Origin of the sequence: Methanimicrococcus stummii (assembly GCF_032594435.1) — an archaeon.
Lineage (GTDB): Archaea > Halobacteriota > Methanosarcinia > Methanosarcinales > Methanosarcinaceae > Methanimicrococcus > Methanimicrococcus stummii.
Genome location: NZ_CP131062.1, coordinates 1,383,468 through 1,614,153, shown reverse-complemented (window position 1 = coordinate 1,614,153; position 230,686 = coordinate 1,383,468). Strand labels below are relative to the sequence as shown.

General features: G+C 43.5%; 158 protein-coding genes, 5 tRNA genes, 3 rRNA genes and 5 pseudogenes (1 of these 171 running past the window's edge). 85 read left to right on the top strand and 86 right to left on the bottom strand.

The window, feature by feature from the left end; translation table 11 throughout:
- The first annotated feature begins 83 nt into the window (after window positions 1-83).
- Genes MmiEs2_RS07475 through MmiEs2_RS07465 form a run of 3 tightly spaced genes read left to right on the top strand, consistent with a single transcriptional unit; the run spans window position 84 to window position 3,102 of the window.
- Window positions 84-1,259 carry an ABC transporter substrate-binding protein gene (locus MmiEs2_RS07475; RefSeq protein WP_316559242.1) on the top strand — a complete coding sequence of 392 codons (1,176 nt, stop codon included), beginning with the start codon at window positions 84-86 and terminating at the stop codon, window positions 1,257-1,259.
- Between the two features lie 21 nt (window positions 1,260-1,280).
- Window positions 1,281-2,348: a FecCD family ABC transporter permease gene (locus MmiEs2_RS07470; protein WP_316559241.1), complete on the top strand. Its 1,068-nt coding sequence runs from the start codon at window positions 1,281-1,283 to the stop codon at window positions 2,346-2,348.
- Between the two features lies 1 nt (window position 2,349).
- The gene (locus MmiEs2_RS07465; protein WP_316559240.1) at window positions 2,350-3,102 is read left to right on the top strand and encodes an ABC transporter ATP-binding protein; all 753 of its coding nucleotides are present in this window, start codon (window positions 2,350-2,352) and stop codon (window positions 3,100-3,102) included.
- A gap of 623 nt (window positions 3,103-3,725) precedes the next feature.
- Here MmiEs2_RS07465 and MmiEs2_RS07460 read toward each other — a convergent pair.
- Window positions 3,726-4,685 carry a hypothetical protein gene (locus MmiEs2_RS07460; protein ID WP_316559239.1) on the bottom strand — a complete coding sequence of 320 codons (960 nt, stop codon included), beginning with the start codon at window positions 4,683-4,685 and terminating at the stop codon, window positions 3,726-3,728.
- Between the two features lie 276 nt (window positions 4,686-4,961).
- Between MmiEs2_RS07460 and MmiEs2_RS07455 the strand changes: the two genes are divergently transcribed.
- A complete protein-coding gene (locus MmiEs2_RS07455; RefSeq protein ID WP_316559238.1) occupies window positions 4,962-5,987 on the top strand; it encodes a radical SAM protein in 1,026 nt (341 codons plus the stop codon).
- 98 nt (window positions 5,988-6,085) lie between these two features.
- Here the strand turns inward: MmiEs2_RS07455 and MmiEs2_RS07450 are convergent, their stop codons facing one another.
- From MmiEs2_RS07450 to MmiEs2_RS07435, 4 genes are all read right to left on the bottom strand, one after another.
- The gene (locus MmiEs2_RS07450) at window positions 6,086-6,880 is read right to left on the bottom strand and encodes a 2-amino-3,7-dideoxy-D-threo-hept-6-ulosonate synthase (RefSeq protein WP_316559237.1); all 795 of its coding nucleotides are present in this window, start codon (window positions 6,878-6,880) and stop codon (window positions 6,086-6,088) included.
- Window positions 6,881-6,978: 98 nt separating this feature from the next.
- A complete protein-coding gene (locus MmiEs2_RS07445; RefSeq protein ID WP_316559236.1) occupies window positions 6,979-8,280 on the bottom strand; it encodes a PDDEXK family nuclease in 1,302 nt (433 codons plus the stop codon).
- Window positions 8,281-8,595: 315 nt separating this feature from the next.
- On the bottom strand, window positions 8,596-10,398 hold the full coding sequence (locus MmiEs2_RS07440) for an ABC transporter ATP-binding protein (protein ID WP_316559235.1): 1,803 nt from the start codon (window positions 10,396-10,398) through the stop codon (window positions 8,596-8,598).
- Window positions 10,399-12,306, bottom strand: coding sequence for an ABC transporter ATP-binding protein (locus tag MmiEs2_RS07435; RefSeq protein WP_316559234.1), 1,908 nt, complete (start codon window positions 12,304-12,306; stop codon window positions 10,399-10,401).
- 486 nt (window positions 12,307-12,792) lie between these two features.
- Between MmiEs2_RS07435 and glyS the strand changes: the two genes are divergently transcribed.
- Window positions 12,793-14,571 carry a glycine--tRNA ligase gene (gene glyS / locus MmiEs2_RS07430; RefSeq protein WP_316559233.1) on the top strand — a complete coding sequence of 593 codons (1,779 nt, stop codon included), beginning with the start codon at window positions 12,793-12,795 and terminating at the stop codon, window positions 14,569-14,571.
- Window positions 14,572-15,175: 604 nt separating this feature from the next.
- On the opposite strand, the gene MmiEs2_RS07425 is transcribed toward glyS, so the two are convergent.
- The 3 genes from MmiEs2_RS07425 to MmiEs2_RS07415 form a co-directional block, all read right to left on the bottom strand.
- Window positions 15,176-15,976, bottom strand: a complete 801-nt coding sequence (locus tag MmiEs2_RS07425) for an ABC transporter ATP-binding protein (RefSeq protein ID WP_316559232.1) — start codon at window positions 15,974-15,976, stop codon at window positions 15,176-15,178.
- Between the two features lie 226 nt (window positions 15,977-16,202).
- Window positions 16,203-16,994, bottom strand: coding sequence for a DUF5803 family protein (locus tag MmiEs2_RS07420; protein WP_316559231.1), 792 nt, complete (start codon window positions 16,992-16,994; stop codon window positions 16,203-16,205).
- Window positions 16,995-17,194: 200 nt separating this feature from the next.
- Window positions 17,195-18,442, bottom strand: coding sequence for an ORC1-type DNA replication protein (locus MmiEs2_RS07415; RefSeq protein ID WP_316559230.1), 1,248 nt, complete (start codon window positions 18,440-18,442; stop codon window positions 17,195-17,197).
- A gap of 1,032 nt (window positions 18,443-19,474) precedes the next feature.
- Here MmiEs2_RS07415 and MmiEs2_RS07410 point away from each other — a divergent pair.
- Both MmiEs2_RS07410 and MmiEs2_RS07405 read left to right on the top strand, forming a co-directional pair.
- Window positions 19,475-19,642 (top strand): hypothetical protein, encoded by a 168-nt coding sequence (locus MmiEs2_RS07410; RefSeq protein WP_316559229.1) that lies wholly within the window; start codon window positions 19,475-19,477, stop codon window positions 19,640-19,642.
- A gap of 122 nt (window positions 19,643-19,764) precedes the next feature.
- Window positions 19,765-22,905, top strand: a complete 3,141-nt coding sequence (locus MmiEs2_RS07405) for a heavy-metal-associated domain-containing protein (RefSeq protein WP_316559228.1) — start codon at window positions 19,765-19,767, stop codon at window positions 22,903-22,905.
- A 39-nt stretch (window positions 22,906-22,944) separates the two neighbouring features.
- Here the strand turns inward: MmiEs2_RS07405 and MmiEs2_RS07400 are convergent, their stop codons facing one another.
- From MmiEs2_RS07400 to MmiEs2_RS07375, 6 genes are all read right to left on the bottom strand, one after another.
- Entirely contained in the window at window positions 22,945-23,631 is a 687-nt protein-coding gene (locus MmiEs2_RS07400) for an IS1595 family transposase (protein ID WP_316560243.1), read from the bottom strand.
- A 280-nt stretch (window positions 23,632-23,911) separates the two neighbouring features.
- A complete protein-coding gene (locus MmiEs2_RS07395) occupies window positions 23,912-24,115 on the bottom strand; it encodes a heavy-metal-associated domain-containing protein (RefSeq protein ID WP_316559227.1) in 204 nt (67 codons plus the stop codon).
- A 125-nt stretch (window positions 24,116-24,240) separates the two neighbouring features.
- Window positions 24,241-24,510 carry a metal-sensing transcriptional repressor gene (locus MmiEs2_RS07390; protein WP_316559226.1) on the bottom strand — a complete coding sequence of 90 codons (270 nt, stop codon included), beginning with the start codon at window positions 24,508-24,510 and terminating at the stop codon, window positions 24,241-24,243.
- Between the two features lie 49 nt (window positions 24,511-24,559).
- The gene (locus MmiEs2_RS07385) at window positions 24,560-27,220 is read right to left on the bottom strand and encodes a heavy metal translocating P-type ATPase (RefSeq protein WP_316560242.1); all 2,661 of its coding nucleotides are present in this window, start codon (window positions 27,218-27,220) and stop codon (window positions 24,560-24,562) included.
- Between the two features lie 276 nt (window positions 27,221-27,496).
- Window positions 27,497-29,107, bottom strand: a complete 1,611-nt coding sequence (locus tag MmiEs2_RS07380; RefSeq protein ID WP_316559225.1) for a bactofilin family protein — start codon at window positions 29,105-29,107, stop codon at window positions 27,497-27,499.
- Window positions 29,108-29,201: 94 nt separating this feature from the next.
- Window positions 29,202-29,663, bottom strand: coding sequence for a gamma carbonic anhydrase family protein (locus tag MmiEs2_RS07375; RefSeq protein ID WP_316559224.1), 462 nt, complete (start codon window positions 29,661-29,663; stop codon window positions 29,202-29,204).
- 261 nt (window positions 29,664-29,924) lie between these two features.
- Here MmiEs2_RS07375 and MmiEs2_RS07370 point away from each other — a divergent pair, with 261 nt between their 5' ends.
- Window positions 29,925-30,074 (top strand): hypothetical protein, encoded by a 150-nt coding sequence (locus MmiEs2_RS07370; protein WP_316559223.1) that lies wholly within the window; start codon window positions 29,925-29,927, stop codon window positions 30,072-30,074.
- A gap of 7 nt (window positions 30,075-30,081) precedes the next feature.
- Here the strand turns inward: MmiEs2_RS07370 and MmiEs2_RS07365 are convergent, their stop codons facing one another.
- Both MmiEs2_RS07365 and MmiEs2_RS07360 read right to left on the bottom strand, forming a co-directional pair.
- Window positions 30,082-31,572: a TraB/GumN family protein gene (locus tag MmiEs2_RS07365; protein WP_316559222.1), complete on the bottom strand. Its 1,491-nt coding sequence runs from the start codon at window positions 31,570-31,572 to the stop codon at window positions 30,082-30,084.
- Window positions 31,573-31,821: 249 nt separating this feature from the next.
- Window positions 31,822-33,000, bottom strand: coding sequence for a site-2 protease family protein (locus tag MmiEs2_RS07360; protein ID WP_316559221.1), 1,179 nt, complete (start codon window positions 32,998-33,000; stop codon window positions 31,822-31,824).
- 1,081 nt (window positions 33,001-34,081) lie between these two features.
- Between MmiEs2_RS07360 and mfnA the strand changes: the two genes are divergently transcribed.
- Window positions 34,082-35,464 (top strand): tyrosine decarboxylase MfnA, encoded by a 1,383-nt coding sequence (mfnA, locus tag MmiEs2_RS07355; protein ID WP_316559220.1) that lies wholly within the window; start codon window positions 34,082-34,084, stop codon window positions 35,462-35,464.
- A gap of 111 nt (window positions 35,465-35,575) precedes the next feature.
- Here mfnA and MmiEs2_RS07350 read toward each other — a convergent pair whose 3' ends face one another.
- The 4 genes from MmiEs2_RS07350 to MmiEs2_RS07335 form a co-directional block, all read right to left on the bottom strand.
- Window positions 35,576-36,754, bottom strand: coding sequence for a coenzyme F420-0:L-glutamate ligase (locus tag MmiEs2_RS07350; RefSeq protein WP_316559219.1), 1,179 nt, complete (start codon window positions 36,752-36,754; stop codon window positions 35,576-35,578).
- Window positions 36,755-37,026: 272 nt separating this feature from the next.
- Window positions 37,027-37,545 carry a deoxyuridine 5'-triphosphate nucleotidohydrolase gene (locus MmiEs2_RS07345; protein ID WP_316559218.1) on the bottom strand — a complete coding sequence of 173 codons (519 nt, stop codon included), beginning with the start codon at window positions 37,543-37,545 and terminating at the stop codon, window positions 37,027-37,029.
- A 62-nt stretch (window positions 37,546-37,607) separates the two neighbouring features.
- Entirely contained in the window at window positions 37,608-39,761 is a 2,154-nt protein-coding gene (gene mutL, locus MmiEs2_RS07340; RefSeq protein WP_316559217.1) for a DNA mismatch repair endonuclease MutL, read from the bottom strand.
- Window positions 39,762-39,840: 79 nt separating this feature from the next.
- Window positions 39,841-40,425, bottom strand: coding sequence for a type 1 glutamine amidotransferase family protein (locus MmiEs2_RS07335; protein WP_316559216.1), 585 nt, complete (start codon window positions 40,423-40,425; stop codon window positions 39,841-39,843).
- 159 nt (window positions 40,426-40,584) lie between these two features.
- On the opposite strand from MmiEs2_RS07335, the gene MmiEs2_RS07330 reads away from it, so the two are divergent.
- Both MmiEs2_RS07330 and MmiEs2_RS07325 read left to right on the top strand, forming a co-directional pair.
- Window positions 40,585-41,082, top strand: a complete 498-nt coding sequence (locus MmiEs2_RS07330; protein ID WP_316559215.1) for a PUA domain-containing protein — start codon at window positions 40,585-40,587, stop codon at window positions 41,080-41,082.
- Window positions 41,083-41,248: 166 nt separating this feature from the next.
- Complete coding sequence (locus MmiEs2_RS07325) at window positions 41,249-42,733, top strand: hypothetical protein (RefSeq protein WP_316559214.1); 1,485 nt, start codon at window positions 41,249-41,251, stop codon at window positions 42,731-42,733.
- A 63-nt stretch (window positions 42,734-42,796) separates the two neighbouring features.
- On the opposite strand, the gene MmiEs2_RS07320 is transcribed toward MmiEs2_RS07325, so the two are convergent.
- Window positions 42,797-42,976 (bottom strand): hypothetical protein, encoded by a 180-nt coding sequence (locus MmiEs2_RS07320; protein WP_316559213.1) that lies wholly within the window; start codon window positions 42,974-42,976, stop codon window positions 42,797-42,799.
- A gap of 68 nt (window positions 42,977-43,044) precedes the next feature.
- Here MmiEs2_RS07320 and mutS point away from each other — a divergent pair, with 68 nt between their 5' ends.
- A complete protein-coding gene (mutS, locus tag MmiEs2_RS07315) occupies window positions 43,045-45,828 on the top strand; it encodes a DNA mismatch repair protein MutS (protein WP_420891225.1) in 2,784 nt (927 codons plus the stop codon).
- A 227-nt stretch (window positions 45,829-46,055) separates the two neighbouring features.
- Entirely contained in the window at window positions 46,056-46,823 is a 768-nt protein-coding gene (locus MmiEs2_RS07310; RefSeq protein WP_316559211.1) for a coenzyme F420-0:L-glutamate ligase, read from the top strand.
- A gap of 12 nt (window positions 46,824-46,835) precedes the next feature.
- Here the strand turns inward: MmiEs2_RS07310 and MmiEs2_RS07305 are convergent, their stop codons facing one another.
- From MmiEs2_RS07305 to MmiEs2_RS07275, 7 genes are all read right to left on the bottom strand, one after another.
- Window positions 46,836-47,474: a hypothetical protein gene (locus tag MmiEs2_RS07305; RefSeq protein WP_316559210.1), complete on the bottom strand. Its 639-nt coding sequence runs from the start codon at window positions 47,472-47,474 to the stop codon at window positions 46,836-46,838.
- Between the two features lie 32 nt (window positions 47,475-47,506).
- Window positions 47,507-47,656 carry a hypothetical protein gene (locus MmiEs2_RS07300; RefSeq protein ID WP_316559209.1) on the bottom strand — a complete coding sequence of 50 codons (150 nt, stop codon included), beginning with the start codon at window positions 47,654-47,656 and terminating at the stop codon, window positions 47,507-47,509.
- Window positions 47,657-47,805: 149 nt separating this feature from the next.
- Window positions 47,806-48,600, bottom strand: a complete 795-nt coding sequence (gene pylD / locus MmiEs2_RS07295; RefSeq protein ID WP_316559208.1) for a 3-methylornithyl-N6-L-lysine dehydrogenase PylD — start codon at window positions 48,598-48,600, stop codon at window positions 47,806-47,808.
- A complete protein-coding gene (gene pylC, locus MmiEs2_RS07290; protein WP_316559207.1) occupies window positions 48,588-49,808 on the bottom strand; it encodes a 3-methylornithine--L-lysine ligase PylC in 1,221 nt (406 codons plus the stop codon). The genes pylD and pylC overlap by 13 nt, the downstream gene beginning before the upstream one ends.
- A gap of 73 nt (window positions 49,809-49,881) precedes the next feature.
- Window positions 49,882-51,003 carry a methylornithine synthase PylB gene (gene pylB, locus MmiEs2_RS07285; protein WP_316559206.1) on the bottom strand — a complete coding sequence of 374 codons (1,122 nt, stop codon included), beginning with the start codon at window positions 51,001-51,003 and terminating at the stop codon, window positions 49,882-49,884.
- Window positions 51,004-51,058: 55 nt separating this feature from the next.
- A complete protein-coding gene (gene pylS, locus MmiEs2_RS07280; protein WP_316559205.1) occupies window positions 51,059-52,456 on the bottom strand; it encodes a pyrrolysine--tRNA(Pyl) ligase in 1,398 nt (465 codons plus the stop codon).
- Between the two features lie 348 nt (window positions 52,457-52,804).
- Window positions 52,805-53,623 carry a hypothetical protein gene (locus MmiEs2_RS07275; RefSeq protein ID WP_316559204.1) on the bottom strand — a complete coding sequence of 273 codons (819 nt, stop codon included), beginning with the start codon at window positions 53,621-53,623 and terminating at the stop codon, window positions 52,805-52,807.
- A gap of 870 nt (window positions 53,624-54,493) precedes the next feature.
- Between MmiEs2_RS07275 and MmiEs2_RS07270 the strand changes: the two genes are divergently transcribed.
- Entirely contained in the window at window positions 54,494-54,787 is a 294-nt protein-coding gene (locus MmiEs2_RS07270) for a YgaP-like transmembrane domain (RefSeq protein WP_316559203.1), read from the top strand.
- Window positions 54,788-54,869: 82 nt separating this feature from the next.
- Here MmiEs2_RS07270 and MmiEs2_RS07265 read toward each other — a convergent pair whose 3' ends face one another.
- From MmiEs2_RS07265 to MmiEs2_RS07245, 5 genes are all read right to left on the bottom strand, one after another.
- Window positions 54,870-55,925 (bottom strand): EF-Tu/IF-2/RF-3 family GTPase, encoded by a 1,056-nt coding sequence (locus tag MmiEs2_RS07265; RefSeq protein WP_316559202.1) that lies wholly within the window; start codon window positions 55,923-55,925, stop codon window positions 54,870-54,872.
- 170 nt (window positions 55,926-56,095) lie between these two features.
- Complete coding sequence (locus tag MmiEs2_RS07260; RefSeq protein ID WP_316559201.1) at window positions 56,096-56,677, bottom strand: GNAT family N-acetyltransferase; 582 nt, start codon at window positions 56,675-56,677, stop codon at window positions 56,096-56,098.
- A gap of 97 nt (window positions 56,678-56,774) precedes the next feature.
- Entirely contained in the window at window positions 56,775-57,560 is a 786-nt protein-coding gene (locus MmiEs2_RS07255) for a CBS domain-containing protein (RefSeq protein ID WP_316559200.1), read from the bottom strand.
- Between the two features lie 194 nt (window positions 57,561-57,754).
- Entirely contained in the window at window positions 57,755-58,594 is an 840-nt protein-coding gene (locus MmiEs2_RS07250; RefSeq protein ID WP_316559199.1) for a CBS domain-containing protein, read from the bottom strand.
- Window positions 58,595-59,605: 1,011 nt separating this feature from the next.
- A complete protein-coding gene (locus MmiEs2_RS07245) occupies window positions 59,606-61,060 on the bottom strand; it encodes an OB-fold nucleic acid binding domain-containing protein (RefSeq protein ID WP_316559198.1) in 1,455 nt (484 codons plus the stop codon).
- A 327-nt stretch (window positions 61,061-61,387) separates the two neighbouring features.
- On the opposite strand from MmiEs2_RS07245, the gene MmiEs2_RS07240 reads away from it, so the two are divergent.
- Both MmiEs2_RS07240 and dnaG read left to right on the top strand, forming a co-directional pair.
- On the top strand, window positions 61,388-62,011 hold the full coding sequence (locus MmiEs2_RS07240; RefSeq protein ID WP_316559197.1) for an RNA 2'-phosphotransferase: 624 nt from the start codon (window positions 61,388-61,390) through the stop codon (window positions 62,009-62,011).
- A gap of 1,125 nt (window positions 62,012-63,136) precedes the next feature.
- Window positions 63,137-64,807: a DNA primase DnaG gene (dnaG, locus tag MmiEs2_RS07235; RefSeq protein ID WP_316559196.1), complete on the top strand. Its 1,671-nt coding sequence runs from the start codon at window positions 63,137-63,139 to the stop codon at window positions 64,805-64,807.
- 167 nt (window positions 64,808-64,974) lie between these two features.
- Here dnaG and MmiEs2_RS07230 read toward each other — a convergent pair whose 3' ends face one another.
- Entirely contained in the window at window positions 64,975-66,342 is a 1,368-nt protein-coding gene (locus MmiEs2_RS07230) for a signal recognition particle protein Srp54 (protein ID WP_316559195.1), read from the bottom strand.
- Between the two features lie 202 nt (window positions 66,343-66,544).
- Here MmiEs2_RS07230 and MmiEs2_RS07225 point away from each other — a divergent pair, with 202 nt between their 5' ends.
- From MmiEs2_RS07225 to MmiEs2_RS07190, 8 genes are all read left to right on the top strand, one after another.
- A complete protein-coding gene (locus MmiEs2_RS07225; RefSeq protein ID WP_316559194.1) occupies window positions 66,545-67,141 on the top strand; it encodes a hypothetical protein in 597 nt (198 codons plus the stop codon).
- Window positions 67,142-67,287: 146 nt separating this feature from the next.
- Window positions 67,288-69,579 carry an ATP-dependent DNA helicase gene (locus MmiEs2_RS07220; RefSeq protein WP_316559193.1) on the top strand — a complete coding sequence of 764 codons (2,292 nt, stop codon included), beginning with the start codon at window positions 67,288-67,290 and terminating at the stop codon, window positions 69,577-69,579.
- 134 nt (window positions 69,580-69,713) lie between these two features.
- Window positions 69,714-70,142: a GerW family sporulation protein gene (locus tag MmiEs2_RS07215; RefSeq protein ID WP_316559192.1), complete on the top strand. Its 429-nt coding sequence runs from the start codon at window positions 69,714-69,716 to the stop codon at window positions 70,140-70,142.
- A gap of 34 nt (window positions 70,143-70,176) precedes the next feature.
- Window positions 70,177-71,445, top strand: coding sequence for a DUF2953 domain-containing protein (locus MmiEs2_RS07210; protein WP_316559191.1), 1,269 nt, complete (start codon window positions 70,177-70,179; stop codon window positions 71,443-71,445).
- A 157-nt stretch (window positions 71,446-71,602) separates the two neighbouring features.
- A complete protein-coding gene (locus tag MmiEs2_RS07205) occupies window positions 71,603-72,583 on the top strand; it encodes a beta-ribofuranosylaminobenzene 5'-phosphate synthase (protein WP_316559190.1) in 981 nt (326 codons plus the stop codon).
- Window positions 72,576-73,601, top strand: a complete 1,026-nt coding sequence (locus MmiEs2_RS07200) for an NOP5/NOP56 family protein (RefSeq protein ID WP_316559189.1) — start codon at window positions 72,576-72,578, stop codon at window positions 73,599-73,601. Before MmiEs2_RS07205 ends, MmiEs2_RS07200 begins: the two co-directional genes overlap by 8 nt.
- Complete coding sequence (locus MmiEs2_RS07195; RefSeq protein ID WP_316559188.1) at window positions 73,602-74,306, top strand: fibrillarin-like rRNA/tRNA 2'-O-methyltransferase; 705 nt, start codon at window positions 73,602-73,604, stop codon at window positions 74,304-74,306.
- Window positions 74,307-74,355: 49 nt separating this feature from the next.
- Window positions 74,356-75,159, top strand: a complete 804-nt coding sequence (locus MmiEs2_RS07190; RefSeq protein WP_316559187.1) for a phospholipase D family protein — start codon at window positions 74,356-74,358, stop codon at window positions 75,157-75,159.
- A 9-nt stretch (window positions 75,160-75,168) separates the two neighbouring features.
- Here MmiEs2_RS07190 and MmiEs2_RS07185 read toward each other — a convergent pair whose 3' ends face one another.
- Entirely contained in the window at window positions 75,169-75,624 is a 456-nt protein-coding gene (locus MmiEs2_RS07185) for a Zn-ribbon domain-containing protein (protein WP_316559186.1), read from the bottom strand.
- A gap of 300 nt (window positions 75,625-75,924) precedes the next feature.
- Between MmiEs2_RS07185 and MmiEs2_RS07180 the strand changes: the two genes are divergently transcribed.
- From MmiEs2_RS07180 to MmiEs2_RS07115, 14 genes are all read left to right on the top strand, one after another.
- Window positions 75,925-78,948 (top strand): autotransporter outer membrane beta-barrel domain-containing protein, encoded by a 3,024-nt coding sequence (locus MmiEs2_RS07180; RefSeq protein WP_316559185.1) that lies wholly within the window; start codon window positions 75,925-75,927, stop codon window positions 78,946-78,948.
- 209 nt (window positions 78,949-79,157) lie between these two features.
- Window positions 79,158-79,232, top strand: a tRNA-Met gene (locus tag MmiEs2_RS07175).
- A 507-nt stretch (window positions 79,233-79,739) separates the two neighbouring features.
- On the top strand, window positions 79,740-82,982 hold the full coding sequence (locus tag MmiEs2_RS07170) for a hypothetical protein (RefSeq protein WP_316559184.1): 3,243 nt from the start codon (window positions 79,740-79,742) through the stop codon (window positions 82,980-82,982).
- A gap of 398 nt (window positions 82,983-83,380) precedes the next feature.
- The gene (locus MmiEs2_RS07165; RefSeq protein WP_316559183.1) at window positions 83,381-84,724 is read left to right on the top strand and encodes a tryptophan--tRNA ligase; all 1,344 of its coding nucleotides are present in this window, start codon (window positions 83,381-83,383) and stop codon (window positions 84,722-84,724) included.
- Window positions 84,725-84,833: 109 nt separating this feature from the next.
- Window positions 84,834-86,339 (top strand): phenylalanine--tRNA ligase subunit alpha, encoded by a 1,506-nt coding sequence (gene pheS, locus MmiEs2_RS07160; protein WP_316559182.1) that lies wholly within the window; start codon window positions 84,834-84,836, stop codon window positions 86,337-86,339.
- A gap of 1,027 nt (window positions 86,340-87,366) precedes the next feature.
- Window positions 87,367-88,143 carry a methanol--corrinoid protein MtaC gene (mtaC, locus tag MmiEs2_RS07155; protein ID WP_316559181.1) on the top strand — a complete coding sequence of 259 codons (777 nt, stop codon included), beginning with the start codon at window positions 87,367-87,369 and terminating at the stop codon, window positions 88,141-88,143.
- 13 nt (window positions 88,144-88,156) lie between these two features.
- Window positions 88,157-89,545 carry a methanol--corrinoid protein co-methyltransferase MtaB gene (mtaB, locus tag MmiEs2_RS07150; protein WP_316559180.1) on the top strand — a complete coding sequence of 463 codons (1,389 nt, stop codon included), beginning with the start codon at window positions 88,157-88,159 and terminating at the stop codon, window positions 89,543-89,545.
- Between the two features lie 705 nt (window positions 89,546-90,250).
- Window positions 90,251-90,814 (top strand): acetate uptake transporter, encoded by a 564-nt coding sequence (locus MmiEs2_RS07145; RefSeq protein ID WP_316559179.1) that lies wholly within the window; start codon window positions 90,251-90,253, stop codon window positions 90,812-90,814.
- Between the two features lie 561 nt (window positions 90,815-91,375).
- On the top strand, window positions 91,376-91,945 hold the full coding sequence (locus MmiEs2_RS07140; protein WP_316559178.1) for an acetate uptake transporter: 570 nt from the start codon (window positions 91,376-91,378) through the stop codon (window positions 91,943-91,945).
- 240 nt (window positions 91,946-92,185) lie between these two features.
- Complete coding sequence (locus tag MmiEs2_RS07135) at window positions 92,186-94,192, top strand: hydantoinase/oxoprolinase N-terminal domain-containing protein (protein WP_316559177.1); 2,007 nt, start codon at window positions 92,186-92,188, stop codon at window positions 94,190-94,192.
- 740 nt (window positions 94,193-94,932) lie between these two features.
- Window positions 94,933-95,709, top strand: coding sequence for a methanol--corrinoid protein MtaC (gene mtaC / locus MmiEs2_RS07130; protein WP_316559176.1), 777 nt, complete (start codon window positions 94,933-94,935; stop codon window positions 95,707-95,709).
- Between the two features lie 13 nt (window positions 95,710-95,722).
- The gene (gene mtaB, locus MmiEs2_RS07125; RefSeq protein WP_316559175.1) at window positions 95,723-97,108 is read left to right on the top strand and encodes a methanol--corrinoid protein co-methyltransferase MtaB; all 1,386 of its coding nucleotides are present in this window, start codon (window positions 95,723-95,725) and stop codon (window positions 97,106-97,108) included.
- 529 nt (window positions 97,109-97,637) lie between these two features.
- The gene (locus tag MmiEs2_RS07120; protein ID WP_316559174.1) at window positions 97,638-101,108 is read left to right on the top strand and encodes an Ig-like domain-containing domain; all 3,471 of its coding nucleotides are present in this window, start codon (window positions 97,638-97,640) and stop codon (window positions 101,106-101,108) included.
- 303 nt (window positions 101,109-101,411) lie between these two features.
- Window positions 101,412-102,827 carry an MATE family efflux transporter gene (locus tag MmiEs2_RS07115; RefSeq protein WP_316559173.1) on the top strand — a complete coding sequence of 472 codons (1,416 nt, stop codon included), beginning with the start codon at window positions 101,412-101,414 and terminating at the stop codon, window positions 102,825-102,827.
- Between the two features lie 23 nt (window positions 102,828-102,850).
- Here the strand turns inward: MmiEs2_RS07115 and MmiEs2_RS07110 are convergent, their stop codons facing one another.
- Window positions 102,851-103,852, bottom strand: coding sequence for an arsenic resistance protein (locus MmiEs2_RS07110; protein WP_316559172.1), 1,002 nt, complete (start codon window positions 103,850-103,852; stop codon window positions 102,851-102,853).
- 263 nt (window positions 103,853-104,115) lie between these two features.
- On the opposite strand from MmiEs2_RS07110, the gene mtaA reads away from it, so the two are divergent.
- Window positions 104,116-105,138: a methylcobamide:CoM methyltransferase MtaA gene (gene mtaA, locus MmiEs2_RS07105; RefSeq protein ID WP_316559171.1), complete on the top strand. Its 1,023-nt coding sequence runs from the start codon at window positions 104,116-104,118 to the stop codon at window positions 105,136-105,138.
- 78 nt (window positions 105,139-105,216) lie between these two features.
- On the opposite strand, the gene MmiEs2_RS07100 is transcribed toward mtaA, so the two are convergent.
- The 6 genes from MmiEs2_RS07100 to MmiEs2_RS07075 all read right to left on the bottom strand — a co-directional run bounded on the left by MmiEs2_RS07100 (window position 105,217) and on the right by MmiEs2_RS07075 (window position 113,221).
- Window positions 105,217-105,729: a hypothetical protein gene (locus MmiEs2_RS07100; RefSeq protein ID WP_316559170.1), complete on the bottom strand. Its 513-nt coding sequence runs from the start codon at window positions 105,727-105,729 to the stop codon at window positions 105,217-105,219.
- An 84-nt stretch (window positions 105,730-105,813) separates the two neighbouring features.
- Window positions 105,814-106,284, bottom strand: a complete 471-nt coding sequence (locus tag MmiEs2_RS07095; RefSeq protein ID WP_316559169.1) for a pyridoxamine 5'-phosphate oxidase family protein — start codon at window positions 106,282-106,284, stop codon at window positions 105,814-105,816.
- Between the two features lie 66 nt (window positions 106,285-106,350).
- The gene (locus MmiEs2_RS07090; protein ID WP_316559168.1) at window positions 106,351-107,439 is read right to left on the bottom strand and encodes a CobW family GTP-binding protein; all 1,089 of its coding nucleotides are present in this window, start codon (window positions 107,437-107,439) and stop codon (window positions 106,351-106,353) included.
- Window positions 107,440-107,455: 16 nt separating this feature from the next.
- Window positions 107,456-108,121, bottom strand: coding sequence for a triose-phosphate isomerase (gene tpiA, locus MmiEs2_RS07085; RefSeq protein WP_316559167.1), 666 nt, complete (start codon window positions 108,119-108,121; stop codon window positions 107,456-107,458).
- Window positions 108,122-108,219: 98 nt separating this feature from the next.
- On the bottom strand, window positions 108,220-111,003 hold the full coding sequence (locus MmiEs2_RS07080) for a GLUG motif-containing protein (protein ID WP_316559166.1): 2,784 nt from the start codon (window positions 111,001-111,003) through the stop codon (window positions 108,220-108,222).
- Window positions 111,004-111,232: 229 nt separating this feature from the next.
- A complete protein-coding gene (locus MmiEs2_RS07075; RefSeq protein ID WP_316559165.1) occupies window positions 111,233-113,221 on the bottom strand; it encodes a hypothetical protein in 1,989 nt (662 codons plus the stop codon).
- 390 nt (window positions 113,222-113,611) lie between these two features.
- On the opposite strand from MmiEs2_RS07075, the gene MmiEs2_RS07070 reads away from it, so the two are divergent.
- Window positions 113,612-114,634: a zinc-binding dehydrogenase gene (locus tag MmiEs2_RS07070; protein WP_316559164.1), complete on the top strand. Its 1,023-nt coding sequence runs from the start codon at window positions 113,612-113,614 to the stop codon at window positions 114,632-114,634.
- A gap of 79 nt (window positions 114,635-114,713) precedes the next feature.
- Here MmiEs2_RS07070 and MmiEs2_RS07065 read toward each other — a convergent pair whose 3' ends face one another.
- Window positions 114,714-114,926: a hypothetical protein gene (locus MmiEs2_RS07065; RefSeq protein ID WP_316559163.1), complete on the bottom strand. Its 213-nt coding sequence runs from the start codon at window positions 114,924-114,926 to the stop codon at window positions 114,714-114,716.
- 5 nt (window positions 114,927-114,931) lie between these two features.
- Window positions 114,932-115,621, bottom strand: coding sequence for an ADP-ribosyltransferase (locus tag MmiEs2_RS07060; protein ID WP_316559162.1), 690 nt, complete (start codon window positions 115,619-115,621; stop codon window positions 114,932-114,934).
- A gap of 167 nt (window positions 115,622-115,788) precedes the next feature.
- Between MmiEs2_RS07060 and MmiEs2_RS08365 the strand changes: the two genes are divergently transcribed.
- Window positions 115,789-116,010, top strand: a complete 222-nt coding sequence (locus tag MmiEs2_RS08365; protein ID WP_420891224.1) for a DUF2798 domain-containing protein — start codon at window positions 115,789-115,791, stop codon at window positions 116,008-116,010.
- Between the two features lie 145 nt (window positions 116,011-116,155).
- Here the strand turns inward: MmiEs2_RS08365 and MmiEs2_RS07050 are convergent, their stop codons facing one another.
- The 3 genes from MmiEs2_RS07050 to MmiEs2_RS07040 form a co-directional block, all read right to left on the bottom strand.
- On the bottom strand, window positions 116,156-117,373 hold the full coding sequence (locus MmiEs2_RS07050) for a bifunctional 5,6,7,8-tetrahydromethanopterin hydro-lyase/3-hexulose-6-phosphate synthase (RefSeq protein ID WP_316559160.1): 1,218 nt from the start codon (window positions 117,371-117,373) through the stop codon (window positions 116,156-116,158).
- 338 nt (window positions 117,374-117,711) lie between these two features.
- On the bottom strand, window positions 117,712-118,500 hold the full coding sequence (locus tag MmiEs2_RS07045; protein WP_316559159.1) for a helix-turn-helix transcriptional regulator: 789 nt from the start codon (window positions 118,498-118,500) through the stop codon (window positions 117,712-117,714).
- 10 nt (window positions 118,501-118,510) lie between these two features.
- Window positions 118,511-119,296: a helix-turn-helix transcriptional regulator gene (locus tag MmiEs2_RS07040; protein ID WP_316559158.1), complete on the bottom strand. Its 786-nt coding sequence runs from the start codon at window positions 119,294-119,296 to the stop codon at window positions 118,511-118,513.
- Between the two features lie 422 nt (window positions 119,297-119,718).
- On the opposite strand from MmiEs2_RS07040, the gene MmiEs2_RS07035 reads away from it, so the two are divergent.
- The 3 genes from MmiEs2_RS07035 (at window position 119,719) to MmiEs2_RS07025 (ending at window position 123,185) form a co-directional block, all read left to right on the top strand.
- Complete coding sequence (locus MmiEs2_RS07035) at window positions 119,719-121,368, top strand: methylamine methyltransferase corrinoid protein reductive activase (protein ID WP_316559157.1); 1,650 nt, start codon at window positions 119,719-119,721, stop codon at window positions 121,366-121,368.
- Window positions 121,369-121,379: 11 nt separating this feature from the next.
- The gene (locus tag MmiEs2_RS07030; protein ID WP_316559156.1) at window positions 121,380-122,453 is read left to right on the top strand and encodes a GTP-binding protein; all 1,074 of its coding nucleotides are present in this window, start codon (window positions 121,380-121,382) and stop codon (window positions 122,451-122,453) included.
- Between the two features lie 102 nt (window positions 122,454-122,555).
- Window positions 122,556-123,185, top strand: a complete 630-nt coding sequence (locus MmiEs2_RS07025) for a DUF3800 domain-containing protein (protein WP_316560241.1) — start codon at window positions 122,556-122,558, stop codon at window positions 123,183-123,185.
- A gap of 273 nt (window positions 123,186-123,458) precedes the next feature.
- Here the strand turns inward: MmiEs2_RS07025 and MmiEs2_RS07020 are convergent, their stop codons facing one another.
- Window positions 123,459-124,994, bottom strand: coding sequence for a 2-isopropylmalate synthase (locus tag MmiEs2_RS07020; RefSeq protein ID WP_316559155.1), 1,536 nt, complete (start codon window positions 124,992-124,994; stop codon window positions 123,459-123,461).
- A gap of 383 nt (window positions 124,995-125,377) precedes the next feature.
- Here MmiEs2_RS07020 and MmiEs2_RS07015 point away from each other — a divergent pair, with 383 nt between their 5' ends.
- The 9 genes from MmiEs2_RS07015 to MmiEs2_RS06975 all read left to right on the top strand — a co-directional run bounded on the left by MmiEs2_RS07015 (window position 125,378) and on the right by MmiEs2_RS06975 (window position 136,303).
- Window positions 125,378-127,807: a phospholipase C/P1 nuclease family protein gene (locus MmiEs2_RS07015; RefSeq protein ID WP_316559154.1), complete on the top strand. Its 2,430-nt coding sequence runs from the start codon at window positions 125,378-125,380 to the stop codon at window positions 127,805-127,807.
- Window positions 127,808-128,126: 319 nt separating this feature from the next.
- Window positions 128,127-128,639 (top strand): hypothetical protein, encoded by a 513-nt coding sequence (locus MmiEs2_RS07010; RefSeq protein ID WP_316559153.1) that lies wholly within the window; start codon window positions 128,127-128,129, stop codon window positions 128,637-128,639.
- A gap of 157 nt (window positions 128,640-128,796) precedes the next feature.
- On the top strand, window positions 128,797-129,477 hold the full coding sequence (locus MmiEs2_RS07005) for a DUF2927 domain-containing protein (RefSeq protein ID WP_316559152.1): 681 nt from the start codon (window positions 128,797-128,799) through the stop codon (window positions 129,475-129,477).
- Window positions 129,478-130,036: 559 nt separating this feature from the next.
- Window positions 130,037-131,511: ribosomal RNA gene (locus tag MmiEs2_RS07000) — 16S ribosomal RNA — on the top strand.
- A gap of 169 nt (window positions 131,512-131,680) precedes the next feature.
- Window positions 131,681-131,753 (top strand) — tRNA-Ala (locus tag MmiEs2_RS06995).
- A 277-nt stretch (window positions 131,754-132,030) separates the two neighbouring features.
- Window positions 132,031-134,961: ribosomal RNA gene (locus tag MmiEs2_RS06990) — 23S ribosomal RNA — on the top strand.
- A 225-nt stretch (window positions 134,962-135,186) separates the two neighbouring features.
- Window positions 135,187-135,308 (top strand): 5S ribosomal RNA (rrf, locus tag MmiEs2_RS06985).
- The 16S, 23S and 5S rRNA genes sit together here with 2 tRNA genes alongside, the layout of an rRNA operon.
- A gap of 89 nt (window positions 135,309-135,397) precedes the next feature.
- Window positions 135,398-135,469: transfer RNA gene (locus tag MmiEs2_RS06980), tRNA-Cys, on the top strand.
- A gap of 150 nt (window positions 135,470-135,619) precedes the next feature.
- The gene (locus tag MmiEs2_RS06975; RefSeq protein WP_316559151.1) at window positions 135,620-136,303 is read left to right on the top strand and encodes a TIGR00266 family protein; all 684 of its coding nucleotides are present in this window, start codon (window positions 135,620-135,622) and stop codon (window positions 136,301-136,303) included.
- 21 nt (window positions 136,304-136,324) lie between these two features.
- Here the strand turns inward: MmiEs2_RS06975 and MmiEs2_RS06970 are convergent, their stop codons facing one another.
- Genes MmiEs2_RS06970 through MmiEs2_RS06945 form a run of 6 tightly spaced genes read right to left on the bottom strand, consistent with a single transcriptional unit; the run spans window position 136,325 to window position 143,838 of the window.
- The gene (locus MmiEs2_RS06970; protein ID WP_316559150.1) at window positions 136,325-137,206 is read right to left on the bottom strand and encodes a KilA-N domain-containing protein; all 882 of its coding nucleotides are present in this window, start codon (window positions 137,204-137,206) and stop codon (window positions 136,325-136,327) included.
- Entirely contained in the window at window positions 137,175-138,035 is an 861-nt protein-coding gene (locus tag MmiEs2_RS06965; RefSeq protein WP_316559149.1) for a methyltransferase, read from the bottom strand. The genes MmiEs2_RS06970 and MmiEs2_RS06965 overlap by 32 nt, the downstream gene beginning before the upstream one ends.
- Window positions 138,036-138,056: 21 nt before the next feature.
- Complete coding sequence (aroE, locus tag MmiEs2_RS06960) at window positions 138,057-138,938, bottom strand: shikimate dehydrogenase (protein ID WP_316559148.1); 882 nt, start codon at window positions 138,936-138,938, stop codon at window positions 138,057-138,059.
- A 23-nt stretch (window positions 138,939-138,961) separates the two neighbouring features.
- On the bottom strand, window positions 138,962-139,711 hold the full coding sequence (gene aroD / locus MmiEs2_RS06955; protein WP_316559147.1) for a type I 3-dehydroquinate dehydratase: 750 nt from the start codon (window positions 139,709-139,711) through the stop codon (window positions 138,962-138,964).
- 24 nt (window positions 139,712-139,735) lie between these two features.
- Window positions 139,736-140,860 carry a 3-dehydroquinate synthase II gene (locus MmiEs2_RS06950; protein ID WP_316559146.1) on the bottom strand — a complete coding sequence of 375 codons (1,125 nt, stop codon included), beginning with the start codon at window positions 140,858-140,860 and terminating at the stop codon, window positions 139,736-139,738.
- Between the two features lie 17 nt (window positions 140,861-140,877).
- Window positions 140,878-143,838 carry an S-layer protein domain-containing protein gene (locus MmiEs2_RS06945; protein ID WP_316559145.1) on the bottom strand — a complete coding sequence of 987 codons (2,961 nt, stop codon included), beginning with the start codon at window positions 143,836-143,838 and terminating at the stop codon, window positions 140,878-140,880.
- 254 nt (window positions 143,839-144,092) lie between these two features.
- On the opposite strand from MmiEs2_RS06945, the gene MmiEs2_RS06940 reads away from it, so the two are divergent.
- Window positions 144,093-145,049: a hypothetical protein gene (locus MmiEs2_RS06940; protein WP_316559144.1), complete on the top strand. Its 957-nt coding sequence runs from the start codon at window positions 144,093-144,095 to the stop codon at window positions 145,047-145,049.
- A gap of 91 nt (window positions 145,050-145,140) precedes the next feature.
- Here MmiEs2_RS06940 and MmiEs2_RS06935 read toward each other — a convergent pair.
- Window positions 145,141-145,215: transfer RNA gene (locus tag MmiEs2_RS06935), tRNA-Arg, on the bottom strand.
- 323 nt (window positions 145,216-145,538) lie between these two features.
- Here MmiEs2_RS06935 and ilvE point away from each other — a divergent pair.
- The 4 genes and pseudogenes from ilvE to hisS form a co-directional block, all read left to right on the top strand.
- A pseudogene (ilvE, locus tag MmiEs2_RS06930) lies at window positions 145,539-146,402 on the top strand (branched-chain-amino-acid transaminase); the annotation flags it as partial.
- 368 nt (window positions 146,403-146,770) lie between these two features.
- Window positions 146,771-147,868 (top strand): OBG GTPase family GTP-binding protein, encoded by a 1,098-nt coding sequence (locus MmiEs2_RS06925; protein WP_316559143.1) that lies wholly within the window; start codon window positions 146,771-146,773, stop codon window positions 147,866-147,868.
- A gap of 163 nt (window positions 147,869-148,031) precedes the next feature.
- Window positions 148,032-148,460, top strand: coding sequence for a VOC family protein (locus tag MmiEs2_RS06920; protein WP_316559142.1), 429 nt, complete (start codon window positions 148,032-148,034; stop codon window positions 148,458-148,460).
- A 45-nt stretch (window positions 148,461-148,505) separates the two neighbouring features.
- Window positions 148,506-149,753, top strand: a complete 1,248-nt coding sequence (hisS, locus tag MmiEs2_RS06915; RefSeq protein WP_316559141.1) for a histidine--tRNA ligase — start codon at window positions 148,506-148,508, stop codon at window positions 149,751-149,753.
- 17 nt (window positions 149,754-149,770) lie between these two features.
- Here the strand turns inward: hisS and MmiEs2_RS06910 are convergent, their stop codons facing one another.
- Complete coding sequence (locus tag MmiEs2_RS06910; protein WP_316559140.1) at window positions 149,771-150,967, bottom strand: hypothetical protein; 1,197 nt, start codon at window positions 150,965-150,967, stop codon at window positions 149,771-149,773.
- Between the two features lie 36 nt (window positions 150,968-151,003).
- The gene (locus MmiEs2_RS06905) at window positions 151,004-151,849 is read right to left on the bottom strand and encodes a right-handed parallel beta-helix repeat-containing protein (protein ID WP_316559139.1); all 846 of its coding nucleotides are present in this window, start codon (window positions 151,847-151,849) and stop codon (window positions 151,004-151,006) included.
- A 260-nt stretch (window positions 151,850-152,109) separates the two neighbouring features.
- On the opposite strand from MmiEs2_RS06905, the gene MmiEs2_RS06900 reads away from it, so the two are divergent.
- A complete protein-coding gene (locus tag MmiEs2_RS06900; RefSeq protein ID WP_316559138.1) occupies window positions 152,110-152,958 on the top strand; it encodes a hypothetical protein in 849 nt (282 codons plus the stop codon).
- Between the two features lie 162 nt (window positions 152,959-153,120).
- Here MmiEs2_RS06900 and MmiEs2_RS06895 read toward each other — a convergent pair whose 3' ends face one another.
- Window positions 153,121-153,579: a 30S ribosomal protein S15 gene (locus MmiEs2_RS06895; protein ID WP_316559137.1), complete on the bottom strand. Its 459-nt coding sequence runs from the start codon at window positions 153,577-153,579 to the stop codon at window positions 153,121-153,123.
- Window positions 153,580-154,088: 509 nt separating this feature from the next.
- Here MmiEs2_RS06895 and MmiEs2_RS06890 point away from each other — a divergent pair.
- The 3 genes from MmiEs2_RS06890 to MmiEs2_RS06880 all read left to right on the top strand — a co-directional run bounded on the left by MmiEs2_RS06890 (window position 154,089) and on the right by MmiEs2_RS06880 (window position 160,049).
- Window positions 154,089-155,657 carry an MATE family efflux transporter gene (locus MmiEs2_RS06890; RefSeq protein WP_316559136.1) on the top strand — a complete coding sequence of 523 codons (1,569 nt, stop codon included), beginning with the start codon at window positions 154,089-154,091 and terminating at the stop codon, window positions 155,655-155,657.
- A 446-nt stretch (window positions 155,658-156,103) separates the two neighbouring features.
- The gene (locus MmiEs2_RS06885; RefSeq protein ID WP_316559135.1) at window positions 156,104-159,259 is read left to right on the top strand and encodes a GLUG motif-containing protein; all 3,156 of its coding nucleotides are present in this window, start codon (window positions 156,104-156,106) and stop codon (window positions 159,257-159,259) included.
- 154 nt (window positions 159,260-159,413) lie between these two features.
- Window positions 159,414-160,049, top strand: coding sequence for a GDSL-type esterase/lipase family protein (locus MmiEs2_RS06880; RefSeq protein ID WP_316559134.1), 636 nt, complete (start codon window positions 159,414-159,416; stop codon window positions 160,047-160,049).
- Window positions 160,050-160,112: 63 nt separating this feature from the next.
- Here the strand turns inward: MmiEs2_RS06880 and MmiEs2_RS06875 are convergent, their stop codons facing one another.
- From MmiEs2_RS06875 to nadC, 3 genes are all read right to left on the bottom strand, one after another.
- Window positions 160,113-161,240: an FtsZ/tubulin family protein gene (locus MmiEs2_RS06875; RefSeq protein ID WP_316559133.1), complete on the bottom strand. Its 1,128-nt coding sequence runs from the start codon at window positions 161,238-161,240 to the stop codon at window positions 160,113-160,115.
- A gap of 350 nt (window positions 161,241-161,590) precedes the next feature.
- On the bottom strand, window positions 161,591-162,844 hold the full coding sequence (locus MmiEs2_RS06870; protein ID WP_316559132.1) for a COG1361 family protein: 1,254 nt from the start codon (window positions 162,842-162,844) through the stop codon (window positions 161,591-161,593).
- A gap of 171 nt (window positions 162,845-163,015) precedes the next feature.
- Window positions 163,016-163,858 (bottom strand): carboxylating nicotinate-nucleotide diphosphorylase, encoded by an 843-nt coding sequence (gene nadC / locus MmiEs2_RS06865; RefSeq protein ID WP_316559131.1) that lies wholly within the window; start codon window positions 163,856-163,858, stop codon window positions 163,016-163,018.
- 200 nt (window positions 163,859-164,058) lie between these two features.
- Between nadC and MmiEs2_RS06860 the strand changes: the two genes are divergently transcribed.
- From MmiEs2_RS06860 to MmiEs2_RS06835, 6 genes are all read left to right on the top strand, one after another.
- Window positions 164,059-164,874 carry an aspartate dehydrogenase gene (locus MmiEs2_RS06860; protein ID WP_316559130.1) on the top strand — a complete coding sequence of 272 codons (816 nt, stop codon included), beginning with the start codon at window positions 164,059-164,061 and terminating at the stop codon, window positions 164,872-164,874.
- Window positions 164,875-165,052: 178 nt separating this feature from the next.
- Window positions 165,053-166,375 carry a KamA family radical SAM protein gene (locus MmiEs2_RS06855; protein ID WP_316559129.1) on the top strand — a complete coding sequence of 441 codons (1,323 nt, stop codon included), beginning with the start codon at window positions 165,053-165,055 and terminating at the stop codon, window positions 166,373-166,375.
- Between the two features lie 160 nt (window positions 166,376-166,535).
- Window positions 166,536-167,450: a quinolinate synthase NadA gene (gene nadA, locus MmiEs2_RS06850; protein WP_316559128.1), complete on the top strand. Its 915-nt coding sequence runs from the start codon at window positions 166,536-166,538 to the stop codon at window positions 167,448-167,450.
- Window positions 167,451-167,508: 58 nt separating this feature from the next.
- Window positions 167,509-168,375, top strand: coding sequence for a geranylgeranylglycerol-phosphate geranylgeranyltransferase (locus tag MmiEs2_RS06845; protein ID WP_420891222.1), 867 nt, complete (start codon window positions 167,509-167,511; stop codon window positions 168,373-168,375).
- Between the two features lie 130 nt (window positions 168,376-168,505).
- Window positions 168,506-170,341, top strand: coding sequence for an indolepyruvate ferredoxin oxidoreductase subunit alpha (gene iorA, locus MmiEs2_RS06840; RefSeq protein ID WP_316559127.1), 1,836 nt, complete (start codon window positions 168,506-168,508; stop codon window positions 170,339-170,341).
- Window positions 170,338-170,982, top strand: a complete 645-nt coding sequence (locus MmiEs2_RS06835; RefSeq protein ID WP_316559126.1) for an indolepyruvate oxidoreductase subunit beta — start codon at window positions 170,338-170,340, stop codon at window positions 170,980-170,982. The genes iorA and MmiEs2_RS06835 overlap by 4 nt, the downstream gene beginning before the upstream one ends.
- A 284-nt stretch (window positions 170,983-171,266) precedes the next feature.
- Here the strand turns inward: MmiEs2_RS06835 and MmiEs2_RS06830 are convergent, their stop codons facing one another.
- Window positions 171,267-171,974, bottom strand: a complete 708-nt coding sequence (locus MmiEs2_RS06830; protein ID WP_316559125.1) for an ADP-ribosyltransferase — start codon at window positions 171,972-171,974, stop codon at window positions 171,267-171,269.
- 281 nt (window positions 171,975-172,255) lie between these two features.
- Here MmiEs2_RS06830 and MmiEs2_RS06825 point away from each other — a divergent pair, with 281 nt between their 5' ends.
- The 3 genes from MmiEs2_RS06825 to MmiEs2_RS06815 all read left to right on the top strand — a co-directional run bounded on the left by MmiEs2_RS06825 (window position 172,256) and on the right by MmiEs2_RS06815 (window position 175,172).
- Window positions 172,256-173,659 (top strand): aspartate kinase, encoded by a 1,404-nt coding sequence (locus tag MmiEs2_RS06825; RefSeq protein WP_316559124.1) that lies wholly within the window; start codon window positions 172,256-172,258, stop codon window positions 173,657-173,659.
- 97 nt (window positions 173,660-173,756) lie between these two features.
- The gene (gene purM / locus MmiEs2_RS06820; RefSeq protein ID WP_316559123.1) at window positions 173,757-174,761 is read left to right on the top strand and encodes a phosphoribosylformylglycinamidine cyclo-ligase; all 1,005 of its coding nucleotides are present in this window, start codon (window positions 173,757-173,759) and stop codon (window positions 174,759-174,761) included.
- A gap of 111 nt (window positions 174,762-174,872) precedes the next feature.
- The gene (locus tag MmiEs2_RS06815; protein ID WP_316559122.1) at window positions 174,873-175,172 is read left to right on the top strand and encodes a DUF1894 domain-containing protein; all 300 of its coding nucleotides are present in this window, start codon (window positions 174,873-174,875) and stop codon (window positions 175,170-175,172) included.
- Window positions 175,173-175,305: 133 nt separating this feature from the next.
- Here MmiEs2_RS06815 and MmiEs2_RS06810 read toward each other — a convergent pair whose 3' ends face one another.
- The 8 genes from MmiEs2_RS06810 to MmiEs2_RS06775 all read right to left on the bottom strand — a co-directional run bounded on the left by MmiEs2_RS06810 (window position 175,306) and on the right by MmiEs2_RS06775 (window position 180,880).
- Window positions 175,306-175,473: a hypothetical protein gene (locus MmiEs2_RS06810; protein WP_316559121.1), complete on the bottom strand. Its 168-nt coding sequence runs from the start codon at window positions 175,471-175,473 to the stop codon at window positions 175,306-175,308.
- A complete protein-coding gene (locus tag MmiEs2_RS06805; protein WP_316559120.1) occupies window positions 175,470-176,504 on the bottom strand; it encodes an SDH family Clp fold serine proteinase in 1,035 nt (344 codons plus the stop codon). Before MmiEs2_RS06805 ends, MmiEs2_RS06810 begins: the two co-directional genes overlap by 4 nt.
- 334 nt (window positions 176,505-176,838) lie before the next feature.
- Window positions 176,839-177,105, bottom strand: a complete 267-nt coding sequence (locus MmiEs2_RS06800) for a hypothetical protein (protein WP_316559119.1) — start codon at window positions 177,103-177,105, stop codon at window positions 176,839-176,841.
- A gap of 281 nt (window positions 177,106-177,386) precedes the next feature.
- Window positions 177,387-177,459 (bottom strand) — tRNA-Gln (locus tag MmiEs2_RS06795).
- A gap of 229 nt (window positions 177,460-177,688) precedes the next feature.
- Window positions 177,689-177,835: a hypothetical protein gene (locus MmiEs2_RS06790; RefSeq protein WP_316559118.1), complete on the bottom strand. Its 147-nt coding sequence runs from the start codon at window positions 177,833-177,835 to the stop codon at window positions 177,689-177,691.
- 13 nt (window positions 177,836-177,848) lie between these two features.
- Window positions 177,849-178,139: a hypothetical protein gene (locus tag MmiEs2_RS06785; RefSeq protein WP_316559117.1), complete on the bottom strand. Its 291-nt coding sequence runs from the start codon at window positions 178,137-178,139 to the stop codon at window positions 177,849-177,851.
- Window position 178,140: 1 nt separating this feature from the next.
- Window positions 178,141-179,211, bottom strand: coding sequence for a DMT family transporter (locus tag MmiEs2_RS06780; RefSeq protein WP_420891221.1), 1,071 nt, complete (start codon window positions 179,209-179,211; stop codon window positions 178,141-178,143).
- A gap of 238 nt (window positions 179,212-179,449) precedes the next feature.
- The gene (locus MmiEs2_RS06775; RefSeq protein ID WP_316559116.1) at window positions 179,450-180,880 is read right to left on the bottom strand and encodes an APC family permease; all 1,431 of its coding nucleotides are present in this window, start codon (window positions 180,878-180,880) and stop codon (window positions 179,450-179,452) included.
- A gap of 1,225 nt (window positions 180,881-182,105) precedes the next feature.
- Between MmiEs2_RS06775 and MmiEs2_RS06770 the strand changes: the two genes are divergently transcribed.
- Together MmiEs2_RS06770 and MmiEs2_RS06765 are read left to right on the top strand one after the other, a co-directional pair.
- Window positions 182,106-182,594, top strand: a complete 489-nt coding sequence (locus tag MmiEs2_RS06770; protein ID WP_316559115.1) for a helix-turn-helix transcriptional regulator — start codon at window positions 182,106-182,108, stop codon at window positions 182,592-182,594.
- Window positions 182,595-182,600: 6 nt separating this feature from the next.
- Entirely contained in the window at window positions 182,601-182,912 is a 312-nt protein-coding gene (locus MmiEs2_RS06765) for a transcriptional regulator FilR1 domain-containing protein (RefSeq protein ID WP_478219580.1), read from the top strand.
- Between the two features lie 324 nt (window positions 182,913-183,236).
- On the opposite strand, the gene MmiEs2_RS06760 is transcribed toward MmiEs2_RS06765, so the two are convergent.
- The 12 genes and pseudogenes from MmiEs2_RS06760 to MmiEs2_RS06705 all read right to left on the bottom strand — a co-directional run bounded on the left by MmiEs2_RS06760 (window position 183,237) and on the right by MmiEs2_RS06705 (window position 199,327).
- Window positions 183,237-185,333 carry a hydantoinase/oxoprolinase family protein gene (locus MmiEs2_RS06760; protein WP_316559113.1) on the bottom strand — a complete coding sequence of 699 codons (2,097 nt, stop codon included), beginning with the start codon at window positions 185,331-185,333 and terminating at the stop codon, window positions 183,237-183,239.
- A gap of 562 nt (window positions 185,334-185,895) precedes the next feature.
- Window positions 185,896-186,546: a B12-binding domain-containing protein gene (locus tag MmiEs2_RS06755; protein ID WP_316559112.1), complete on the bottom strand. Its 651-nt coding sequence runs from the start codon at window positions 186,544-186,546 to the stop codon at window positions 185,896-185,898.
- Between the two features lie 35 nt (window positions 186,547-186,581).
- Window positions 186,582-188,069: pseudogene (gene mttB, locus MmiEs2_RS06750) on the bottom strand ([trimethylamine--corrinoid protein] Co-methyltransferase).
- Between the two features lie 477 nt (window positions 188,070-188,546).
- Window positions 188,547-189,953, bottom strand: a pseudogene (gene mtbB / locus MmiEs2_RS06745) ([dimethylamine--corrinoid protein] Co-methyltransferase).
- A 26-nt stretch (window positions 189,954-189,979) separates the two neighbouring features.
- Window positions 189,980-190,612, bottom strand: a complete 633-nt coding sequence (locus MmiEs2_RS06740) for a methyltransferase cognate corrinoid protein (protein ID WP_316559111.1) — start codon at window positions 190,610-190,612, stop codon at window positions 189,980-189,982.
- 663 nt (window positions 190,613-191,275) lie between these two features.
- Complete coding sequence (locus MmiEs2_RS06735; protein WP_316559110.1) at window positions 191,276-191,926, bottom strand: methyltransferase cognate corrinoid protein; 651 nt, start codon at window positions 191,924-191,926, stop codon at window positions 191,276-191,278.
- Between the two features lie 28 nt (window positions 191,927-191,954).
- A pseudogene (mttB, locus tag MmiEs2_RS06730) lies at window positions 191,955-193,442 on the bottom strand ([trimethylamine--corrinoid protein] Co-methyltransferase).
- A 176-nt stretch (window positions 193,443-193,618) separates the two neighbouring features.
- Window positions 193,619-195,025, bottom strand: a pseudogene (gene mtbB, locus MmiEs2_RS06725) ([dimethylamine--corrinoid protein] Co-methyltransferase).
- 17 nt (window positions 195,026-195,042) lie between these two features.
- Window positions 195,043-195,675 carry a methyltransferase cognate corrinoid protein gene (locus tag MmiEs2_RS06720; RefSeq protein WP_316559109.1) on the bottom strand — a complete coding sequence of 211 codons (633 nt, stop codon included), beginning with the start codon at window positions 195,673-195,675 and terminating at the stop codon, window positions 195,043-195,045.
- A 941-nt stretch (window positions 195,676-196,616) separates the two neighbouring features.
- A complete protein-coding gene (locus MmiEs2_RS06715; RefSeq protein WP_316559108.1) occupies window positions 196,617-197,354 on the bottom strand; it encodes a DNA polymerase sliding clamp in 738 nt (245 codons plus the stop codon).
- 149 nt (window positions 197,355-197,503) lie between these two features.
- Entirely contained in the window at window positions 197,504-197,815 is a 312-nt protein-coding gene (locus tag MmiEs2_RS06710; protein ID WP_316559107.1) for a transcription factor S, read from the bottom strand.
- Between the two features lie 174 nt (window positions 197,816-197,989).
- Entirely contained in the window at window positions 197,990-199,327 is a 1,338-nt protein-coding gene (locus tag MmiEs2_RS06705; RefSeq protein ID WP_316559106.1) for a tripartite tricarboxylate transporter permease, read from the bottom strand.
- A 134-nt stretch (window positions 199,328-199,461) separates the two neighbouring features.
- Between MmiEs2_RS06705 and MmiEs2_RS06700 the strand changes: the two genes are divergently transcribed.
- Window positions 199,462-200,412, top strand: a complete 951-nt coding sequence (locus MmiEs2_RS06700; RefSeq protein ID WP_316559105.1) for a TIGR00269 family protein — start codon at window positions 199,462-199,464, stop codon at window positions 200,410-200,412.
- 36 nt (window positions 200,413-200,448) lie between these two features.
- Here MmiEs2_RS06700 and MmiEs2_RS06695 read toward each other — a convergent pair whose 3' ends face one another.
- Entirely contained in the window at window positions 200,449-200,583 is a 135-nt protein-coding gene (locus MmiEs2_RS06695) for a hypothetical protein (protein WP_316559104.1), read from the bottom strand.
- 262 nt (window positions 200,584-200,845) lie between these two features.
- Here MmiEs2_RS06695 and aspS point away from each other — a divergent pair, with 262 nt between their 5' ends.
- A complete protein-coding gene (aspS, locus tag MmiEs2_RS06690; RefSeq protein ID WP_316559103.1) occupies window positions 200,846-202,186 on the top strand; it encodes an aspartate--tRNA(Asn) ligase in 1,341 nt (446 codons plus the stop codon).
- Between the two features lie 14 nt (window positions 202,187-202,200).
- Complete coding sequence (gene rpiA / locus MmiEs2_RS06685; RefSeq protein ID WP_316559102.1) at window positions 202,201-202,899, top strand: ribose-5-phosphate isomerase RpiA; 699 nt, start codon at window positions 202,201-202,203, stop codon at window positions 202,897-202,899.
- On the opposite strand, the gene MmiEs2_RS06680 is transcribed toward rpiA, so the two are convergent.
- Together MmiEs2_RS06680 and MmiEs2_RS06675 are read right to left on the bottom strand one after the other, a co-directional pair.
- A complete protein-coding gene (locus MmiEs2_RS06680) occupies window positions 202,896-205,310 on the bottom strand; it encodes an ATP-dependent DNA helicase (RefSeq protein WP_316559101.1) in 2,415 nt (804 codons plus the stop codon). The two genes, rpiA and MmiEs2_RS06680, sit on opposite strands and share 4 nt — an antisense overlap.
- 204 nt (window positions 205,311-205,514) lie before the next feature.
- Window positions 205,515-206,066 (bottom strand): S26 family signal peptidase, encoded by a 552-nt coding sequence (locus tag MmiEs2_RS06675; protein ID WP_316559099.1) that lies wholly within the window; start codon window positions 206,064-206,066, stop codon window positions 205,515-205,517.
- 310 nt (window positions 206,067-206,376) lie between these two features.
- Between MmiEs2_RS06675 and MmiEs2_RS06670 the strand changes: the two genes are divergently transcribed.
- The 4 genes from MmiEs2_RS06670 (at window position 206,377) to MmiEs2_RS06655 (ending at window position 212,931) form a co-directional block, all read left to right on the top strand.
- On the top strand, window positions 206,377-207,873 hold the full coding sequence (locus MmiEs2_RS06670) for a DNA-directed DNA polymerase II small subunit (RefSeq protein ID WP_316559098.1): 1,497 nt from the start codon (window positions 206,377-206,379) through the stop codon (window positions 207,871-207,873).
- 11 nt (window positions 207,874-207,884) lie between these two features.
- The gene (locus MmiEs2_RS06665) at window positions 207,885-210,227 is read left to right on the top strand and encodes a DNA topoisomerase (protein ID WP_316559097.1); all 2,343 of its coding nucleotides are present in this window, start codon (window positions 207,885-207,887) and stop codon (window positions 210,225-210,227) included.
- 232 nt (window positions 210,228-210,459) lie between these two features.
- Complete coding sequence (locus tag MmiEs2_RS06660) at window positions 210,460-212,154, top strand: sensor histidine kinase (protein ID WP_316559096.1); 1,695 nt, start codon at window positions 210,460-210,462, stop codon at window positions 212,152-212,154.
- Complete coding sequence (locus MmiEs2_RS06655) at window positions 212,155-212,931, top strand: helix-turn-helix transcriptional regulator (protein WP_316559095.1); 777 nt, start codon at window positions 212,155-212,157, stop codon at window positions 212,929-212,931.
- A gap of 117 nt (window positions 212,932-213,048) precedes the next feature.
- Here MmiEs2_RS06655 and MmiEs2_RS06650 read toward each other — a convergent pair whose 3' ends face one another.
- Window positions 213,049-213,267, bottom strand: coding sequence for a hypothetical protein (locus tag MmiEs2_RS06650; protein WP_316559094.1), 219 nt, complete (start codon window positions 213,265-213,267; stop codon window positions 213,049-213,051).
- A gap of 240 nt (window positions 213,268-213,507) precedes the next feature.
- Between MmiEs2_RS06650 and MmiEs2_RS06645 the strand changes: the two genes are divergently transcribed.
- The 5 genes from MmiEs2_RS06645 to MmiEs2_RS06625 all read left to right on the top strand — a co-directional run.
- A complete protein-coding gene (locus MmiEs2_RS06645) occupies window positions 213,508-215,427 on the top strand; it encodes a methyltransferase cognate corrinoid protein (protein ID WP_316559093.1) in 1,920 nt (639 codons plus the stop codon).
- Between the two features lie 815 nt (window positions 215,428-216,242).
- Complete coding sequence (locus MmiEs2_RS06640) at window positions 216,243-218,159, top strand: methyltransferase cognate corrinoid protein (protein ID WP_316559092.1); 1,917 nt, start codon at window positions 216,243-216,245, stop codon at window positions 218,157-218,159.
- A 428-nt stretch (window positions 218,160-218,587) separates the two neighbouring features.
- Window positions 218,588-220,588, top strand: a complete 2,001-nt coding sequence (locus MmiEs2_RS06635) for a hydantoinase/oxoprolinase family protein (RefSeq protein WP_316559091.1) — start codon at window positions 218,588-218,590, stop codon at window positions 220,586-220,588.
- Window positions 220,589-220,654: 66 nt separating this feature from the next.
- A complete protein-coding gene (locus MmiEs2_RS06630; protein WP_316559090.1) occupies window positions 220,655-222,271 on the top strand; it encodes a TCP-1/cpn60 chaperonin family protein in 1,617 nt (538 codons plus the stop codon).
- A gap of 324 nt (window positions 222,272-222,595) precedes the next feature.
- A protein-coding gene (locus MmiEs2_RS06625) for an InlB B-repeat-containing protein (RefSeq protein WP_316559089.1) crosses the window boundary here: on the top strand, window positions 222,596-230,686 show its 5' portion. The gene runs 20,781 nt beyond the window's last position; the window shows 8,091 of its 28,872 coding nt (coding positions 1-8,091); its start codon is at window positions 222,596-222,598; the stop codon falls past the right edge of the window.

Here is a 230,686-nt window from a genome sequence, read left to right as displayed (position 1 = left end):
AATAGTTTGACGATAGTGTTAAAATTTTAAAAATTCGTATGAAATTAAATAATGGATTTTATAATAAAACAAGAGGTTGTAAAATGAAAAATTCCAAGCAAAATTATGCTTTTAAACCAATCGGTATTTTGGCTTTATTTTTGATTTTAATGATGATTTGTCTTCCGTTTTCGGGATGCCTCGGAAATTCCGGCGACGGGTCGGGAAATAAGGAAACGATGACCGTTACAGACGCGTTTGGCAGAACCGTTGAAGTTCCCGACAATCCCGAAAAGATTGCCGTCAGCGGCTCAGGCTCCATGAGATACTTTGTCTATTTGAATGTCGTTGACCGCGTCGTTGCCGTTGATTATCAGGACAACAGCAGCAATTTAATGCCCAAAGACAAACGTCCGTACGCGCTGGCGCACCCTGAAATTAAGGAAAAGCCGCTGCTCGGCACAAGTAAAGGCGTTGTCGATGCTGAAAAATTGTTGGCCGCAAATCCTGATGTTTTATTCTATTCCGCCACCTCTTCAAACGATATCACTGCCGCCGACCAAATTCAAAACAAAACCGGCATTCCCGTCGTTTTGTTCTTCAGCGGCAATTACATCACGGAAAAAGAAAAAATTGATGAAACGCTTCTCATGCTCGGAAAAATTCTTCATAAAGACAGCCGCGCAAAAGAAGTCATCGGATTTTTCGAAAACACGACAAAAGATTTGGAAAACAGAATTAAAAATGTCTCCGCATCCGATAAAACCGTTTTTGTCGGCGGCGTTGCATACAACGGTCCCCACGGCTTAAACGGCACAAATCCGATTTACATGCCTTTTGACATTTTAAACGCCGATAATGTTGCAAGAGGCGTTCCGCTCAGCGGCCCGAGCACGGGATACGCGCTTGTGTCAAAAGAAATCATTTTGGAATGGGATCCCGTGATCATTTTTGTCGATGTCGAAACAGTGACCGCTGCAGGCGGCGGCGCGTTTTCAGAGTTGAAAAATGATCCGTCTTACAAAGGTTTGGCCGCCGCGAAAAACGGCGAGATTTATGCTGTGAACCCACACACTTCAATGGGTGTCAATCATGAAACAGCGCTTGCCAACTGTTATTATGTCGGCAAAATTCTTTATCCCGAACAATTCGCGGATGTTGATCCCGCCGAAAAAGCTGATGAAATTTATACATTCATCGTCGGCGCGCCTGTTTTTGAACAAATTCAGAAAAACGCCGACGGTTTGTCTTATACAAAAGTAGATTTGGCGCAAATTTAAATCTGAAAAATGAGGGATAAAATGCATTTGGAAGACGGAACAAAACCGGCTGGCTACAGAAAATATGTCGCTAAAAAAATCGGCATCGTTGCCGGTATGTTCCTTTTTTTAATTCTTTTCGCACTCTTCGCCGTTTCCGTCGGCTCGGTCAGCATTCCGATTCCTGATGTGATTCTGACACTTTTGTCCGGCCCGGGAGGAAACGGCCTGTTTGATCGCGTTATCTGGAATATCCGTATTCCGCAAATTATTACTGCCATTCTTGCCGGTGCCGGTTTAGCCGTTGCCGGTGTTGCGATGCAGTCTGTTTTGAAAAATCCGTTGGCGTCTCCTTACACGCTCGGCCTTTCCAATGCAGCGGCGTTCGGCGCTGCCGTCGGCATTCTTCTGTTCGGACTCGGGACGACCGGAAACAACATGGCGGATGCCATTACCGTTAATAATCCGTATCTTGTCACCGCTTCCGCATTTATATTCAGTATGCTGGCTTCGGGAATTATTTTAATTATTGCCAAAATCCGTTCAGCAACGCCCGAAGTCATGGTGCTTGCCGGTGTTGCGTTGAATTCGCTTGCCGTTGCCGGACTTGCCGCAATTCAATATTTTGTGGACGAAACAAAAGTTGCGGCAATCGTTTTCTGGCAATTCGGAGACGTTGCCCGCGCGGGAACAATAGAAATTATCATCATCGGCCTCATTGTTTTAATTTGTTTCATTTATTTCATTTGGAAACGCTGGGACTTCAACGCGATGGATGCCGGCGATGAAACGGCTAAAAGTTTGGGCGTCAATGTTTTCCGTCTTCGTTTGGTTGGCATGGTCGCCGCATCTCTTATCAGCGCCGTTGTTGTGTCTTTTTTGGGTGTGATTGGCTTTGTCGGATTGGTTTGCCCGCATATTATGCGCCGCCTCGTCGGTGATGATCAGCGTTATTTAATGGTCGGGACTGCCGTTTGCGGCGCGCTTTTGCTTTTGGTCTCTGATACGGTTGCCCGAACAATGATTGCGCCGCACGTTTTACCGGTTGCCATTATTACATCCTTTTTGGGCGCGCCGATTTTCTTATATCTGATTGTGAGGGGAAAGTAAAATGATTCTCAATATCAACGATGTTCACTTTGATTATCGGAGCCGGAAAGTTTTAAACGGCGTTGAGCTCGGCGTAAATCGGGGCGAAATCTTAGCAATTATGGGCCCGAACGGTGTCGGTAAAAGTACGCTTTTGAAATGTATGGATTTCATTTTAAAACCGACAAACGGAACGGTTATGGTTGACGGAAACGATTTGTCAAAACTTTCCAAACAGGAAATCGCGCAAAATATTGGTTACGTTTCCCAGCGCAATGAAGTTTCAAGAACAACGGTTTTTGACGCCGTTTTGCTCGGCAGAAAGCCGCATATTGGTTTAACAGTCAGCGAAAATGATTACAAAATCGTAGATGCCGCGCTCAAACGTTTTGAATTAGAAGACATGCAGCTTCGCCGGATTGATGAAATGAGCGGCGGCGAGCTTCAAAAAGTTTGCATTTGTCGAGCGATTGCGCAAGAACCGAATGTTCTTTTGCTGGATGAACCGACCAGCAGTCTGGATTTGCACAATCAGCTTGAAATTTTAAAAATTATTCGAAACGTAACGGAAGGACATCAAACAGCAACTGTTTTGACGATGCATGATTTGAATTTGGCACTGCGTTTCGCCGACAAATTTGTTTTCATGAAAGACGGAATCATTCACGATGCTTGCGACGCGCGCGGTGTGATGCCCGAAATCATTGAAAATATTTACGGCGTTAAAGTTCACATTGAATATTTTAAAGGTGTTCCGTACGTTATTCCGGAATAAGTTATCAAAAACGGAAAAAGACATCAAAAACGAAAACGGAAGCGTTTTTTCAATTCGAAGCTGTAAAAGAAAAAAGGCGACGCATGATAGCACATGCGCCGCCTTCCTTACGGGGTTGGTTTAATAGGGTTTTGGTTTATTTCGTTCTTTTGTTTTTGATTGGTTTTGATTTGTTTTTGATTGGTTACAGGGGTGGGGTTTACTATTTCATCAGTTTATATTTTGGTGGAATAAACTGAAATTCTAGTATGTTTTTTTACAGAAATCAAGCGAAGGCTTGATTCCGGTCTCCGGCAGACTTTCGATATTTCGAAAACTGCCGAAACCGGGATCAAACAATATCGATTTATTTCACACAACAATCGATTTGCTTGGGTTCGTTTTTATCTGTTTTCACTTTGTTTGGTCGTTTTTCAAATGGTTTGCTTTTACAGGTGGTTTCGTTTTGCAGGCGATTCAAAGATTTTTGAATCAATGTTTTCGCCGTAGATTGTAAACCTTTTTTTGGATTTCGGTTTACAATCAATTCAAGTATTTTATAGTATTTATATGTTTTGCCAAATTAAATTTTGAATTTAATTTTCAGAATCGAAAATTAATTCAAATCAAATTGCGCCGGAAATTTATTCGGCGGTTATTGCCGCATTTGTCCTGAAAGAAGCTGTCTTATGAAACATGCCGGCTTTCAAGTAACCTTCAGACCCTGTCTGATGGTGAGCGTAGATTTCATCGGCTTCTTCCTGAGTGATTCTGCCGGCTTCAACATCAGCATCCAAACTGACTTTGATTTGAGACAAGAAAAAATCATTTTTCTCATCAGCCGTCATATTCTGAAGCGTCAAAATTTCTTCTTCCGAAAGCACCGCCTTCATTTTAACGGAAGCGCTGACACCGTTGACACCGCCGTCACGAATTGTAATACTTCTCTTCGCACCGTTTCCGTGTGCCGTCGACATGTTGTCAGCTTCTTCCTGCGTCAGCTTGCCTGCCGCAACCGCTTCGGAAAGACCTTGTTTAAACTGTTCCAAAAAGAAAGCTTCCTTTTCATCATCAGTCATATCCTTCAAAGCTTCGAGTTCTTCTTCGGACAAAGCCGCAAAATTCGCGCCGCTTGCAACAAGACTGACACGGACGCTTTCGCCGGCTTCGCGCTCGGCATACATTTCATCAGCTTCCGCCTGCGTCAAATTACCGGCTTCAACTTCAATATCCAAATGTTCTTTGTATCTGGCCAGGAAGTAAGCTTCTCTTTCATCGGCGTTCATAGATTCCAAAAGCTTCATTTCATCAGGATTGTGTTCGCTGAACGCAATTTTCATGAATTTGATATCGTTTGGTCCGTCCGCATCATGATGAAATGAAAATGAAACTTGTTCGCTGTCTTCGGAAACTCTGAATTTGCCAAAATGCGTATTTCCTTCGCCGTCGGTTACATGCGTCCATTGTTCGTCATCTGAAATTTTAAAAGTTAAGAACTTAACATCGGAATTGTGATGGCCGTTGCCGGCGGCAAGAGCCGGTGAGATCACCGAAGCGGCGACCAGCAAGACCAAAAATGATCCGAGCAAATATTTTATATTCATTATTCATCTATCCTTTATTGTTTGTTTTGTTAAATAAAATCAGACTCGGTGTTTGTCCGCCGTGTCTGATTTCAACGTTAATGTAAACCTGTTTTCAAAAAACGGTTTACAATGGTCTCAATAAAGATTGATTTTATATAAATATTACGGATTATTTGAAAAAAAAGAAATGACAAAAATCCGAATCAATTCAACCGATTCTGTTTTAAAATGAAACATAAAATTTAAATGATTATAACGAATTGGAATTGAAACAAATTAAAAACGGAAAAAATCATGACACAAAAATCCATTCCGATGACGGCCGAAATCAAAGCATTCTTGCTTTCGATCGGAACCGCCGATGTTGAAGATGAAAAATTGGTTTTGCCGACATTAAAATCAACGGCAGGCCCAAGCGCCGGAAGCGCAGGTTCTGTTTTTATCGCTTCAAACGGCAAACGCGTCCGCCTGAATTTAGATGAAAAATCGCCGATTAAAATTAAAAAAACAGAGGGTGACAAAAACGATGAAATCGCCGTTTATTTTTCTGAAAAACAATCCGAAAAATTAATCGTCACCGGAAAAATTGAACCGGCGTTGGCGCACTGCCCCGAGCAGGCGTACATCAATTTGTCAGAAAAATGCATTTATGATTGCAAATTCTGTTCTGTTCCGATTCTTCAGGGACATACAAAAACGAAAGAGGAAAGCTTGAAAATTATTCAGAACGCTTTTGACAAAGGAGGCGTCAAAGCAATTTCAATTACGTCGGGCGTTGAAAAAACGCCGGAAGGCGAGTTGGAGCGTGTCTTGGACCTGATGCCTGACTTGAAAAAATACAACGTTCCGATCGGCATTTCCATTTACGCCGTTTCCGGCGGTTCCGAAAAATTAAAAAAAGCAGGGGCAGCGGAAATCAAATACAATATTGAAGTTACCGACCCCGAAATTTTTAAAGACATCTGCCCCGGCCTTTCCGAAACCGATGTTTTTTCGGAACTGGGAGATGCGGTTCAATTATTTGGCCGCGGCAAGGTTTTCAGTAATGTTATAATCGGCCTCGGTGAAACCGACGAAAGCGTCAGAATCATGATTGAAAAACTTGCCGAAATCGGCGTTATCGCCTGCATTCGCCCGATTTATGTAAATGAACTTCGAAAAGGAGATTGTTTCATGGAACGCCCGTCCAAAGAACGCCTGCTGAAACTGTTTGAAATGCAGAAAGAAATTTCTCAAAAATACAATCTTCATCCGGAAAAATCCGAAACGATGTGCTCGCTTTGTTCGGGATGCGATATGGTTCCGGGACGCGACGATTAATTTTTTTCGGCTGTCGCCGTCGTGCGCGAGCCGCACAAATTTAAAAAATAAATTGAAAACAACCCTTGTTTTTTAAATAAATGAAGAAAAATCTTCATTTACTCAATTTTAAAAGCTTCTTCTGCCGAAAAACCGCCGTGGACAACCGCGCTGATTCTTTTGGTCGTTCTTGTCGGGTCTTCCGACTGGAAAACGTTTCTGCCGATTGCAACGCCTTTGCCGCCGGCTTCAAGCGAATCTGCAATCATCTGCAAAAGATCGAGTTCGGATTCCATGTGCGGACCGCCTGCGATAATCACCGGAATCGGTGTTCCTTTAACGACTTCGCGGAAAGAGTCGATGTCGCCGGTGTAATTGGTTTTGACGATATCCGCGCCGAGTTCGGCTGCCAGGCGCGCGGCGTGCGCGACAACATCTTTTCCGAATTCGGAAGTGATTTTCGGACCGCGCGGATAAACCATCGCCAAAAGCGGCATGCCCCATTCATCGCATTTTTGAGCGACATAGCCGAAACCGGCAAGCATTTCCGGCTCGTCTTCCGCGCCGATGTTGACATGAATAGAAACCGCGTCGGCGCCGACTTTAATCGCTTCTTCAACGGTTGTCACCAAAACTTTGTGATTGGAATTCGGGCCGATTGATGTCGAAGCCGATAAATGAATGATTAAACCGATGTCGTTGCCGTATTTTCTGTGACCATGTTTGGCAAGTCCCATGTGCCCGAGAACCGCGTTTGCGCCGCCGACCGCGACTTTATCGACTGCGTCGGGCAAATTCGTCAAGCCTCTGATCGGGCCGACGCCGACACCATGATCCATTGGCGCAATAATTGTTCGTCCCGTATCTCTTTTAACAAATCTTTCCATACGAATGGATTTTCCGATCATACTCATATTAAAAATTCCTTTGACTTGTATTGATTTTTAGAATAACAAATTTTTAGATAATTCTGTTTATATTTAAAGTTTCTAAAAATAAAAAAACCGGTTTTTCAGAAAGACAAAAAATCCGCGACTTTTCGGCAAAATTCTTCCTGCGGAAATAAATCATTCATACCCAAAACAAGGATCCTGTCCTCTAAAATTTCGCTGAGGTCGGCATCCATTTCAGCCGTGTGCTCCGCATTCATAAATGTCATTAAAATTGCTTTTGAACTGTCGCCCGCAATTTGTTTCGTTCGGTGGAGAATTTCAAAGCCTTTGGATTTGCATAAACTTTGCGTCTTGTCGGTCGTACACGAAATACCGCACAATTCGTATCCTTTAATCAAAGCGACATCGATTTCAAAATTCTTCGACGCGGTTTGAACCAAAACATTGAGATCGATGCTTGAAATAATGTTTTTATCAAACAGATTTTTTTTCAAAACGCTGTAAACGTATTGTTCAAACCATTTGCCGGTGATGTATTTTCGGGTTTCAATCAGCTTGCTCATTTGTTTGTTGCTGACATCCGTTTTCAAATAATGTTCGCCGTTTCGATTTTCAATCAGAGAATATTCAGGCTTGTCTTCGAGAATTTTCAAAAAAAGCGCTTTTTCAAGAAGCGCCGAAAATTCCGAATCGTGGGGCAGCAAATCGCTCAATTTGTTTTTTCCGTGAACGGGAATGACTTTTCCGGGGTCGGGATAAATGTCGTAGAAATGTTTGCGCCATTTCAGATATTTGCAGAAATTGTCGGGATTTGTGATGACGTCTAAAAAGTCTTTAAAAAACTCGGCTGAAAAGCCGCCGCTGTTTTCGTCTTCCGGAATCGCCCGATAGCCGTGAAGTTCGAACAAATCTTCGAATCCGATTTCGATTTTGTCGCCGAGAAAAACAGAAACAATCGGCTCATGAATATCCGAATCTTCTTTGAGACGGTTTCTTCGGGAATCGAAATAAGAAAAAGTCGCGGCTTCGCCGAAAACTTCTTTAAACGTTTCGTACGCGTGAAGCGACATTTCCTTTGTGCCGCCGGAATAATCCAAATGAATATTTTTTGAATTTTGGTTTTTCAACGACAAAAGAACCGATTTAAGATCGGAATGAATCGAAAAAGCGTCTTTGATACGGATTTCATGAAGATAAATTTGAATATTTTTCGCGCCTTCGCTTTCATTTTTCTCCAAAACGGATTTCAAATGTGAAGCAAAAAAACGCGTCCCTTGAATGTTATTTTCTAAATCATCGGCGGAATGAATTAAATGAATTGTCTTTAAGCCGTCTGCGTTTTTCAGAAAATAATCGGCGACGACATAATTGGAAAGCGGATTGGTTCCGATGAGAAGATGAAGATGCTCGATGTTTTTCATGAAATTACGATCCTTTTTCTGTTTCAATTCAGATTCTATATTCTATAAAATCGACTATATTTAAAAAAGGTGTGTCAGGTTTTCAAAATTTATTGTTGCTGTTTGTACCTGCCGATTCTTATCGCATCCGTTCGCTTCGCGAACGGGCCGCTGCCGGCTGCCTGCCACCGCGCGCGAGCCGCACAAATTTTTAAAAAAATATCGAAAAACGTTCCCTTGAATTTGAATAAATGAAAACAAAAATGTTCCTCGAATTTAAATAAAATAAATAAAAACGCCTTTGGATTTTAAAAAAATAAAAGGAATGGAAGAAGCTTAAATGCTCCAATCCATACTTTTTTTCTGCGTATTGTACATTCCGGCATACAGTCCGTCTTTTTGAATCAATTCATCATGCGTTCCTTCTTCGGCGATTTTGCCGTCGTTCAAAACAACGATTTTATCGGCGCCGGTCACCGTTCTTAATCTGTGAGCGATGACAACGACCGTTTTAGATGAAATCAATTCGGAAAGCGCTTTTTGAACTTCGCCTTCATTTTCAGGATCTAACGACGCCGTCGCTTCATCGAGAAGAACAACCGGCGCGTTCTTTAACAAAGCTCTCGCAATTGAAATGCGCTGGCGTTCACCGCCCGATAAACGACTGCCGTTTTCGCCGATGACGGTTTGATAGCCGCCGGGCATTTTGCCAACGAAAGAATCACAGCGCGCCGCTTTTGCCGCGGCATAAACTTCTTCATCTGTCGCGTCATGGCGGCCGAGTTTAATGTTGTTAAAAACCGTGTCGTCAAACAAAACCACGTCTTGGAAAACGAACGACATATATTCCATCAAATGTTCCGGATCAACCGTTTTGATGTCAATTCCGCCGAGCATGATTCGACCGGAAGACGTGTCCCAAAAGCGTGCGATCAGCTTCGAAACCGTACTCTTGCCGCTGCCCGACGGGCCGACCAACGCCGTAACTTTGCCTTCCGGAATCGTCAAAGTAATTCCTTTGATTGCGTTTTCTTTATTGTAACTGAACGCCACATTTTGGAATTGAATATCATATTTTTGGATTTGAACGGATTTGCTGCCGTCCATCAGCGGTTCGTTTCGAAGCGCCGCTAACCTTTTCAAAGACGGTTCCAAGAAGAAATATTCACTGATCATCGTCAGCATCGTTGTCAGCGGACCGTAAATTCTGGACGCGACAATCAAAAAGATCATAAGCGTAAAAATTTCAAGCGTTCCGCCGAGGAACAAATAAACGCCGACTAAAACGGTGAGCGGAAGTCCCATTTGAAGGAAAAGGGAAATGCTGACCGTGACAATGCCGACAACCAATTCCAACATGAAAGAACTCCTCATTAAGTTTTTCAAAGACTGTTCCAGCGCCGCAAATTTGTTGCCGCCCAATTTGAAAGCTTTAATCACTTTCATGCCTTCCAAATATTCCTGCGTTTTGTCAGCGGCACCCAGTTTGCTTTTATGCAATTTTTTGTCATATTTCGTCTGCAAATTTTTAGACAAATAAATCAAGAAAAGCGCAATCGGAAACGTAATAAAAGTTGCGATTCCCATTCGCCAGTCGTAAGCAATCAGCATAATCATGATAACCGTAATCGAAATGATTTGACCGGCCAGTTGCGGAACAAGGTGCGAAAGCGCCGTTTCCATGCGCGTGCAGTCCGCCATAATCATCGTCGTCAAATCCGTGAGATCCTTGCGGTTGAAAAAACTCAGCGGCAATTTTCGAAGGCGCTCGGCGAGTTCGGTTCGGACGTTGCCGACTTCCGTGTAAGCGCTGACATAACATTTGTTGTATTCGTTCGCGTATGCGACAGCCGTTAAAATCAGGCCGGCAAGAGCAATACCGAATGAAATCCATAACATTTCCTCATCAATTGAAAGACCCGTAAACGGCTTTAACAATTCGTAAACAAAGACAGAGACGGAGATTGCCGGAATGAAAAGAACAAAATTCGTCAAAACGACAGCGACAATTGCTTTTTTTAAATCTCTGTATCCTTTTTCAGAAAGATAATTTTTAATCCGAAAAACCATCAAACCCGATTCATCGGAACCAAAAAGGTCACCGAATTCATCGGCTGAATTATTTTTATTGTGAGACATTTAAACCACGCTCCCCTGCGCGGAAATATCTTTTTTGGATTCGTTTTGAGAAATGCGCCATGTCAACGTCGCATTATAAGCGTCCCACATTTTTTTGTAAGCGCCGTTCTTTTGAATTAATTCGTCATGCGCCCCGCTTTCCGCTACTTTTCCGTCACTCATGACAATAATCTGATGAGCGGTTCGGATTGTCGGCAGCCTGTGTGCAATCATAATAACCGTTTTTTCTCGAATCAATTCTTTAAACGCTTCCTGAATCTTGTATTCATTTTCAGGATCGGCAAACGCGGTCGCTTCGTCTAAAACAATTATCGGCGAATCTTTTAAAATCGCGCGCGCAATCGCAATCCGTTGGCGTTCGCCGCCGGAGAGATGAATGCCTTGCGTTTGAATGATCGTATCGTAGCCGTTTGGCAGATTGCGAATAAAATCATCGCATTGCGCCGCTTTCGCCGCGGCACGAATTTCTTCATCGGTTGCATCGGGTTTCCCCGCGCGAATGTTTTCGCGAACGCTTTGCTTGAAAAGGAAAACATCTTGGAAAACGAAACTGATCATATCCATCAGGTCGTCCGTTTTCAAATCGCGAATGTCGGTATCGCCGATGTAAACAACACCGCCGTCAACATCCCAGAAACGCGGAATTAGATGTGCAATCGTGCTTTTGCCGCTGCCGGATTTGCCGACAAGCGCTGTGATTTGACCTTCCGCGGCTTCGAAACTGACATCAGATAATGCATTATGCGCGTGGTCTTCTGTGTAAGAAAAAGAAACATTTTCAAAGCGAATGCTTCTGCCGACAACCGTATTCGGATTGACGGGGTGATCGGGTTCTTTAACCGACGGCGTGTTGAACGTTTCATCCATTCTGCGGATGCCGTCAATGATAACGTCGCCTTTGTTGCTGACATACATCAATTTCATAAACGGTGAAACAACCGATGCTGAAAAGATCAGATAGAAAATGAATGTTAAAGCGAAGGCGGCGTAATCCGTCGTTCTCGTGACCCACCAGATGCCGACCGGAATGATGAAAAACGAAATGTTGTTCAAAATTGTCGTAAAAGCGGTCATCGGAGCGCGGCACATGTATGTGTATTTGATGCAGAATTTTGTGTAATTCAGAATGGAGTCATGGATTTTTTTGAACGAATAAACCGTTTGATTAAAAATTTTAATGACGGAAATGCCGCGGACATATTCAACGGCGGACGCGTTCATGTCGTCCAGCGAATCCTGATATGTTTTCAAATACATGACTTTGTTTTTGCCGCCGAATGAAACGATTTGAATCAAATAGGCCAAGATAATCGGAACCAAGCAAACCAAACCGACGCGCCAGTCAAAATACAATAACAAAAGAATTAAAACAACAGGTGCCGTGAATGAGCCGACTAAATCGGGAAAATGGTGCGCGATAAAAAGTTCGATGCTTTCGATGTTGTCGTCCATGACTTTTCGGAGTTTTCCGGTGGCGTTTTGATTGAAATAACCAAGCGGAAGTGTCGCGAGCTTGGCCGCGAAATCAATTTTTAAATCGTAAAGCGTTTCAAAAGCGGCTAAGTGCGAACACATGAGCGAGATGAACATTGTCGCGACTGTCAGCACAAGCGAAGCGGCGATGAAAGCGATATACGTCATCAGAAGCGATGAATCGATTTGGCTTAAATCAGAGAGATTCGGTAAAATTTCCTTGAGAACCAAATAAAGAATGATGTAAGGAACAAACGAAAATGCGACGCTTGTAATTGAAAATATCGCTGACGCGAGCATATGCCATTTTTTGTGAAAAGCGATTTCAAACAGTCTGGCTCGGCCTTCTTTGACCGCGCGCATGTCTTCCGAAAGCGCTTCACTGTTATTTTTTTGAAAAGATGAATCTTGATTTTCATAATAATTTTGAGACATAAAGATCTCCTGCATCCGATTCGGATGTGTGTTTTAAAACGGCTGCATTGGTTGGAATGCAGCCGGGAGTGCCGGCATTTTTCCGGAAACGAGCTTAATAAATCGGCAGGAATCACTCAAAACATTGCAAAAATGCAAAGGGCAAATGATGCAAACGGCACAAATATGCAAAGGAAGGAAATTCCCGAGGATTTATTGAAATGAAATAACCGCAATCGTTTTTACTTGAAAAATAAGAGGCCTGTTCGAGGTGACAAAACAGGCCTTGAGGTGGATTGAAATTCTGCCTGATTTAAAAATAAATCAGATTTTTGTTTTCGTCAAATGGAAATAATTTTGATATGATAAATATATTTCGATAAAACGAAATTAAAATCTTTATTGTAAAATTTAAATCGTATCAATTCTTTTCAATACCAATCTTGATTTTGAAAATTAAATTTTATTTAAATTTTAAATTGATTTATTATTATCAGAGGCAATTTTATGGACAAATATGACAAAGTGATGGATCTTGCCAAACGCCGCGGCTTCTTATGGAATTCGTTTGAACTTTACGGCGGCGCGGCCGGTTTTTTTGATTACGGACCGCTCGGCTGTACCGTGAAGAGAAAAATCGAAAACCTTTGGCGCGATTTTTACGTTTTAAACGAAGGCTATATGGAAATTGAAGCGCCGACAATCGGTATTGAAGACATTTTTGTCGCGTCCGGCCACGTCGGCGGCTTTTCCGATCCGCTGACCGAGTGCAGCGGCTGTGATCAGTCTTTTCGCGCGGACCACCTGATTGAAGCGCTCGGCATCGAAGGCGTCGGCGCGCTCGGCACAGCGCAGCTGGACGAAATGATTGAAAAGCACAACATTGTTTGCCCCGAATGCGGCTGCAAGCTCGGCAAATCATTTGAATTTAATTTAATGTTCCAAACCAAAATCGGTCCCGGAACGGGCCGTCCGGGTTATATGAGACCGGAAACCGCGCAGGGAATGTTTGTTGACTTCCAACGCCTGTCACGCTTTTACCGCGAAAAATTACCGTTTGGCGCTGTTCAAATCGGAAAGTCTTACAGAAATGAAATTTCACCGCGCCAGGGCGTTTTAAGACTTCGCGAATTCACGCAGGCCGAATGTGAAATTTTCGTCGATCCCGATGTGAAAACGCATCCGAATTTTGACAAATACAAAGATGTCAAACTCACGCTTTATCCGCAGGCGCAGCAGGAAGACGTTGCCGGAACGACGATTCAGAAAACAGTCGGCGAGGCGGTTGCCGACGGAACAGTCGCGCACGAATTTTTGGCGTACTATGTCGCTCTGACAAACGATTTCTTAATCAGCGTCGGCATTTCACCCGAAGATTTGCGCTTCCGCCAGCACTTGTCCGACGAGATGGCGCACTACGCTGTCGACTGCTGGGACGCGGAAGTGAAAACGGATCGCTTCGGCTGGGTGGAAGTGGTCGGCATCGCTGACAGAACGGATTACGATTTGTCGGCGCACGCGAAACAAAGCAAGGTTGAGCTTTCCGTTTACATCGAATATCCCGAGCCGATTATTGAAAATAAATTCATTATCAAACCGGATATGGGAAAGCTGGGTCCGCTCTTTAAAGGAAAAGCAAAGGCTGTCGGCGACGCGATTAAAGAACTCGACGCGGAAACGATTCAAGCCGCCGGCGATGAAATTACCGTAACGGTTGACGGCGAAAACTTTACCGTGCCGATGAATTTGGTTGCGTTCGGTGAAGAAAGCGTTAAAATTTCGGGCAAAACCGTTGTTCCGCACGTCATTGAACCGTCTTACGGCATTGACAGAATTACGTATTGCGTGATGGAGCATGCTTACGACGAGGAAGATCTGGGCGAATCGACCGGCGATGACGAAGACGACGAAAACCGTGTTGTCATGAGATTTAAAAACGCCGTTTCTCCGTATCAGGCGGCTGTTCATCCGTTGATGGGAAAGCCGGAATTATCCGCCGCCGCCAAAAAATTATTCAATGAAATCGTTGCAGCCGGCATCATGTCCGATTATGATGAATCCGGAACGATCGGCAAACGTTACAGAAGAAACGATGAAATCGGTATTCCGTTTTCAATCACGATTGACTTTGACACGATTGAAAAAGAAGAAAAGCCGGTGACAATCCGCGACAGAGATTCAATGAAACAAATTCTTGTTCCTGCCGCCGATTTGGTTTCTGTTTTGAAAGGACTTCTTTCAGGCGAAAAAACATTTGAAGAAAGCGGGGAAGTTGTTTCCCGCTGATTTTTTTCACTTTATTTTTTATTTTCTCTTCTTTTTTGGTTTTTCCGTTTTGTTTGCTGTGCCGCCGCGCGCGAGCAGCATCATTTTTTCAAAAATGAATGAAAATCGGACGGGCGATTTTTTAATTTTTTTCAAAACATAAATGTTTAATTCAACTAATTTTGTTTAAAACTCGGAAAAACGAATTTTTAATTGATTTTAAATTAATTTTCGATTTATTCAAATTTTATTGATTAATGATTTTGGGAGTTTTACAAAAAACGCAATGCTCAACAAATTAACATTTTGATTGATTGCGATTTTAAAAATAAAAAAGTATATATACCATTTAGACGTATTTAGGAAATAACTCAAATTTAGTTGTTTTACATTTGAGCCCTCTGTAAAATATTAAATAAATAATCGATACGCCATAATCGAAATGCAACAGAAACAAAAAACGAAACCTCCGTTTCAAAAAACAAACCAATTTGTTCAAAATCAAATTCCCCATAAAGTCTGACAGCCCGATTTCGGGCTTTTCTTCTTTTCTTTTTATTTCATTATTGCAGAGCTTTCGCTGTCGTTTTTAAGAATCAAAAAAATTAAATGAAAATTAAAAAGATCAGCAAAATGCCGCGTAATAGTCCCCGTGCTTTTGAACCGTTACGGGAACTTCAAAAAGCGCGGTAAGATTTTCATTCGTTAAAATGTCTTCTTTTTTGCCGTCGGCAAATATTTTTCCGTCTTTAATGAGAATCACGCGCTTGATTTCGGGAATAATGTCCGATAAATCGTGGGTGACGAGAACGATATTTTTGCCGGCTTTGGCAATAGAGCTGACGGTTTTTCGGAATTGATCAATTGATTTCATGTCCAGGCTGTTGGTCGGCTCGTCTAAGACGAGCGCTTTCGGATCGTGAACGAGCGCGCGTGCAATCAGCGCTTTTCGCGCTTCACCGGAAGAAATTTTCGTCATTTTTTGGTTTGCCAAATGATAAATTCCTAAAAATTTCAAAACCTCGTGCGCCATCGCTTTCATTTCGACGGTGACATCAAAGAAATCATCGTAAATGCCGATGCTTGAAAAATAGCCGGAAATAACGATTTCCAGAACCGTGCTGTCTCGGATGCAGGAATGCTGCAAATCCGTTGTAATGATGCCCATTTGTTTGCGCAAATCAAAGATATTCCACATCTCTTCGCCTAAGATGTTCATAGAAAGCCCGGGAACGTCCGCGACGGGATAATATTCGCGCGTCATGACTTTGATGAGCGAAGATTTGCCCGAGCCGTTCGGGCCGATTATGGCGATATTTTCATCCGCTCCGACTGTCAGCGAAAGATTGTCCAAAATCGCGCGGCCGCCTTTGACGACGGTCACGTTTTTGAAATCAAGAAGCGGAATATCTTTGTCAGTTGTCATAATTAAAATTCATTGTAGGATTAAACGGTTATTAGTTTTTCGTCAAAATTTCGAAAATGAGATTTATTTTTCATTCATTTTTTTAAAAAAACAGAGTTTGTTTTTCATTTATTTTTTAAAAATTTGTGCGGCTCGCGCGCGGCGGCAGACGTTGCCGGCAGCGCAGAACGGAGCAGATGCAAACGGCAACACAGACAACAGCGCAAACAAAATGCTTGTATTTGATTTAATTGAGTTTGCGCTCTCGGAACCCGGACGTTTCATCGTCAACGAGTTCCGTAATTTTATGCAATTTTTTGACTTGATATCTGTAGCGCAAATAAACAAGAATGATGGCACCGGCGAGCGCGGCAAATGAAATCAACAGGTAAAGCGGTGCTTTTTCATTGTAATAATTGACACTAACGGCGCCGATCGGATTATTCCATTTCAAAACGTGACGGCCGATTTCATCTTCTTCAAAAGAATCCGGCTTCGGCGAAGCCGTTCCGACGATTCTGTTTCCTGTCATCAGGCCGTCGGGCAAAATAATTTGAATAGCGTCGGCGCCGTCGTTAACAACAATAGAAGTGCTGTTCATATTCGGGCAGAATGTGTAAACCAAAACGCCCGTGAAATTTTCTTTAAATTCCATGACCGGCGCACGTTTCACATTTTTCAATTCATAACCGGGACTGACAAGAACCGGATTTTCAAGAAGCAAATCAATGCCTTCCTGCGTTGCGGAAAAATCATCAGCCGTGATGAAATAAATCTCCGTAAATTCCGGCGCTTCAAAAGAAAACATGCTTGAATCGTGAAGCAGAGAAACTGTTTTTTGATTATCAACGAGGCGAATCACACGAACCGCCGAAGATTTTGAATCAACAAAATAAGTGCCGGATTCAACGATTTTTTGCTGTCCCTGAATTGTCGGAACAAAAATATTCGGCTCATAAATTTCAAAAACATCTGACGCATTGGCTGCTTCCGTCGAATTATTAGAGTCTCCCGTCAGCGATGTTAAGCATCCGCTCAAAGAAACGGCAACGATGAGAAAGACAAAAATAAGAAACGGAAACAGACCTTTTTTCATAAATGAAAATAGGATTCTGTTCATAAAAATGTTTGTTTTTTAAAAAATAAAATTAAACCGAAAATGAAAATCAAAATGAAAAAACGAAATGTAAATGAAAAACAAAGATGAAAGTTCGGCGGCGAACTTCCATCAATTTTAAATCAGAAATATCCGATTTTGACGTTGTGACTGTAGTTCTGAAGCGGCGTTAATTTGTAATCTTCAAGAAGCACATCGTATGTGTTTTTGACCGGAACGGAAAGCGAAATTTCTTTTGTTCGGCCGTAGCGGCCTTTGCTGACAACAACCGCGTTGATAATGCCGAGCATATCCAGCTCCGACATCAAATCCGTGACGCGGCGCTGTGTTAAAACGTCAACATCAATCGCTTTGCAAAGTTTTCTGTAAATGTTGTACACTTCGCCCGTTGTGATGCTCTGCGGCGACAGATCCTGGTTTTGTGCGCTGATGTTGAGCGTGACAATACTGAACAAAACAAGTTTGGATTGCATCGGAAGCGTCCGGACGACTTCAACAACGCGATCGACTTCGATTTTATCCTGAGCGACGCGGACATGAATTTCCGTAACAAGCTTTTCTTCGCGGCGTTCCGCGATTTCGCCGGAAACACGGAGCAGGTCAAGCGCGCGGCGCGCATCGCCGTGTTCCTGCGCGGCCAAAGCGGCGCACAGCGGAATGACGGAGCCATCTAAAACATTTTCATTGTAAGCCATTTCAGCGCGCTGATAAAGAATGTCGCGGATTTGATCGGCATCGTAAGGCGGATAAATGATTTCTTCTTCGCCGAGCGAACTTTTAACGCGCGGGTCTAAAAAGTCGGTGAATTTTAAGTCGTTGGACACGCCGATAATGCTGACGCGCGCCTGTTTTAAACTGGAATTAATACGGGATAAATTGTAAAGAACGTCATCGCCTTTCTTGACAAGCTTGTCGATTTCGTCCAAAATCACAATGAGAACCTGTTCCTGCGTGTCTAAAGCTTCCTTAAATTTTTGGAAAACCTGGTCAGTCGGCCAGCCGGTCATCGGAATGTCTTCGCCGAAATGACGGGCCAGATTTGCCAAAAGTCTGTACTGCGTGTCGATAACTTCACAATTGACGTAAATCACGGAACATTTGACGCCCATTCTCTCACTCATGTTTTCAAGCTCTTTGCCGACATATCGCGTAACGGCGGTTTTTCCGGTTCCTGTTTTGCCGTAAATGAGAATGTTTGACGGTGTTTCGCCGCGCAGCGCGGAAACCAAAATCGTCGCCAATTCTTCCGTTTGCGCATCACGATGAACCAAAACATCGGGCGTGTACGAATGTCTCAGAACTTCCTTGTCTTTGAAAATGGATTCATTTTCAAGAAGGCGTTCAAATAATTTGTTTAGGGAGCTTGTCATAGTATTAAATCTCCTGTGAGATCGTCGGTGAAAACGTTAAGTGAAAACGTCAAATACGTAAATGAAAAAAGCCGTTTGCCGCCTGAAATAAACCGGCGCGAACCGCGCTTTCGTCTCAAATTTATCCGCAGGCGGAAAAACCCGGCTGCTTAAATCCGAAATCTGCCGGGAGCGCCAAAACCGAGGCGGTCACCGAAAAATCGGCTGTGTTTTTGAAAAATCGATCAATTGCGTGAATTGTGAATTTCTGACTTTCGTTTTTTCCTTTACTGAAAAATTATCGCTGAAAACAGCGCTGTTTCCGATGCAGGCATGAAAAGCGCCTGTTCCTGTGGAAATGATGTTTTATTGAAAAATCATTTCTTGAAAATATGAAACGTTTTAAAACATTTCAATAACACGGTTACAATTTTTCAGTCGTGGCGTGCTGAAAGTTCATATCAGTTTATCCCGATTTTTTGGACCGGAATATTTCTTGTGTAAGATATCCAAGAGAAGTAAAGGTATTAAAGGTTATTGTTTCGACACCCCTTCATTTCGCATGGAAAAACCGATACAGGCGCGGTTGCGAATATATATTTTTGTTTCACCGCACCAATTGATTTTCAAAAAAGGAGGTGATGATTTCGAATGAAAAACAGATTCGAGCACATTGTTTGAAACGACTGAATGCTTCATCGGAAACACAGGACGAAGAGAAGAATGTTTCTTTTGGAAATAAAGACATTTTCAAGAAAACGGTTTCCAATAAAAAATCAAATAGCTGCGACTGGAATCATTGAAATCAATTTATTTTAAAAGTATAATAATTTTTTCACAATAGAACAATTTTTTCGTAATAAAATAAATTTTTCGTTGATACGAATATTTTTTTGTAAAACTAACTAATTTTTATATATGAAAAACTTACGTTTTTTGATTTATTTTACTTCTTTGATTAACATTCAATCATACAAACGTCTCTTTGCTTCTGCTTCCTGAAAAAAATCGAAAATCGGATTTTAAAATTATTCAAAACTGAATCAAATCGAAATGAATCAAATCGAAATGAACCAAATCGAAATGAACCAAATCGAAATGAACCAAATCGAAATGAACCAAATCGAAATGAACCAAATCGAAATGAACCAAATCGAAATGAATCAAACCGAAATGAATCAAACCGAAATTGATCAAATTCAAATGAATTGGAAAGGTTGAATTCAGAAAATAAGCATAAGCGAACTCAACGGTGTGAAAGAAGTGAAAATCAGGATGGGATTATTATGTCATCAGAACGAAAAAAATTACAGAAAAATGAACGCCGGTTTGCTGCGGCGCCAATGATTTTGATAATCGTTGCCGTGCTTCTTGCAGCAATGATGTCCGGTTGTTTAAATCAAGGAACAGATCAGGAAACAGATTCGGGAAGTCCCGGAGGATTTTCATCTTCTTTAAATGAAAATGAGAACGCTGAAGACGACAAAACCGAAGACACCGATGCCGGCAGCAGCGGAAGTGGTGGCGGCGGCGGCGAAAACGCAGCAGGGTCATCATCTTTTCCTGACGTCGTTGTCGCAACCGGTTCCGGAGGCGGCGGCGGTTCAAGCAAGCCGAACATTTGGCTCGCATCCGTGAGCAATCCGTTCATCGGCACATGGATTTCCGAAGACGAAGACGGATCCGTTTTGACTTATATCGGTTATTCGGACGGCACTTTTGATTATACAATGGAAAACCTGCCGTCCGAATATGTCGGAGTGATTCCTGACGAAGGATCCGGCGCGTACATCGTCAGAAAAGATTTGGACGGCGTTCACGTTGCTGTTTCATATTTTGATTTCGGCGGAAACGGTATGATTAAAAGCAACAAATTCGAAGTCATCACAAACGATCTCATCCGAGTTACGGAATTTACCTTAACGGACGAAGAACAAAAAGAATACGGCGAATCCACTTATTTCAAAAGAGTCGGAACTGCCAACCGTGACGATTATGTGGACACAGTATTGCCCGAAAACATCTTTTCAATGTATTCCGACCCAGAAACCGGCGGATACGGTTGGGGCGCAGGTTTACCGGTCCAAGGCTCAGTTTGGAAATTTAAAGAAGACGGAAGCATTGACCTGATATTCCGCATTGACATTCCGGGAATTGGAGAAACGGAATGCATGTTCCCGTTTTCATATGTTATTTACGATGATGAAAATGACAACTACGACAGATTAATCGTTTACGGAGACACCGACGAAGGAAACGAAATGTTTGTTTTGGAAGCCACGTTCGATGAAGAAGATTCGTCCATGATTTTAGAAATCTATCCGGTCGACGAATACGGATTCGCGATGGTAAAATATCCGGACGTAGAATTCCTGTTCTGGCCGTACCCCACAGTCAATCCGAAAATCATTGAAAAAGGAAACAATGAAGCCGGAATGTTCTTCTTATCGGTTCCCGATATTAACGAATGGGCGGCGCAAGTAAACACCGCCGAAGACAACGGATTTTACTGGGCGCATGAAGTCATTGATCCTGAAAACGCGGACACTTACACCAAAAATGTCAGCGGCAAACCGAACCAAATCAGCGCCGGAGATTTCTATGCGAGCGGATTTGAATTCAGCCTTGCAACAACTGCCGATATCGGAGATACGATTCGCCCGGCAATGGGATTCAACGCTTTCTTTGATTTCACGCGAATCAACTTCGATTTCTATGACCAGTTCGCCGCCGAATTAAAGGGCCGTGAACTTCAAGGAGAATTGATGTATTATGAAGGCTGGTATTTGCCGGCGGAAGAAGGATCTGCCGTCATGGTTGACATGCTGACAGATTACGGAATCAGCGTTTATTCAGATGTCGGCGGAACTCCGACAGACATCACGGACAGATTTGCATTCGGCATTTCCTATGACGAACAAAATGATATGATGCTCCTCAGTTACGGTGCCGTCATGGTCGATTCTGATGATACAACAATGAGCGGCATTCCGCTTCCGGTCAGCGCCGAAGACGAATTGATTTGGAGCGACAGAACCAAAGACAACAAAATTACCGGTGAATGGTGGATCGTTTATGATTCGACTGTAACGCCTTTTGCAGACGGCAGCGGTACAGTCGCCGATCCGTATCAAATTGAAACCGCCGATCAGCTCGATCGTGTGCGTTACCATTTGGATGGGAATTTCATTTTAATCGACGATATCAACCTTTCCGGTTACAGTAATTGGGAACCGCTCGGCACTTTTATTCCGGCATCGGAAGAAGATGAAGAAAACCCGATCATAAAAAGAGCTTTTACCGGCACTTTTAACGGCGACGGATATTCAATTTCAGATGTCAGCGTTAATTCAGAAGACATTGCTGTCGGATTGTTCGGCTGCGTTGTCGGATCGACAAAAGCGATTACAATTGAAGGCATGAACTGTCCGAACTGCATCAGATTCGTGACGGAAGCTTTGTATGAAGTTGACGGTGTCAAATTCGTTAATATTGATTTGGTTCCGGGCGGCCAAAGCACAGCAACGGTTGTTTTGAGCCAGGATATCGACTATACCGGTTTAGACGCTTTGCTGACGGATGCCGTTGATAATGCGCACCATTACACAACAATATCAATTACGGGATCAACTTCTGCAGAACCTTCCATATACGATTTGGTTGTTGAAGATGTTGATGTCAGCGGATCTTCGATGCTGGTCGGCGGTGTTATTGGTTATGCGGCTTACTGTGTTTTGGAAGAAATCATTCTGACAGAAAACGGCGGCACAAACACAATTACCGGAAACTCAATGGTCGGCGGTATTGTCGGCGGCGGTTTTGCCGATTTGACAGATTGCAGCGCAACGGCGGATATTATCGTTATCGGTGACGGCGGAAGCATGGCAGGCATTTTAGCCGGCGGCATGGAAGAAAGCATGTTGTCAGGGTGTTACGCTTCGGGAACAATTACGGCTTCCGGAGACAGCATTCAGGGACTCGGCGGTCTTGCAGGCTGCGCCTTTGAAAGCGCGCTTGTCGAAGATTGTTTGGCTGAAGACGTTACAATAACAGCGACAGGAAGCGGCAACATATTGATCGGCGGTTTGCTGGGCATGACCGGCACGACCGACGGAAGCATTCCGACTTCCATTTTGAATTGCGATATTGATAATGTTGAAATCATTGTTTCAGACACATCATCCCGTATCGGCGGCATTGTCGGCGGCGGATTTGCTCTGACGGAAGAAATGCTTGATGCCATGCTCGGTTTAGATGAAGACCTTTCGGCTGAAGAACGTGCCGTGTATTACGAGATGTTTGAAGAATATTTCACGCCGAGTGTGTTTGAAATTACAAGCTGCGATGCTAGCGGCAGCATTACCGGCGGATTTGAATACGTCGGAAGCATTGCCGGATTTGCCGAAGGTTCCGTTGTCGGAAGCTGTACAAACACAATGACATGGACCGGCGGCAGCCTTCCCGAAATCGGCACGGCCGAATAAAGAATGAAGAAATTGTAAAATCGACAAATTAAATTTGGGTCAAGATAAGAATAGAGGATTTTCTCTCAAGATTTTTAGGATTTTTTGATATAAATCTTCATTCCTATAATTGTACCTAAACTCACATTCCTTTAAATGAAGGTAAAAATACTTTTTATGAACTCCACGATGTTTACTCATCCTGGATTTTGAATAGCCCCAGAATCCTTCAATCCCATTAATATGACTTTTCCCATTTACAAACTCATTTTTACCATGGTTTACTCGATAGTGTTTATCATAACCAACATCTACCAATCCATCATATCCATGCCAATTATCAGAATAAATAACACTATCAAGATCAACTTTCCCTCGGATAATTGATTGTAAAGTTGATTTAGAACAATCCGGAACGATTTCAGTATAGACTTTCCCATTCCTTTTTCTCATCCCAAAAACAATTGTTTTGCTGCCTGCGCCGCGTCCCCGCTTTCCTTTTACACGCCTCGGGCCGAAATAGGATTCATCAACTTCAATTTCTCCTTGAAAAGGGGATTCTGCTTCGCAGAATCCGGCAATCCGCTCGCGGATTGCCATGAGGTATCTGTTGATCGTAATACGGCTTACACCTGTAATTTGGGATATTTGAGTTGCATCTAAATCCAGAACAAAAAGTTTCACAATTTGTCTAAATTTAGCTTCAGAAATTTTAGAACGAAAAATGTATTTATTTTTCAATTGCATAGTCATGATTTTAACACCAAATTATTTGGTTGTTCTTATCATGACCCTTAAATTTTGTCAAAAACAGCATGGGACAATTAAATAATCGAATGAAAATTGTTTCGTGCTGTACACTTATTTTTTAACATTTTTTAAAAATCTTTTAAAAACATTTTTAAAAAATATTAAAATATTTCAAAAATATTTCTAAAACGTTTAATTTAAAAATAAAAACAGGAACTAAAAACTGTTTATTGAGTTTTGTTTTAGATTTTATTAAAAAAAAGAAAAGGACATGAAGTTAAACTTCATATCCGGCATCTGCGACAGCTTTTTTCAAAACGTCGGCGGATGTTTTAAAACCGTCATATTCAACGGTTGCTTCGCCTTTTTCAAGATTGACGGAAGCTTTTGAAACGCCGTCGATGTTTGTTAATGCGTCTTGAACTCTTCTTTGGCAGTGACCGCAGGTCATGCCGCCGACTTTAAAGGTTACGGTTTCCATAATTTTTCTCCTGATTTTTTGATTACTTTTCCGGATATTTTTGATTATATTTCGGATTGTTTTTAATTTTATATATTTCAAGTAATTAAATATTATGATATGTTGACAGCTGCTGAATTTTATTTTCATTTATTCAACTTATCAAACACATCGATAATTTCATTGATTTTTTCTTCGCGCTCTTCCGGACCTCTTTCAAATGCCTCGCTGACACATCCCGATAAATGTCCTTGAAGAACGATTTTTGACGTTTTTCTGAGAACGGCTTCGCTTGCCATGATTTGATGAACGATATCAATGCAATATTTGTCTTCTTCGACCATTTTAATGATACCGTCAATCTGACCGCGCGCCGTTTTTAACATTCTCAGAACGTCTTTCTTATCTGCTCTCATAACTTTCCCTCTCTGTTTTCCTTTTATTTTTCGTTTTTACTCTCCGTTTTTAATTTTCATTGGCGCGCTGAATGGAAACAACTTCATAGCCTTCTTTTTCAACGGCTTGTTTCAAGATTTCATCATCGATGTCTTCCGCGCCGAAAATTTGCGCCGTTCCCGCTTCCCAGTCCACCTCAGCCGAAACGCCGGGAATCGCATTCAATGCTTTCTCGACATGTTTTTGACAATTAATGCAAGTCATGCCGTTGATTTTCATCAAAACGGCGGCACCGTTTTTGTTTTCATCTTTATTAACGGCACTCCCGATTTCGTTTTTATTTTCATTTCCGGACTCGGCTTTTGCCGGCGCGCCGCTGCTGCCTGCCGCTGTACCGGCTGCCACCTCATCTTCAATCGGAAGCGGGCAGGTTTCCGGCAGTGCTTCTGTCGTGAATTTCGGTTTGAAAAATCTCAGTCTCAGCGCGTTTGTGACGACAAAGAGCGAGGACAAACTCATGGCGGCGGCCGCAAACATCGGATTGAGTTTCCATCCGAGAATCGGATAAAAGACACCGGCTGCAAGCGGGATTCCCAAAATGTTGTAGAAGAACGCCCAAAACAGGTTTTCTTTGATGTTTCGGATTGTGGCTTTTGAAAGCTTAAAAGCTGTCACGGCATCCATCAAATCGCTTTTCATTAACACGATATCCGCGCTTTCGATTGCGATGTCTGTTCCGGCACCGATTGCCATGCCGACATCCGCGCGCGCGAGCGCCGGCGCGTCATTGATACCATCGCCGATCATCGCAACTTTTTTACCGGCTTCCTGCTGTTCGCGAACAATTTGTTCTTTTCCGGAAGGCAAAACGCCTGCAATTACGTGATCGATTTCCAATTGCTTGGCAATCGCATTTGCTGTTCTTTCATTGTCGCCGGTGAGCAAAATAACGTCAATGCCCGTGTTTTTGAACTCGGCAATTGCGCGTTTGCTGGTCGGCTTGATCGTGTCGGCGATTGAAACGATGCCGAGCAACTGTTTATTTTTCGCGAAATAAAGCGGTGTTTGACCGTTTTCAGCGATCTCATCGGATATTTCAGATAATTTTTGAATATCAATACCGTCGGCAACCATCATTTTTGCGTTGCCGGCCAAAATTTGTTCATTTTGAATCACAGCTTGAATTCCGTGGCCGGCGGTTTGTTTAAAGTCGGCCGCCGGCATTAAATTCAAATTCATCGCCGCCGCTTTTTCAACAATTGCAACAGCAAGCGGATGTTCCGAAAATTTCTCAACGGAGGCGGCGCAAGTCATCAATTCTTCTTTTGAAACACCGGCGGCCGGATAAATTCCGGTAACGGATGGTTTTCCTTCCGTGACAGTTCCTGTTTTATCCAAAATAACGACATCAACCGTCTGCGCTGTTTCGATGCTTTCGGCATTTCGGAACAGGATTCCGTTTTCGGCGCCTTTGCCGGTTCCGACCATGATTGCCGTCGGCGTTGCAAGTCCCAGCGCGCACGGGCAGCTGATAACCAAAACAGCGATGCCGATGGAAAGCGCAAATTCAAACGGATAGCCGAGTAGCAGCCAAACTATTGTCGCGACAATCGCAATGAGAATAACCGCCGGAACAAAAACCGCGCTGACACGATCCGCCAACTTGGAAATCGGCGCTTTGCTCGCGCTTGCTTCTTCGACCAAACGAATAATTTGCGAAAGCGTTGTGTCTTCACCGACACGAACCGCCGTCATTTTGATGAATCCTGAACGATTAACGGTCGCGCCTGTCACGTTGTCACCAACCGTTTTTTCAATGGGAATGCTCTCGCCGGTAATCGCGGATTCGTCGATTGCTGCCGACCCTTCAACGATTTTGCCGTCAACAGGAACACTGTTTCCGGTTTTAACGATCAGAATATCTCCGGGAGCGACATCTGCAACGGGAATTTCAACTTCAGCGCCGTCTTTTTCAACAAGAGCGGTTTTCGGGGCTAAATCCAAAAGACGCGTAATCGCGTCGCTCGTTTTTCCTTTAGAACGGCTTTCCAGATATTTGCCGACCGTAATTAACGTCAAAATTGTGCCGGCCGATTCGAAATACATGTCCATATGATATTGTTCGACAAGCGCGAAATCCTGAATCGCAAGACCGTATCCCATTCGAACAATCGCGTAAATGCCGTAAATAATCGCAGCGGACGAGCCGATTGCAATCAGCGCGTCCATTGTCGGAGCGCGCTTGATCAGGCTTTTGAATCCGTTAATGAAATAATTGCGATTGAGATAAACAATTGCAAGCGTCAGAAGAAGCTGAGCCATACCGAAAGCGACGGCGTTTTCATGACCGCTCAAAAATGACGGCATCGGAAGCCCGATCATCGGCCCCATCGCGATATACATCAGCGGAATCAGGAAAACGATTGACCAAATCAAACGGAACTTCATTTGCTCGGCTTCGGCCGCCGCCGGATTTTGCGCAGCGCTTTCGGTTCCTGTCGATCCTTTTTTAGACTTTTCGTCCGCCGGAAACGCGCCGTAACCGGCATCCGTCACAGCTTTGATAATATCCGTTTCAGTAACGATTTTTTCATCGTATTCGACAACCATAAAATTCTGTAAAAGATTGACCGTGACTTTTGAAACGCCGTTTAGTTTGCTGACAGCTTTTTCAACATGATTGCTGCAGGACGCGCAAGTCATTCCCGTGACATTGAATTTTTGTTTGATTTAAAGGCCTCCTGCCTCGATTTTGTTTTGAATCTGTTTTGGTTTTTTATTTTTGATTGCGGTTTATTATACCATACCCCTGTGGGGTGTCTATGAAAGAATATTAAAAAGGATTCTATTTAAGATTGCCTGTTTGTTGTTGTTTGCAACTGTCTTTCGTCGCCTTGTGCGCGCGCGAACGGGGCAAAATTTCAAAAATTGAATGAAAATGAAAATTCATTTTTAATGAAATAAAATAAAAGAATCCGTTTTTTAAAAATTAAAAATCAAAAAAAATTAAACGTAAGGCGGATATTCTTTTTTCTTGGATTCGGATTGCGGATGGCGTTCTTCATACCAAATTTTAGAATTTTTGATTTCAGCCTGAGTTCTTTCTCTTTTTTGCCTCGATTCCGTTTCTTTTTTGTTTTCGGGAACCGCGTCAAAATTCATTTTTTCCATTAAAATGTCAGCTTTTGATTTCTGAATCGGTGAGTGAATTTGCTGCGGTTTTGAGTTGGCGCTGCCGATTTCTTCAAAAACGATTTTTTGATTCGCTTTTCCGGAAATATTGGGTTCGCTGCTTTGAAAATACTCTTTTTGCTTCGGAGCACTTTGAATTTTAATTTCATCATACTGAATTTGAGCTTGCGATGATTTGAGCTGATTTGAAAATAAATTATCCGGGCGCGCCGGCTCTTTTGAAACTTCCGCCTTGATTGTTTTCGGCATTTTCTTCGGTTCAAACGCCGGCCATTTAAACTCCGATTTGCGGACGGGCGGCGCTTTTGCACGGATTTCCGCCTCAAAATCTGCCTGCTGCTCTTCTTTTGAAACTTCCGTTACCGAAGCAAATTGATTATCGGAAAAAGATTCCGTTTCAAATTTTACATTTCTGTTCATTGATTCCGATTTTGCCGGTTTTTCGCCGACAACAACCGTTCCAAAAGGCGTTTCAACGGTTCGGGGAATCATTTCAGAACTTGAATCCGAACCCGAATCCGTGTCGGAAATGGAAGTTTCGCCGACAATTTCGACTTCGGATGATTCATCTGTCGGAATACTGACCGGGCGGTCTGCCGGCAAATCTGCAAATGTTGTAAAAGATTTGGGAGACGATTCAATTGTTTCGTCAATAATTTCAGCGTCAAATTCAACTGTTTCAACATCAGGCTGAACGTTTTCATTGTCGGATTCCATCGGAAATATAGGGGTTGATGATGAATCTAAAATTGCGTCGCTTCCAATATCATTTTCTAATTCATAAGATTCATCCGAATCTTTTTTAGTTGAATCAGAAATATTGTTTTCAAAAATAAGTTCTTTCGATATGAAATCGTTTGATTCCTTATTTAATTCGTTTTCAAATTTACTTTCAAATTCATTTCCAAACTCATTTTCGAATTCGTTTTTAAGTTCGTTTTTGAATTCATTTTCAAGTTCGTCTGATTCTTCCGGTTCATCTTCGAGTTCGGCAACCGTATTCGCCCGAACGGTTACTTTTGTGATGACGCCGATTTTTTTGATTTCCGCTTTTCCGATAACGGATAACGTGCTTCCGTTAGCGTAGCCGACAACGCAGCCAGGCATAATTGTGATGTTGCCGCCGCTTTCAACGGAATTGGCGACCGCATTTTGCAAAAGAGAAATATCGGAATCCGCCGTAATTTTTCCTTTGACTTTTGAACGGGAGCCGATAATGATTTCATGCGCTTTCAGATTGCCCTCGACGGCGCAGCCTTTTCCAAACTGAATATTTCCGTCAACTTTAATATTTTTCCAAAAGCGTGTGCCTGAGCCGACAATAACATTGCCTTTAACGGCGACGTTTTGATCGATAATGGAATTTTTTGGAATTATGTAAGTGTTTGATGGCGAATGAAAACGAATATTTTTGGAAGAAATCATACGGATACAAACCACTTACAATTATTTAAACCATATTAAAAACAGCTTTATGATGATTTTTTAGGATCGCTTTTAGAATCTTTAGATTTTTGAATTATTCTTCCAAAGCTTTGGACATTTCGACATACCAAAGAGCGTTTTTAATCGTTGCCTGCACTTCTTCTTCGGTGACTTCGCGGACGATTTTTCCGGGAACGCCGAGAACCATGCTGCGCGGCGGAATGATTTTTCCGGCCGGGATGAGCGCGTTTGCGCCGATAATGCTTCCTTCGCCGATGACAGCGCCGTCCAAAACGGTGGAATTCATGCCGATTAAGACGTTGTCCTCGATAACGGGGCCGTGAACGACAGCGCCGTGACCAATTGTAACGTTTTTGCCGATAACGGTCGGCTGGCTGACATTGCTGTGAAGGACGCAATTGTCCTGAACGTTGCTGTTTTCTCCGATTTTTATCAAACCGGCATCGGCGCGGATGACTGCGCCGTACCAGACACTTGTATTTTCGGCAAATTCGGTGTCGCCGACGATTGTTGCGTTTTTTGCTTTTCTTAACATAATTTAAACCTCGTTTATTCTGAAAATTAAAATTTTGAACTTCCTATTTTGTTTTTTCGGAAAAGCCGATGAAAAATGATAATAATTTTTCAAATATCATCGATAAATTGATTTGATGAATCAAAAACCGGAGGAGGGGATTGATGAATCAAAAAATGAAATTCAATTTTTTTAAATAATATCAAAAAGACAAGGGTGGGGTTTGAGTTAATTTTGAAAAGTTGGGGCAATCGCGCGCGGCGGTACGGCTGTGGCGGCAGCATGACAGTGTTGGCAGCGCTGACAGTTACAGAGGCGCGCAGCCAAAGCAACCACTGCACGGCAACGCCGGCAGCGCAGCCGGACGGCGGCAAACACGACAACGTACAAACAACACAAAAAATCAAAAAGAGGAAGATTGTTTTTAATTAAATTTTAATTAAAACAATCCTGTTACAACATTTGTAATCAATTCGACAATGTCGATTCCGGATATTTTTAAAACGACATAAGCGCCGATGAATGTTCCGACCATGCTTCCGATATTGGCAAGCGCCGCGACATAAACGACTTTGAAAAACGGATTGCCGTTCAATTCTTTGAAAGATTCTGCGTTCATCATATTTTTCATGTCTTTTGTTGTCGGTTTTCGGATTCCTGCTTCAACTAAGCCTGCAAACCAACCGGCGGCGAGAAGCGGGTTGACGGATGTAAACCAAGCCAGCAGGAAAGCGGTTGCTGCCGAGCGGATTTTGCCGCCTGCGAGCAAAACGCAAATCGCGCTGAGAACGCCGTTAATCAGGAACCAGCACCCGAATGCTACAAGAAGAATTTCGGGCGTCATGTCGGGATAAGTAACGACGGCGTAAATGATGTACGCGAATAAAAGCAAAACAAGCGCGACAATTCCGTAGCTGATGACCTTAGCCAAACTGAATTTCTTTTTCGGGATGACATCAAGTTCCGCAAGATTCGGAATATTTGACGGCGTGTTTAAATAATTCATAACGCCTTGGCGGTGACCGGCACCGATGACGACGACGATTTTTTTGCCGGGTCCGGCGGCTTGAACGGTTCTGAGAATGTTTCCGGCCAAATACGCGTCGCGCTCGTCAATCAAAACGGATGCGGCTGTCGGGGATAAATGACGAAGTTCTTCAATCATGACGGTGACGACATCTTGGTCGGTCATGTGATTGATATCGAATTCCTGTTCTTCCGCGTCGCCGAAAACCATACCTTTGACGATTTTGTAAGCCATTTTCAGTTTTTCACCGAAGCTTAATTTCGCTAAGAAGCGCTTGAATGTTGTTTGAATGTCACGGTCGATGAGTGCGATTCCTGCGCCGACTTCTTGAGCGCCTTCAACGGCGGCCATCATTTCGGATCCCGGCGGAACGCCGAGCTGCTCACCCATTTTTTTCTGCATGTAAGCCAAAAATCCGTAAAGAAGATAATAGAAAGTTTGACCGGGTTTGAGAATATCTTTAAAAGAAATTTCAGATTCGCCCGTATCGGGATCCGTCATTCCTTTATATCGATTTGCATCAAGTTCGACGGCAACGATATCCGGTTTTTCTCTTTCAATTGTTTCCCGAACCTCACGAACACTTTTTGGAGAGACGTGCGCCGTTCCGATAATGATAATCTGCGTCGGATTGATACCGTCTGCTGCTTCTGAAACGGGAACAATATTCTCAAAACTTATATCCGAAACAACGATGTCCGAATCGGAAACGGTATTTGAAACACTTTCTGAAGCGTTTCCGGAAACATTTTCTGAAACATTTTCTGAAATATCTTCCGGATTTTCTGAAGACAAGCCGCCGGCTTCTTGTGTTGAAGCGAAAGATGAGTCGGACAAGTTTGCAGAAATATTGCCCGAGTCTGTCGGCTCTGAAAAATTGTGATATTCGTCTTCGTTTTTCATATTTGAGACTCAAAATTTGATTTAATTTAATGAATTTAACTTGAATTATTTAAAATTTTAAAACTGGAATAATTCTTATTCTATTTATTCTATTTAAAACAGATTCGTTTTTTGAAATTTGTTAAATTTAAATAGGTTTTAAAAAACAAAATAAAACATAAATAAACCAATTGAAAAATAAAAATCAATTGAAAAATAAAATCAATTGAAGAAGAATTAAAAAATAGATGAAAAATAAGAAACAGATAATTAATATTCTGTTTCTGATTCTGTTTTTGTTTTACTTTTATTTTTAAAGTTGTCTTTCAAATAAATTGTCGTCATCAAATCGGTTCTTGAAATAATGCCGACCATTTTTTCATCGTCCAAGACAACAAGGCGACCGATTGCGTGCGCGCCCATTTCGTTGAACGCTTCTAAGGCGGTTGCGTCGGGGTGAACGGAAACAATTTCTTTCATGATGTCTTTAATTGTGAATGCGTAGCGTTCAGTTTCGTTGACGTGGCGCGCGTCATCAACCGTGACCATGCCGACAACAATACCGTTTTTAGTAACCGGATAACCCGGGTGTTTCTTTTGGAAAACGAAGTTGATGAAATCATTCAGTGACATGGATTCGTCAACCGTTAAAACGTCTGTTGTCATAACATCTTTGACGTCAATGTCTTCCAAGATTGTTGTCGCTTTAAACATTTTGCCTTCTTCTGATGCGGAAATGTAAAGGAAAAGCGCTAAAATCGCGAGCCACCAATTTGTAAAGATGCCGATGATTGCCAAAACGACCGAAAAGCCTTTGCCGATTGAAACGGCGGTATTCGTGGCTTCTTCATAGGAATGTCTTTTGGCAAGCCAAGCTCTGAGAACGCGGCCGCCGTCCATCGGATAAATCGGAAGAATGTTGAAGAGGCCGAGCAGCAAATTGAGTGATCCAAGAAGGAAAATCATTGTCGGGATGTTTGCCGTAAATGTTGTCAAACCTTCGGTAACCCAATTTGCAACATCAGGAACGCCGAAAATGGACCCGTAAGCGAAATAGTTGAACGCTAAAAGAACGATGCCGATAATCATATTTGAAAGCGGGCCGGCTAAAGCGATATTCAATTCTTTGGATGGATCCATATTTTTTTCATTTTCGGGATTTTCAATCGCAGAGATTCCGCCAAAGAAAAAAAGTGTAATGCTTTGAATTTTAGCCCCGTAAGATTTGGCAAGCAAGGAATGTGCCAGTTCGTGAATCAAAAGCGTCACAAAGAACAAAAGTGCTGTCAGGCAAGCCAAAATATATCCGGCAATTGGCGGTTCAACGGAACGAAAACCAAACGGCCAGCCGGAAATGGCAAAAATGAATGCGAAAAGCAGAAAAACCAAAAGGAATGTGATGTGAACATAAATTGGAATTCCTTTGATGGTTGCAATTTTATAACTCATAATTTAAAAAGTATTTTTTAATAATATAAAAGTTGCTGATTAAAAATTAAGATCAGATTTTTCAATCGGATTTCCCTTTACTTCAACTGTTTTTGTTTATCATACGGTTCTTCGTTCATTATTTTATTATTTATTTTGTCTTACGCATATTTTATAATCTTATAAGAAATTAAAATGACCCCTTAGTTTCGTCTGGAAAGTTTATAAAGGCCCACCCCCCCATAATTTCCAATGAAAAAGTTTTTGAAAAAAAATTGAAGAAAAAAATCAAAAATAAAATTGAAAATTTTATTTTTGTTGTTAAAACATTGTTGTTGAGTTAAGAAATTTTTAATATTTAAATGTATTGAAATAACAAAAAATAATAAAATAAAATTTTATAATATTAAAAATAAATAATTACGAGCGGAGAAATTATTGTAAGATTTTAAAAAACAGAAAAATAACTGAAAAATTATCAAATTAATTGGAAAATAATTGAAAATAATTGAAAAATAATTAAAAACCCAATCAAAACAACTAAAAACCCAATCAAAATAACCTGAAAATAATCAAAAATTACTAAAAATTTAATCAAAATAATTGGAAAAATAATCAAAAATAATTGAAAATTAACTAAAAACAATTAAAAATATTTAAAGAATAATCGAAAAATAATTAAAAATAATCGAAAAAAGTTAAAAGAACCCAGTTACATTAAAAATATTTTTAGTTTTTTTAATAACTCCGATTGCTTTCGTTTTCTCTAAAAAACTCCAATGGAAATCATGGGGTTGGTCTAATTCTGCATTTTCAGAGTTTCCGATGGAATTTCTGAAATAAATTTGATAAATTTGATAATTTTATAAATCAGAAAACTTGATAAAATTAAAATTTAACAAATTGATGAATTTGACGATTGATGAATTTAATAAATTGATGAATTTGACAATTGATGAATTTAATAAATTGATAAATTTGATGATAATGACTGTAAATTTTCCAACAAACCTTAAACAAATTTCACATAAATGAATCTTTTCAAATTTGAATAAATTTGTTTAAGCAAATCATTAAATATTATTTTTCGGTTTTTGTGTTCATGAATGAAAAAGGCATTCCTGAAGAAGAATTGTTTGCCGAGCTTGGCTTTTTTTCAGATGCCGATACAAATTTTAAAAAAGTATTCAGTTCAATGTGTACAATTCCTCATCCGGTTGCTGTTGCCGCTCAGCAAAAGTTTGTGCTTTCAAATATCGGCGATCCCGGTTTATTTCGCGGAACTTGCGAGATGGAAACAGAAGTTATCCGAATGACAGCTTCCATACTGAATCATCCCAATCCAAAATCCGCTTTCGGACACATGACGTCAGGCGGTACTGAATCCAATATTGAAGCGGTTTTGCATATGAAAAACCGCTTTTCTGATTCTAATTCCGGTTCTGATTTCAATCTCAATTCAAATCTCAATTCAAATCTTAATTCAGACTTCAATTCTGATTCAAATATGAATTCTGTCTCTAATTCCCGATTAAATTTAATCGTTCCAAAAACTGCTCATTTTTCATTTGAAAAAATCGCGAATTTGCTTGGAATCGAATTAAAAAAAGCGGATATTGATTCATATTTCAGAGTTATTCCCGAATCAGTGGAATCTTTGATTGATGAAAACACAATCGGTTTAATCGGAATTGCCGGCAGCACAGAATTTGGCGAATGTGATCCGATTGAAAAATTATCGGAAATCGCAATCAAACACGAATTACCGCTTCATGTAGACGCAGCTTTCGGCGGTTTCGTTTATCCGTTTTTGGATTCTGATTCTGTTTTGGATTCTGTTTCCGGCTCCGTTTCTGATTTTGATTCCGATTTTAATTCTGTTTCCGATTCCGAGATCAAATTTGCTTTTAATCTTCCCGGCGTGACATCTGTTTCCGTTGACCCTCATAAAATGGGTCTTTCGGTCATTCCTTCCGGTATTTTAATTTTCAAAAACGAATCTGTTCTCGGATCTTCTCTTGACAAAATCAAAGTCAAAACGCCGTATTTGACAAGCAAATACCAGTCAACGCTCACAGGAACGCGTCCCGGCTCGTCCGTTGCCGCAACTTATGCCGTCATGAAACATCTCGGTGTTGAAGGTTACCGCGAAAATGTTTCTTATTGCATGGATTTGGTTAATCATTTCGAAAAAGAGTTGAATCGAATCGGTTTAACGCCCTGCATTTCTCCTCGAATTAATATTGTTACCGTCAGTGTTTGTAGTGCCAACAGTACCGGCAGCAACAGCAATGAAACTGCTCAAACCGCCAATCATGAAAAAACAGAAAAAATCAGGGCGCAGCTTTTGGAAAAATACGGTTGGAACGTGTCGGCAACCAAAACAATTCCGGCGCTTCGTTTTGTTTTAATGCCGCATATTACAAAAGAAGACATCAGCAACATGATTTCCGATTTGGAAAAATTGTTGAATGCTGAAAAATAATTTTTGATTTTTTTAAAAAAATGTGAATTCAGCAAAATGCCGAATTCATTCATTTGATTTTCAATCTCATTCTTAATTGATTTAATCTTGATTAATTCAATTTTTATTCAATTATTCCGTCGCGTAATTATCGAAATAATTTTTAACCAAAATGATCGGCGTTCCTTTGTCGCCGCTGCCGCTTGTCAAGTCGCACAAACTGCCGATCAAATCAACATATCTGCGCGGCGTCGTTCCCTGCGACACCATTTTGCCCGCCACATCCTCTTTGTTTTTGATGCTTTCGCGAAGCGCGTCTTGAAGCTCGTCGCCTTCCAAATCCTTGAATTCATTGTCGGCCAAATATTTGAGTTTCAATTCGTTCGGCGTTCCTTCCAAACCTTTCGTGTATCCGGGAGAAACGACAGGGTCGGCGAGTTCCCAAATGCCGGCAACCGGATCTTTGAAGGCGCCGTCGCCGTAAACCAAAACTTCCACCTGCTTTCCGGTTCTCTCTTTCATTTGTTTTTGAACATCGTTGACAAAAACATTGCAGTCTTTCGGGAAAAGCTTAATTCTGTCTTCGGTGGCCTTGTTCGCTCCCAAAATGCCGAAATCCGGGTTGCAGCCGCTGCCGTCAACCGGCGCGCTCAAAAGGTCGTCCAAACCGTAAACCGTTTCGGCGCCGGCGGCTTTGAGCGTCTTTTTCGTTCTGTGGCGCGTGTGAATGTCCGCCGTCAAAACATGGTTCGTAAATTGGAGCGCGGCGCGTGAGTGATTGGCAAAAATCACTTCGATATTGTCGCCGAGGCTTTTGTAATATTCAATGTAATCAACGCCTGTCCAAAGATGTTTTGTATCTTCGCCGAAAGCTTTTCTGAATTCCTCTTCGGTCAAAACGTCTTTGTACGGATTGATTCCGGCTTCATCAATTTGTTCCCAAGTGATAATTTGGTTGCCGACTTCGTCGCTCGGGTAGCTGAGAATCAAATAAACCTTGTCAAGCCCCATTGCGATTCCTTTGAGCATAATCGCGAATCTGTTGCGGCTCAAAATCGGGAACAAAACAGCGGCGACACCGCCCGGAAATTTGCTTCTGACATCTTTTGCCAGCTGCTCAACCGTCGCGTAATTGCCCTGCGTTCGAGCGACAACCGCTTCCGTGACGCCGATGACGTCGCCGTCTTCAATTTCAAAACCGGAAGATTCGGCAGCCTCAAGAACGGAATTCGTAACGATTGACGCTAAATCGTCGCCTTCTTTGACAATCGGTGCTTTAATGCCGATGGATTGTGTTCCTGTTAATTTCAAAATAATCACCTGTAATTTCAAAATATTTTAAAGTATAAGTATTCGAGTAATAATTTGATTGAAAATAAATATCGAATATTGTATGAACAAGTAAAAAAAGAAAGTGGTATGATATAAATTTGATTTTAATGAACAAAAATGATACAGCGAAAAATGAAGAATTAATGAATAAATGAATTAAAAGAAATCAAAAATGAAAAACGAATGAAGAATAATAAAAAATGAAATTATGAAATTCGTTTCTCATCAAAAATTGAAAAAAAATCCGACTTTCATTTCTCCAGATTTTCATTTTGATAAACACCGTTATACAAATTCGCGGCATCCGTTCCCAATCTGAAAAACAAAAGCTGCATCACACGCGCATCTTTTTTCATGTCAAAGCCGGCCGGGTTGTGAACGATGACAAGACACTCGCTGCGCCCGCTGTAGCCGGCATCCCAAACCGCCGTTCCGAGAACAACGCCGCTTCGCGTCAAACTGGAACGATGATAAGCAATCGCGCCGAGATTTTTCGGAATATTGACGATTTCGTTTAAAACAATAGAATAAATGCCGGGATTCAGGTGAAGCCAGCCGTTTTCGTCAAAAGGAAGCAATTTTTTTTCAGGCGTTTTTCGGCCGCTGTTATCAAAATCAACGGCGCCTGCGCCGTTTAATTCATAAACTTCGGCCACCGTCATTTCAAAACCGTTCGGCTGCGCCTGTGTTTCCAAATCCAAAAACTTTTCAACAAGCGGCGGTTCTTGGGAAATCAATTCCCGAATTTCTGCGTCTGATAAAAACGACATCTGCAATCCTCTTTTAATAAATAATTCTGATAATATTGACAAATAAACAAAGTTTAATTTTTTTAAGACCTTTCAAACAATTTTTCGATTTCTTTTTGTGAAAAAACCAATATCGTCGGCCGCCCGTGCGGGCAGGAATACGGGTTTTCCGTCAGCTTGAGCTGGCGAATCAGCTCTTCCATCTGCGCCGGATTACAGGAAGCGCCGGCCTTGATTGCCGCTCTGCAAGCTGTCCGCTTGGCAACCGTATCGCGCGCGCCGGTTTCGGTCTTGACTTTTCCGAACGAAAGAAGATCGGCGATAAAATCGTGAACGGTTGAAACATCTTCCATTCTGCCGAAAACAACCGGAACAAAACTGATGGCGTAAGAATAGTCGCCGAACTCGGAAATGCCGAAGCCGACTTCTTCCAAATACGGAATATATTCGTCCATAAGCACTTTTTCTTTCGGCGTCAAATTAATGACAACAGGCGAAATTAATTCCTGCACGGAAATATTTTCCTGCTTTTTGATAATGTCATAAAATATTCGTTCATGCGCCGCGTGTTGATCAATAACGAGCAGTCCGCCGTTTTTTTCCGCTAAAATATAAAGATTGGAAATTTGTCCCACAATTCGAATATTATCTAAAATACTGATTTCCGACGGCGTTTTTTCATCAGTTTTTGAATTCGGCGCATCGTTTTCAGTTTTCGCATCCGCCGGTTTTTCATTTGCCATTTTTGAAAGCAAGCGCTCCGTTTCCTTCAAGCGTTTGTCGGTATCTTTTGCCGGCGCGACATAACCCGTCCCGTATTTTTCGGGAACGGCTGACAAAGAATCGCCGAAAGTTGCGGTTTTTGTCGTTTTGGCGGTTTTTTCATTTTTCTTTTCATCAGAAAGATCAGAAGCCGCTTTCGTTGAGTATGTCGCCTGCGTTTCTTTAACATAATTTATTGAATCCGAATCCGGATTCTTTTTCAAAGCGCCGGAATTTGATTTTGCTTCAAAACCGGATTCCGGTTTCGATTCAAATTTTGTTCCCGATTCGGCTTTTGTTCCCGATTCATTTTTAGGCACCGATTCGGTTTTTTCCGTTTTTTGAGGCGCGCCAAAGTCGGAAAATGATTTTTCAACAACTTTCTTGGCTTCGGCGGCTGTCACTTTCGGCGCCAATTCATACAATCGAAGCGTTGTTTCAATCACATCGGAAACGATTCTGACCAAGCGGTTTTCATCTTTAAACCGAACTTCAACTTTTCGCGGGTGAACGTTGACATCGACTTCGGACGGATTGATTTTCAAATGAATAACAGCCGCCGGATATCGGTCTTTCGGAAGTTTTGTGTAGTAGCCGAGGCGAATCGCTTTGACGAGTTCTTTTGAAGTGACCGGGCGGTTATTGACGATAAAAAACAAATTATCCGTCGTTGTTTTGCTGAACGTCGGCTTTGAAATGTATCCCGAAATTTCCATATCCGCGTATTCCGCAAGCGATTTAATTTGATCGATTGCTTCTTTCTTATCTTCACCGAGCGCGGTTTCCATATTTTCGGAAGGAATTTCCATCATGACGCGCGCCGCGTCGTGTCCCAAAATGTCAACGATTGAGTTGAACAAATCAGAGGACGCGCTTGATAAAATCGTTTTGCCGTTATTAATTAATGTAAATGAAATTTCAGGGTTGGCTAAAATTAAATCGCTGACGATGCCGGCGATATGAGACAATTCAGTCGCATCCGTTTTCATGTATTTTAAACGCGCCGGCGTGTTGTAAAAAAGTTCATAAACATTAACGGCCGTGCCGTCAGGCGTTCCGATGTCCGTGATTTCCTGCTTTTCGTCTTCCAAATAAAGCCGCGTTCCCATCGCGTCCTCTTTTCGTTTCGTGACGATTTCAAATTTGGAAACGGAGCTGATTGCCGCAAGCGCTTCGCCTCGAAAACCCATCGTTGAAACGTTTTCCAAATCCGTAATGGTTGTAATTTTGCTCGTCGCATGCTTAATCGGCGACAAAACAACATCGTCGCGAGACATTCCTTTGCCGTCGTCGCGAACGGAAATTAAAGATTTTCCGCTGTCCTTTAACTCGACGCGGATGTTTTTCGCGCCGGCGTCAATCGCGTTGTCAACCAATTCTTTGACAACGGAAGCCGGGCGCTCAACAACTTCACCGGCCGCGATTTTGTTAATGGTGTCCTGATCCAGAACATGAATAAAAGAATTTGAACTCATTTTATCTCTCTTGTTTTTGAAACTTCAATTTTGATTTTATTTTTTGATTTTATTGATTGAAATCAGGTTTTGTTTTATTTTATAGTTTCACCTTTGGGCCGGAAAGCAGAGATTCGAAATACGTTTTTGATAAAAATTCGTGAACGGAAGATATAATAATTTGCCCTTTTCCAAGTTTTTTAGAAATATGAACGGCGCGGCCGGCATCGTCTTTTTCAATCACAAAAAAATCGGTGCCGAATTTTTGAAAATAACCGTCGCAGTAAACGGAATCAGAATCCCCGATGAGCGCGCTTTCTCTTTGAATCAAAACATCTTTCTGCACATATTCGACATCCGATCCGAACGGCAAAAGCGACGTGACGGCAGGCGCGCGGCAGGCGTTGCACGTGCTGACTTCTTTGAGCGGCGAAAACATCAAAAAAACGCCGCCGTTTTCAACGAAATTAAAAATCTTTTTTTGAATTTTTTCGTTTGCAAGCGCATTGCTGACAATGGCATGTTCCGGATAAGTGAATCCGGCCGGAACAATCAAAAGCTTTGCCGGCGGCAAATGCGGCGAATTGATTGAAGATGGGGCGGCGATGGTTGAAGTTATGCCGTATTCTTCAAACATGTGTTCAAAGAAAAGCGGTCCGTCCCAAAGAATGATAACGTCAGGCATATTGAATCGGGTTTTAAATTTTTAAAAGATTATCGGTTTTGATGTTTTTAACGGTTTGCTTTGGATTTTTAAATAATTTTTATAAATACATTTTCCAAACAACTATTTAAATTATCAATCGTATTCTCATTTCAATTATCAATTGACGAGTTTTAATTTATGACAAGCATACCGATGACACAAGAAGCGCGTTTAAAACGCGTTCGAATGATGGCCGACTACCAATTCGGGAAAGGAGCCGGAGCTGTCTTGTTTGACGATAACGCTTCGTTTCAGCTTTCCAAAACCAAACGCATTCGCCAGGTTCACTCAAACGGTGTCAGAATCGCGACCGTCCGCGCGAAAGACGGATTTTTCACGCTCAGCATGGAAGGTGCGCGCCGTCTTCACGCTTATTTAAAAGCGCCGGCAATGCGCGTTTCCGTTGTCGATGACGCGGCACCGTTTGTTGCGAAAGGAAAAACCGCTTTTTGCAAACACATCTTTTCGATTGATCCCGATATTCGGGCAATGGAAGAAATTCTTGTCACCGACAAAGACGATAAGCTCCTCGCCACAGGACAACTCGTTTTGTCACCCGCAGAAATCATGCACAGCAGTCAAGGCGCTGCCGTTTTGGTCAGAGGCGGCGTTGACAAAGAAGAAAAAGATGACTAAAAAATTAAAAAAATCATCAAAAATAACTCAAAATGATTAACACCATCTGCCGCGCTTGACAATAATTTTAAATCCGTTAATCATATTATTATTTCATTAGTTTATTACATTATATTTCACACAATCCACATTATATTCGAAATCCATTCATAGCATTTCAAAGGAGTTGACGCCGCTGCCTGAAAATTTTTTGACAACATTCATTGTTCCCGATAATGCTGTCATTGACGACCAAAAACTTGCCACTGAAGCCGATATGATTATCGGAAATCACGCCGTTATCGCACGTGAAATCAAAAGCGGATTTTTAATGGTCGGCGAAGGCGTTCACGTTGCCGGCGAAATCAACACCGATGACGATATTCGCGCGGATGTGTGGTGTAAATTCGATCAAAACGTCAACGTCGGCGGCGACGCTTACATCGGTGAATTTACAACGATTAACGGTAAAATCGTTGTCGAAGGCGATTTGGATATCGGAAAGGAAGTCAAACTCAACGGCGGCTTTTTGTCAAAAGGCTGGGTCGTTGTCAGAAACCCACTTCCTGTCATGGTTTTTATCTTTTTGTACATTCGCGCGATGATTGGCATCGGCAAATCCAGCGAAGAAATCGACAAGGCGCTCAATGAATTATTCGAAGACGATGAAGAAATCGACTTTGAAAATATGGACGAAAACAAAATGTCCGAAGTTCTCGGCCGCGGCAGATTCTTCGTCATTCCGCTCGGTTCTAAAATTTCATCGGAAAGCATCAACGTTCCCGAAGATTTCATTGTCGGAAACGATTGCGATATCCGCACGAGAGTCATTTGCAAACGTTTCGCCGGCGGCAAAAATCTTGATTTAAACGGCTTTATCCGCGCGAAAGGCGACATGTTAATCGGCGAAGGATCAAATGTCAGCGGCGAAATAAACAGCACCTCCGGTCGAATCATTATTGACAAAAATGTCAAAATCAGCGGCAAAATCGCAGCCAAGACCGTTTGGATTCACGAAACGTCATTTGTGGAAGGCAAAATTTCATCCGGCAACATTCGATTTATCAAAGGCGACGGATTCGACATCAACGACCCTGAAAACGCAGAAAAGGCAACAATCCTTTCCAAAGGCGATTCCTTTGACTTAATCAACACAAACGTCATCGAAAAAGCGGAAGAAGAGATTGACGAAGACATCGATGAAGAAATCAATATTGATGAAATCGATGTTGGTGAAGAGATTGAAGAAGATGTTGACGAAAAAATTGAAGAAGGCGTTGACGAAGAAACGGAAGAATATTTGAAAGCCGATTCTGCTGAGAGAGACGCTGAGGAAAAAGCAGCGGAAGCCGAAATGGAAGAAGAATTGGTCAAAGGCGAACAAGTCGAAGAAAACGAACCGGCTGCGCCGATTGAATCCGCCGAACAGATTGAACCGGCCGTTTCGAAAGATCAAACCGGCGGCGGCGAAGCGAAAAAGCAAGGCAGCACTTCAAAAAGAGCGCAGAAGAGAAGATCCAAAAAAGCTTCCGAAAAGCATGAAAATATGCCGATTGTCAATGTTTTCACAGGCGAAAGCATTGAAAACACAGAGTCTGAAAAAACGGAAACAGAATCCGAATCTGAAAATGAGATTAAATCTGAAAAAACGGGCGCAGAATCTGAAGAATAAAAATGAGAAACAATAATTTAATTAAAAATAAAAATTAAAAAAGTAAAGAAGGAAATAAAAAAATTATTTGCCGATTTCAGCGCGGCGTCCTTCTTTCAATTCATCGGAAAGATCCGGGTCATCGCTTTCGATGACGAAATTTCCGATATAAGAGCAGTTTTTGCAGTGATAAATGTCACCCAAAATACCGCCGGTTTCAAGATAAAGAGCCGCTTTTCCGCACTGCGGACAAATCAATGCCATTATTAAATCATCTCCGATTGTTTTTAATTTATCAAACTTATTATGTTCAAATTTATATATAAATTCATATGACGACAGCTGATAAAATGAGCCAAGCCACCCCTGCAATGAAACAATATTATGCCGCCAAGGAAGAATGTCCCGACGCGCTCGTTTTTTTCCGAATGGGTGACTTTTACGAATCTTTCGGCGATGACGCAAAAACAATCGCAAGAGAGCTCGAAATTACGCTTACGAATCGCGGCAAGACGGAAGACGGCAAACAAATGCCGCTTGCCGGAATTCCTTATCATGCGATTGATAATTATTTGCCCCGTTTGGTCAAAAAAGGATACAAGGTCGCCATTTGCGAGCAGCTGGAAGATCCGAAAAAAGCGAAGGGCATTGTCAAAAGAGGTATCGTTCGCGTTGTCACGCCCGGAACGGCGATTGATTCGTCCATCATTACCGATGCCGCCAACAATTATTTAATGGCGCTCACAAGCTCTTTTAATCCCGACAGCGATAAGAAAAAATCAAAGGCGAACGACAACGGCGATGTTTTCGGCATTTCTTTTTTGGACATTTCCACCGGCGAATTTTTCGGCACGCAATTTGAAGATTCTGCGCCTTATGAAAAAGTCATCAGCGAAGTTGCACGCTATCGTCCGGCAGAATGCATTTTGCAGGACGCGCTCATGCAAAATGAGCTGCTGATGAACCGACTGGAAGAAAACAAAGTTAAAATCGAATCTTTTTCATGCGCCAAATCCGTATCAACCGAAGTTAAAAAATGTGAATCGGATTTATTGAAGCAATTTAAAGTTTCCACATTGGAAGGACTCGGTTTTTCCGGCTCCGATTACGCGATTCTCGCCTGCGGCAAAACGTTAGACTACGCGCTTAAAACGCAAATGAGAGAACTGGAACACATTCAACCCGTTCAGTTTTATTCCATGTCGAAGCATTTGGTTTTGGACTCGATGACGCTTCGCAATTTGGAAATCATTAAAAACACGCGCGATGACGGCGAAAATTATTCTCTGATTCATGTTTTGGACAAAACAAAAACACCGCCGGGATCCAGATTGCTTCGCAACTGGCTGCTTCGCCCGCTGGTGGATTCTGTTGAAATTACAGAGCGTTTAAACGCGGTTTCGGCGCTCAAAGAAAACAGTCTTTCCCGTTACGATTTAAGACAGCACCTGTCAAACATTTCCGATATTGAACGGCTTGTCAGCCGAATGATTTACGGCAATTCCAATGCGCGCGACTTGATTTCCATGCGCAATTCACTCTTTGAATTACCCGGCCTCTGCGCCGAATTAAACCAATTATGCGGCTCAAATTCGAAATCAAACAAAACGGAATCGGCGCTTTTGTCCCAAATTTGTGATGAAATTTCTCAATTTGATTTCGCTTCCGAACTTTCCGATTTGATTTCAAAAACGATTGTTGACGAGCCGCCGATTACCGTTCGCGAAGGAAAAATGATTCAGCCTGAATTCAGCGCCGAGCTTGACGAGCTTCGAAACGCTTCGGGCGACAGCAAAGAATGGATTGCCGAATTCCAAACCGGAGAGCGTGAACGGACCGGAATCAAAAACCTGAAAGTCGGCTACAACAAAGTTTTCGGCTATTTCATTGAAGTCACAAACGCCAACAAACACCTTGTTCCCGAAAATTACATAAGAAAACAAACGGTCGCAAACGGTGAACGCTATTTTACGCCCGAACTCAAAGAGCGCGAAAGTTTGATTTTAACGGCAGACGACAAATCTGTCGCGCTTGAATATGAGATTTTCCGCGAAGTGACGGAACATGTTTCCTCTTACGCGAAAGAGATTCAGGCGATGGCGCATTTGATCGGCAAAATTGATGTTTTATGCAGTTTCGCCGAAGCCGCAATTGAAAATAATTATATTTGCCCGCAATTGGACGACAGCCTGGAAATCTTAATCCGCGACGGTCGCCATCCGATTGTCGAAAAAACAACGGAAGGATTTGTTCCAAACGATACCGAAATGGATTCGACCGAAAACCAATTCCTGCTCATCACCGGTCCGAACATGGCGGGTAAATCCACTTACATGCGCCAAATCGCAATGATTATCGTGATGGCGCAAGCCGGAAGCTTCGTGCCGGCGGCGTTTGCCAAAATCGGCGTTGTTGACCGCATTTTTACGAGAATCGGCGCGCACGACGATTTGGCCGGCGGCAAAAGTACGTTCATGGTGGAAATGGTCGAGCTTGCCAACATTTTAAACAATTCGGGCGAGCGCAATTTGATTCTGCTTGATGAAATCGGTCGCGGCACCAGTACTTATGACGGTTACAGCATTGCAAAAGCGGTTGTCGAATACATTCATAACAAAGACAAAAAGGGCGTCCGAACACTTTTCGCAACGCACTATCATCAATTGACGGCGCTTGAAAACAAGTTGAAGCGCCTGAAAAATTTCCACATCGCCGTTCGCGAAACAGGAAACGATTTGGTTTTCCTTCGAAAAATCGTTCCGGGCGCAACCGATAAGAGTTACGGTATTCACGTCGCAAGACTTGCCGGCGTTCCCGAAAAAGTGAACGAGCGCGCCGCCGAGATTTTAAAAGAAATTGAAAACGAAAGCATGATTGAAGACGAAAGCCGCAGCAAAAAAAGATCGGCGCGCTACACGCAGCTTTTGCTTTTCGACCCGGAAAGCGCAGGGGCGGAAGAACGCATTGTTGAAAAATTCATTGAGCATCCAGAAATCGAAGAGCTGAAAGGTGAATTCAAAGATTTGGATGTTAATAATATGACGCCGATGCAGGCGCTGCTTAAACTCGAAGAAGTGAAAGAAAAACTGCGCCGATTGGAAGAAGAATCGAAATAAAAATGGATCTGAAATGAAAAGTGCGGCATCAGCTCATAAGTTTTCTTCATTCTTTGCTCAAGATGGGGTAACTTTCATCACGCACCGCAGAACTGTTTACGATTTTGTCTTATTTAAATTCTGTTTCAAATTCTAAAAATTTATTTAAAATTTTAAAAATCCTTAAAAATCTTTGAATTCATTAAAATTCTTTTATAATTTTTTAAAAAATGTCGGAGAGAATGATCTTGTCCCTGATTTTAAAAGCGGTTGAAAATATTCCTTTAATTGAAAAAGGAGACGACATCGCGGAAATTATTTTTAAAAACGCGCCGGATATCGCCGATAAAGATATTATTGTCATCGCGTCAACAATCATTTCAAAGTCTCTCGGGCTGACTTTTCGGGAAGATGAGATCGTTCCGAGCGCCGAAGCCGAACGAATTGCAGCACTTAACGGCAAAGATCCGCGTTTCGTTCAGGCGATTTTGGATCAAAGTCTCGAAGTCTTCACGGAAACGCCGTTCATGTTGGTTCGAAACACGAACGGTCACGTTTGCATCAACGCAGGAATTGACGCGTCCAACGTCGGCGGCGACCTCCTCCTGACACTGCCGGAAAAACCGGACGGACACGCCGCCGCAATCGGTAAGGCGATTGAACAAAAATCGGGCAAAAAAATCAGCGTGATTATCACCGACACCAACGGCCGTTCTTTTAAAGAAGGTCAAACAAACGTTGCCGTCGGTCTTTACAACATCAAACCCATTCGCCAATGGATTGGCGAAAAAGACCTTTACGGCAAAGTTTTGGAAATTTCCGAAGAGGCGGTCGTTGACGAAATCGCCGGCGCCGCGAATTTAATCATGGGCGAAGGCGGCGACGGTGTTCCGGCTGTTATTGTTCGCGGTTTGGATCTCTACACCGACGAAGCGGTTTCCGTGACGGAAATGTATCGTTCGAAAGAACGGGATTTGATTATTCAAGGACTTTTGGAATTGAAAAATAAAAAATGAATAAGTAAAAAATCAAATAGGTTTTTCTATTGTTTCTATTCCTCGAATCATTTGATAAAGTCCGCTTTTTTTATTGAAGCCGATTTTTTTAAAATGTTGAGCCGAATAATATTCGACAAGATCTTCATTGCATTCGATTAAAACATATTTGATTCCGATTTTTTGATGAACAGATTCAATAATTTCAAAACATTGCTGAAGCATGTATTCTCCACCGTTTTTCCATTCATAAGAAACATTTTTACATAAATGTCCGACTAAGTAAATAACAATATTTTTTGGGGGTAAAATGTCTTGATTTTTATCAATGTTAACGGCATAAAGTGTTCTTGCTGCAATTGAAAAATATCCATATATCGGATATGTTCCTGTTTTTAAATTCAAAACACATTTGTTTTCTGTATTATTTTTTGCATTATCTTCTGTCTTTTCAACCGGATTTGTTAATACAAAATAGATGCGACAAAGATGATTTCTTTCAAAATCAATAAAATTATCAATTCTCATGCCATTTTCATCAAAATTTTCTTGAAGAAAACGACATAAATCTTCACTTCCGTCTCGAGATTTAAAAGAAGATAAATCTGAAAGTATTGAATCCTGAGAATAGTTTTGAAGATACGAATTAAACTCTAAAATAGTGAAAGTCATCAATGTTCACCACTATTCTTATGTAGCTTATTTTACAGCAGTTTTCGTCCCGCTTCGATTTGTTCAAGTGCATTTACCCGAAATCTGCCTGTCGTCAAATCTTCGGTTTCAAGTTCGTCCATCGCCTTTTGCAGCTTTTTGCTGTCTACAATGATTAAATCTGTAATTGATGAAGTAGCCATTTTTTCACCTTCTGCAATCATACTTTAAAATAAAGGTTATATAAATGGATTTTTTTATTTTTCTTCATTTGATTTCTTTTATTTAATATATTTATCACGCATTCGTTTTCATTCAACAGTGTGCGTTTTTAGAAAAGTTTCATTTATTTTCAATCAAAAACCGCATACAGCATGCTCAACGTCCCGATTCCGAGCGGTTCTAAAACAACGCGAATGCTGTATTTTTCAATCAATTCATCGGAAATACCGCATGGGATTCCCGGTGTTGAGACGAGCGAATTTTGTTTTAACACGTCTTTTGAAATGGTATCGGCGCACGGGGTTGCTTCAAAGATTTTGAAAAATGAGTTGGGTGTTTTTGAATCCGTCGGGTCATATTTTGAAACCGGATATTCCGAAACGACTTCATCGACGCGGTTGGAATCAACGTCAAAAACATAAACATTCTGCTTTTCTTTCAAGAAAGTTTCAACCGCGGGCGTTCCGACTTTTCCGAGACCGATGACGAGAACATCTTTGTCGTCGGCGTAATCTTTGGCGTTGCAAAGAATTTCGGCGTAAATGCGGCCGGTACAAATTTGATTGTGCGCGATTTTGCTGTTTTTGAGATTGTGCGCGATGTACGCGAGGTCGTCCGCCATTAAAATAATGTCGGCGCCTTTCATAACGGCTTCATAATAGCCGGCGACATCAGTGTTTTCCGTGATGAAGCCGTCCATTCCGAAATGCTGAACCGTGAAAAGCAAGGATTCCGAAAAGCTGCCGATGATTCCGTTTCCGGCGGTAATCGGAATGATAGCAACCTTTTCGTTGTTCGGCGCGGTGCCATAAATTTTGCGGCAAAGTCCGTCCAAAGAATAATTTGTCAATTCCGTGATTAAGCGGTCGTTTTCAACGAGCGCGTTTGTCATATTCGCCAAGTCTTCAGGTGTTAAAAGTGCCATGATTTTTCCTGCTGTTCTTTCGGTTTTAATGTTTTAAGAATTGAAGAAATGGTTTTGTCACGCACATCTCTTGCTTTTGATTCCGTTTTGGCGTATGTTATGACCGTGTACGCCTGATAATCATTTTCGCCCGAGCAAATAAAAATGTCGGCGCCGCCTTCTTTAAATTGCAAGTTTTCCGTTTCATGCAGCCGGAAATCGCTGCCGGCAGAAATTAAATGTTCGCCTCCCGATATGATTCGGCTTCCCTTTTTTTGGAAATGTTCAAAAGTGCAGAACGAATCTTTGTATTTGGGATTGGTTGAATTCAAAAAGCCCTCGTCTTTGAATTCGGGATTGGTGAACGCTTCAATCAACAAAAGAAGCAAATTGATTCCGGATGAAAAATAAACGCAAATCGGCGTCTGGCTCGGGAAACGCGCGTCAATTTCAAGAACTTTCGTGCCTTTCGGGTTCAAAATCGCTTCAACATCCATAATTCCTTTCAGGCCGAGTCCTTTTGCCAAATCAAGTCCGATTTTTCGATAGCTGTCGTTTGCCGGAAGAGGCGTTACGGCATAACAATCCCAAACTTCATCGACATGAATTTGAGTTTCTTTGACAACAACATAATCGTTGCCGTTGCCGACAATTTCTAAAGAAATAACGGGACCGCTTAAATATTCCTCAACCAAATAATTAATCGGCACCAGCTTTAATTCGTCATCCGATTCAATGACGCGTGCGCCGACGCTGCCGCTTTCCGACGGCGGTTTAACGAAATAAGGCGGACAATCGGGTTTATCGACCGGCGTCGGAATATTTATTTTTTTGAAATAATCTTTGGATCTGTTTTTATTGCAGCTGATATGATACGCGGGAAAATCGAAAAGAAGCGGACATTTTATTTCATCTTCAACGGACTTTAAAAATTGAATCGTTTCTTCATTTTCATTCACGGGAATCATGAAATCGGATTTTTCGGAAATTGAAATGAATTGAGATTTGTCTTTTGCAATATCAAAACAATAAAATTCGTCAGCCAAACTTTGAGCCAACGCGTTCGGATTTTTATCAACCAGAACAACAACCATACCGGCTTTTTTCGCCAAATATGCAACTTCAACGCCTTGAAGCTTGCCGCCGATGAGACAAATGCGTTTTCCCGCGTACTTGGATTCCGGAAAATCAGAAGCAATCGAAGATTTGTTTTGAGTTGAAGCCGACATTTTGATTCCTATTGATTCTTAATATGAAGATTAAAAAATGAAATATAAATGAATATAAAAATAAAAACAAAAATTATGATTTGCTCCGATTCAAATAAGCCTCAAAGCTTTCCTGGCTGCCGCGCTCAAGCCCCATCTCATGAAGCTTTTCAATCACGCTTTTCGCGTCTCTTTGTCTTTCGTTCAGTGAAACGTCGCGGTCAAAATTGACAACGCCTTCCAGTTTTGAATCGGCGGAAATGATGGACGTGACAACGTTCGCGCCGGCGTTGAGGCGGTCAACCATTCCCGGAATGCCGGCAACATCTAAAGAAGCCGGAATCAAACGGTCGGGGAAGACGAATCGAAGAATTGAAATGACTTTGAGTTCCATCAAGTCTGACGCTTGCGTTGTTTCGGCAAGCGGTGTTCCCGGCTGCGGTTCAAACGTCATGACGCGCACCTGATCCGGATCGGCTTTTTGCATGCCGTGAATGGAAACGATTGCCGATTCAATGTCATCGGAAACGGAAGGATTGATCGTCTCACCGTTTGACATTTTCATTTTGGAAAAACCGGTCAAAATACCATCTTCAATGCAAATGCCGGCGGCTTTCGCGTTGTTTCGGGCGGCGGCGCGTTCTTCAAAAGATTGGCCGACGCGGAGTTTGCCGTAAAGTTCTTCCTGATACGTTTCCTGATAAAGCGCGAAAAAATCGGCGCCGGCTTCTTGAAGCGCGCAGATAAAATCGTTGTCGACAACGCCTGGAGAAACCATCACCGGCAAACCTGTTACTTCTTTTGTAATTCGGACGAATTCAAGAAGATTTTCGGGTGTGTTATGGAAATGCGGGTCTTCGCCCATCGTTAAATCAATCATGTGAACGCCGGTATTTTTGAGTTCGCCGCACATTTCGCGCAGTTCTTCCGGTGTAATTCTGTAGCGATCGATTTTGTTTTTGGCGTTGTAGTAGCAAAAAGCGCATTGGTTTTTGCAGTAAGTGGAAAAATAAACGAAACTGTAAAGGTAGACATCGTTTCCGAAATAGCGTTCTTTGACGGAAACCGCAGCGTCATACATCTTTTTCAAACTGTTTCTGTCCGTTACGGAAAGCATGGCGCGAATCATTTCGTCCGTCAGCGGTTTTTTTGAAATGATGTCCTCTATGAACTGATTGTATTCAGCGTCGCTCATTTCCGAAAAAAAATCCCCCATTTCGAAATCCCCCAATTTCTGGATTATTGATAATTTTGTAATTTTGATAAATTGTTTACAGATTCGTATGAATGCCGTTGTAATAATATTCTGAACGGCTTCCGCGTTTGATATTTTTGAAATTGTGTCTGACTTTGAGCAGGCGTTCGAGTCCGAATCCTGCGCCGATCCACGGCTTGTCAACGCCCCAGTCCATGTCCATCGGAACCGGGCCGACAACGGCAGAAGAAAGCTCCAAATCGCCGTGCATCACGTCAACGGTCGCGCCGTAAACCATACATTCGTCACCTTCGATTTCGTAACTGATGCCGAGGTACGTTAAAAATTCGTCAATGAGCTGAACCAAGTTTTCACGCGTGCAGCCGTCGCCCATTTGACAGAAATTCACCATTGTAAATTCTTCCAAATGGCTGCTGCCGTCGGATTCTTTGCGGTAGCACGGACCGATTTCAAATATTTTCAAAGGATCCGGCATGACTTTTCCGAAACGGTGGAGATAATTGTAAAGAACGGGCGCAAGCATCGGGCGCAAGCATTTGCCGTCGTCGGTTCTGAAAACCTGTTTGGAAAGCTCGGCGTCTTTGTCGATTCCCATTCTGACGATATATTCTTCGGGAATGAGAATGGAAGACTTGATTTCAATGAAACCTTTGGAAATTAAGAATGCTGAAATGTCGCGTTCAAGCTGAGCCAGCATATGTTCGCGGCTGTTTTCATAAATGTCAACAAGCTCCGCTTTTCTTCGGGAAACCAAATCCGCTTCCAATTCTTCAAACGGCGGAAGATCGGGGCTGTCCAAATCGATTTCATCCGAAACCAATAAGGTTTCCAATCTTTTTCGCTGAGACGGTGAGAATTTTTCTTTTGCGGACATGATAACGGGCTCCTCAGGTTTTTGCGCGGCGGGCTGCTGCTCGGCTGCGAGTCGCTGCTCGGCTGCAGTTTGCGCTGCTGCCGCCGACTGCGCTGCCGCCAACGGCTGCTCAGCGGTTGGCTGTGCTGCGATTGCCGGCTGTGCTGCGATTGCCGGCTGTGCTGCGATTGCCGGCTGTGCTGCGATTGCCGGCTGTGCGGTGACTGCCGACTGCGCTTCTGCTGCAACAGGCGTTTGTCCCACGCCTTTTTTCATCACTTTTTTCGGCGCGGATTTTTTGGTCGGCGCTTCGACATAAGTGATTCCCGGATCGTAGAAATCCTTGGCAACGAATCGGTTGACGCGTTCGTCGGACAATTTGCAGTGTTTGCAGACTTTTCTGTATTTTGAATTGCGAAGCGCACGCGCCGATGCGCTGCGTCTTGAATTGTTGACGGTGATGACTTCACCGCAATCGGTATGAATACGGATTTTTTTCGTTGAAACATCATATGACTTAACGCCGTGCAAAACGTCTTTTCGTGAAAGCCAAACGTCATTGAGTTTGACGAGCCGCTCAAGCATTGGTCTGTCTGCCATATTTTGTTCCTCCTTTTCTCCGTGTTGATTTATTATAGTAAGGCGGAAATCCCGGGAATCTAACCCGGCTAAACGGATCTAGAGTCCATTCGGTCTACCTGACCAGATTTCCTTTCCGAAATGCCGATAAATATTGGTTTTTTGATTTTATTTGAATTTGTTTTGTTTATGTTTGTTTACCGCTTTGTCGTTTTTGCAGTTGAAGCGCTCCCCCAATTACGGGCTTTTTTAATTAATACCTTTCCGCCAAACATTCAAAAACGCAGCATATATGCCGCCGCTGTTGTTATTTTAACGCTTGTTATAACGCTGTTCGGCATTGTCATTATAAACTCATGCTGTCAGCTGCTAAAGCGTCAGAAGAGAAAGAGACGTTGTGTTGAGATCGTTTTCCCATGAACCGTTTTCTTTTTGAGATTCTGTAATCCAAGGAAGAGATTCCATTGCAATATGTTTTTGGTTGCAGAGTACAAATGCCTGCAAAACCAAATTGCTTGTTGCCGTATATTTCCAAAATCCGTTTTCGCGAACGGAAACCAACAGCTTCAATTTTTCAGAAATAAATTCAAAAATCATGAAGTCTGCGGCTTCGCTGAATTTGCCTAAATTCTTTTGTTTTTGAAGCGCGGTCAAGATCAGCGCAGTCGTTCCAGGCTGTTGTCTGTCGGGGCTGTCGTTTTCGCACAAATCCAAAGAAAGTTCTTCTTCGAAAATGCCGGCATCAGCCAACGCGGCCAGAATGTAAACTGTGTCGTAAAGATTTTCGCTCCAGTCGGCGCGGTGCGTTAAAAGATATGAAATCGCGTTTCCGCGCGCGGTCATCAAATCATTGTTGTCCATACCGCCGGAATGCGTTTCCAAATAAGAATAAGCTGCCGACAAACAAGAAATCGCGCGCGCGGTTTCGCGAAGGTCGCCGAAAGAGCCGTTTTCTTCTTGTTTCAAAAGCAGTGTTTGAAGATACAAGAACCCGATTTGCGGATAATTCCAATAAAAGTGAGCGAGCGTTAAATTTGTCAAATCTTTTACGGCGATGTTTGAAAACGCGCCGTTTGTATTTGAAAAATGATCCGCAATCCATGAAAATCCTGCATCTGCTGCGCTTGTCGCAAAAGCCGGCAATTCCGGCGTTTCGGATTGAAAATCAGCGATTTTACAGGATGTCATAGTTATCAGCGTTTAGTTTGTTTCAGTTTGAAATTAAAAAAGGATTTGCTAGTATAAGAAGATTCAGAACGGCTCAAAAATATAATTGTAAGGTTCAAAAATTGGAAAAATAAAACGAATTTAATTGATTCAAAAACAATTAAATTTGAAAAAGCGCAGTTTGACGCGCTGCAAACCAAATTAAGAAGAAATAAGAATAAATGAGTTCCCTGTGTGAGGGAACCCAGGTGTGTGTGTGTGTTTTTAATATGGTTTGTGGTTATAGAATGTGTGGTTTTAGACTTTACTTTGAAAAACTGTTAGCTTTAAAATAAAAATCCAAAAGCAAATTTTACAAAGAAAGCGCATATATAAAAATGTTACTCTTTTTTGAACGGTAAATTTGAGAATAAAACGGATAGAGGGGGACACGCGAAAAACATGAGATTAACAATTTTCAAAGTCATCAAAACATTACAACCGCTTTGTAATTTTACAACGATATTGTAACAACGTTTGAAAAAATGGCCTTATTTTAAACAATTTAATGATAATTATTATGAATAAAACTCCAAAAATCTCAAAAGCCAATTTGAAATTTATAATCTAAAATTTTAATCTTTTTAGATAATATTAAAATAACGATGGAGTAATAATTATACAAAAATTAATAAACCCATTCGTCCGATTTTCATTCGTTTTTGAAAAAGGATGCTGCTCGCGTGCGGCGATGCAGCAGACAAAGCGGAAAAAGACAAAAACCAAAGGAGTATATTTATACTAAAAAACTAATTTGGATATTGTTATTTTATAAAAATCTCATGCTATGTATTTTTGAAAATCGAAAATCCGTTTTCAAATACAAGCAAACAAATAACGAGGTCAAAAAACATGATTTGGATGATTTTCGAACGCTTTCTCGGAATTCCCGGTTTAAAAAATGTTGCCGGAAGCAGCGGCTTAGAACTTGAGCCCAACATCGGCAAAGAAGATCGTATGATTCGCTTCGTCATCGGCGTTGTCGCTTTAATCGGCTTGATATTCATTAAAAGAGGCTTTATCGCCAGATATTTGCTCGGTTTGGCAGCGCTTGCCGGACTCTCAACCGCTTACTTGAAATTTTCACCGGTTTATGCTTTAATCGGCGAAGACACACGAAAAAAGAAGAAAGGAAAAAGAAAATAATTTCGAATTGAAATTATTTTTATTTTTACTCTTTTTTTAAATTGTTCTTTTAAAAACAAATCTAAAATATTAAAAATTAAATTCAGACAACCTTTCCGGTTGCCGTAAATCTCTGATTTTCTTCCAAACTTGCAAACAAGAACACATCTTCTTTGCTGTAAGCGATTTTTTTGCCGCCTTCAAGTTTTAAAATGCCTGTCTCGCCGGCGTTCAGTTTGTCTTTTTCGGTGCCGCCGACCGTAATTTTCTTGACGCGGACCGGATCGGATTGGAGGCCGACAAACAAATGCAGAACATCGTCTAATTTGACGCCGCCTTTCGTGAATTTTGAAAGCGTACATTCAATTTCAAAGTCGGACGCGATGAGTTCGCTGTTTGAAAGCAAAAATCCGCGCTCCAATTCGCGCTCCAAAAGGCCTTTGAGGCCGAGGCCGACGCGAGACCCTGTTCCCGTTTCTTTGACATCGACATCATGCGTTTGAATCGAACGGATGTCGACTTTTTTGTCAACCGGGTACAAACCGATTTTATCGTGCGTGTGAATCGTTCCCTGCAAAACTTTGCCGAGAATGACGATACCGATGCCGGTCACGTTAAAGAAATGGTCGATGACGACACGCGGCGGCAAATCGTCTTTTGTTCTTTGCTCGGCTTCAATGTCAGCGCCGAGTTTGTGAATTTGTTCTTTCAATTCGTCAATGCCTTCAAAAGCATTCGGCGCATCTTTGTTTGTGTTGAGCGAAACAACTTCCCAATTTTCAAGAACGGTTCCGGCCGTGACTTTTTTAAGCGTTTCTTTGAAAGCATCAATTTCCATGGCGTAGCTGGTGTCCGACTTCGTAATTGCGATAATCCCGCGCTTAAACCCGAGCAAATCCAGTGCCACCACACATTCGCCGACAATCGGCGTCAATCCGTTGGGCGTGATACAAAGAATCGCCATGTCGGACAAATTCAGTGCCGCAACAATTGATTTCATCGACTTCGGATAAGATTTCGCGTCGATGTAAACATATTTTTGTTCATGGCGATCGTCATTGAATAAAGTAATGTCGGAATCCGTTCCTTTTTTGCCGAGCTTGGAGCCGAGCGACGTTCTGCCGGATTGCTCGTCCCCGATAATTGCGATATTTGTCATAAAATCAGTCCTGAAAAATTAATACATAAATTTGAAATATGAATCTTAAAACCTGTTTCAAATATATGAATTTTGTTTGATGCTTTGCCGCCGCCGGCCGCCACGCCGCCGCGCGTGAATCACACAGTTTTTTAAAAATTGAATGAAAAACGAATCCGGATTTTAAGAAATTAATCCGAAAGCGTTTTTCTCATAATAATCCCGACACCCGACAAATCTTCGCCGCTGTCGGCGTTTTCCAAAACCGGAAAAAAATCCGGAATTTTATCAACCGTCACAAATCCTTCTTTTTGATACATTTTGTAAGCGTTCTGCCAATCACTGTTTACAAGCAAAATCGCGCTTTTCAGCGCGTACTTTTCAGAAACGCTTTTCAAAAGCTCCGTAAAAAGCCGCTTGCCGATTTTTCCGCCGCGGACAGCCGGGTTAACCGCAATTGATGAAATGTAAAGCTCTTCACCGGAATCGCTGTGCGTTTCATAAACCGAATGATTGAGACTGAAATTCGAATACGGAATATCCTTTGAATAATTCCAGAGTTCGGAAGAAATATATCCGGCAATTTCTTTGCCCCCGTCTTCATTTTCAATTTCGGCGATTAAAAAGCCGTCCGAAAACGCCGCAATTCTGTCTTCAAACACTTTTTTGGATTCGATGACTTCGGGATGAAAAGAAAGGTGCTCGATTTTCATGATGTCATCAATGTCATCGGCATTCGCTTTTCGAATCGTTGCGGACGGTAAATTTTCCATGGCAGAAAAAGGAGTGGAAATTAGATAAATGTTAAGGAAAAAATAAAAATCGGAAACGGAAAAATCCGTTTCCTTTATTTTACGATTTAAATTCTGATTATTCCAACGTCGGAATCGCCAAAAGCAAACTCCTGCGCGTGATGATGCCGACCATCTTCTCATTGTCGTCCATAATCGGCACGATACCGATGTTTTTGTGAACGATGCAACTGACGATTTGCTCGGCCGGCGTTGTCGGCTTTGCCGTAATCGGACTTCTGGACATCACATCGGCGACGAGGAGATTCTTCACCTGTGCCTCCTGGTGATTGTCCGGAACATTGTCCTTGAATTCCTGAAACGCCTTTGCGACATCGCGCTCGGAAATGATGCCGACAAGTTTTCCGTCTTCCATGACCGGAATTCTTCCGATATTGTTTTCAAGCATCAAGTAACGGGCGTGAACCAACCGTTCGCTGGAGTTGATTGTGATAATTGTTTTATCAAACATGACATCCTTGGCCTGACCGACGAAATCATACGCGCCGATCAATTCGTTTGGCGTAATCCATCCGAGAACTTCTTTTTCATCATCTGAGACCAAAAGCACGCCGCCCTTTTCTTTCAAGATTTTCGCGGCGATGTCAAATTTTGTGGCAGGCTTAACGAATGTATAATTTTCCGTAACGGCCGTCACCACAGGGAGAGAGGAAGCAGGCTTTGTTCTTTTTTTCGTTCCAAGCTCCTTGGCAAGACCGCGCATTGTCAAAACGCCCGTCACTTCACCGTTGTGCGTGACAAGAAGGCGTCGGGTATCTTTCTTTTCCATTATACCGAGCGCGTTTGAAATCTTTGCCGATTTATCAATTGTCGGCGGAGCGACCATGATATCTTTAACCTGCATAATATTTTTCACCTTTTGTGATTGATTGATTTTTAGGTTAATGTATTACGTTTTTTATAGAGGTATGAATCGGGCGACATTGAAAACGGCAGCACCGAATTCAAATCCCGAAACATAAGCGTAAGATGTGAGTGAATTCTCAAATGAATTCTTGATTTTTATGATTCCGTTCACTTTGTTCTTTGCTCTTGATTTTATTCTTGAGCTTCCTGATTTTCGGCAAGCCACTTCAAAATATCATTTTTCGAAATCATGCCGGAAACTTTTCCGTTCCGAGTGACCGGAAGGGAAACGACATTGTTGTCAATGATTTTTTTGGCGGCGCTTGCGATAGATTCGCTGACATCGGCGACGACGATGCTTGTCATGACATCTTCTGCGATGAACGGTGTGTCAAGCGCGTATCTCGCGGCTTTGGAAGAGGATTTCTTGGATCCGCGAACACTTCTTTTTCCGTCCGAGCCGACCAGTTCGCTTGCGGAAAGATCTTTGACGGAAACAATTCCGACCGCTTTTTCATTGTTGTCCATGACAATAACTTTTTGAACGGCGTTCTTTTCCATTTCATCAATAACGTGGTTAAGCGTATGATTTGTGTTGACAACCACGGCTTTTCCGGTCATCGCGTCACCGACGCGCCCTTCGGTTGCATTTTCGGCGGCAAACCGGATTAAATCTGTTTTTGAAACGATTCCGAGAACTTCTTTTTCAAAGATTGGAATGTGGTCGATGTTTTTTTCAACCATCAGCTTGGCAGCTTCCGCCGCCGGCGCGTTTGGCGAGAGCGTCACGACATCGGCGGTCATGACGGATTTGATCGGAATTTGATCAATCGGCCTTCGTTTCCAAGCCGCTTCTTCTTCGAAAAGCTTCATATTCAAATCGGATTTGGTAAAAATACCCAAAATCATCGGGTCATCGACGACTAAGATTGAACCGACTTTATATTTCATCATGAGATTTCGCGCATGTGCAACCGTTTCATCAGGCTCGACAATGTAAACCGGCGAACTCATGATATTTTTTACTTTCATGGAATTTTCCTCCTAATGCGACTCGGCATTTAATAATCCGGAAAAAAACATTTTTAAATCTTCTGTTTTTGTTTTAATTTTGTTTTTGATTCTTTGCTGATTCTGTTTTTGTGTTTAATCATTGACATACATGAATCATTACAATTCATTAATGTTCTACTGCAATCATTTAATTTCCATTTCAACATTTTTATATATCTGGTATTTGTAAAATTTGATTTTGCAAAACCAATTTGAAATATAATTGAAATGAAAATTTCATTGCATTCATTCAAAAAGCACAGCAAAAGCTCGCCTTTTAGAATAATACAGAAATGATTAAACCCGGACCTGATTTCTCAGACATTTCAATAATCACTTCCGCAAATTCGTTTTAAAACATAAGGTTTCAAAACAAAAGGCAGCCGTAACTCAAAGACTGCTTTGCGCTTTAACGCGAATTTGCTGGAATCAGAAACGTCATCGAACAAAAATGCTCTGGTATTGGGTTTTTGTGTCATTTATTTCCCCCAAGATTTAATTTCCGGATATGTTAAAGAGTGCTTTATTGAGTTAAATAGTTTTGTGGATATAATAAAGTAGAGAATTAAACTAAAACCCGAATGATTAAACGCAATTAACAGTGAATTAATAACAAATTAATGGCAAATTAAACTAAATGTAAACTAAGTTAAAAATTGAGCTAAATGTAAACTAAACAAATTAAACTAAGAATTAAACTAAACAAATAAAACTAAAAATTAAACTAAACGAATTATAATTTATAACCCCTTGATTTCCGATGGAACAGTCCACAAAATCAACTTGTATCGGCCGTATCAAAAATATATAGTTTTCAAATATTTTGAATATTGTATCATAACGGGTAAAATAAAGTTGATGAAAAATCGCAAAAAAAGAATGTCAAGAAAAAATGAAGATTCATTTTTTCTTTAACGTGTTCGCCATTTTCGAATTTTTATTGTTTGAATTTTGTTTTCAAATTCTATTTCGAATCTTATTTTTCCGCAATTACATAATCGTAACGCGAGTGCGGTTTCCGGCGCTCAGCTCAATTTCCTCGTTCATGCCGAATTTGGAAAAGGCATCGCTGATACGGACTGTCATGCCGATTTGAACGTTGTTGACGATGTCTGCGTGTTCGCCCCAAAGGCTGACGCGGATTTTGCCGCTGTCATCTTCTAATTCGATATTGGAAACGGTGCTTTGGGTGCCGTCATCTCTTTCAAATTCACGGAGGTCGCCGATTTCAACAACGCGGCCCTGAACGGAATAAGATTTTCCGGGGAGGATATCATTGATATTGTCAAATTTTTCCATGTACTGAACTTCATTTTCGGAAGCGGTGACGTTTCCGCGTGAACCGACATTGAGTTCAACAGATTGGCTGAAATCATTCATTCTGGAATACGCATTGAGAATGTCAACGGATTCGCCGAAGTCAAATTCGTCTAAATAAACGGTTTTGTCATCCCAAAGGCTGACACGGATTTTGCCGGTTTCGTCACCGATTGTAAACGTTCCGATCGTTCCTTCGCTGCCGTCTTTTCTGTTAAAAGTGCGGACATCGGAAATGTCTAAAATCACGCCGGAGAGATTGACACCGTTCATGCCGTCTGTGATTTCAGAAACTTTTGAGAATTTCTGTTCGTATTCCACTTCCGCGTCGGCGATGTCGACGACACTTGAATTGCCGAGTGAAATTTCCACTTTCTGGCTGAAGTTGTTGATTTTTGAATAAGCATTTTGGATTTTAATGGAGTTTCCGATGTCAAGCTCGTTGACAAGTTCGGCTTTGTCGTCCCACATGCTGACGCGGATTGTTCCGGTTTGGTCGCCGATTGTCATGTTCGCAACACGACCTTCGCCGCCGTCTTTTCTTGTAAATGTTTTGACTTGGCCAAGATCCAAAACTTTTCCGAGAACGGTGATGTCGTTCATGCCGTCTTTGATTTCATCAATTTTGCGGACCGGAATCTCGTATTCGACTTCCTCATCGGAAAGCGCGAAAACACCATTGTTGCCGACGTGAACTTCGGGACCGTTTAAGCCTCTTTTCGTGTATCCTGAAACGGAAACGCTGCATCCCGGCTTGACTTCGCCGTTTTCAATCGCGTCCACTTTTGCGTCCCAAACGGAAATTCTGATTCTGCCGGTTGCATCGCCGGCCATAACGGTTGCGACGCGGCCGACTGTTCCGTCTGCGCGGTTAAATTCGCGCGGGTCGTAAATCGTTAAAACTTTCGCGACAAAAGAAATGTTGCCGCTGTTTTCATCAATAGATTCAATCGTGACGACTTCTCTTTCCGTTGCGGAAATGCCGAGATCGCTTAAAACTAGGCGCGCGCACATTTCATCATCGCAAAGGCCGCCTAATGCTTCTTTTCGTTCTTCGACTTTTGCGACAAAGTCGTCGTAGCTGATTAAATTCTGTACTTTTTCGTAGATTTCTCTTAATTCTGCCATTCTTTTTACCTGACTCTTTTGATTGTTATTTTCGTCTTTGACGATTAACTGTATTTCCGACCTGACAAAACGCATATTCAATAGTCTGATAAACCGAGTCTGATAAACCGAAGTCCTGAGAAATGATTGAGTTTGGGTACACGGACAAATTGATGATTTAAAAAACAATTGAGATGTGATGAGTTGCTGAGGTTTGAGAAATAATTATCATACCAAATATTTCACTCTCCTATTTTTACCTTGCTGTCCAAAAAATCCGACAAATAAGATTTGTAACGGACGGCGTTGAGAACTTTATTTATATTAAAAATGCTGTTTATTTGTATTATGATTCGAAGATGCGAAGAGCACGGTTGTTTCCGAGGAGAAACGTGTCCTGATTGCGATCAGGAGGGGCAGTTCGTTTTAGACGAAGAGCGTGAAGACCGCTTGGGCCGCTTCATCGCGGGCGCTTTAAGACATTTTCCTGCCAAGCTCGGACTTTCCATGTTTGAAGACGGCTGGGTCAGCATCAACGCGTTGACTGCCGCTGCCGCTCGCAAATACAAGTGGCCGAAAAAGTATCACGTTTACGCGCTTGTCGAATCTGATGAAAAAGGACGTTATGAAATCTCCGGCGGTAAAATCCGCGCCGTTTACGGCCATTCCGTTGACGTAAATTTGGATTATCCGCTTTATGAAGGCGATTTCGCTTACTACGGCGTCAGCCCCGAAGAGGTTGACATTGTTTTAGACGAAGGCATTTTGCCGGTCAGACAAAGATATGTTCATTTGAGCACAACGCTTGAAAAAGCGATCGAAGTTGCCATGATTCATTCGGAAAACCCGTCTATTTTTAAGATCGACGCGGCCGCGGCGATTGACGACGGTTTGAATCTCATGGTCGCAAACGACGACATTTTATTGATCGACGAAATTCCGGCCGAATACATTTTGGAAATTTATGAATAATTTCCATTTCTGTTTTTTTAATTATTGAAAACAATCCATGTTTTTTCATTTCATTTTTGAAAAACACATTCGCTTTTTCATTTCATTTTTTTGAAAAATTTGTGCGGCTCGCGCGCGGCGGCAGCCGATTGGCGGCCGGTGCAGGCAGCAAACCGGCAACTGACAGACTGCAGCGCGAAAAAACACTCAAGGCCGACACCGGCAAACAAAACGAATTTCGCTTCATTTTAATTTCATTTTTTATATTTTTCGTGAAAATTACCACAAACCTTATTAAATCAAAATATTGTTTATTCTTTGTTTGTTTAATCAAACATTATCGCCGATTTTGGCGAATTATTAATCAAATACCGGTTTTTCGATTTACGAAAACCGCAATCACCTTCATAATCAATTTAAATCGGATGCAAAACGCATCTTGAAATTAAAAAATTATCAATATCGATGAACTCAAAATGACAGATACAAATTAATCTGCATCAAATCGATTCAAAATCACACTCTAAATAACAGGTGACAGCACCACAAAGTTGCGTGCGTTTTAACCTGATCCGCGCTGAAAAATAATCGAAACGACGAATTAAGCGCCGAAATATCACAATTATATTCATTTCAATATGAAAAGCACGGCAAAGCCGGCAAAAACACGCAGTAGAAATCAATCAATCGAAATTTTGATTTTCATGCGAAACAAAAATTTAAAAATTCACATTCATTCATAATTTATCTGAAGAAAACCAAACTTCAAATTTATAAGAACAATTATTCAATGCTGTCGGCTCTTTATGATTCGTAATTGACCGGCAATTCAATCAGTCTTATTCGCTGTCAAATTTCGTTTCAAACGATTTGCAGCTCAAATAAAACGCTTTTCAAATTCGACAGAATCGAAGCGTATAACCCAAGTTTGGCAACTCAAAGCAGTCGTCTGCGCCGGGGGCGCAAATTAAACGCTGCTTAACGATAATCGTGAATTTTATTTTTGTTTCCGGCTGCCGCTTAACTGATGTTTTTCCCGTGCGGCTGAAACGCTTGGAAATGGATATTAATATTATTTGATTTTGAATCTTCGCAGCCGTTTACTGTTTTTTTTGAGTTTTTGGATCCGTTCAGGAGACAAAAATCATGCAAAATGAAGATACAACAAAATATATTATCAGAACAAAAATCACCGCCGACGGCGTTATTGAAAGGCCGGATATTGTCGGTGCCATTTTCGGACAAACCGAAGGACTTCTCGGAACCGATTTAGATTTACGCGAACTTCAAAAAACAGGGCGTATCGGCAGAATTGAAGTCATGGTGACAACCAAAAACGGAAAGACACGCGGAAATATTTTCATTCCGTCAAGTTTGGACAAAGTCAAAACGTCGGTTTTGGCGGCTTCTCTTGAAACAATCGACCGTGTCGGCCCGTGCGTTGCAAACATCGAAGTAATGAAAATTGAAGATGTCCGCGCTTCAAAACGCGTTGACATTGTCGAGCGCGCCAAGAACATTTATAAAACAATGTTTGAAGATGATTTAATCGAAGCGCAGGAAATCACGGATGTCATTCGCGAATCCGTTCGCGTGGAAGGCATCACTTCATACGGCAAAAACAAATTGCCGGCCGGCCCCGAATACAATTCCAACGAAATTATTGTCGTTGAAGGCCGCGCCGATGTTTTAAATCTTTTGAAAGGCGGCATTAAAAACACAATCAGTGTCGGCGGCACAAACATTCCGCCGGAAGTGATTGATCTGCTCAAAGGCAAAAAAGTCACGGTTTTCACGGACGGTGACCGCGGCGGCGAATTAATTATTCGCGAGCTGATGCAGGTGTCCAATGTCGATTACATCGCCCGTCCGCCGGACGGCAAAGCGGTTGAAGATATGCTTCAAAAAGAAATCGTGCTGGCACTCCGCCGCAAGATGACGAAGGATCAGTATATCGAAAAATACGGCCTTGTTATTCCTGCGAAAAGAACAAGAAAGACGGTTGAACCGTCAAAATCCGCGCGCGCTGTTAAAACCGTTGAAAAAGCCGCGCCAAAAAGAGTTGCAGCTATTCGAAAACCTGCCTCCGGCAGAATGATTGACGAAGAGGAAGAAGTTCCTGTCAGAAGAAGCCGCACAGAGAGAACAGTTGAAAAGCCGGAGCGCAGAAAGCTTTCCGAGAAAATCGCCGAGCCGGCTGAAAGGGAAGAAAAACCTGCGAGACAGCTTCGCGCAAGATCCGTTAAACCCAAAACGGAAGAAATTGACGACGCGATTGCCGTCAACTATGTGGATTTAGATGAATCAGCAGCCGAAGAAGAAAAGCCGAGACGCGGACGCAGACCGGCAGTTTTGGCCGTTGCCGAAGAAGCGGTTGAATATGAGTATGAGCCGAAAAAAGCTCAAAGAGGTCGCGACCGGGAAGAAAGCCGTGACGAAAGACCGGCACCGCGCGACAGAAATGACAGAAATCAAAGAGACAGATCCGACAGAGGCCGCAGAGAAGAAGAGCCGGTTAAAGAAAAGAAACCTGCGATTCCGGCACCGTTTGACAAAGAAATGGAGAAACTCGTCGGCACAATGTCTTCTAAAATTTTAGATGAAAACAACGCCGTGATTTCCGAAATGCCTGTCAGAGAACTCGCCGTTGCATTGAAAAAAGGCGTTGACGGCGCAAAATCAATCCTTTTCGACGGCGTCGTTTCACAAAGAATTGTGGACCTTGCCGCTGATCAAGGCGTTGAAAACTTAATCGGATTAAAAACCGGAAATGTTGTCAAAATGCCGGCCGATATGAAAGTTTTCACGGCGCAGTAACTTTAAACGCTGTTGTCAATGACAGCAGCAAAAACTTTTTTATTTTTTTGTTTGCAACAGCAGTAGCGTTGCTGCCGGCAATGGCCGCCGCCGCGCGCGAGCCGCACAATCTTTCAAAAAAGTTGTTGAAAAACAAGGTACGTTTTTTAAAAAATAATAAATTTAAATCAGAACGGGAAGTTCCCGCCCGGATTTCCGCCGCCCATGCCGCCTTTTTTCATCATTTTCTGCATATTGCGGCCGCCGCCTTTGCCGGCGAAATTCTTAAAGGCGTTTTGCATGGTTTTGTGATATTTCAAAAGTTCGCGGATTTCTTCGGAACTGCGTCCCGATCCCATTGAGATTCTGCTGATTCGGCCGGCGCTGATAATTTTCGGATCGTCGCGCTCGGCGGCCGTCATCGAATCCATAATCACTTTGTAATACTTCATTTTCTCGCTTGTCGCGTCCAAATCTTTATCGGAAAGCTTAGCGCCGCCAAGACCCATCGAACCGAGCGGAAGCATGCTCATCACTTGTTTGAGCGGTCCCATTTTGTTCATGGCTTCGAGCTGAGCGTACATGTCGTTGAGGGTAAATTTCCCCTTCATGATATTGTCAACATCGAGCTCGGTTTCTTTCATGGATTCCTGCACTTTCTCAAGCAGCGACTGCAAGTCGCCCATGCCGAGAAGACGGGAAATGAAACGGTCGGTGTCGAATTTTTCAAACGCGTCGGGTGTTTCCCCTGTCCCGATAAACGCAATCGGTGCGCCTGTTTCGGAAACCGCTGACAGCGCACCGCCGCCTTTTGCCGTTCCGTCAAGTTTTGTGATGATGATTCCGGTCACGCCGACAGCGTCGTTGAACGCTTTTGCCTGCTGTCCGGCGAGCTGACCGATAGCGGCGTCAAGCACCAAAAATTTCTGATCGGGTTTGGCAGCTTCGTTGATGGCTTCCATTTCGGCAATCAAATCGGCTTCCAACGCGTGGCGGCCGGCCGTGTCGATAATTTTGACATCGTATTTTTCAATCTCTTTCATGCCGCGGTTAACGATTCCGACAGCGTCTTTTTCGTTTTCTTCACCGTAGAAGAAAATGTTCAGCTTCTCTGAAAGCGTTTTCAACTGCTGATAAGCGCCCGGGCGGAAATTGTCGGCGCCGATGACGGCAACCTTCAATCCTTTCTTCTGGAAAAAGCGCGCCAATTTGGCGACAGACGTCGTTTTACCGCTGCCCTGAAGACCGACCATCATGATGGTTTGGGGTTTGAGTTCAATGTTCGCGCCCTGTCCCATGATAGCGACCATTTCCTCATACACGATTTTAACAACGTGTTCGCGCGGGTCGGAACCCTTTGCCGGCGCCTCTTTTAAGGATCTTTCCTTAATGCGCTTTGACATTTCCATGACCATCTTGACATTCACGTCAGAAGTCAAAAGCGCGCGCTGAATGTCTTTGACAACTTCATTGACAATGTTTTCATCAATGCGGCCGGCACCGATAAGTTTTCTGAGGGCGCCTTGGAGAGAATCTCCGAGCTTGTCCATAACCATAATAAGTATTCCTTTGCTGTTTTTGAAAAATTTAAAATTTTGAATTTTACTAATATTATTTTACGGAATATGGATTGAAGATTATAAAGAGTTTTGGAATTGTTGTTTTGATTTGGATTTTGGTTGCCTTAAAAACTTTCGTATTTTTAAAAAATCGGCAGCTTTAACATGTTTTTTGATTTCATCGGTTATGTGACCTTCAATGAAATTTTCATCTCTGATCTTAATTTTAATCACATTTTCAATCGGCGGCGCTCTTTTTTTGAGTGTCGGCGCGGTTTTCGGAAATTACGATTTGTCTCCAAACACGCCGGTTAAAATCGAAATCGTTGATTTTTCCGGCGGCGACCGCTACAACGATTCCGTTCGTTTTCAGGACAATGTTTTGGTTTTGAAAAACGCCGGCGGCAGCACCTTGCCGATAGATTCCGTTTCAATTCAAATTTCCGGAAAAGGAAATGCTTATTCCGGAATTCCGGGGTCGGGCGGAAAGCTGGTTTACGGCGATATTTCCGTTTATTACGAACATATCGGCAGCGGCAAAAAGAACACGGATTACGGGAAATCCAATTCGGAAACGCTCAAAGACGGATTTTGGTCTCCCGGAGAAATGTTGGTGCTGACCGGAAACGACAGTTTGAATACGACTGTCTCAAGTGTTTTTGTAACGGCTGACGGGGAATCCGAAACATCGAACAATTACGGTTTTTCATCAAATCAAACGCTTGAAATTCGAATTTATCAAAAAAACAAAGCCGGAAATCCGCAGCTCGTTTTCAAAAAAGAGACGGCGGTTTAAAAATCAAAAAGAATTGGAAGAAATGAAAAAAAATCGAAAAGATAGAAAGTATATACAATGAATGATTTGTTTTCCGAAAATCTGTGCAACAAATTGAATACTTTCACAGTTCTCGCAATTTGTTTTTAAAACAGGCCGGCAAAACAATGGATGATGAACCGACTCAGGAAAAACCTCAATTCACGACGGCGTATGATATGAAAACGGAACAAAAAAACGCGCCCGGTTTTATGAAATATTTCACCAAACCGAGTTGCTATCCCAATCAGGAAGACGCAATGAAACAAATAGCGTCAGCGCTTGAAAAGAGCGAAGTCGTTTTGTTTGAAGGCGCGTGCGGTACCGGAAAAACCCTCAGCGCGCTTGCGCCGGCTTTGGATATTGCGGAAAAACAAAACAAGAAAGTTATCATCGTTACAAATGTGCATCAGCAAATGGTTCAATTCATTCACGAAGCGCGCGATATCAAACGAAAAACTGATATCAAAGTCGCTGTTATGAAAGGCAAGCAGTCGATTTGCCCCGACCATTTGGACTACGAAGAATGCCGCGCCAAAACGGAAAACACGTACGAGCTTTTGGAAAAAGAACGCATTTATTCGAAAGCAAAACGCGAGCTGTCGGAATCCAATGAACGCTTCAAAAAATCGGGCGACCCACAGGAAAAAATGCTGGCCGGCGAAATTGAAAACGATCTTAAAAAGATGGAGCCCGAACTTCAAAAAAAGAGAGATCGAATTTGTCCTTATTTGTACGAAGTGCTTCAGTCGGACGTGACACCGTTTAAAAAATGGCTTTTTGACGATGTCAGAAGTTCCGAAGACATCAACGAATACGCCGAAGAAAAAGGAATGTGCGGCTACGAGCTTCTCAAACGCGAAATGAAGCACGCCGACTTGATTATTTGCAATTATCATCACGTTCTCAGCCAGGAAATTTTCTTAACGCTTCTCGGCTGGCTTGAAAAGCTTCCCGAAGATGTTATTGTTATTTTTGACGAGGCGCACAATATTGAAAACGCTGCGCGTTCGCATTCATCAATTACGATTTCAGAGCGCGTCATCGAACGCGCGATTAATGAAATTGAAGAACATGCCAATCATTTTCCCGAAAAACTCAAAGAAGATGCTCAAAAGATTTTCCATCTTTTTGTCGAATCCGTTCGCGATTCTTACGAATCCGCGCTGGGTTTTGGCGAACGCAATCGAATCGGAACAAATTGGGTTGATATTCGAATCAGCGACCCGTACGAGCGTTTTGATTTTTTGAAAGAGCGGTTTGTTCGAAAAATCGCCGACTACAACCAATCCGAAGGTCAAAAGCTGACGATTCAATCCGTTCAAAACATTATGCTCGGCGTTTCCGATGTCGGCGACGAAATCGAATCGGTTTATCACGAACGCTATAAATCCGGCGCCGATTCTGTTCGAAGAAAATCAAACATCGTCCGCGCGTCGAATTTTATTTTCGCGTATTTGCTCAATTCCGAAAATCCGAATTTTTATCCGATTTTAAACATCCGCCGCGATGTCGAATCGAATGAAATTTACGGACGCGTCGAGCTTTTCACATGTATTCCTCGAAACGTCACGGCGCCGCTATTTGATTCTCTCGGCGGATTAGTGCTGATGTCGGCTACCTTCCGTCCGTTTGACATGGCAAAAGAAACACTCGGAATCGAACGCCAAACGCTTGAAATCGCGTATCCGATTACATTTCCGCCCGAAAACCGCCGGACTTACGCGGTATCTGTTCCGCCGCTTTACCAAAGCAAAAGAAGCCATGTTTGGGTTCGGGAAACCGTTGAACAAACGCTTGTATCGGCGATTTTGGCAACTGCCGGAAATACGATTGTTTACTTCCAAAGCTTTGCCGAAGCCGAAAAATATTATTCGTTTTTATCGCAGGAATGGATGCTGACTGAAGCCGGAATCAAAGTTCTGCTGGATCAGCCCGGTGTTTCATCAAACGCCGTTCGCGAGGAGTTTTTCAAAATCGGCGAATCCGGTGAACGCAGCGTTTTGGTCAGCTACATCTTCGGAACGCTCAGCGAAGGCGTTGATTTCCGCGACGACCGCGCGCGTTCGGTGATTATTGTCGGTATCGGCTATCCCGCGCTCAATGACAGAACGAAAGCGGTTGAAGCGGCTTACGACACGGTTTTCGGCCCCGGCAAAGGCTGGAATTTTGTCATTCTGATTCCGACGATTCGGCGGATTCGGCAGGCGATGGGACGCGCCGTCAGATCGCCGACGGATTACGGCGCGCGCATTTTACTCGACGCGCGTTTTCAAAAAAGTTCGGCGGCAAAGCTTGGAAAATATTCCGTCAATCACGTTTTTCCGCCGGAAGAAAGCGCGGAATTCATTGATATTTCGCCGATGCAACTGGCGGATGAACTCGAAAATTTCTTTGAAAATTTTTCGGAAGAATATTGAACAAAAAGATTCATATTGATGATTGTTTATTATACAATTATATCGATAAAAATATCAAAGTCAAATAAAGTCAAATAGAATCAAGCCAATCTATTTTCATTATTTGCAATTATTCAAAAACAAGGATGAGAATCATGACAATTCAAGAAGTTATTTCAGAGGTCACAAACGAGCTTGAAAAAATCGTCAGCGCGCAAACTGTCATCGGCGAGCCGATTATTGCAGGCGGCAAAACATTAATTCCGGTTACAAAACTTTCCGTCGGCTTTGTCAGCGGCGGTTTTGAAGGCAGCGGCAAAGCGGGTGCCGGTACCGGCACTGATTTTGCCAAAACACCCTATGGCGGCGGCGGCGGCGCGGGCGCGAAAGTCGAGCCTGTCGCATTTATCGTCATCGACGGCGACAAAACCGAAATTTTAACTTTGAACGAATCGAGTTTGGAAGACGAAATTGTCAAGTTCCTCGGCATGGTTCCGTCCATCATCGACAAAGTCAAAGCCGCGAAAAAAGAAAGAGAGCCCAAAGCCAAAACCATCATTGTTGAAGACGATTGCGGCTGCTGATTCCTAAACGGTTTGCCGTTTTTAATTCGGATTCATGACGCTTCAAACAGTTTTAGCTTCGGCCGGACATTATCTGCTGATTGCGGCCGGCTTGATTCTTCTCCTTTTCATTATCGTTTTAGCCGCAGCTTTTTTGCTGACGCTTCTCATGCGTCTTTTTGCAAATTTTTCTTTTAAAACCGTTGACGGTAAAATCCAAAGTCAAATCCTGATTCGATTAAAAATTTGGTTTTATGAAATCATACTTTTGGATTTCGATAATTTTGATGAAAATGCTGCGCCGAGTTCTGATTCAGATTCCGAATCCGGTGCCGATAAAAACGCTTATCACGTCACTTTCACGGACGAAAAAGTCAGCGTCCGATCTGTGAAAACAAACGAAAACGGCAGCGATTACGAAATTATTGTTCACACGGAAGAAATGTTTTCGAAAAACATTCAAGTTTCCGACGGCGATTCTCAAACAACCGTTTTTGAAGCGCCGGATATTGTAACGGAAACAGATGACGTTTTAACGCTGAACGAAGACGAAGTGAAAGATCTCGGAATCGAAAATGAATTCGGCGAAACGACAGAAACGGTTACAACAGAAACCATAACAACGGAATACGAATTTGATAAAAATGATTGGGATTCTGACAGCGAATCCGATGATGAATTTGAAGGCGATGAAGTTTCAAACGACGAATTCGATGATAACTCCGATGACGAATCCGACGGCGATTTATCCGACTTTTTAGATGAAATCAAACGCTATGTCGACCTTTCCGATCCCGGCCGGTTTGTTTCTGATTCAATCACCGCCGCCGCCCGAATTTCAAAATCGTCGGCGCGCTTGGCAAGCGATTTGCTGCTTCGGGCGGACATTGATGAAATGTCGGCAGATGTGGTTTTCGGACTTTCCGATCCGGCGGACACGGCGCTGGCATTCGGCACGATTCATTCTTTTAAAGCGTCGACTTACGCTTATTTGGCGGAAATCGAAGAAACGTCCCGCTCTTCCAAAAAACGAAAAAAAGCGGCGGAACTTGGTGCAATTGTCCGCAACGACATTTGCATCGTTCCCGATTTGACAAACAAAATGTTTGAAACGGACACAACGATGTCTTTTTCGTTTTGGATTCCGCGAGGCTATATCCCGATGCTTCGCTTCATTCTGAATAAAAACACGCGCTGGACGATTCGCCGGTATCTGTATCCGTATTTTATCCGCCATTATATCCGAAATTGGCTCGCGGAACGCAAGCAGCGGAAGCAGGATGAAAAACAGCGAAAGCAGCAGGAAAAGCAGCAAAAACAATAAAAATAACAAAAAACGCAGGCTGCAAACCAAAATAATTAAAGAAAAGACAAAAATGAAGATTCTTTTTTTTCATTGTTGCAAACGAATAGCTTTAATTATTTGAGTTCTTTTTTTGGTTACATTTATAGTATTGCAATCACTCTTACTGTTAGTTTCTATGTTTGAAATAAAAACGCCTTCCCGCATTCATATGGGCTTGATTGATATGAACGGCGGTCTCGGCCGGCTTGACGGCAGCGTCGGCTTGGCACTCGCAGACGGCGGCATTTCGCTTCGCGCAAAGCGATCGGATTCCGTCATCGTCACCGAACGGTTTGAAAACGGTGACGTTTTGCCGTGCGACCCGGTTTTTGCGGCGCAGATTGCAGGCATCGCAGCAGCGCTCCTGCCCGAAAACGAAGGCGCCCTTTTTGAATTTTCATCTCCCGTCCGCCAGCACATCGGACTCGGCTCGGGAACGCAAATCGCGCTCTCAACCGCGACGGCGGTCAACGAGCTTTACGGTCTCGGAAAAAGCGTTAAAGAGCTCGCGCAAATCACGCGCCGCGGCGGAACGTCGGGTATCGGCGTTTTAGCGTTTGAGCATGGCGGTTTCATTGTTGATTCCGGACACAACGCAGCCGATAAGAACGGTTTTTTACCGTCTTCAAGAAGCACGGCGCCGCCGGCGAACATGCTTCTCCGTTTGGATTTCCCGGACTGGGACGTGATTGTCGCGATTCCGCCCAAAGTCGGCATCAGCGGCGAAGAAGAAAAACACTTTTTCCAAAGCGTTTGCCCGGTTCCGATTGAAGAAGTTCGGGAAACGTCTCACATTATTTTAATGCAAATGCTTCCGGCAATCATTGAGCAAAACATTGAGGGGCTCGGCAATGCGGTGAACAGCCTGCAAAAACTCGGGTTTAAGAAACACGAAGTTGCCGTCCAGCCGCCGGAAGTCAAAACCGTTATTGATCTGATGCTTAAAAACGGTCTTTACGGCGCTGGAATCAGTTCGTTCGGTCCGGCTGTCTACGGTTTTTCAGAAGACAAGAACCAATCCGAAGAAATTCGATCTCTTCTTCTTGAAAAAATGCCGCCCGGCAGCGAAGTTTTAATCACGAAAGCCAACAACAAAGGAGCGGAATATCATGGCTGATCCCGAAAATAAATCCAAAAGCTTTGAAACATGGTTCGGAACCGTTTCTTTTGATAATACTTCTGACACGGTTTCCGGCAACGATTTCCAATTATCCGAAAAGCCGCTGATTTCAACATCTTTGGAATTATCGGATCGGCTCATTCCGATTCTTCCTTCTTCTCGAAATATTCGTTCAATTTCGTCTCTCAAATCCGTTTTTCAAATCGAAAAACCGGATTATCGGAAAATGGCAAAAGAATCCGGACTCGCGGATTCCGATGCCGAATACATCTCAACGCTTCGCGAAATCGCGATTCAAACCGCGCGCAAACAGCTTTCCGCTTCCATGACCGAAGACAAAAAAGTGATTCAGGCGGTGGAAGCATTGGACGATTTGAACGAAACCATCAATCATTTAACGGAGCGGCTGGTCGATTGGTACAGCGCTTATTATCCCGAATTGGATTTGCCGGCCGAATCTTACGTTCGCTTCGTCTCAGAAATCCCGGAATCCGCGTCCCAGTCTTTAATGGGCGCGCCGGCAGCACACGAAGATTTGATTTTGATGCAGTCGTTTGCCGACGACATTCTTTCTCTTTATGAACGAAAAGCCGCCGTTGAATCTTTTATCGAAATGAAAATGAAAGAAACGGCGCCGAATTTATCGCAAATTGCCGGCGTTGTTTTAGGCGCGCGCCTTCTCAGCATGGCCGGCGGCTTAAAGCACTTGGCGGCGATGCCGTCGGGAAGCATTCAAGTGATGGGCGCGGAAAAAGCAATGGTCAAACACCTCCGCTCCAATGCGCCGTCGCCGAAACACGGAATCATTTTCAGTCACCCGATTTTAAACACGGCGCCTTTTCGCCTGCGCGGCAAAATCGCGCGCTCATTCGCGGCAGCCGTCAGCTTGTCCGCGCGAACGGATTTCTATTCCGGCAGCCTGAACCCGAAAATCGAATCGGATTTAAACGACAAAGTCGGCCGAATCAAACAAAAACAAATCGCGCAAGCCGAATCGAAAAAGGAGGCGAATTAAATGGCGGACTTCTTAAAACCCTATTCTGACGGCGTTTACGAAGGCCGTATGCGCGGTAAATTCCAGCTTTACACGAAAAGCGCCGCGCCCGGCGTTTCCGTTTACGGCGAAAAAATCATGGCAGACGATGACGGTGTCGAATACCGCTCATGGGATCCGAAAAGAAGCAAACTCGGCGCGCTTTATCAGAAAAAATTAAAAATCCCGCTGGTTTCCGATTCTCGCGTTTTGTATCTCGGCGCGGCTTCCGGAACAACCGTCAGCCACGTTTCCGACATTCTTGCAGAAGGCGGCGGCGTTGTTTACGCAGTCGAATTTGCGGAGCGCCCCATGCGCGATTTGGTGATGCTTGCCGAAAAAAGAAACAACATTATTCCGATTTTTTCCGACGCGTCAAGACCCGAACTTTACGTTCCGATCGTTGAGCCCGTTGATGTCATTTTCCAAGATGTCGCTCAAGCCAACCAAGCGGAAATCGCCTGCAAAAATGCGGCTTACTTCCTCAAAGACGGCGGCCATTTGATTTTATCAATCAAAGCCCGAAGCGTCGATGTCGCCAAAAACCCGAAAAAAGTCTTCGCGGAAGAAATTAAAATTCTTGAAAAGAATGCCGACGCAACATTTAAAATTTTAAAAACCGCGGATTTGGCGCCGTTTCATGTCGATCACATGGGCGTGATTGCCGTTAAAAATTCGAAAGAATAATTTTCTTATATCTCATTTTTGTTTTAATTTTTTTAAGTTGGTGGAAATTATGGTTAAATTGATAGATACACAACATTGTTCGGCAGAGTTAAGCGATCTTGTCAAAAAAGCTCAGAAAGAAATTATTTTGGTTAGCCCGTATCTGCAAATTTCGCCACGTTTTTTAGATTTATTAAAAGAAGCAAGTTTAAGAAACATTTCAATCACTCTCATTTACCGAGATGACAAATTAAAGGAAAAAGATTCAAAACAGCTGAGTGAACAAAAAAGCAAGTTCAACGGTTTAAATGTTAAGATTGCCGCTCTTGAAAATTTACACGCGAAATGTTATCTTAATGAATCAAAAGCTATTATCACATCAATGAACTTGTATCAATTTTCTCAGGAAAACAATATTGAATTCGGTGTCCGTGTTTTAAAAGAATCCGATCCTGAATTGTATGATGAAGTTTATACTGAAATTCAAAGAATTTACAAAATCAGTCAATTCGATCGAGAAATCCCGGTCGCGCCTGTTGTTGCCGCCGCCGCTCAATCTAAAGGCTCAAAAATCAAATCTTCAAAATCAGCAGTTCAATCTGATTCGGAATCAAAATCTTCAAGTAAAAATAATTTTGCGGATTTAATTCCTTTCTTTTCGAATCAAGATTGTTATTGTATTCGATGCAAAAGCAAATTTGAAGATAAATTCGATAAACCATTGTGTAAAAAATGTTATTCTTCTTGGACTCGATATAAAAATGAGGATTTCGCAGAAAAGTATTGTTTTTCATGCGGAGAAGAGAATGAAACAACTTTTGCAAAACCAATTTGTCGAAAATGTTATCGATCAAAAGTAAAAAGCAAAAAATAAATTTTAAAATTATTTCTTCTTACTTTTTTTCGGTTTTCCTGACTGCTGAAGAATCATCGGCAAATCAATTGCGTATTGTCCTTCTTCTTTGATACCGACAACGATTTCATCGTTTTCCATGATGGATCCCAAATTCAATTCATATGAACCGGTATCTAAAATGCGAATTGAGTCGACTCGGTCAGGGTTCAGTTCTTTTTTGTTGACATCATCGGAATCCAAAGCGCGGTCAATATCTTCAAGCATGCTGTCAATGGATTTGTCCTGCTTTTCCGCGACGCGCTCTTCAATATTCCAGTCGGCCGCCGCAGCCGGTTTGCTTTCGGTATCTGTACCCGCATTTCCTGCGACTTCTTCCGCTTTGACGTAAAGGAATTTATTCCATTTGCATTCCGGACAGCCTGTCAGAATAACGGAATCCCCGTCTTCAAAAACAGCACCGCATTTTGTACATCTGTGTGGCATTCGTTCACCCTGAATTAAAAATAATAAATTGAATTGATGAAATTTTCGTGTATCACTAATACACTTCATTACAATATTTAAAGATTTATTCCGCACGCTAAGACTTTTCAAAATCACAATCTATATATTTTACAAATTAAATACGTTTTTATATTCGCAAATCTATATTTATTTGTAACGCAAAATTTAAGCCTGATTTAAAAACGAAGAGGCGACATTATGCAAAATACGAATACAAAAACGTGTATAAAAACAAAAACAAGAATTATAATTCTCATTTCAATTTTTGCCGTTTTTTTTATGGCGGCAGGAACAGCAGCGGCTGAAACAATCGAAGTTTCAGACGGCCAAGAGCTTCGTAATGCGATTAACGTAACAAACAGCAACGATGATACCGAAAATACAATCGTTCTTTTAAACGATATTGATCTCACAGACGATCTTTTTACAGCGGATGAATTTAAAGCGGCCGTTAATCCGTCAAGTCTTGCAGGTACTGCGCTCGGTCTCAATTATTCAAAGCCGGGAACGCTTATTTTTAAATCCGATTCGTCAGCTGTCCGAAAAATCAATTCGTCTCTTGCCGTTTCGGATTATTATCTGTTTTTGAATGTCAGCGGAAGCGATATCACACTGTCAAGCGAAAATGTTCTTTTTGACGGTGTCGGCATAAATTTGGAAAATGTGTCACAAAATCCTCAAATGAAAAATCTCCAAGTCAAAGACATTCAAATTATCAACTGCAACAATTCAGGTTTTTACATTGATCATTGTACGAATCTGACACTTGAAAACGTTTCAATTACGAATTGCAGAGACGGTGTCGGCGGCGGCCTTAACATTTGGTACAGCAATTTGACCATTCGGGATTGCAATATCTCAAACAACGCAGCAATCGGATCCGGCAGCAGCGATCCGCGTCCCGGTCCGACTGCGGGAGAACCGTCCGGCGGCGGAATACATCTTCTGGAATCCGTTGTCGATATCTGCGGCGATACGATTATTTCCGGCAATACGATTGACGGATATGACGGAAATCCGTCAGGCGCCGGCATTGACTCGCATCGATCATATCTGAAAATTTATGAAAATACAAAAATTACAAACAACACAATTACTTACGGCGGCAAAGCTCAAGGATCGGCCGGCGGCGGCATTTTTTCAGATTTTTTCCAATCTGAAGGCACGATTCCGGGATTGGAAATTTTTGATTCCGTTGAAATTTCCGGCAATAATGCCGTTATGGGCGGCGGCATTTTCGTAAATCATAATGCAACTGAACCGATTTATGTTTTTGATATTTTCGGCGACGTCAACATTTCAAACAATACGGCTGAAATCGTCACTCCGATTTATATCTCGGGAACGACTACTAAAAAATCTGCCGGCGGCGGCGGCATTTTTACTTTTGCGCCCGTGAACATTTCCAATGATGTTCTGATTCAAAATAACAAAGCCGTTGATTCGTCTTCATCACCGATAGGAACAGTCGGCGGGGGCATTTACTCTCAAGGCAGCGCCGTCTTGTCGGATGACGTTCAAATTCTCGAAAATCAAGCTTCAAATGGTGCCGGAATTGCCTTTTTCGGCTCTTTTCTCTTGAAAGATAATGTTTTGGTTGCCGGAAACACAGCAAAAAGCAGCGGCGCCGGTATTTATTCGGGCGGAAAGCTGACGCTTCAAAACAACACGACCATTGCTCAGAACAGCGCGGAAAATTCCGGCGGCGGATTGTATTTAACAAATTCAAATACAAAAATTTCCGATGATGTTCTCATCAGTGAAAACACGGCCGCAAATGAGAATATCGGCGGCGGCGGCATTTATGCAAGAAACTCAACTCTTGACATTTCGGGAGATGTTTTAATTCTCAATAATGTTGCCGCGAACGGCGGCGGCATTTTTTCGCAAAACTCTTCTGTTTTACTGTCGGAAAACACATCATTTATCGGAAATATCGCAAATGAGAGCAGCGGCTTTGGCGGCGGCATTTTCATGATGGCGGGATCAACAGTTGATGTTTCGGGAACCGGCGGCCAGACAGTGACGTTTGAGAGAAACATGGCTAATGCAGGCGGCGGTGCGGTTTACATTAACGTCAATTTTTTTGACTTAACGCCGGAAGAATTGGCGCAGTACGCGGATTTTCAAAAGAAGACGGATGAATCTGATTTGATATTCACCGGAAACTTTGCGCCGGCAGGCTATATGTGGGATTTAAACGATTCCGACCCGTCGAATTTGTCGGATGCGATGAAATATATTCAAACGCTTCCTGTGATGGAAAACACAACATTTACGGAACCGTTTACAAACGCTTACAATAATTTTGATATTTTCTTCCTCGACGGTGACGAAATTCTCTCCGCCGTTGTTCCGGTGAATTATTTCGCCGACTCTTTGGAATCAAGCGTTTTAGCGACGGAATATGTCTTTTCTTACGAAGGTGCTGAAATCACGGAATCTGATCTCATTTCAGAACTCGGTGCTGATTGGCTGAATTGGTATCAGCCTCCTGATTACGAGGCCGGTCAGCTTCAAGAACCGCTCCCCATAACCATCGATGCCGACACCGTTTTGAATGTTCTTTATCTTAAAGGCAGTACGCCTGCAACAGTGACGGTGAATTATTTCGCCGATTCTTTGACTTCAAGTCCGATCGGAACGAAATCTTTTGATTCTGCTGTCGGCACGGAAATTACGGAAGATGATTTTATTTCCGAAATCGGTGTCGGTTGGTTGGATTTCTATATTCCGGACGGCTACAAACCGGGCGAACTGCAGGAGCCTTTGCCGTGGGTTATGGACGCAGATGCGGTTTTCAATATTCTTTACATAAAAGAAGACACATCTGTCACTGTGACAATCAATTATTTCGCCGACTCTTTAACTTCAAATTTGATCGGCACCAACTCTTTCATCACATTGGAAGGCACGAAGCTGACGCAATCCGAGATTATTTCGGAATTCGGAGACGATTGGATAAATGAATATCAACCTGCTGATTACAAGGCCGGTCAACTTCAGGAATCTTTGCCGTTAACTCTTGATGACGACACCGTTTTGAATGTTCTTTATCTCAAAGATAAAGACGGCAGCGGCGGCGGGGGCGGCGGCACAGGTACGGCAACAGTTACAGATCCCGATGATTCGGGTTCCGTTCCCCCCACGGGACCGGGACAGGAAGCCGGACCGGAAGGCGGCGGCGGATCCGAAAAACCGCCGACTGAACCGGGACGTTCCCCGATTGTAATTTTGTTATTTATGATTGCAATTGCCTGCTACGCTTATGTTGAAAAGGAGGACGGTGAGAACGATATTTAACTTATTTAACTTGTATGAATCGGGTTTTCAAACGAATTTGACTTGAATGACTCGGCTTTCAAATGAATTTGATTTGAATGAATTTCGCTCATTCATTCAAATCTTTTCATTTTCCCATACAAAGCTATAAATAAAAGAAATCGTTTTTTAACCTGCTTTCTTATTACTGTTTCAATTATTGAAACAGTCAAAAATCATTTGTTTTATGAAGCGAGGTGGGGTAGCCAGGAGATCCCGACGGGCTCATAACCCGTAGACCGATGGTTCGAATCCATCCCTCGCTATTTCACTCTTTTTCTTGTTTCTGTTTTTCTTGTTTTTTCTGTTTTTTGTTCTTATCTCTTCTGTTCTTATCTCTTCTGTTCTTATCTCTTCTGTTCTTATCTCTTCTGCTCTTGTTTCTTCTGTTCTTGTTTCTTCTGTTCTTGTTTCTTCTGTTCTTGTTTCTTCTGTTCTTGTTTCTTCTGTTCTTGTTTTTAATTTTTTTAAACCTGTTTTAACATCCAAATTTCATTTTCATTGCATTATTTTCTTCTTTTTGATTTGCCGGCATTTTCTTCTTTCGGATTTTCTTTTTTAAAAACGAGTTTTCGAGAAACTATTTTTTCAAATATCCGATGTATATATTTTTAAATATTCGAATTAGATTATTATATTTGCAATATATTTTTTAATAACGTTTATATCTTATTAAAATTCATTTCTATTTTATATCAAAATTATAGAAGGAATTTAAAATGGGAGAAAAATATTTACACTTGTTATCTTTTACCTTTTTTCTGATCTTTTCTTTGTTTCTGCTGCCGGCTGTTGCCGGAACGGATGGCATTGAATTGGATATTGCAGAAGAAAATATTACAGTCATTATTACGGAAAATAACGGAATATCTATATCGGGGAAATCCGGAATTTATCCTGCCGGCACACCGGTTATCCTTTCTCAAACTTTAGACGGCGAACTGAACGACCGAATCATTCTTGTTAAAACTGAAAGCGGGAAGAAAAATAAACAGGCGGTTGACATCACAATAAACGGTATTTGTTTGAATCGTTCAGGCGTTTATTCAAATGCAGGCGCTTTTGTGCTGGAAAATGCAAATGTGAGACTGACGCTGAAAAGCGATAACATTTTAAAAAGCGGAACAGAACCTGCGGCAAACGGAAGAGCCGGGCTGGAAGTTCCGGACGGCAGTGAAATTCTGATTCGGTCAGAAGACGGCGGAAAACTGACTGTTTACGGCGGCAACGGAACAAACGACGGCAGCGCCGGCGCCGGAATCGGTAGTGCCGGTGCTGTTTCAGAATCTAAAGGTAAAGACAGCGGTCTTATTACGATTGAAAGCGGGATCGTTGAAGCATATGGCGGCTCCGTTAATGCAAACAGCGGCAATACTCTTTTCGTTTATATCAACGGTGCGGCAGGTGCCGGCATTGGCGGCGGTGCCGGCGGCAATTTCAGCAAGGGCGGCAATGCAACTGTTCTGATTAAAGGCGGCAATGTTAAAGCGACCGGCGGTAGTATAATTGACAACAGTGCTGCTTCAAATACATATTTCGAATGCGGTGCCGGCGCAGGTATCGGCGGCGGTGCCGGCGGAAACGGATATTCCCAAACAAGTAAAATCGCAGACGGTGCCGGCGGCGATGCTTCTGTGACAATTGAAAACGGAATCGTTGAAGCATACGGCGGCAGTTTGACAAAAAGTGATGAAAAAGACTTTGAAAAGCATACGTCTTTTGATTCCGGAGGCGGTGCCGGAATCGGCGGCGGTGCCGGCGGTTCTTGCAGCCAAGGAGGCAATGCTGTCATTTTAATTCGAAACGGAACAATTTTTGCAAAAGCCGGAACGATTTCAAGCCAATCTTTCGGCGGCAGCGGCACAGGAATCGGCGGCGGTGCCGGTGCCGGCAGCGGGGACGGCAGTCACAAAAATTACGGCGGCCGTGCTGTCGTTACAATTTACGGCGGAACAATTACGGCAATCGGCGGCGATGTTGATTCTTATTTCAGCGGTGCCGGAAACGGAATCGGTGGCGGTGCAGCCGGATACGGCGCCAATAATGACGGCGGTGATGCTGAAATCACGATTTATGATTGCGAAAAAATTACGGCAATCGGCGGCTCCGGCAGAAACGGCGGTTCCGGCGGCGGTATCGGCGGCGGTTCCGGCAGTCGGAACGGCGGCGGCGGAAAAGGCGTTATCAAAATTTACGGCGGAAACACTGAAGCCGTCGGCGGCAGTACAAATCTGAAATCTAACGGCGGTGCCGGCAGCGGTATCGGCGGCGGCTCAGGCGGTGATTCCGGCGGGCATTTTAAGAACGGCGGCGATGCTGATATCGAAATATTCTCCGGAAAAATTAAAGCAATCGGCGGCAGTACCGGTGATGCAAGCGCAGGCGGATCTGGTGCCGGAATCGGCAGCGGTTCCGGCGGCAGCAGCGGAGACAGCGGCATTTGCTATTTAATCATCCATGACGGCGAAATAACAGCAGTCGGCGGCAATACAGGAGACTGGGCTGAAGACGAGTATTACGGTTATACTTATCCCCTCGGAAGCAGAGGCGGTGCGGGAGCGGCTGCCGGAAGTGCCGGCGGCGGCGGCGGCCTCAGTTATCCCGGAGGTTATTCCGGATTCAGTGACATTGTCATTGAAAACGGAACAATTAAAGCCGTCGGCGGCAATACCGGCGAGCACAGTCAAGGCGGCGCCGGCGCGGCTGTCGGAAGCGGCGGCGGCGGCGGTGCATGGTATGGTGATGCCGGCGGCGACAGCATGATTTTGATTCAAAACGGAACCATTAAAGCATTTGGCGGCAGCATCGGGAAAAACGGTTTCGGTGGTGCGGGCGCTGCCGTCGGAAGCGGCGGCGGCGGTGACAGCACATACACGCACACGGATGTCGGCAGTTCTTCGGATACTCGGGAAGGTTCCCCCGGCGGCAATGCCGAGGTTTGGATCTATGACGGCCAAATTACGGCGGCCGGCGGAACAGCCGGAGAATTGTCATACGGCGGTGCCGGCACCGGTATCGGCGGCGGTTCGGGAAGCCATGTCGGAAACGGCGGAAACGGATCGGTTTTGATTTATTCCGGAAAAATCGTTGCGGCCGGCGGCAAATCCGAAAACGGAGGTTTGAGCGGCATCGGCACGGCAATCGGCGGCGGCTCCGGCGGTTTTGGTGTTGAAAGAGACAAATATTATGATTGGGACGGCAGCCGCATCTATAACGGAACGGGAGGAAATGCCGTCATTGAAATTCTGAATGACGATGTTGATATTATTGCCTTCGGCGGTATCGGCGGCGGTTATCGCTCTGAAAAGTACATGGATATTCCTTCCGATTATTCTCCGGATCCCGGCGACATTCAAGAAACTCCGGATTTTGAAGCGGACGGAAAAGTCATCATTCAAGGCGGAATCGTTTCCGTTTTCAGTGATCATAAAGGTCATGCCGATTTCTTGAATTCGGGCAGCAGCAATGCCGAAAATGTTGAACCCGTCACTTTGTTTGTAACGGATTCTAAAACAGCGGTTTCAGGCATCTCCGGGGCTTTGATTCAATCCCGCGGATTTAAAACCGAAACGCGGGAAAGTGCTTTGGACAGGCTGATTGAATTGAAAGAATTCGGGTGGACAGACAGTGAGATTCAAAAATATGAAATGTATGTCGCTGACGGAACGGCAACTGTTTGGCTGCCGGTTCAGCCCGATAATAAAAATGTTCAAATCACAAAAACCGGTTATTTGAATTTTGATGATTGGACAGTCATTGAAGAAAACGCTTTTGACGGCACGGGCGATTTCATTCGTGTTTCCCCGCTGATAAATGAAGAAACCGGCGGCAGCACATCTTCAAATACGAATAAAGCACACAAAACAACAACAAATTCCGAAATCAAAACACCGGCCGAATCTTCAAAGGAACAGGGATATGAAAAAGAGCTGCCGACAAACTCTTTGGCAATTTTACTCTTTGCACTCGCCGTTGCAGTTTTTTGTTTCAGAAGAGTGCAGGAAAAAGATGAATGAATTTAAGTTTTAACTCATTTCATTTTTTTTCAATTTTTTTCAATTTTTCTAATAAATCCGGTTTTAATATCTTTTGAATATCCTGTGTCATTTTTATTTATTTTTCAGAACGCGGAACGATTTTCGTGCAGTCGGTGCCGGCATTTCTGAAGCAGATAATAACATCCAAAGCGAAATTATTAAAAGCGAAATTATTAAAAAACACAATCATTAAAAAATGAAACAAATGAAAATAGGCAACAAAAACTTAAACTTTAATGAATGACTTTTCATCTCAAATTCTTAACTCTCTATCTCTCTATTAAACTCTATATTATATACATTACAGACATTTTGAAATACTCTGTTAATGTTCAATGACACTCTATATTATTACATTATAATTCACGTGATTCTTTATGGCGCAAAAATTGGACCCGTGGAAGTCGTCTGAAATCAGCGACTATTCTAAACTGTTTGACGAATTCGGCATTCAGCCGTTTGAGGAAGTTTTAGATGAACTCCCGAATCCGCACAAATACATGCGAAGAGGCATCATTTTCGGTCACCGCGGTTACGATATGATTGCGGACGCGATTCATAACAAAAAGCCGTTTGTGGTTTTAGACGGATTTATGCCGACCGGAAAAGCGCATTTCGGTCACAAAATGGTCATGGATCAAATCGTTTGGTATCAAAAACAGGGTGGAATCGTCGTCATCGGAATGGCCGACCGCGAAGCGCATGCTGTTCGCGGTATGTCATGGGAAGAATGCAAACAAATCGGTGTCGAAGAATACATCACAAGCCTGATTGCGCTCGGCCTTCAGCCGGAAAACGCGCGCATTTATTTCCAGTCCGAATGCCAGCCCGTTAAGGATTTGGCGTTTGAGCTCGGAACGAAAGTCAATTTTTCGGAAATGGCGGCCATTTACGGTTTTTCGGGCGAGACGCATCTTTCGCACATGATTGCCGTGCTCACGCAGGGCGCTGACATTTTGCACTCTCAGCTGCCGATTTATGAAGGACCGATTCCGGTCGTCGTTCCGGTCGGCGCCGATCAAGATCCGCATATCCGGCTGACGCGTGATTTGGCTTCGAAAATGAATCTTTTCCTCATTGAACGCCGTGAAGATCAAAAAACCGGAAATTCGTATTGGAGCGTTCGCGGAAAAGGCGCACCGGAAGACATGTTCAAAGAAATTGATAAAAATATCCGGGACGGATTCGGCGCGGCCGGCGTTCAAACAAAACTTTCAAAGGAGCATATTGACGTTTTCGGTGACATCAGCGAAACCGAGCTTTCCGAAATCGTCAAAAATGTTGAACTTGCAGGCGGCGGCTACGCTTTCGTTCTTCCTGCTTCCACTTATCACAGATTCATGAGCGGTCTGACCGGCGGCAAAATGTCAAGCAGTATTCCGGACAGCAACATCGCGCTTTCGGAAGAGCCGAAAGCAGCGGCGAAGAAGATTATGAAAGCGAAGACCGGCGGCCGCGAATCGGCGGACGAGCAGCGCGAGCTCGGCGGCGAATTTGATAAATGTTCGGTTTACGAACTTTATCTTTTCCATTTGGTTGATGACGATAACGAATTAATTCAGATTCAAAATGACTGCACGGGCGGCAAGATTTTGTGCGGCGAGTGCAAGAAAAAGGCGGCCGGCAAAATGGAAATTTTCTTGGCGGATCTTCAGCAGAAAAGAGAAGAAGCGTTTGAAAAACTGCCGATGTACGGCATTGATTATCAGCGCAATGGGTGAATCACGAATCGGAATTTAATTGAGTGATTCAAATAACAGAAAATATAAAAGATGAGTTTCATTTAGGGAGCAATAATACAAATATGTCCCAACCTTCGGGTGTTTTGAAATGACGGATTACGATTTAACGAATAATGAGAAAAAGGTTCTGTTGGCTTTGAATGAGCTGGAAACGGCGGAATTAAAAGATATTGTTGAAATTTCTGATTTGAACGGCGACGCTTCGATGCAGGCGGCTTTTTTATTGGAAGAAAAAGGCCTCGCGCGTGTCGATGAAGAATCTTTTGAGCTTTACGGCCTTTCCGGCGAAGGAAAAGAATATGCGGAAAAAGGTCTTCCCGAAAGACAAATCATTGACAAGATTTCAGGCGAAACGCCGCTTGAAGATCTCCGCGCTTCCTTTTCACCGCAATTGGTCGGCATTGCAACCGGCTGGCTTTTGAAAAAAAAATGGGCGCAAATCGTTGACGGCGTTTTGATTCCGGCGGAAAGCGCGCCGAAAGGGCAGGACGAAGAAGTTCTCAGCGACCTTTATGAAAATTCGCTTGAAAACAACACGTTTGATCCTGTTTTTGAATTGCCGGCGGAGCTTGCGTCGGATAAAGTCATAACCGACCTTTTAAAGCGCAAATTGCTCGAAAAAGAAGAGTACACAACGCGCCAAATTTTAATTACGCCGGAAGGTAAAGCATTTGCCGCGCAGGGAATCGAAATTACCGAAGAAATCGCGCAAATCACACCCGAACTTCTGAAAAGCGGTGACTGGGAAAACAAATACTACCGCCCGTATAAAATTCAAAAACCCGTGAAACCGATTTACGGCGCCAAATCTCATCCGTATCAGCGCCTGATTGACCAAATGCGCCAGATTTTCCTTGAAATGGGATTCACGGAAATCAAAGGCGACATCATTCAATCTTCATTTTGGAATTTTGACGCGCTTTTCCAGCCGCAGGATCACCCGGCCAGAGAAATGCAGGACACCTTCCACTTGGAAACGCGCTCCGAAACGCCCGAAAAATATGTCGAGCAAATCCGCGCCGTTCACGAAAACGGCGGCGAAACCGGATCTTGCGGCTGGGGCGGACGCTGGAGCTCGGAAATTGCCGAAAAAAATGTGCTTCGAACACACACCACTTCTGTCACCGTCAAATATTTGGCGGACAATCCGGTTGGCCCTGTCAAAGCGTTTTGTATTGACCGCGCTTACCGCCGCGAAACCATTGACCCGACGCACACGCCCGAATTCGAACAGCTGGAAGGCGTTGTCATGGACAAGGACATGAGTTTTGCAGATCTCCTCGGCTGTCTGAAAGAATTCTACAACAGAATGGGCTTTGAAGAAGTCCGTTTCCGTCCCGGTTATTTCCCGTACACGGAACCGAGCGTTGAGCCCGAAGTTTGGATTGACGGCCTCGGCTGGGTTGAACTCGGCGGCGCCGGTGTTTTCAGAAAAGAAGTGACAACGCCGCTCGGAATTACCGAACCGGTTTTGGCTTGGGGCCTCGGTGTCAGCCGCGTCGCAATGTTGAAACTCGGCTTAAAAGATCTTCGCGAACTTTATCAATCAGATATTGACTGGCTCAGAAAAAGCGAGATTGGAAAAGGCATTTAATAATGCTTTTTCTTTTAATTTCTTTTTTGTTTAATTTCTTTTTTTATTTTTTGTTTTCTCTATTTTTGATTTAACTTTATTTGGATTTGATTTGATTTGATTTTTCAATTTTTTTCAATACTTGTTTTATATTTTCTCAACGACATTTCAAAATTACAATCCGATTGTCATTTTTAACAATATTTCTAATTTTCAAAAGCTGTATCAAAATCATAGTCGGTTGTTTCTGGGTATAAAAGCTTAATCCCCTCTTTCGACTGTTTCGTTTTTTTCAATCTGAAATCTATTCATTTTTTGTATTCTTTTCATTTTTTTGATTTGTTTTCGTCTCAAAAATAGTTTTTTAAATCTTTGTTAGTTGTTCAAACTATCAAAAATTTTGATACCATTTTTTCATATTTGTCGGGAAAACAATTTTTTCTATTCTGTTTCCGTTATAAAAAACAGAAACGGAATCCATTGACTTAAATTAATTTGTTTTGTTCATCTTTTTTTTTGAAAAACTTCAAAGAACGGCTTCGAAAAAAAAAGGTGCGGTTAATGTATATACTTCAATTCGCCAATAGAATTATTGCAATAATACAATTCATTGTGTTTTTGCATGTATGGTTCGTGACTGAGGAGAATACGGAAAAAATATTACAGCCAAGTTGTTTTTTAAGAAAAATCGGATCTCATAATTCTTCATTTGAATCTTTCATGGAATCATTTGATGTTTTTGATTGATCTGTTTTGCTCTTAATAAACTCATTTTGGTCCTCAACAAAAATTCAATTGTGTGTGTATTGAATTTTAATCGTGTGTGTAATTGTGAAGACGTGTGGTTTAAAAGGATTCTTCGTGTGTGTGTTTTGAAAAATCCTTTATAACGTTTGAAATTGTGAAGATGTGTGGTTTAAAGGATTCTTCGTGTGTGTGTTTTGAAAAATCCTTTAACGTGTCGAAAAACACGAGGACCGGTTTATAGAATGTGTGGTTGTTCTCCCCCGCTCTCCTGTAAAATACAGATCGAAATGGAGAATCTAAAATGTTAGACTTTAAAAAAGAAGATATTGCAACAATTCTTGTCAGATATAATGTTGCCATGGAGAAATCCATGACACCCGACGAAGCAGCAGAACAGCTCTATCCAAAAGACCCACAGTTAAAAGCTGTTGCAGTCGCTATCTATGAAGGCGAAGAAGACGATGTCATTGACGCGCTTGACGTTCTTTTGGACGCAGGCAAAGACCCGCTCAAACTCATTGACGAAGCGCTCCTTCCCGGAATGGCTGTTGTTTCATCCTTGTATGACCAAGGTATCATTTTCCTCCCCAATGTTATGATGTCAGCAGACGCCATGCTTGAGGGTATAGACTACTGCAAATCCAAGACCAAAGAAATTCCGGAAGCCAAAGGAACAGTCATCTGCCACGTTGCAGAAGGCGACGTTCATGACATCGGCAAGAACATCGTCGCGGCTCTTTTAAGAGCGGACGGTTTTGAAGTTGTCGACCTCGGCCGTGACGTTCCGGTTGACGAAGTTGTCGCAAAGGCAGCCGAAGTCAAACCGATTATGATCACAGGAACCGCTTTGATGACCACAACAATGTACGCTTTCAAAGAAGTCAATGACAAATTGATTGAGAAAGGCTTAAAAATTCCGTTCGCCTGCGGCGGCGGTGCCGTTAATCAGGAATTTGTTGAAAGCTACAGTCTCGGCGTGTATGGTGAAGAAGCCGCGGAAGCCGCAAAGTTCGGAAATTACATTCTGAAGAACGGCCCGGACATCGCAAAGATGAGAAACGAATTCCACACCCACTAAGGAGGCAGCAAAAATGGCAGTTAACAGATACACAAAGATGGCATACGCAAACGCGGACGAAATGGTCTTCGGTAAAGCAAAATTCCCGGTCAAAGCAGGTTTAGGTCTTGAAATCGGTGCAGGTTACACAATTCCTGAATTAAACTACGCTCCGAGACCGCAGGCCGGCGTTTCTAAAGAAGCGCTTATTAAAGAATACGAAAGAATTACAAAAGACGCAATGGCAAGAATTGTCCAAATCGGTGCACCTGCAGTCGTTCTCGAAACAGAACACGTTCAGCAGATGTCCAACAACCCCGACTGGGGAGCGGCAGTCGCGCACGCACAGAAAACCATCATGGAAGAATACCACGATGAATACGGTGTCAAATGCGCTCTCAGACACACGATTGGTGACATTCGTGAAGACAGAGACTATCTTGCTCTTCGCGGCCCGAAGAATGATGTCATGCTTGAAGCGTTCGACAAATGTGCCGTTCAAGGCGCTGACCTTTTGTCCATTGAATCAATGGGCGGAAAGGAAGTTTTCGACTACGCAATCATTCGTGATGACATTGCCGGCGTTTTGTTCGGTATCGGTGTCCTTGGTACAAGCGACATGGAATTCGTGTGGCAGAACATTGCGGACATCGCCAAGAAAACAGGCAGAGTCGCAGCAGGCGACACGGACTGTGCGCAAGCAAACACAGCCATGTTCATTGCCGGCGGTCTTCTTGACAAAAACTTGGCGCACACGACAGCAATCGTCGCCCGCTGTATTTCAGCAGCAAGAACACTTGCAGCGTACGAGTCCGGCGCAACCGGTCCGGGTAAAGACTGCGGTTACGAAAACACCATCGTTAAATCCATCGCCGGTGTTCCAATCACGCAGGAAGGAAAGTCTTCCACTTGTGCGCACTCCGATGTCATGGGCAACTTAACCATGCAGTGCTGTGACATGTGGTCCAACGAATCCGTTGAATATCACGGCGAATTCGGCGGTACAACCGTTCAGGTTTGGGTCGAAACCCTTGCTTACGACTGTTCTTTGATGAACACGGCTTTGAAGACGGGCAATGAAAAGACACTCCGTGACCTTTTCACACTCTCTGACAAATACAGAGACCCGCAAGGCTATGTGCTTGCTTACGACAACGCGTACCGCGTCGGTGAAGCCATCGCAAAGAACGGCAACGATACTTATCTCCGTGCAAAAGCAGCAGCTGAAGAATGCTGCAAGATTCTCGATGAAGGTATCAAAGGCGGCAAGTTGATTTTGACCAAATTCGAAATCAACGCGCTCGAAGCAATCAAGAGAGATTTGGCAGCACTCCCGACCGAGAAAGCCAAGTTTGTCGACGACTGTTTGACCAAATACAAAGCGGAAGTTCCGGTTTTCAAGACCGAAAACTACGTTTTGTAAACATCTCATTAAATTTCATAAAACAGATTCGGCAGGAATTTTCCTGCCGTTTTTGTTTTGAAAACCAACCTAAAAAACAGAATTTTAAAATGGTAACTTAAAAACGATAATATTAAAAACGATTTAAAATCAAAAAATTAGAAAGCACTCTCATAATTCACTACAAACCTCTCAAATATATATCACCCAACCAATGCAATCTAAAATAATTTAAGTGCGATCTAAACTAAACAAGTCTTTAAACCTCTACTATAAGCTAAAATACTCAGCAAATACAAAGTTTTGAAAAACGCCGTTCATCCATCATTTTCCCCCACTTTTTTTTCTTTTTCTTTTTTTTCTGATTTTTCTTCTTCTTTCGATTTTCTTCTTCTTTCGATTTTCTTCTTCTTTCGATTCTTTTTCTTTTAATTGATTTATTTTGCCTGTTTGAAATCGTCGTAAATAATCATGCCGTCTGTCTCTTTTTCACGTCAATCATCGTTTTGAATCTCGGCATTCGTCCGCACTCTGTTTTCTTCTCGTCTCTCTCTTCTGTGTTTGTTTTTTGAATTTTTATTTGACTGAAAGATTTTTAAAGGCGGATTCTCTTTTCGGCGTAATTGTTCGCCGGTTTGGCGAATAAATGTCATAAATTATCGTTATATTCGTAAAAACATAATTTTAATTTGAACGGATTTTTTCGTCAGATGGAGGAATTTTATTATGAGTGAACAAGTTATCAAAATCGCCGACACAACCGGCAACCCGGGCGCGCTCGGCTTGACAGGTTTTTCTTTGGCGACGTTAATGCTCAGTTTCCATAACATGGGCATCTTTTCCGACAGTTTGCCGGTGATCGCGATGGCGATTTTCGTTGGCGGATTGGCTCAGCTCTTGGCCGGCATGCTGGCTTGGAAGAAAGGAAACACATTTGAAACTGTCGCCTTCACCGGCTTCGGTGTTTTTTGGCTCAGCTTCGCCTACATTTTAATCGCGCCTTTCGGCGCTGCTGCCGCAAGCGACCTTTCGCTCGGTCTTTACCTCATTCTCTGGGGCGTTCTCGGTGTCGGTTTATTGCTCGGAACTTTGAAAATGGGCGTTAAAGCGTTGATTGTTGTCTTCGTCTTGTTGGTTTTGACCTTCTTCGTGACAGCCGCATCCCACTTGGTTGCAATTTCCGCGCTCGGTTTCCTTGCCGGATTCTGCGCTTTCCTCTTGGGCGCCGCCGCATTCTACACGGCAATGGCAATCGTTTTGAACGAACTCGGCTACAAATTGCCGATGTAATTTCAAACGCTGAGTGTTGAAATTTGAAAGAAATGAAAAAATGAAACCGGTTTCATCGGTTTTATTTCATTTTCTTTTTCCCTTTTCCTTTCTGTTTTTAATTTTATTGTTTGGCCGAATCTGTTTTTAGCTTTTGATTTCTGATTTTTAATTCTTGATTTTTATTTGTGTTATTTTTCAATTGTCATTTTAATTTTGTTTTATTTTTTTAAAACGGCTTTATTATTTTCATATGGCAATTGTCGTAAAATAATCCGTTTTTTAAAAATCTGTTCGTCTTTTGTTGAATTTTGATTGAATGCCTGACACCGCAGTTTTCATTCAAAATCATCGTCGGGAATCTCTTTTTTTATCACTTTTCGCGATGAAAAGTTTATAAAAGCAAAAACAATTGAACAATTTGCCGAAAAAAATGAATTTCGAAATTTATGTGTGTGTTTAATTTCGTTATTCAGATGCTTTTTTTGGTGTGTGTATTTGTATAGACTTAAAAAGTGTGTTGAGTCTATACACTCTAAAAATATGGTAAAATTGTTTAGAAATTTTGGAGGATTTTTACAAATGTCTGAATCTGAACAAGTGGTTCGAATATGTGATTCATGGGCAACGCCGGGCGCGCTCGGTTTGACCGGTTTCAGCATGACAACCCTTATGCTGGCATTTTTTGACCTGGGATTATTTTCCGATGCGCTCGCATTGATTTCCATGTCAATTTTCGTCGGCGGTATCGCTCAATTCTGTGCAGGCTTAATGGCCTTTAAGAAAGGAAATACTTTTGAAACGGTTGCTTTTTGCGCTTTCGGAATGTTTTGGATTAGTTTCGCTTACATCTTGATTGCGCCGTTCGGTTCCGATCCGGCAAGCGCCGTCAGCATCGGCATCTATCTTTTGATCTGGGCGCTTCTGGCCGGAACGATGCTGTTTGGCGTTATCAAGCTGAAAGCCAAATTCCTGATCGCGGTTTTCGCGCTTTTGACACTGGTTTTTGTTGTGACCGCGCTTTTTTATTTCACCGGAATCGCGATTATCGCGACAGTTGCGGGTGTTTTGGCTTTGGTTTTGGGACTTGTCGCCTTCTATACGGCGATGTCAATCGTTTTGAATGAAACCGGTTACAAGCTTCCATGCTGAAAATCTGTTTTGTGTTTTTCGGGAACGCAATTGCGTTCCCTTTTATTTTTTAGTTTTTTATTTTATTTTGCCGTAAAAAATTAAATACAAATGAAACCCATTTGTTTTATTAAAAAATTAATTTTTAAATCTTGAGAATTTAAAGTTTTGAACTTTTGGTTGAAGCTTTAGTTTAAAATTTATTTGAAAATTTATTTGAAGTTTTCATTTTGATCAAAAATAATAACGGTGTGTGCAATAATGGCTTACAGTTTAGGAATTGATGCCGGCGGAACATATACGGACGCCGTTTTGATTCGCGAAGAAGACGGCGCGGTGGTCGAGGCAGGCAAAGCGTTGACAACATATCCCGATCCGGTCGGCGGCATTAAAAATTCAATCGGCATGCTGGATCCCGATAAATTGAAAGCGGTTGACGTGGTTTCGCTTTCAACAACGCTTTCAACGAACACGATCTTGGAAAACAAAGGCTTTCCCGTCGGCTTAATTATGGTCGGCGACTACAATATTCCGGAAACGGTGCCGGCGCAAATGTATTGCATTGTCGGTGGCGGTCATGACAGCAACGGCGAGGAAGCAAAACCGCTTGACATTGACGCGGTTTCCGAGTTTGCGCTTTCCGTTAAAGACCGCGTCTCAGCGTTTGCGGTTTCGTCTCTTTTCAGCGTCCGAAACGCTGATCACGAGCTTCGCGTCAAGGAAGAAATCCTGAGGCTGACCGGCTGCCCCGTTGTCTGCGGCCACGAGTTGTCTCAAGATCTCGGCGCGTACGAGCGCGCGGTGACGGCTTTTTTAAACGCTCAGCTCATTCCGATTACTTACAATTTTACAAAATCCATTCTTTCAGAAATGGAATGTATCGGCATGAACGCAACGCTTCTCATGCTCAAATGCGACGGATCCGCCGTCAGCATCGAAGAAGCGCTTGAAAAACCGATTGAAACTATTTTCTCAGGGCCTGCCGCCAGTTTGATGGGCGCCGCTTACCTTTCCGGACTGAAAACCTGCGCGATGATCGACATCGGCGGCACCAGCACGGACGTCGCTCTCATCCAAGACGGACTGCCGGAAATGGATGATTCCGGCGCGGTTGTCGGCGGCTGGTCAACGCGCGTGAAAGCGATTCGAATGGAAACGGTTGCAACCGGCGGCGACAGCCACGTTTACGCGACAGACGATCCGAACCGCAAAATCCACCTCGGACCGCTTCGCGTCATGCCTCTCTCCCGTGCTGCTTCTTTGTATCCCGGATTTTTGGAAAAGCTTCAGGAAACCAAACTTCCGCCGCGAAAATATATTTCACAATTTATTCTCCCATCCGTTTTTTACATCAAAACCGAATTTCCGCCAATCGAAATGACAACGCTTGAAGAGCTTGTTTACAATATCATTGATACCGATTTTCCGGTTTCATGGTCGGACATGTTTGAGCGGCTGGATAAAAAAATGCCGATGTCATCGGTTTTAGAATCTTTGGTCAAGAAAAGACTGATTCAGCCGATCGGCTTTACACCGACGGACGCGCTTCACATTTTAGGCGAATATACCGAATGGGAAACAGAAGCGGCAATTATCGGCGCTCAAAAATCTGAGCGCCTGACTTACAAAAACGCCGAAGAGCTGGCGATTTTCACAAAAAAACAAGTCGCGATGAACATGGCTTCCGGCTTGGTTGAATATTTGGTTCCCGGAATTTTAAAACGCGATGTTGAAAAAGTGCTTTCCGGTATTTATCATACAATATTTTCAATATCGGTTCCGATTATTTTAATCGGCGGCCCGTCAAAAGCGTATGCAAAAGAAATCGGTGAATTAATCCAAGCGGAAATTTTAACGCCCGAATTTTCGGATGTCGGAAACGCTGTCGGCGCTCTTGTCGGAAACGGCATTTACAGAACGGATGTTTTGATAAAGAAAAATGCGCGCAACGACGGCGATTTACAGGTGACGGAATTTTTGGTTTTCCACGGCGGTCAAAGCCACATTTTCACATCTTACCAAGAAGCGCATGAAAAAGCGATTCAAATCGGAAATGATTATGTTTTGTCAAAAATGCTGAAAACAGGACTTAAAGACAATCAAATCAGCATTTCGAATACCGAAAAAACGCTTCAGACAGGATCGGACACGCCGTATGAAACGAAAATTTCATTTGTCGGCGTCGGCACATCCCGATTTGATATTCAATCCGATAAAATTCCGGATTTCGTGAAATTCATTAATCCCGAAAAAAGTAAACGGATTTAATTTTGCCGATTTCAATTTGATTTTTTCTGGAAAATCAAACAATTCAGTTTGATTTTCTTTTATTTTGTTGATGTTTTGGTTTTTATTTTGTTGATGTTTTGGTTTTTATTTTGTTGATGTTTTGTTTTGTTTTGCTTTGATTTGATTTGATTTGTTTTTTATTTTATTTTGTTTTGTTTTGTTTTTGTTTTGTTTTTGTTTCGTCGGTTTTTGATTTTGGCGGAGCGCTCTGTTTATTTGGATCCTGCGGTCTTAATTTTTTAATGTTTGAATCAATTTTTGATTTTATTTTTTGAGTTGCGGCAAAAAATATTTTTAATTTTTTAAAAATTTGAATTGATTTTAAAATTTTCAATCTTCTGTATTTGAATTTATTTTTTGTTATTTTTGTTTCCTTTCGATTCAATCTTTCAAAAATTTAGTTCAAATTTTGTGAATTTTATTTTATTCGAATTTGGAATATTTTGGTAAGACAATTTATCTTTAATTCATTTTCTTCAATTTAAATAATTTTTATATATTTCTTCCTTTTGCGTTTTATAAAAACCGTTATTAAATTAATTTACCAAACACGTTCACATTTTCGAAAGCTGTTGTTTATTACAATGATGTTGTATTTTTTGCATAAACCTTAATTACTATATTGCTAATTCACATTTGCTTAGCAGAGCAAAATTCACTTTGATTGTATTGAGTTACAACATTGTTGTGTGTATTTTGTTTAAAGCAGGATGAATAAAATGTTAGACTTTAAAAAAGAAGATATTTCAGACGTCCTCATCCGGTATAATGTGGCTATGGAAAAAACCATGACCCCCGATGAGGCCGCAGAACAGCTTTATCCGAAAGACCCGCTGTACAAAGCAGTCGCGGTTGCAATTTACGAGGGCGAAGAAGACGATGTTATTGACGCGTTAGATGCGCTTTTGGATGCCGGCAACGACCCGCTCAAACTCATCGACGACGCGCTTCTTCCGGGCATGGGTGTGGTTTCCTCCCTTTACGATCAAGGAATCATCTTCCTCCCCAACGTTATGATGTCAGCGGACGCGATGCTTGAGGGTATCGACTACTGCAAAACAAAAACCGCGGAAATCCCCGAAGCAAAAGGAACAGTTGTCTGCCACGTTGCAGAAGGCGACGTCCATGACATCGGTAAAAACATCGTCGCAGCGCTCCTCAGAGCAGACGGTTTCGATGTCGTTGACCTTGGCCGTGACGTTCCGACCGAAGAAGTTCTCGCAGCTGTCGCGGAACACAAACCTGTTATGATTACAGGAACCGCTTTGATGACCACAACAATGTATGCCTTCAAAGACGTCAACGACAAACTCGTTGAAAAGGGTTACAACATCCCGTTCGCCTGCGGCGGCGGCGCTGTTAACCAGGAATTCGTTGAAAGCTTCACGCTCGGCGTTTACGGCGAAGAAGCAGCAGAAGCACCGAAATTCGCCAACTACATTTTAAAGAACGGCGCAGACATCGGCAAATTAAGAGATGAATTCCACACCCACTAAGGAGGCAGCAAAAATGGCAATTAACAGATACACAAAAATGGCGTACGCAAACGCAGACGAGATGATTTTCGGTAAATGTAAGTTTCCCGTCAAAGCCGGCCTCGGTCTTGAAATCGGCGCAGGCTACACGATTCCCGAATTAAACTATGCTCCGAGACCTCAGGCCAGTGTCTCAAAAGAAGCGCTCGTTAAGGAATATGAAAGAATTACAAAAGACTCTATGGCAAGACTTGTTCAGATCGGCGCTCCGGCAGTCGTTCTCGAAACAGAGCACGTCCAGCAGCTTACCGCAAAACCCGATGTCGGCGCGGAAGTCGCACATGTCCAGAAGGCCATCATGGAAGAATACCATGAAGAATACGGCGTGAAATGCGCGCTCAGACACACGATTGCTGACTTAAGAGAAGACCGTGAATATTTGGCGCTCCGTTCCAAAGCTCCCGAGATTTTGGAATCCTTTGACCAGTGCGCCGCGCAAGGCGCTGACCTTTTGTCCATCGAATCTATGGGCGGAAAGGAAGTTTTCGACTACGCGATCGTTCGTGATGACACAGCAGGCATGCTCTTCTCAATCGGCGTTCTCGGTACAAACGATATGGACTTCATCTGGCAGGAAATCACAGACATTGCAAAGAAAAACAACGTCGTCTCCGCCGGTGACACAGACTGTTCTCAGGCAAACACGGCTATGTTTATCGCAGGCGGTCTCCTCGACAAGAACTTGGCGCACACAACGGCAATCGTTGCGCGCTGCATTTCTGCCGGCAGATCTCTTGCAGCCTACGAAGCAGGTGCAACCGGTCCCGGAAAAGACTGCGGTTACGAAAACATCATCATCAAAGCCATTGCCGGTGTTCCGATTACGCAGGAAGGCAAGTCTTCCACTTGCGCGCACTCCGACGTTATGGGCAACCTTGCCATGCAGTGCTGTGATATGTGGTCCAACGAATCTGTTGAGTACCACGGCGAATTCGGCGGCACAACCGTTCAGGTTTGGGTCGAAACCCTCGCTTACGACTGCGCTCTCATGAACACCGCGCTTAAAACCGGCAACGAAAAAGTCCTCAGAGATTTGCTTATGCTTTCTGACAAATACAGAGATCCGCAACCTTATGTTTTGGCTTACGACAACGCGTATCGCGTCGGCGAAGCAATCGCTGCGAACGGAAACGATCCGTACCTCCGCGCAAAAGCAGCGGCAGAAACCTGCTGTGACATCGTTCAGGAAGGCATTGACGGCGGTAAATTAATCCTTACAAAGTTCGAAACCAACGCCTTGAACAAAATCAAGACAGATCTTGCGGCACTCCCGACCGAGAGCGCAAAATTCATCGAAGACTGTATGGCAAAATACACCGCGGAAGTCCCCGTCTTCAAACCCGAAAACTACAGCTTGTAAGTTAAACAACAATTTGTGTTACAATTTGTTACAGCAATTTGTGTTACAATAATTTGTTACAACTTACGTTAAAATCAATCTTAAAACAAGACTCCTGTTCTTGTTTAAAAACCACAGCGGACAGAAATTCTGTCCGTTTTATTTTTTATCTTGTTTTTTATTTTACTCTCATTTTTGTTTTGCTTTTTGTTTTACTTTTGTTTTTTCTCGGTTTTGTTTTACTTTTGTTTTACCTTTGTTTTTTATTTTGCTCTTGTTTTCGTTTTATTAATTTCTTAAAAATATTTATCAAACTTTTCTTAAAAATTGTTTTTTTCAAAACCATTTTCTATTTTTCCAAATTTATTTTAATCAATCCGTTCTTTCAATATCGAATCGGATTCGTTACTTATTCAAAAAAATTATTATTAGAGTTCCCAAACATTTATATCATTTATGTATCTTTATTCAAGAAACTTATTCTACTTTACACACGATCGAATATTGTTATATCATTGATATAACGAAAATTTTTATTTGGGGTCTTATTATGAATTTGACAATTTTGTCACCGACCTCTTTTTTGAAGAACGATTTGAATGAGGAAAAAACCTCTTCCCATCCTGAAAAAAAGACTTTGGAAAAACGAAAACGCACAGGCTTAAGATTTAAAGGGGGAAGAATCCTCGCTCTGATTTTAATAGTTTTACTTTTATTCTCGGCAATCATGCCGCCGATTTCGGTTGCCGCGCTTCCCGATATTTCTGACGGATACGGCGAGCGATGGGACGGCATTGATTTTGAATCAATGATTGGCGACGGTATTTATTACGGGACTTATGATCATGCGATACAAATGAATTATCATTCAACGTCAAATTTGCCTGATTCTCGTAAAGAAGGGACGGAAACGCCTATCCTGTGGAAAATTATGGGTGAAGAAGCGAATGACGGTTATTTGACACTTTTCAGTGAATATGTTTTAGATGCCAGACCGTTTAATACACTACAAGATTATCCGGGATCGGCAGACTATTTCAATAATCGTCAACAAAATATCCGGCCATGGCTGGGCGATTATTCCGGATTTTTAGCGAGTTTCGGATCTTCAGGCAGTGCCGAAGATGACGGATTAGCGACATTTAGCTTGAGAGTCAGAATGTTTGAACGCAATTCCGGTGTTGAATATGCAACAATCGGCGGAAGTTATTCATCTTTTCCGATTGATTGGAAAGGATATTTTATGGCATATTGTTGGTATGTTGACACTTATGGTTATCCCGTTTCAACCAGTGTGAAAGCTTATATTCCATGGGGTTTGCGCGGCGGTTCTGATAATACTGTCATCGCTGGCTTTTCCTCTCCTGCTTATCCTGATAACAATACATATCCGGATGCCGGGTATTTGTTCTGGGATGCCGGAAATGACAGAAATGTGGATTATTTAATCGGTAAACCCGAATCCGGGGATTATGTCGGAACTTTAAAAAACGGTAACTCGGCCGATTATTGGACACGCTCTCCAAATGCAGAAATAAGAACCACGAATATGGCCAGTGGATTTTATTTCTATCCGTATGTTGTGGATTCAGATAACAGTGGTTCTGTTGGAACATGGTATTTTGCCAATCAATCCGCAGGCATTCGTCCGCTTGTCAAACTCAACCCTGAAAATGTCATTTTCGCTCACGAAATCGTTTCAGGAACGCCGACACATGCGAGCCAAGTTCAAGAAGATTGGGTAAGCAGCGGCATTTGGAATTATTCAGAATCGGCAACGGCAACAAATTACAAATTGACAATTTTGGACGACAGTTTGGAATTGAAGGAGCTTTATGACGGTTCGAGATCTTTGTCTAGCGGCGGTGCTCTTGCGCCGATTGCCGGAACATTGACTTTAACGAGTGATTCGTCAACCGGTTTTACCGGCGATTATCTTTCTTATAAGATTGTTGCCGATGACGGAACGGACAGAACGCTTGTTGCTTACGGCACCAACAAAAACGAAGTCGATAAGGAAACTCTTGAAATTGAAGCGGTTAACAGTTTGACAGACGGATCAGCTTTCGATTTCAATTCTTATTTCTACACATTATATGTTTGGACGGAAGTCGATCAATCCATTCGAAGTTTTGAAGGCAGCGATGTTTGGTATTTCGATTTCATCGAGGCCGGCGCACCTGCAAACAGCGGACCTTCCGTCATTGATGCTTCTCCGAACGGCACCGGCGTTTTGATTACCGAAAACACGGCATTCATTACCTTTGACACCGAAATGAATGCAAGCCCCGGATTCCCGGGAACCGTAACCTTGGACAACGGCGCGGTTTTGACCGGCGGCACTTGGAGTTCTGATAACAAGACAATCAGCTATTCTTTGTCTGATTTGGCTTATTCAACGACGTACAAATTCACAATCAAAGACTTTGAAGACATCTTCGACGAAACGATGACCGATTCAATCGGAGATTTCGAATTTACAACGGTTCCCGATACAACAAAACCGACCGTCATCAGTGTCATTCCAAACGGTACGGGCATTGCAGTCACCACGAATTCTTTGTCCGTCACGTTCAGCGAAGCGATGAACACAAGCGCCGGCTTCCCCGGAACTGTCACTTTGGACAACGGCGCGACTGTGAGCGGTGCTGGTACTTGGAGTAATGGCGGCAAAACAGTCACTTACACTTTGTCCGGTTTGGCTTATTCGACAACATATCTTTACACGATTCAAAATTTCGAAGATTTGGCCGGCAACACAATGGATCCTTCCACCAATGATTTTCATTTCACGACCGTTCCCGACACAACAAAACCGACCGTCATCAGCGTCAACCCCGACGGTTCGGGAATCGCGATTACCACGAATTCTTTGTCCATCACGTTCAGCGAAGCAATGAATACAAGCACCGGCTACACAAAATTCGTGACTTTGGATAACGGCGCAACTGTGAACGGTGTCGGCACTTGGAGTCTTGACGGCAAAACCGTCACTTACGATTTGTCAGGTTTGACTTATTCAACAACTTACAATTACACCATCACCGGTTTCAAAGATTTGGCCGGCAACACGATGAACCCTTCCATCAATGCTTTTGATTTCACAACGGTTCCTGACACAACAAACCCGACCATTATCAGTGTTGACCCTCATGGAACCGGAATCGCAGTCACTAAAGATTCTTTATCCGTCACGTTCAGTGAAGCGATGAACACAAGTGCCGTTTTTCCGGGAACCGTGTCTTTGGACAACGGCGCGGTTTTGAGTGTCAGCGGTACCTGGAGTCTTGATAAAAAGACAATCACTTACGGTTTGTCTAATTTGGCTTACTCGACAACTTACAGTTACACGATTACGGATTTTGAAGATTTGGCAGGCAATGCCATTGCTCCGTCTCTCGGTGTTTACACTTTCACAACTGTTCCCGACACAGACAAGCCGATTGTTGTCCGCGTCAGCCCGAACGGCACCGGCATTGCAATCAGCACTGACACGTTAACCGTCACATTCAATGAATCAATGGACACAAGCGCCGGTTTTCCGGGAACCGTGTCTTTGGACAACGGCGCGAATTTGGCAAACGGTGCTTGGATTAACGATACAACCATCGCCTATGATTTGTCCGATTTGACTTATTCGACGACCTATCTTTACACGATTGAGGATTTCGAAGATTTGGCCGGCAATGTAATGAATCCGTCTGTCGGCGTTTTCTCCTTCCGAACCGTGAGTCCGGGCGGCGGTGGCGGCGGCAGCAGCGGCGGGACAACAGTCATCACAAACTCTGAGCCCGAGCCTGAAACAATGACACCGGAAATTCCGCCTGAAATGCCTCCGGAAGATTCGGGCGGTTCGAATGAACCCGAAGAAGGATATGAAAACGGCGCAATGGGACAGGCCATCATTGTTCTTTTGTTCATGGTCGCGGTTGCAGTGTTCTGTTACCGCAAAAGCGTCGAAGAATTGGACGCGGCCGACGAACAGTACAGCGGTTACTACGGATACCGTTTTGAAAATTAAAATTAAAAAAGGAAATGAAATCGCCGAAACCGGCAGTTTCATTTTCATTCGTTTTTTAATTTCATTTTAATTTCATTTAATTTCATTTTTTTCATTTTCTTTTTTTCATTTTTCTTTGTTTCATTTTTCTTTATTTCATTTTTCTTCTTTTGTTTTTTCCGATGATTCAAGAATCGTTGTTTAATTATTTTCAGTTTGTTTTATATATAACTTCGATTTTGTTTGTTTTTGTTCATTTTGTTTTTTTGATCGTTTGATCTTTCTTTTTAAAAACAAACAGCCGATTTACCTTTGGTGACAATTATGAGTGAGATGAAATCAAATACGGGCGGAAATATTCTCGGGACGGAAGACGTTAAAAAATTATTGATTAAATTTGCCGTTCCCAGTGTTATCGCAATGCTCGTCGGCGCTCTTTACAATATTGTCGACCAGATTTTCATCGGGCAAAGCGTCGGCATGCTCGGAAACGCGGCGACAAATGTTGCTTTTCCGCTTGTGACAATCGCGACGGCGCTCGGACTTTTGTTCGGTGTCGGCGGCGCTTCGAATTTCAATCTTTATCTCGGCGCGGGAAACCGCGAGCGCGCCAAAAAAGTCGTCGGGAACGCATTGGTTTTGTTGACAGCGTCAGGTTTAATCATGCTTGTCGCGATTCATATGTTTTTAGAGCCGCTCATCAATTTATTCGGCGCGACAGAAGCCGTTTTTCCGCTGGCGCTTGAATACATTTCAATCACGTCATACGGTATTCTCTTCTTGATTTTTTCAACCGGCGCAAGCAATATGATTCGCGCCGACGGCAGCCCGAAATATTCCATGTATTGTTTGATGGCCGGCGCCGTTTTGAATATCATTTTAGACGCCGTTTTCATTTTCGGGCTTAACATGGGAATTGCCGGCGCCGCCTGGGCAACCGTTATCAGTCAAGTAGTTTCCTGTTTGATTGCTGCCGTTTACTTCCGAAAAATGAAATCCATTAAAATCGGAAAACAAGATTTCTTTTTAAAATGGGGCATCGTCAAGCCGATTCTTTATCTCGGCGCATCCAGCTGTTTGAATCAACTCGCGATGATGGCCGTTCAAATTGTTCTTAACAACACAGCGACGTTTTACGGCGCAGAATCCATTTACGGCAGTGAAATTCCGCTTGCCGTTGCCGGTGTCATTTCCAAAGTCAGCATGATTTTCATTTCCATCATCATCGGCATTTCCCAAGGCGGGCAGCCGATTGCCGGATACAATTACGGCGCGAAAAATTACGGGCGCGTCAAAGAAGTTTTCAAACTTGTCATCGGCATCTCGCTTTTGATTTCGGTTATTTCATTCTTGTGCTTCCAGCTTTTTCCGCTTCAAATCATTAAAATTTTCGGTGACGGAAGCGACCTTTATTTCGAGTTCGCCGTCCGCTTCTGCCGGATTTTCCTCATGATGATGATTGTCGTCGGCATTCAGCCGGCATCTTCCATTCTCTTTACCGCGATCGGAAAGTCTCACAAAGGCATTTTCCTCGCGATGATCCGTCAAGTGATTCTGTTGATCCCACTGCTTTTGATTCTTCCGATTTATTTCGGCATCGACGGCATTTTGTACGCCGGCCCGATTTCAGACGGCATCGCGGCAGTCGTTGCATTTGTTTTCGTTTATTTTGAAATGAAAGAATTGACGCGGCTTGAAAAAGAAGAAAATTTGAAACGAGAGGCTGCCGCCCTCTCTTAAACCTATTTTATCGGTTTTGTTGTTTACGTTTTATTTTCATTTCTTTTTTTGTTCCCGAATGTTTTGTATTTCGGGCGAATCCAAAGCAAAATGCGCGCAATAATTGTTAAAATCGGAAGCTCAATCAATGGTCCGATGACCAGCACCAATGAAATCATCGGATGGTCGGGAAAAGCGGAAACGGCAATTGCAAGCGAAAGCGGTGAATTTCTGGCAAGTGTTGTCAAATTCAGCGCGGTCGTATCTTCGTAAGACATTCCAAACGCTCTTCCGACGAGCTGGACGCCGATGAAATTGACGGCGAAAAATAAAACGACGGGAACGAGCATAATCAATAAAAGTTCCGGGTTTTGAAGCAGCAAACGGCCTTGAGAAGCGAACATTGCGACAATTGCCAAATTCAAAAAAATGAATTGCATGTTATCGTTATGAATCAATATTTTTTCATTCAGACTTTTTTCGTCATATTTTTTAATGTAAAAATACCTGAAAACGTTTGCAAGCGCGAACGGAATCAACAGAACGATTAAAATGCTTTTGAGAAGCGTTAAAACTTCAATGTCAACGACGCTTCCGGCAAAAATCAAAAGATAAATCGGAAGCAAAATAATTTGAAGAATCAAATTGAGTGGCAGCTGAGCTGCGCCGAGACTGACATTTCCTTTTGCCATGTCCGTAAAAAGCAAATACCAATCGGTACATGGCGTCACCATCAGCATTAAAAATCCGATTTGAAGATCCGGCTCGCCATGCAAAAAAACGGAAGCCAAAAACCAGGCAAAAAGCGGTGTCCAAATGAAATTAATCAAAACGGTCAGCGATGCAAAACGCGTGTTTTTAAATGAATTTTTCAAGCCTGTTAAATCAACTTGAAGGAAAACGCCGAAAAGCATAATCATTAAAAAAGGTTCAATCAGAGAAGCGGAATGAGCGCTGACAAACTCAATTTGTCCGAGCAGAATTCCTGCGGCAACGCTGATTAAAATAATAACGGAACGAAAATTGTTGTTGATTTTCTCACACACCGGTTTATTTCAGTTTTCCGTTTTTAATATTAATCGGTGATTAAATCATTTATTTGTTTCTTTGTTCATTTTCTTTTTTTATTTGTTTTTGTTTTTTTGATTTTTTGAATTTTCGATTCTTTTTTTTTGATTTTTTAGCAAAAATGAAACAAAATATTTATAATCGCTTTGTTATTTTCTATATGTGGTGTAATTTACAATTAGATCCCCTTGACAATTTACAATTTTAAAGTTATAAGGGCGTTTAATAATCTTTTGAAGGATTGAAATATATGACACTCAAAGAGAATTTACTCAAAGCCTTAAATGGCGAAGCTGTTGAAAAAGTACCGTGCGTTTCTGTAACACAAACAGGAACTGTTGAATTAATGGACGCAGTCAATGCGCCGTGGCCCGAATCCCAGTCTGATGCCAAGATGATGGCAGACCTCGCAATCGCAGCGCACGAAATCGCAGGCCTCGAAGCCGTTCGTGTTCCGTACTGTTTAACCGTCCTTGCGGAAGCAATGGGCTGTGAAATCAACATGGGTACAAAGAACAGACAGCCCTCTGTTATCGCGCACCCCTACGAAAAACCTGAAATGCTTGACGCGGCAACCAAACCGGACTTAAAAACCGCCGGCAGAATCCCTGCTGTCATTGAAGCAATCAAAATGGTCCGCGAAAGAGTCGGCCCCGATGTCCCGATTATCGGTGGCATGGAAGGCCCGATCACACTCGCATCCGACCTTGTCAGTGTTAAATCTTATATGAAATGGTCCATCAAAAACCCCGATGCGCTCGCTCAGGCAAATGCTTTTGCAAACGAAGCCGCAATCGAATACGCAAACTTGATGGTTGAAGCCGGCGCAGATGTCATCTGTATCGCTGACCCCGTTTCTTCTCCGGACTTAATGAGCCCGCAGGACTTCCATGACAAACTCATGGGCACCATCACCGAATTCGCCGACAAAGTCAATGCGCCCGTCGTTCTCCACGTCTGCGGTAATGTGACGGCAATTCTCAACGACATGGCCGACTGCCACTGCAAAGGTCTCAGCGTTGAAGAAAAAGTTGAAGACGTCAAAGGCGCCGTCGACCTCACAAAAGGTCGCGCTGTCATGGTCGGCAACGTTTCAAGTCCCTTCGTCCTCTTAAGCGGCGACGAAGAAAAAGTCACGGAAGCTGTCAACAACGCGCTTGATTCCGGCGTTGCAGTTCTCGCACCCGGCTGCGGTATCGCACCGATGACACCGACAGCAAACATCAAAGCCATGATTGCTGCAAGAGACAAATACTACCAGTAATTTGTTTCTGTTTTTAATTTTTAAATTGTTTTTTAAAAAGAGAGAAAAGGCAGTTTGCCTTTTCTTTATTTTCTGTTTTTAATCGGTTATTATAACCGATAATATCTTTAAAATTGAAAATATACAAATTATTGTCACAAAACCTAATGATCTTCGTGGGTGTTTTTTAATTATATTTGCAAGATCATTGAGTAATTTACGTTCAGTAATTTCTTCGTTTTGTTCCTTCTCAGACTCTTTTGCTGCTATTTTTATGAAATCTGAAATCATGTTTACAATAATACAACATGCAATCAACACAATCAATAAACTTAGGTATGCAAAGAAGAGAAAAACTCCAACATCATCTGGGGGAAATCCTTCTTTATTCAATATTTTTATTGTTTCTAAAAACCCATCTTCAAATACATTTTTTGTCAGTTCATATATTTTACTCGTGAAAAAAATGATTGCTGTTGTTAAAAATGCATTTGTAATAACAATAAGGTTCGGTATTTCTGAATATTTATATATTCTCCTCATTTGTATTATAATGTAGGCTATAATTATAATCAGCAAATTAGTAACCATTACTAATTCAAAATTTTCCACTGAATCTGCTATTAATTTTAATGTAATTATTGGAACTAATAATTCTAAAATAATTCTCTTCCTCCTCTAATTGTATTTCACTTTTCAACTATAATATTTCCCCGTACACTCTTCCACCGAAATTTCAATAACCGCCGTCGCCTTAATCCCGCTCCCAAACGGCGCTCCCATTAAAGTCGGCGTATATTTTTCAACGATTTCATTCAAAGCCTCTTCTTTGGTTTTTTCATCCTCGACAACTTTTGCCGTTCCTGTGATGATCACACTTCTGTATTTCGTGTTGACGTCGCAGGGCGATTTTTCGTCGGGCATGATGAATCCTTCAAAAAGATCGACTTCAAAACAGACATTCGGGTTGGCGGCGATGTTATCCAATTTTTGGCCGCGGATTAAACCGTGAATGTAGATTTTCTGATTGTGGTGCACGAAGTGAACGGGAACGATGTACGGAAACCCGTCGGCGCCGATTGTTGCCAATCTGCCGACACTTTCCTCGTCTAAAAGTATATTGATTTCGTCTTCGGTCAACGGATGTGTTTTCATTCGATTTTGCATAATTTTCCCCCTCTAAAATAAAAAACAAAAATAAAAACAAAAAATTGAAAATAAAACTAAAATGAATTAAAGAACAATCGGCTTTTTTGAGTTGTCTTTTATAATTTCCTTTTCAAACGACAATTTCTTCGCCGTTAAAAAAACGCCGACGGATTGGGCAATGATTTCTTCAATCTTTTCTTTCTTAACGTTCGTGACCGCCGCCAAAAAGCGCAGTTCGTAGTTGCCGTTGTTTTCCGCCGCATTATTTTCTTGTTTGATGTATTCCGCTTCGATTTTTCGATCATCGGCGCCGGCGGTTTGACTGACTTTCACAAGCGTGCCGCCGACTTTGATTGCCATTTTGATATGGCCGACAAAAGATTTGTTGACATTTGAAATATCAGCCCCGGCGGCGGCAATAATATTTTCTAAAAGCTTGCCGGCGCTTTTTTCCGTCAGCTCGCCTTCGATTTTGTACAATCCCGAACACGTGCTGACATTTGAAATTTCAATCGAATTTAAATTTTCAGTTACCTTCGACCTCGCGTCTTTGGAATCAATTAAGCTGACGGTTTCCTCACCCTCGCGCATTATTAATTCATAAAGCTTGTCAACCGATTCGTCATTTGTCGCCGACATCCGAAGCTTGTAAGCATCCGGATTCATTTCTTTCAAAAACGATTCGATGCTTTCAATTTTCGCTTCATTCGCCAAATCAATCTTATTGATGCCGATAATTTCCGCTTCTTTCAATTGCTGTTCCACAAATTTCGGAATCTGGCTCATTTCCGCCGACAAACGAGAAACATCGACAAGCGTCACAACGGGCGCAAACGACATCATCACATTCATGTTCAAAAGCTCGTCCCGAATCTGGCTCGGAAACGAAAGGCCGGTCGGCTCCATGATTAAAATGTCGGGATTGTGAATGTCCGCGATTTCCGAAACCGTAATTCTGAGATTAATCACAAGCGAGCAGCAAATGCAGCCGTTTGTCAGCTCTTTTGACGGAATGCCGGCAGTTTCAAGCGTTTCGCCGTCAATGCCGATTTCACCGACTTCATTAACAACCAACGCGACTTTTTTGCCGTCCGCCGTCAGCCTGTCAATGAGTTTTAAAATGGTTGTCGTCTTCCCGCTGCCCAAAAAACCGCCGATGAGAAAAATCCTCATAAAAATCCCCATTTTGTTAAATTAAAGAAACCAAATCGTAAAGCGCGTCTTTCGGATCCTTCGCCTTCACGATTCCCGATGCCAGCAAAACGCCTTCCGCGCCGAGCTCAAGCGCCGCTTTCAAATCTTCGCCCTTTGAAATGCCTGCGCCGCAAAGCACTTTGACATTCGGATTGATTTTCTTCACCGCGTCAACCGATCCGGTGACAACGCCCGGGTCTGCTTTTGACACCGGAATACCCGATCCGATCAATTCGGGCGGTTCAATCGCAACAAAATCCGGCCCGAGCGCTGCCGCCGCCGCCGTTGTCGCGATATTGTTGGTGCAGATCACGCTTGCCATGCCGTTCGCCCGAAGCGCGCCTGCTGCCGTTTCGATGTCCGCGAGCGTCATTCTGCGTTCGGAATGGTTAATCAGGCTGCCGACAGCGCCGGCTTCCAAAACAGCTTTCACGTACACTTTTCCGGTATGGCTTCCGGGTCCTGCGCCGTCAATGTGCTGAGAATAAACGGGAACATCGACGACAGACGCGACGCGGAAAATATCCGGAATCTGCGGCGCGATTGCAATGTCAACGCCGGCGCTTTCAGCGACATCGCGGCAGGCCTCCGCCAATTTCACGGCATTCGCGCCGGTTCCTTCATCGTAAGTTTTGCAGTTGAGAAGAATAAAAACAGACATAGTTTCACCAATTTAATTCGTAGGTGGAACAATGTATTGATAGATTAATAAATTTATTCAAAAAAAGAAACAAAAAAGAGAATAATTTCTCATTCTTTTTAATCATCTTCTTGTCTTTTCACAAACACGAAAACGGCAATCGCTAACACAAAGAACAAGACGATTACCGACGAAGCGATCTCGGGCAAACTTCTTTCAAAAGCTGTTCCCGGCTTATTTTCAATAACGCCCTCTGAACTTTCTCCGCGCTCGAAAATGATTTCAAGAATGTTTTTGTTTTGAGTTGATTTTTCAGGCGTTTTTCCCCACTGCGCGTACAAATCAACGTCGCCTGCGAGCACAATTTTCTTTCCTGGCGCGAAACTGATGCTTCCGGTGCCGTCCGGCAAACTGTTCCAGCCGGTAATTACCAAGCCGTTGTTTTCCCAGTTCAATTCGTCTTTGGTTTTTCCTTTTAAAACGCCGTTTTCAACGAACAAAACATCGGCTGTGTCAACGCCGCCGTCGTTCTTATGATACGTTGCTGTTTTGTAGAAATATTCGGGAATATCAATCGACCAAGAACGCGCCGCTGCTGTCAAATCTGTCATTCCCCAAACGTAAGGCAGCGTCTCAGAAACGCTTTGCTTTCCCGTCTGATGCGGATTCAAGCGCCAGTCAATGTCTGCCAAAGACGCGACCGGGCTGATGAAATCATCGTCATCCGCGCTGAACGCCAAATGCAAATTCCATTCCCATTCCGGATAATAGATTTGACTGTATTTGACTTCCAAAGCATCAACCGTCATTTCAAAATTCGCTTCATTTTCATTATCGGCCGTTGTCAAAGCAACAGGCGCAATATCAATTTCCGTCAAATAAAGCAAATGAGAAGCGTCCGCGTCAGGCGCGCTCGTCTGCCAATTCAAAATCGGAAGCAAAAACGTATTATCAATATCATACGAATTTATTCTCCAGTCCGCGCCGCTCCAACTCGCGTCCCAAACCGGAATCGACTCCGGATTTCCGCTGCCAAACGCGTCCCAAACATTGTAAGATTTGACAAACGTGACATCTTGCCCGAGAATATTCGAAATACTGCGGTCCTGCGCTTTAATGCCGTTCCAAACATAACAATTTTGAAACGTATTCGCGCCGTCATTTAAAGAAACAAAACAATCCGCGATGTTAGAAGAAACAACTTCACCGCCCAGCGCCATGACATTTTTAACAACGGAAGTATTTCCGGCCGGCGTTTCAGCCGCTCCGATAAAACCGCCGGCTGCCAACAAACCGGTCACATTTCCGGTCGAATAAACATTTTCAATATTTCCGCCGGTTAAATGCCCGACAAATCCGCCGGCAGTAAAAGCTTCAACGTCGCCGGTCGCGTAACAATTTGTAACGTTTCCGCTTCCATTGATTTTTCCGGCAAATCCGCCTGCATAATCAGAATCGGTAGTGACGTTTCCGGTTGCGTAACAATTGACAACCTCGGTTGAGACAACACCTGCAAATCCGCCTGCATATTCTGTTGCGTTTTTAATATCAATGTCAGAATAACAATTTTCGATTTTTGTATGCTCTTTTGTCAGGCCGATAAATCCACCTGTAATATTACCGGTTGATTCAATTGTACCTGTTGCATAACAATCTTTTATAATCGGATTTTCAACATGCCGCCAAACATGGGGGTTGGGTTCAAACAGTTCAAATCCTATAAATCCTCCTGTGTTATAACTCTCTGAAATAATATTTGTATTTGCATAACAGTTTTCTACATGCGAATCCAGCGTTAATAATCCGATGAATCCGCCGGAGAAACCGTTGGCAGCAGATTTAATTTCTTTTTCCGAATTTTCAACAAAACAATTCCGAATTATTCCGGTTCCGCCTCCTATAAACCCACCAACAACAATTCCTGAAACACTTGTATTCGTAACAGAACAATCCGTTATTGTTCCCATATCTATTACATTTGTATGCGATGCTGATCCTCCGACGAATTGGCCGATAAATCCGCCTGCACTTCCGCTATTTGATTTTACTTCGCTGTCATAAACATGACAATTTGTTATAACAGATTTATAAAATGATCCCGGGAAAAAACCGCCGAGAATTCCTGCATTCTCATATACGGATGTGACTGTTGCATTTCGTATTGTAATATTTTCAAGTGTAAAAGTTTGACCATTTCCAATACCAGCACTTACACTTCCGTTACCATTCATGACCACGTCGTTTATGATAATATTTTTCACTGAAGAATTATTTGCACCGCCCGATCCGATACAACCAACACCATTATTTCCTGTTACGGAAATGTTTTGGATTTCTATATCTTGAACATTTGTCCGATCCAAACTTCCTGCAATTTCTCCTGTGTTGTTTTTCCCGGAAATCTCTGAATTTGTTCCGTTTGCATATGGAAGTAATTTGATTTCAGAAATCGAAGTATTGTTTGAACGTCCGACAATAGCGCTTGTATTTCGATCTCCTGAAACATTAAACCCGGAAATTTCAATATTGCTGATAACAGATCCGTTTGAAATTCCGGTAATAATGCCGACACCCATGTAAGTATAACCAGAGGGCTCGACAGCCGGAATATAACCGGCAACGGTTACATTTGAAAATTTCATGTTTTTCACTGTTCCACCGGTCAAATTTCCAAACATTCCTGTTATGAGGGAAGACGGTCTTGCTTGAATTGTTAAATTTTTAATTTCAACATTATTGCCGTCAAAAATGCCGTAAAAATTCGGCATCACTGTAAATGTTTTCCCGGTCATGTCCATATTCGCATTTTCACGAATTTTATAATTTCCGGATGAGGGATACCGATAAAGCTCGGCTAAATCATCGGCATCTTCTATCCAATAAATGCCGCTTTCATAAGCCAAATTTCCGCCCGCTGCATAGGCTGTCCCGGTGAATGAAATGAAGATTAAAAAAATCGTAAAAAATAAAAAAAATGTTTTTATATAACGCATTTTTGTTTTTCCCTTTTTGAATTAAATGATTTAATAATTACTCTTAAATTTGATATATATAATTTATTATGAAGTAATTATTATTCCATCATTTAATTTGTATATTCGGGAAATCTTTTTCAAATTATGAATTTAACTTTTATTTTTCATCATCCCCTTCATCCTGATTATTTTCAATGACCCAAACAATCAGAAACACCGCAACGGCAATCAAATCAATCAGCAAAATCCAAATCATATTCGGCACCTGTTCGGGCTTTACATCTTCGGGAACGTTTCCGCCTGAATTATTTCCGTCCGAATTGTTGTCGCCAGGATTGTTTTCATCCGGAATTTCTGTCGGTTTTTCGGGTTCGTTTCCGCCGCCGCCGTCTTCTTTGTCAACAACGGTTGCGCCGCCGGTGCCTCCTCCGCTTCCGCCGCCGTTTTCATTTCCGCCGGGCTGATCTGCCTCGAATTTAAATTCAATCGACGAGCCGTTGATGAAAATGCCTTCCGTTTTATGCGTTGCCGTTCCCCACGCATAATACGTTTGAGACGTTTCCGAATCGGCATCCGGATTCAAAACAGTTGCCGTGTATTTTCCGGAATCGTCATCATAATCGGCGGTTATCGGGGTTGCCGCGAAAATGCCTGCGCCGCTCGTGCCGTAAAACAATTCCGTTTTCCAATCGTCTTTGGTCGGCTCTTCCGTTTTCCAATTCACTTCAAATCCGAGCAAAACGCTGTCTTCATTTGATTCTAAAATTTCCAAATTGATGATTTCAGGCAATTCCGCGCGCAAATAAGACGCATCTTCTTGGAACTCTTCCGTCTGCCACACAAAAACGGGAAGCCTGTAATCGTCATAAATGTTCAATTTCCAAATGCCTGTGTCCCATCCGTCCCACGCCTGATTCGGAAATGTGCTCCAAACTTGCCGGGACGTGACCTCCGTTCCGTCTGTTCCTCTTCCGTTTGTTCGCTTTGTTCGAATTGTGTTTTCCCAAGCATAATTGTTGTCGGCCCACTCGTTATTTCTGTTTCCGTAACTGATCAAATAAGCGTCGGTGCTTTTTATTTCTTTGAGCAGATTCATATTGTTTTCTAAATTTACCGAATTGAATATAATCATACATGAAACAATACCGCCGACACCTTCTCCGATTTCATAACCGGTTGTTCCGACGGTATAGCAATTCTTAATTTCTCCTTTCATGAATGTGCCGCCGGCAATGCCGCCCGTTCCCAGTCCGCCTTCCATGTCGCAAACGGCGTAGCAATCCGAAATGGTTCCGTCTCCCAATTCTCCCGTAATGCCGCCGACAGCTGTCGCATCTTGAACATGCATTTTTGCAGCGGAATAACATTCTTTTATTATGCCGCCGGATATTTGATTTCCGGCAATGCCGCCGGTTTTGTTAACGGCTGAAACATATTCGTCTCCGCCGATGAATTTATTCGTAACGGGTGTGATTTCCCCGTCAAAAAAGCTTTTTTCGATTTTTCCGCCGCTTTGGGTTCCGACGAGACCGCCGCATTCGAAATTTAAAATGTCAATGGAAACGTTTGACGAACAGTTGATAACTTCAGTATTGCTTGCATAACCGACGATTGACCCGACTTTTTGGCTTCCGAAAATATGCGAATCTTCAATGCGAAGATCTTTAATTTTCGCGTTTTCCGTGTATCCGAAAAGACCGACACCGATTAGATAGTTGTTGCCTTTTCTGACTTCCCACTGCCTGAAATACAAATTAGAAATTGTTTTGCCGTTTCCGTCATATTCGCCTTTGAACGGCTTTGTGCTTGTGCCGATCAATTGAAAATTGCTCATTTTGTCGGCAGGCTCATTTTCTGCGGTGTATTCCGCGAGATATTTGCCGGCAAAATCGGGATATTTGGAAGCGTCCAAAATTTCGGGATCGTCAAACGTAATGTCTTGCGTTTGAACGCAGTATATATAATAATCATCGCCGGCTTGGGTTTGAATAATTCCGGCCAGTTCAATTAAATCGGCAGTGTCGGAAATATTATACGGGTCGGTTGAAGTTCCGGAGCCTTCCAAAGCCGCCGCAGTTCCGCATATCAGCAAAATGCTTAAAAAAACGGCTGCTGCAATCAATAGTTTTTCGTTCTGTTTTTTCAAAATAATCACCTTTGTAAATCGTTATTGTCATCGTATTGCCCCGCTATTGCTCTCGTTGCCGTTCCCATTGCTGCCATCGTTGCCGTTTTTATAATGTCGTTTCATTTTGTTTCGTTTTTGCATTTTCGTTTTATTTTTCCAAGTGGGTTATTTTCCAATTATTATTTATACGTTTTTATATTAATATTATATATCTTATGCTAAATTATTGATTTATCAGCAAATTTGTTTTATTTTTTATTGATGACGCAGTTTCATCTCATCAAAATCTAATTATCATTATTTTTCATTAATGTTAACCGATAAATTTTTAAAACCTTAAGTTTTGAGTATACACTGGTGATAAAAATGAAAGGATATGGTATGTTATCCGTAAACAACGTTGGATGGATGGAAAAAGAAAAACCCGTCGCCGGTCCTTTAGATGCGATTCTCAGACCCGTTGCGGTTGCGCCGTGTTCTTCGGACACGCACACAAGCCATGGCGGTTCGGGAGATCAGAAAAATTTGATTCTCGGACACGAAGCAATTGGTGAAGTTGTCGAAGTCGGCGAACTCGTGACACGCTTCAAACCCGGAGACATTGTTGTTGTTCCGTGCTGTACGCCGGATTGGCTGGCAACAGACCTTCAAAGCAACAAATACAATGCCCACGATCACGGTTTGATGGCAAGTTTCAAATTCTTGCTTTCCAAAGACGGCGTTTTCGCCGAATTTTTCCACGTCAATCAGGCAGATGCGAACTTGGTTAAACTTCCCGAAGGCATGGACATGGCAGCCGCTTTAATGACGGTTGATATGATGTCAACCGGTTTCTTCGGTGTCGAGCAGGCGGAAGTCGAATTCGGTGACACGGTTGTCGTCATCGGCATCGGTCCGGTTGGCTTGATGGCTGTTGCCGGCGCGCACCTCAAAGGCGCAGGCCGCCTCATCGCGGTCGGAACACGCCCGAACAGCGTGGCCGTCGCCAAAGAGTTTGGCGCAACTGACATCATCAGCTACAAAGACGGCGACATTGTCGAGCAAATCCTGAAATTGACAAACGGTAAAGGCGTTGACCGCGTGATTGTTGCAGGCGGCAAGACCGACACAATCAATCAGGCGCTTCAGCTGCTCAGACCCGGCGGCATTGTTTCAAACATGAATTTCTTCGACGCAACCGAAACTTTTGAAATTCCGGCATGGGATTGGGGTCTCGGCATGTCCAACAAAGACATTCGCGGCGGATTCTGTCCCGGCGGCGCGCGCCGTATCGAGAAAATGCTTGAAATGATTCAATACAATCGTTTTGATCCGGCAAAATTAATCACCCACAGATTCGACGGATTCGACAAAATCGAAGACGCTTTCAAATTGATGGACGAGAAGCCTGCCGATTTGATTAAGCCGGCTGTTTTTATTAAATGGGATTAATTCCGTTTTTAAAAATTGATAAAATTCATTTGCAAACGGATGAAAATTATTCATCCGTTCTTTTTTCTTTTTATAAATCTTATTTTTCTTCATCAAACCAAATACCGTCTTCACCGTTTTCATATCGTGTTCCATCCAATCGGATACCGGCTTGAATTCGTTGGATTTGGCGGTCTAAATCCTCTTGCGCTTCTTTAAGATATTGTTCATGTTCTTCAATTTCTTCAGGCGTTTGAGGCGGCGGCACTTGACCGATATATGTAAAAATTTCATCAAATGTTTCGCGACGCATATTTTTCACATCCTTAATTCTTCAATAGTGTATACAACTGTTTCTATATTTATGAATTTTGTAAGCTGAATTTTTTCGGTTTTTACAGATTTGATATAATATCTAATCCGGCGAGGCCTCAATATTTCTGCTTCGGCTTGATCAACATATAATGCTTTCATTCCTTTTTTAAGTTTTAACTGAAAGAGAATCGGATTTTCAGGATTGGTATATCCAAAAGCTTTTCGGAAATCCAGCGTGAAGCTTCCAAAAGCATCTTCGGCATATTTTCCGCCGACATTTGAGTCTTTCAGCCAATCAATATTGCTGACTCCTCGGTATATCCAAAAATCTTTGTCAGCTTTACTTTTTTGAATCGCATTATCAAGATTTTGAATATTTAACTCAATCAAGCTTTTTTCTTCATTCGTCATTAAATCATAAAGCTCGGAATTTCGACAGCATGAATTAATCACATAACACCAAGCTTTTTCTCTCCATTCTTTCGGCAGCGAAAAACTCCAATCATGTTTTTGATTGTTCCAATGATGAACATCTTGATAATTTCCGATACACACTTTTTCGACATTCGTCAAATCTTTTCTGTTATTGTAAGGGATTAAAAAAGTTGTATATTCCTGAAGAAGCTCGAGTCTTTCGGCAACAACATTTATCGAATCGGTTGGTTTTTCTGTTTTTTCCGCTGTTTTTTTCATTAATTCATTCATGAATTTAAAAAACAACAGACAAATTTAACGAAATCGTTTTTTTTAAAAACGAAACTTTTAAAAACGGACTTGGAAAATACATTCAAATTTAATCTCCTTTTTTTCAGCTCAATTTTATTTATATCTTCTTCCCTTTTCAGTTTCAGGGAATAAATATGGATTCTAAAAGATTGCTTTCCGGATTTTTAATGGCGATTACAATGTCTTTTTGTATGTCGCTGGTGATGACTTTGGTAAACGTCGGGCCGACATCGGCCTTTCCGTTTCTTTGGATGAGAGGTTGGTTCATCGGCTTTTGCGTTGCGTTTCCGCTGTCCATGTTCCTGCCGAAATATATTCAAAAAATTTCCGGAAAAATTTTGAAAAACAAAAATTAAATCGGCTGCGATTCGTGTTTGCGCCGCCGCGTGTGAGCAAAACATTTTTTCAAAAATGAAATAAAAAACGTATCCCGTTTTACGAAAAATAAAAAAGAAAGAGGAATCGGATTTAACACCCGATTCAAGATTTTTAAAATTTAATTTAGTCAGAACCGTCGGTTGTGATTCTTGACTGGTCAATTTCGGGCTTGCCGATTTTTGCGATAAATTGCTCGGCTGTTCCGCGAAGGTTCTTTGAGCCGGTGATTGCGCGGCCGACAACTAAAATGTCAGCTTTGGCTTTGAGCGCCAACGGAATTGTTTCCAATTTAACGCCGCCCGCAACGGCAATAAGCGTTTTCGGGCTGATTTCTTTGATGCCGTCGATGCTGCCCCAGGCGTATTCGTTGTTTTCAACGTCAATACCGCGGTGGAGTTCAACAACATCGGGGATTGCGCCTTTTGCAACCAAATTTTTAATCAGCGGAATCGGATCTTCCATGTTGAGCGTGTCAACAATTGCGTAAATACCGGTCTTGTGGGCTTCGTCAATCACTTTGACAATGGTTTCAAGCGGCGCAAGCGCGGAGACGACAATCGCATCGCCGGCAGCGTCAGCGACCATTCTTGCTTCCAAGTTGCCTGTGTCAAGCGTTTTAAGGTCGGCGACGATGAATGCGTCGGGTCTGACTTCACGGATTTTGGAAATCACATCTGTTCCGAAACGTTTGATGAGCGGTGTTCCGGCTTCAATGAGCAAGTGATCGTTCTGCGGCAATTCTTTGACAGCCTGTAAAACAAAGTCCAAACTGGTTGTGTCAAAAGCAACTTGTAAATACGGCGGGTCGAAAAGTCTGGTGACTTTGAATCCCATGATTGCGTGCGTGGATTTGTTGGATTCTTCGATGACTTTGTCCATGCTCGGGAATCCTTCCAAAGCTCTTTTGATTGCCAATTTCGTGGCCCCGTAGTTGAATTTGTAAATCTTGCCGAAATCTTCAGCGTCGGGCGCGATGAAAACGCTTGCGACAATCACGATGTCATTTGCGATTTCTTTCGGAATGATGCCTTCTTCGGCAGCGTCGGCGACGGCTTTTGCGACGGCGGACTGAGCAGGACCGAAAATTTTAGTCGTGTCAACACCCTTTTTCAATGTCACTTTCGGGACAATCAAAGTGGAGGGTTTTGTCGGCAGGTTCGGGCGAATCACAGACAAAAGCGGCGTGTGGCCGGCGGAAAGCTGTGTCATTCCCGTTGCGAACGCTTGTCCGACGGGACCGTCTTTAGAACCGATCATTAAATCAACGTGCGCAAGTTCCGCACCTGTGCCAATCAGGGCTTCGCCGATCTCAAAATAAGGCAATTTCGTGTCTTTGGGCATTGTACATTTCTCCGAAAAATTCAACTGACAGATCAAAAAATCCCGAACCAATGTTCGAAATCAAAGAAAATTATGATCTGCTAAATGAACATGAAATCAAAGGGTTATAATTAGGTTTTGATTCAAAATTCAAATATAATTTAAAATTTTCATATTTATTTTGGGTTTGTAATAATCTTGAATAATACTTATTCTTGTGGGTTATGATGTTCATTCTTAATGATTACAATTTAATTGTTTTCAATAGATTATAACTTATTAACTTATTCATCTCAATGAATCGTTATTTTTCCATTTTCGGAGCAAAACCGCCTTTATTCGTCTTTGTTGTTCCGATTTTATTCCGAAAGATTGTGAATCATTGAAAGCGAGCGGAAGTGATGGAACAAATCCGTTCCCCACAACACCGCGCTGTTGTCATAACTGATTAAATCATGATTGATGAAATATCCTTTTTTCGTGAACAGCGACAGCGAAATAATTTTATCCGTCACCATGCAGGATGCCAATTTAATCTCGGGGCAGACGAAAATTCTGACGTTTTCACGCTTCATGTAATTGTAATAGCTTTCCGGAAACTCTTTTTCCAGCCGGTCAATCACGCCTTGCGTGAAAATGAATGCGACGCTGACGCCGCGTTCGGCAATTTCGACGTAATCCGTCACATATTCCTGGCGGAAAATTGATGAGATTTCAATTAAAGAATTAACCGATTTCAAGCTTTTTTCAACCGGGCGGGCGCGGTCAAAGATGTGCGCTTTGTCGGGGTAGCACAGCTCCACTTCGCCGAGCTCTCCGATTCGGCTCAGCAGATACGCGGGAAACGCGGTTAATTCGGCTTCGCCCCAGTATTCCGGATTTTCATCAAAAACGGCAAACATATCCAAAATGTTTCTCATTTCCCGAACAGTGTATTCGCCGAGCGGCGTTAATGAAAACACGCCGTTCTTTTCCTGAATCAGGAAATTTCGGGTCAAAATCCGGATTTGAACCATCAGCGGACTGGATTTGGAATTTAAATAAGATTTAATGTCGTCAATCGTTTTGGGTCCTTCCAAAAGGTAAAGGAGAATTTGTCTTCTTTTTTCGGAAAAGAAAAGAACATCGGAAATGGATTCGTCTTTCATTTTTATCCCCTCAGATCTCCTTTTTATTGACAGATCGGTTTCTCAAATAATCGTAAAGCTCATTTCCCCACTGAACCGCGCTCGGCGATTTCGCGGCTAAGAAATCGTAATCCAAATTTCCGGCGGTTGAATACAAAACCATCAGCAGAATTTTATCGGTCACGGTGACTTCGGCGATTTTCACATCAGCCGAGCAGACGTTTAATTCGGCTCGATCCAATTGAAGCAGATTATTGATTTCGGTTTTGTAATCTTTGGCCATGTTGACGATGTAATCGCTGGTCGTAATGGAGACGGGCGCGCCTGACATCAGGCGGTCGTAATAAACCATGACGTATTCCGGCGCGTAATAGGTAATGAAAGTTTTTACGGATTCGGCATTTTTGATGTGTTCCCGTATAATCGGATTCGGTTCGTAATAAATCGTGCGGAGATCGATTTCAATGATTTCAAATTCGCCGATTTCCTGAATGCGGTCAAACAAGTTTTCCGGAATTTCACTCGTGTCGTGTTCGCTCCAGAATTTCGGATTCACACCGAGAACTTGTAAATTTTTAATAAAAGGAGATACTTTTTCGGCAACGGTTTCGCCAAGATGCGTCAGCTGATAAATGCCGTCATTTTGAATAATCAGATTGTTGTCGATTAAAACTTTGATTTGGGGTAAAATTGAAACCGATGTCTCGTCCAATTCCGATTTAATTGTTTCAATCGGTAACGGGCCTTTCTCAAAAAGAAGAATCAGAACCGCTTTTCGCTTTTCCGAAAAAAAGACAGTTTCAATCAAAGAGTTCATGCCTAAAGCCTCCGCATTTATTCCACATTTTAATCACGCACACCGTTTATGAATTTCTCCTAAACACATGTCTATTTTATATGATTAATTCGTTATTAAATAATCGGTTCTGTTGATATAACGCCGTTTTAATTTTTTATTCGATGTGTTATTTTTAAATTTGATTGTATTTTGACATTCGGAATGAAAAGAATATTAACTAATAGCGCTTATTATATTTTGTTAATGATTCGTGATGACTGTATCTGATATTTTATTTTGCCGTTATCGGTCGGCGGTTTCGCTGTTTACGGTTTTAAGTCCATCACGATCAAAAACCAAAAACTTCAGACTTAACTTGAAAAATTTTCACAGTTATTGAAAATTTTTCAATTCTTAAACTTTCAACTCTATCAATTTTCAATTTTAAGGTGTGGTATAAAATGAAAACAGGCGTTGCAGTTGATCTCGGAACCAGCGGTTTCAGATCGCAAAAAGTGGATTTAGAAACGGGTGAAATTAAAAGAACGGTTGTGACGATGCGCAACCCGCTTCCGGGCGCGAATGTGATGGACCATATGGATTTCGCGATTAATTACGGGCTTGAAAACGCGCACAAATTGGTGATTAACGCGATTCTTGTCTTAATTGACAGGCTGGGCGTTGCGCCTGACGACTTGTACAGGCTTTCCGTTTGCGGAAATCCGATTCAGCTTTCTCTTTTCCAAGGCATTCCGATTGAAGATTTAGCTTACGCCGGCGAGCGCAAGCGCGAAAAACTCAACATTCAAGAGCAAGACCGCTCTTCAAAAACAATCGGCAGCGCCGAAATTTCCGGTCTTGAAAAATTCCCGAATTGCACGGTTGTTATTCCGCCGGCCATCAAACACGAAATCGGGGCCGACGCGCTGGCGCTGATTGTCAATTCCGGCATGCTTGACAGCGACGAAATCGCGATTGCAACGGATTTCGGCACCAACGCTGAAATGGCGTTAAAAGCAGGCGGCATCATTTATACAGGCTCTGCCGCCGCCGGCCCGGCATTGGAAGGCCAGGAAATCAAAGACGGCGTTTTAGCGTCGCCGCGCGCAATCAGCGATGTCGAATTCGAAGGCGGCAACATTCGCTGCTATCTCTTAGACAGTGAAATGAGGCGAACAAAAGGCGATTTGGTTGACCCGAAAACGGGTGCCGTTTTTGAAGAAGGTCCGATTCGCGCGAGAGGAATTACCGGAACAGGCGTCATCGCGCTCATGGAAGAAGGCATCAAAAACGGAATCATCAAGCTTCCGAAAATTGAGACGCCTGACGGCATCATTCATCTTCAAGACGGCGTCGAGTTCACCGAACACGATATCAAAGAAGCCGGAAATGCAATCGGCGCACTTCGTGCCGGACACATTACACTTTGCAACGCCGCAGGCATCCAAATGGCGGACATCAAAATTTCGCATATGTCCGGCGCTGCCGGCACTTACATGGACGCGAAAAAGGCGCAGCAAATCGGCATGAATCCGTACAACGCGTCAACGATTACGCAAATCGGCAACACGTCTTTGAAAACCGCGCGTGAAATTCTGATTTCGGATGAGCGGCTGAAAGAGCTTCAAGATATCGCGACGAAAATCGTCGGAACGCACATCATGTTCGCAACGGACGAGGCTTTCAAAGAGGCTTACATTCTCGAATTGGCTTACTGGGGCGAAGGCATGGACTTTAAAATGTTCAAAAAATTCCTGAAGAAAAAGGAGTTGCCGCAATTAGACGACCCGATTGAAAACCCGGCGGTTGAACGTCTTGTCGAGCGTGACATTCCGGTTTACGGCGACGAAGGCTATGAAATGATTAAGCAGACCGGCACTTTCCTTTCGGTTGCGATGCCCGGCTGCGCAGAATGTGCCGAGAAGATTCGCGAGTGTCCGACGCATGCGATGAGTTACAAAGATGACGCGGTTAAAATTCGCTCCGACCTGTGTGACGGCTCCAACTGCAAAAAATGCCTGCGCTTCATGCCGCCGCCGTACAGTTGGGACAACTTGGTCGTCGAAGATCCTGTCTCGGGCAGTGCGGTCGAAGCCGAAACGGATGACTGAGAGGTTTCATCTTGAAAATAATTGTTGTCGGCGGATTTTTGGGCAGCGGTAAAACGACTGCTCTTGTCCGCCTCGGCACTTATTATTCGTCTCTCGGCAAATCCGTCGGAATCATCGTCAACGAAATCGGTGAAATCGGCATCGACGGGGACATTATTTCTCAATACGGCTTGGAGACGAAAGAAATCACTTCCGGCTGCATTTGCTGCAGTCTGAAAACGTCTCTTCGAGCGACGCTTCTTTTGATGATTGAAAATTACAATCCCGATGTTATTATTATCGAGTCAACCGGTGTTGCTTATCCCGGCGCGATTCGCGATGAAATTATGCTGATGAATTTGTCGACGGAGTATGATATGGCGCCGCTTCTGACGCTTTTTGACGGCAGTCGGTTTAAGCAGATTTTAAAGGAAATCAAAAATTTCGCGGCGCAGCAATTGGCGCAGGCGGAAGTCATCGCTGTCAGCAAAACGGATTTGGTCGAACCGCCGATGATTCCAATCATCGAAGCCGCGGTTCAGCAAATCAATCCGAAAGCTGAAATCATGACGCTGTCTTCCAAAAATCCTGAAAGTCTGGCGCGTTTGATTGATATTTTGGAGCGCAGCAGCGATACCGACTCTCATTTGGTCGAGTTGAAAAAAGTGATTTCAGATGATGGCAGTCTTTTGATGGCCGGCAAAAGAGACAATTCAATTGCTGCTTCAGGCGTCGGCTCGTTTTCGGCGGAATATATTTTAGATGAAAACAGCTTGATGTCGCTCAACGATTCCGATTTTGAGCAAATTGCCAAAGACCTTATGTCTCAAATTCGGGAAAACGTCATCGAAAAAAGTCCTGATTTTTTGGGTCACATTAAATTGTTTTTGGAATCCGGCTCGGCGCTTTATAAAATCAGTTTAACGACGGCTGAGGAAGATCCGATTTATGATTTTATTTTACCGGCGAATGGAACTTCTGACACGAAGCCGAATTTGAAAATTTTGTCGGCGGTAACGGGAATTTCATCAATGGATGTTCAAGAAATTGTTCAAAAAGCGGCTGAAAACGTTTTGAATGAAAATGAAATTGTTTTCAGTGTTTGATTGAACGTTTTATTTTATTTTTTTAAAAACGATACAATCCGGCCGGATATAATTTATTTTATATGTTTTAATTTGACTGTTTTGTTCATGAAATCTTAGCTCATTTATATTGATGAAAGTGGGGATCTAGGAATGAGTTCTTGCAGTTCCACTCATCTTATTATCACAGCTTTGATTGTTTCAGATGATTCATTTCTTAATCGGATTGTTAAAAATGTAAGACGCAATAAGTTTAAAAAAGAGTTAAAGAATTGTTCCGAAATTAAAGGAAATAAAGCGTCTCGAGATTTAAAATTTGAAATTGTTTCTAAGCTTAATGAAATCGAAAATCTCAAAGTTGTTCATATTATTTTTGAAAAACAAAGTCTGAAAAACTCTTATCATTTAAACAATAAACACAAGCTGTATAATTGCATTGCAGGAAACATTGCAAAATGTATTCATTTTAAAAATTGTGATTTAATTATTCATATTGACAAATCTAAGGGAAAACAAGCATTAATCGATGACTTTAATCAATATTTAACAGCTAAATTTAAAGAAGCAGGATTCTGTAATGAATTATCTATCTTTCACAGCAATTCTCAATCTTGGTCGGGTCTCCAGCTTGCCGATATATTAGCTTGGTCTGAATCTCAAAAAATATGCCGAAACAATACAGAGTACATTTCGTTACTGGATGCAGAAAAACAGATCGAATACGATGTATTCAAGGATAATTTAATAAAATAAAAAATGACGGTACCACCAGGAACTCTTTGTCGTGCAACACAGTACACTGTCACAAGTGGTTTTACCCGTGTATTTTAAAGTAGATATTCATATTTTAAATGTTTTTCTATTTGGTTGGCTTTGCACGAAAATTTGGGTTAATTGGGTTTTTTCATGCAAATCATCTTTGTCGTGCATAATAAATGCTGCTCTCATCCGCGTTTATTTTTTGTATAGAATTGGAGATTTCATGAAAAATCTATTTTTCGTGCAAAGCCTATTTGGTTGTAGACATTAATCCATTCCTGAAAGCGCATTCATCGCGTTAATCAAAGCTTCAACGGAAGCCATGACAATATCCGCGTTGGCTGATTTTGCCGTCACGCTTTTGCCGCGCTCGTTCGCGAGAACAATTGTAACGCGCGCCAGCGAATCGGAACCGCCCGAAATGGCTTCAATGGAAAACTCTTCGATTTTGTATTTCGTGTCGCCGACGATTTCTTCAGCGGCGCGAAGTGCCGCGTCGACCGGGCCGACACCGGTTTGCGCCGAAATAATTTCTTTGCCGTTTGATTCGGCGCGGATGACGGCGGTCGGGGTCACGATATTTCCGGTCATGACTGAGACTTCTTTGAGTTTAATGGCTTCATCGATTCCTTTTTTGCCGAGAACGACTGATGCGACAACATAAAGGTCGGCATCAGTCACGGTTTTTCCGCGGTCGCCGATTTCTTTGATTTTTGCCAAAATTTCGTTCAATTGATCTTCGGTCGGATGAATGCCGACAGCTTCCAAATTTTGAAGAACAGCATGTCTTCCGGCGTGTTTTCCGAGAATGATGCGGCGTTTTTGTCCGACCATTTCGGGCGTCATGATGCCGGGCTCAAATGTTTCGGATTTTGCCAAAACGCCTTGAGAATGAATTCCGGATTCGTGTGAGAAAGCGTTGTCACCACAAATCGGTATCATTGGCGGCATTTTTATGCCTGAGTATTTCTCAACCATTTTTGATGTTTCCGTCAAATATTCGGTTTTGATGTTGGTTTTAAAACCGTAAATCGATGTGAGCGCCATCACGACTTCGGCAAGCGATGCGTTTCCGGCGCGTTCTCCGATGCCGTTGACGGTGACTTGCACTTGGTCGGCGCCTGCTTCCGCCGCAGTTATGCTGTTTGCGTTGGCCAAACCGAAGTCGTTGTGACAGTGGATGTCGTATTTCATATCTGCATTCTTTTTCAGATTGTAGATTAATTCATACATGGACGACGGGACCATCACGCCGACGGTGTCTGGAATATTGACGATGTCGCAGCCGGCGGCTTTCGCGGCTTTGATGATTTCAACCAAATAGTCAAAATTCGTTCGTGTCGCGTCCATGGGTGAAAACATGCATTTAAAGCCGTGGCTTTTGATGTATTCGACCATTTCAACCGCCGTATTGAGTGCTTCTTCACGCGTTTTCTTAATCGTATATTCTCTTTGAACATCCGATGTCGGAATAAAAACGTGAATCATATCGACATCGCAGTCGATACAGGCATCAATATCTTTGGTGACGGAACGCGCCAAACCGCAGACATCGGCATGAAGCCCAAGCTCTGCTATTCTTTTAACGGATTCTTTATCGCCCGGAGAAGATATCGGGAATCCGGCTTCGATTGCGTCGACGCCGAGTTTGTCCAATTGAGAAGCAATCTCAATTTTTTTGTCAAACGGAATTGTCACTCCGGGGGTCTGTTCACCGTCCCGAAGGGTTGTGTCAAAAATAGTTATTGTTCTGTTCGAATTCTGTTTTTCCTGTTCAGGGTCGTAAAAAACGACTCCCCGCATTTATCTTTTCAAACATAGTAATCAAAACATTTACATTTGTTCTTTTATTTATATGTTTGTTAATAATATTCATGGAAAATCTTTGATTAATTGTTTCATAATGGTTGTAATTTTTATAATTTTTAATATCTCTGGCTATTTTTGTATTACTTTTTATACAAAATTTTAATTTTCACTCGCCACTTATATATACAATCATTTTTATATTGGTGTTTCCTGTTTGGTATATTTAGTCAAATGGGATGAAAACGGCAATTCATATGGTATATTTCTGTTTTATGATAACTTTTAAAACGTGATAAACAGGAATATTAGCTTTAATTAAATCAGGTCTGATTGAATTGAGTTTTAATTTAATCCGACCTAATTTTAGGTGGATTATTATGATCAAAATAAAAGCTTTGATAAATTTTCTTGTTTTAAGTATGGTTATTGTTGCCAGTTTATCTGTCTGTATCGGTGGCAATTCAGCTTCCTCCAGCTCGGCATCCGACTTAGATTCCGATGTCTCAATATATAATTCAACGTCAGCCGACACAATGTTTAGTTTAAATGAGACCGAATTAATGGCCGATCCTTTTGCGGAAGTGTCGATTTATAATTCAACAGATACAGATATTTTCTATGATTTTAATGCTATTGATAGTATTGATGGTACTGATTCAATCAATGCTTCTATCTTTGATGGAAACACAAAGCCTGTAGAACTCGTTGAATATATAAAAGTGCCAATCGACGAGGCTTATTCTAAAGATAAGTTGCAAAATATCAATGTTTCTGAAGATACACTTCAGGAGTTTTCGCGGTTCGGATTATGGCTTGAAGAGCAAAAAGTAGATGCCAAAGCCGAAGATATAAATGTTTTGTACATCGATGATGATTTGAGGGTCATCGAAAACTACTGGATTTTTGCAGCTCGCCCTGCATCCAAAGAAAGAAACATCGAAATAATACAAAATTCAAAAAATAAGGACCCTTCTTCAGATGAAATGATTGCGTTTTTGAAAAAATTTGATGAAAAATATCCTGCAAAATATGTGCGAACCGGGCTTGTCTTGTTTGTTACAATTGAAAACAAAGACGTTTTACTTTCTGAAATTTCAAAAGAAGATATCCAAATATTAGAAAATATTTCTAATGTCCTCCTCCATAGTTCATCAATAAAAAAAAGTAATAGCATAATTTCAAATTGGGGTTCATCAACTCCAAACGTTCATGCAGATATGTCCCGTTGGGCTGCCGAAAGGGCCGGTTTTAATTCCAATTATGTGGATATTATTTCAAATAATGCAGCTGCACCTGATTATTTTAATCCGGGGACTAGTTTGCCACATATCTATGAACAAAATTATAAACATTATTACAATCCTCTTGGGCTCGGATTTGGCGGCGCCCCTCATGAAATTAATGATTATTACGCTCTCACAAGATATGGGTCAACTGAAGAAAGATGTGTTAATTTGTCCTATGCCTCTCATTATATGGCTGATTTAAGTATGCCCTTGCATACCAATTATGCTGTCAAACAAGCGGCGAGATCTGTTATTTTAGATGAGTTGGAACCTCATTTTGCTTATGAAAATGATTATGTTGGAGCAAATTGGACAACCGGATACAATTTCAGCCGATTTTCAAAAGATGTCACCAGCGGATATATTGTTCAAGATCCCGGTTTTCAGGGCAAAGAATTGGCACGCTACTCAAATGAAAATATAAATTCAAGAAGTTACAGTGATGAAGCTTGGGATTGCGGATTGAATATAAGTGAACATGGTAATAATTATACTCCTTCTCCTACTGTATTTTATGCGACTTCTTATTGCATAGGTGAAGGGCAAAAATATTTGATCGGTTTAATGCAAGCCGGTCGCCAGCAAATGAGCCAACAAACTTTTACAAATCAGAGAGATATTACTCTCTGGTTTGAAGAAATTGATAGTACTGCTCGTGAATTAGATTTAACAAATTTGAGAGTTTCAATGGGTTCCGGTGATTCTGCTTCTATCAATCTTGACGGATGCCAAGTCCTGAGATTTGTTGATTCAATCCGAGGCGGAGATCTTTATATCTATGATGAAAATGGAAATCAGTTGGGTGTAATATCTCAAGTGAATGGTAAAACAGCATATGAGAATATGACATTTGATGTCTCTTTCATTCATGACGGATCAATGATGACTATCAACCTTCAAAAATATCATCGTGGTACCCTCATTGATACTTTCAGTTATTCTTATGTGAAAAATACCAGTATGTCAAAAATGAGAGCGTCTATGGCAGGTTATCAATCTAATGTGGATTTTATTAGCAGCCAATATGATATATATTATCAAAAATCTTGGACTTACTCAGGCGGGTCTTTTGCTAATAACCAAAGTACTACACTTCAGATTGACAAAAATCATTTCCGTGTTTCAGAAATAGATTTAAAAAATTTGAGAGTTTCGATGGGTTCCGGTGATTCTGCTTCTATCTATCTCAACAATAAGCAAATTTTGAAATTTGTTGATTCAGCCCGAGGTGGAGATCTTTACATCTATAATGAAAATGGAAATCAGTTAGGTGTGATATCTCAAGTGAATGGTAAAACAGCATATGAGAATATGACATTCGATGTTTCTTTTATCCATGACGGTTCCAGAATGACGATTAATATTCAAAAATATTATCGTGGTACCCTCATTGATACTTTTAGCTATTCTTATATGACTGCCAATGATAAATCAACGTTGAGGACGAATATGGTTGGTTATCAATCCAACGTAGATTATATCAGTAGCCAACATAGGGTTTTCCGCGATTTTACACACTAAGTCAAATATATATGTCGAAAATTTTATAAAAAAAGGAGGTGATAACATAATTTAATTTTTTAATACAAAATATAACTCCTCAATTATGTGATACTCTATAATTATGGAAAAACGGTTTTAGTTTTATTTTTAAAAAATTCAAGGGTGTGCTATTATCGTTCAAATATTAAATAAGAAAAACACAATTCCATTAATAGAATGTTTTATTTTATCTTTTGTTTTTCTATTGTTTTTATATCCTTTTCTTTCAACTTTTGTATGGGCCTTGAAATCTATAATCAAAACAAATTCGTTTCCTTCTGCAGCGGCAGTTTCAGGGATGATTGGAATTCTATACCTTTTGGGTCCGATTTTTACTATTATTCTTTATTCCGTTTTGAAGAAAAAATATAATTTTGAAATGAATGTTCTTCTTTATGGGATTGGTTTTACGTCATGTGTATCTATTTTTTCCGTTCTGATATTCCGCATCCCTACTGCAGATTATATCGGAATGGCTGTGCGTTTTCTTTATGTGATTCCATTTATTCTTCTTTATTATTCATATGCAATCTTACGTACAACATATATTAATGGTGAAAAAAGCATAAATCGAGACATTATAATTTTAACAACAGCAGCTGCCATTCTATCTTTGTTTTTTATTCTTTTTGAAATAATGACACGTCCTTTCCCTTATGTCGGCATTTCCTTGTTACTTTTCGGGGTATACTTTGCGTTTAGTTTCATTTGTAAGAAGTGTGTTCTCTCCCTTCGATTGCTTGCATGGATTCCATTCCTGCCTGCATATGTGGTGCTTTATTACCGTATTACTCATATGCAAATTATGTGAAAAAAAATCATATAAACTCAGGGTTTTTCCGCGATATTAAACAATAAGACAAATATACATGTCAAAGATTTTATAAAACAATGAGGGGAGTCATATAATTCAAAAACTATTTTTCAATAAAATTATTCCTCTATTGGGGTTTATTCTCATTGTTTCTATGTTTATGTCTGGTATTTGTTTACAATCAGACATTTCTCCTCTTTCTTTTATCGGATATTGTTCATGTTTTTTAAATGACAGTGATGATACGATTGAGTTGGCAGCGGGATTGAATTTTATTTATGAAGTACAGCTGTCCAAAGTGTTGACCATTGAAAAATGGAATATGCCGATTAAAATGAAGGTTGAAGGAAATCCGTCAAAAGAAGATATTAATATTTTAAATCACATTATAAAAGACTTCAATAAAGTCAATGGTTTCCCGGATATGGGAATTGTAAATGAGGATGAAAATGTTCTTTTAATTTATGTGCCAAAGGCGGATCTGTCAAAAGTTCAAAAAGAATATAATCTCGGTGAAATTGACAAAGGGATTTGTCAAAGTTTTTCTGAAAACGGTGAAATACAACGAGCGATTATTGTCATTGAATCTGATGTTGATCAAGATTATAAAAACAGTGTCGTTCTACATGAAATCTTTCACATGATTGGATTTTACGGTCATTCTTATGATAATGCAAGCGTACTTAATCAAATCGAGAAACCTGTTCCAAAATTATCCACCATAGATACTTTGGCTTTCAGAATGTTGTATAATCCTGAAATCATGGTTGGAATGAATTATCATGAACTAAATATATATTATCAAGATAAGGAAATAACAAACTTTTGTGCATAATTCGTTAAAACTTTCTCGTTGTTTCATTCGCTCTTTTTTATTTATCTTCTCAAATTAAAATCAACAAGCAAAACCCTTATATACTGCCAGTGATGTAGTAGGATTCCTCTCAGTCTGAGGCTGAAACTCAGAACTCGAGGGCTTGAATGAATGCGTTTTTAACGCTAATTTCAATTTTACATTCATCAATTAATGAAGTCGGGAGTTTTTTCCCGTACTGATATGTGACCTGATGTTTCGGTAAACTTCGGCGGTGATTTTCAAAATTTCATCTTTAACAAGATGGATCTTCAATTTGCTCAGCAAATTGAATAAAATTGTAAATCATCGTTACGAGATTTACAGGAATATCAAACTGTGTACAAAGGAAAGCAACTCAAAAATCTAAGAACTAAGTGTGAATAGCGCTTTATTCGTGGTTGATAAGTTTTTTCCGACAATTCTGATTATTCAGCAATGTTTGCAGTATTTCCAAAACCAGCTATTAAAAGCAACATCAAGTGTGTACAGGATTACATTGAGAATGCTCACAGCGTTTTCGATGTTCAAATCTATTATAATTCCGGTTGATCCTGCCGGAGGTTACTGCTATCGGTGTTTGACTAAGCCATGCGAGTCAAATGTTCTTCGTGAACATGGCGTAATGCTCAGTAACACGTGGATAACCTGCCCTCAGGTCCGGCATAACCTCGGGAAACTGAGGATAATTCCGGATATCTCTTCTCTGCCGGAATCGCTTGAAGAGACAAAGAATTTCGCCTGAGGATGGGTCTGCGGCCTATCAGGTTGTAGGGGGTGTAATGTACCCTCTAGCCGACAACGGGTACGGGTTGTGAGAGCAAGAGCCCGGAGATGGATTCTGAGACATGAATCCAGGCCCTACGGGGCGCAGCAGGCGCGAAAACTTTACAATGCAGGAAACTGTGATAAGGAGACACCGAGTGCTCGCATCAAATGCGGGCTGTCCACATACCTAAATCGTATGTGTTAGCAAGGGCCGGGCAAGACCGGTGCCAGCCGCCGCGGTAATACCGGTGGCCCGAGTGGTAGCCGCTTTTATTGGGTCTAAAGGGTCCGTAGCCGGTTCGGTCAGTCCATTGGGAAATCCGGATGCTCAACATCCGGGCTTCCAGTGGATACTGCCGAACTTGGGATCGGGGGAGGTAAGAGGTACTACAGGGGTAGGAGTGAAATCTTGTAATCCTTGTGGGACCACCTGTGGCGAAGGCGTCTTACCAAAACGAGTCCGACGGTGAGGGACGAAAGCTGGGGGCACGAACCGGATTAGATACCCGGGTAGTCCCAGCCGTAAACGATGCTCGCTAGGTGTCAGGCATGGCGTGACTGTGTCTGGTGCCGAAGGGAAGCCGTGAAGCGAGCCACCTGGGAAGTACGGCCGCAAGGCTGAAACTTAAAGGAATTGGCGGGGGAGCACAACAACGGGTGGAGCCTGCGGTTTAATTGGACTCAACGCCGGAAAACTCACCAGGGGAGACAGCAATATGTAGGTCAAGCTGAAGACTTTACCTGAATCGCTGAGAGGAGGTGCATGGTCGTCGCCAGTTCGTACTGTGAAGCATCCTGTTAAGTCAGGCAACGAGCGAGACCCGTGCCCACAGTTACCAGCGGCATCTCCGGATGGCCGGGTACTCTGTGGGGACCGCCGGTGTTAAATCGGAGGAAGGTGCGGGCTACGGTAGATCAGTATGCCCCGAATCTCTTGGGCTACACGCGGGCTACAATGGACGGGACAATGGGTAACTACCCCGAAAGGGGATGTTAATCTCATAAACCCGTTCGAAGTTCGGATCGAGGATTGAAACCCATCCTCGTGAAGCTGGAATCCGTAGTAATCGCGTTTCAACATAGCGCGGTGAATACGTCCCTGCTCCTTGCACACACCGCCCGTCAAACCACCCGAGTGGGGTATGGGTGAGGGTATGGACATCGTGCCGTATTCAAACCTGAATTCCGCAAGGGGGGTTAAGTCGTAACAAGGTAGCCGTAGGGGAATCTGCGGCTGGATCACCTCCTAAGAATAAAACACCGCCGAATGCCGAAAAAACATCAGGTCACAAACAAAAACCAATAAAAGATCTTAAAATCCAAAATTTCAAATCAAAATTGAAATCAAAATTTGAAAACCAAAAGATCATCGGGCAAGACCCAAAAACAAATCGGGCAACGCCCGAATTTACGTATTGGGCTTGTAGATCAGCTGGAAGATCGCCGCCTTTGCAAGGCGGAGGCCTGGGGTTCAAATCCCCACAAGTCCATTTTATTGGTTTCGACAAACAATCGGAAACAAAATCGGCCGGAAAACAAATTCGGTTCCGGTTTAATAAAATCAGAAGCGCGTTTAAAAACGCGCCGGGGTGCAATTCCCTTTCAAACATTTATAATGCACTCCGCGATTTTTCGCGGGGGAAGGACGGATAAATCGTGTGCCAGCACGTCATTTATGTGATGTCATGTAAAGGTTGAAGAAGATAAACAACAACAAATCAACAAGTTGGACAGATATATCAGACGCTAACTGAAAAATCGGTTAAGCGAATGGTGTTACGCCAACAGGTGGATGGCTCGGCTCAAGAGCTGATGAAGGACGTGCCAAGCTGCGATAAGCTCAGGGTAGACGCAAGGAATCTATGAACCTGAGATCTCCTAATGGGAATCCCGTTGTCCGCGAGGGCAGCGATCAGTCATGATCGGGAACGCCCCGAATTGAAACATCTTAGTAGGGGCAGGAAAAGAAATCAATAAGAGATGCCGTTAGTAAAGGCGATTGAAACCGGCAGAGTTCAAACTGAATCCTTTGCAGTAATGTAAAGGAGATGTGGTTTACGGCTGACATTATTTTCCTATTTCATTGAATCAAACTTGCCTGAAACGGCAGACCATAGAGTGTGATAGTCACGTCGATAAAGATGAAAGGAAAATCGTCATGTCCTGAGTAGTGTGGGTCGGAAATCTCGCACGAATATGGGGGTCACCAATCTCCAAAACTAAATACTCCTTGAGTCCGATAGCGAATTAGTAGGGTGACCGAACGCTGAAAAGTACCCCGAGAAGGGAGGTAAAAAGTGCCTGAAACCTGTTGGTTATAGAACGATGGGGCGTGAAAGGATCTTTCTTATGAAGGAAGAAGCTGCGAGGCTTTTGTACGAATAAGATTGCCGATGTTCCATCTTAAGTTTTGAAGAACTGGCCAGGGAGTTTATCTTGGTGGCGAAGGCTAACTGTTCTTACAGGCAGCCAAAGCGAAAGCAACATGTGCGCAACTCTTCGAGTGAGGCACGGCGTATACAAGTGCGCGGAGTCACCGGGATAAGACCCGAAGCCGGGCGATCTAGGCGTGGGCAGGTTGAAGCGTGGCGAAAGCTGCGTGGAGGACCGCAAGTGGTATTGATCTGCAAATCATTCACGTGACCCACGTCTCGGAGTGAAATGCTAATCTAGCCCGGCATCCGCTGGTTCCCTCCGAAACATGTCGTAGCATGACCTGACCCGAGGTCGTTGGTGGAGTAGAGCACTGATTGGGGAATCCGGGGAAGAAATTCTTCGCTCTTCTGTCAAACTCCAAACCCACCCACACCGTAGACGGTCGGAGTCCGCACTGCTGGGGTAAGCTTGTAGTGCGTAAGGGAGACAACCCTGCCCGTGGTTAAGGTCCCCAAGTGTCGGCTAAGTGTAAACACTAAAGGGCGTCCCAAGCCCAAAACAGCTGGAAGGTTAGCTTAGAAGCAGCTATCCTTTAAAGAGTTCGTAACAGACCACCAGTCGAGGTTTGGGGCCCCGAAAATTGACGGGGCTCAAGCCGACCACCGATACCACGGAGTACCGTATAGGTAATCTCGTAGGAGGGCGTTGTGTTCGGGCAGAAGCAGGGCTGTGAAGTCCTGTGGACCGTTCACAAACGAAAATCCTGGTAATAGTAGCAGCATAGTCAAGTGAAAATCTTGACCGCCGAAGGGGCCAGGTTTCCTCGGCAATGATCATCAGCCGAGGGTTAGTCGGTCCTAAGACGTACCGTAATCCGAGTACGCCGAATCAGGGAAACAGGTTAATATTCCTGTACCGTTCGACAATAATCCTGACGCTTCAGGGCAGGCCGAGCGGCGTTGTCGCGCCGTTTAAGCATCGAAGTTCGTGGAGAGCCGTAATGGCGAGAAGCGAATGAATATGTTATGACGAAAGTCGGCTGCACCCCGGAGCCCGTGAAAAGGGGTCGAAACGTCCGTACCAAGATCTGACACAGGTGCCCCTAGCTGAAAAGGCTAAGGCGTGACGGAGTAATTCAGTTTAGGGAATTCGGCAAATTAGCTCCGTAACTTCGGGAGAAGGAGTGCCTGCTGTGAAGACAGCAGGTCGCAGTGACCAGGGGGCTCCAACTGTCTAATACCAACATAGGAGATCGCAAATCCGTAAGGATGAGTACGATCTCTGAATCCTGCTCAGTGCAGGTACCTCAAACCCCGGTTCAACGGGACGAAGGGCCTGTAAACAGCGGGGGTAACTATGACCCTCTTAAGGTAGCGTAGTACCTTGTCGCTTAATTGGCGACTTGCATGAATGGATCAATGAGAGCCCTACTGTCCCAAACTGGAATCCGGTGAAGCTTACATTCTAGTGCACAGTCTAGAGACCTCTAGGGGGAAGTGAAGACCCCATAGAGCTTTACTGCAGCCTGTCGTTGAGTTGTGATTTCGAATGTACAGTGTAGGTAGGAGACGTCGAAGCGGGCGCGCCAGCGTTCGTGGAGTCAAAAGTGGGACACTACCCTTTTGGAATTACGATTCTCACTCTCTTTTGAGAGGACCCCGATAGGTGGGCAGTTTGCCTGGGGCGGGACGCCCTTGAAAAGATATCAAGGGTGCGCAATGGTTGACTCAAGTGGGTCGGAAACTCACTGAAGAGTGCAAGAGCATAAGTCAGCCTGACGTTATTTCGCACAACAAGGAATGACGAGACGAAAGTCGGTTCTAGCGAACTTTTGAGCCCGCTTGGTGCGGGCCAAAAACTACAGAAAAGTTACCTTGGGGATAATTGTGTCGTTGCCGGCAAGAGTACATATCGACCCGGCAGCTTGCTACTTCGATGTCGGTTCTTTCCATCCTGGCCGTGCAGCAGCGGCCAAGGGTGAGGTTGTTCGCCTATTAAAGGAGATCGTGAGCTGGGTTTAGACCGTCGTGAGACAGGTTGGTTACTATCTACTAGAGGTGTTTGATGTCTGAGGGTAAGTTGCTTTTAGTACGAGAGGAACAAAGCAACGGTGCCTCTGGTCTACCTGTTGTCTGACAAGGCATCGCAGGGCAGCTACGCACCAAAGAATAAGAGCTGAATGCATCTAAGCTCGAAATCCCACCTAAATAAGAGACATCGTCAAGGACACTCGTAAAAGACGAGGTTGATCGAAACGGGATGTACGCACCAAGGCAACGAGGTGTTGAGTCCGCGTTCACGAATAGTCCGTGCCGCCGCGAGACTGATTTTTCAGGCGATATCTGATTATGTCTGAGTCATCCGTTTGTTGAAATTATTAAAATGTTGTTTATCAAAAATTGAGCAAATGCAATTTATGAATTGTTGAATTCATTTGATTTGCATTGGTTTATTTTTCAATCATTACATGGCAGTTATGTTTTTCTTTTCAGGAAAAACATTAAATATCAATTATCCGTTTCATATCTCACGCTATAGAGAAAGTCTTTTGGCGGCCATAGCGGCGGGGCGACTCCTGTACCCATACCGAACACAGAAGATAAGCCCGCCAGCGTTCCCTGTTGTACTGAAGTGTGCGAGCCTTCGGGAAGCTTGGATCGCTGCCATGAGTCTTTCTTTATCTTTCTTATTTTGTTGTTTTTTTAAAAGAAGAGTTTACGGCAGGTTTATAGTAAATGCCGGTAAACAAAATCAAAAAGCCAACGTGGCAGAGCGGCTATGCGTTCGCCTGCAGAGCGAATCTACTTCGGTTCAAATCCGGACGTTGGCTTATAATTTTTCTTGAATTGTTTTGCATTTTTAAATTTAAATCCTAAAATAGAATAGAAAAAAATTCTTTTATCCTTTTATTATGAAATTTTAATATATCTCAATCTCTTTTAACCAATGTTTTTGTTTATTTTAACAGGAGAAATCAATCATGAAATACCAAATCAAAGGAACCCCATTCCCCGTTGTCACTTGCTACCTCGAAAGAGGCGAAATGATGGTCACCGAAAAAGGCGCGATGTCTTGGATGACCGATCAAATGAAAATGGAAACAAACACCGGCGGCGGATTAATGAAAGGCCTGTCGCGCATGTTTTCAGGCGAATCCCTCTTTTTGAATAATTACACCGCTGAAGGCGATAATCAATTCATTACATTCGGGTCGTCTTTTCCCGGCCGCATTTTGGATTTTAAACTTGGAAACGGCAGAACGATTATCGCTCAAAAAGATGCGCTTTTGGCAATGGAACAATCAGTTGAAATGAGTGTTCATTTCAAAAGAAAACTCGGCGCCGGTTTTTTCGGCGGCGAAGGTTTCGTCATGCAAAAATTTGCCGGCAACGGATATGTCTTTTTAGAAATTGACGGCGATGTTGTTGAATATGATTTAAAAGCCGGCGAGCGTTTAATGATTGATCAAGGACACTTGGCTGCGATGGAAGACACGGTTTCATTTGACATTGTTACCGTTAAAGGCGCGAAAAATATTCTTTTCGGCGGCGAAGGATTGTTCCTCGGCGCGCTGACAGGTCCCGGAAAAGTTTGGATTCAAACCATGCCGATGGGCAATTTGGTCGATATTATCCTTTCCAGAATTCCGCCGAGCAACGGCTGAAGAAACTCCATTTTTCTTTTTTTAATTTTTTTTGTTTTGAAGTTCCGGTAATACTGTATTTATTTTTGTTAATGTTTTTAATTGCTTAGCAGCTAAATCTCTTAAAATAATTAATCGTTCAGATTGTATTTTTCCTTGTTCAATTAAAATAGCATTATAGTTTTCCATATTGGCAAGTACCAATAATTGATTAAGATTTGCATCATCCCGAATATTGCCATTTTTATCCGGATTCTCTTCTCTCCATTGTTTCGCAGTAATTCCCCACAGGGCGACATTTAACATATCAGCTTCATTGGCATAAGTCGCAGATATTTGTGCAGGCGTGAGGGCGGGAAGCAAATTTTCTTTAATTGCATCAGTATGGATCTGGTAATTTATTTTTGAAATCTCACGATTTATGTTCCAATTTAAAGATAACCGGCTATTTTCTTCATATTTTAGGCGTTTATAATCCTTTATTATATACAGTTTAAATTCTGCTGAAATCCAAGAAGCAAATTCAAATGCTATATCTGAATGAGCGAATGTTCCACCGCCGCGCCCCGGTTTCGAAACAATGCCGATTGCATTCACGGTGTCAATCCATTTAGTGGGAGACATCGTGAACGCATTCAAACCGGCATTTTGCCTAAACCCGTCGAATTCGACGGGTTTAAAATTTGGATTGTGTAATGTTTCCCATAAACCCAAAAATTCAATGGTATCATGATTCCGCATCCAATTTTTAATGACATCATTCGGTTCATTGCTTTTATATTTTGCAATGTCTGTCAGTGAAAGATACTCATTTTGAAAAATGAAACAACATTTAAAAAAAGTTGAAAAAATTAAAATTTGAATTATTGATAATTTTAATTTCATCTTTTTATTATTTCTTCTTTTTCGAAAGCGCGCTTGCAACCATAATCGCTTTCGTGTAATGTCCCGCCGACCGTGAGGTATCGACAAAAACGTGTCTGTCCGTTAAAATCGGTGCGCCGAGACCGTCGCCACCGCCTAAAAACGTCAGCGCTCGGAATATTAAATTTCCGGTAATCCCGTTTGGCGCGATAATATAATTGGAATGCTCAAACGCTTCTTCCAAATCCAATTTGTAATCAACGACATGAAGCTTTTTTTCTTCCGTAATGATGCGGACAATTTCAGCCGCTTCTCGCTTTCCGTCTTCATCCGGCGATGAAATCAATCCGACATGCGGCGAAACGCCGAGGCGTTTTAACAAATGCGTTCCGAGACAAATGAATTCAATTTTGTCTTCCGTTGTTGTTCCTTCGTCAATGCCGACCGGCGCGAAAAAATACGGATTTCCGTCTTTTGTCAATAAAATCGCGATTCGATGAATCTTATTGATATGACAGGCCTTTTTCAAAATCGAAAGAGAATCCGAAGCCTTCGCCGTTCCGCGAATCGCGGCATCGACTTTTCCCGAAACCAGCAACGAAACAAGTTCGTCTTCAGGCGTTTTTGTATCAATAATTTGAAACGGTAACTCCGATGCCGTTTCATCTTTAATATCATAAAGCGCGCGAAAAGCTTTTTCAATTTCAGCTTGATTCCCGACTAAAATCACATCGGCGTAATCCTTTTCAACGGCGGCGACGGCGCATTTGACGGTGTCGGGATCCGGGTCGCGAACGCCCATCGCAATCGTTGCGTGTTTGGAGACGGCAATTTTTTCAATCAGTCCGATTAATTTTTCCATATCATCTGCTTTTATTGATTCGTTCATTTTTTCCCCGTCATTCCCCGTTCAATTTCTTTCCTTTAACGCTTCCAAAACCGCTTTTTTCATCACGCCGACATCCGGTTTTTTCCCCGTCCAAATTTCAAAAGACAAAGCGCCCTGAAAAACAAGCATCATCACGCCGTTAATTGTTTTTGCGCCGCCTTCTCTCGCTTCTCTTAAAAATGCCGTCTCTTCCGGATTATAAACAATATCAAAAACCGTTTTGCCGGCAAGACATTCCGAAATCAATTCCGTTCTCGGCTTTGTTGCCGGCAGCTCGTCAAAAACGGAAACCTCTTTGAGTTCTCCCATGCCGAGCGCCGTTGTTTGAATGATAATGTCTGCCCTGTCAAAATCGTTCCAGCCGGATAAACCACCGCCGGAAACATTTTTGTTTCCTGTTTTTTCAACAATTTCATCCGCCAATCTTTGCGCTTTTTCGGCGGTTCTGTTTATGATTTTTAAAGAATTTCCCTGTTCTGCAAAAAAAAGTGAAATTGATCGGGCTGCGCCGCCCGCGCCGATAATCAAAATCTTTTTGCCGTTCGTTTGGCATCCGGCATATTCAAGCGTTTTAAATGCGCCCTCTCCATCCGTATTGTAACCGTAAATCTTTCCGTCTTTAAAATGGAGCGTATTAACCGCGCCTGCTTTTTTGGAAAAATCATCGGGTTCAATCAAATCTGTTTCCATTATTTTTTCTTTGAGCGGAATTGTCAGATTCAATCCGCAAAATCCTTCCGTTTGCGCTTTTATAATTTCCTCTTTCAGCTCTTCAGGGCGGACAGTGTATGCTTTGTATTCGCAGCCGGTCATGCCGAGCGCGTTAAAGGCGGCGGTGTGCATCACAGGGGACAGCGAATGCTCTATCGGAAAACCGAAAACGCCGAATTTACATTTTTTCATTTCATTCCCCTTTTTTAAAAAAGTTAAAGAAGACCGAGCAGCTGAAATCCTTTTCTGATTTGATCAATCGGAAGCTGTCCCGGCGCGGCTTCTTCGTCAATGTAGCCGTAAGACAAAATCGAGCCGTAAAACGGTGCCAGAATCCGTGTCTGTTTGCCGAGGTCGCCCATCGCGATTAAACAAATCTTTTCAGGCGTTTCGCTTCGAAGACCGGCTTGATATAATTTTAAAACATCTTTTTTCGTCTCAGGCATCACCGCAACTTTTGCAATATCCGCGCCTTTTTCAAATGATTTTTTCAAAACCTTTTCCATCTTTTTCAATGACGGCATATCTTCTTCATTGAAAAAATGAGACGAAATAATGATTTTCGTTTTTGATTTTTCAGCAATTTGCCGGCATTCGTAAATGTTTTTCTTTGAACTCTTTCGTTCAATATCGACATAATCGACATCATAAAGAATCTCTTTAATCAGCTTAAAACGCTCGTCTTCGTCGCCTTCAAATGCGCCGCCTTCTTCTTTTGAGCGCAATGTTCCGATAATCGGAAGACCGGCGCTTTTCGCGTCTTTGATTTGCTCTTTCATCCAATTTGTTAAAATCGGGTCGTCAAAATCGTTTTTCAAATATTTCTCAAATCCCGGCGTATTCGTCAGCAGCAAATCAAAACGGATTTCCAAAAGATCCGCGCCTTTTTCTTTGCCGGCCGCCGCGTTTTCTTTGACATTCTTTGTTATCGTTCCGACGATTGCCGGGCGCGTGAAGTAAGTCATTTGAGATTCCTCTTCCTGATTTGATTAATTTTCAATGATTTTTTCCGTCACTTTCATTCCGAAATGGCGGCCGGCTTCTTCGATTTTAACAAGAACCTCGTCGCCGGGTTTAATTTGCGTAATCGAAACGCTTTTGCCGTCGGGTTTGACAAGCTTCACCGTTTCGGCATTTTGCAAAATCACTTTCAAAACTTTCCCTTCCGCTTCCGCTTCTAAAAGCATCATCGGCCGCGACTCAATTTTCACGCGACCCGTTATTCCCGGCCGCGTTTTGCCGTCCGCGCCGACAATCATCACATCGTCGCCGGCCTTCAATTCCGACAAATAACGCGTGATATCGTTGATTTTAACATACGAATAAACCGCGCCGGCATTCACCCGAAACGGGCGCGACGCGACATAAGGACTGTCGTCCACTTCCGAATGAATCAAAAACAAACCCGATGACTGCGAGCCGATCAGCATGCCTTCGCCGGGCGCCATCAAATTGCAGGTGTCGATACAGACACGGTCGCCCATGCCGAGCTGCTTGACGGTTACAATCCTGGCAGGCACCAGCGCTTCTGCTGCCAAGCCGCTCATCTTAGTCGCCGCCGCCATCTTTTTGATTTCGCTCAAATCATCGGAATCAATCAAAACGCCGTCAACGCCTTTTTCCAAAATTTGAAGCGATGTTTGTGTTTCTTCAATCGTTTTGACATCGGCGATGATTCCAACATCATATTTTTCAAGCGCGGCAATCAGATTTTCAAGCGGGATAATGCGCCAATCGCCGGCTGAAATAATCAAATAATCCGCGACTTTGCCGACGGCTGCCGCAAACAATTCCGTTTTTTTATTTTGAATGTCAACGTAAGCGGCAACGGATTTTCCGGCAGATTTTTGCATTTTCATCTGCTTTAATTCAGCCGTTTCACCCTTTTCATCGTCACTTTCAGAAAGCGGCAGAATAGTCCAAACCAAAACATCCGCGTCGGAATTATTGCCGTTAAAGAAACAAGCCGTTTTGATTTTCCCGAGCTTTTGAATCTCGGCCAAATCGGCAGCGTCCGCAAGAACGAAATCCGCTCCCGCTTCCATTGCCGACGTTATCTTGTTTCTTTTTTGATCCCAACTTCCATCCGTTGCTTTCATCCATACGTTTTTCATGATATCTCCTTTCTTGATTATTTCTTTTCTTGTTCTTTTCTTGCTCTCTTCTGGCTGTTCTTCAATTCAGGCGGTTTGTTGCTGCTGGAATATTTGTTCGAATATTTTGCAGTCGGCTCTGATGCCTGTTTTGCTGCCGGTTTTGGCGCAGGTTTAGATGCAGATTTCGCTGCCGGTTTTGCGGCGGGCTTGGATTTTGCCGATTTTGATTTGTTCTCGGAGCCGCCGAATAAACCGCCGAACAATCCTGCCTTTTGAGTTTGGTTTTGATTTTTCTTTTGGTTGTTGCGCGGCTTTTTCTTATCGTCCGCTTCTCTTTCGCCGAGATATGTTAAAATGACAACGGCCGCGATAATGATAATCAACAAAACGCCGCCGATTAAAATCCAGCTTCGCGGAATTTCAGTGCCTTCCTTCTCCCCGACCGTTACCGTAAACGTCTGATTGCCGATAACAATTGCCGTTTGTCCGGCGGTTTCAGGTTTAAAACTGAATGTGAGGTCCTTTGTTTTCTCCGAGTCGAGCGTTACCTTCTTTGTTTCGGTTTTGTTTTCCGCAGTGATTGTTATTTCCCGGGTGCCTTTTTCCGTACCGACATTTTCGATTGTGATATTGATTTTAACTGTTTTGCCCACCGTCATTTGATCCGGCGTGCCGATTGTCGCAACGAAATACGGTCCGTTTTCCAAAACCCACATGTCTTTGATTCCGGTTCGGTATCCGGTTCTGTATGCCGATAATTCATAGTAGCCCGGCATCGAATCGGGCGTGACGTTCAGCATACCGTTTTCATCCGTTGTTCCGATGTGATTGTCATTTTTAGATACGGCAGCGCCGACGATTTTCGCGCCGGTTTCATCGGTGACATATAAATCAAACGCATTTTCCGCAAAAACATAATCCGGAATTGTTATTTGAAGCATTTCACGGTTTTCGGCGGTTGTTTTTGAAACCGACGCGGCTGAATATCCGCTTTTTTCGGCTCTGAATTCATAGGTGCCGTATTCACCGACCGTATATGAAATCGCGCCGTTTGAATCGGTCTCGCCGATTGAGCTGCCGTCGACTTTAACAGTTGCGCCGGACAATTCTTTCCAATTGTCTCCGTCATTATATTCCACTCGGATGGTCATTCCCTCATTCGGATAAATCGCATCAGGCATTTCGATTTTTAAATTGTATGTGGATACCTTGCTGCCGTTTGTTTGGGTGTATGGGAAAAAGCGCAGTTCATCCGAATCGGCGACGTGAAGCGTTAAATTGTTCATCAGCAGAATGTCCGATCCTCTTGAAAGGTTGATGGAATTTGTGTTGGTAAAAATCAAAGCATTGCTTCCGGTATATTCAACGCGCATGTTTTCCACGGTTTTGCCGGGGCTGACATCGGTTGTGTTTGCCGAAATCTGGAATATGCCGCCGATTTTAATAAATTCGTTTGACCCTGAAAATATCGTTGTGATACGGGCGGCGATAATCGGAATAGATGTGCCGCCGACGTTTGCTTCATATACGAAATTGTTTCCTTGGCTGATCGTTGCTTCTTTAACGGTTGTTCCGTCTTTTTTGAGAACCAAATTGACACGGCTGCCGTTTTCTGTCAGGTTGCTGACCAAAAGCGAGTACCCTTCTTCCAAACTGATGTTTGAGCCGGTGTCGTACTGGCGGTTGCTGTCGTTGTTAATCAAAACTTTGGAGACATCGCCGTCTTTGAGAAGGCTGACATTGCTGTCGGTGAAGTTTGTCGTATTGTTTTTATCGGACGAGCTGTATCGGATGTATCCGGCAAAGTAGTTATCGCCGCCGATGTTAACGGATTGGTAGCTGCCCCAATCGGAATAATTGAAAGATTCGTTGTAGGCGTTGGTCGCGTACAAAATTTGTTTTGCGGGAACGGAGCGCGAAATTGATCCGCTGACATCAAACGATAAGTTTTCGGTTTCGCTGCTGTTGTTGTAATTAAATGTCAGTCCCGGGAAATTCATGCCGTTCCAGCTTCGAATGACGTTGGAGCTGTCATAAACGGCGCCCATATTCGGATATTCTTTCTCGCGGTCTGTTTTCGAATCTGAAATGAATTCGAATTTTAATTTAGACGTGTCTTTGACATCGATTTTGATGTGGTTCATCAATGTGACAGTCCGGTCGGCATCTAATTTGATGCGGCTCGGATTTTTCATTTTGATGCTTGTATTGTTGACGCTTGTAATTTCCATGGCGCCGATGCTTTTTCCGGTGTACACTTCGGTTGAGCTTTCGGAAATTTGGAATACCCCGTCAATGACGGCAGTCGTTCCGTCTAAACCTTTAACGTGAACGGCAACAACCGGAATTGTTCCGACATCGTCTAATGATCTTTCGTAAACGAATGTTGTGTTGTTTGAAACGGTTTCATTTTTGACGACGTTTCCGTTTCTTTCCAAAATTAATCTGAATTGTTTGCCGCTTTCGTTGACATCTTCAATTTTTAATTTGTATCCGTTTTCCAAGGTGTATGTGTCGCTTGAACCGATTCTTTTTTCTTCGGCGCTGTCAATCAAAACCGGATAAATTTTCTCATCGGAAAGTGTGCTGATGTTGCTGTTTGTAAATTGTGTCGTTGAGTTGTTGCCCGAACTTGATCGGGTGTATCCTGCGAAATAAGGCTCGCCCTGCCATCCGATGACGCGGTAGCTGCCCCAATCAGAATAATTGAAGCGAAGCGGTTTTGTTTCGGTGATGTATTCGGCATTTTCGGCGTTGATTTGCCTGTCACTTGCGGAAATTGTCAATGTGATGTTTTCGGTGTAAACGCCTCTGTCTAAGTCGTACCACAGGCCGGAATACATGGCAGGCGTCCACGTGTACGTGGAAGACATGCTCTGTTCCTGGTCCCAAACGTTGCTGCCTTTAATGGCGGCGGCAGCAGCGGGAGCGGCGAAAGCTGCTAAAATCAAACCCAATAAAACAAGTAAACTCAAAACTTTTATTTTCTTAATCATATACGGCACTCGATATCTTTTGTAGCGAATAGTGAATTGTGTGAAATTTAATTCGTGTGAAATTAATCTTATGTGAAATTTGATTTCGTGAGAAATCTAAATATTACCAACGAAACAACCTTTGATTTTGACGCGTTAAAACGTCGATGAAATCATTTGTTTTTAATATTCGTTAATCGTTTATTATATTATTGTCTCTATCCGTTTTGAAAAAATAAAAAAACGCTTTAATTCTCCCGAATTTTTTACAGATTATGTTCCAAAAATCTGTCAATTTTGTCAAATCTGCAAAACAATTTTCCAACAAATCGACCAAAACGCTTTTTCAAAAAACAAAGGAAATGTTTCGGGATGAGTCCGGCGTTTCCGTTATTTTCGGCGCTTTGCTTTTGCTTTCGATTCTTGCTCTTTTCATTTCGCTTTTTTTGACCGCGGCGATTCCCGCCAAAATCATGGCGGAAGAGTCGGCTGAAAATGACCGCCTGCTTTCCGACATTTTAAAATTTTCAGAAACAAATGATTCCGGCAGTTTTTCATTTCATTCCAACCATTCGACGATTCATGTTTTTGAATCGGAAAAACACGGGATTTATTTTTCCGCCGATATTTCAATTCCGCCCGAAACAGAATCTTTTTTAAAAGCCGGCGCTTTCAGCGGCGAGTTTGATTCTTATCGATTAAGTTCGGGCGGGCTTCTCTTTTCATGCGATTATTCCCAAATCCCGGATTGTGATTATTTTTTGGGCGATTCGTCTCTTCTTTTAATTCAAGACGACGGTTTTTCTTATTTGCTGCCGCCTGTCGTCAACGTTTATCAAAATCAGGGGAACATTTTGATTTCACTTTCCGGCGATCTTGTCCGTTCGACTTCGTCTTCCGTTTTCGGAAATCTGACGACGGTCAATTACAAAATCATTCAAACCGCGGAAGTTTACGATTTTGTTTCGGAAATTCGGATTTATTATGTTCCGCCGGAATCGAAATCGAAATTGAATCCGGATTCGGTTTTCGGTGAAATTGAAACGGTGCAAAAAGAAGCTTTTTCGGAGTGGCTTTTTCAATTTGAAAAAAAGTTGAACCGGGATTTTCCGGAATTGAAAACCGAATTGGAAACAGAATCCGATTTCGAAAATTTAACGCTGATTATTTCATCGGAAACGCCGTTTGAAATTGACATTACTGTTCATGAAATCGAATATCTTTTGTTTTAATTTTGTTAAAAAGAATTAAATAAAGGAAATTATGGAATTTTGAAAATTTCATTTCGCTGAAATGAATATGAAAGAAAACGAAAATTTAAAGCGGGCCCGGGAGGATTCGAACCCCCGGCATTCGGGTTAGAAGCCCGACGCTATATCCTGGCTAAGCCACGAGCCCACTGGACAGGATTTCAAAGAAAGCATTTTTTGAATATATACCTTTTGTTCAGTTTGCGGTTTTATTTTTTGATTTTTTGACATCTTCCTTTTGTTTTTAATTTTCGGCGGAAAATATCGTCATTTTATTCTTTTTTTGTGTTATAAATCTTCATGAAGCCGTTTTTTTGGAAAAACATTTAAATCTCTTGGGAAGTTGGTATTTACATTTAATGATGTTTTCCGCGCCAATCGCGGATTTTTTCACATCAGTTATTATCCTAAAATCATTATCATTAAAATTGTTTTCACAAAAATTCATATTGCAAATCGGGTGATTTACTAATGAGCGAGAATGTAATGTATGTCAACGGCAAGTTTGTTCCTGAGAACCAGCCTGTCATTTCCGTTTTTGACCATGGTTTCCTTTACGGCGACGGTGTTTTTGAAGGAATCCGCGCGTACAAAGGCCGCGTTTTCAAATTAAGAGAACACGTCGACCGTTTGTTTGATTCCGCAAAAGCCATTGATTTGGACATCGGCATGTCAAAAGAAGAAATGGAAGAAGTGATTCTTGAAACGCTCCGCCAAAATAACTTAAAAGACGCTTACATCCGCCCGATCGTTTCTCGCGGCAACGGCGACTTAGGTCTTGACCCGCTCAAATGTGACAAAGCAAACGTTTTTGTCGTTGCGAAAACGATGGCTTCTTTATATGATGTCATGGAACTCAAAGCAATCACCGTCGGCATCCGCAGAAACGCGCCCGACATGCTTTCCCCGAACATCAAATCTTTGAATTATTTGAACAACATCATGGCTAAAATCGAAGCCAACGCCAAAGGCGGCCAGGAAGCGATTTTCCTTGACGGCAACGGCTATGTCGCGGAAGGCTCCGGCGATAACATTTTCATCATCAAAAACGGTGTTGTTTACACGCCGCCGACGATCAACAACTTAAAAGGAATCACGAGAGCAACCGCAATCGAGCTTCTTGAAAAGAACAAAATTCCGGTCCGCGTTGAAAACATCGGCCTCTTTGACGTTTACACCGCCGATGAAATTTTCGTCACGGGAACAGCCGCGGAAGCCGCAGCAGTTGTTTGGGTGGACGGCCGAACAATCGGCACCGGCAAAACAGGACCTGTCACCGCTTTGATGCTTAAAGAATTCGAAAGAATTACAACCACAACCGGAACGGAAATCTACGCAAAGAAAGCGCCTGCAAGAGCCGCGACAAAGCCGGCTGCCAAACCTGCGGCAAGAACAGCTGCTTCCAAGACCGCCGCTGCCAAACCGGCTGCCAAAACAACCGCGACAAAAGCGCCGGCAAAGAAACCTGCCGCAAAACCCGCGGCAAAAAAACCGGCGACAAGAAAGTAATTCGTTCAGTTTTGTTTTATGTCTGAAAGTGTAAGTTTATCTTACACTTCTTTTGTTTTTTATTTATTTTCGATTAGCCTTGCGTTTCATTAATTATATATACTGAAAAACAGGTTATTCTTCACCGAGCGCAGACGCGCTTTGATTCTATTATTATTTCATTTTATTACTATTTTATTTTAAATCGGTACAGCATGGCAACATTACAGGAACAGATTCGGGAAGTCGAGGACGAAATTAAAAAGACGACTTACAACAAGGCCACTTCTTTTCACATTGGCAGACTGAAAGCGAAGCTTGCGAAACTTCATGATGAAGTCGAAAAGAAAAGCTCTTCCGGCGGCACCGGCGAAGGTTACAGCGTCAAAAAATCGGGCGATGCAACCGTTACGCTTGTCGGTTTTCCGTCTGTCGGTAAGTCCACGCTTCTCAATAAATTGACCGACGCGAATTCCGAAGTCGGCGCGTACGCATTTACAACGCTCACGGTCGTTCCCGGTGTCATGGAATACAAAGGCGCGATCATCCAGATTTTGGACGTTCCCGGTCTCGTTAAGGGTGCCGCTTCCGGCCGTGGGCGCGGAAAAGAAGTGATTGCCGTTATCCGCAGTTCCGATTTGGTTATTTTTCTGCTCGACGTTTTTCAGCCGACGCACTATCAGGTTTTGATGGAAGAACTTTACGAAGCCGGTATTCGAATCGACCAAACACCGCCCGATGTCGTCATCAAAAAAGTTGATCGCGGCGGAATCCGTATCAATTCAACGGTTGAATTGGATTATTTGGACGAAGACACGATTAAATCCATCATGGACGAATACAAAATTCATAACGCGACCGTTCTTTTCAGAGAAAACATCACGGTCGATCAATTCATTGATGTTGTCGCCGGCAATCGCAGTTATGTCTCGTCTATGATTGTTATCAACAAAGTCGATTTGGCAAATGATTCCGTTTTGGAAGATAATAAAAAGAGACACCCCGATGCCGTCTTTATTTCCGCGCACAACAGCCAGAATTTAGACATGCTCCGCGATGTTCTTTACGACCGCCTCGGCTTCATTCGCGTTTACATGAAACCCCAAGGCGAAGCCGCCGACTTGGAAGAGCCGATGATTGTTCTGCGCGGCACCGATGTCGGGCAAATCTGTGACCGTTTGCACAAAGATTTCAGAAAGAAATTCAGATTCGCGTACGTTTGGGGCGATTCCGCGAAACATCCGGGACAGCGTGTCGGACTGGACCATAAATTAATGGACGGCGACATTCTCTCCGTTGTGATTCAGAAATAATTCTGAAATGAGCGGCAAGTTTTGTTCGTCACAAGATTTTTAATTTATTCTGTCCTTGAATCTTTTATTCTTTCAATATTTTATTTTGAATTTCTATCATTAATTTCATTATTTTAATTCATTACCTTAATTTCACTCTCTCAGCATTTCAAGAAGGAAAAATATGACATTCAGCGCTTACATTAATTTTGACGGTAACTGCCGCGAGGCGGTGACATTTTACGCGAAAGCTTTCGGCAAAGATGTTCCTGATTTTTCAACTTACGGGGACATGCCGTCTGATCCGAATTTTCAAATTTCGGATGAAATGAAGACGATTGTGATGTATTGCGATATGGAAATCGGCGGCACGAATGTTATGTTTTGCGACATGCCGCCCGAATTTGAAACAATTATCGGAAACAATGTCACTTTGGTTTTCGGAAGCAAAGATAAAGAAGAAATTCAAACTGTTTTTGCCCGTTTAAGCGAAGGCGGAATGGTTTCAATGGAATTGCAGGAAACTTTTTACGCCGCTCTTTACGGAATGCTTGTTGACAAATTCGGAATCACATGGCAAATCATTTGGGAAGACGGCATCAAGTGGAAATAATTATTCAATTCATTTTATTCATTATTCATCTCAGGATTTTTCATTATGACAATTTCAAAACCAAGAGGAACGCGCGACTTTCTGCCGGAGGAAATGGCAAAAAGGCGCGCCGTTGAATCGAAACTTCGCGCCGTCATTCAAAAATGGGGTTACGGCGAAGTCGTCACGCCGACATTTGAAGAGCTTGAACTTTTCACGCTCAAATCCGGCCAGGGAATCATCGGCGAACTTTACAATTTTACCGACAAAGGCGACCGTGAAATGACGCTTCGCCCCGAACTGACCGCGCCCGTTATGCGCGCGTACGTCAATGAAATGCAATCTTTTTCAAGACCGATTAAACTCTTTTATTTCGAAAATTGTTTCCGCTACGAACGCCCGCAAAAAGGACGCTACAGAGAGTTTTGGCAGTTCGGCGCAGAGCTCATCGGCAGCAGCAAACCTGAGGCCGACGCGGAAGTCATCGCGCTTGCGATGACAATGATTGCTGCGGTCGGCATCAAAGGCGATCTCAACATCGGAAACTTGTCCGTTCTCAGACATCTGATTTCTCAAATCACAACCGAGTCGGCTGTTTCCGATCAGATTATGCGGTTCATCGACAAAAAAGAGTATGAAAATTTAGACGCTTATCTCAGCGACTTATCGGTTTCCGCTGACTTGATTGATAAAATTCATAAAACCGTTTTGCTTTCCGGCAAAGACGGATTTGCGGCAGTTGCAGGCGCGCGCGCAGTCGTCGGCGACCTGCCCGAGCTTAACGCGTTTGAAAAAATGCTGACACTCCTTTCCGCTTACGGTGTGACGGATTACACGGTTAATTTCGGTGTCGCGCGCGGTTTGGATTATTACACGGGAACAGTTTTTGAGGTTTATGCCGAAGGACTCGGCGCGCAAAAACAAATTTGCGGCGGCGGCTCTTACAAACTCATTTCACTCTTCGGCGGCGGCGATGTCGTCTCAACCGGATTCGGAATCGGCTTTGACAGAATCATGGAAATTTGTGACATTCCTGCCGAAAAACCCGAAACCGTCGCGCTCATTACAAAATCCGAAACCCAAATAGACGGAATTGAAATCGCCGGAATACTTCGCTCGCGTGTGATTGTTTTAACCGATCTCATGGGCCGCAATTTCAAAGCGCAGATGGAATATGCAAACACTATCGGCGCAAATTATGTTTTAATCATCGGCGAAAAAGAGCTTGAATCCGGACTTCTGTCTTTAAAAGATATGAAATCCGGTGAACAGGTTTCATTGAATTTGGAAGATTTAATTTCCAAATTCTCCTGATTTTTTATTTTTATAATTTATTGTTCGTCGTTTTCATTTTCTCTTTTTTCAACGAAAACGTAACATGCAACCGCGATCATAAATAATAAAATGACAAGAATACCGCCCTGAACCGGCGTTTCGTATCCGGTTTGCTCTTCCTGAACGTGTGGCGGCTGAACCGGCGCTGAAGGCTGAACCGTTTCCGTGACGGTTACATTGGCGGTCGTGTTGGATCCGCCGGGTGGTGTTTCGGGCGGTTTCGTTTCAAGATACAAAACATTCAATTTTATGTCTGTCGTGGGAACAATCGGCAAGCTTTCAATCAATTCTCCCGAATCGTAGTCGGTCGGAATGTAAATGTCTTCCCAGCCGATTCCGAGTGCCGCAGCAATCACGGATTCGTTTAATTCTTCATACAAACAGAAAGTGAAAGACTCATTTCCGAGTGAATTGTAAGCGGCTTTCTCATCTTTGAAATATTCAATTTCAATCAAAGCCGGGTAAACAGTCAAACCGCTGCCGAAAACGATGTCAAAATTGTTATGCGGGTTTGTAAACGGAACCGTGGAGGTCACCGCTGCCATGTATTGGTAGGCGTCGACAGCATAATCCTGGGCGGTGTCCAGCGGCATGTCCGTAAAATTCCACAAACGGCCGGTGTCGGCGGAATTGGATTTAAACAATAAAAGGCCGTTTCCTGTTTCGGTAATTCTTTTGATGTCGGATGTGTAAATGCCGCCGCCGTCTTTTGCGTAATTGCGGCTGATTTCAATAACGTCTCCGTCATTTCCTGAAAATTGAATTTTGGCGTTCAGCAAAAAAATGCCGCCGCCCTTATCGGCCGTATTTCCGTTAATGGAAACATTTCCGCGAATTTGAGTGATTGCGTTCGTTGCGGAAATGCAAATTCCGCCGCCTTGATACGCGCTGTTGTTTTCGATTCGGGCGTTATCATAAATTTCAAAAGAAGCAACACTGTCTGAAAAAATGGCACCGCCGCCGCCGTTATTTCGTCCTTTGTCAATATGCTTGTTTTCGGTAAATGAAGCGTTTTCATAAATCTTAATTCGGTTTCCGCCTCTGGTAAAGAGACCGCCGCCACCGATAATTCCTGAATAAGAATCCGGGCGAACGGCTTCATTTTTATGAATCGAAGCGTTGCCGTAAATATTAACATTTGATGAATCTGATGCGATTCCTCCTCCCAATTCTGCAATATTTTCGGAAATCAAAACATTGTCATAAATATTGAGGGTTGATCCGACTACCTAAACGCCGCCGCCAAGGGTAATTTCATTCGAATTTCGAATCATTTCATTTTTAAGAACGGTCGTGTTTCCGGAAATGTTTAATGTTCCCATTATGGAATAAATCCCGGCTCCTGCATTCGGACCGTCTGATATTATCGTATTGTTTTGAATAAACGTATTTCCGTTAATTTCAACGGTTGCTTCTCTTGCATAAACACCGCTGCCGTTTCCGTATCCTTTGATGATATTGTCTTTAATCAACGAATTTTCAATCTTAGCCGAACTGTTGCTGATGCTGATTCCTGCGCCGTTTCCCTGATCAAAAACACTTGTTCCTGTTTTCGTGCAGTTTTCCGCGGTTACATTAATCAAAAAAATATTGTCGGCAAAGTCGATCCGAAAACCGGATGAATTAAAATTTTTAATCTGAGCACCGTCGATTTTAATATTGCGCGGGCGATTTAAAAGCGGATGGCTTCCGGCAATTTCAATTCCGCCTTTTTTTCCGTTTCCGTCAATCACAACATTTTCAAAAACGAGTTTCGTGTTGTTGTTTGAATTTGTTAAATTTATTTTAAAATCAGCATTTCCCGTAATTGTCCGTTCGGCGTCGCTGTCGGATTTTACCGTAATGACATTTTCAGCAGTGCTCCAATAAGCCTTCAAGTTAATGCTGCCGCCTGTCGTGATGGTTATGTCATTTTTTAAAACGATTTCATCTCCGGAAACCGCTGACAAGAACGCGCTTTTCAGCGCTGTTTCATCATTAACTTCGATTGTCGCCGCCGCAGCCGGACTGGTTGCAAAAGCGAGTCCGGTCAAGAGCAGGAACAATATTACAACTGATTTTATTTTTTCATCCATTTTTTTGCCTATATTATGCCGTTAAATTTTATAAACGAACTAATTGAATATTTTCTATATATATTTTGTTCATTCCGTTTTCGGTCAACGTTTTCTGTTTTTAATTTTCGTCACAACTTATTATATTCGTCATAACTTAAAACATTCGTATAACCGAACAATTATTATAATTGATTTACTTTCTAAAATAAGATAACTTATCAGGAGGCTTATGTATTTTAGAAACTGTTTTAAATTTTATTTACAGCATCAATGATTTTTTGAATGCGTATTTGTGGTTCGGAATTCCGACGGTTGTTAAAGGAATTTTGATTTCTTTGGTTTTTGCTCTGATTTTCAGAAAACAAATTAAAAAATATCCGCTTGTGTTTTACATTTATCCGGCGGCCATGTTTGTTTGGTATGGTCTTTTCGGTTTAATCCGTGTTTTGTTTGACATTCGGGTGACGCAAGTGTTGGGTTTGTCCGGCACTTGGGTTTCGGATATTATGGGACTTTTCCGCACGCTTGATCTTTTCGCGCCGTTTGGTATCGGACTCATTACAATTGTCATGTTCATCGGTGTTTTGCCGAAAACCAAAACAGTGATTCATTTGTATCAAATTCGATCCGAATTGTCGATTATCGGCGCGACTTTGCTTGTCGCTCACGGGTTTATGCGGCTCAGCAATGCGATGGAATATTTAGACGGCAGCTACGAAGGCAGTTTTAATCTGACGGTTTTGGCTTTCGGAATTATCGGGCCAATTATTTTAATTTTGATTTTGCTGCCTTGGCTGACGTCTTTTAAATTTATTCGAAAGCAAATGAAACCCAAAACTTGGAAAAAGCTCCAGACTTATTTCAGCGTTCCGATGTTCATCGGCATGCTTTTGTTCGGCTGGGCGTTCACGGCAAGAGCTGTCGGCGATTACGATCTGACGGCTTTGGGCGACATCATTTTAAACAGCCGCGGAAATGCCGTTTCTATAAAAACCGGCGCGGACTTCGCAACAAGCGTTTTAGCGAGCAAAGTTTACCTTATGCTTTTGATTTCTTACATTTGGCTTCGCGTCAAAAAGATTAAAGAGCAAAAGAAAAAATCCGGCCGGCAAACGGCACACGAATGAGTGTTTATGATGCAAATATTTGTAAACAAACGCTTCGCTCATTCATTTTAATTTTTGAAAAAAGAAAATATGAGCGCTTTTGAAAAGCGCTTATTATTTTTTAAAAATTTTAATTTTAAAATGAATTGAAAAATTATTTTAAAATTAAAAAGTTGGCAGAAATTATCTGCTCAACATCATTTCTGCGGTGTCGGGCTTGTAGACCCAGTCCATCGGCAGAACTTTTGTGTTGTGGTAGTATTTCACGAGTCTTCTGATCTTGGATTCAGTTAACTGAAGAGATCTTTTGTTGTGAAGGTCGTGTTTGTTGGCTGTCAAGTGCTTTCTGAGTCTGAGCGCTTTGACAATCAAGTTGGTTAAGTCTTCCGGAAGGTGGGGCGCGACTTCGTTGTCTTTTAAGATCTGAGTAATTTTTTTGCCGGTGAGCAATTTAACGTCGCCGACACCGTACTGGTCTCTTAAAAACATGCCGATCTGGCTTGTCGGGATACCCTGTTTCCACATGTCTAAAATGATGCTTGTCACATCTTCTGCGGAAATGTTTGACCATTCAGGAACTTCGGTTCTGAGCGGCTTCTTTGAGCCGGACTTACCTTTTCTCTTTGTGTGCATTTTTGCCATAATATCAACCTCTGATAACCGTTACTTCAAAATACCGTTTGCGTTTCCGTGGAAACCGATATTTCTTCGCGTGTTATTGTGTCGAAAATAATTCAAAATGATAAAATCAAAAAGTGATAAAATCTATTGAATCAAAATTCGCACAACTCAAAACAGCGATATGGTATATAAATTTTCGGCAGTTTCTTTTTGCTGTGCCGCTGCGCGCGTGAACGCGGTCGTTTCGTAATTTGTAAAATTCCGATTCGTTTGATTAATTTCATATTATATTTTGACTCAATTTTAATTAATTATTCACGCATTTCCTTGCTTATTTATTTTGTAAGCGCAAAGCCGCCGCATCATTTTAATTTTGAACGAACTTTTATATAGTTCCTCTGTATTTGTGAGTTGGTTAAGCCGTTTCATTCCATTTTTCTTTTATTGCGGCTTTATCGGCATCAGGTTTTTGATACTTTTTATCAATCTGTTTTTGTCGAAAACTTTTCATCTCTCTTGAGGTATTATTTATGAAAAATCAAAACAATCACTCTCAACCGGAGGATTCTCCATCTTCCGAGGGACCGGCAGAGTCCCCCTCCACTCCGACGCAGCCAAACGCGGCTGTAAACACTTCCGAAATCGGGAGCCCTGATCCGAACGATGCCGGCGGAGCGCCGACAGAATCGGGCGGTTCCGGTGGAATCGGCAAGATGACAAAAGGCGTTGAAAATCTGCTCGGGAACCCGAAAAAAGCAATGGTCAAAGTTTCCATTCCCGTCATGATCGCGCTGTTTTTTGAATCCATTTACAATCTTGTCGATACGTTTTGGGTGGCCGGAATCGGCGCGGAAGCGTTGGCGGCGGTCGGATTGGCTTTCCCGTTCTTCATGGCTTTAATGGCGATTGCAACCGGCATCGGTGTCGGTGCAGGGTCTGCGGTTTCACGAGCAATCGGCTCTAAAAATAAAAAACAGGCCGATAAATTCGCGACGCACGCGATTATTTTCGCGATTATTTTAAGTTTTATTTCTTGGCTGGCTGTTCCTTTAATGGAACCTGTTTTTGCGCTGATGGGCGCAGACGCGTCTCTTGCGGCGACAACGGCCGGTTACATGAACCCGTTCATTTATTGTTCGTTTTCAATTTTCCTGCTCAACGTCGGCAATTCTCTTTTGAACAGCGAAGGCAACAGCAAGAAAACGATGTTTGCAACGATTGTCGGCGCGGTTTTGAACATGATTCTCGACCCGATTTTCATTTATGACTGGGGTCTCGGACTCGGTGTCAACGGCGCGGCTTACGCCAGCGTTTTGTCTTTCAGCGTCTCAACAGCGATGATTATGTACTGGCTTTTGATTCAGAAGAAAACGTATGTCACAATCGGATTCAAGGGATTCAGATTTGAATGGCCGGTGATTCGCGATATTATTATTGTCGGCATTCCTGCGACCATTTCTCAGCTGACGATGTCCATTTCCACCGTTTTGTTAAACGCGATTGTCTTAAACGTCGGCGGAACGGATGGCGCCGCTATTTACAGCACGGGCTGGCGTATCATTTCCATCGGAATTATGCCGATGCTCGGACTTGCAACCGGTATGACCACAATGGCCGGCATCTCCTACGGCAGCCGCGATATCAAAAAACTCAAATCCGTTTATTATTTCGGTATTCAAATCGGTTTGGTTTTGGAGCTGATTATTGCCGCAATCGTTTTCGTCTTTGCCGATCCGATCGCCGCCATTTTCGCAACCGGAGAATCCATTTATCTGCAAGCCGATATCGCTGAATTCCTTCGGGTTATGTCGCTGCTCTTCCTGTTCCTGCCGGCAAACATCCTGACGTCTTCCATGCTTCAGGGCCTGAAGATGGGATTCTCATCCTTGATTCTGACGCTGATTCGCGCTTTCATCTTTGAAGTTCCGATCGCCTACATTTTGGGCATTCATTTCGGAATGGGACTGCTCGGCATTTGGATCGGCGCGCTTGTCGGCGACTTCTTAGTCATGATTATCAGTTTTGTCTTCGGCAACTACGTCATTCATGATTTGAAAAAGCTTTACCCGAAGCCGACAGTTTCTGAAAACAGGAATTAAATTAAGTTAAAATTAATAACTAAAATCAAATCAAAATTTCCGGAACTCCGCGAAAACTTGAATTTCTTCGCTGAATCCGGAATCTTTTTTCATTTTTTTGAAATTCATTTCATTGTCTCATTTTTTGAAATTCATTTCATTGAAATTCGTCTACGTTGAAACTTTTTGAAATTCATCTTTATTGAAACCCGTTTCTTATTGCAACTCAATTTTTATTTTTCCAATGAAAAATTATTTATCAAATACTAACTGTACTTTATAATTATGATAGTCTCGGCTATCTATAATTGGTTATTAAATAATTTAAGGTTGGGAATTATTATGTTGACAAATCATTCCGTTCGCTCTCGCGAACACTGTCAACCGATTGCGTTTTCGTCAATCGGGGGGGGGGTACGTCTCCTTCTCAGGTAAAGCATTTTTCTAAATATTTCTTTTTAGCGGCAATGGTTCTGCTGCTCTTTTTCACATCGGCCGCATGCGCTGCTCAGATTCCGATTTCATCGATTGCCGATCTTGAAAAGATTGGAAATCACGGTTCTTATCCGTTAGATGGCGACTACATTCTGATGAATGATATTACAATTACCGATACGTGGGCGCCTATCGGTAATACCAGCAGTCCGTTCTTCGGAACTTTTGACGGTAATAACAAGTCAATCATTTTTGAAAGTTCAGGAGCTTATGTGGGTTTTGATAGTCCCGGCCGTATCCAAGAGGATGGTTACGGTTTATTCGGCAAAGTTGGCCGTCCTGATCGGAATAAAAAAGTTGAAATTAAAAATGTTAATCTTGTTCTTGAATCGAATTTGAAAAGCGGGTCCAATTTCGGATCTTTAGTCGGAATTGTCAACGGCAGTTCATCTTATCCTTTTTCAATGGAGAATTGTTCATTAACATCTGATGGGGATTTTAAAATAGAAGGCGGTAATAGTTTTGGCGGTCTTGTCGGTAGAGTTGATTCCGCTGCTGTTTTTAAAAACTGTTCTATTTCCGATTCATCCGGTTCTGTTTCTGTAATCGGCAATTCTCAATTTGTTGGCGGCCTTATTGGTTATATTTTTCCCGGAAATGTTACTCTTACAGGTTGTTCCTTTTCAGGCAACGTTGACGGTAGTAGTCTTTCTGCCGGAGGTTTAATCGGCAGCGCCCGTGGAACCATTATTGATAATTGTTATGCAACAGGAACTGTTTCCGGTGAGAGGTCCATTGGTGGTTTAGTCGGAGATTATGGTGGAAAAATCAATAATTCTTATGCTGATTGTACTGTTACAAAAAAAGACACTGATTATGCCGCAGGCGGCCTTGTTGGCTATATTACCTCTACATCATCAATTTCAAATTGCTATGCTGAAGGTAAAGTTGTTTCTGTTGGTCGTTCCAGTGGTTTGGTCGGTTATGTCGATTCCCCATCTTCTCTTAACATTTCGGATTGCTATTCTTTATGTGACGTTGAAGCAGGCGATTTAGCAGCCGGTGGGATTGTCGGTTTTTCCAAGTCCGGTAATGTTAATATTTCAAACAGTTATTTTGCAGGAACTATTTCCCTTGACAGTGGAGCAGATCCGGGCTCAAAAATTGGCGGGATCGTCGGCTTTTCCGGAGGAACGGTTAATGGCTGTATTTATTTAAGCGACTCTGTTGATGCCACTAATGGAGAAGAAATAGTTCGTGGTACAGGAGTTTCTTCCGCTGATATGAAGAAAATTGAAACTTATGAAAGTGCAGGTTGGTTTATTTCTGAAGGCAAAGACGCTTCTAAAGCTTGGATTATTAATGAAGGAGGGTATCCTTATCTTTATGCGTTTGACAGAATTGTTCAGATCTCTTCCGTTGACGAACTTAAATTAATCGGCTCCGGCGAATATAATCCTTTAAAAGGTTATAATTACACACCGGACGGAGATTATGTTTTAACCAAAAACATCACAATCACCGACAACACATGGAAAACAATCGGCAATCAAAGCGAACCGTTCCTCGGAACTTTTGACGGCCAGGGAAATTCCATTACTTTTGCAAGTTCATCGGGAACGACGACTCTTGATAATTCTGAAATCGTTAACAGCCGCGGATTCGGTTTGTTTGGAACGGTTGGTAAAACAGGCTGGGATAAAGAAATCGTCATTCAAAATGTCAAAGTTGTTTTGAAATCCAATTTGACAATTGATGAACTTTCTTCAGGTCGTGATGAAATCGGCGCTTTAGTCGGAAATGTTTCTCTTAATTCTCCTGACACATTCTTAATGAAGAATTGTTCATTAACGTCTCAGAGCAATTATAATATTGATGGGGATAACGGCGTTGGCGGTCTTGTCGGCTCTGTCGAAAACGGCTCTCTTATTGATTGTTCCGTTTCAGGTAAAATCTCGATTCTCGGTTCCCGAGAGCTCGGCGGTCTTGCCGGTTATGCCAAATATGATTCTATCGAAAACTGTTCCGTTTCCGGTACCGTTTCAGTAATCGGTGACGATTATGTCGGCGGTCTTGTCGGCAGTTCCATGTTTAATGATTTTGACAAATGTTCTGTTTCCGGCAACATTTTACTGAGTGCGGTTGACGATTATATCGGCGGCCTTTCCGGTTATGATACCGGCAGTGTTTTTGAAAGCTGCTTTGTTTCCGGTAATGGTTCAATAACGGCAGGCGGCATGTCTGCAGGCGGTCTTCTCGGTCTTACCAGCAGCGGTACAGATATTACGGAATGTTTTGTCTCCGGCAACATTTCGGTAACATCCGATACGAGCGCAGGCGGTCTTATCGGCCAGTTTGACGACAGTTCCGTTAAGGATTGTTATTCAACAGCCATAGTGAAAGCCAATGATACAGTCGGCGGCCTTGTCGGTGATTTATCTACGCTTTCAACTCTTGAATCCTCTTATTTCGCGGGAAAAGTCTCCTTTGATGACGGCGCAACAGCAAGTTCATTAATCGGCGGAATCAGCGGCTCAGCCAATGTTCCGGCGGCTCTCGATGACTGTCTTTATTCATACGAATTTATTGAAGATGTTGACACTGAAACGCCTTATTCGGGATTAGTTCTCCTTGGAATTGAAACGTCTTCCGCGAACATGAAGAAAATCGGGACCTATTTGAACGAAGGTGATTCTCCCCTCGTTTCCGCGAGCTGGGACATCACAACCGATTCAAAAGCAGGAAGCACATGGTTTATTCTTGCCGGTCAATATCCGAAATTGACAGCGACATATGTTCCGCCCGCGAAATCAAGCGGTGGTGGCGGCGGTACAGGCGGCGCCACAATTGTTGACCCGAGCTCTCCGACTCCCGGTGCCGATGGCGCGTTTGGCGACGGTGAACTTGGCGGTGATGGTGCTCTTGGTGACGGTGCGCTTGGCGGCGACGGCGAACTCGGTGCTGACGGAATGCCGATTTCCGGCGACTCCGGTTCAGGCTCTGCGACCGGAAACGCGTCAAGCGGCGGCAAGTATGTCGGTGACGATCAAAAATTAAGCCGCAAAATTTTGGCAGGTTTTTCGAATGAAGAAGGCGGAATCAATCGGACTTCGTATCTTTTGATCGGAATCGGTTTGATTATTGTCATTTGCTGCGTTGCTTATTACTTGTATAAGAAACGAGAGTAAAAGTTTAAAAATTAGTGAATAAGCTTTGAGCTTATTCATTTCTTTTTTTCATTTTTGTTTCTTGTTTTGTTGGGTTTTTTTGTTTTTCTTTCTGTTTTTCGTTTTCTTCATAATTTTTAAAATCAATGAAAACAATTCTTCCTCGGTGACAAAAATGTATAATATTTTATGTTTCGGTGATTCAAACACCTGGGGCATGGACCCGAAAACCCTGACACGATTCGCGCCCGAAATCCGCTGGCCCGGCATTTTGAAAAAAGAACTCGGAGACAATTTCAACATTATTGAAGAAGGATTGGTCGGACGAACCGCCGTCATGTCTTTTCCGTTTGAGCCGGAAGCCTGCGGCATTTCTTATTTCCTGCCCTGCGTCAAATCACACGCGCCGCTTGATATGATTATTATCATGCTCGGCACAAACGATTTCGCATACGGCGCATCACCGCTCGGAATTGCCCGAAATCTGGCGCGCTACATTCCGATTGCAAACGAAAACGCGACCGGCGTTCCCGGCAAAAAACCGAAAATTCTGCTGGTTTCACCCGTCAAAATCACAAAAGATTTCGAAAAAAGTCCGTTTCAGGAAATTTTCGGCGACGTCGATACCTGCATTGAAAAATCAAAAGTTTACGGCAATTACGTCAAAATGATTGCCGAAGAAAACGGCTGCCTTTGGGCGGATTCGGCAAACGCGGCCGGCGCAAGCGAAACCGACGGCCTTCATTTTGATGAAAAAGGACACGATGCGCTCGGAAAGGCGATTGCCGAAATTATTCGAAAAGAGTTCTGAATTTCAATTCAGATTTTAATTTTTAAATAAACAAGAAAGTAAAAAAAAGAAACGGTATCCGGATTAATATTCCGGATCCATACCGTCAATCGTCATGAACGACGATTCCATTTCCTTTTTCTTTTTGACACGGTCTTTCTTGTCTTTTTCCATGCCGATTGCCTGAATCGCGCCTTCGTAAAGGGATTCAAGTTCCTCGGCGGAGTTAAGCGTTAAAACACAAAGCGCTTCCGGCAAACTGCCGTTTTCAACGATAACGCCTTTGAAAACGTGGCCGATTGCGCCTGAAAGTTTTTCAACTTCATTTGAAATTTCTTCCATGCTCAAATATTTCTTATCGCCTTTTAAAATGACCATCGCACGGCCGCCTTCCTTATAGACGTCGGTTGAAAACAATAAACCGCGCGGTGATAAACAATTCTGAATAACGGTTCGAATCGGCATTTCACTTTCAGCCTTGTAATAGCCGACAGTCGCCAAACCCGCGCCGCCGCTCATCACAGTCTTAAAGTCGCCCAAGTCAGTCACCATCATCATTTCGCTGTCCAAAGAGTCAAGCAGGAACAAAAGGCGTTTTGCAATCATGCTGTTGATGCCGTCGTAAGCTTCCTGAACACTGCCGCCGATTGTTTTCAAATACTGGTTGTCGGCTAAAATAATGCCGTCGCACGGTCCTTCTCTGAGTTCTTTGAGCATGAACGCGGCATTCTGCAAATAGAGCGTTCCCTCTTCTCTGAACGGCAAAATCACAAGCGCGTAAACCGGGAAATTGTGAGATTTTTTGATTTCTTCAATCAAAGGCGGCGTAAAAGAAGATCCTGTTCCGCCCGATGCCGACGTCACGACGAAAGCGACATCGAAATCGCCTCTGTCTTCAATAGCTTTTAAAATGTTTCCTTTCTGCTGTTCAAAAACTTCCTTGCCGATGTTACGGTTCGCGCCGACACCGTGAAGGTTTTTGATATGGATTCTGTCTTTGGCTTTCGTAAACTTCATTTCTTTCAAGTCATTGATTGCCGTATTAATCGCAATGGTTTGAACATTGCTTTGATAATTATGCTTTGAAAAATATTTTGAAAGGCCGCCGCCGGCTTCTTTGACATTGGAGCCGCGGTTCATGGCGTGTTTGTTGACGGCATCTAAAATTCTGTTGCCGCATTGGCCGTTTCCGACGAGTAAAACGTTAAGCAAAATGGAATCCTCCGAATCATCTGATGAAAAATATCTTAAGAATTAAAATTTAAAGTAAAAATTAAGTTTTAAGTTGTGACTTATAACTAGTTTGCTTCATGATTATCAATTTTGGTATATATATTTGTTCTTCTCTCTTTATATTCTTCTTATGCACGTTTCTCAATATATCGCAAACAGAAGCACCGTTTCTTTCGCGCCCGCGTATCGGCAAACGACGACATCGAAATCTCCCGCTCTTTGGAATATTGACGAAAAAACGGAAAAATCATTAAAATGAAAAAACGAAAATAATTCAAGAAAAGAATAAGAAAAGAAGAAAAAGAGTTAATTTCAAAAATTAACTCAAATCAGAACTTGTATTCTCTATGCCGTTTCCAAAGGAAAAGCGCGGCGACAAGAATCAAAACAATCGGAATGAAAATCAAATACCAGTAATCCAAGAAACTGCCGATGGCATTGCTTCCGACGGAATTGTATGAAACGGTTTGAATCGTTCCGTTTTTCGCGCTGTTATTGTATGTGTAATTGTATGTAATCGGCACTTCGAAATAACCTTCAGACGTTGCCGACAAAGCATATTCCACTGTTCTTTGGTTGTTCGGCATCACCTGATCAATGTAAACGGTTGCTTTGTTGCCGTTCACCGTGATGTCTTTTCCGCTGATTGTCGCGTTGTCCGGAAGTATAAATTCAATTCCGACATACTGCGCCGGCATTGTTCCGGTGTTTCGGATTGTAATGTTTCCTTCGATTTTGGAACGCGTGTAATAATCAACCGTGTTGCCGCTCATCGGTGCGGCTGAAAAAGTGAGTGCCGCCAAATCGCTGACTTCAATCTTGGCATCGTTGCTTTGCGTGTAATTGAATTTCCCGCCGACATTGTTTTCGGCTGACGCGGTTGCCTTTGAAAGCGTGTATGTGCCCGGCTCAACCGCTTTTAATTGATAAGCCAAATAAGTGCTGTTTGTGTTTCTGTTAATTGTCTGATTGACGGTATTGTTAATCGTCACATTCGACATTAAAAATCCTTGCTGATACGGATCTATAATCGTCACATTTTTCGCGTCATAATTACCGCTGTTGTTCACATAAACCATGACGGTAATAATGTCGTCAACGGAAACGCTGGACGACGGCGTTATAACTTTTGTAATCACAAGTTCGGGGCGGCCTGCGCCTTCCGCATTGGAATGACCGCCGTCAATGTATCCGGAATTTGTCACGTTCGCGTTTGTCCAAATTTCAAGTTTAACTTCGTTGAATCTTCCGATTTCTCTGAAATCAATCGCTCTGACAGTATAATTGCCGTCAGCCGCCTGAAAACTCATGGTTTGATTCAATCCCAGCTTTGTTCCGTTCAAGCGAGCCCAGTTGTCATTTTTCCATTCATAAATGCTGATTGAGACGTTTCCGGACACATTTTTGCTGTCATCATCGCTACTGACACCGATTGACCCGGCTTCAATGATAACATTGTTAACCATGTAACCGTCACTGCCTTCAATCCATTCGGTTGTTTCGTAAGCTGCAGCAGGAACCATAATCGCCGTCAGACATAATGCGAAGAATAACAATCCTGCACCATATTTTATCAATTTCAAATTAACTCCCCTATATGTTTTTTCGGTATCGGATAAATTCGTTTTTAATGTCATTATAATAATTCATGTAATATAATCTATATGTATTAATTTTGAGTATGCTAACATTATTCTCATTTATTTAATGTTTTTGATTTTTCAACAATCACAGTATCGGGGTTCGACAGTGTTTTAATCGGTTTTGACGATGTCCAAACCCACGTCAATCCAGTCCGCGTCATTTGTGACGGCGCTGAGAGAAATGACATCAATTCCGGTCGTTGCGTAATCTTTTAAATTTTCTTTGCGGATGCCGCCGGACGCTTCGATTAAAACGCGGTTTCGGAGATTTTTTCCCGTCAGCAGGCCGATTGTTTCGCGAATTTGATCCGGTGTCATGTTATCCAAAAGAATAATGTCCGCGCCGATTTCGGCGGCTTTGGTTGCCTGCTCTTTTGTATCCGCCTCAATTTCGATTTTTTTCGAAAACGATGTTTGGCGTTTCGCTTCCAAAAACGCATTTTCAAGGCCCATAATTTCAATGTGATTGTCTTTAATCATGACCATGTCCGAGAGATTTTGGCGGTGCGGATCGCCGCCGCCGTCAAGCACGGCTTTCTTTTCGAATTTTCGGATTCCGGGCGTTGTTTTTCGGGTCGCGGCAATTTTCGGCGCGCTGTTTCCGGCGGCGTCCTTTACAATTTTGACGTAGCCGGCGGTGTTGGTTGCAATTCCCGACAAATGAGACAAAAAGTTTAAAACAAGCCTTTCAGCGCGTAAAACAGAAACGGAATCGCCGGTCAGTTCATATAAAACATCGCCGGCTTTCGCGTTTTCTCCCGGATTTTTCTTCAAAACGTATCCGATTTTCATATAATCTAAAATGGCGGACGCGATTTCAAGACCTGAAACAACACAGTCTTCTTTGACAAAAATGACGGCGCTGACACTTTGATTCTTGACAAGCGTACAGGAAACATCGTCTTCTCTTAAATCTTCTTCAAGGAAATGTTCAATTTCTTTTTGCAGTATCATTTTTTTCCCGCATTTTCGTTCGTAAAAATAAATTCAATTTAATTAATCATAATCCGTTTTTTAAATTAAATATTTTTTTGGTCGTTGGCCGTTTATAAATTCTTCGATTTCGCGCAAAGCAAAAGAAATAATAACACGAAACGACAAGATGAAATTCCAGAACAGTCAAATTATTTATTCAATTTCAGGAAGTTTTATTCATGATTAAAATCGGTATCATCGGTTGCGGTTTCATCGGCACTCAAATTTGTTCCGCCGTTGATTCCGGTGCGGTTCCGGCCGTTCTTTTCGGCGTTTTTGATTTCTCCGACGAAAAAGCGAATGCGGTTTTAAAATCTTTGAAATCGGGAAACCCGAAAAAATGCACGCCTGAAGAAATGATTGAATCTTGCGATTTAATTGTCGAGTGCGCGTCTCAGGATGCTGTCTTGAAATACGCTCTTCCTGCGGCCGAAAACGGCGTTGACATGATGGTTCTCAGCGTCGGCGCGTTTCAAAACCCCGACTTTTATCAAAAAGTCAAAGAAGCCGCGGCGGCCAACAATTCTAAAATTTATGTTCCCTCAGGCGCAATCGCCGGAACCGACGGTTTAAAATCAGCGGCTGTCGCAAACTTGTCTTCCGTTTCCGTTACCACGCGAAAACCGGTCTCGGGGCTTGCCGGATCGCCTTATCTTGTTGAAAACAGTATCGACCTCTCGAATCTTAAAGAGCCGACGCTTGTTTTTGAAGGCTCCGCCGCCGAAGCGGTTGTCGCTTTTCCGAAAAACGTCAACGTTTGCGCGACAATCAGTTTGTGCGGCTTCGGTTTTGAAAAAACGGCTGTTCGGATTATCGCCGACCCGACGATTTCTGAAAACATTCACGAGCTGGAAGTTTTCGGCGATTTCGGACACATGAAGATGATGATTGAAAACAAACCGTCTCCTCTAAATCCGAAAACCAGTTACTTGGCGGCGCTTTCCGCTGTTTCAACGCTTAAGAAAATTACGGACCCGATGCAAATCGGCGTCTGATTTTATTTCTTTTTTGTTTTGATAAAATTTTTATTTTTACTGATTTAATATCGATTCGTTTCCGATGCTGTTTTTATTTTTCATGTTTTATTTTTATGCCGCCGCATCGGGTTCATTTGTCATTGCTTTTTGACAAATTTCGAAACACTTATAAAATGTCGGGTTTGATTATTCAGCCATGATGCAGAGAACCTATCGCGCGTACACGCTCAATAATTTCAATGAAATTGAGCAATTTTCCGCGGTCGCCGATGTCGATCGCGAAGCGGTTGAAACAATCGGGCGCGTTTTTCCTTTTAAAACCAATAATTATGTCACGGAAGAGCTTATCGACTGGGAGAACGCTCCCTCTGATCCGCTCTTTACATTGCATTTTCCACGCCGGGAGATGCTTCTTCCCGACCAGTACGAAACAATTCGGCAACTGATTCAATCCGGCGCCGACAAATCCGTCATTGACGAAAAGGTGGAAGAAATCCGCCTGTCTTTTAATCCGAATCCGTCGGGCCAAGTCCATAACGTTCCCGATTGGGACGGCATGAAATTAGACGGCCTTCAGCACAAATATCGGGAAACCGTTCTTTTCTTCCCGAAACAGGGACAAACCTGTCACGCCTATTGCACTTTTTGTTTTCGTTGGCCGCAGTTTTCAAAACTCACAAGCTTATCCGATTCCAAATTTTCCATGACGCAAGATTACGAAATTTACATGGATTATTTGAAATCAAAACCCGATGTCACCGACATTCTGTTTACCGGCGGCGATCCGCTGACGATGAGCACATCGATTTTGAATTCTTACGTTGACCGGCTGCTCGAAGAAGACATGAATCAAATCAAAACAATCCGCTTCGGCACGAAATCGTTGGCTCACTGGCCGTACCGGTTCACAACCGACAAAGATGCCGATGACATTATCAAACTCTTTGAACGCATCGCGGATGCCGGAAAACACGTCGCTGTCATGGCGCATTTCAATCACCCGAAAGAATTGTCAACACCGGTCGTCGAAGAGGCGATTGCACGCATTCTCAACACGGGCGCGCAAATCCGAACACAATCTCCCGTTTTGAACCACATCAACAACGACCCTGCCGTTTGGTCTCAAATGTGGCGCAGGCAAGTGGATCTCGGCTGCATTCCGTATTACATGTTCGTCGCGCGCGACACGGGCGCAAAACACTTTTTCGAGCTGCCGCTCGCGGAATGCCACCGCATTTTCCAAAAAGCGTATCAAGGTGTCAGCGGCATCTGCCGAACCGTTCGCGGCCCAAGCATGAGTTCGCACCCCGGCAAAATCCAAATTCTCGGCGTGACCGACGAGCCCGGCGAAAAAGCGTTTGTGCTGCGCTTCATTCAGGGGCGGAATCCCGATTGGGTCGCGCGTCCGTTTTTCGCGAAATTCGATTCGGACGCGACGTGGATTGACCAACTCAAACCGGCTTTCGGGAAAAAAGAATTTTTCTTCGAATCGGAATTGGAGAATTATTTGAATCCTTAAAACGTGAAATCGTTTGAATCCGAATCAATCGAGCAGAATTTTATAATAAACAATTCTGTTCATTTCTTTTTTATGTTTTTGATTTTGATGAAAATCGTTTATCCGAAAACCGTTTATAGGAATATAGATTTGATTATTTGTTTTCAAGGGATTGGATTTTATGAACAATGATGAAATTTTACGGCGCATTTCCGAATTAAAAGAAGAAAAAAACGCCGTTATTCTGGCGCACAATTACGCGCGCGCCGAAGTCCAGGATGCCGCCGATTTAGTCGGCGATTCATTCGCGCTCAGCTTAGCCGCTGTTGGAACTGATGCCGATATGATTGTTTTTGCCGGCGTTCATTTTATGGCGGAAAGCGCGTACATCCTCTCACCCCAAAAGACGGTTCTTTTGCCCGATGCCGATGCCGGCTGTCCGATGGCGGACATGGTAACGGCAGACGCGCTGAGAGCCGCAAAAAAGAATTATCCCGACGCGGCAGTTGTTTGCTACGTCAACAGCTCGGCGGCGGTCAAAGCCGAATCCGATGTCTGCTGCACCTCTGCAAACGCCGGAGAAGTCGTTGAAGCAATCGATAAAGACGAAATTTTATTTGTTCCCGACAAGAATCTCGGACATTACATTTCCACTTTGACGGACAAAAAAGTTCATCTTTGGAACGGATTTTGTCCGATTCATCAGCAGATCACGGCTTTTGACGTTTTGACGGCAAAGGCGAAACATCCGAATGCTGTTTTCTTGGCGCACCCCGAGTGCCGCCCCGAAGTCTTGGCGCACGCCGACGGCATTTTCAGCACCGCCGGAATCATCAAATACGCCGCTGTGTCCGATGAAAAAGAGTTTATCATCGGCACCGAGCAGGAAATGATGCATAAGCTGATGAAAGACAGCCCCGACAAATCCTTTTACCCCGTTTCCAAATACGCTTACTGCGCCAACATGAAAATGGCAACGCTGCCTTCTGTCTTAAACGCGCTTGAGACGGAAACGACAAAAATTACGGTTCCCGAAGACATTCGCGTTAAAGCGAAAAAATCGCTTGACAGAATGCTTGCGGCCGTTCCGAAATAATTAACAGCCGCTTAAAATCGGAAATATTACGAAACTGCGAAAATCAACGGATGAAAAAATGACTCTGATTCAAAAAATATCCACTTATTTGGAATTTATGAGGTACAAAAACGCCGCAATGGCAGGCGTTTCATCCATTGTCGCCGTTTTTATCGCGTCTTCCATTCTCAATTATCAAATGGACGGCGATTTATTCCACACAATCACGCACTTGTTTTATATTTTCATCATGGTTTTTCTGGCAACGGGTGCCGGAAATATGCTCAACGATTATTATGATGTTGACATCGACCGCATCAACAAACCGAATCGGCCGCTTCCGTCGGGCCGCATCGGATTAAAAGAAGCCGTTTATTTGACAATCATTTGTTTCTCTGTCGCGCTTCTCATTGCGTTTTTAATCAATCCTGTTGCCGGAATTATCGGATTCATTAACGTTTTCATTTTAATCTGGTACGCAAAAACGCTCAAGCGCACCGTTCTCCTCGGCAATCTTTCGATTGCCTACTTGACAGGATCGACCTTTTTGTTCGGTGCGTCCTTCCTCGGAACCGACGGCGTTCTTGTTATGATTCCGCTTTTCCTTTTGGCATTCTTGGCAACAGCCGCGCGTGAAATCGTCAAAGACATCGAAGACATCAAGGGCGATTCCGAAGACGGCGCCGTGACTTTTCCGATTAAATACGGCGAAAAACCGGCAATTTATTTGGCGGCGGCATTCGGATTTTTGGCGGTTTTGCTCAGTCCGCTTCCTTACGTTTTGGGAATTTTAACCGTTCATTATCTCTACGCGCTGGTTTTCGTTATTCTGTGCTTCTTTGCCGCGATTTATTATTTGTTCAAAAAAGATTACGCCAAATCGTCTCAGCTTTTTAAAATCTCGATGTTCTTGGCGCTTGCCGCGTTCATTATCGGTTTGTTCTGATGAAACCGATTCTTTGTTTATTTGTCATCTGTTTTTGAAATTCCGGCCGCGTCATCAAAACCTTTTTTAATCATTCATTTTTAATGTTGAGTCACTTTTGAAAAATTAAAAAACAAAATCGGAGTTTTCTATGACTAAAGAATATATGCTCGGCAACGCGGCAATCGCTCGCGGTGTCAGAGAAGCCGGTGTCGGGTTGGTTTCGGGCTACCCCGGAACGCCGTCTTCTGAAATCGTTGACATTTTACGCGCTCAAAAAGATCGCGATTATTATGTGGAATGGTCCGTGAACGAAAAAGTGGCCGTCGAAGTTGCGATCGGTGCCGCTTTTGCAGGGACGCGCGCGCTCGTTACGATGAAGCACGTCGGCTTAAACGTCGCGGCCGATCCGTTAATGACAGTCTGCTTCGCCGGAACCAAAGGCGGCCTCATCATTTTGGCAGCCGACGATCCGTCTTTCCACTCGTCTCAAAACGAGCAGGACACGCGCCGCTATGCGCAATTCGCTCAAATTCCGTGTTTTGACCCGGCCACGCTGCAAGACGCCAAAGACATGATGGCTTTCGCGTTCGATTTCTCCGAAAAATTCGAAACGCCGGTTCTCTTCCGCCCGACAACGCGCATCAGCCACGGGAAATCCAGCGTCGAGCTCGGCGATGTTAAACCGAATGCGAACGTCGTTGATTTTGTCAAAGACCCGAGCCGCATGGTCATGATGCCGAATTTTGCGCGTCCGCGCCATGTCGCATCGCTTGAACGCCAAAAACCGATGTCTGAAGCACTCGAGCAATCTCCTTGGAACGTTCTTGAAATCTGCGAAGATTCAAAAATCGGTGTCATTTCATCGGGCATCGCTTCCGTTTACGCAAAAGAAGCGCTTCACGCGCTCGGTGTCAACGCTTCATTCTTAAAAATTACGGCTTATCCGATGCCGGATAATCACATTCTTGAAATGCTTAACCACTGCGACAAAGTTTTGATTATCGAAGAACTCGAACCGATTGTTGAAGACCGTGTTCGCATTTTGGCGCAGCAGAACCAAATTTCAACCGAAATCATCGGCAAAAACCCGGTTCCTCGCGTCAACGAACTCAATTTCGAAATTTGCCGCGATGTCATCGCGTCTGTTTTCAAAGAATCTGTCGACACAACTTCGCCGGCATTCGCCGCTTCCGGCAGCGTTTCCGCGCTTCCGGCAGAGCTTGCAGACATCGCTCTTCCGCCGAGACCGCCCGCGCTTTGCGTCGGCTGCTCTCACCGTTCCGCTTTCCAAGTCATTAAAGAAGTGTTCGGCAAAAACGCGATTTTCCCGAGCGACATCGGCTGTTACACGCTCGGCATTCACAGCGGCGCCGTTGACACGACGATTTGCATGGGCGCAAGCATCAGCATGTCTTCGGGCATTGCGCATTCCGGCGAAAAGAAACCGGTTTGCTGTACGATCGGCGACTCCACTTTCCTGCACACCGGCGTGAATTCGTTGATGAACGCCGTTTACAATAACGCGAACATCACGGTCGCGATTTTAGACAACCGCATTACGGCGATGACGGGACACCAGCCGAATCCGAACACGGGTCAAACCGCTGCCGGAATCGAGTCTCTTCCGGTTTCGCTTGAAGCGATTTGCGCGGCGGCCGGGGCTCAATTTATTCGAACGGTTGACGCCTACGATTATGCAGCTTTAACAACCGCGTTCCGCGACGCGAAGAGTTTTGAAGGCGTTTCCGTCGTCATTGTTCAGCAGGCGTGCGCGATTGTCGCAAGAAAAGCCGGCATTCGAAGAGAGCCGTTCGCGGTGATTCCCGATAAGTGCAAAGGTTGCCGCAAATGCGTGAATTTCGGCTGCCCGGCAATCGAATTTGACAAAGGGCCGGCGATTGCGTTTGTCAATTCCCAGTGTATCGGCTGCGGCGTCTGCGCGCAAATTTGTCCGTTTGACGCAATCGAAGAGGTGAAAAAATGAGCGAAAATGGAAACAACGGTGAAAACAAATGTTTCGGAAGCGTTCCGAATTCCGGAAAAACCGACATTAAATACGATGTCGTCATCTGCGGTGTCGGCGGCCAGGGCGCGATTTTAGCGTCTGACATTCTCGGAAGAGCAGCCGTTGCCGAAGACCGCGCCGTTCAAGCGGCAGAAACGCACGGCATGGCGCAGCGCGGCGGATCCGTTGAAAATCACGTTCGAATCGGAAGCGCTTACGGCTCGCTCATTCCGAAAAGAGGGGCGGATCTCATGATTGCGCTTGAGCCAGCCGAAGCGGTTCGTTACGCTCATTTGATGAAAGACGGCGGCACAATTATCGTCAACATTGAACCCGTTTATCCGTTTACGGTGACAACCGGCAAAGCCGAATATCCCGATGTCGATGAAATGCTTGCCGCGCTCTCAAAATCCTTTAACGTCAAAGCATTTGACGCAAGCGCCGCCGCAAAAGATGCCGGCAACCGCCAGGCGGCAAATGTCGTCATGATCGGCGCAGCATCTCATTTTATTCCGCTTCAGGAGCAGACATTTATTGATTGCATCAAAGCGCTGGTTCCGCCGAAATTTTTAGACGTGAACTTAAAAGCGTTTGAACTCGGAAAAGAAAGCGTTCAGTGATGAATGCTTTTCTTTTTTTGTTTTTATTTTTATTCGTTTTTAAAAAATGTAAATGAAAGATTTTTGATTATTCTTCTTCGGTATCAAACCAAATACCGTCTTCACCGTTTTCATATCTTGTTCCGTCTAATCGAATACCGGCTTGGATTCTTTGAATTTGACGCTTTAAATCTTCATCGGCTTCCTTCAGAAGTTTCTTTGTTGCTTCTATTTCTTCGGGCGTTGTATCAGGTTCATATCCGACCTAGTTAACAATTTCATCAATTGTTTCATGACGCATTTTATCACTTCCGCAATTCTTCAATAGTGTATACATCTATTTTTGTATTTATGTGTTTTCTATCTTCTAAAGTCTCTTTTGTTATGGATTTTATTTTGTACCAAATCCGGCGGGATCTTAATATTTCCGCTTCAGCTTGGTCAACATATAACGCTTCCATTTTCTTTTTAAGATTCAAACGAAACAAAATCGGCTCTTTTGAAGTTGTATAACTCAAAGCTTTTTGAAAATCCAAACTGAAACTTCCGTATGCTTCATCTAAATATATTGTTCCGGCACATGGGTTTTTAATCCAGTCGATATTGTTCACTCCTCTATACAGCCAATAATCCCGATCAGCTTTACTTTTTTGAATTGCGCTGTCAAGATTTTGAAAATGAAAATCAATTAATTCTTTTTCTTCTTTCGTCATTGAATCATAAAATGAAAAGTCACGGCAGCATGAATTAATCGCATAACACCATGTTTTTTTCTTCCAGCTTTCAGGAATCGGAAAACTCCAATCGTTTTTTTGATTGTTCCAAAAATGAACATCCTGATAATTGCCGATACAAACCTTTTCGGCAGACGACAGGTTTTTTCTGTCGTTATACGGGATTAAAAAAGTGCTGTATTCCTGAAGAAGTTCCAATCTTTCGGCAACAATATTTGCCGAATTTGATTCATATTCTGTGAATTTTTCCGCTTTTGGAATTTTCTCTGTTTTTTTCAACTTCTCGGCTGACATGGTTTTTTCGGTTTTGGCAAAATCATTCATACTTTGAAAAAATCGCAGACGGATTTAACGAAATCGTTTTTTTCAAAAAGCAAAAGTTTAAAAGCGAAATGTGAAACACTGAAATTAAAAAAATTGAATTTTAAAGTTCAGAGAAATAAAACTCAATAAATCATGAGCGACGCGAACGTTTTTTTGACACAAGATATTTAAATATCCTTTACATTGAAAAAAGAATCAAAAATAATTAAAATCCATAGGCAACGGAACAGAGAATTATGAAGATCGTGATGAAATTCGGCGGAACTTCCGTCGGCGACGGGAAAAAAATTCGCCATGTCGCTGAATTGGCGAAGAGTTATTATGACAAGGGAGATCAGGTTGTTTTGGTGACATCCGCGCTTGCCGGCGTGACTGATCAGCTTCTGGATGTCGCGACAGCCGGCTGTGAGAACGGAAAAGTGACGGGTGTCACGGAATTTATCACTGCGCTGAAATCACAGCATTTTACGGCGGTAAACGATGCGATTGACGATGAAAAAACGCAGGAAGAAGTCATCGAATTTTTAACAAGCCGAATTGATGAGCTTGAAAAGGCGCTCATCGGCATTTGCTATTTGGGCGAGCTCACGCTTCGCTCGCGCGACAACATTTCCTCTTACGGCGAGCGGTTGGCAGCGCCGATCGTCTCAGGCGCACTTCGTTCCATGGGAATCGCATCTGTTGATTACACCGGCGGCGAGGCCGGCATCATCACGACAGATGTTTTCGGCGGCGCAAAACCGCTTCCAAAATCTTATTCTTTGATTCACGAAAAATTAGCGCCGGGGCTTAAAAATTCTGTTCAGGTTGTGACGGGTTTCATCGGCGAAAACGAAGAAGGAACGATTACAACGCTCGGCCGCAGCGGTTCGGACTACACCGCGTCCATTGTCGGCGTCGGCATCAAAGCGGATGAAATTTGGCTTTGGAAAGAGGTGGACGGCATCATGACCGCGAACCCGAAAATCGTTCCGAGTGCGCGCACGATTCATTTTATTTCTTATCAGGAAGCGATGGAACTCTCCTCTCTCGGCGCGGAAGTTTTGCACCCGCGCGCGATTGAGCCGTCCATGATGCATAACATTCCGGTTCGCGTGAAAAGCACGTTCAAGCCGGACTTTGAAGGAACGCTTGTCGTGACCGAGAACAAAAAGTCCAAAAACGTGGTTAAAGCGGTCAGCATGATTAAAAAAGTCTCGCTGATTAATGTTTCCAGTCCCGAAATGGTGGATTCCGTCGGAAAGCTCGCGGTCATTTTTTCAATTCTCGCGAACAAAGAAGTCGGCGTTCGTTTAATCAGTCAAGGTTCGGAGTCCAGCATTTCGTTTATTGTCAATGATGCCGACCGCGCGAAAACGGTCAAGGCGCTCAAAGCCGAACTCGGAGACGCGTACGCGATTGACTACCGCTCGGATGTGTCCGTTGTTGCCGTCGTCGGCGCGGGAATGGCCGGAACGCCCGGCGTTGCAAAGCGCGTGTTTACGGCGCTCGGAAAGGAAAACATCAGCATTATTATGATCAGCCAAGGCTCTTCCGAATACAACATTTCCTGTGTCGTCAGCAGCGCCGAGGTCAACAAAGCGGTTGTCGCCCTTCACGCGGAATTTGAACTGGACAAACCGGAAAACGGAAAAGAATAATAAATCCGAAAAACCATTTCATCAATATCAATTTTTAATTTAATTTCTATTTGTTAATCAATTATTAAATCACAATTTTTAATTTGAGGCTTCATTTATGACGGGAAAAGAACAATCCACTTACGCGACTTCCGGCGTCGATATTCATCAGGAAGAAGACACGATTAAATCGTTGACGAAAACGATGACTTACAAAAGAGAAGGCTTCGGCGCGCCGTTAACGGACATCGGCCATTACGCCGGTTTGATGGATTTCGGCGAATTCGCAATCGCGATGACGACCGACGGTGTCGGTTCCAAAGTTTTAATCGCAAACGAAATGGGAAAATGGGACACTGTCGGCATTGACTGTGTCGCGATGAATGTGAATGATTTGCTTGCAATCGGCGCGGAACCCATCGGTTTTGTCGATTATCTCGCGCTTGAAAAACACAAACCCGGCTTCGCCGAGGAAGTCGGAATCGGTCTTGCAAAAGGCGCGGAAATTTCAAAAATGTCCATCGTCGGCGGCGAAACTGCGACGCTTCCGGATGTCATCAAAGGTTTTGATCTTGCCGGCACCTGCATCGGCGCCGTTAAAAAAGAAGATGTTTTGACCGGTGAAAAAATAAAAGTCGGCGACGTGATTATCGGTCTCAAAAGCAGCGGCATTCACAGCAACGGTTACTCCCTCGTCAGAAAAATCATCAAGGAATCGCCTTACGATTATCACGATTACTGCCCCTACGACTCCAAAACAACAATCGGCGATGAACTTCTCGTGCCGACGAAAATCTACATGGAAGTCTTAGACGTTATCAAGCAGCACGAAGTTCACGGCCTCGCTCACATTACCGGCAGCGGTCTTTTGAAGTTGAGAAGAATCACCAATCTCGGTTTTGACTTCGACGACCCGATTGAACCGCCGGAAATTTTCAAATTCCTTCAGCAGCAGGGCAATGTCAGCGACCTTGAAATGTACAAAACCTTCAATATGGGCATGGGATTCATCATCATCGTCCCCGAAGAAGTCGCGCCCTACGTGATGGGCTTAACAGGCGGAAAACGCGTCGGAACAATCGTTGAATCCGGCATCAAAGTGAAAGATTTAGTGATTGAGTAATTTTCAAAATCTCAATCATTTATTTTCTGTTTTGTTAGAAGTTTTCGTTTTTTCTTTTTTGCAAACGACTTTTCAATCTTTTTAAAAAATAAATTCAAATTCGGTGTTTTCATGGTTTGCATTAAAAATCTGGATGTTGTCATCATCGGCAGCGAAATGACGCTTTCCGAATGCGAAGATTTAATCATGGAAAAATCGGATGAAGTTTGGCTCGTTCCCGGCGGCTATGAATTACTCGGAATTATTCTTAAAGGCGCGCGGCCGTTTCCGGTTGGAATTTCCGGGAATTGTTTGTATTTTCAATATGTTAAACCGTGTTTCGGGATTTTTGCGCTGATGCTTGAAAATTGTAGGGAAATTGACGCGCTGAGAAAGGATTTTTTGAAAAACGGATTTGAAAAGCGGAAATAAAAAAGAAATGACTGAAACCAAAAATAACCAAAATCAAAATGAACAAACCAAAAGAATCAAAATGAAATCAAAAAAACAAAATTTTAAAAAATAAAAATACGGCAGTTAAAAAACAGCCGGAATTAAAAAATTCTTAATCAATTCTATATACCGGAATTTCGGGGACCGGATAGTTTGAAACAATTTGTTTGCCTGCAATGATTGAAAATTGTTCGGAGGGCATGGTCGTTTCAATCGTAAATGGTCCTTTGTAGATGATTTCATATGTCATTTCTTTCATGATTTCACTCTCTTTTATCATTGAAATTTCCATCCAATATATGATGGTGTCACATTTAAACGAATGTTCAGATCGGTCGGGTTTCTGAATGCAAATATTTTGAATACTTCTTCACGACAACTGCAAGCGCATTTTGTTTCTAAGATTGCGCCCAATACTTTAATATCAACACTATTACTATTTATTTGTATTGTTTCGTTCTGAGGTGCTGACAGCAGAAAATCAAATTCATCCAGTTCTAAAATTTCAGAGATGAAATTGAAATTTTTTTCGCATTTCATTTCGTTTGAAATGTCATTCCAAACTTCCCATATCAATGATTCTAATTCTGAATCCGGTGAAGCAATGTTTAAACCGATTTCTTTTGCTTCTTTTCTGCCGACCGCATATCCGTGATGGAAATAAGACGAGTTCAGAGTTTTTGCAATTGATTGTGTTTTTGATTGATCTTTCATATGCATCATCAGCATTTTTTCACAGAGTGAGATCGACAGCTGATTGCTTCGTTTTGCGGATCCAATCGGCAAAACACCGACTTCTTCAGATAATTGTTCCAATGCCTGAACAATATATTGTTGGTCGGTGATTCCGAAATCATCTCGTATAAAATCAATATAATTTCGAATATCTTCAGATCCGAAATGAAGCCGATTCGGGCCGGTCGGCGTTTGTTTTTGTACAATAATTTGGGGATCAACCGGACCTAAATTGGAATAAGGGTGCATGATAATTTCATCTGCCCCGAGCGCTAACAATGTTGCCGCGCTGTAAGCGACAAACGGAACCAAAACAGAAATTTCTTCAAATCGTTCTCTTAGAATATTCATAATTCGCCAAGAAGCAATCGGATCACCGCCGTTGCTGATAATAAGCAAATCTGTTTTTTTCTCAGATTCCGGAATTAAACGAACATGTTTTATAAATTCCGTAACCACATCACCGGCCATACTGGAACTCATTCCTGAACGAATACTTGTCGCGTAAACAATCAACGGGCGTTTTCTATGTTTTTCAATTTTATTATACAGATTAATTCGGTCTGAATAAGACATATTTTATCACCGAAATAATCATCGAAATCAAATGTTAAAGCCTTAATTATATTATTTGAAAAAAGTAAATATGTCAAATATATCTTAAAAAATAATAGTTTGAAAATCAATAATATTAGAAGTAATATTTCGAAATAATATAAATCAAACACAAATAACACGGAAATGAAAAACCAAAATGAAGTTGAAAAAAACGAAAATTAATAAAACCGAAAAAAGTGCATTAATAAAACTGAAAAAAGTGCATTAATAAAACCGAATAAAACACAAATCAAAAATAAATAAAATTTCATCCGTTTCCGGATGAATATTTATTTTCAAATTATTTTTAAAATTAAGCCTTCACAAATGTGTCGGAAATGTTCAAAAGTCCGGATCCCAATGTGATGCGGAGAATTTTGTCTTCGAATGCGGCGGAGCCGACTTTAACATCTTGGTAGTAAAGCGTGTAACCGCTGTCTGTTTTTTCCCAGGTGCCTTTGATCTCAAGCGCGCCTAATTTTGCGACATAGCTGCCGTCTTTGTCAAAAGTGGCTGTTGCGCTGGTCTTTTCGCCGTTCCAGGTTCCGACGATTTTATCGCCGAGACAGCCGGAAAACATACAAGCTGCTAAAACGAGAACCAAAACGGATGCAATTAAAGTTTTTCTGATAATAGTATCCCCTCAATTAAGTTTTTATTTTTGTTCCCGAAATTAATATTTCGGTAAATATTAAAATGCACATGAGTATAAAAACATATTTCTTATTAATTTTTGATTTGTTTGCAGCAATCCATCTTAAAAAACCGAAAAACGAAAGTCGCAAAAATAAAAACTGCAAAAATAAAAGCTGTAAAACAAAGATGAAACGAGTTTATAAAAATAATTTAAAAATAAAAGAATAGTCCCGAACGGATTCGAACCGCTGTCACCGGCTCCAAAGGCCGGAATGATTGACCACTACACTACGGGACTGCTGCGAATGAATGAGAAAGGAAAAGATAACATAAAAAGATTTTGATATGAATGAACGCTTTTAAACAGTTTTAAAGCAAACTTACAACAAATAAAATTAAAAAATTTAAACAACGCGAAATAAAAAGACGGAGCAAAGAAATCTTTGCTCCGAATATGATATTCGACTTAGCAGAGTCTTAACGAATATCAGTTGGATTGTTTGGGACAGGTTTTGAATTTCAATTGCTTAAAATTCAGTAACGAATTTGCGCGCCATGTAAAGAGCGGCGATTCCGAGAATGATAATGAGAATCATCCAAGTGATATCTGCCGCCGGAACAATACCGGCCCACATTTCGTTATAAGCTTCCATTGCTGCTTCTGTTTGTACCATTTTATCACCTCAATTAGCCCTGCGCGCAAGCGCTTTCTGCTTTTTCTCTTCCGAAGTCCGTGATGACATACTTGTGCAGCAAGAAATCTTTTTTGTAGATGCCTTCTGTGTCCACTTTCTGTTCAATGTCGGAAAGCATTCCGCCGGAAGCCAATTCAATGAGGTCGAAATTGATCAAGTCGCGCTCGTAATTTCCGCTCATGTTGTATTCTTTGAAAATCGTTTCAACGACTTCGTTGTTCCAATGCGGCTGGCCGTCATTGAAAATTTCCAAAAGTCTGATTTTTAAAGGTCTTTCACCCATATTATTCACCTCTCAAGCTTGTCATACCGTCTGTGCTTTCCGTAAACATCAACAAACTGCCGATGACACAGAGAATACCGCCGATAATGATTGCCCAGCCCGGTGATGTTCCGAAGAACAGGAAGACGAAGATGACGGCACAAAGACCGTACAAGTTTCCGATACCCTGGCCGCGGCCGACACCGATGAGCGGGAATGATTTGTACCAAGTCACGTAACAGAAACCGAACGTGATACCGGCAAACATCAACACGACGAGAACGAGCGGATCAAAGATCTGAAGCGCGTATGTAATCATCGGGAATCCGAGGAGTGAAAGGACAGGGATCACAATAATCCACCAGTAACCGGCTTCAGCGATGAAGCGGATGGTGAGTGCCGAGTCAGGCTCAGCCAAGTCCAATCCTTTTCCGGCAACGGCGCCTTCAAGACCCCAGCACAAAGCAGCCATCAAACCACCGAGGTAGCCGATCCACTGAATGTTGTCACTGCCTGACGCCATTTCTGCGACAAGACCGCCTGCGTAGATAGAAATACCACCGGCAACAATAACAATAATACCGGCTGCAGCGCGTTTTGAGATTTTTTCACCGTACCACAAGCGTGAAACGGTTGCACCGACGACAGGGTACAAAAGACCGGCAACGGCCGAGAAAGCGGCGCCGATGAAACCCATCGCCAAGTAGGATCCGAAAACGGCCATCATACCGCAGATACCTGCGAGGAAGAACCATTTGGAACATTTCTTGAAGTCGAAAATTGTTCTTTTCAATTCTTTCAGTTTGTGTTTTCCGAGAACTGTGTTCCATACAAGTAAAGCAATGACACAAGTCAAAGCGTTTAAAGCCGTAATTAAGACCGCGACAACGACCAAAGACATTGAATCGCCGTGCGTTGCTGAAATTGCGACAGACATATCATCGAACGGATTTAAAACCCAAATCGCTGTGCCCGGCAAATACCAGATACCCCAAAATACGGCACAGAAAAGTGCCCACATATAACCGTATTTGAATTTACGGCTTCTTTCTTTTGCTCTTATTTCGTCTAAAGAGACCACATTTTCAACCATAGATATTTCTCCTGAAATATTGTTCGCCCACACACACTTTTAGCGACATCTGATAATTCAGATCTAAGGTCACCTTTTTGTTTTTCCGTTTTTTGCTTTCATTTGAAAGCCGAGATTTTTATTGAAACGTTTATGAAAATTTATTGAAGATTTTCAATTTCAATAATAAATTGTTTGTAAAATGTTGAAATCAAGAATGCCGGTTATGCCGGCATTCCGATTCCATAAGTTTTCAGCATTAAGCTGCTGCTTTCTTTTCCTGCTCTTTTTGAGCCCACCACCAAAGCGGTGCGAACAAAGCAAGCACAACGAAACCGAGCAATGTCGGACCAATGCCGATTGCGGGGTCAGTTGCGTTCAAGTAAACGATACCCACCAAGTAGAAGATAAGGTTCACGAAAGCGAAGATCAATGCAACATACTTCCAGCCTTTGGGCGCCTTGAACGGGCGTTCCAAATCCTTGAATTTCGGGTCCGTTGCCGCTTTGTAGTACGCAAGCAAACTGATACCGTTTGCGAACACATAACCAAGCGCGGATGCTGATAAGATTGCTGCCGGTCCGCCGGATTCGTTCAAGAAGGAGAATGCCAAAATCAAAAAGACATTGAAAATCGCAATGATGATCATTGCTCTCATCGGTGTGCCGTTTGCATTCACTTTGGACAAGTAGGACGGCAAGTTGCCTTCTACTGCCATTGAGTGCATAGATCTTGCAGAACCGTTAAAGGCTGTCTGAATGATCAAGACCATTGCTGCAATCAACATGACGATGGCGACTAATGCGCCCCATTCGCCGAAGACCTGTGTGGCCATCGGGAGAAGCGGGGAAACACGTGCTTCTTCAATTCCGGAAATGCCGAGCGTTCCTGTAACGGATGCCTGAACAAACACGAATGAGAAAAGACAGATCAAACCGCACACGAAAAGTGCTTTCGGAACGTCTGATTTCGGGTTCTTGTATTCAGGGCCGTAGATCGCGGCTGTTTCCCAAGCACAGGCACTCCATTGAGCGGTTGCCATAATACCGAGGAAAACCAAAATGTTAGATAAGCCCCAATCCCAGTCTGTCGGGAACCAGCTTCCTGTGATGTTTTCCATGTGGAAATCGCCTGTAAAGAACGGGGCGACGGTAATCACGAAAAGCGGAATTAATGAGAACACGGCTAAAATGTAGCCGACTGTTGCGCCGCTTGAAACACCTTTTGAGTTAATCAAGATAAGCGCAGCGAAAATCAAAATTCCTGCTCCGAGTGAAAGCCAAATGGGTGAAATATTTGCAAACGCAGGGATAAACGTGGGCATGATACCGCTGAGATAGTCTCCGATTAAGATGGAGTAAATCGCAAGCACGGGGTTCCATGCAAACCAGTAACTCCATGCGGAGAATCCGCCGATAAATTTACCTGTTTTCGTTCCTGCGCCGAACACTGCCTGCGCGAAACCCGGCAAACCGGATGCATTGGCAAATGTTGTTGCCATTTCACCGTAAGCCAAGTTCTGAATAAAGCCTTGCAAAACTGAGAGACCCCATGCCACAATGGCAAAGGCCCAAAGAGTCACAGCAAAGGTGCCGATTGACGGTAAAATCAATAACGGTACGCCAAGTGCAATTGCAAGACCCTGTTTCCAATCAATAGATCTTTGTAATGAAGTATTGTCACTGTCCACAAAACCACCTCGGGTTTCTAAAATTACAACATATCTGACAAACACCTCGCAAAACAGAAACAAATCATCATCAAATCATTCGACCAAAAATTTTGACAAAAGATTTAATTTTGCAATGATTTCCATAAAACCGAGATTATCATGAAATCGTAGCGGAAGACGTAATTACGTAAACCGGTCACCGGCTGTCGACTACAGCCTCCGCTCATCCAATCATTTTTGTTTGTCTTTAAACCTCCGTATATTTTGCACGCATGTTTTTCACATCGCTTGCAAAACTGGGACGCGAAACTAAAAAATAAAGTCCAAGAGCGCTTGTCTCTTGAAAATACCCCCATATCCCTGTGAGAAATAATCAACCGAGTTGAAAAATCACAGGCCTTATTTTTTATATTTCCGGAAGGTCAATGAAATATCCCTTCGGAAATTATTCGCGGTGTGTAAATGGATAAAATCGTATATAGCATAACCGTTTGACACTTTCTTGTAAGGGCTTCAAAATACGATAAAATGAGAATTAACGGGTTTTTAATCAAATTATAAAACAATTATAAAAATCATAACTTGTAACAATTTCCCGAATAAACGGAAATTATAATCAAATTTTTGATTTTAAACGCAATCGGTAAACTCAGTCTAATATACTTGATTCGAGTATTTTCAAAGCGCTTTTTTTCAGATTCATCGCAAATAAATTTTTGACGCGATTTTTCATCAAAAATTTGCATCGGATTTTCTTTTATTTTTCCTTTAATTTGATGAAAATTTTAATTTTTGAACGTTTTTTGCAAACATTTATCCTTGATTTTTCAATCATTTTTTTGGTTTTTTTTAATTTGTTCCAAAATAAATGCGCTTTCATCAAACATTGGAAAAGATTCCGAACTGCCGATATCTTGCAGTTTTGTTCTGTAAAGCAATGCATAATATCTTCCTGTTAATAAAGCTTTAGCTTTATATAGTTAAAACTGCATCTAAATATCAAAATCAAAAATTTATATTGCTTGAATGTTCCCGGCCTGAACAATCGTGAATTATAACGTGGTGTTGATTATTCCGATTAAGCTGTAAATATTGTGTCAAGCATATTCATTTTGACAAAAACAAAAAATCATGATTTTTCAACTATTATAATAATGTTTCAAACGTTTGATGCGGTTTACAGAGGATTTGCATCAAACGATTACCAATACTTATACTCAATTTATTCGGGATGGGGCCAGCTGTGAATAAACCAACTGTTGCATTAACTTTAAGCGATATTGTCTGCCTTTCGGAGAAAAGGCGCACGATCCTTTTGCTTCTCGGCAAAAAAGGATACACAATCGACGAGTTCACGGAAAAGATGAACATGACGGCGCATTCTTTGGCGCCTCAATTAAAAACGCTCAGGGATGAGGAAATTGTTGTTTTAAAAGACGGTGTTTATGAACTGACGAATATCGGTCAGATTCTTGTTAAAAATATGTATCCGCTTTTTGAAACGATTGACGTTCTTGAAAAGGATCACCGTTTCTGGTTCAGCCGAAACCTTTCGGTTATTCCGGCGGATTTGATGGAACGTATTCGCGACATCGGCAATTATAAGCTTTTGGAATACGACATCAGCGAATACATGTTTGATGTTCCGGCGGAATTCAGCGACAATTTCAAAAAATCAAAACACGCGATGTGCATGCTTTCCGTTTATCATCCGATTTACTCGGAAATGTAGTTCGAAATGGCCGAATCCGGCAAGGAAATGACATTTATCGTCACGCCCAAAGTTTATGACAGATTCGTCGAAGACCACGAAAAACGTTTGAAAGAAATCATCAAAAAAGAAAACGTGACGTTCATGATTTTAAACGACAAGGGCGACACGATTGTCCCGTCAATGACGCTGACAGACGTTTTCACTTACATTTATTTCTTTAACAACGACGGCGTTTACGACAACAAAATCATTGTCAGTTTAGACGATTCCACTCGCTCCTGGGCAAAAGAATTGTATAAATATTACAAAAAACAATCCACAGCGATTGAATCCTGATTTTGAATCTATCTACTTGAATATGAAATAAACGGCGGAAAATTAAACCCGCCATTCTTTTTTTGATTTTTTGAAATTTCTCGCTGAGATTTTGCTTTCGTTTTTCCGGTTGGCGTTAGGTTTGTGTTTTCGATTGGTGTCAGGTTTGCATTTCCGATTGGTATCAGGTTTGCGTTGCCGCTGCCGGCCGCCGCCGCGCGCGAGCCGCACAAATTTTATGAATCGATTCGAAACCAACGAGTGCGTTTTCAAGAAACTAATCGAAAAATCAATCTTCGTTTTTCAAAAAAATAAAATGAAAATTAAAAAATGAAAAAGAATCGCTTAAAACACATTTTTCGCGAATCCTTCAAAAACAAAACGCGTCATAAACGGCAAAGCGTCTTTGGCAATCGTGATGTCTTCTTCGTGCATTTTAAAATCAACTTTTTCAAGCGGCACGGCTTCGCGTTCCATATATTCCATAATCATCTGTTTTCCGAGATCGCGCGCATAATTTAAAGCTTCGTCGCGGTCGGCGAAAGCGTGTCTGCCGCCCGGATAATAAACGATAAAACCGTTTGTCCGGATCACGTATCGTGATTCGCTTTGAACGGTTCGAACCGAAATGTCAATCCGTTTCGCGATTTTTCCGACGAGCGCACCGACGGCGTTTCCGACATCAAAATATTCCGGCGTTAAGATTTCCGCGTCAATCAATTGGCTCAATTCGTCGGCAAAAGCTTTCACGGGACCGCCGATCATCACGACAGGAATGTCTAATTTAAATTTCATCATCGGTTTTTTAAACGACAAAACCGCTTTGACCGTCTCTTTGTAAACCGGCGATGATGTCATTTCGGGACTAATCGGCGCTTCGAAATTGGATCGAATATTAAACACATCGGAACGCGAGGTTGTGACAATGTTTTCCGAATTGTCGGCAAGACTCTTTTCGGTAAGGAAATAAACCAATTCCTGCGCCATTTTTAATGAAAAAGTTTGCTTCAGATAACGGCAAAGCTCGATGTAATCGGTGTCTAAAAAGGACGCCGTAATTCGCGCGCAAAGGACGGCGGCTTCCGTGTCAAATTCATTGTAGTCGCCTAAAACGTGCAGAACATCCGTCGGCGTCAAACCGATCATGTTCACCAACTTTTTAGAAACAAGCGACTTTAAAATCTCGGCCGGAACATAAGGCAGATCCCATATAATATCGTTGACGGAAACAGGTTTGTCGGTTTTGATTCTGTCATAAATTTTCTGCTCTTCCGCCGTCAATCCGATTGCCGGATTGCCGCTTCGAATGTAAAAGCGAACCGGCTGAATGTATTCGCTGAAACGATGTCTGTCGGCAAACCATCTTTCATTCAAACTTTCCATGATTTCGGGATATATCGCGGCGGCCCGGCAAATCGGAATGATTCGTCTCGGTCCGAATTTAATTCTGTCCTGAATGCTTGAATCCGACACCGACGGCAAACGAATCCAAATTTGACTGTCGCCGCCGAGCGCGGACGTTTCCATTCGAATCGCGCGAACTTTTGTCCGCCAGCCGCCGACAACCGCGCCGTTATCGGAAATGTCCGGAAAACCGTTTTCAACCAAAGAAACATCGGTGCTGGTGCCGCCGACATCAATCATCAAACACGTTTCGCGGCCGGATAAGAAAGACGCGCCGAGCAAACTGGCCGCGGGGCCTGAAAAAATAGATTCGACCGGTTTTTCCATTGCTTCTTCGATTCCCGAAACCGCGCCGTTGCATTTTAAAATCTTAATACTCGCGTTTAAACCGCGGCGTTTGATTTCGGAAATGACGGCGCCGACAAAACGATTCGTCACCGGCAAAAGCATCGCATTCAAATAAGCCGTCACACCGCGCTCGTAAGTGCCGAGCGACTGCGCCAGCTCGTGGCCGCAGACAACCGGATATGCATTTCCGCTTTCATCTCTCATTAATTTTTGAATTAATTCTCGCGTTTTTAATTCATGTTCCGGATTTCGGACGCTGAAATAAGAGGAAACGGCAAAAGCCGACACTTTGTCTTTTACGGATAAAACATATTCCTCAATCGCTGCCAAATCCAGTGGCTCGGCTTCGTTCCCGTCATTATCGTGGCCGCCGGCAACAATCGTATAATTTTGAACCGCTTTCTGATCGTCAAAATTCAAAAGCTTAGGATTCCCGATTAAAATTAACGCGGCCGCTTCGCCCGTGTTTTCAAGAACCGTATTGGTTGACAAAGTTGTTGAAACCGAAACAACCGAAACCTTCTCAAGCGTTTCCTTCGGCAACTCATCAAGCGCATTTTTGATGCCGCCGATCGGATCCGGATAAGTCGTCAGCGATTTCGCGGATTTTAATACGGTTTTGCTTTCATCATCAACAATCACAACATCGGTGTACGTTCCGCCGGTGTCAATTCCTAAGCATAATGTCATTTTTGAATTCTCCGCGATATGGTTTTTAAATCAGATGTTTTTTGAGTTTTTAATGAATAATAAAATGAATGAACGAGCTGAATGAAGATACTTCAATGAATGAACGAATGACAGACATTTGAATGAATCGATATTCGAATGAATGAATGAATGAATATGAATGAATGAACAGAATGTTTTCATGCAATTTAATATTGTAGAATTTTTAAAATTTGTAAGGCTTGATAATTTGCATTACAATTATCTTATAAAATGTAAACGAGATTATTTTTTCACAAAACCATAATCAAAAAGGTTTATATGAATTTGAGATAATGGTATGACTGTTTTTAGACTGACCCTAAAATAAAAAAGGAAAAGGAACAACAGATTTGAGGCTTTGCTGTCCTTTTCCGACACGGGGGTTGTTGTATATCTTGCCGGCTGTTTTGGCGTTCGTAAGAACAGGACAGTGGCAGTGGATTATACAAAGTATTAAAAACGAGCGGGACGGAGTGTGTGTGGAACTTTTTTCTGCGCCGCCCCTCCCGTCTCTAATTGTGAGTTATTTATGCACCTGCGCTTAAGCACCGGTTGCTGCTTTGACTTTTGCGACTGCGTCAGTTGCGCTTTCGCCGTAGATGTCTGCGCCGATCTTATCTGCCCAGTCCTGTGTGCACGGTGCACCGCCGACCATCGTTTTAACGGAGTCGCGGACGCCTGCTTCTTTGAGCTGTTCTTCGATCTGGATCTGGTTGACCATTGTTGTTGTCATCAAAGCGGAAGAACCAACGATTGCCGGTTTGTTTTCCTTGACGGATTCAACGAATGTTTTGATCGGGACGTCACGACCGAGGTCGATAACATCGTAGCCGGCAATGCCGAGCATGGAAACGACGATGTCTTTTCCGATGGAGTGAATGTCGCCTTCGATTGTACCGATAACGACTTTGCCTTTGCTGGTTGTTTCAGCTTTTGTCTTTTCCATTTCCGGTTTTAAGATTTTAATGCCAGCATTCATTGCTTCGGATGCTGCTAAAACGTGGGGGAGGAAAAGGGTGCCTGCTTCGAACTGAACGCCGACATCGCCCATCGCATCCGTGTATGCCTGAATGATTTCAACGGGGTTGACGCCTGCTTTAAGGCCTTCCTGTGCTGCTTCTTCGGCCATTTCGCCATCGAATTCCATAATTGCTTCTTTTGCCATTGCAATAACTTCGTCTTTACTTGCCATAATTTAAACCTCTGTATATTTTTTGTTTAGAGAACTCAGATCTTGAATTCTTTGTCTGCCTTGTCAACAATTGCTTTCATTGCTGCGAGGATGTCTTTGTCGATTGCCGGAACTTCGTGGTTCTTCATGACATCAACAAATGTGTCGTGTGCTCTGTCAGCTGCGTCTTTTGCGCCTGCTGCTGCCCAGTCGCCGAACATCTTTCTGTCGAAGAGTTTCGGGGAGGACGGGAGGTCAACGAGTTCTCTTGTTTTCTTGAGTGCAAGGAAGTTGTTGCCGATACCGACTTTTTTGATCTGGTCGACACCGAGGGTTTCTTCATTGACAGGGATACCTTCCATGGCTTTTTTGACCATTGCGATGATGTCGTTGTCGATGATGAGTTGTTCCATGGAGAAAGTCATACCGAGTTCGAGCATACCTGCGCCGTAGATTGTGTTTGCGCCGCCGAGTGCTGCGAAGGTTGTGGTGATTGTTTTCTCGTGGCCGGCCTGTCCGTCCGGAACTTTTGCGTCAGTCTATGCGCCTGCAACGAATGCGGGGAGGCCGTAGAATTTAGCGAGCTTGGAGACACCGGCACTGATAAGGCCGAGTTCGGGGGAGCCGACAGGTGCTGTTCCCATCTTCAAGTCGAAAGTTGTGGTGGAGCTGCCGTAGTAGACAGGTGCGCCCGGGTTGGTGATCTGTGCAAGGACGATACCTGCGAGAACTTCTGCGTTGTGTGTCACGAGTGTACCTGCAAGGTAAACCGGTGCGGAACCGCCGGACATTGCCATAGAGAGGACGTTGACAGGCATGCCGCGCTGTGCGCCTTTCATGATAACCTGGCAAGCGTTGCTGCTGAGTTCGAGCGGGCTTGTCGGGCAAACCAACATGGACATAATCGGCTTTTTGACAGCTTCGTCTTCGTTGCCGCCGTAGTAAGCTTTGATGATTTCCCAGTATGTTTCGACGTTTTCGCCGACGGGGTCAATGTCGTGGTAGTGTTTCTCGGTGCTGGTCAAAGGTGTGAAGACTTCGTGGACGTCCTGTGCGCCTTTACCTGCCCAGTCTCTTGCGGAAACAGGGAGGGAGAAGTAGTCGATGTTTTCTGCCCAGTCACAAAGTTTTGCGATGTCAGCGATGTCCTGTTCGACGGAGTCGACGGTTTCGTATTTGCCGGGTGCGACATAGTTTGTCATCTTAACGCCGGTACCGAAGCAAGTCCAGTGAACTTTGCCGCCGCATTCCATGACAGTGTTGTATTTCTTGTTTCTTGCCCAGAGCGTGAATCTGGAAGGTGCTGTCTGAAGCGCTCTTCTGACAACGAACTCGGGGATTTTGACAACCTGTGTCTTTTCGTCAACTTCACAGCCGTTTGCTTTGAAAACAGCTCTTGCGTTGGCGTCGGAAACCTGGATACCGGGTTCCATAAAGACATCCATTGTTGCTTCGTGAATTGCTTTTAATTCGTCTTGGGTGAAGAGCTCAAACTCGACACCGTTAAGTGCTTTTGTTGCTGCAAATGCATTACATTTTGCCATGTTATAGCCTCTGTTTATGTTTTATTTAATTTTGTAAAACACACAATTGTGCGTGCTTTATAAATTTGAATTTTGCAAACAAAAAATATCGGATTGCAGGGCGGAAAAACAAAATCCTTGTGTGTGATTTGGTGTGTATTGTGTGTTTGATGTGTATTTCGTGACGTTTTGAAGGATTTTCGTCAGACGATTTTATCTTGTCAGATATTTTTTTGTCAAATAATTTGAGATAGCATACGCTCATCTCTTGATGGATTTTGCTTCCCGCATTGCTTTTGCGAACTCGCCTGATGGCGATATTATAAATCTTATGATTTTTTATTCGAAGCTTATTCTGCCGGGATTATAATTTTTTCGGAATAATCGGTAAAAGCGGAATCAGCCACAAACCTGCAGTCCGATGAAATATGATTTGCGAGGATTGTTTTAACACACAAGAACAATCCTCATTTTTTCGCAAATCAAAAATCGTTTACATTACTGTTTCAGCTGGTTTCTGAAAGAGTCACAGCAGTTGATCTTTGTGTCAAGGACTTTTTCGATGTTCATTTTTGCAGCGATGCCTTTGGGTGCGCCCGGAACGGATGTAACAACACCGATACCGAGTTCTTCTCTGACATCTCTCATTGCGTATTCATCGGACAAGTCAAACACATCGACACCAACTTTCTTGGCGACGTATTCTTTTGCTTCCTTGATTCTCATGCTCTTGGCAAGCTGCATACGTGCGACAAGGTCGCCGCCTGCGCGGATACCGGTCATACCGGATGCCATGATGTGTGAAATCGGCATACCGAGCGGGTCGCCGACACCGATCTAAATACCGTCTGCGCCTGCAATTTCAACAATTGCTTTGCTTGCGCGTGTAACGGCGTCAATCGGGGGTGTTTCAAGCATCGGGATACCGCCGACACCCATACCCATATCGGCATGGATCGGGATCTTGGAAACTTTGCAGCATTCTTTTGTGAATGTGACTGCACGGGCAAGGTTCCACGGGAATGTCTTGCTTGTGTTTGTGTTGACTGCCGGACCGAAGACGTTTGCGCCTGCTTTCTGGACGAGTTCAACCTGCTGGTGCGGCCAGAGGCCTGCAAGAATTGTGTTTTCGAATTCGAGCATGCCGTGCATACCAATCCAGCTCTCGCCGGCACTGCCGACTTCGATGTACATTTCCGGGAATTCTTCACGGAGTGCTTTAACTGCATTGAGTGTGCCGTATGCGTCTGCGTCGCCTGCTGCACCTGTTGTGTCTAAGTTGACACCGTCAGAGCCTGCGCCCATCAATTTCTGCATAATCCAGACGATGTCGCGGGTCAAGTGTTCTGCGGAGTGTTCCATGGAAGCGAATGCTTCTTCGAGTTTGAAGGCTTTGAGCAAGTCTCCGGGGTTCTCGAACGGACCGTCAGGGGTGTAGTAGAGACCCATGTTCGGCATTGCACCGTAGAACAACGGGACAACCATGTTCTGCTGTGCGACTTCCATTGTCTGGCATTCCTGGGAGACGATGGGTTTGACGGGTTTGAAACTGTAGTCGATGTGACCGAGTTCCATTGTGTCTGCGCCGAATGCGCGTTCGTGCATCATCATACCGACAAGACGGCTGGACGGGATACCGACGCCGCTGTTACCCTGGTCGCCGTCGAGACGGATTGTGCTGATGTCGTGGGACATCGGAACTTCCATACCGTATTCAACGGAAACGGATTTACCGGGCATTGTACAGATTTCGACAATCTTGTCGATTTCGTCTGCGGAAAGTTCGGGAACACCGCCGTAATCGACTGCGTTTCCTGCGCCGGCGAGGGCATCTTCTTTGATCTGTTCTTTTGACATGGAGACGCGTTTACCGTCACCCATTCTTAAAATGTATTCTGCTGCCATTTTAGTAACCACCATTATAATTTGATTTACAACAGAAGGGTTTTGGCTTTGTCAACTGCTTCAGTTGCATTTTCTGCATAGCAGTCTGCGCCGATTTTCTCAGCCCACGCGGTTGTTGCGGGTGCGCCGCCGACCATGACTTTGATGTTGTCTCTCATGCCGTTGGCTTTGAGGAGTTCAATAATCTCTTTCTGGCCGGTGAGTGTGGTTGTCATTAAAGCGGACAAGCCGACCATGTCAGCATTGTATTCTTTGATTGCTTCAATGAATTTTGCGTTCGGCACGTCTCTGCCAAGGTCGTGGACTTCAAAGCCTGCGGACTGGAGCATTGTGGAAACGATAGATTTGCCGATGTCGTGAACGTCACCTTCAACAGTACCGTTGATGATAACTTTCTTGACGGTTGCGCCTGCGGAACCCATATCGAGGGTGTCAACTGCTGCCTGCATACCGTTTGCTGCCATCATAACGTGGGGAAGGAAAACTTTTCCTCTCTCGAACTGGTCGCCGACTTCGGTCATACCGGCTGCGAGACCATCGATGATTTCGACGCTGGGCATGCCTTCGTCGACTGCTTTCTTTGTAGCTGCCATGATAACATCTGCTTTACAGCTGACCATAGCGTCGGATAATTCCTTTAAAAGTGCTTGTTTATCCATTATTTTTACCTCCGTAAAATAACTCAATTTGTCAAAACTTTGATTTTTTGCATCAAAATTTTTAAAATGCGTTTTTGTCTGGATCAGGTTTTTCAAAAGATGCAAAATTCGATTGCATCCCCCCGTGTACAATTCGAAAAACCTCCAAAAAATGAATTGTACTGAGTATGAAAAGGGCTGAAATATATAAAGACTAATCCTTTTTAAGTTTCTATTTTGGGAGACAAATCACAATTCCATGAAAATTTTCGTGAACATTCGTTCATTATAAATGTATTGGAATTTTAAAACAGCGTTGTAATCCAAGTCTACCGAATGCGAAATTGTAAAAATGCGTGAAATTTTGTTATGCGCGTCGGTCGGCTTGATTTAATTTTTTTGACACATTGTTTCAAAAATTTTGCTTGCCAAAATCATTCAAAATAATGTGTGATATTTTCCAAAAAAATTATTTTTTATTATTTTTTTGGCTCTTTTTTTGGTATTATTCTCAACGTTTTTTAATCCTTTTTGAGATATTTTACGGAGTTTTAAAGGATTTTTATTAAATTTTAATGGAATTTTTATTAAATTTTAAAGGAATTTCCGAACGGACGGCATTCAAAAGAATGCCGTCTCATTTCGTTTTATTCCGAGTCTGTTTCGTTTTTATTTTAAGCAGAATCAGTTTCCTGCTGCGACTTTTACTTTTGAAACCGCGTCGGATGCGCTTTCGCCGTAAATGTCTGCGCCGATTTTGTCAGCCCAGTCCTGTGTGCACGGCGCGCCGCCGACCATCGTTTTAACGGAGTCGCGAACGCCTGCTTCTTTGAGCTGTTCTTCGATCTGAATCTGGTTAATCATGGTTGTTGTCATCAAAGCGGAAGAGCCGACCACAACGGGGTTGTGTTCTTTGACAGCCTCAACAAAAGTTTTGATCGGAACATCACGGCCCAAATCAACGACATCAAAACCGGCAATGCCGAGCATGGAAACGACAATGTCTTTTCCGATGGAGTGGATGTCGCCTTCAATTGTGCCGACGACAATCTTTCCCTTGCTTTCGGTTTGCGCTTTTGTTTTCTCCAATTCCGGCTTCAAGATTGCCATTCCTGCGCCCATTGCTTCGGATGCTGCCAAAAGATGGGGGAGGAAAAGTTTTCCGGCTTCAAATTCAACGCCGATGTCGGCCATTGCCGCTGCGTACGCTTCAATAATCTCAACAGGTGCAACGCCTGCTTTGAGACCTTCTTGTGCTGCTTCTTCGGCCATTTCGCCGTCGAGTTCCATAATCGCTTCTTTTGCCATTGCAATAACTTCATCTTTACTTGCCATAATTTAAACCTCTGTATATTTTATTCAATTAGATTTTGTATTCTTTGTCTGCCTTGTCAACGATTGCTTTCATTGCCGCGTAGATGTCTTTGTCAATCGGGGGGACTTCATAATTCTTCATGACATCAACGACAACGTCGTGTGCTCTGTCGGCTGCGTCTTTTGCGCCGGCTGCTTCCCAGTCGCCGAACATTCTTCTGTCGAAGAGTTTCGGGGAGGACGGAAGGTCGACGAGTTCTCTTGTCTTCTTAAGCGCAAGGAAGTTGTTGCCGATGCCGACTTTCTTGATCTGGTCAACGCCGAGCGTTTCTTCCGTAACCGGGATGCCTTCCATGGATTTTTTGACCATTGCGATGATGTCGTTGTCGATAACGAGCTGTTCCATCGAGAATGTCATACCGAGTTCAAGCATACCCGCACCGTAAATAGTGTTGGAACCGGCGAGTGCCGCGTACAATGTCGTAATTGTTTTTTCGTGGCCTGCTTGTCCGTCGGGGACTTTTGCGTCGGTCTATGCGCCTGCGACATACGCGGGGAGACCGTAGAATTTAGCGAGCTTGGAGACACCGGCGCTGATAAGGCCGAGTTCGGGGGAGCCGACAGGCGCTGTTCCCATCTTCAAGTCGAAAGTTGTGGTGGAGCTGCCGTAGTAAACGGGCGCGCCCGGGCAGGTAATCTGCGCAAGAACGATGCCTGCGAGAACTTCCGCGTTGTGCGTCACGAGTGTTCCTGCAAGGTAAACCGGTGCGGAACCGCCGGACATTGCCATGGAAAGGACATTGATCGGGATGTTGTATCTCGCGCCTTTCATGATAACCTGGCAGGCCTGGCCGCTGAGTTCGAGCGGGCTGGTCGGGCAGACCAACATGGACATCAAGGGTTTTCTCATGGCTTCCTGTTCGTCGCCGCCGTACCAGGCTTTGAGAATTTCCCAGTAAATTTCGACGTTTTCGCCGACGGGGTCAATGTCATTGTAGTGTTTTTCTGTGCTGACCAAAGGCGTGAAAACCTCGTGGACATCCTGTGCACCTTTGCCGGCCCAGTCTCTTGCGGAAACAGGGAGGGAGAAGTAGTCGATGTTTTCTGCCCAGTCGCAAAGTTTTGCGATGTCGGCGACATCTTGCTCGACGGAGTCAACGGTTTCGTATTTGCCGGGCGCGACATAGTTTGTCATCTTAACGCCGGTACCGAAGCAAGTCCAGTGGACTTTGCCGCCGCATTCCTGAACGGTGTTGTATTTTTTGTTTCTGCCCCAAAGAGTGAATCTGGACGGTGCAGTCTGAAGCGCTCTTCTGACGACAAATTCCGGAATTTTGACAACTTGGGTCTTTTCATCAACAAGACAGCCGTTCTCTTTTAACAAAGCTCTGGCTTCTTCGTCGGAAACCTGGATACCTACGTCGATGAGAACATCCATCGTTGCTTGGTGGATTGCTTTTAACTCGTCCTGGGAGAAAAGCTCAAATCCAATACCGTTGAGCGATTCTGTAGCTGCGAATGCATTACATTTTGCCATATTTTTTAGCCTCTGTTATACCTTAATAGACATATGTTAAAACACACAATTTGACGCGTGTTATAAATCAAAATTGCCGAAACTCGGCTCGTTTTTGCTGAAATTTATTGCGGATTTTAGAAATTGTTCAAATTGATTCAAACAATTTCTTTCAAAATCCAAATCATCCAAAATGATTACTGCTTCACTTGATTTCTGGCGAAATCACAGCAGTTGATCTTTGTGTCAAGGACTTTTTCGATGTTCATTTTTGCAGCGATGCCTTTGGGTGCGCCCGGAACGGATGTAACAACACCGATACCGAGTTCTTCTCTGACATCTCTCATTGCATATTCGTCCGCTAAATCGAAGACATCGACGCCGACTTTCTTGGCGACGTATTCCTTTGCGTCTTTGATTCTCATGCTCTTGGAAAGCTGCATACGCGCGACAAGGTCGCCGCCTGCGCGGATACCGGTCATACCGGAAGCCATGATGTGTGAAATCGGCATGCCGAGCGGGTCGCCGACACCGATCTAAATACCGTCTGCGCCTGCAATTTCGACAATTGCTTTGCTTGCGCGTGTAACGGCGTCAATCGGGGGTGTTTCAAGCATCGGGATACCGCCGACACCCATACCCATATCGGCATGGATCGGAATCTTGGAAACTTTGCAGCATTCTTTTGTGAATGTGACTGCACGGGCAAGGTTCCACGGAAATGTCTTGCTTGTGTTTGTGTTGACGGCCGGGCCGAAAATGCTTGCACCGGCTTTGGTTGCAAGCTCGACCTGCTGGTGCGGCCAGAGACCTGCAAGGACTGTGCCTTCGAATTCGAGCATGCCGTGCATACCAATCCAGCTTTCGCCGGCGCTGCCGACTTCGATATACATCTCCGGGAATTCTTCGCGGAGTGCTTTAACCGCATTGAGCGTGCCGTACGCGTCTGCGTCGCCTGCCGCGCCTGTCGTGTCAAGGTTCACACCATCGGCACCGGACGCCATCAATTTCTGCATGATCCAGATGATGTCGCGGGTCAAGTGTTCTGCGGAGTGTTCCATGGAAGCGAATGCTTCTTCGAGTTTGAAGGCTTTGAGCAAGTCTCCGGGGTTCTCGAACGGTCCGTCCGGAGTATAATAAAGACCCATGTTCGGCATTGCGCCGTAGAACAACGGGACAATCATATTCTGCTGCGCGACTTCCATCGCTTGGCATTCCTGTGAAACGATGGGTTTGACAGGCTTGTAACTGTAATCAATATGACCGAGTTCCATTGTGTCTGCGCCGAATGCGCGTTCGTGCATCATCATACCGACAAGACGGCTGGATGGGATACCGACGCCGCTGTTACCCTGGTCGCCGTCGAGACGGATTGTACTGATGTCGTGGGACATCGGAACTTCCATACCGTATTCAACGGAAACGGATTTGCCGGGCATTGTACAGATTTCGACAATCTTGTCGATTTCGTCTGCGGAGAGTTCGGGAACACCGCCGTAGTCGACTGCGTTTCCTGCGCCTGCGAGGGCATCTTCTTTGATCTGTTCTTTTGACATGGAGACGCGTTTACCGTCACCCATTCTTAAAATGTATTCTGCTGCCATTTTAATAACCACCTTTATTACAACAAGAGCGTTTTGGCTTTGTCCACTGCTTCCGTTGCGTTTTCTGCATAGCAGTCTGCGCCGATTTTCTCAGCCCATGCGGTTGTTGCGGGTGCGCCGCCGACCATGACTTTGATGTTGTCTCTCATGCCGTTGGCTTTGAGGAGTTCAATAATCTCTTTCTGGCCGTTGAGCGTGGTTGTCATTAAAGCGGACAAGCCGACCATGTCAGCGTTGTATTCTTTGATGGCTTCAATGATCTTGCCGTTTGGAACATCTCTTCCAAGGTCGTGAACTTCAAAACCCGCTGATTGAAGCATTGTAGAAACGATGGATTTGCCGATATCATGAACATCGCCTTCAACCGTGGCATTAATAATGACTTTCTTGACGGTTGCGCCGGCTGAGCCCATGTCGAGGGTGTCAACAGCGGCTTGCATACCGTTTGCTGCCATCATGACGTGGGGGAGGAAGACTTTTCCTCTCTCGAACTGGTCGCCGACTTCGGTCATGCCTGCTGCGAGACCGTCGATGATTTCGACACTGGACATGCCGTCATCAACTGCTTTCTTTGTAGCTGCCATGATAACATCTGCTTTACAGCTGACCATCGCGTCGGATAATTCCTTTAAAAGTGCTTGTTTATCCATTATACTTACCTCTGTTAGGATTAATTTCTTCAAAATTTTTGACGTTTTTTCCAAAATTTGTATTTTGGATTTTCCGGATTTTTCAGTAGATGCAAAATCGAATGCACTCCCCTATGTACAATCTGAAATCTTATCCGTGGAGTTATTGTACGAGTCGTTTAAATGGTCTGGAATATATATAGTCTAAATCGTTCCGACTTTTTTTGACGGAAAGAATGCGTTAATATTTGGTAATAATTCTACATGACATATTATTACAAAGCTGTTGTAATTTTTACAATATTTTGCGATTTGTCAAGATTATATTATTTTTCGAAATTCGTTTTTCTTATCATATTCTTCTAAAAAATCGGTTGTTCGGGTTTATTTTTTAAAAACACGCTGAAAAGTGTCCGGAATCCGATAAAATGATCCATTATTTTCAATTTCGATTAAAATTCTTGAAAAATGAGTTTAAAATAAGGTGCAAGAGATTTGATTTATTTTTCAGTTTAAATATGATTTGTATTTGTCATGACAAATTTGATATATTCATTCAAAAAATAAGGACTCTTGAATCAATTTTTAAGAACAATTTTTAAATTTATGTTTTTTTGAAATATTAATTGATTTTATATTTTTTTCAATGAGTGTCGCGGTTTATTTTTTCAAATTCTTTTTTTTAAAAAAATCAAAAAAATTGAATTTTTAATAATCCGGTTGTAAACTCGGTCGTAAAATAAGAACGGCCATAAAATAAGAACGGCACTAAAATAAGAGGTAATCAAATAAGAAAAAACATAAAATTAAAATGTAAAATTAAAAAACGTAAACAACAAAAATAATAAAAATAACAATAATACGCGAAAAATACAAAAATAAAAGCCAAAAAACAGAATGTCAAAAACAAATGAATGAGAGTCGTCATTCCGACTCTCGGAAAATTAAAAATGAAAATTAAATCAATCGGATTCAATTCTCGGGGCCAACAGGAATGTCACGTGACAAACGGCAGGTGCAACATCGAATTCGATTAAAATCGGGAAATCGCAGCCGATTGAAAGTGTCACTTCATTGGCTTTGCCTGCGGATTTAATGATGTCAAGCAAGTAGTCCAAGGAGAACAAAGAGTTTGCTTCGCCGGATTTGAGATCGATTAACTGATCTGTTCCCATTTCCAAACGAACCTGGTCGGTGTCGCCTTTCGCTTCCATGAAGAAAATATCGCCTGTAACGCCGAGCGTCATGTGGTCGCTGATTTTTTCAGCGGCTTTGACGGCGCGTTTTAAATCCTGACCGTTCAAAACGACGCGGGCCGGGAGGTCCAATTGCGGGACGCGCGGCTCGGATCTGATGGTGGACGGGTCAAGCAAAGAAAGCGTGTAGGAAAGACCGCCGAAGTTCAGGTGAAGCTTTTGCGCGGCCATGTCAAGTTCCATGTCGACGAGTGTCTTTTTCTCGACGATTCCGAGGATGTCGTTGAGTTTAACAAGGTCAATGCCAACTTCGGTTTCATCCGCTTGATAGCTTTCAAAAGCCTCGGATTTTAAGTCGAAGATGACCATCGCAACGTTTGCGGCATCAACGGCTTTGACGGAAATGCCGTCCGGTTTTACTTTCAAGCGAACTTCACTGACGATGACGGAAAGCGCCGTAATGGAATCTCTGAGAAGATCAATATCGATTGAAGCTTTGAGCATAGAAATCACTTTTTTGAGTTAATAAACGCGTTTATAATAAATATCAAATGAATTAATAAATGTAAAAAGATGACGCAAGTCAATTTTTACTGTTATAACCATTTACAGATATAAATATTTAATATCCGTTTTAAACGGACATTTTAAATTTAATCGTATTCACGCCAGGTAAAAGCGCATTTTGTGCATTTGAAGAAACGTGTTTCCGATTCGTCGGCGGAACGGAGCTGTCTGAGCCACCAGTACGCGACTCTGTTTTTACATTCGGGACAGGTCGCATCGGTTGTCGGGAGGCCTTCTTCAATGTCGCCTTCCAAAACAACGACTTCGCGTTCCTGAATATCGGACTTGAAAGTCATTTCGGAAGAGTCGTTCATTGCGGATGTGCAGCCGCATTTCTTGCATTTATATTCGCCGCCGGAGGGCATCATCATGCTTTTACATTTCGGACAAAATTGCATTTTGAATCACTTACATTTTATTAGATCCTGTGTTAAACAGCAACGACCGCCAATCAGAATTATTCTTCTAAAAAAAGCGCGCGTCAAATCATTCAACAAAGGGTTTTTGAAAATAATTTATTAAAGAATGTTATCTCATGAATTTAACCGTTTCGTTTACGATTTTTTTAGCTGTCATCGCAAGCCTAAAAAATAAAGCATAACGGGAAAGAGAATCACCCCCATTAAATTTGATTTTTTAACGTGAAGAATCACCGGCAGAAATCCGATTAAAACCGCGGCGGCGAACAGGATTAAACCGTATGAGCCGCAAGTGACAAAGATTAACGCGGTCAGCAGCAAGAGAACAAACGCCGAAATTTTTCGATAATCCGTTTTTTGAAGAATTTTCGGAATTTCTTTGCCGAGCCGGATTGTCGAGAAGTAAGAAAAGAGCGCGCTGAGCAAAATGACGACGTAAAACAAAATAAAAAGCTCAAGCATTTCGCCTTCAAACATGTTATCTGTTGTCGAAAATCCGGCATCCGATAAAATATCACGAATGGATACGACAGCACCGTTTCTGGTTTTTCCGATGGTGAAAAACGCCAAAAGTCCGAAAACGGCGTTTGCCGTGTTGATCGCAGAAACAATGACAATATATTCTTTCGCCGCCGAAATTTCCGTGTCTTCCGTTTTTTGTTCGTTTGAATCCAAATCATTCTTTTTGAATAAACTTGCCAATATCGCGGCAACCGATGAAGAAACGCCGGGAATCCACGAGACAAAAGCGCCGGCGGCCGTTCCGAGGGCGGCGTTTTTGAGAAACTGATTCGCCGGAAAACCGGTTTTTGTTTCCGGAATTTCCGCCGGTTCAGATTTTGAAACTAAACTGAGAATCAGCTGCGGGACGCCGAACAAGCCGCTGAGAAGCGGCATCAGGACGGAGGCGGAAGATGCTGCAATCATCGGGTTTAAGCTGCCGTCCATTTCAAACGCGATGACTCCCAATGATCCTGCGATTAAAAATACAATTGTCGCGGACATGATTTTGGAAGGCTTTTTCTCGGAAAGCAGAAGAATGAGCGCAAGCCCGAGCAAAATCCATCCCATTTTTGTTTCCATAATCGGGTAGAAACGTGACAGAAAATATGCTGTCGGGATAATCATTATGAATGAGAAGAGGACGGATGCCGCGCTTGCAAGCGCGGACAGGCGAATCGCGAACAAGCCGAAGCCTGCCATCAGCAGTTTGTGGCCGGGAAGAACCGCGAAAACGGTTTCTTCGCCGGGCGCGCCGAGGAAAATCGCCGGAATGATGTTGTGAAACGTGTGCGAAACGGCGCAGGCGAGAATTGCGGTGCAGAGCAGAACTGGCGACATTCCGAAGCCGTAGAGAAATGCGGCGGCACTTGCCAGAATGACGGCGATATTGTTGACGTGAATTCCCGGAACCATTCCGGTCGCGATTCCGAAAATCCAGCCGCCGATAACGCAAAAAATAAACGCGAAAGCGAAATTTTCAAAAATCAATGAAACGGCGGCTGCAATCATATCTTTCGATTAGACGGAAAGTCATATCAAGCTGCCGAAATTTTTGAAAACATAAAGTTTAAATGAGACCTGTTTTGTTTTTCATTTCATATTATATATGACAGGTTTGACTTATGACAACAAAATGCCGAAAATGCAGCACGCCTGCAATCATTTATCAGCCGTATTCCGGCCTTCACTTATGCAAAAAACATTTCTTTGAAGATGTGGAACGCAAAGCGAAGCTGACGATGCGCCAGCGCTATCCGGTGAAGAAAAATGATGTGATTGCGGTCGCGTTTTCCGGCGGCAAAGACAGTTCTGTCGCGCTTCTTTTAATGCACAAAATATTCGGCGACCGCCCGGATATTCGAATTGTCGCGATTACGATTGACGAAGGCATTGACGGCTACCGCAATTTTTCAATCGAGCGGACGCGGGAAATGACGGCACAGCTCGGCATCGAACACATTGTCAAGTCTTTCAAAGACGAATACGGAAAATCCATGGACGAGCTCGTCACCGAAAAGAAAATGGTTGAAAACCGTTACAGCGACGACAAAAAAGAAGTCGGCCCGTGCAGTTACTGCGGCGTTTTGCGCAAGAAAATTCTTAACAAAACGGCGCGCGACATCGGCGCGACCAAACTGATTATCGGCCACAATTTGGACGACGAGGCGCAAACGATTATGCTCAACCACTTCCGCGGCGACGTGGAACGAATGGTCAGATTCTCGGCAGCAAACGAACTCGACGGCTTTATCGTTCGCGTGAAACCGCTTCGAAAAATTCCGGAAAAAGAAGTCGCCCTTTACGCTTATTTAAACGATTTGCCGATGGAATTAACCGCGTGCCCGCATTCGTTTGGCGCTCTCCGAAAAGAAGTCCGCCGTTTGCTCAACGGCTTTGAAGTCAACCATCCGGGAACAAAATATTCGCTGGTGCGCGGATTTGATACGATGGTTCCGCTGATTTCGGAAGCGCTGAATGTTTCGGATATGAAAAACTGCCAAATTTGCGGCGAGCCGTGCAATGATGACGTTTGCCAGGCATGTAAAATGCTTGAGAAGAAAGCGGTTGAATAAACCACACAGTCAATAAAAACGTAAAGCGTAATTGACTCAGTCAATCACAAATAAATAAAGATAAGCCAAACATAAAATAATGAATGTCAGAAGAATGTTTTTCATTTTAACGACGTGAATCGCGTGATCGAATGCTTCTTCCGCGGTTTCTTCAATGTGATGCAAATCCATAATAATGCCTCTTTTTTAATTTCATTACTTTATTATTTCATTTAAATGTTGCTTTGTTTTTGGTTTTGCCGCGATTTCCGTTTTTTCCGTGCCGCCGCCGCGTGCGAACAGTTCGGATTTTATGATTTTCTAAAAATCAATCCTCGTTTTTAATAATTTTAAAATATGATACCGCCGTTTCTCACCCGAAGCTATTATATCATTTTCGTTTAATAGATTGACATCTTATTGATTTTATTGATTTATTTTAAATGTGATTATCATGACATTAAAAGAACTCAGAACACACTTTACGGGAGAAATTATTCCCGATGCGGACAACGGCAAAACCGTGACGCTGGCCGGATGGGCTCACGAAATCAGAGACCTCGGCGGCATTACTTTCCTCGTTCTTCGCGACAGAACAGGACGCGCCCAAGTCACGCTTGTGAAGAAAAAAATCGATGCCGAACTTTTGGAAATCGTTAAAAGAATGAGCCGCGAATCCATCATCACCGTGACCGGAACCGTCAAGGCGGAACCCAAAGCGCCCAACGGCTTTGAACTTCTTCCGGAAACAATTACTGTCGTCAACGAAGCCGGATCTCCGCTTCCGATGGACACGACCGGCAAAGTCGACGCAGAACTCGACACGCGCCTCGACAACCGTTTCATGGACTTGCGCCGCGAAGAACAAACCGCTGTTTTCGTCATCCGCGACACCGTTCAAAAATCAATCCGCGACTTCTTGGAACAAAACAAATTCGTTGAAACCACGACTTCCAAGATCGTAGCCGCCGCAACCGAAGGCGGAACAGATTTGTTCCCGATTAACTATTTTGACCGCGAAGCTTTCCTCAACCAAAGCCCGCAGCTCTTTAAACAAATGCTCATGTCCGCCGGACTTGATCGCGTTTATGAAATCGGACCGATTTTCAGAGCTGAAGAACACGACACAAGAAAGCACCTCAACGAAGCGACATCTATTGACATTGAAATGAGTTTTGCCGACCACGAAGATGTCATGGAGCTTTTGGAAAACATGATCGTTTACGTTTACGAGCAAGTCGTCGAGAAGTGCCACAAAAACCTCGCCGTTCTCGGAATCGAACTTCAGATCCCGAAACTGCCGTTTAACAAATACACTTACGAGCAGGTTTTGGACATCATCAACAACGAAATTCCGGAAATCGAAGACAAAATGGTGTTTGGAGACGACATCGGAACGCAAGCCGAACACCTTTTCGGCGAATACGTGTTTAACAAAACCGGCGAATCCCACTACTTTATTATTGACTGGCCGACGGAAACCAAACCGTTTTACGCAATGCCCTACGAGGACCGCCCCGAAATTTCAAAGAGTTTCGATATGATGCACCGCATGATGGAGCTTTCTTCCGGCGCTCAGCGCATTCACCAGCATGATATGTTGGTCGAAAGCATCGAAGCCAAAGGCCTCAACCCTGACGGCTTTGAATTCTATTTGAAAACTTTCCGCTTCGGCATGCCGCCGCACGCGGGATTCGGTGTCGGCGCAGAGCGTTTGGTGATGACGATGCTGAACTTGGACAACATTCGTGAAGCGGTTTTGTTCCCGAGAGACAGAAAGAGACTCTCCCCCTAACGGATGGGAAAAATATGACAGACAGAAATCAAGCGAAAGAATCTCCCGAAAAGAAGGCGGCCGGAATTTATGCCGCCTCCTTGGTCAAAGACGGCGATGCCGTCGGACTCGGAACCGGATCCACCGTCGCTTACACGATTAAAGAACTCGGCCGCCGTGTTCGTGAAGAAAATCTGAACATTGTCGGCGTTGTGACTTCCTATCAATCCGAAATGATTGCAATTGATGCCGGTGTTCCGCTGACATCGCTTGCCGAAACGCCGCGATTGAATATCGCGATTGACGGCGCCGATCAGTTCGATGAAAATCTTTTCGCGATTAAAGGCGGCGGCGCGGCGCACACGCGTGAAAAAATCGTTTCCATGTCCGCCGATCGTTTTGTCGTCGTTTCCGACCCCGCCAAAAAAGCGAAAACGCTGTCCGTTTTTGTCCCGATTGAAGTCATGCCGTTTGGAAGAGCGCTTGTCATGCAATCCTTAAAAGACATCGGCGGCGACCCGACGCTTCGCGCGGCGGCCAAAAAAGACGGCCCGGTCATCACCGACAACGGCAATTTCGTGGTTGACTGCACTTTCGGCGAAATCAAAGACCCGAAAGAACTCGCGGCAAAAATTTCTCAAATTCCCGGCGTTGTCGAACACGGCATTTTCATGAATGTCGATGAAGTCGTCATCGGAAACGCTGACGGCACCGTTGAAATTATTAAACTTTAAAAAAAGTCGTCAAATCTTTTTTGAATTTGTCCGGAAGATTCGGATTCCGAATCGTCTCCGGATCTCTTTTTCTTTTCTTCAATGACATAACCGCTTGCGTCAATGCCGATTTCGCGATAAACCTGACCTGCGATTTTCGGGCCGACCAAGCCCGCAACGGTTGAAAAATCAGCCGGCTTAAACGATTCTTTTGATTTAAATCCGGCGTTGTAAAGCTTGCGCGCGCGAACGCGTCCGATGCCGCGGATTTTAAGAAGCGGCAGCAATTGAATGGACGCGCCGTATTGAAGGCGCAATTCCAAATCGGAAAACAGCCCGGCACTCGGCGATCCTGTCATTTTCAAAAGACGCGCGCCGGCGTTTGCAATCCACGCCGCGGTTTCTGAAAATTGACGAATATCGCCTTCGCCGACATCAAATTCTTTTGAAATCTCATTCTCCGGCGTTTCCGAAATCCAACGATAAAGCAAAATTGCCGTTTTCAATTCGCCCAAAAACCAGTCAAATTCGGCCGGCTTTGACGTCGGCGGCATTGAAATAATGTGCTCGCAATTTTCGGCGGCAAATTCCGAAACCGGGATGTAATCCGATGTTTTCATGTAAAGAAGTTTCATGTCCGTCGTCATGCAAATTAAATGAAGCAGACTGATGTCGGTTAATTTCATTTTTTCCGATTCCGCCTTCTGAATATTTTCAAGAATCACGGACGCTGAAAGCGGATCCAAATAAAGTTTTGAAACCAAAGAGCCGAGTTTCGTCGGCACAAGCGGATAATCGCCGTCTTCCTTCGTCGAATTGATTTTATCCGCCGTCACAAACGGACTTGTTTTTTCAACGGCAGGCTCCTCAGTTTTTCCTTTGTCTTCAAAACACATGTTCGATTTGATTAAAAAATCCAAACACGTGTCAATCACCGTTTTTAATGTAATTGTACTGAGAAGTCCTCTCTGGTACGCGAAAAATGTATCTCTGAAGAAATCAGAAAGCTGATTGCGCGTATCGGCAAAACCGTTTGAAATCGTTGACAAAACATGCGTTCGAAGCGCATTTTCCGCGCCGAGTCTTGATTCCACCGCTTCCGGCTCAGCTTCGATATACATCTCTTTGAGTTTGTCAATATCTTCTTCTTTCGTCGCGATTAAAACGGATTCTCCGTACGGATCCAAGTGCGGCCTGCCGGCGCGCCCGGCCATTTGTTTGTATTCCATCACCGGAATCATTTGCATGCCTTCATTTGAATCATAACGCCGCCACGCGGCGATAATCACGCGCCTTGCCGGCAGATTGAGGCCGGCTGCCAGCGTCGGTGTCGATGAAATCATCTTGATTTTGCCGGCCAAAAATGATTTTTCAACCAGTTCGCGCTGGTCGGCGGAGAGGCCGGCGTGGTGGAACGCAACGCCCATTCGAATGCAAACGGCAAGCGTCTTCGCAGCATCCGTGTCGCTTCTGTCCGTAATTTCGGCTGCCAAATCCAAAAGTTCGGCCTGCTCGGCAACCGTCAAATAAGATTGAATCACAGAGCCCGCTTTTTTTGCGAATCCCGCCGCATTTTTCCGGCTGTTTGTAAAAACCAAACACCGCCCGCCGCTTCGAATCGCGTCAGCGGCAAGCGAGACGCCGGCTTCTTTTCCTTTGCCGACGAGTTCGATTTCTTTCACCGTTTTCTCTTTTGTATGAACGACTTCGCCTTCGAAAACGCCGTCAAAATAAACGCCTTCGTACAGTTTTGTCGGCCGCCAGTCGCTGACAACGCATTCGGCTTTCATCCAATCGGCGACTTCTTTTGAATTTTGAATCGTCGCAGAAAGCGCAATAATTTGCATTTTCGGATTCAATCGTCTTAATTTTGTAATGACGATTTCAAGCGTCGGCCCGCGGCCGGGCGAATCCAGTAAATGAACTTCGTCTAAAACGACAACGGAAATCTGAGACAGCCAATGCGTTTCATTACGAATCAGCGAATCTACTTTTTCTGATGTCGCGACAATGATGTCGTTCGTTCCGATATTTTCGTCACGCTCATCCAAATCTCCCGTCGAAATTCCGGATCGAAACCCGAGTTCCCGAAATTCTGAAAAACGGCGGAATTTTTCGGAAGCAAGTGCGCGCAGCGGAACGACATAAAGGCATTTGCCGCCGGCATCCAAACTTTGAAGCATGGCAAGCTCTGCAAGAAGCGTTTTTCCGGAAGCGGTCGGAATGGAGATCAAAACATTTTTTCCGTCAAGCAATCCGGCGGAAATTGCTTTGGATTGCGGCGGATACAATTTTTGAATCCCGGAATCCGTGTAAAACGATTTCGTGCGGTCAGAAACCGGCAGATTCTCTATCGGAATCCAAATGTCTTCGGTTTTCGCGGAATCTCCTTTTTCTTCTTTTGAAACGCTTTTCGTTTTTTTTGCAGTCACGGTTTGCCTCAAATATGATTTGAAAAAATAACGGCGGTCATAGAATTTAAAGACTGCCCGAGCGGAACGAAACTAATCAAAATTATAAATCTCTGAAAAGTGAAAATACAAAAAATGTGAAAAAGAATGCGAAAACAGAATGCAAAATTAAATTTGAATTATATGAAAAATAAAAAAGAAATGTAAGGAATTGTTTTCCTTACATCAGAAAGGCAATCGATCCGGTGCGAAAAGCAATCTGAGCTTTCCGATAAACGGAACCTTAAACTGAGATGTGCCGATAATCCATTCTTCTTTAATCGGTGTCTGGAGACTGATTGTCGTTTGCTGGTCCAACAACGGATTGGTTTGCTCATTATCACCTTTTGTAATATATCCCGCATGCGGCGCTGTCGGTCCGCCCGGCCACATTTCTTCACCGGCTTCAACGTAATACATCGCGCGGTGAATCACCGGAACATAACTTTCATTGCCGTACGGGCGGAACAAAATCACATCACCCGGACCGCCGAACTTAATGCGTGTTTTGGACATATTCTGAGCATCTTCATATGTCACGACATCTGCTCTGTCGATACTTCTGACAAAAACAATGTCGCCGACATTCATATTCGGTTCCATGCTGCCGGAAGACACGACATACATCGGTGTCCACAAACCGAAAACAAGATAACAGATTAACAAAAACGCGATGACAATGCCTAAAACAATGCCGACGTCTTTCGCCAATCCTTTTAATTGTTCATTATCTAACATAACTTCACCTGCATATAAATAAAAGAAAATAAAAGTTATTATCAACGAAATAATAAATAGATTTCTTATAAAAGAATCGTTTTGTTTATATAAATATTCCAGTCAAAAATCCGTAAAATCGGTTTTTTTCAAAAACTTCATAAATTTTAGAGAATTTTAAAATCAATAATTAAAGAATTTTAGAGAATTTTAGAGAATTTTAATTCTTTTTAAGAATTTTTAAGATTTTCAAAGAATCAGAGAGTATTTATTTCAAGGAACAATTCTGAGAAATGGTTTTTGCAGTTTAATTTACGCCGAGAGATTAAGAATGGATGAGACAGCAATTTTAGAAAAAGCATCTGATGCCGGCTTCATGATTAACAAAGAAGCCGTTGACTTTTTGGTCGGCTGCCGTCTCTCCGAAGATAAGCTCTCAATCATCTTTTCTGAAATCGACGCGTCGGTTTTTGTGATTGAAACCGAACATTTGACGGCGATTGTTCAGGAATTGGAAAGCCTGACGGAAGAGCCGCCGTCGTTTTTGTACAAATATTCGTTTGACGACAACATCGTTGACGTTTTGGAAGACGTGACGGAAAAGACAACCAGCGTCGGCGAATACAATCAGTTTGTTCAGTATTTCAGAGACCGGTACACGCGCATCAGCGAAATGATTCGGTCCCGCGTCAGCGCGCGCCCGATCGAAAGTCTGCCGAAAGGAAAAGGCGTCAAACCGCTGTCCTCGCGCGAAAGCAATTCCGAAATCACAATTATCGGCATGGTTTCCGAAAAAACAACCACCGGCAATCAACATATCGTTTTAACGCTCGAGGATCCGACCGGAACGTTTCCCGTTTTAATCAATCAGCGCGATTCGGATTTGGTGGAACAGGCGGAGAAATTGATTTTGGACGAAATCGTCGGAATCACCGGAAATCTCACGCCGGAAGGCACGATTTTAATGGCGAGTAAAATTACGCAGCCGGACGTGCCGAACAATTACACGTCCAATCGCAAAAGATCGGAAGGATACGCGCTTTTTATTTCGGATATTCATGTCGGCAGCAAGGAATTCATGAAAGAAGAATGGGAAATCTTTTTAGACTTTTTAAACGGTAAATCCGAGAGTCCGCAGCTTCAAAAAATCGCGTCTGAAGTTCGTTTTATTGTCGTTGCCGGCGATATTGTTGACGGCATCGGCATTTATCCCGGGCAGGAGCTCGACTTGGAAATTACGGAAATTTTTAAACAATATGAAGCGACGGCGGAATATTTCCACCGGATTCCGCAAAATATTCACGTTATCATCGCACCCGGCAACCACGACGCCGTTCGCCGCGCCGAGCCGCAAATCACGTTTCCGAAAGACATTCAAAGACTTTTCCCCGAAAACGTCACGTTTGTCGGCAATCCGTCCGTCATTTCTTTAGACGGCGTTTGCGTTCACATTTATCACGGCTGTTCGATGGACGACATGGTTTCAAGCATCAAAGGCGTTTCTTATCAGGAACCGACAACGGGAATGGTTGAAATGGTGAAGCGCCGTCATCTCGCACCGACTTACGGCAGCCGCGTGATGATTTCGCCGGAAAAAAAGGATTATTTGATTATCGACAAGGTTCCCGATATCATTCATTGCGGTCATGTTCATACAATCGGCATTCAAAATTACAAAAATATTCTTTTGATTAATTCGGGAACTTGGCAGGCGCAAACCGATTTCCAGAAGAAAGTCAACATTGTTCCGAATCCTGCGAAGGTTCCGTTTGTGGATTTGAGAACGATGAAGCCGGGCATTTTGGATTTTAATATCAGCAATGACTGAGGAGTGAGAAAATGACAATCGTTGCATTCGCGGAAAAAAATAAAGCGGCTGAAGAAATTGCCAACATTTTGGGAAAAGGCAATTACAAGCGCACTTCTATTGAAGGCATCGCCGTTTATCGTTTTCAGCGAAACGGCAAAGATTGGGCGATTTCGGGTCTTGCCGGGCACATTATGAATTACGATTTTCCGGCCGAATACAACAGCTGGACCGGTGTCGATCCGGGCGCGCTTTTGGATATTTCGCCGATTAAAATGGTGACGAAGGAAAACTTCGCGTTCGCGATTGAAAAGTTGGCAAAGGAGGCGGAAGAAATCATTTTGGCGTGCGACTACGACCGCGAAGGCGAAAACATCGGTTTTGAGGCGAAGGAACTCGCCGAACGCATCGCGAAAGTTCCGATTAAACGCGCGCGGTATTCGACTTTTTCTCAAAAGGAAATCGAAGAAGCGTTTGACAATCCGGGCGAGCCGGACGAAGCGTTGGCGATGGCTGCCGAGACGCGTCAGATTTTGGATTTGAAAATGGGAGCGGCGTTTACGCGCTATGTGACGCTTTCCGTTCGCGAAAAGGCGTTTACGAAGGAAATTCTGTCAATCGGTCCGTGTCAGACGCCGACGTGCGGTTTTGTCTACGAGCGCGAAAAAGCGATTCGTGAGTTTCAGCCCAAAGACTTTTGGAAAATTACGGCGGATTTCGATGCCGGCGGAAATATTTTTACAGGAACGCACAGCGCCGGAAATATTCCCGAAAAAGAAAAAGCCGATGAAATCATGGCGCGGATTAAAGGCGAAAAAACGGCATCGGTTTTTAAGAAAACAGTTCGCGAACAAAATTTGGAACCGCCCGTTCCGCTCAACACGACGGAATTTTTAAAGCGCGCGTCCTCGTTTTTGAATATCAGTCCCGAGAAATCATTGGAAATTGCGGAACAGCTTTACCTGTCGGGTTTGACGAGTTATCCGAGAACGGAAACGAACAAGTACGCCGATGATTTCGATTTTAAAGCGATTTTAGGGGATTTGGCGAAAAATCAGGAATACACAGAAACGGTTTCAAGAATCGTCACCGCGCCTGCCGGAATCAAATGCAAAAACGGTCCGAAAGACGCGAAAGACCACCCGCCGATTCACCCGATTCGCGGCGCGAGCAAGCAAACGGTCGAGAGCATGGTCAAACTTCCGGGCGCGTACGCGGTTTATGATTTGGTTTGCCGCCACTTTTTAGCGAATTTAATGCCGGCCGCGGTTTTTGAGAAAACGAAGCTGGAAATGAAAATTAAAGAAGATTTATTCAACGCGGCCGGGTCGATTAAAAAATTCGCCGGCTGGCTTGACATTTACGATTTTGAAACGAAAAACGACAAGTTCCTGCCGAATATCGATGAAGGCGACACAACCGGCGTTCAAAAGATTTTAAACACTGCTTCGAAAACCGCGCCGCCGAAAAAGCTGACCGAAGCCGAACTTTTGACGCTGATGGATAAAAACGGAATCGGGACAAAAGCAACGGCGCCGACGCACATTGAAACAAACAAGAGGCGCGGCTATTTCGAAGCAAAGGGAAAAACGCTTTCCATTCTCAACACCGGCTACATGTTAATGGAAAGTTTAGACACGACGGTTCCGATTCTGATTCAGCCGAAAATCCGCGCGCAGGTTGAAGAATTAATTCAGCAGGTTGAAGACGGTAAAATCACAATGAATCAAGCCGTTTCAACCGGGACGGAATTGATTAAAAAAATGTATGCCGATTTGGCGGAAAACAAAGAGAAGCTCGTCACAAAACTCAGCGGCAGCATTAAAACGGAAGCCGCCGAAAGCGACAAAAAGAATTATGTCGGTGTTTGTCCCGTTTGCCAAAACGCGCTTCGAATCGTGACAACCGATAACGGCCGCTTTGTCGGCTGCGTCGGCTATCCCGATTGCTCTCAAACGTACGCGCTTCCGAAGACGGGCGCGCTCACAGTTCTTCGAACGAAAAATTGTCCGAAAGGCGGCGCTGCGGTTTTGGATGTCGGCAAGAAATACGAGTGGTCAGTCGGCGTCGGCCCGTGCTTCGGCTGCGACCAAAACGTCACCTGCAACCCGCCCGAAGTCGTCGGCAGCTGCCCGCGCTGCAAAGACGGTGAAATGGAACTCATCGAATACAAAGACGGCCGCTTCCTGAAATGCACACTCAAATGCGGTCACACGCAGTCTTTGCCCGACAAAGGCAGAATGACAATTCTGGATCAAAAATGCGAAACCTGCGGCTGGAACATGTTCCGCGTGAAAGAGCAGGGAAAAGATGCGGTTGAGTTTTGCGCGAACCGGAGATGCAAGGCGATTGGGAAGCGAAAGGAAAAGGAGTGAAAGGCGGCGGTGCGCGTGAAAGCGGCATCTTTCAAAAATATGAAACCCGAAATCGTTTTTTTTACAATTTGTTGATTTTCATTTTTTAAGAAAATCTTTTAATCTTACCGAAGTCTTTAACCTTTAAATGATTTTAAAAGCGAATTAAAATCGATTTCTAAAAAAATGATTTCTAAAAAAAAATTCAAAAACGAATTTGGAGTGGTGTTTATTATTAGAAAGGTGTTCATGAATGAAGTGGTCCGATACACGAAAAGAGCTTGAGTTTATTGTCAATGTGAGTCCCGTTGTCGTTTTTAAATGCGGGGCGCGCCCGGGACTGCCTGTCGAATATGTTTCAAACAACATTATTCAGTTCGGCTACCCGCCCGAAGAATTCAGCGACTACAATTATGAATTTGAAAACATTATTTATCGCGATGATTTGGAAAAAATCAGAGCGCAGTTTTCCGAACATTCGGCAAAACCGGAATCTTTCGGGTTTACCGTCATTTATCGCCTTTATACAAAATTCGGCTCCATTCGCTGGATTGAACAAAGAACGTTTATTATTCGAAACGACGACGGCAATGTTACTCACTATCAGGGCCTTCTCTTTGACATTACCGACCGCAAAAAAGCCGAAGATGAAACTGCTTTAAACCTCGCCCGTCAGGAAGTTCTGCTTAAATTAAAACGCATGGGCGGCTATTCTTTCCAGGAAATTATCGATTACGCGCGCGAAGAAGCTGTTCGCCTGACCAAAAGCAAAATCGGCTACATCGCGTTTCCGACACCGGACGAAACCACTTTAATCATGCATTCCTGGTCCAAAAGTTCCATTCGCGAATGCTCGATTGACGAACAAAGCCGGCCGTATGTTTATCCTGTTCACCGGACCGGTCTTTGGGGCGAAGCCATCCGCCAGCGCAAACCGTTAATTGTCAACAATTATCAATCCCCGTCTTCTTTGAAAAAAGGCTTTCCGAAAGGTCACGTGACGCTGTCAAGCTACATGCACGTTCCGATTTTTGACGGCGGCCGAATCGTTATTGTCATCGGTGTCGGTAACAAGGCCGATGAATACGATGCGAACGACATTTACAATCTCATGCTTTTAATGCACGGTCTCTGGGAAGTTATTCAGAAAAAGAGACTCGAAGACACGCTCAAAGACCGCTCCGCAGAACTTGCCGCGCATTACGCGAAATTGCGCTCATCCGCGCTTGTTCCGCAAGAATTTCTTAACGATATTCAAAATGAAACCGATTCAGACAAGCAGCCGACAGACCACTATTTGAGGCTGATGGAAGACGAGGTTTTTTTAATGTCTTACGACCGCCAGCAAAAGGCGATTGAAGAAGGTCTTTTGCTTGCGAATCGAATCAAACATTTGGTTGATTCAATTTATTATTTAAGTATGGGCGGCAGCAATGTCCGATACGATAAATTCTCAATCATTGATTTTAACAGCTTAATCGAACACGTTTCATTGAATACGATTTTGCTTCTCCGAAACAAAAATTTGACGTTTAATCGGGATATGTCAGAAGATTTTCCGAACGTTTTGGGCGACTACGACAGTTTGGAAGTCGTGTTCACGACGCTGATTGAAAATGCTTGCCTGAATTCGCCGGCCGGCGGAATTATCGGCGTTGAGGGTTCGGTAAAAAGCGATTTCTTTGAAATCCGCATTTCCGATTCGGGGCCGGATTTGGACGAATTGTCTTTGCCGTATCTGTTCCAAAGCATTGTCTTTGTCGGCTCCGGCCATTTCCACGCCAACAGGCTTGAAGGTGCAGAATCCGGTTTGTATGTCGCGAAAGTGATTGCTCACAAACACGGCGGCGACATTTGGGGCGAGCGAAACCCGGACGGCGGTTCCGTTTTTGTCATTAAGCTTCCGATTTTAAGTCAAGCGGATTCAAAAGCGAAGGGGGCGGTTTAAATGACAACCGAATTAATCGGAACGCTTTTCCTTTCGGAAAAACGCAAAAATTTGATGATTTATTTGCTCGACGGCCCGATGTCGATTGAAGAAATCAAAGAGAAGCTGAATGTGACGACGAGCGCCATTATGACGCAAATTAAAATTTTAATGGATCAAGGGCTAATCGTCTATGAAGGCAACGTTTATTCTTTAACGGTCGTCGGCGAGGTTATTTCTCAAAAAATGATTCCGCTCTTGGCAACGTTAGACGTTTATTCCGACAATCAAAAATATTGGTCCGAACACAAACCGGCGTTCCCGCCGCATTTGCTTTCTCGTCTCGGCGAGCTGCAGAATTGTGTTTTAATCGAGCCTGAGCTCAGCCGTTTGTATGAGCTGCCGCTGAAATTCGAAGAAAATTTGCTGGAATCCAATCGCATCCGCGACGTTTCATCTTTTTTCAGTCCGGTTTATCATTCCACTTACGTTGAATTGATGCGAAAAGGCGTTGAAATTGACATCATTCTCTCGCCGATTGCGATTGAAAGATTCAAAACCGATTACAGCAACCTTTTGGAAGAATATTTGAATCACCCGAACGCGCGCATTTACGTCTACGAAGAGCCGATCGAATTCGCGTCCGCAGTCGTTACCAATCATTTTGTTTCGGTTTCTTTGTTTAACAATAATAATATCTACCACAATCACTCGCTGATGAGCTTTGAAAAGCCTTCGATTGTGTGGGGCGAAGACTTGTTCAATTATTATTTAATGAAATCCGAAAAAATCGAATGATTCTTCCGTTTCTTTTTTTATTTTTTTGAAAAACGGGAAACTGGTTTTGTTTTATTTCTTAAAAAACCAAGGCTTCGGTTTCATTTTATTTTTTAAAAATCAGGGTTCGATTTTATTTTATTTTGTTTTAAATTGGTACGGCTCGCGCGCGGCGGCGGTGACGACCGCCGGAGACAGCAATGGCAGCGGCAACAGTAACAGCGGCAGCAGCAAACAGCGCAGGACTAAACTGTTTTTAAAATCGTAAACAATCGTTTTTAAATCGGGGTCAATTGGGACTTCTTGTACAATTACAACGGCGTTGTAATTATCAATACAAAAAATCCGGTTAAACAATCTTTTCTGATTAAAAGGCAATTTCTGATTAAAAGTTTTGATAAAATTTTTTGAATAATTCTCGTTACTGTATTTGATTTTATCACCCGATTTAAGTTATATAACTTTTATCTCATTCCTAAGGACAAGCACGACGACATAAACGCGTGTTAATACGAACCGATAATTTGGGGTTAGCGGATCTGTTTATTTTCCCCGCAAGATCTGTTTAATTTGTTTAGAATTTATGGTGATTCGATTATGACAAAAGAAGAAATTTTAAAAGCACTCGCCGATGCTGTCATCGCCGGAGACGATGACGAAGCGGTCGAATACGCTCAAAAAGCACTTGCAGAAGGAATTGATCCGCAAGAAGCAATTATCGACGGTTTGGCAAAGGGAATGTCCGTTATGGGCGACAAATACGAACGCGGCGAAGTTTTCGTTCCGCATTTGATGATTGCCTCTTCCGCTCTTTATGAAGGCATGGACATTTTAACACCGCACATCAAACAGACCAGCGACGCTTCCCGTCCGGTTACAGGGGTTATCGGCACAATCGAAGGCGACGTTCACGACATCGGTAAAAACCTTGTCAGAACAATGATGTCCGCCGCAGGATTTACAATGTACGACCTCGGTCACGATGTTCCGCTCGAGAAATTCATTGAAGCCGCAAAAGAACACAAAGCAGACTTCCTTTCCGTCAGCGCATTAATGACAACGACAATGACCGGCATGGACAAAATCTCGGAAATGCTCCTTGAAAACGGTTACAGAGACTCTTTGGTTTTCATGGTCGGCGGTGCTCCGGTTTCCCCCCAGTATGCCCAGACAGTCGGTGCCGACGGAACAGCAAAAGACGCTGCAAACGCGGTTTCTTTCGCAAAAGAACACACTGCAAAACTTGCGCCGGCTGAAGAACGCTGGAGTGACGCTAAGATCAGCGTGACCAAAACAAAATACAAGGACGCAATCCTTAAAAAGAAAGCAGCAGCAGGTTCCGCCGAAAACATCACTTTGGAATCCGCCAAAAAAGTTATGGAAGAATTCGAAAAGATCGGCACAAAAGCCGCTTCCAAAATGTCCCACACAGATCGTATTTTCGGTGCACTCGGTGACAAGAAAGTGGACAGACTTCCGGTTTACCCGCTCGCCTGCGGTGTTGCCAGAAAGTTCGTGCCCTGCACCTATAAAGAATACGCAACCGTTCCGGAAAACTTTGCAAAAACCGCAGAAGCCGCTGTCAAATACTTAGATGTTGACACGTTTGTCGGTTTGACCGACCTTTCCATTACGGCAGCCGACGTCGGTGCAGGCGTTACAATGCCTGACGAAGACACGCCTTCCGCAACCGGCCACCTCAAAGACTACGAGGACATCGAAATCCCCGAAGTCAAGAAAGGAACCCGTATCTACAACCACATTCAAGCTTCTAAAATGGCTGTCGAGAAACTCCACAAAGAGGAACTCAACGCGCCGTTCGTCGCTTTCCACGAAGGTCCTTTGCTCACTTTAACACAGGCAATGGGCGCTGACCGTGTCCTTCACGACATGAACACCAACCCGAACGACGTTCACAAGGCACTTGACAGAATTACAGACTTTGTCAACGAAATCTCAACCGCGTTCTTCGATGAAAATGCAGCAGATGCCATTTGCGTTGACAACCTTTGGTCCAACAACGTGATCATGAGCGCCGACCAATACTGGGAATTTGACGGCAAGTACGTTTATGACAGACATCTCCCTGTCTTTAACAAATACAACGCGCCGTACGTCATTCACAACTGCGCCGACGCTGTTCACTTTGACATCCAGATCCGCAAGTTCGGAACGGCCATGTACAGCTACGCCTACTATGAAAAGAACAAGGACAAAGGCTCCAAGAATTACGCAGACTTGATTCCGGAATACTCCGACATCTGCTGTATGATGGGAGAAGTTGACCCGATTCAGTTCATGAACAACGATGAAGCAACCTTCCAGAACATCCGCAACGACACCGCCAAATTAATGGACGGCGTTTTGCAGACACTCAAAGACAACGGCCGCCAATCCAAGTATGTGTTATCCACCGGCTGTGAAGTTCCGCCGGAAGGCTCCTTGTTGGCTGTTAAAGCAATGGTTGACACCGCCAAAGAAATCGGTGAAGACAGATACACACAAATTATTGGCTGATTTCAGCTGATATAATTGATTTGAAGGAATTCTTTTCTCAACGTGTTTCTTCTTCGGAAAAGTTCCCGCCGGCAAAAACCACACGCACACCACACACCACACACAATCGCCGGCCGGAGCTACATTCATCCTGCGGCTCCATAATCCCCCAAAAGCTTTTCCGAGCGAATACGAACCATTCCTTTAAACCTCCGTTTAATGACTGAGAAAAAGCCGTCTAACACTTTTTCTCGTCATTTTACTTTTTTAAAAACTTTCTTTTCTTATTCCGTTTTGTTGTTTATTCTTTTTCGCTTTTGTTGTTTATTCTTTTTCGCTTTTGTTGTTTATTCTTTTTCGCTTTTGTTGTTTATTCTTTTTCGCTTTTGTTGTTTATTCTTTTTCGCTTTTGTTGTTTATTCTTTTTCGCTTTTGTTGTTTTTTCTTTTCTTTTTTCTTTTTCTATTATTATGTTCTTTTTTCCCTATTCTATTCTTCTTCTTTTCGATTACGGTCGCTTTCTTTTTTTCGTTTTTTTATTTTGCGTAATCCGTCTGTTTTAGTCGGAAATTACAACGGCGTTATTTTTATCAATGGAATAAATTCGATTAATTCCTTAATTTTTATCAAACTTTTTGATAAAATTTTTCAGAAAATCACGGTTACAGTTATTGATTTTCTGATGAAGTTTATGTTATATATTCTGAAATCCTTTTTTTAATTGTGCACGGTACAATATACGTGTTAACGAATCGATGATTTTAGGGTTGATTGGTCTCTTTTTTTTCTCCTGTTTGAGATCATGTTTGTGTGTATACTAAATTATGGTGATAGATATGTCAAAAGAAGATATTTTAAAAGCACTTGCAGACGCTGTCATTGCCGGCGACGACGATGAAGCGGTCGAATATGCTCAAAAAGCTCTTGCAGAGGGAATTGATCCTCAGGAAGCAATCGTTGACGGTCTTGCGAAAGGCATGGCTGTTATGGGCGACAAATACGAACGCGGCGAAGTTTTCGTTCCGCATTTGATGATTGCCTCTTCCGCTCTTTATGAAGGAATGGACGTTTTGACACCGCATATTAAAACAGATGCGACCAGCCGCCCGGTGACCGGCGTTATCGGCACAATCGAAGGCGACGTTCACGACATCGGCAAAAACCTCGTTAAAACAATGATGGCCGCTGCCGGATTTACAATGATTGACCTCGGTCATGATGTTCCGCTCGAGAACTTCATCACGGCTGCGAAGGAAAACAAAGCCGATCTCTTGTCTGTCAGCGCTTTGATGACGACAACCATGACCGGTATGGACAAAATTTCGGAAATGCTTCTTGAAAACGGTTACCGCGACTCTTTGGTTTTCATGGTCGGCGGCGCACCGGTTTCCCCGCAGTACGCGCAGACTGTCGGCGCTGACGGAACCGCAAAAGACGCGGCAAACGCCGTCGCGCTCGCCAGAGAGCTGACATCCAAACTCGTCCCGGCCGAAGAACGCTGGAGCGACGCGAAATTGAGCGTTACGAAAACAAAATACAAGGACGCTGTTCTCAAAAAGAAAGCCGCAGCAACCTCTGCCGGAAACGTGACCTTAGAAACCGCCAAGCAAGTCATGGAAGAATACAACAAAGTCGGTACAAAAGGCACTTCCAAAATGTCTCACGCTGACCGTATCTTCGGCGCACTCGGCGACAAGAAAGTGGACAGACTTCCTGTTTATCCGCTCGCTTGCGGTGTCACAAGAAAATTCGTTCCGTGTACTTATAAGGAATACGCGACGATGCCCGAGAAATTCGCAGCATCCGCAGAAGCCGCAATCAAATACTTGGACGTTGACACGTTCGTCGGTTTGACCGACCTTTCCATCACGTCCACCGATATCGGTGCCGGCGTGACCATGCCTGAGGAAGACACACCTTCCGCAACCGGTCACCTCAAAGACTACGAAGACATCGAAATCCCCGAAGTCAAGAAAGGAACCCGTATCTACAACCACATCCAGGCTGCCAAGTTGACAATGGAAAAACTTCACAAGGAAGAGCTCAACGCACCGTTTGTCGCTTTCCATGAAGGTCCGTTGCTTACTTTGACGCAAGCCATGGGTGCCGACCGTGTTCTTCACGACATGAACACAAATCCGGGAGACGTTCACAAGGCACTTGATAAAATCACGGATTTCATTGACGAAATCTCAACCGCATTCTTCGATGAAGGCGCTGCCGATGCGATTTGTGTCGACAACTTGTGGTCCAACAACGTGATTATGAGCGCTGACCAGTACTGGGAATTCGACGGCAAATACGTGTATGACAGACAGCTTCCTGTCTTCAAGAAATACAATGCGCCGTACGTCATTCACAACTGTGCCGACGCTGTTCACTTTGACATCCAGATCCGCAAGTTCGGAACGGCCATGTACAGCTACGCCTACTACGAAAAGAACAGAGACAAGGGATCCAAGAACTATGCTGACTTGATTCCGGAATATTCTGACATCTGCTGTATGATGGGAGAAGTTGACCCGATTCAGTTCATGAACAACGATGAAGCGACGTTCCAGAACATCCGCAACGACACGTCCAAATTGATGGATGAAGTCTTGCAGACACTCAAAGACAACGGCCGCCAGTCCAAGTATGTGATGTCCACCGGTTGTGAAGTTCCGCCGGAAGGCTCCTTGCTGGCTGTCAAAGCAATGGTTGACACCGTCAAAGAAGTCGGTGAAGACAGATACGCAAAGATTATCGGCTGACCTCAATAGCCGGTATAATCAAAAACAGAAGAGGAATTAAACCACTCTCCAAAACGCCGGAAATACACCGGAAAACATCTGTAAAAATACAACAAACTGTAAAGCTGTCCCGATAACGGTCAATTCATCCTGCTGACTGCAAAACAGCACGATCTTTATCGGGAACAGTTTTCGATTTTATCATACAGTCACGTTTTTCCGCTCCGGCTTTTTCCGAATATTACACCATTTTAATTCCTTAGACCTCCGTTTCCGGCCGAAAAGCTTGGTTCTTTTCGGCCGTCTAAAAACGAATTAAAAACAAATTTAAAATTATTTTAGATTCGATTTAAATTTAATTTTTTGGGATTTTCAATTACATGATTTACAATTTACTGATTTAATTTACATTTTAGGATTGCAGAATAAATATTCAGAAGGGGAATTGAATGAAACTCGGCTTAGGCATTGACACGGGCGGTACGTACACTGACGCGGTTTTGATGGATCTTGAAACCGGCGCGATTATTGAAAAAAGCAAATCATTGACGACACATTCCGATTTGGTTGTCGGTATTACCAAATCTATCGAAGGGTTGTCTCACTCTCATTTCGAAAAAGTCAAATTCACGTCTGTTTCAACAACGCTTGCGACCAACACGACGCTTGAAGGAAAAGGCTACCCGTGCGGATTAATTTTAATCGGCTATTCCATTTCCAGCGATTTGCCGGTTTCCGATATTCTTGAAATCCGCGGCGGCCACGATGCCGACGGTAATGAATTGGACGACCCTTTGAAAGATTTGGAAGCGCTTTCTGAGTTTATTCAAAGCACAAAAAATAAAGTCGCATCTTACGCCGTTTCCGCTTTCTTCAGCGTCCGCAATCCCGAACACGAGCTTCTGATTAAGGAAAAAATCGCCGAGATGACGGATTTGCCGATTGTCTGCGGCCATGAACTGTCGCGCGCGCTCGGGGTTTACGAGCGAACGCTGACGGCGGTTTTGAATGCGCAATTGATTCCGGTGACGAACCAGTTTGTCCGTTCCGTTCTTTCCGTTATGAAAGACAAAAATATTGATTCAAATTTAATGATTATGAAATGCGATGGCTCTTTGGTGAATATCGAAGAAGCGCTTTTGCGCCCGGTTGAGTCAATCTTTTCGGGCCCTGCCGCCAGTTTGGTCGGCGCGTCGCACTTGACAGGTGACAAGACTTGCGTTACAATTGATGTCGGCGGCACCAGTACCGATATTTCCATGATTGTTGACGGGATTCCGAATATCAGCGACACCGGCGCAACCGTCGGCGGCTGGAAAACAATGGTTCGCGCGATTCAAATGAACACATCCGCGCTCGGCGGCGACAGTCACGTTTGGGCTTGCCAGGGGCTGAATATCGGTCCGCGCCGCGTTGTTCCGATTTCATTGGCAGCGGTTGAGCATCCCGATTTGGTTGAAAAGATGAAAACGATGGACATTCCGTCCGAACGCGTTTTGGATCAAGTGGTTCAGGGAACTTCTTTCTTCTCAAAATTGCCCGAATCGTCGCGTTTGTCAGACATCACGCTGTCAGCTTACGAGCAGTCCGTGTTGGACGCCGTCAGCGATATTCACGAAACGCCTTCCACAATTTATGAAATTTCCGATAAGCTTGGAGACCATCCGTTAATGTTTACGAACATTTTGGATTCTTTGGTTTTGAAAAGATGCGTTATTCAAATCGGGTTTACGCCAACGGACGCGCTTCATGTTCTCGGGAAATATTCCAACTGGGATTCTGAAGCCGCTGCGGCCGGCGCTAAAATCCTTGCCGATTATCTGGCTCTTTCCCCCGAAGAGTTCTGCCGGCGCGTTCAGTTATCCGTTTCCGAAAAAATGGCGGCGGACCTGATTTCTTTCTTCGCGCCGTACTTAAAACCGGAGGACGTGAATCGTTTGGTTTTGAATTCCCCGTTCACCAAATTTAAAATCACGACTCCGGTCATTCTTATCGGTGCGCCTGTTCGCGCTTATTCCGATGATTTCAGCGATCTTTTGGATGCCGAAGTCATTCTGCCGGATTTCTATGATGTCGGAAACGCCGTCGGTGCGCTTGTCGGCGATGTTATTTTCAGGACAAACGTTCTCATTCGCCCGAAATCCGTCGGCAGTTTAACGTATGTTGCGTTTGACGATACCGGCCGATACGAGTTTGAATCAGATGAGGAAGCCGTTTTGAAAAGCGAAGAAAAAATCCGCGAACTTGTTTACGCGCATATGGGAAAATACGGTTTGTCGGAATCATCTGTCAAAATCGAAATCAAGCGCGAAGATATTCAAGCCGGATTCTCAACCGAACATCCGCTGGAAATCAAATTGTCAGGAATCGGTGTCGGAACGCCGCGCAAAGTAGATTCCGACTCCGCAAAACGTTCAAACTTGGCGGCAGCCGAGTCTCTGAATCTTTAAATTTCTCAAAAAACGTGTTGTTGTATTTGTTGTATCTTACAGTTGTTAATTTGGAGGTTATAAGTTATGTCTGCATCTATGACGCGCCCGATTTTGGGCCGAAATAAAATGCCTGAAGTGTCCGATGAGCTTGTTCGCCAAATCAGGGAACGTGTTGCGGTCGACGGTCCGGTTGAAGAAGATCAGCTTTTGTTTCATATTGAGACGATGGTTTCGGATATTCGCGAAATGCTGGCGTCCTCATTCGGTCCGTGCGGTATGAATAAACTTGTTTACGGTCCGACCGGCGATGTTCATATGACAAGCGACGGCAAGACGATTATTAAAGAAATTGATATTCTCCACCCGGTCGCGGTTTCGTTGAAACGTCTCGGTCAGTCAATGGACAAATCCTGCGGCGACGGCACGAAAACGGCGATTCTTCTGGCGTGCAGCCTTTTGAAAAACGCGCTTCCGCTGCTCCGAAAAAACGTCCATCCGTCTGTGATTGCGCACGGCTACGAGTTGGCGATGGGAAAAGCGTATGAAATGCTGGAATACGTCTCGGAAGAGGCGGACGATGCGATGATGCTTTCGGCCGTTAAGTCGGCGGCATTCGGAAAAGGAATTCTGGAAGAGCAAGCGGATCGAATGGCGGATGCCATGCTTCAAACGGTTCGGGAACTCAACAGCCAAGTCGGCGGCTCTTATTTGGATTTGGAAAAGAATGTCAAAGTTTTGAAAAAAGTCGGCGCGCCCGATGTGATCTCATTTAAAGGCATAATCTTGGACGAAACCCCGGCGCGCGATGATATGCCGAAACATCTTTTGAATCCGGCTGTTCTCCTTCTTCGAAACGACATTAAGCCTGACAGCGGTTATGTCAATCCGCAGCATTTTGTCAGGATTGATAAGCCGGAAACGGCTTTTGAATTCAAAGACGCGCGCAAAGCCGCAGCTTACGCGTATGCCGACAAAATCATTCAAAGCGGCGCGAATTTGATTTTCTGCGAAGGCGAGGTTGATTTCCATATTGAAGAAGCTTTGGCGCGCAAGAAAATTTTGGTTTACAAGCGTTTGAAAATTCAGGATATGGAATATGTTTCAGCGGCAACCGGCGCAGAGTTTATGAAAATTCATGACAGCGTTGAAGATATGAACGCGTCACTCGGCTACGCCGATGAAATTAAAGTTGTCAAAAAACGTTACGAAACGTTCGCGTTCATGGAAGTTAATTATCAGCCCGTGACAACCGTTTTGATTCACGAGCCGATGAAATACGGTCTCGGAAAAATTGAAGAGGCGGCAGATGACGCGTTGAACAACGCGGCTTTGCTGGTTAAAAATCCGTATGTCGTCACAGGTGCCGGCGGAACGGAATATTTCCTTTCACGATCACTCCGGATTTACGCGAACACTTTGGCCGGCAAAGAACAGTTGGCCGTCAAAGCGTTTGCCGACGCAATCGAAGATCTTTCGAAAACGCTTGCGAAAAACATCGGTATGGACATCACGGACGCCATGATTGAACTTTCCGCGCAGCAGGAAGACGGCATTGACGCGCGATTGGATGTCTGCCGCCACGTTGTCGGCAACTCGCCGGCCGTTTACGATTGCGCGACGGTTAAAAAGTACGCGCTGGTCGCCGCAACGGAAACAGCGATGAATATTTTAAGGGTTGATGAAATTTTGCTGAAAAGATAAGATAATTGTTAAATGTTGGAAATGTGAAAAAGAACCGTAAGATTTGAACCAATTTTCGGAAATCTCGGGTAAATTTTATATAGTGGCTATCAAAAATTTTGAATAAAATTTTATTTGAAAAAAACGATATAAATAAATCTTCTTTTTCACCTTCTTATATTCAACTAATTCTACACTTATTTTATTTCTTTAAGATATTTTACACAACCCTTATATTATATGCAATTTTATTAGTAAATTATTGCATTAAGGGGTTAAATTATGAATTATAGAGCGTTTTTTCTAATCATTACAGCCGTGCTTGTCATTTTTTCACTGAGCGGAATGGCTGTTGCTATGACGGGTAGTGGAACGTCTACAAATCCGTATATCATTTACAATGAAGCGGATTTAAAAAATGTTACCAATATGTACGGATATTACAAATTGAATAACAGTGTTACAATCACCAGCAATACTTGGACTCCGATTGGCAGCGGCGGATCCTTTATCGGTTCGTTTGACGGTAACGGTAAATCAATTATTATCAATCCGGCAGGTTCACAACTTACTTTCAATGCGGCAGCCGGTTCCCCTTCCGGTATTTTTGGCGGCATTTATCGTAATACGTCCATTCATACGAATGTCTCCGGGCCTGTTATTTCAAATTTGACTGTTGAAGTTCGAAAAAACGTTAACGCAACCCAAGCAAACACAAGTATTCTTGTCGGTAAACTCGATTTAACCCCCGATGTTATCGGCATCAATAATTCTTCTGTTGTTTTTAATAACACGTCGGCATCTTTTAACGGCGGCGCAAATAATAACATCGGTGGTTTGGCCGGCAGAATGAGTAACGGTATCATTGCCAATTCAAGTTTTAACGGAAAAATTACAGGGTCCGGAACACAAATCGGCGGTATTGTCGGCGAACTCGGCGGAACCGTTCGAGACAGTGCATTTTACGGAAATCTCTCCACAACAGGCTCTTTTGTCGGCGGTATTGCAGGCATCGGATTATACGGCGGTCTTAGTAATTCTACGGTCGGATCGTCTTCAAACCCCGCGACGATTAACGGCTCTTCCTCCGTCGGTGGTGTCACAGGATATACCAGCATTGATATTTTAAAAGCGACTGTTTACGGAAACGTTACTGCGACAGGTAATTACGGCGGCGGTATTTCCGGTAATACAAACAGCAGCAAGAGTCTCACAAATTGTATTGTTTATGGTAATGTCAATGTCACAGGAGATTATTCCGGCGGTATCGTCGGAAATACGACCGGTCTTGTTTCTAACAGTAGTTCTTCCGCAACGGTGAGAGGTTCGAATTATGTCGGTGGTCTTGTCGGAAACGGCGCAACCGCCAGTATTAATAACAGTTCCGCAACCGGAAATGTTATCGCGACAGGAAATTATGTCGGTGGTCTTGCCGGTTTCGTGAGCACTTCTCCCGGTGTTAATAACAGCAGCGCTTCCGGAAATGTTAAAGGACAGGATTATGTCGGCGGTTTGCTTGGTTCTCTTTCAAACTCGAATGCGAATTTCACGCGCGCGACCGGATCGGTGGAAGGCCGCAATCACGTCGGCGGCTCAATCGGTATCAGTGGCAGTGGTACGAGATATAACAACTCTGCAACCGGGAACGTTGTTGCAACCGGCAGTTATGTCGGTGGTTTTGTCGGTTCTAACGGAGACGGCGGCGGCGGATTCCACTATTCTTACACGACCGGAAACGTGACCGGTGCCGATCTTGTCGGCGGTTTTATCGGTCATACACAAGGTGGTACTGTTACCGATTCTTATTCCACAGGTGACGTTACGTCTGCCGGTACAGTCGGCGGTTTTGCAGGTTCTTCCGCATCCGGTCAAATCAGATATTGTTATACGACCGGAAATGTCACCGGAAATCTCGCCGGTGGTTTTCTTGGTGAAGCGATTGCATGGAGCGGCATCACAGATTGTTCCGTTCTCGGTGCTTATGTCAACGGCACAAGTTCAAGCAGTGTCGCCGATATGGTTGTCGGTAAATGGGAATACAGAGTTCTAAGCAACATGTCCGCATGGAACGGCATTAAAAACGGAAACGGAAATCTTGCAAACCGGATGAATAATTCCGGTCATCTTGAGCTTGTTAAATCCTATAATGTTTGGGACACTTACAACGTTGCAAGTTCAAACAGCACTTGGCTGAGCACGTGGTCGGGTTCTTACTGGAAAAACAATGCCGGTTCGACGACTTTCGCTCTTCCGATTCTAACCTGGCAAACGGCAGCAACTGCGACAGATGATGCTTCACACTTGCTTTATTTGACAGACGTTGATGTCCAAAGAACGAACACCACCAGTTACGAATTTGAAATTGAAATTGATCAAACAGAATTGGCATATGCGAGAACGTATTATCCTCTCTGGAAATGGGATTTGTCTCTCAGATTCGGCAACAACAATACGACGGTTCCGTCATCTTCGGCCAATTCTACGACAATTAGTTACACCACCCCTTCTGCGCCTTACAAACTCACGTCTTCCTCCATTAGCGGTTCTCACGCATGGGGCGTTGCGACATTAAACGCCAGTCCGCGTTCTTGGACAGTCGCTGATTCTACTCCTCTTGTTTACAAAGTTATTTTTAATGCGGCAGACGGTTCGTTCAAGGCCAATGCAAATGGATTGAATGTCGGGGCTTATTCCTCGGAAAGTCTTGCAAACGGTGACAAATTTGCATATGTTTATGTTTCAAACAATGGTGCGATGACAAATCCTGACATGAATATTTACAATTCAACGGCTTCTACAATTTTTAACCGCCCGTATACTTATTCTGAAATTGAAGGCTGGTATGACGCAAGCAACAATTTATGGTTTAATGAAAGTGGCACAAGCGCGATTTCCGGAAGAACCGTTACCGGTGATTTAACGCTGAACGCAAAATGGCAATATTATATTACATATAACAATGATGTAAGTGTCGGCTCAGAGGTTTCCCGGCCGACGGCATATGTTAACGGGTCAACAGTTACGCTTCCGGTAAATCCGGCGGCTTTGGGCTGGGCTGTCCCGACTGATGTTATGTTTACAGGCTGGTCTTGGGATGCCGCAGGCACTCAGCCGATCAGCTCTTCCACATTTACGTTTAATTCTTCTAACAGCACGATGCTGAATATTTATGCGCAGTATTCCGATCTCTACACGGTTACATACAATGCCAACGCCGGCACCGATACGGTTACCGGTATGCCGAGTCCGAATCCTTTGACGAATGTTCAGGGCAATAGTTTGATTTCGAAGCCGACAGATCCGGTACGAGCCGGATATGCGTTTGACGGTTGGTACACTTCAGCCTCAGGCGGAACTGAATGGAATTTCGCAACCGATAAAGTTACTTCAAATACAACGCTTTATGCAAAATGGACTAAATTAGTTACTGTTACTTTCCTTCCCGGAACACACGGAAATCTTTCAGGTACGACGGTCATTGAAAACGTTCGAGTCGGCACATCTTGGTCTTCAATTACTGTTCCGACAATTGTGCCGGATACGGGTTATAAAGCTGCAAATCCTGCTTGGGATACAACATTCCCGAGTACTGTTACGGAAAATCTGACTTTTACAGCTCAGTATGAGAAGAACGATTCTCAATGGTTTACCGTGACTTTCAACAAAGGCGCTCATGGAACTTTGACAGGGCAAGATGAGTCGGGTAATGTTATTCTTCAAGATGTTTTAGTCGGTACACCGTGGTCTTCAATCAATGTTCCGACGATTAATCGTAATCCCGGATATTCTGTTGCGGATCCTGCATGGGATAAAAATTTTCCGGCAACAATTACTGAAAATCATACTTTTACTGCTCAGTATATTGTAAATTCGTCCGATCGTATCACCGTCACATTTGATTTGGACGGCAACGGCACAACAAGCGACGCGCTCAGTTACAATTTAATTAAAGGCGTTGACAGTTACCCGACTGCGCCTTCCGTCACCGGTAACGCCGGCTGGACTTTCTCTGCCTGGACGCCTGCTTACGGTTTAAGCGGTGTTGTTCCGACCAGTGCAAGTGACGCCTCTTTCACGGCCACTTATGTCGAAAACGCAGCTGACCGTATCACCGTCACATTTGATTTGGACGGCAACGGCACAACAAGCGACGCGCTCAGTTACAATTTAATTAAAGGCGTTGACAGTTACCCGACTGCGCCTTCCGTCACCGGTAACGCCGGCTGGACTTTCTCTGCCTGGACGCCTGCTTACGGTTTAAGCGGTGTTGTTCCGACCGGTGCAAGTGACGCCTCTTTCACGGCCACTTATGTCGAAAACGCAGCTGACCGTATCACCGTCACATTTGATTTGGACGGCAACGGCACAACAAGCGACGCGCTCAGTTACAATTTAATTAAAGGCGTTGACAGTTACCCGACTGCGCCTTCCGTCACCGGTAACGCCGGCTGGACTTTCTCTGGCTGGACGCCTGCTTACGGTTTAAGCGGTGTTGTTCCGACCAGTGCAAGTGACGCCTCTTTCACGGCCACTTATGTCGAAAACGCCGCCGATCGTATCACCGTCACATTTGATTTGGACGGCAACGGCACAACAAGCGACGCGCTCAGTTACAATTTAATTAAAGGCGTTGACAGTTACCCGACTGCGCCTTCCGTCACCGGTAACGCCGGCTGGACTTTCTCTGCCTGGACGCCTGCTTACGGTTTAAGCGGTGTTGTTCCGACCAGTGCAAGTGACGCCTCTTTCACGGCCACTTATGTCGAAAACGCAGCTGACCGTATCACCGTCACATTTGATTTGGACGGCAACGGCACAACAAGCGACGCGCTCAATTACAATTTAATTAAAGGCGTTGACAGTTACCCGACTGCGCCTTCCGTCACCGGTAACGCCGGCTGGACTTTCTCTGCCTGGACGCCTGCTTACGGTTTAAGCGGTGTTGTTCCGACCAGTGCAAGTGACGCCTCTTTCACGGCCACTTATGTCGAAAACGCCGCCGATCGTATCACCGTCACATTTGATTTGGACGGCAACGGCACAACAAGCGACGCGCTCAGTTACAATTTAATTAAAGGCGTTGACAGTTACCCGACTGCGCCTTCCGTCACCGGTAACGCCGGCTGGACTTTCTCTGCCTGGACGCCTGCTTACGGTTTAAGCGGTGTTGTTCCGACCAGTGCAAGTGACGCCTCTTTCACGGCCACTTATGTCGAAAACGCAGCTGACCGTATCACCGTCACATTTGATTTGGACGGCAACGGCACAACAAGCGACGCGCTCAGTTACAATTTAATTAAAGGCGTTGACAGTTACCCGACTGCGCCTTCCGTCACCGGTAACGCCGGCTGGACTTTCTCTGGCTGGACGCCTGCTTACAGTTTAAGCGGTGTTGTTCCGACCAGTGCAAGTGACGCCTCTTTCACGGCCACTTATGTCGAAAACGCCGCCGATCGTATCACCGTCACATTTGATTTGGACGGCAACGGCACAACAAGCGACGCGCTCAGTTACAATTTAATTAAAGGCGTTGACAGTTACCCGACTGCGCCTTCCGTCACCGGTAACGCCGGCTGGACTTTCTCTGCCTGGACGCCTGCTTACGGTTTAAGCGGTGTTGTTCCGACCAGTGCAAGTGACGCCTCTTTCACGGCCACTTATGTCGAAAACGCAGCTGACCGTATCACCGTCACATTTGATTTGGACGGCAACGGCACAACAAGCGACGCGCTCAGTTACAATTTAATTAAAGGCGTTGACAGTTACCCGACTGCGCCTTCCGTCACCGGTAACACCGGCTGGACTTTCTCTGCCTGGACGCCTGCTTACGGTTTAAGCGGTGTTGTTCCGACCAGTGCAAGTGACGCCTCTTTCACGGCCACTTATGTCGAAAACGCAGCTGACCGTATCACCGTCACATTTGATTTGGACGGCAACGGCACAACAAGCGACGCGCTCAGTTACAATTTAATTAAAGGCGTTGACAGTTACCCGACTGCGCCTTCCGTCACCGGTAACGCCGGCTGGACTTTCTCTGGCTGGACGCCTGCTTACGGTTTAAGCGGTGTTGTTCCGACCAGTGCAAGTGACGCCTCTTTCACGGCCACTTATGTCGAAAACGCAGCTGACCGTATCACCGTCACATTTGATTTGGACGGCAACGGCACAACAAGCGACGCGCTCAGTTACAATTTAATTAAAGGCGTTGACAGTTACCCGACTGCGCCTTCCGTCACCGGTAACGCCGGCTGGACTTTCTCTGCCTGGACGCCTGCTTACGGTTTAAGCGGTGTTGTTCCGACCAGTGCAAGTGACGCCTCTTTCACGGCCACTTATGTCGAAAACGCAGCTGACCGTATCACCGTCACATTTGATTTGGACGGCAACGGCACAACAAGCGACGCGCTCAGTTACAATTTAATTAAAGGCGTTGACAGTTACCCGACTGCGCCTTCCGTCACCGGTAACGCCGGCTGGACTTTCTCTGCCTGGACGCCTGCTTACGGTTTAAGCGGTGTTGTTCCGACCAGTGCAAGTGACGCCTCTTTCACGGCCACTTATGTCGAAAACGCAGCTGACCGTATCACCGTCACATTTGATTTGGACGGCAACGGCACAACAAGCGACGCGCTCAGTTACAATTTAATTAAAGGCGTTGACAGTTACCCGACTGCGCCTTCCGTCACCGGTAACGCCGGCTGGACTTTCTCTGCCTGGACGCCTGCTTACGGTTTAAGCGGTGTTGTTCCGACCGGTGCAAGTGACGCCTCTTTCACGGCCACTTATGTCGAAAACGCAGCTGACCGTATCACCGTCACATTTGATTTGGACGGCAACGGCACAACAAGCGACGCGCTCAGTTACAATTTAATTAAAGGCGTTGACAGTTACCCGACTGCGCCTTCCGTCACCGGTAACGCCGGCTGGACTTTCTCTGCCTGGACGCCTGCTTACGGTTTAAGCGGTGTTGTTCCGACCGGTGCAAGTGACGCCTCTTTCACGGCCACTTATGTCGAAAACGCAGCTGACCGTATCACCGTCACATTTGATTTGGACGGCAACGGCACAACAAGCGACGCGCTCAGTTACAATTTAATTAAAGGCGTTGACAGTTACCCGACTGCGCCTTCCGTCACCGGTAACGCCGGCTGGACTTTCTCTGGCTGGACGCCTGCTTACGGTTTAAGCGGTGTTGTTCCGACCAGTGCAAGTGACGCCTCTTTCACGGCCACTTATGTCGAAAACGCAGCTGACCGTATCACCGTCACATTTGATTTGGACGGCAACGGCACAACAAGCGACGCGCTCAGTTACAATTTAATTAAAGGCGTTGACAGTTACCCGACTGCGCCTTCCGTCACCGGTAACGCCGGCTGGACTTTCTCTGGCTGGACGCCTGCTTACGGTTTAAGCGGTGTTGTTCCGACCAGTGCAAGTGACGCCTCTTTCACGGCCACTTATGTCGAAAACGCAGCTGACCGTATCACCGTCACATTTGATTTGGACGGCAACGGCACAACAAGCGACGCGCTCAGTTACAATTTAATTAAAGGCGTTGACAGTTACCCGACTGCGCCTTCCGTCACCGGTAACGCCGGCTGGACTTTCTCTGGCTGGACGCCTGCTTACGGTTTAAGCGGTGTTGTTCCGACCAGTGCAAGTGACGCCTCTTTCACGGCCACTTATGTCGAAAACGCCGCCGATCGTATCACCGTCACATTTGATTTGGACGGCAACGGCACAACAAGCGACGCGCTCAGTTACAATTTAATTAAAGGCGTTGACAGTTACCCGACTGCGCCTTCCGTCACCGGTAACGCCGGCTGGACTTTCTCTGCCTGGACGCCTGCTTACGGTTTAAGCGGTGTTGTTCCGACCAGTGCAAGTGACGCCTCTTTCACGGCCACTTATGTCGAAAACGCAGCTGACCGTATCACCGTCACATTTGATTTGGACGGCAACGGCACAACAAGCGACGCGCTCAGTTACAATTTAATTAAAGGCGTTGACAGTTACCCGACTGCGCCTTCCGTCACCGGTAACGCCGGCTGGACTTTCTCTGGCTGGACGCCTGCTTACAGTTTAAGCGGTGTTGTTCCGACCGGTGCAAGTGACGCCTCTTTCACGGCCACTTATGTCGAAAACGCAGCTGACCGTATCACCGTCACATTTGATTTGGACGGCAACGGCACAACAAGCGACGCGCTCAGTTACAATTTAATTAAAGGCGTTGACAGTTACCCGACTGCGCCTTCCGTCACCGGTAACGCCGGCTGGACTTTCTCTGCCTGGACGCCTGCTTACGGTTTAAGCGGTGTTGTTCCGACCAGTGCAAGTGACGCCTCTTTCACGGCCACTTATGTCGAAAACGCAGCTGACCGTATCACCGTCACATTTGATTTGGACGGCAACGGCACAACAAGCGACGCGCTCAGT

Coding starts and splice junctions, on each gene's coding strand:
- nadC (WP_316559131.1), bottom strand. CDS start 163,858: ATGATACTGCAAAAAGAAATTGAACATTTCCTTGAAGAAGATTTAAGA.
- MmiEs2_RS07040 (WP_316559158.1), bottom strand. CDS start 119,296: ATGAACTCTTTGATTGAAACTGTCTTTTTTTCGGAAAAGCGAAAAGCG.
- pheS (WP_316559182.1), top strand. CDS start 84,834: ATGACGGATTACGATTTAACGAATAATGAGAAAAAGGTTCTGTTGGCT.
- MmiEs2_RS06715 (WP_316559108.1), bottom strand. CDS start 197,354: ATGCTCAAAGCTTCAATCGATATTGATCTTCTCAGAGATTCCATTACG.
- MmiEs2_RS06845 (WP_420891222.1), top strand. CDS start 167,509: ATGACTCTGATTCAAAAAATATCCACTTATTTGGAATTTATGAGGTAC.
- MmiEs2_RS07005 (WP_316559152.1), top strand. CDS start 128,797: ATGTTTATGTCTGGTATTTGTTTACAATCAGACATTTCTCCTCTTTCT.
- MmiEs2_RS06760 (WP_316559113.1), bottom strand. CDS start 185,333: ATGACATTATGCTTAGGAATTGACACCGGCGGAACGTACACCGATGTT.
- MmiEs2_RS06890 (WP_316559136.1), top strand. CDS start 154,089: ATGAAAAATCAAAACAATCACTCTCAACCGGAGGATTCTCCATCTTCC.
- MmiEs2_RS07135 (WP_316559177.1), top strand. CDS start 92,186: ATGGCTTACAGTTTAGGAATTGATGCCGGCGGAACATATACGGACGCC.
- MmiEs2_RS07090 (WP_316559168.1), bottom strand. CDS start 107,439: ATGAGGATTTTTCTCATCGGCGGTTTTTTGGGCAGCGGGAAGACGACA.
- MmiEs2_RS06880 (WP_316559134.1), top strand. CDS start 159,414: ATGTATAATATTTTATGTTTCGGTGATTCAAACACCTGGGGCATGGAC.
- MmiEs2_RS07220 (WP_316559193.1), top strand. CDS start 67,288: ATGGATGATGAACCGACTCAGGAAAAACCTCAATTCACGACGGCGTAT.
- MmiEs2_RS06860 (WP_316559130.1), top strand. CDS start 164,059: ATGATTAAAATCGGTATCATCGGTTGCGGTTTCATCGGCACTCAAATT.
- MmiEs2_RS07140 (WP_316559178.1), top strand. CDS start 91,376: ATGTCTGAATCTGAACAAGTGGTTCGAATATGTGATTCATGGGCAACG.
- MmiEs2_RS07225 (WP_316559194.1), top strand. CDS start 66,545: ATGAAATTTTCATCTCTGATCTTAATTTTAATCACATTTTCAATCGGC.
- MmiEs2_RS07240 (WP_316559197.1), top strand. CDS start 61,388: ATGATTCGAAGATGCGAAGAGCACGGTTGTTTCCGAGGAGAAACGTGT.
- MmiEs2_RS06855 (WP_316559129.1), top strand. CDS start 165,053: ATGATGCAGAGAACCTATCGCGCGTACACGCTCAATAATTTCAATGAA.
- MmiEs2_RS07190 (WP_316559187.1), top strand. CDS start 74,356: ATGGTTAAATTGATAGATACACAACATTGTTCGGCAGAGTTAAGCGAT.
- MmiEs2_RS07365 (WP_316559222.1), bottom strand. CDS start 31,572: ATGAAAAACGAAGACGAATATCACAATTTTTCAGAGCCGACAGACTCG.
- MmiEs2_RS07300 (WP_316559209.1), bottom strand. CDS start 47,656: ATGGCTACTTCATCAATTACAGATTTAATCATTGTAGACAGCAAAAAG.
- MmiEs2_RS06765 (WP_478219580.1), top strand. CDS start 182,601: ATGGCCGAATCCGGCAAGGAAATGACATTTATCGTCACGCCCAAAGTT.
- MmiEs2_RS07060 (WP_316559162.1), bottom strand. CDS start 115,621: ATGAAAAAAACAGCGGAAAAAACAGAAAAACCAACCGATTCGATAAAT.
- MmiEs2_RS07010 (WP_316559153.1), top strand. CDS start 128,127: ATGATTGGAATTCTATACCTTTTGGGTCCGATTTTTACTATTATTCTT.
- MmiEs2_RS07095 (WP_316559169.1), bottom strand. CDS start 106,284: ATGCAAAATCGAATGAAAACACATCCGTTGACCGAAGACGAAATCAAT.
- MmiEs2_RS06945 (WP_316559145.1), bottom strand. CDS start 143,838: ATGATTAAGAAAATAAAAGTTTTGAGTTTACTTGTTTTATTGGGTTTG.
- MmiEs2_RS07345 (WP_316559218.1), bottom strand. CDS start 37,545: ATGTCGTTTTTATCAGACGCAGAAATTCGGGAATTGATTTCCCAAGAA.
- MmiEs2_RS07425 (WP_316559232.1), bottom strand. CDS start 15,976: ATGACAACTGACAAAGATATTCCGCTTCTTGATTTCAAAAACGTGACC.
- MmiEs2_RS06785 (WP_316559117.1), bottom strand. CDS start 178,139: ATGGGTGAAAGACCTTTAAAAATCAGACTTTTGGAAATTTTCAATGAC.
- MmiEs2_RS08365 (WP_420891224.1), top strand. CDS start 115,789: ATGGATTCTAAAAGATTGCTTTCCGGATTTTTAATGGCGATTACAATG.
- MmiEs2_RS07440 (WP_316559235.1), bottom strand. CDS start 10,398: ATGTCTCACAATAAAAATAATTCAGCCGATGAATTCGGTGACCTTTTT.
- pylC (WP_316559207.1), bottom strand. CDS start 49,808: ATGTCGGCTTCAACTCAAAACAAATCTTCGATTGCTTCTGATTTTCCG.
- MmiEs2_RS07470 (WP_316559241.1), top strand. CDS start 1,281: ATGCATTTGGAAGACGGAACAAAACCGGCTGGCTACAGAAAATATGTC.
- MmiEs2_RS06635 (WP_316559091.1), top strand. CDS start 218,588: ATGAAACTCGGCTTAGGCATTGACACGGGCGGTACGTACACTGACGCG.
- MmiEs2_RS07395 (WP_316559227.1), bottom strand. CDS start 24,115: ATGGAAACCGTAACCTTTAAAGTCGGCGGCATGACCTGCGGTCACTGC.
- MmiEs2_RS07305 (WP_316559210.1), bottom strand. CDS start 47,474: ATGACTTTCACTATTTTAGAGTTTAATTCGTATCTTCAAAACTATTCT.
- MmiEs2_RS07330 (WP_316559215.1), top strand. CDS start 40,585: ATGACAAGCATACCGATGACACAAGAAGCGCGTTTAAAACGCGTTCGA.
- MmiEs2_RS07165 (WP_316559183.1), top strand. CDS start 83,381: ATGGCGCAAAAATTGGACCCGTGGAAGTCGTCTGAAATCAGCGACTAT.
- MmiEs2_RS07245 (WP_316559198.1), bottom strand. CDS start 61,060: ATGGCAGAATTAAGAGAAATCTACGAAAAAGTACAGAATTTAATCAGC.
- MmiEs2_RS07465 (WP_316559240.1), top strand. CDS start 2,350: ATGATTCTCAATATCAACGATGTTCACTTTGATTATCGGAGCCGGAAA.
- MmiEs2_RS07410 (WP_316559229.1), top strand. CDS start 19,475: ATGAATCAAATCGAAATGAACCAAATCGAAATGAACCAAATCGAAATG.
- mfnA (WP_316559220.1), top strand. CDS start 34,082: ATGAATGAAAAAGGCATTCCTGAAGAAGAATTGTTTGCCGAGCTTGGC.
- MmiEs2_RS06940 (WP_316559144.1), top strand. CDS start 144,093: ATGTTCCAAAAATCTGTCAATTTTGTCAAATCTGCAAAACAATTTTCC.
- glyS (WP_316559233.1), top strand. CDS start 12,793: ATGGACAAATATGACAAAGTGATGGATCTTGCCAAACGCCGCGGCTTC.
- MmiEs2_RS06755 (WP_316559112.1), bottom strand. CDS start 186,546: ATGGCAAGTAAAGACGAAGTTATTGCAATGGCAAAAGAAGCAATTATG.
- MmiEs2_RS06675 (WP_316559099.1), bottom strand. CDS start 206,066: ATGTTAGATAATGAACAATTAAAAGGATTGGCGAAAGACGTCGGCATT.
- MmiEs2_RS07275 (WP_316559204.1), bottom strand. CDS start 53,623: ATGACATCCTGTAAAATCGCTGATTTTCAATCCGAAACGCCGGAATTG.
- MmiEs2_RS07390 (WP_316559226.1), bottom strand. CDS start 24,510: ATGAGAGCAGATAAGAAAGACGTTCTGAGAATGTTAAAAACGGCGCGC.
- MmiEs2_RS07265 (WP_316559202.1), bottom strand. CDS start 55,925: ATGACAAATATCGCAATTATCGGGGACGAGCAATCCGGCAGAACGTCG.
- MmiEs2_RS07045 (WP_316559159.1), bottom strand. CDS start 118,500: ATGAAAGACGAATCCATTTCCGATGTTCTTTTCTTTTCCGAAAAAAGA.
- MmiEs2_RS06735 (WP_316559110.1), bottom strand. CDS start 191,926: ATGGCAAGTAAAGATGAAGTTATTGCAATGGCAAAAGAAGCGATTATG.
- MmiEs2_RS06895 (WP_316559137.1), bottom strand. CDS start 153,579: ATGGCAAAAATGCACACAAAGAGAAAAGGTAAGTCCGGCTCAAAGAAG.
- MmiEs2_RS07145 (WP_316559179.1), top strand. CDS start 90,251: ATGAGTGAACAAGTTATCAAAATCGCCGACACAACCGGCAACCCGGGC.
- MmiEs2_RS07415 (WP_316559230.1), bottom strand. CDS start 18,442: ATGACAAGCTCCCTAAACAAATTATTTGAACGCCTTCTTGAAAATGAA.
- MmiEs2_RS07375 (WP_316559224.1), bottom strand. CDS start 29,663: ATGTTAAGAAAAGCAAAAAACGCAACAATCGTCGGCGACACCGAATTT.
- MmiEs2_RS07380 (WP_316559225.1), bottom strand. CDS start 29,107: ATGATTTCTTCCAAAAATATTCGTTTTCATTCGCCATCAAACACTTAC.
- MmiEs2_RS06670 (WP_316559098.1), top strand. CDS start 206,377: ATGGATGAGACAGCAATTTTAGAAAAAGCATCTGATGCCGGCTTCATG.
- MmiEs2_RS07400 (WP_316560243.1), bottom strand. CDS start 23,631: ATGCAATTGAAAAATAAATACATTTTTCGTTCTAAAATTTCTGAAGCT.
- MmiEs2_RS06950 (WP_316559146.1), bottom strand. CDS start 140,860: ATGAAAAACGTATGGATGAAAGCAACGGATGGAAGTTGGGATCAAAAA.
- MmiEs2_RS06825 (WP_316559124.1), top strand. CDS start 172,256: ATGAAGATCGTGATGAAATTCGGCGGAACTTCCGTCGGCGACGGGAAA.
- dnaG (WP_316559196.1), top strand. CDS start 63,137: ATGCAAAATGAAGATACAACAAAATATATTATCAGAACAAAAATCACC.
- MmiEs2_RS07320 (WP_316559213.1), bottom strand. CDS start 42,976: ATGGCATTGATTTGTCCGCAGTGCGGAAAAGCGGCTCTTTATCTTGAA.
- aroE (WP_316559148.1), bottom strand. CDS start 138,938: ATGAAAAAATGTAAATTCGGCGTTTTCGGTTTTCCGATAGAGCATTCG.
- MmiEs2_RS06660 (WP_316559096.1), top strand. CDS start 210,460: ATGAAGTGGTCCGATACACGAAAAGAGCTTGAGTTTATTGTCAATGTG.
- MmiEs2_RS07185 (WP_316559186.1), bottom strand. CDS start 75,624: ATGCCACACAGATGTACAAAATGCGGTGCTGTTTTTGAAGACGGGGAT.
- MmiEs2_RS07015 (WP_316559154.1), top strand. CDS start 125,378: ATGATCAAAATAAAAGCTTTGATAAATTTTCTTGTTTTAAGTATGGTT.
- MmiEs2_RS06920 (WP_316559142.1), top strand. CDS start 148,032: ATGACATTCAGCGCTTACATTAATTTTGACGGTAACTGCCGCGAGGCG.
- MmiEs2_RS07115 (WP_316559173.1), top strand. CDS start 101,412: ATGAGTGAGATGAAATCAAATACGGGCGGAAATATTCTCGGGACGGAA.
- MmiEs2_RS06965 (WP_316559149.1), bottom strand. CDS start 138,035: ATGAACGAATCAATAAAAGCAGATGATATGGAAAAATTAATCGGACTG.
- MmiEs2_RS06925 (WP_316559143.1), top strand. CDS start 146,771: ATGGCAACATTACAGGAACAGATTCGGGAAGTCGAGGACGAAATTAAA.
- pylB (WP_316559206.1), bottom strand. CDS start 51,003: ATGGGGGATTTTTTTTCGGAAATGAGCGACGCTGAATACAATCAGTTC.
- MmiEs2_RS06665 (WP_316559097.1), top strand. CDS start 207,885: ATGACAATCGTTGCATTCGCGGAAAAAAATAAAGCGGCTGAAGAAATT.
- MmiEs2_RS06885 (WP_316559135.1), top strand. CDS start 156,104: ATGGTTCTGCTGCTCTTTTTCACATCGGCCGCATGCGCTGCTCAGATT.
- pylD (WP_316559208.1), bottom strand. CDS start 48,600: ATGGCACTTTTAACACCTGAAGACTTGGCGAATATGACAAACGCGCTC.
- MmiEs2_RS07255 (WP_316559200.1), bottom strand. CDS start 57,560: ATGCAGGTTAAAGATATCATGGTCGCTCCGCCGACAATTGATAAATCG.
- MmiEs2_RS06835 (WP_316559126.1), top strand. CDS start 170,338: ATGAGCGAAAATGGAAACAACGGTGAAAACAAATGTTTCGGAAGCGTT.
- MmiEs2_RS07120 (WP_316559174.1), top strand. CDS start 97,638: ATGAATTTGACAATTTTGTCACCGACCTCTTTTTTGAAGAACGATTTG.
- MmiEs2_RS07230 (WP_316559195.1), bottom strand. CDS start 66,342: ATGGTTATGGACAAGCTCGGAGATTCTCTCCAAGGCGCCCTCAGAAAA.
- MmiEs2_RS06710 (WP_316559107.1), bottom strand. CDS start 197,815: ATGCAATTTTGTCCGAAATGTAAAAGCATGATGATGCCCTCCGGCGGC.
- MmiEs2_RS07445 (WP_316559236.1), bottom strand. CDS start 8,280: ATGAAAAACATCGAGCATCTTCATCTTCTCATCGGAACCAATCCGCTT.
- MmiEs2_RS07460 (WP_316559239.1), bottom strand. CDS start 4,685: ATGAATATAAAATATTTGCTCGGATCATTTTTGGTCTTGCTGGTCGCC.
- MmiEs2_RS06645 (WP_316559093.1), top strand. CDS start 213,508: ATGACAAAAGAAGAAATTTTAAAAGCACTCGCCGATGCTGTCATCGCC.
- mutL (WP_316559217.1), bottom strand. CDS start 39,761: ATGAGTTCAAATTCTTTTATTCATGTTCTGGATCAGGACACCATTAAC.
- MmiEs2_RS07250 (WP_316559199.1), bottom strand. CDS start 58,594: ATGAAAGTAAAAAATATCATGAGTTCGCCGGTTTACATTGTCGAGCCT.
- MmiEs2_RS07270 (WP_316559203.1), top strand. CDS start 54,494: ATGATTTGGATGATTTTCGAACGCTTTCTCGGAATTCCCGGTTTAAAA.
- MmiEs2_RS06700 (WP_316559105.1), top strand. CDS start 199,462: ATGACAACAAAATGCCGAAAATGCAGCACGCCTGCAATCATTTATCAG.
- MmiEs2_RS06740 (WP_316559111.1), bottom strand. CDS start 190,612: ATGGATAAACAAGCACTTTTAAAGGAATTATCCGACGCTATGGTCAGC.
- tpiA (WP_316559167.1), bottom strand. CDS start 108,121: ATGTCTGTTTTTATTCTTCTCAACTGCAAAACTTACGATGAAGGAACC.
- mtaB (WP_316559175.1), top strand. CDS start 95,723: ATGGCAATTAACAGATACACAAAAATGGCGTACGCAAACGCAGACGAG.
- MmiEs2_RS07335 (WP_316559216.1), bottom strand. CDS start 40,425: ATGCCTGACGTTATCATTCTTTGGGACGGACCGCTTTTCTTTGAACAC.
- aspS (WP_316559103.1), top strand. CDS start 200,846: ATGACATTAAAAGAACTCAGAACACACTTTACGGGAGAAATTATTCCC.
- MmiEs2_RS07195 (WP_316559188.1), top strand. CDS start 73,602: ATGGCGGACTTCTTAAAACCCTATTCTGACGGCGTTTACGAAGGCCGT.
- MmiEs2_RS06720 (WP_316559109.1), bottom strand. CDS start 195,675: ATGGATAAACAAGCACTTTTAAAGGAATTATCCGACGCGATGGTCAGC.
- purM (WP_316559123.1), top strand. CDS start 173,757: ATGACGGGAAAAGAACAATCCACTTACGCGACTTCCGGCGTCGATATT.
- MmiEs2_RS07455 (WP_316559238.1), top strand. CDS start 4,962: ATGACACAAAAATCCATTCCGATGACGGCCGAAATCAAAGCATTCTTG.
- MmiEs2_RS07370 (WP_316559223.1), top strand. CDS start 29,925: ATGACAGTGTTGGCAGCGCTGACAGTTACAGAGGCGCGCAGCCAAAGC.
- MmiEs2_RS06800 (WP_316559119.1), bottom strand. CDS start 177,105: ATGTTTTCCGGCTGTCTCGGCGATAAAATCGTCGGAACCTGGAACGGC.
- MmiEs2_RS07180 (WP_316559185.1), top strand. CDS start 75,925: ATGGCGGCAGGAACAGCAGCGGCTGAAACAATCGAAGTTTCAGACGGC.
- iorA (WP_316559127.1), top strand. CDS start 168,506: ATGACTAAAGAATATATGCTCGGCAACGCGGCAATCGCTCGCGGTGTC.
- mtaC (WP_316559176.1), top strand. CDS start 94,933: ATGTTAGACTTTAAAAAAGAAGATATTTCAGACGTCCTCATCCGGTAT.
- nadA (WP_316559128.1), top strand. CDS start 166,536: ATGAACAATGATGAAATTTTACGGCGCATTTCCGAATTAAAAGAAGAA.
- aroD (WP_316559147.1), bottom strand. CDS start 139,711: ATGACTTACTTCACGCGCCCGGCAATCGTCGGAACGATAACAAAGAAT.
- hisS (WP_316559141.1), top strand. CDS start 148,506: ATGACAATTTCAAAACCAAGAGGAACGCGCGACTTTCTGCCGGAGGAA.
- MmiEs2_RS06905 (WP_316559139.1), bottom strand. CDS start 151,849: ATGGATGAAAAAATAAAATCAGTTGTAATATTGTTCCTGCTCTTGACC.
- MmiEs2_RS07065 (WP_316559163.1), bottom strand. CDS start 114,926: ATGCGTCGCGAAACATTTGATGAAATTTTTACATATATCGGTCAAGTG.
- MmiEs2_RS06640 (WP_316559092.1), top strand. CDS start 216,243: ATGTCAAAAGAAGATATTTTAAAAGCACTTGCAGACGCTGTCATTGCC.
- MmiEs2_RS06805 (WP_316559120.1), bottom strand. CDS start 176,504: ATGTCTTATTCAGACCGAATTAATCTGTATAATAAAATTGAAAAACAT.
- MmiEs2_RS07200 (WP_316559189.1), top strand. CDS start 72,576: ATGGCTGATCCCGAAAATAAATCCAAAAGCTTTGAAACATGGTTCGGA.
- MmiEs2_RS06790 (WP_316559118.1), bottom strand. CDS start 177,835: ATGGTACAAACAGAAGCAGCAATGGAAGCTTATAACGAAATGTGGGCC.
- MmiEs2_RS07405 (WP_316559228.1), top strand. CDS start 19,765: ATGATTTTGATAATCGTTGCCGTGCTTCTTGCAGCAATGATGTCCGGT.
- MmiEs2_RS07215 (WP_316559192.1), top strand. CDS start 69,714: ATGACAATTCAAGAAGTTATTTCAGAGGTCACAAACGAGCTTGAAAAA.
- MmiEs2_RS07070 (WP_316559164.1), top strand. CDS start 113,612: ATGGAAAAAGAAAAACCCGTCGCCGGTCCTTTAGATGCGATTCTCAGA.
- MmiEs2_RS07210 (WP_316559191.1), top strand. CDS start 70,177: ATGACGCTTCAAACAGTTTTAGCTTCGGCCGGACATTATCTGCTGATT.
- MmiEs2_RS07020 (WP_316559155.1), bottom strand. CDS start 124,994: ATGCGGGGAGTCGTTTTTTACGACCCTGAACAGGAAAAACAGAATTCG.
- MmiEs2_RS07035 (WP_316559157.1), top strand. CDS start 119,719: ATGAAAACAGGCGTTGCAGTTGATCTCGGAACCAGCGGTTTCAGATCG.
- MmiEs2_RS06695 (WP_316559104.1), bottom strand. CDS start 200,583: ATGGATTTGCATCACATTGAAGAAACCGCGGAAGAAGCATTCGATCAC.
- MmiEs2_RS06780 (WP_420891221.1), bottom strand. CDS start 179,211: ATGGTTGAAAATGTGGTCTCTTTAGACGAAATAAGAGCAAAAGAAAGA.
- MmiEs2_RS07435 (WP_316559234.1), bottom strand. CDS start 12,306: ATGTCTCAAAATTATTATGAAAATCAAGATTCATCTTTTCAAAAAAAT.
- pylS (WP_316559205.1), bottom strand. CDS start 52,456: ATGGCAGACAGACCAATGCTTGAGCGGCTCGTCAAACTCAATGACGTT.
- MmiEs2_RS06810 (WP_316559121.1), bottom strand. CDS start 175,473: ATGATAAAAGAGAGTGAAATCATGAAAGAAATGACATATGAAATCATC.
- MmiEs2_RS07205 (WP_316559190.1), top strand. CDS start 71,603: ATGTTTGAAATAAAAACGCCTTCCCGCATTCATATGGGCTTGATTGAT.
- MmiEs2_RS07360 (WP_316559221.1), bottom strand. CDS start 33,000: ATGAGTTATAAAATTGCAACCATCAAAGGAATTCCAATTTATGTTCAC.
- MmiEs2_RS06815 (WP_316559122.1), top strand. CDS start 174,873: ATGGTTTGCATTAAAAATCTGGATGTTGTCATCATCGGCAGCGAAATG.
- rpiA (WP_316559102.1), top strand. CDS start 202,201: ATGACAGACAGAAATCAAGCGAAAGAATCTCCCGAAAAGAAGGCGGCC.
- MmiEs2_RS07475 (WP_316559242.1), top strand. CDS start 84: ATGAAAAATTCCAAGCAAAATTATGCTTTTAAACCAATCGGTATTTTG.
- MmiEs2_RS07260 (WP_316559201.1), bottom strand. CDS start 56,677: ATGGAAAATTTACCGTCCGCAACGATTCGAAAAGCGAATGCCGATGAC.
- mtaC (WP_316559181.1), top strand. CDS start 87,367: ATGTTAGACTTTAAAAAAGAAGATATTGCAACAATTCTTGTCAGATAT.
- MmiEs2_RS07450 (WP_316559237.1), bottom strand. CDS start 6,880: ATGAGTATGATCGGAAAATCCATTCGTATGGAAAGATTTGTTAAAAGA.
- mtaB (WP_316559180.1), top strand. CDS start 88,157: ATGGCAGTTAACAGATACACAAAGATGGCATACGCAAACGCGGACGAA.
- MmiEs2_RS06630 (WP_316559090.1), top strand. CDS start 220,655: ATGTCTGCATCTATGACGCGCCCGATTTTGGGCCGAAATAAAATGCCT.
- MmiEs2_RS06655 (WP_316559095.1), top strand. CDS start 212,155: ATGACAACCGAATTAATCGGAACGCTTTTCCTTTCGGAAAAACGCAAA.
- mutS (WP_420891225.1), top strand. CDS start 43,045: ATGACGACAGCTGATAAAATGAGCCAAGCCACCCCTGCAATGAAACAA.
- MmiEs2_RS07050 (WP_316559160.1), bottom strand. CDS start 117,373: ATGCCCAAAGACACGAAATTGCCTTATTTTGAGATCGGCGAAGCCCTG.
- MmiEs2_RS06975 (WP_316559151.1), top strand. CDS start 135,620: ATGAAATACCAAATCAAAGGAACCCCATTCCCCGTTGTCACTTGCTAC.